Raw genomic sequence first — 221,792 nt, forward strand, 5'->3', positions numbered from 1 at the left:
GCTCCACTGGCGTACGAGCTGCGCCTGGTGCAGCGCCATCGGCGAGGTGGCGAGGATGCCGAGCCGCCGGTCGCGGACCTCCCAGCCATGGCAGTAGGGACAGTGCAGGACGCTCGTGCCCCAGCGCTCGGCCAGGCCGGGGACGGCGGGGAGCTCGTCGGTGATCCCGGTCGCCACGATCAGCGTCCTGGCCCGCTCGGCACGTCCGTCCGGGAGGAGGATCTCGAGACCGGTCTGCGCGGTCCTCACCTCCCTGACGGCGGCGTCGAGGAACTCGACGCCGTATCCGGCGGCCTCGGTGCGCCCCTTGCGCAGCAGCTCGGCAGGGGAGGTCCCCTCGTTCCCGAGGACGCCGTGCATGTGGGCGGCGAAGCGATTGCGGGGACTGCCCGAGTCGATGACGAGCACGCGGCGACGTGCACGGCCGAGCAGGAGAGCTGCAGACAGCCCGGCGGCGCCGCCGCCGATCACGATGGTGTCCCAGCCTGGTGCGGAAGACGGAGTGTTCATGGGATCATTCCAGGACAGAACGCGGCGATACGGCAAACAGTCTTGCCGAATCGGCAAATACTGGCAGGAGAGGAGTGACGGATGCAGGAGGATCTGAGCCAGCTGGGTGCGCGGTTGCGCGTCCTGCGGCGGGCGCGGGGGTGGACGCTGGAGGATCTGGCAGCCAGGGCGGGGATGTCGGCGAGCACGCTGTCCCGGCTCGAGGCGGGCAAGCGGCAGGCCAGCCTCGAGCTGCTGCTGCCGTTGACCCGGCAGCTCGGCGTGCGGATCGACGATCTCGTCAGTCCGGCGTCGCCGGACCCGCGGGTCCGGCGACCGGTGATCCGCCGCGACGGGCTGGTCATCGCGCCGCTCGCCCCGGAGGGCTCGCCGGTCCACACCTACCGGATCACCTATCCGCCCGCCCGCGCCCTGCCCGAGCTCCGGGTGCACGACGGGTACGAATGGCTCTACGTCCTCAGCGGCCGGCTCCGGCTGCGACTCGGCGAGCAGGATCTCGTCCTCGTCCGCGGCGAGGCCGCCGAGTTCGACACCCGCACGCCGCACGCGATGGCCGCGGCCGGAGGGAAGCCCGCCCAGGTGCTCAGCATCTTCAACGACGACGGCGTGCGCATGCACACCTATATCGCGGAGGCCGAGTGAGCATCCGGCAGGATCGGGCAAGACAAACCTCGGAATGATCTAGGGGATCTCGGGCCGGGGTGGCTGGATAGAAGCATGAACAATTCGACTGTGACCTACGGTTTCTCCGCCACGATGACCGCGAGGGCTGGGCGTGGTGACGATCTCGTCGCGCTGCTCCTGTCCGGCCTGGAAGAGGGCAATCCGGCAACCAGCGAGCACTGCCTCGTCTACCTCGTCAGCCGTTCGGCGTCGAACCCCGATGTCGCGCACGTCATCGAGGGGTGGACCTCGGAGGAGGACCACCATCGGGTCTTCGCCGGCGACGCGGCGCAGGCCATCGTTGCCCGGTTCTCCGAGCTCCTCGAGGGCGACTCGGTGTACGGCGACCTGACTCCCGTCGGTGGAAAGGCCCGGCTGTGAGCGCAGGGTCGCCCCGCCGGGATCGGGTCCTCGCCCCCGGCGTCGACCCGGAGATCGCGGAGGTGCTGGCGACGCTGCCGCCGATGGGCGCCCTGTCCTCGGAGACGCTGCCGTTGATCCGTCCCTTCGCGAGCGCGCCGCTGGAGCCTCTGCTCGAGGGGCGCTCCGTGCGCCGTAGCGAGGAGACGATCCTCTCCGCCGACGGCGCCGAGCTGCCGATCACCGTCCTCGCGCCCGAACGCGTCGCCGGCCCTGCGCCCGGCATCCTCTGGCTCCACGGCGGCGGAATGGTGATGGGCGACCGCTTCTCCCAGATCGACATCCCGCTGGAATGGCTCGACCGGCTCGGCGCCGTCATCGTGACCGTCGACTACCGGCTCGCGCCCGAGGCCACCGGGACGGCTCTCGTCGAGGACGGGTACGCCGCCCTGCTCTGGCTCGCCGAGCACGCGGGGGAATGGGGAGTGGACCCGGACCGGCTCGTCGTCGCGGGAACGAGCGCCGGCGGCGGCATCGCCGCGGGCGTGGCCCTCCTGGCCCGTGACAGGGCGATGCCGGCGCTGGCGGCGCAGGTCCTCATCTGCCCGATGCTCGACCACCGCGGCGGCACCGTCTCGACCGGGCAGTACCCCGCTCCGAACGTGTGGTCCAGGGAGTCCAACGTCTTCGCCTGGGATGCGCTGCTCGGCGGCGCTGCGCCGGAGGCGGTCTCGCCATACGCATCGCCGGCCATCGCCGAGGATCTGTCCGGTCTCCCGACGACGTACATCGACGCCGGATCGGCGGAGGTGTTCCGAGACGAGGATCAGGCGTACGCGGCCCGCATCTGGGCCGCGGGAGGTCAGGCGGAGCTGCACGTGTGGGCGGGCGGCACCCACGGCTTCGACGCGATGGCGCCGCACACGAGGATCGGACGGACCGCGCGCGACACACGGACGGCATGGATGCAGCGCGTGATCGGCGGGACCCTGCCCGCCGATGCGCGACGGTCGTAGCCTGAACGGGCGGGAGGCGGAGGCCGAAGGGCGCCCGTCTCCCGCCTGCCGTCAGTCCTGATCGCTGAGCACGTCGCGGAACTCCGCGAGGCGGCGATGCGCGTCCGCACTGCGAGCGGGCTCCTCCGCCGCCACGACGACGGCGAGGAGCTCGGCGAGCTGGACCGCGGCGATCGTCCAGCGCGCGAGCTCCGAGGCCGTGCCGACGCAGCGGAGGGATGCGGCGACCTGATGCCGGTGCCGCTCCGCCAGCTGCGTCCCGGTGACGAGCACGACGGGGACGCCGACCTGCGCCGCCCACTCCAGGAGGTCGGTGAACTCACGCGCCGGCCGCGCGGCGTGGAACAGGACGAGAGCATCCTCTGGGCGCGCGGCGAGCAGCTCGCCGGCGAGATCGAAGCCGGTGGCGCGCGTCCAGCGGCTCGGATGTCCGGTGCGGGTCAGCTGATCGGAGAGGTGCATCGCGGCGGCGCCGGAGGTCCCGATCCCGATCGACCACACCGTCCGCGCCGATCGGATCACCGCCCTGGCCCGCTCGAGCTCGGCGGTGTCGAGGAGCGCCTCGTTGTCGTCGAGCAGCTCGCGCACCGAGGCGTGGAAGGCCGCGGCGACGGAGGCCGTGTCGTCGCCGAGCGAGGAGAGATGCGCATCGATGCGCTCGGCGCGCGATGTGCGGAATCGATGAGGACGGCTGGCGACGCGCTTGAGCTCGGGCAGTCCGGTGAAGCCGAGGCTGCGCGCGGCGCGGGTGACGCTCGCATCGCTCGTGCCGGTCGCCTCCGCGATCCGGCTCGCGTTGAGGAACGGCAGCTCGTCAGGGGGCACGGCGGCGAGATACTCGGCGATGATCCGTTCCGCGCGTGAGAGCGTCTTCCCGTGCGTGCGCAGGCGCGCGGCGAGGGGTTCGCTCGGGAGGGCTTCGCTCATGGCCCCACCTCCTCTTCGACCAGGCTATCCGCCGTGACGTCGGATGCCCGCCCCGCCTGTGGCGAGCGGGGAAGCGGAAGGCACAGCGGCGCCGCGGTGACCGGATGGTCGATGACGACCGCGCTGACGCCGAACACCTCCTGCACGAGATGCTCGCTCAGCGTCTCGCGGGGGGTGCCGGACGCGTGCACGCGCCCGCCATGCAGGGCGACGACGTGATGCGCGTAGTGGGCGGCGTGGTTGAGGTCGTGGAGGACCATGACGATGGTCGTCGCGCGGCGCGCGTTCAGGTCCGCGAGCAGGTCGAGCACCTCGAGCTGATGCGCGATGTCGAGATAGGTGGTCGGCTCGTCGAGCAGCATGATCGGGGTGTCCTGCGCGAGCGCCATCGCGATCCATGCTCTCTGCCGCTGGCCGCCGGAGAGCATGTCGACCGGCCGGTCGGCGAGATCGTCGAGACCTGCGGAGACGAGTGCCCGATCGACGATCCCCCGATCGTCCTCGCTCTCGCGGCGGAGGAACCCCCGGTGCGGATGCCTGCCGAACTCGCTCAGGCCGCGCACCGTGATCCCCTCCGGCGCGACCGGCTGCTGAGGGAGCATCGACACGGTCCTGGCGAGGCGGCGACGCGAGAGGGACGGCAGCGCGGCGCCGTCCAGCCGGACCTGCCCGCTCAGCGGCGGCAGCGCGCCGCCGAGAGTGCGCAGGAGCGTCGACTTCCCGCTGCCGTTCGCGCCGATGAGGGCGGTGATCCGCCCCGGCGGGACGATGAGATCGACATCCTCGATGATCGGGGCCCCTGCGCGGTGGCCGACCGACAGCCCGCGGGCGTCGAGGGAGGGGAGGGGCGTGTCAGCCATGGGCCTTGGTCTCTCTCAGGAGCAGGAACAGCAGGTACGGGCCGCCGGCGACGGCGGCGACGATGCCCGCAGGGATCTCATTGGGCAGGGCGATCACCCGTCCGAGGAAGTCGGCGAGGACGAGGAGGACCGCGCCGACGATGGCGGAGGTCGGCAGGAGCCAGCGGGCCCTGGCTCCGACGAGGAGGCGAGACAGATGCGGCGCGAGCAGCCCGAGGAATCCGATGCCGCCCACCGCGATGACGGCTCCCGCCGACAAGGCCACGGCCGTCAGGACGAAGACCGCTCTGTTCGTCCCCGGAGAGACGCCCAGGCTGCCTTGAGTGTCGTCGTCGAAGGCGGCGAGGTCGAGCCGAGCCGCGCACGCGATGACGAGGGGCGCGCAGCAGAGGAGCCAGACGGCGAGGAGGAGCACGTCGTCGGGCGTGCTGCCGTAGACGCTGCCGGCCAGCCAGACCATGGCCTGGTCCGCATAGCTCGGGAAGGCGACCATGACGTACTGGATGGCGGCGCCGGCCAGGGCGGCGACCGCGATGCCCACGAGTGCGAGAGTGGCGCCGCGGCTGCCGACGAGTCGTGCGACGCCGAGGAGGAGGACGGTGACCAGGGAGGCTCCGAGGACGATGCCGAGGGGGATCGCGACGAGGAGCGCGGACGGCGGCGCGAGGACGGTCGCCGTCATCGCGCCGAAACCTGCGCCCTTGGTCACGCCGATGACGTCCGGCGATGCGAGGGGATTGCGCACCGCGGACTGGAGGAGCACGCCGGAGACCGCCAGGGCGGCTCCCGCGAGGGCGGCGACGCCGATGCGCGGCATCCGGTACTGCTGCACGATGAACGACTGCTCACCGCCGAAGAGCCCTTCCAGCACATCGCGCGGGGAGAGCGGCACGGCTCCGAATCCGGCGCTGACGACGGTCAGGACCACGAGGCCGATTCCGATGGCCGCCACCGTGCCGGCACGGCGGGCCGTCGACCGCCGCGAGGCGGGATCGGCGCGGCGAGTGCCGCGGAGCGCCGTCCCGGCGGCGTTCATGCACGCCTCGCTCGGATGGCGAGGAACAGGAAGACGGGTGCGCCGAGCAGGGCGGTGACGATTCCCGCCGGTGTCTCGGTGGGGAAGGCGATGAGGCGGGCGAGCACGTCCGCGCTGAGCAGGAGCAGCGGACCGAGCACTGCGCAGGCGAGGAGCTGGGCCCGAAAGCGCGCCCCGACGATCTGACGGGCGATGTGCGGCACGATCAGTCCGATGAAGCCGATGGGGCCCGCGACGGCGACGGACGCGCCGGCGAGGACGACCACGATGATCGCCGCGGTCCCGGCGACGCGGATCGGACGCTGTCCGAGACTCGTCGCCGTGGCGGCGTCGAGCGAGAGGAGGGCGAAGGAGCGCGCGCCGGCGAACGCCGCCGAGACCCCGATCGCGACCGTCGGCGCGAGGAGCGCGACGTCGCCCCACTGCGCCCCCGTGATCGACCCGGCCAGCCAGAAGACGACATCCTGCGTGGAGTTGTTCATGATGAGGATCGCCTGCACGAGAGCCGAGAGCACGATCTGCATCGTCATCCCTGCGAGCGCGAGTCCGACGATCGTGACCGAGCCGCTGGCGGAGAGCGCCCACATGATCAGCCCCACGGCGCCGGCGCCGAGGAGCGCCGCCGCCGTGCTGAAGCCGCCGAGGGCGGGGAACGCGATCGTCGCCATCACGATCGCGACCGCCGCCCCCGCGTTGATCCCGAACGTCTGCGGGGATGCGAGCGGATTCCGCGTCAGCGCCTGCGCCAGGAGCCCAGCGACGGCGAGGGCGCATCCGATCAGCGCGGCCAGGACAGCCCGAGGCAGCCGCACGTCCGCCACGAGACCGCGCAGCCGAGACGGCTCGTCGTCGAGGAGAGCGCGGGCGACGCCGTCCCAGCCGATGCCGGTCGGCCCGATCCCGAGACTCACGAATCCGACGACCAGCACTGCCGCCGCGGCGGTGGCGAGCGCGACCCAGGGCAGGGCGGGACGCGAACGGACCGCCCTGCCCACCGGCGATCGCCGGGCGGCGTCGAGATCAGTCGCCACCGACGACGTTCCGGACGACGTCCGCGGCGATGATCTCGGCGGTCTGCAGCCCGCGGAAGCGCGCGTACTGGTTGCGGTTCACCTCGTAGACCTCGCCGTCCTGCACGGCGGACATCGAGGACCAGGCCGCGTTCTCGCTCCATTGCTCGAGCACGGTGCCGGGGCCGTCCACGGCGACGAACAGCACGTCGGGGTCGACGTCGAGCACCCGTTCGATGCCCACGCCGGATTCCACGGCTTCGTCGGAGTCGATTGCAGGGGCGAGCCCCAGCGCCTCGAACACCGACCCGGTGAACGCGGACGAGGTGTGCAGGCTCATCGCGTCGGGCGTCGCGACGGCCAGAAGGAAGCGTCGGTCCTCACCTGCCGGGATCTGCGCGGCGAACTCCGCCATCCTGGCCTCGTGGTCGGCGACGACCTGTTCGCCCTCCGCCTCGTCTCCCAGCGCGTCGGCGATGGTGACGACGGAGTCCTTGATGTCCTGATAGCTGCCTTCCCAGCTGTTGAGCACGATGGTCGGGGCGATCTGCTGCAGCTGCTCGAAGATCGCCGCATGACGCGTCGAATCGGCGATGATGAGGTCGGGATGCAGGCTGCTCACGAGCTCGAGGTTCGGCTCGAGCCGTGTGCCGACCGATGTGTATTCGATCTGCTTGTCGAGCATCTGCTCGATGCGTGCGGGGTCGTCGTCATCGGCGATGCCCACCGGCTCCAGGCCGAGCGAGTCCAGCGCCTGCACGAACGAGAACTCCAGCGCCACGACGCGGGCGGGCTCTCCGGTGATCTCCGTCTCGCCCAGCTCATGGACGATCTCCCTCCGATCCGACGCCACCGCGGGGGAGGCCTCCGGGTCTGCGGCGGATCCCGAGCCGCACCCTGCCAGTCCGAGGGCGGTGATCGCGAGGGCGAACAGGGCGATGAGGCGGGTTGTGCGAGGACGCGACCCGTGCGGGCTGGCTGCGAACATCTTCTGCTTTCTGCGATTCGGCGTGACGAGGTCAGGTTAGCCTCGCCTTAGCATGAAGCGTATACGACAGAAATGATGTGCGCATGTCGTGACGAGTCGGAGACCGGCCGGAGCGCTGCGATGGCGCGCGCGGACGGCACGAGGAATCCGAGGTACGGTGCAGTATGGGAAGACTCAGATACGACGGGACGTCCGATCCGATCCCGATCGAGGACGTGACGCTCGCCCACCTCAAGGTCGTCATCGCGACGAAGCTGCGCAGGCAGGAGAGCTTCATGATGACGTGGCATCCTGGGACGGGAGGGGACGACCGGCGGATCACCGTATGGATCCACCCCGCGATCCCCCTGCAGTTCCTGTTCTCCGAGCACGACCAGCCGCCCATCGAGAAGCACCGCATCGAGGAGCTGATGAGAGCGCTCAACGCGACCGGTGAACTGGTCATCGACGAGGTCCTCGACCTGCGAGCCTCGTCGACGACCGGCTGACCGCTACTCGGCCGGATTGCCGTTTCGCGCGCCCCCGGTACGCGCTCCCGTCGCCACGGCGATCGCTTCGCAGGCCGGGCATCCATGTCCGGAGACCTTCGTCACGCGTATCTTTCCTGCGGGTGCTGCGAGCCGGTCATTTCACCGCGCCTTGGGTCAGCCCGGACACGAAGTTCCGCTGGAAGACCAGGTACACCACGACAATCGGCGCGACGACGATGACGCTCGCAGCGGAGAGAAGCGGGATGTCCGTCGCATACTGGCTGACGAAATAGCCCAGCCCGGCGGGCGCGGTGCGCTTGTCAGGATCCTGGATGAGCACGAGCACGAGCAGGAACTGGTTCCAGGACCACATGAAGTAGAGGACGGCGAGCGTGGTGATGGCCGGCCACGAGATCGGCAGCAGCACACGCAGGAGGACCGTTCGATCGGGTGCTCCGTCGATGCGACTGGCCTCGACGAGTTCGTAGGGCACGGTGCTGAAGTGCGCCTGCATCCAGAACACGCCGAACGGCATGAACAGAGCCGTCTCGGCCAGGATGACCCCCAGATAGGAGTTGGCCAGGCCCAGATCCTGCAGGTTGAAGTAGAGGGCGATCACGACGAGCTCCACCGGGAGCGTCAGCCCGAAGACGAAGGCCGGCGAGAGGAAGCGATGCCCTGGCACACGCAGAATCGTGAGGCCGAACGCCGCGAGCGTGGCGAGCGTCGCTGCGAGGGGGACGACGCACAGCGCGATGATCAGGCTGTTGCCGATGAGCTGGGAGAAGCCGGCCTGCTCCCAGGCGATGGCGTACGTCTCCCAGGAGAGCATCTCGGGGATCGAGAGGCCTCCCACGGTCGATCCGGCCGGATGCAGTGAGGCCAGGACGATTCCCAGCAGAGGGATGAGTACCGTCGCGGTGACGGCGATCAGAAGGATGTATCGGATTCCGGTGCCGACGCTGGGGGCTTTCATGCTCTCTCCTTCGCCACGAACCGGATCAGGCTCACGGCGGCGATGACGATGACGGAGAGCGCGATCGCCAGGGCGGCGGCCCCGCCGAAGTTGCCCTCGTTGAACGCGAGGCGGAAGACGAGGAGACCGGGTACGTTCGTCTGCCCCGCGGGTCCTCCATTGGTGGTGACGAAGACGAGGTCGAAGCTGGCGAGCGCTGCGATCGTCGTGATGACGGTGGCGATCGTGACCTCGTTGCGGAGTCCGGGGAGGGTCACCGCCGTGAACTGGCGCACGGCTCCGGCGCCATCCAGCGTCGCCGCCTCGTAGTAGGCGGGGTCGATCTTCTGCGCTCCGCTGAGGAACAGCATCATGCACAGGCCGCTCATCGTCCACGTCCCGATCAGGCCGAGGGCGACGAGCGCCAGGTCGTAGTCCCCGAGCCAGGCTCGGGTGAGATCGCCCAGTCCGACGGATGTGAGAGCCTGGTTGACCATGCCGTCTTCGCTGTAGAGCCATCGCCAGGTGATGCCGACGGCGACCAGCGGCAGTACCTGCGGGAGGAAGAACACCGTCCGGAAGAAGGGCATTCCGCGGCGCACCTTGCCGATGAGCAGTCCGGTCATCAGAAGCCCGACGCACACGGGGGCGATGGAGAAGAACGCGATCAGCACGAGGCTGTGGCCGATCGAGGACAGCAACTCGGGCTTGGTGAAGATGCGGACGTAGTTGTCCAGCCCGGCCCATGTCTCGGGCAGGACGCCGTCCCAGGTGAAGAACGACATGCGCAGGGTGCTCAGTGTCGGCCAGATCGCGAAGAGCCCGTACACGATCGCTGCCGGGGCGACATAGATCAGGCCTCGATACCGTGCGAGACGATGGCGGCCGCGGGAACGAGCGGAAACCCGGTCGTGAGGGGCGGCGCCCTCGGCGGAGGCCAGCGCCTCCGCCGAGGGCGCCGCAGTGGCCGAAAGCTCAGCCATGGTACTCCGTCCACGTCTGCTGCAGCGCGGCGAGGTACTCGTCGGTCGTGCTCTTCTTGCTGATGAGGCCCTGCAGGCCGGTGATGATGGTGTCGATCATGGCGGGCGCGGCGAAGTCGGGGAAGGGAACGATGCCGTTGGCGGCGACGACCTCGCTGAATCCGTTCGCGATCTCGCCACGGACGCCATCGGCCTCGACGCCCGCGGAGGTGCTCACCGGCATGAATCCGCTGTCGAACTGGACCGTGGCCGCTTCCGGGGAGGCGAGGTAGTCGAGGAAGGCCGCGGCCTCGTTGGGGTGTTCCGAACCTGAGGAGATGGAGTACGCGACGCTCGCTCCGGAGGCCACGACGGGGGAGGCGTCGGTCGCGCCCGGCATCAGCATGAACCCGGCGTTCTCGCCGAGCTCTTCATCGTAGGAGGCTGCGGCCCAGTTGCCGTTGACGTTGAACGCGGCCTCGCCTGCGGCGAACTCGGCCATACCGTCTCCGAAGCTCACCGCATTCGCGGACTCGGTGATGTATCCGGCGTCGATCCATTCGACCAGGAGGTCGGTCGCCTCGCGGGCGGCCTGGGTCTCGATCGTCGAGCCCGGGACTCCATACACCCAGTCCCGGTATGCCTGGGTGTCGCCGTAGCCGTTGAGGATGGCGTTCCACAGGTGCAGGCCGCCGGCCTCGAGGGCTGCGACGCTGATGGGCTTCTCCCCGGTGGCGGCCACAGCGGCCAGCGCGGCGTCGAGGTCGTCCAAGGTGGTGAGCGGGAGAGCGACCCCGGCGGCTTCGAGCATGTCGGTGTTGTAGAACAGCCCGAGTACGGACAACGCACCGGGCACGGCATAGAGGCCTCCCGTGCCGTACGTCTGCGCCTCGGAATCCGACGACAGCACCTCGAGGCTCGCTTCAGGGAAAGCCTCGTCCCATCCGTATTCCTCTGCCCAGGGTGCCAGGTCCAGGACCAGCCCGCCGGGGATGAGCGATCGCATGGCTCCGGGGTTGTACTGCGCGATGTCGGGCGGGGTGTCCGAGGCCATGACCAGCTTGATCGACTTCACGTAGTCGCTGAACGGCGTCTGCTGCGCGTCGATGGTGATGTTCGGATGCAGTGCTTCGAAGGCCTCGACGAGCGCCGGCGTCGGCGGGTCATCGGTGTATGCCAGCGTGAGGGTGATGTCCTCCGTGGTCAGCTCCGTGGACGCCTCGATCGTGGTCTCCGTGGTTCCTGCGTCCACGGAGGTGCAGGCGGAGAGGACGAGGAGCGCGGCGGCGCCCGCGGTGAGCCCGACGATCGTTCTGCTGTGTCTGGTGTATCGCATATCTACTCCTTCGGTTGATGCTTATTGCGGAACAGGCAGGGTCTCCGCCAAGACGCCGGCGGTGAAGCGGGACGTCTCGACCTCGGCGAGGCAGTGGTGGATCGCGCCGGCCACGACGGCGTCGTCGCCCAGCGTCGAGAGAGCGAGTTGCGGCTGGTTCAGCACCTGGGCGGCGAGCGCGTCGGAGAGCGCGGTCAGAAGAGCATCGCCGCATCGCGCCATCGAGCCTCCGATGACGATGAGCTCGGGGTCGAGCAAGGCGCGAACTGCGGCGATGCCCACCGAGAGTCGCCTGGCTCCTTCGGCGACGGCGGCGAGTGCCGCCGGGTGTCCGGCGCGTACGGCTTCGATCACGCGTTCCAGCGATTCGGCATCCTCCGCCTGCTCAAGGGCATGCGCCAGAGTCTGGTCGTTCTGCTGTCGTGCGTTCGCGACGGTGAGCGCGACGATCTCCGCGCTGCCGACCCGATTCTCGAACGCCCCCAAGCCTGACCTGACGGTCGTGGACGGCTCCGCCGCCGCGACGTCGAGGAAGCCGATGTCGCCGGCGTCGTTCGATGCGCCGCGGTGCAGGATTCCGTTGATCACGATGCCGGCGCCGAGACGCTCACCCCATTCGATGAGCACGAGAGATGAGAGCGGCCGCGGCGCGCGCCATTGTTCGCCCTCTGTGGCGAGCTTGACGTCGTTGTCCACATAGACGGGGCAATCGAGCAGATCGCGGAGGGTCATCAGCAGGACGTCGCCGTGGAGGGATTCCATGCTGGGGACGAGCTTCACCAGACCGGTCTGCGGATCGACGATGCCCGGCGTGCCGACCGCCGCGCTCCAGATGTCCTCGCTGCGCAGTGAGGCACTGCTCAGGAGATCGGTGATGGAGGTGCGAAGCGCATCGATGACGGGTGCGTCCGCCAAGGGGGTCACGCGGTGCGCGACGGTGCTCCCGCGGAGGTCGGCGATCGTCGTTCGCAGCTCGCGGCTGCTGATCGAGATGCCGAGCACATGGCCGGCGGTGGCACGGAAGCGCACGAGCTGTGCCGGTCGTCCGGACCTGGTGGTCTGCGGGTCAGGGGCGGTGAACTCGGCGAGTCCGATCGATTCGAGAGAAGCGAGAGCGCGGGACACGGCCTGGCGGGACAGGCCGGTGTTCTGCGAGAGCTCGGTCACGCTGAGCGTGTCTTCGGTGCGCAGGGTGGTGAGCACAGCGGCGGTGTTGATCCCTCGCATGATCTGGGTGTCTGCAGCGATGTGACTGTTCACGATGTCTCTTTCCTCCGGATGGCGGCCACGGGTCCAATATAGTTATGGACAGTACGAAAGTAAATGGTAGGTTTCTCTGACACGAAGTGAGGAGTAATGATGAGCGCATCGATCGGCGCCGTGGAGGCGCCCTGGGCGGCGGCTCTGACCGGGCTCGCGCGCCGCGTGACCGGAACGGCAGGCGAGTTCGTCTGGAGGGCGTGGCCAGAATCGTCGTCACGCAACGCTGCAGTCCAGGCGGAAGGCGGCACGGTGACGGTGACCGCGACGGACGGCGTCACTGCAGCCGTGGCCTTGCATCACTACTTGCGAGCAGTCTGCGGACGCGCTGTTCACTGGGACACCGTCCTCCCTCTGCCGCTGTCGAGCCTTCCTGATTCGCCGGCGCTCGAGGTCACGGCCCGCGTCCGGGAGCAGTACTACCTGAACTACTGCACCTTCGGCTACACCATGCCGTTCTGGACATGGGAGGAATGGGAACGGGAGATCGACTGGATGGCCTTGCACGGTGTGACGATGCCACTGGCGATCGTCGGCCACGAGGCGGTCGTGCACGACACTCTGTGCGAGTTCGGCCTCTCTCCGGAACGCGCACGTGAGTTCCTGGGATCTCCTGCTTATGTCGCATGGGCCTTCATGGGATGTCTGGAGAGCGAGATGCCCTCCGTCGACGACCGCTGGCTCACCGAGCGGGTCGAGCTGGGGAAGCGCATCATCGACAGGGAGCGTGCTCTCGGCATGACTCCCGTACTGCCGGCCTTCTCCGGGCAGATCCCGATCGAACTCGCACCGGACGACGTGACCCCGCGATCATGGCAGGGGCACACGACCTGGGTGATCGCGCCCGAGCATCCGCTCTTCGTCACGGTGGGGGCGACGCTGACCAGGAACCAGATCGCGCGATTCGGCACAGATCATCTCTACGCCAGCGACCCTTTCATCGAGATGCTTCCGGTGGAGAGCGACCCCGGGTTTCCCGGGCGAGTGGCCTCCGCCATCCTCGCTGGGCTCACCGACGCCGATCCGCGGGCGCGGTGGGTACTGCAGTCCTGGCCTTTCGCGGACATGCCGGAGTACTGGACCGCGGACCGGGTGGAGAGCTTCCTCGCGGGTGTGGACGCGCGCAGGGTCATCATGCTCGACCTCTGGGCGGAGGTCGCTCCGCAGTGGAGCCGGTTCGATGGCTTCTTCGGCGCGGAGTGGTACTGGTGCGGATTGCTCAACTTCGGCGGCAGGAACGATCCGATGGCGGATCTCGCCGGTGCTGTCGAAGCATTCGGCGCAGCACGCCAGGCGTCCTTCCCGCCGGCGGGCCTCGGTCTGACGATGGAGGCCACTCGCAACAATCATCTCTTCTTCGCCCTCGTCTCCGACCTCGCCTGGTATGAGATCGAGGACATCGACGAATGGGTGCGGCGCTTCGCCGACGAGCGCTATGGCGGTCCGACCCCGGCGGCGACGGCCTGGGCCGCTCTCAGCGATACCGTGTATTCCACGCGTGACCTGCGCCTGCATCCTGATGATTTCCGAGGGGTCCTCACCAGGCGCCCGTCCACATGGGGTCCGGCGGAGCGTGAGATGCTCGCCGGAGACATCCGGGATCTCGTGCAGTACGACCCGGAGCGCCTCCTGGGCGCGTGGCGGACGTTCACAGAGCTGGCAGAGGACGATGCATCTCTTGCCGCCGGCCCGCTTGGACGAGATCTGCTCGACACCGCGATCGCCGTGCTGTCGCGTGTCGCGGACATCCTGTGCGTACGCGTGATCGATGCTCGGGGCACGGATGCCGTCTCCGCTGCCGAGCTGCTCGCTCTGTTCGGCGAGCTCGATCGCCTGCTGGCCTGTCATCCGGAGTACCGGTTCTCGTCCTGGGAGGCCGCGGCGGCGGATGCCGCTCAGAGCAGCCCTCAGCGCGCGGCATTCGTCGGGTCAGCCCGGCAGCTGCTGACGACGTGGAACGAGCAGCCGGCGACGGCGCTCGACGACTATGCCGGGCGCATCTGGCACGGCCTGGTCGGCGGGTACTACCGGCCAAGGTGGGAGGCCTGGCTCCGGCACGCGTCCCGGGGGTTCCCGGTTGAAGGCGTCGTCGCTCTCGATGCGGAGCTGGATCGCCTGTCCGCTCAGATGATCGCGCGCGGCGTGCCCGAGATGCCGGCTCCGCCGTCGGAGCTCGGTGCGCGGTCACGACGCGCGTTGGAACGCTTCGCTCCGATCTTCCTCGACGGCATCGTGCACACGCTGTCCGTCCCTCCAGCGACAGGAACCCGCATATGACCACGGTCAGGCCCACCGAGCAGCGCAACCCCGAGACCGTTGAGATAGACCTCGTTCCGGCCGAGGACGCCGTGGCCCAGATCCTCAGCGAGGATGCGCATGCCGTTCGCATCGCGCTCGGGGCGGCATCCGACATCGCTCGTGTCGCCGAGAGAACGAGGAGCCGGATCGCCGAGAGAGGAAGGCTGCATTACTTCGGCGCAGGTGCCTCCGGGCGTCTCGCCGTGCTGGACGCCACGGAACTCACACCCACCTATGGGACGCCTCCCGGTGAAGCCGTCGCGCATTTCCCCGGCGGGGTCGCCGCCCTGATCGACTCGACGATCGATCTCGAAGACGGGTACGAGCTCGGGCGGACCGATGCCGCGGCGCTCACCGCGGGGGATGTGGCGATCGGCGTCACCGCCTCCGGCACGACCCCGTATGTCGAAGGAGCGCTCCGAAAGGCCCGTGAATCCGGCGCGTACACCGTGCTGATCACCTGCAATCCCTCCAGCGGCCTCGCGGTCCACGCCGACGACGTGATCGCGTTGGACACCGGCGCGGAGGCGATCACCGGCTCGACGCGGCTCAAGGCCGGCACCGCGACCAAGGTCGTGCTCAATGCGCTCTCCACTGTCGTGATGGTAGGACTCGGGCGGACGTACTCGAACCTGATGATCGGGATGTCCGTCACGAATGACAAGCTGCGCGAGCGTGCGGTGGCGATCCTCGCAGAGGCGACGGGGGCAGATGAGGAGCAGTGCAGGACGGCGCTCGCCGTGGGCGGGAACGACATTCCCCGCACCCTCGTCGCGATGCTCTCCGGAGTGGACGACATCGCCGCCGGTGACGCTCTGCGGAGAGCCGGGACGGTGAGAGGCGCGCTCGACGCGATCCGGAGGATGCGCGGATGATCGCCATCGGAGTGGACGTGGGGGGCAGCGGGATCCGCGCGCAGATGTCCGACGCGGATGGAACGCGATCGTCCCGGCTGGTGGTCGCCCTCCCGCGTGAGCAGGGGCGGATCGCTGTCGATGCTCTCGCAGACTCCATCGTTCGTTGCATCCATGGCATCGAAGAGCCGGCCGGAGGCGTCGCCGTCGTCTGCATCGGGACATCCGGTCTGCCCGATCTCCTGGATGATCCCGAGCGCCTGGCTGCGACAGTGGGCATGCGGCTGGGCGCGCGACAGGTGATCCTCGCCAACGATGCCGTCACCGCGCATATCGGAGCCTTGGCATACGCCCCCGGCATCGTGATCGCGGCGGGCACCGGAGCGATCGCCCTGGGGACCGATCTGGACCGCGTGTGGAATCGCAGCGATGGCTGGGGGCTGCTCCTCGGTGACGAGGGCAGCGGAGCCTGGATCGGCCGCAGAGGACTCGTAGCGGCATTGCGCGCCGCGGATGGGCGAGCCCGCGGATCTACGGCCCTTCTGCTGCGGATGCGGGAGAGGATCGGGGATCCGGCCGAGCTCGTCGATGCCGTCTACGGGAGCCCGACTCCCGCCTACGTCTTCGGCGGGTTCGCACCTCACGTCGCCGACGTCGCGCGCGAAGGCGATGCTGTCGCGCTCCGCATCTGGAATGACGCGGCCGCGCACCTCGCCTCCGCCGCGCTCGCTGCAGCGGAGGGCGTCGATCCGCTCTTCTCCTGGTCGGGGAGACTGTTCGATGCCGGCGACCTGCTCATAGCTCCGCTGCGACGCGCGATCCTTGCAGCGCATCCTGGGGCTCGGCTCATCGTTCCGGACGGCAGCTCCAGCGATGGCGCGCTGCTGCTCGCACGCGATCCTCGCGCCGATCGCATCGTCCGGCGGAGTCCTCTCGTGGCCGCGTACGACATGGGGTGACTCAGGAGTCTGGGTATCCGCGGCCCCGCAGCGCGCCGGCCAGATGGGCCGCATTGCTGGCCGCGGTCTTCACCGCCTGTGCGACCTTCTCCGGCGTGGCGTCGAGATCCTTGTAGTCGGTCGACTGCATCGCCTCGCCGTTCCAGTAGACCGATCCCTGCGCGGGCACGGTGAAGCCGACGTCGTTCAGGGCCTGGAACAGGATCGCCGCGATGTGGTGGGCGCCGTCCTCGTTGCCGACGGCGGCGGCCACGGCGACCTTGTCGAAGAGGATCGGGCGGCCGTCCTCGTCGGTCTCGCCGAGCTCGGCGTCCAGACGCTCGAGCACGCGCTGCGCGACGCTGGAGTGCTGCCCCAGCCAGGTCGGCGTCGCGAACACGAGGATGTCCGCGGCGAGGACGCGGGCGCGCAGCTCGGGCCATTCGTCGCCCTCGCCCATGTCCGCCTCGACTCCGGGGAGGATGCGATGGTCGACGGCGCGGATGCGGTCCGCCGTCACGCCGTGCTCGGCGAGGGCCTCGAGGATCTGCTCGCCGAGCACATGCGTGCTCGACGACGCCGGCGAGGGCTTGAGGGTGCAGTTGATCAGGAGTGCTGTCAGCGGAGTATCCATGACGGCACGCTAGGAGCCTGCGCGCTCCGGCCCCAGGGGGTTCCGCGCAGCGCCCGAGTGCGCTACGGGTCGATGCGCGCCCCGGGGTCGCGGCCGCGCGATCAGGCCTTGCGGTGCGCGGTGTAGTAGGCGAGCAGCGATCGGGTCGACGCATCCTGCGCCGCGACGGCGTCCGCATCGCCCTCGATCGCGGGAGCGATCTGCAGCGCGAGCTGCTTGCCGAGCTCGACGCCCCACTGGTCGAAGGAGTTGATGCCCCAGATCGTGCCCTGCGTGAACGTGATGTGCTCGTACAGCGCGATGAGCTGCCCGAGCACCTGCGGGGTCAGCGCGGGGGCGAAGATCGACGTGGTCGGTCGGTTCCCGGCGAAAGTCCTCGCGGCGACGAGCGCGCCCGTCGTCCCCTCCGCCTCGACCTCGGAGGCGGTCTTCCCGAACGCGAGGGCCTTGGTCTGCGCGAGGAAGTTCGCCAGGAAGAGGGCGTGCACGTCCTGGCCGTCGTCGCTGAGCGGATAGGCAGGGTTCACGAAGGCGATGAAGTCCGCCGGGATCAGCCGCGTCCCCTGGTGGATGAGCTGATAGAAAGCGTGCTGTCCATTGGTGCCCGGCTCGCCCCAGAAGACCTCGCCGGTCTCCGTCGTGACGGGAGCGCCGTCCCAGCGCACGGACTTGCCGTTGGACTCCATCGTCAGCTGCTGCAGGTACGCGGGGAAGCGGTTCAGCTGCTGGGCGTAGGGCAGCACGGCATGCGACTGCGCGCCGAAGAAGTTGACGTACCAGACGTTCAGCAGGCCCATCAGGACCGGCACGTTTCGAGACAGCTCCGTGGTGCGCACGTGCTCGTCGACGGCGTGGAAGCCGGCGAGCAGCTCGCGGAACCTCTCCGGGCCGAGAGCGACGGCCAGCGACAGCCCGATCGCGGAGTCGACCGAGTAGCGGCCGCCGACCCAGTCCCAGAAGCCGAAGGCGTTCGCCGGGTCGATGCCGAAGGCCGCGACCCTGTCGAGCGCGGTGGAGACGGCGACGAAGTGGTGCGCGACGGCATCCGTGCGCGAGGCGTCGTCGTCGCCGATCGCGCTCGCCGCCCCGAGGCCCGCCCAGAGCCAGTCGCGGGCGAGGCGGGCGTTGGTGAGGGTCTCCAGGGTCGTGAAGGTCTTCGAGGCGACGACGAACAGGGTCGTCTCGGGGTCGAGATCCGCGGTCTTCTGCGCGAGGTCGGTGGGATCGATGTTCGAGACGAAGCGGGCCTGGATGCCGGCGTCCGCGTAGGGCTTCAGAGCCTCGTAGACCATGACCGGTCCGAGGTCGGAACCGCCGATGCCGATGTTCACGACGTGCGTGACCTTCCTGCCCGTGACGCCGAGCCACTCGCCGGAGCGCACGCGCCGGGCGAAGGCGGACAGCGCGTCGAGGACGCCCTGCACATCGGCGTCCACGTCCTGTCCGTCGACCACGAGCGCGGGGGAGGAGCCGGCCGGACGCCGCAGCGCCGTGTGCAGCACCGCGCGGTCCTCGCTCGTGTTGAGATGGGCGCCGGCGAGCATCGTCCGATAGCGCTCGGCGACCCCGGTCTGCTCGGCGAGGCGGATCAGGGCCGCGAGCACATCGTCGGTCACGAGGTTCTTGGACAGATCGACGTGCAGATCGGCGAGCGGAAGAGACAGCCGCTCCGCGCGCGCCGAGTCCGCGGCGAACCAACCGCGGAGGTCGGGGACGATCGCCTCCCGCAGAGCGGTGAGCTCGGACCAGGCGGCAGTGGCGGTGGGATCGACGGGAGCGGTCATGCCTCCACGCTACCGCGCTGCATCCGCTTCGGATCGACTCCGTTACGTCGTGCTGCCCCGGGCCGCGAAGGAGGAGAGCACGGGCGGCGGGTATCCTGGGGGAAGCGAGAATTTCCCGACTTCAGGAGCCCCCGATGATCCTCAGCTTCATCCTCTTCCTCATCCTCTTCCTCGGGGGGATCGTGCTGATGGGCATCGCGCAGGGGCTCGCGGCCTTCCAGGCGCTCGCGTTCTGCGGCGGCCTGCTGCTGATCTGCCTCTCGCTCGCCTTCATGATGCGCGAGGGCCGCTCCGGCGCCACCCGCCGCTCGAAGAACTGGGACGGCGGCCCGTCCACCAACTGACGACGTTCAGGCGCGCACGGACGACGCTCAGGCGCGTCGGGAGAGACGCGCCTCGAGGTTCGCGCGCACGGCCGGCCACTCCGGCTCGATGATCGAGAACTCGACGCTGTCGCGCAGCGCGCCGTTGCGATAGCGGCTCATCGCCCTCATGACGCCGTCCTGCTTGGCGCCCAGCCGCTCGATCGCCGCACGGGACTGGAAGTTCACCCACTGCGTCGTGAGTCCGACGCGGAAGACCCCGAGCGTCTCGAAGGCGTGCTGCAGCAGGAGCAGCTTCGATTCCGCGTTCGTGCCCGTGCCGTGCGCGGATGGGCGGTTCCAGGTGAATCCGATATGCAGCCGCGGGACGTCGGAGACCAGGTCGTAGTACGAGGTCAGTCCGAGCACGCGGCCGGAGGCGTCGAAGGCCGTGAAGGGGATCATCTCCCCCTTCGCGAGGAGATCGATCCTGCGCTCGATCTCGGCCGCGAGGCCGTCCGGCGACGGCACGGAGGTGTACCACGCCCGCTTCCACAGCTCGCCCTCCTGCAGCGCGTCGAGCAGGCCGTCGTGGTGCGAGGCCTCCAGGGGGCGCAGTTCGACCAGGCGGCCGGAGAGGACGACGGGAGCGGGAGTGCTGGTGAACGCCATACGGTCATTCAACCAGCGGACGCCCGCTGCGGTGAATCGCGCCGCTCGCCGCCGTCGTCTACCCTGATTGCATGCCGTTCGTCTTCTCGCTCCTCGTCATCGCGCTGATGATCGGCGCTCTGATCGACATCATCACGCGCGACAGCTCGCAGGTCCGCTTCCTGCCCAAGATGGCCTGGATCATCCTCGTCATCCTGCTCCCGCTGATCGGCAGCATCCTGTGGTTCGTGCTCGGCCGGGAGTACGGCGACGCCGGGATCTCGATGCCTCGGGTGCCGCGCCCGAACAGGGCCGCCCATCCCGCGCCGCGCGATCGCGTGCAGCCCGCCCCTCCCGTCGACACCCGCACGACCGAGCAGCAGATCGCCGATCTCGACCGCGAGATCGAGGAATGGCGGCTGCGCGCCGAGATCGAGAAGCGCAAGCAGCAGGGCAGCGAGGACTGAGGCTCAGCTCTCGCGGCCGGCGGGACGATCGAACGCCTCCCGCAGCGCCGTCTCCAGCGTCGGGTGGTGGAACGCGTAGCCGGCGGCTGTGAGCCGCTCCGGAAGCACCCAGCGGCTCTTGAGCACCAGCTCGGTCTCGGTGCGGATGCCGATGGCGCCGAGCTCCAGCATCCATCGCGGCATCGGCGGGCCGAACGAGACCCCGAGCACGCGACGCACCGCGGTCATGAATCCCGCGTTGTCGGTCGGGTGCGGCGACGAGGCGTTGACGACCCCTCCGATCTCCGGACGGCTCTCGAGGAAGTCGATGATCCCCGCGATGTCGTCCACGTGCACCCAGCTGAACCGCTGGCGGCCGTGTCCGCTGCCGCGGCGGTGAGCCGTCCCGGCTCTGACACGACCGCGGGTGACCGGCCACCATCCGTCGTGCTGCGCTCCGCCGAGCCCGAGGCGTGCGAGGGTCTTCAGCGGACCCAGCACGCCGCCGTGGCCGAGCACGATCGCGGAACGGAGGGCGACCCGCCTCGTCGACGGCAGATCGTCGGCGAACAGCGCCGCCTCCCACGCCTTCGCCACCTCGACCGAGAAGCCGGTCCCGATCTCTCCGCCGCTCTCCGTCATCGGCCGGTCCTCGGCGTGCCGGTAGATCGTGGCGGTGGACGAGTTCACCCAGAGGGCCGGCGGGCGGGCCGCCGTGGCGATCGCGCGGCTGAGCGCCGCCGTCGTCTCCAGGCGCGAGGAGAAGATCTCCGCCCGGTTCTGCGACGTGTACCGGCAGTTGACGCTCTTGCCGGCCAGGCCGATCACGAGCGCCGCGCCGTCGACTGCGGCCGAGATGCCGTCGTGGTCGTCCCAGGAGAGCTCGGCGCCGGAGCGGGAGATCGTGACGACCTCGCGGCCGGCGTCCCGATAGCGCCTCGTCAGATGACGGCCCATGAAGCCGGATGAACCGCCGATGACGACCCGGCCTGTGCTCATGACTCCTCCTCGATGCGATAGTCGAACCATCCGCCGTACTCGTACACGCGTCCGAGCAGGGGCATGTCGATGACGAGGTCGACGCGCTGGCGATCCCGCTCGTCGTCGTATCGCTCCGTCAGTCGCACGACGGGGGCGAGGACGTCGGGAGCGCGCACCCGCAGCCGGCAGATCCGCATCCCCACCGCCCTGCTCGTCAGGTGCAGCGCTCCGTCCCGCACGTCCACGTCGAAGCTCGCCGCGAGCAGCACAGGCTCGCCGAGCTCGTCGACCACGCGTCCGAGCGGTGTCGCGGCCACCGCGTCGCGCATCGTCCAGGGCCCGCCCGGCAGCTGGAGCACCCGTTCCGCCACCGCGCGCCCCGCCACGGTGCGGTTCTCGATGCGGAAGGGCACGTCCCGATGCCAGGATGCCACGAGCACGCCCCGCCGCTGCAGCGGACGCAGGAACGGGTGCAGCCACCGGCGCGGCGTGCCGACTCTGTCGAACACGCCTTCGCCCACGCCGACATGCGCGTCGTCGATGGCCGAGAAGTACTGCTGCAGGACCGGATGCAGCTGAGGCATCCGCTCGCCGATCGCTCCGGCGTACGGGGATCGGGAGGGAGGCCTCATGGCTCGAGCGTAGCGCGCGGTCAGCCGGCGCTCGGGCGCAGCAGCTGCTCGAGGAGCTCGAGGGCGTCGTGCTGCGGGGCGGACTCGTCCAGCAGCCACTGTGTCTGCAGGCCGTCGGACGCGGCGACGACGAGGGCGGCGACGGCGACGGGATCCGCGTCCGACCGGATCCGGCCGTCCTCCTGCTGCTGCGCGACGGCAGCAGCCATGTCCCTGCGGAGTCGCGCGAAGCGCGCGGTCGCGAACTCGCGTGCCGCGGGGTGCCCCTCCTCGAGAGCGGATGCCACGAGCGTCGAGTACAGCTGGACGAGTCCCGGCACCGTGCGGTTCGTGCGCGCGGAGGCGATCATCCGCTCCACGGGCGTGGCATCGTCCCTGACGTCCTCATGTCGATGCCCCGGTGCGTTGCTCTCCTGATAGACGGCGATGAGGAGCTCTTCCAGCGAGCCGAAGTAGTGGGTGAGCGCGGCGTGCGTGACTCCGACCTCCTTCGCGATCGCCCGGAGGCTCGTCCGATCGGAGCCCCGGGCCGCGAACACCTCGATCGCGCGGTCGAGGATCTCCTGCCGACGTGCGATCCCCTTGGCGTAGACGCCGCGCGGACGCTCGGTCCGGCCCTCTTCCGTCATGCCGGAAGCCTACCGGAAGAAAACCTCCGTGCGGAAGTATTCAGCGCTCGCGGAGACGTACGAGACGCTCGTGGCCCGTCTCCTCGAGCTCGGTGATCTCCTCACGGGACTTGAGGAAGTCGGAGAACGATCGATAGCCGAGCGCCTTCTCGCTGAACGAGGGGTCCATCCGGCGCATGTGCGTCTTCACCGCGGAGCTGTGCAGCCATTCATCGGCATCCGCCTTGTCGTGGCCGAGGCGCAGGGCTCGCTCGAGGAGCTTCGTCGCCTCCGTCTGCTCGTCGACGGTCGGCGTCTCGGGCTCCGCCGCCTTGACCGGCTTGCGGGCACGCGTCTTCGGAGCGGCCTTCGTCTTCGCCGGCGAACCGGCGATCGCCGTCTCCGCCACGGGCTCCGGCGCGGCGGCGACCGGCTGCGCCTTGGGCGCGGGCCGGACCACGCCGGGCAGCGAGTCGTACGACTCGAACTCGTCGCAGGCGGCCGCCAGCGACTTCGCGGTCGAGCCGGACACGCCGACCCCGATCACGTACCGGCCCAGGCGCTTGCAGCGCTGGGCGAGGGGGACGTAGTCGCTGTCGCCCGCGACGATCACCACGTGCGTGAGGTCGGGCAGACGGAACATGTCCTCCACGGCGTCGACGGCGAGACGGATGTCCGCGCCGTTCTTGGCGTAGGCGGCCGCGGGGAAGAGCTGGACGAGGTCGACGGCTCGCGCGACGAGCTGCGAACGGTACTCGGCGTTGACAGGGGAGGACCAGTCGGCGTAGGCCCGGGTGAGGACCAGCGTGCCGAAGGACGCCGCGTAGTCGATGATCGCCCCGACCTCGATCATCGCGCTCTTGAGCCGCTCTGCGACCTCCGGGTCGTTCGGGTTCTCGGTGATCCGCTGTCGGTCCTTGCCGTAGGCGTTGCGCCCGTGCACGCGGTCGTACCAGGAGATGACGATGTTGTCGAAGTCCAGGTAGACGGCGACGCGACTGTCCTGCGCCTCAGCCATTCGCGGGCTCCTCGCCGGGATAGCGCACGCCGATCTGCGCGCGGATCTCGTCCAGCGTGCCCATGATCGCCACCGTCTCGTCGATCGTCAGGACGTCGCCGGTCAGCAGCCTCTCCGCGACGAACCGCTCGGCGGCGAACGCCTGGTGCTGCATGCCACGGCCCTCGACCTCGGAGGCGTAGCTCTCGCGCACCGTGCCGTCGGGGCCGACGAGGCGGAAGGAGGTCGGCATGTACCAGACCCGGTCGATCTCGATGCGCGCCTCGGTGCCGATGACCGCCGCGGTGTCCGGCCCCGCCGCCCGCGAGGACGACACGCTCGTCGACACCGCGCCGCCGGCGTGGGTCATGACGGTGGCGACCTCGGCATCGGCGCCGGTCTCACCGAGCCGGGCGACGGCCTTGATCGTCTCCGGCGCCCCGAGCACGTCCCAGATGAAGGAGATCGGATAGATGCCGAGATCGAGAAGCGCGCCGCCGCCGAGCTCGAGCGCGTTCAGGCGGTGCCCGGGGTCGGAGGAGATCAGCTGGGTGTGATCGGCCGTCACGGCCCGGATCTCGCCGAGCGCTCCCTCGGCGATGAGCTCGCGGATGCGGACCATGTGCGGCAGATACCTCGTCCACATGGCCTCCATGACGAGGAGGTCCTTCTCCGCGGCGAGTGCGCGCAGGTCCTCGGCCTCGGCGCGGTTCAGCGTGAACGGCTTCTCGACGAGGACGTGCTTGCCGTGCTCGAGCGCCAGCCGGGCGCCTTCGTGGTGCAGGGGGTGCGGGGTCGAGACGTAGATGATGTCGACCTCCGGATCGGAGACGAGGCCCTCGTACGAGCTGTGCGCGTGGGGGATCGCGAACCGCTCTGCGAAGGCGTCGGCCGACTCCTGGGAGCGAGAGCCGACCGCGACGAGATCGAGCCCGGCGGTGCGCAGATCGGAGGCGAACGAGGCGGCGATGCCGCCGGTGGCGAGGATTCCCCAGCGAAGACCAGTCATGCTCTCAGCGTAGCGGGCCGATGCGCCCCGCGACCCGCCGGGCGGGTTTCGGGATCAGCGTACGGAGATCAGGTTCTCCTGCGGCACGAGGGGGAACACCTGCTCGGCGATCCGCTCGAGCTCCTCGTCCAGCGGGGACGACTGGATCAGCAGCAGCGTGATGCCCGCCTCGCCGTAGGCGTTGATCCGCTCGGCCACCTGCTCCGGCGTGCCGACGAGGTTCGGGCGGAGCCCGCGCGTGCCCACCGAGTACTCCCGCTTGGAGATCTCCAGCGAGAGGTTCGAGTTGGCCAGGAACTGCTCGAAGGAGGCATAGCCGGGGGAGTTCTCATCGACCGTCGTGATCCGCTCGAGCTCCTTCTGCGCCTCGGCCTCGGTGTCGCGGACGATGACGTACGCGGGCATCCCGAACTCCGCCACCGGTCGGCCGTGCAGCCGCTCGGAGCGGGCGTTCATGTCGGCCACGTTGCTGCGGACCTCGTCGAGCGTCCCGCCGTGCATGACGTAGGCGTCCGCGAAGTCCGCGATCGCCTCGCGGCCCGCATCGCTCTCGCCGCCGGCGAAGATCACGGGGTGGGCGCTCGGCTTGGGCTCGACGATCGTGCCGTCCAGCTCGTAGTGCTTCCCCGCGAACGAGAACGGCGTCTCGGCCCACAGACCGTTCAGCACATCGACGAACTCCTTCGCCTGCACGTAGCGCTCGTCGTGCGTGGTGAAGGCCCCGCCGAACTGGCGCGCCTCCTCGGCCCACCAGGCCGCGACGACGTTGAGGGCCACGCGGCCCGGCGCGACGCTGTCGAGAGTGCCGACGGTCTTCGCGAGGACGGCCGGCAGGTGGAAGCCCGGACGCACGGCCGTCATGACGCGCAGCTGCTCGGTGACGGCGAGGATGGCGGCGGACAGCGACCACGCCTCCAGGCTCGGCGCCTCCGTGCCCTTGCGGTCGTTGAGGTACAGCTCGGGCACGAGCGTCGTGTGGAAGCCGAGCCGATCGGCCTTCACGGACACCTCGCGGATGTACTCCCACGTCGCCGCCATCCGGCCCTCGTCGGTGACGTTGCGCAGGAAGCCGCCGTAGACCGGGGTCCAGTATCCGAGGTTGATGCCCATGATTCTCCCGTCAGGCGTGCGCGAGGGCGCGGTCGAGGTCGGCGATGATGTCCGCGGGGTCTTCGAGGCCGGCGGAGAGGCGGATGGTGTTCAGCGAGATCCCCGCGGCTGCACGTTGCGCGGCGGTCAGGTGCGAGTGCGTCATGGAGGCCGGGTGGGCGACGAGGCTGCGGGCGTCGCCGATGTTCGCCACCAGGCGGATCACCTCGAGGCCGTCGATGACGCGCGCGACCCGCTCCTGGGTGCCTGCGTCCTCCGGGCCGGCGAGGTCGAAGGAGAATACCGAGGGCACGCCGCGCGGCAGATAGCGCTCGGCGAGGGCGTGCCAGCGGTTGCCCTCGAGGCCGGGATGGTGGACGGCGGCGACCTTCGGATGCTGCGCGAGGAACTGTGCGACCGCCAGGGCCGTCGCGGACTGGCGGGAGACGCGCAGATCGAGCGTCTCGATGCCCTGCAGGATCTGCCAGGCGTTGAACGGCGACAGCGAGGGCCCGAGGTCGTGCACGTACTTGGACTTCACGAGCGCACCGAAGGCGAAGCCCTGACCGAACCGCTCCCACAGCACGAGCTCGCCGAAGCGCGGATAAGGACCGGTGAACTGCGGCCAGCGCCCAGGTTCGGCGCCGAAGTCGAAGGTGCCCTGGTCGACGACCACACCGCCGAGCGAGGTGCCGTGGCCGGAGAGGAACTTGGTCGCGGAGTGCACGACGAAGTCCGCCCCGTGCTCTCCGGGACGTACGAGGTGGGGCGTGCCGACGGTGTTGTCGATGACGAGCGGGACGCCCGCGTCGTGCGCGATGTCCGCCAGCAGCCGGATGTCGAGCACCTGCGCGATCGGGTTCGCGACGGATTCGGCGAACACCGCGCGCGTCTCGGGCCGCACGGCCGCGCGCCACGCCTCCGGGTCGTCCTGGTCGACGAAGGTCACGGCGATGCCGAAGTCGTCGAAGGTGTCCTGCAGCAGATCGACGGTGCCGCCGTAGAGCTGGTCCGCGGCGACGATGTGCCCGCCGCGGCCGACGAGGGCCAGGAGCGTCACCGCGACCGCCGCCTGCCCGGAGGCGACGGCGACCGCCGAGGCGCCGCCCTCGAGCGCGGTCACGCGCTCCTCGAGCACGAGCTGCGTCGGGCTGGCGTTGCGGCTGTACAGGTTTCCCGGCTTGCGCAGCGCGAAGATGTCCGCGGCGTCCGCCAGCGAGGCGAACTCGTAGGCCGCGGTCTGGTAGATCGGCGGCACCGCGCTGTTCTGCGGAGTGCCGGGGATGTACCCCGCCTGGATCTGGCGGGTGGAGAACTCGGTCATGAGCCGATCGCCGCTTCGGCGCGCCGCGCGGTCCGCACGATCGGGGCGTGGACCTCGCCGGTGCGCAGGCGCTCCAGCCACTGCACGAGGGACGCCGCGACGCTGCGATGCTGCTGATCGTTCAGCGCGTCGTGAAGGCCGTCGACGGTCTCCAGCAGCTCCAGGCCGCCGATCGCGGAAAGGGCATCCGCTGCCCGATCGAACGGCGAGACCTCGTCCGCACCGCCGTGCACGGCGAACACGGGCACGGAGATCGCCGCGAGCCACTCCGCCGAGGGGAGCTCCTCGGCGACGATCGCGTCGGTGCGCGCCTCGGCCCTGCCGAGCACGCCGAGGTGCAGCGGGCATGCCGTGCGCTGGGCGTCCGCCGGCTGTCCCGCCGAGCCGTCGACGGGGACGCCGGCCACGATCGCGGCATCCACCGCCGCCCCCTGCGCGAGCACGCGCAGCACGCCGGCGGCGCCCGAGTCGGAGCCGACGAGCACCCTCGGGGCGTCCTCGGCGCCGACGAGCCAGCTCGCCGCGGCATCCGCGCCGTCCTCGAACACCGCGACGGTGTACCCGTCGGCGCTCAGGCGGCGTCCGAACCGCTCGTACACCGGGGCGAGCTCGCCCCGGCCGGTCACGACCGCGAGGGTGCCGCGTACGCGTGCGGCGGGGGTCCAGATCGCGCGGGGCTCTGCAGAGGTGGTCATGCGTCCATCATTCCCGCCGGGCTCCGTCCTGCGGACGCGATGTGTCGAACTGTTGCAGTCTGTGTCCTCCCGCTTCGACATGTTTGTCGCGCGCGCACGCGACCTCCTACCTTCGCTTCCATGACCTCACGCCCCCGACTGCTCCCGATAGCAGCCCTCGCCGCCGCAGCCCTGGCCGTCACCGGCTGCGCTTCGTCGCAGCCGACCGCGGGATCCGCCGATTCCGAGACGTCTCTCACCTGGGGCTGGAGCCTGCCCACCAGCTGGGATCCGGTCACCTCCACCGCCGGGTGGGACACGCACGCGCTGGCGCTCGTGTACGACGGCCTGACGCAGCTCGACGCGGACGCCGAGGTCGTCCCCGGTCTCGCCGAGACGTGGGAGTACAACGAGGACGGCACGCAGATCACCTTCCACCTGCGCGAGGACGCCGCCTTCAGCGACGGCGCCCCGGTCACGGCCGACGCCGTGAAGCAGAACCTCGAGCGCGGCCGCGACCAGGAGAACTCCACGCTCGCCGGCCAGCTGAACATCATCACCGGGGTCGACACGCCGGATGAGCACACCGTCACCGTGCACCTGGACCAGCCCGACTACCAGGTGCCGTCGCTGTTCGCGGGCAAGACCGGCTTCATCGTCAACCCCGCCGCCTTCGACGACGTCGACGCCCTCGCGACCCAGCCCGAGGGGGCTGGACCTTTCGAGCTGACCGAGTACGTCCCGAACGGGCGTGCAGATCTCGTCAAGAACGACGAGTACTGGAACGCGGACCACATCTTCATCGACGACTTCTCCATCGTCCCCGTCACGGACGACGCCACGGTGGTCGCCGGCGTCACCTCCGGCCAGTGGGACGTCGCGATCGTGCCGCCCTCTCAGGTGCAGGCCGCCGATGCCGCTTCGCTCGAGGTCGAGACGATCAACGCGCTCACGGTGCGCGCGCTCGACGTCAACAGCACGGTGGCTCCCTTCGACGACCAGCGGGTGCTGCAGGCGATCAGCCACGCCACCGACCGTCAGGCGCTCATCGACGCCGCCTACTTCGGGCAGGGGACGCCCAACTGGCAGCCGTTCCCCGAGGGGTACTACGCCCACAACGACGAGCTGGACGATCTCTACCCCTACGACGTGGATGCCGCCGAGGCGCTGCTCGCCGAGGCCGGATACCCGGACGGGATCGACGTCACGCTCACGCTCGGCGAGGCCGACACCGCGCTCGCCGAGGTGCTGCAGGCGCAGTGGGCGGAGGCCGGCATCCGGATCACCCTGAACGTGCAGCCGGCGACCGCGATCGCGCAGAACTACGTGCAGCGCACGTTCCCCTTCGTGCTGGACAGCTACTCCGGGCGCCAGTCGCCGCTGCAGGGCCTCGAGGTGCTGTACGGCCCGGAGGGGCTGATGAACCTCGGCAAGCAGACCCCGCAGGAGCTCACCGACGCGATCAACGCCGCCCGTGCGACGCCGACGGATGCGGCCGACTATCCCGCCAAGGTGCAGGAGGCCGTGAGGCTCGGCGTCGAGCTGCAGGCGAACACCTTCCTGTTCAGCTGGCCGCGCATCCTCATCCACGACTCCGCCGTGACCGGCATCCAGCACTGGCTCGACGTCCAGCGCTGGGAGGACGTCAAGGTCGAGGGCTGATCCGCCGATGACGACGACCGTCGAGGCGCATCTCGCGCGCGAGATCGAGGATGCGCCCCCCGTGCGCCGGGTGCTGCCCGTCGTGCGCACGGTGCTGTCGACCCTCGCCACCGCGGCGGTCGTCTTCGTCCTCGCCACCTTCGCGACCTTCGCGCTGGGAGCGGCGAGCGGCTCGAATCCCGCCGCGGTCGCCCTCGGCGAGGTCGCGACCCAGGAGGACATCGACCGGCTGAACGCCGTGTTCGGTCTGGACCGCCCGTTCCTGGTGCGCTACGCGGACTGGATCGGCGGCGCGCTCACGGGGGATCTCGGAACCTCCTGGTTCACGAACATCCCCGTCGCCGACTCGATCGCGCAGGCGTTCCCGGTGAGCCTGTCGATCGCGGTCGGCGCGACGCTGTTCGCGCTGGTCGCCGGCTTCGTCGGCGGCATCCTCGCGGCGGCGAACCGCGGCGGGATCGTCGACCGCGTCGTCACCCTGCTGAGCACGGCCGCAGCGACCATCCCCGCCTTCGTGGCGGCCATCGCGCTCATCCTGCTGCTCGCCTACGCGATCCCGATTTTCCCCGTGGCGGGCTACGTGCCGCCGGAGAAGGACGTCGTGGGCTGGCTGATGTGCCTCGTGCTGCCGTCCCTCGCGCTCAGCCTGGACGCCGGAGCCGACATCGCCCGCCAGCTGCGCACCTCGCTGGTGGGGTCGCTGAACGAGAACTTCATCGTCGGTGCGCGCGTCCACGGCCTCGGTCCCGCCCGCATCCTGTTCGGGCACGCGCTGCCCAACGCCCTGGGCCCCGCGCTCTCGACGCTGGGCATCCACGCGCCGCGCCTCGTCGGCGGCGCGGTCATCACCGAGGTCATCTTCGGCATGCCGGGACTCGGCCAGCTCGCGAACCGCTCGGCGCTGCAGGGGGACGTGCCTGTCGTGCAGGGGGTGCTGCTCGTCACGATCGCGATCGTCGTGCTCGTCGGCGCGGTGCTCAACGTCGTCATCGCCCGCACCGGCGGATCGAAGCGGAGTGCCGCATGAACGCCCTCGCCCGCCTGTGGAAAGCCGGCTGGACCGTGCGTCTCGCCCTCCTCGTCGTGCTGGGCGTCGCCGTCGTGGCCGTCGCCGGTCCCGTGCTCGCCCCGCAGGATCCACTCGTCCAGGACACGGCGGCCGCCCTGCAGGATCCCACGGCAGCGCATCTCCTCGGCACGGACTACCTCGGCAGGGACGTGCTCTCGCGTCTGCTCGCCGGCGCTCCCGCGTCGCTCGTGAGCGCCTTCGCCGCGGCTCTCATCGGTCTCGTCCTCGGGGCCGTCCCCGGTGCGCTCAGCGTGTTCGTCCCCCGAGTCGGGGAGTGGCTCGCCCTGCGGGTCGTCGATGCGCTGCTCGCCCTGCCGTTCATCCTCTTCGCCATCGTGTTCGCGGCGCTGCTCGGCAACGGTCTGCTCCAGGCGACCATCGCCATCGGCATCCTCGTCGCCCCCGGCTTCTTCCGGATCGCGCGGGCGGCGACGCTGCGGGTCCGCGACTCGCAGTACGTCGAGGCGTCCAGCTTCCTCGGCGGGTCCGCGTGGTGGGTGCTGCGGACGCACGTCTGGCGACAGGTGGCGCCCAACCTCGTCGTCGCCTCGATCTCGGCGCTCGGCGGCGCGCTCCTCGCCGTCGCCTCGCTCACGTTCCTCGGCATCGGCGTGCAGCCGCCCGCGCCGACCTGGGGCGGGATGCTGTCGAGCGATCTCGGCTATCTCGCCCAGCGCCCCTGGGGGCCGCTGGCTCCGGCTCTCGCCATCATCGTCACCGTCGCCTCGCTGAACCTGCTCTCGGACGCGTTGCGGGATGCCCTCGGCGCCGACGCCGTGGCCGCGAGGCCCCGTCCGCGGAAGGAGGCGGCCCATGTCTGATCCCCGCATCGTCGCGCAGGAACGCGCGTCCCGGTCCGCCGCGGCCGGCGGAGGATCCGTGACATCGCCGCCCGCCGCCGGGCCCTCCGCTCGCACCGGGATGCAGGCCTTCACGCCCTCTTTCGACGAGGCGTCGCTGGCCAGGCCCGCCGTCGCAGAGGTCTCGGATCTCGTCGTCACCGCGAGAGACGGCGCCGAGCTCGTGCGCGGCGTGAACGTGTCCGTCCGTCCCGGCGAGGCGCTCGGGATCGTGGGGGAGTCCGGCAGCGGCAAGACCCTCACCTGCCGTGCGCTGCTCGGGATCCTGCCCGCGGGGCTCGCGGTGTCCTCCGGAACCGTCTCGGTGGCAGGGGAGGACCTCACGCACGCCTCCGAGAAGCAGTGGCGCCGCGTGCGCGGGACGCACATCGGCGCCGTCTTCCAGGACCCCGCCTCGTACCTCAACCCGGCGAGCCCGGTGGGCAGGCAGCTGGAGGAGACGCTGCGGGTCACGGCTGGAGTCCCGCGCGGCAGGACGCGCGGGCAGGCCAGGGAGCTGCTGGACGGCCTGGGCATTCGCCGCGTCGATCTTGTGCTGCGCCAGCGCGTGGCCGAACTGTCCGGCGGGATGCTCCAACGCGTCCTCATCGCCATGGCTCTGGCAGCCGACCCCGCGGTCCTCATCGCCGACGAGGCGACGACCGCCCTCGACGTCACCGTGCAGGCCGAGCTGCTCGAGCTCCTCGGACGGCTGCGCGTCGAGCGCGACCTCGCCCTCGTCCTCGTCTCGCACGATCTCGCGGTCGTCGCGCAGGTGTGCGAGCGCGTGCAGGTCTTCCGCGACGGCGTCGTCGTCGAGGCGGGAGCGACGTCCAGGGTTCTGAAGGCGCCGGGGCATCCGTACACGCGCGAGCTGCTCAGTGCGCACGCCGCCTACGGGCTGGAGAAGTACCTGTGAGCGCGGCGCTGGAGCTCGACGACGTCTCGGTCGACTACGACCGGGTGCGCGTCCTGGACGGGGTCTCCCTCACCGTGCGTGCCGGCGAGGTCGTCGGCGTGGTCGGAGAGTCCGGCTCCGGGAAGACGACGATCGCGCGCACGGTGCTGCGCGCCGTGGACGCGGCGGCAGGCAGGGTCGTCGTGGACGGGCGCGACGTGACGCGCCTGCGCGGCGCATCGCTGCGCGCCTGGCGTCGTGCCGGTGTCGCCCAGTACGTGTTCCAGGATCCGCTGCGCTCGCTCGATCCGGGCATCCGCGTCGCCGACTCGATCACGGAGGGACTGCGCATCGCGCGCATCCCGTCCGCGGAGGCCGCGCGGCGCCGTGCGATCGCGCTGGAAGCCGTCGGCCTGGATGAGGAGCTCATCCAGCGCCTCCCTGCCGGCCTCTCCGGCGGCCAGCGCCAGCGGGCGGCGATCGCACGGGCCCTCGTCGTCGAACCGCGCCTGCTCGTGCTGGACGAGCCGGTCAGCGCCCTCGACGCCGCCAGCCGTGACCGTGTCGTCCAAGCGCTCATCGCCCTGCGCGATCGACGCGGCAGCGATCTCGCCATGCTCGTGATCTCGCACGACATCGGCTCGCTCGCGGCGATGAGCGATCGGCTCGTCGTCCTCGACCGCGGACGCATCGTCGAGGACGGTCCGACCCGTCGCGTCGTCTCCGCACCGGAGCATCCGTACACCCGTCTGCTCATCGACTCCGTGCCGCTGCTCGACATCCCTCGTCCCAACCGACCATCACACGCCGCCTCCAGGAGCTGACATGCCCATCGAACTGCTCGGAATGATCGCCACGACCGCCGGATCGGAGAACAAGGCCGTCACAGGCCCGGTCGTCGATCCCGCCTACGTCCGCGACTTCTCGCGCGCGCACGAGGACGCGGGCTTCGACCGGGTGCTGATCGGCTACAGCGCGAGCTCCCCTGACGGATTCGCCGTGGCGTCGGCCGCGCTGCACGCGACGGAGAGGCTCAAGGTGCTCATCGCGCACCGCCCGGGGTTCGTCGCGCCGACGATCGTTGCCCGCAAGCTCGCCACGCTCGACCATCTCACCGGCGGAGGACGCGTCGCGATCCACCACATCACCGGGGGGAGTGAGGCGGACCAGCACCGCGACGGCGACTTCAGCGAGAAGAGCGACCGCTACCGGCGCACCGGCGAGTTCATCGAGGTGCTGCGCAAGACCCTCAGCGAGGATGCGCCGTTCGACTACGCCGGCGACTTCTACCGGGTCGAGGGCGCCTTCTCCGCGGTGAAGCCGGCGACGGAGGCCGGCATCCCGATCTTCTTCGGCGGGCTCTCGGACGGCGCCGTCGAGGTCGGTGCACGCGGAGCCGACGTCTACATGCTCTTCGGTGAGCCGCTGGCGGAGGTCGGCGAGCACATCCGCACGATCCGCGCGGCGGCCGCGAAGGAGGGCAGGACCGTCGAGTTCAGCCTGTCCACGCGTCCGATCGTCGCCGCGACGGAGGAGGAGGCCTGGGCGAAGGCCGACCGGATCTACGCCGAGACGGAGGCCCTGCTCGCGGCGCGCTCGTCGGGGAACACCCTGTCGTTCGCCTCGTCCGCGCAGCCGGAGCAGGCGCCGGTGTCCGCCGACCGGCTGCAGCAGATCGCGCGCCGCGGCGATGTTCACGACGAGCGGCTGTGGACCGGCATCACCCGGCTCACCGGTCCCGCGGGCAACTCCACGGCGCCGGTGGGGACGCCGGCGCAGGTCGCCGAGGCGCTGCTGAAGTACTACGACCTGGGCGTCACGCGCTTCCTCATCCGCGGATTCGACCCGCTGGGCGATGTGATCCAGTGGGGCGAGGAGCTCGTCCCGCTGCTGCGCGAGGGCGCCAGGCTGCGCGACGAGGCCCGCGAGACGCAGGTCGCCTGACCCGAGACCGCAACACCACGCCGAGACCGCTACGGTTCGCAGCGGTCTCGGCGTGGTGTTGCGGTCTCGGGGGCGCTCAGGGGACGAGGATGATCTTCCCCCGCGCCGCGTGCGCCTCGATCAGCTCGTGGGCGCGCGGAGCCTCGGCGAGTGGGAGCTCAGGGCCGAACTCGATCCGGAAGGAGCCGGCGGCGATGAGATCGATCGCGAGAGGCACCGCCTCGGCGCGCCATGCCAGTTCCTCCGCCGTGAGCGGCTCGGGGGATCCTCCGCCGAACGCGCGGATGCCGAGGGCTGCGGCGTCCGGCCCCCGCACGATCGTCGCGACGCGGTCGTGGTCGGCGACGAGGTCCCTGGAGACCTCGATCGCCTCGTCGGTGCCGATGCCGTCGAGCGCGACCGTGACTCCCTGCGGCGCGGCGTCGCGGACGCGCTCGAGCAGGCCGTCGCCGTAGGCCACCGGGATCGCGCCGAGCTCGCGCAGCTGTTCGAACCGTGCTGGGCTTCCCGTGGCGACGACCGTGGTCCCCCAGGAGACGGCGAACTGGATCACTGCCTGACCCACCGCACCGGATCCGGCGTGCACGAGCAGGGTGTCGTCAGGACCGACGCCGAGTGAGCGCAGGCACTGGTAGGCGGTTCCGATCGGGATGCCGAGACTCGCGCCCTCCGCAGCGGTGACGGCGTCGGGCAGGGGGGAGAGGCGCTCCACTCGCACGGCCAGGTCGGTGGCATAGGTCCCGACCGTGTCGCGGACGGCGACGCGGTCGCCGACGGCGAGACCCGTCACGCCCTCGCCGAGCGCATGGACGACGCCCGCGCCGTCGAATCCGACATGACGGGGCGAGGTGAGGGGCGGGCCGGGGCGGGCGCCCCGCCGCAGCTTGGCGTCGAGAGGATTGACCCCGGCCGCCTCGATCCTCACGACCGCCTCGCCCGGACCGGCGACGGGGTCGGGGACGTCCACGAGACGGAGGACGCCGGGGGAGCCGAGCTCGGTGTAGACGATCGCGCGTGCCATGCCGCCAGGCTACCCGGTAGCTCTTCCTGCTCGTCGAGCGAGGGCGTTTCGACTCGTCTCCGGCTCGCTCGACGAGCGGGGAGGCCGCCGGATCAGCGGCCGGAGAGGGCCTTCTGGATCCGCTGCGGCGAGACCGGCTGCGCGGTGCCGAGACGCTGCGCGAACACGCTGATGCGATACTCCTCGAGCAGCCAGCGCACCTCTTCGAGCGCACCCGGCGCATCCGTCGGAAGGGGGATCGCGCCCCCGGCATCCTCGAACGCCCTCGCCATCCGCTCGAACTCTGTCATGCGCGCGCGATCCTTGCCCGGCTCGTTCGCCAGCGTCTTCAGGCGGTCGAGCATGCCCTCGAGGTACCGCGGGAAGTGAGCGAGACGGTCGACACCGGCCGCCGAGACGAACCCGGGACGGATCAGACCGGACAGCTGCGAGCGGATGTCGTTCAAGGGGCCGAGCAAGGCCAGCGAGTTCTGCGCCTTGATGCCGCGCTCCACCTCACGGGAGGCCGTCAGGGTGCGGGCGATGAGCGAGACCGTCGCGAACAGCCTGTCGACCAGTGCGGCGTTCACGGCATCCCTGACGCGCGCGAATGCGACCTCGGTGCGGACGATCCCGCCGGGGACGGTCTCGTCGATGACCGCCCTGGCCACGGCGGCCCTGGCGTCCTCGATCAGCGCGGCGGCGTTCTGATACGGCGAGGCGGCCAAGGCGAGCTTCTCCTGGCTGGTCAGGTGCTCCTGGACGTAGGAGGCCGGCGAAGGCACGTTCAGCAGCACGAGACGCAGGATGCCGCCGCGGGTCGCCGCCTCGGCGGACTCGGCGGTGGCCTCGACCCGCACCGAGACGGTCCTGCCCTCGTCGATGATCGCGGGGTAGCCGCGCACGACGCCGCCGGCGACCCTCGTGTCGAGGACCGCGGGGAGTTCCCCGAACGTCCAGCTCGTGAGCCCCGCTTGCTCGAGCGGCCCTCGCGCGGCCGCCGCGACGACGGCCGCGTCCGGACGCCGCGACTGATCGGTCCGCGCGATCGACCGCGCGACGCTGGCGCGCGCCCGATCGGAGAGCTCGGACTGGAGGGCGCTGAGATCGCGGGCGGAGCCCGCCACCCTCCCGCGTTCGTCGACGGCGCGGAAGTTCATCCGCAGGTGGCCGGGCACCCGCTCGTCGTCGAAGTCGGACGCCGAGACCGGCTGATTGGCCAGCGGCTGGACGAGCTTCGCGAGCGCCTCCTTCAGCGAGCTGCGGGGCAGTCCGGCGTGCCGCTCCGGCCCGTCGTCGGCGAGCGACTCGCCGAAGCTCGAAGCCCAGTCGGCCGCGGGGACGACGTGCCGACGGATGGCTTTCGGCAGCGCCCGCAGCAGGGCCGTCACGAGCTCGGCGCGCATTCCCGGCACCTGCCAGTCGAAGCCGCGGTCCTCGATCTGGGCGAGGAGCGCGAGCGGCACGACCACGCTGACGCCGTCGTCCGGGGAGCCGGGCTCGAAACGGTAGGCGAGGCCGAGCACCTGATCGCCCTGGGTCCAGCGGGTGGGGAACTCGTCCCGATCGCCTCGGGCGTCGTCGTCGAGAAGATCGCCCTCGCGCATGACGAGCAGCTTCGGCGTCGTCGTGAGGGCATCCCGCCACCAGCTCTCGAAAGAGCGGACGTCGAAGACGTCGGCGGGGATGCGCTCGTCGTAGAAGCGGAACACCGCCTCGTCGCCGGCCAGGATGTCGCGGCGACGCTCGCGCTCCTCGAGCCGCTCCAGGCGCTTGCGGAGCTCGCCGTTGGAGCGCCAGAACCCGCCGACCCTCTTGTCGAGGCGGCTCGGATCCCACTCCCCCTCGACGAGCGCATGACGCACGAACAGCTCACGGGCCGCCGCCCGGTCGATGCGCGCGAACTGGACCCTGCGGCGTGGGACGATCTCCAGTCCGAACAGCAGCACCTTCTCGTAGGCGACGGCGGCGCCGGCGTCCTTCGACCAGTGCGGCTCGGAGATCTGACGCTTGGCGAGATCGCCCGCCAGCGACTCCGCCCACGCGGGATCGATCGACGCGGCCGTGCGTGCGAAGGTGCGCGACGTCTCGACGATCTCCGCCGCCATCACGGCCCGCGGGGCCTTCTTGCGCAGCGCCGAGCCGGGGAAGATCGAGAAGCGGATGCCCCGGGCGCCCCGGTACTCGCTCGCCCGCCGCCTCGCATCCTTCGGCGGCGTCTTGTTCGTCCCCTTCGCGGGTGCGGTGCGCTCGTCGAGGATGCCGATCTGGGACAGCAGGCCGGAGAGGAGGGCGCGGTGCACGGCATCCGGGTTCGTCGTCCCCTTCCCTTCCGGCGAGTTCTCCCTTTCCCGTTCGTTGAGCGAGGACTGGGGGGCGCCTCTTTCCCGTTCGTTGAGCGAGGACGGCGGAGCCGACCGAGTCGGAACGCGGTTCGAGGCGGAGGGACGTTTCGACTCGCTGCGCTCGCTCAACGAGCGGGGGGAGGGCTGCTCGCTCGACGAGCGGGGGGAAGCGCCGCCCGACGAGCGGGGGGAGGGCTGTTCGCTCGACGAGCGGGGGGAGGGCTGTTCGCTCGACGAACGGGAGGACCGCTGCTCGCTCGACGAGCGGGGGGAAGCGCCGCCCGACGAGCGGGGGGAGGAGCGCTCGGCCGGGACGAGCGAGCGGAGCTGCCGGTGCACGTCGAACCATTCCCGCACGCGTACGTAGTTGAGGTGCTCGGCGCGGCACATCCGTCGGAAGGCGCTCGAGCCCAGCTCGCGCTGCTGTTCGCGCAGATGGTTCCAGAGGTTCAGGATCGACAGGAAGTCGCTCGTCGGATCGGCGAAGCGGGCGTGGGCGCGATCGGCCTCATCGCGTATGCCCTGCGGGGCATCCTGAGACGGGCGCTCCCGGACGTCCTGGATCGACAGGCCGGCCACGATCGCGAGCACGTCGTTCGTGACGCCGGTCCCGGACGCCTCGACGAGCATGCGGGCGAACCGGGGGTCGATCGGCATGCGGGAGATCTCTCGTCCGATCCGTGTCAGGCGTGGTGTCTCGCCATCGGTCGAGACCGCGCCGAGCTCGGTGAGCAGATCGAAGGCCGCCTTGATGCCGCGTGAGTCCGGAGGGGTGAGGAACGGGAAGGCGGCGATGTCGCCGAAGCCGAGCGAGAGCATCTGCAGCACGACGGACGCCAGCGACGTGCGCAGGATCTCGGGCTCGGTGAACTCCGGCCGCCTGGCGAAATCGTCCTCGCCGTACAGGCGGACGGCGATGCCGTCGCTGGTGCGCCCCGCGCGTCCCGACCTCTGATCGGCCGATGCCTGCGAGACGGGCTCGATCGGCAGCCGCTGGACCTTGGAACGATTGCTGTAGCGCGAGATGCGCGCGGTTCCGACGTCGATGACGTACTTGATGCCCGGCACCGTGAGGCTCGTCTCGGCGACGTTCGTGGCGAGGATCACGCGCCGGCGGACGCCGGCGACGGTGCTCCGCTCGAACACGCGATGCTGCTCGGCGGCGGACAGCCGGCCGTACAGGGGCAGCACCTCCGTCGGCGAGCGATCCTTGCCGTATGCGCCGCGCACGGCGTCGGCGGCATCCCGGATCTCCGCTTCGCCGGGAAGGAACACCAGGACGTCGCCCGGCGCCTCCCGGTCGAGCTCGCGCAGCGCGGTGACGATCGCCGAGACCTCGTCCCCCGGCTCCGCGGCGGCGGGACGGCTCGACGTGCTCGGCGCGTCCTGGCGTTCGTCACCGGCGGGCTCGACGAGCGGACGGTAGCGGATCTCGACCGGATAGGTCCGTCCCGAGACCTCGATGATGGGCGCCGGCGCCCCCTCGGCATCCGCGAAGTGCCTCGCGAAGCTCTCCGGATCGATCGTCGCCGAGGTGATGATCACCTTGAGATCGGGGCGTTCCGGCAGGATCCGGGTCAGATATCCCAGCAGGAAGTCCACGTTGAGGGAGCGCTCGTGCGCCTCGTCGATGATGATCGTGTCGTAGCGGCGGAGCAGCCGGTCGCGATGGATCTCGTTGAGCAGGATCCCGTCCGTCATCAGCGCGATCCGCGTGGACTCCGACACCTGGTCCGTGAAGCGGACCTTGTACCCGACGAGACCGCCGAGCTCGACCTGCAGCTCCTCGGCGACGCGTTCCGCGATCGTACGCGCGGCGAGTCGGCGCGGCTGGGTGTGCGCGATCCTCGTGCGGCCGAGCTCCAGGGCGATCTTGGGAAGCTGAGTGGTCTTGCCCGAGCCTGTGGCGCCGGCGACGATCACGACCTGGTGGTCGCGGATCGCGTCGGCGATCTCCTCGCGGGCGGCGCTGACGGGCAGCTCCGGCGGGTAGGAGATGACGGGGGATGACATGGCCCTCCATCGTACGACGCGCGAGGGCGCCTGGAGGTGCTCCCGCGACGCGCTCCATAGGATCGGCGGATGACCACAGAGGACATCCGGACCACTGCCGAATCCGTCCCTGGCGACGTCCCGCGGCGAAGAGGGCCGCGCGGCTGGTGGCGCGCGTTCGGTCGGCCGCCGCGCATCATGGGGCTCGACGCGGCCCGCGCCCTCGCCGTGCTCGGCATGGTCGGCGCGCACATCGGCGTCACCGGCGAGCTCGATCTGCTCGATCCCGGCAGCTGGGGAGCGATCGTCCACGGACGCTCCTCGATCCTGTTCGCCGTGCTCGCCGGGATCTCGATCGCGCTGATGACCGGGCGCACGCGCCGCCCGGAGCGCGAGGACCTCCCGCGGATCCGCCTCTCCCTGCTCGGGCGCGGGGCCGCGATCTTCCTCATCGGGCTCGTCCTGGAGCTGCTCAACACGCCGATCGCCGTGATCCTCACCGTCTACGGCCTCCTCTACGCGGCGGCGGTCCCGTTCCTGCGATGGCGCCCCTCGCGGCTGCTCCTCGCCTCGGGCGTCCTGGCGATCGCCGGGCCGCCCGCGCTGGCGGCTCTTCAGGCCGTCTCGCTCGGCGCCAGCGGTCCGGGGCTCGGTCTGGTCCTGTTCGGGACCTACCCGATCACGGTCTGGATGGCGTTCGTCCTCGCCGGCCTCGCGATCGGGCGCATGCGGCTGCAGCGCGTCCGCACCGCGACGTGGCTCCTCCTCACCGGAGCAGTGATCTCAACGGTCGGATACGGCGTCGGCGTCGCGGCGGATGCCGCCGGTGCGCAGGGAGGGAGCTCCTGGATCGACTCCGCGGAGAGCAGCTCATCGAGCACCACGGACGAGTGGGGAGGTTCCGAAGGCGGGCTCTCATCCGGGAGCATGGGAGTGCCGCCCGAGGACGTGGACTTCACCGGCACCGTCTGCGACGCATACGGCGACGGGACCGTCTACTGCTACCCGCCGGGGCTGGAGTGGGCATCCGAAGAGAGCGGTGAGGAAGCGAGCGGCTGGGCCTCCTACGCATCCATGGTCGCCGGCTACGAGCCGCTGGCATCGATGGGACAGTCGCTGGTCGCCGTCTTCCCGCACAGCGGCGGCACGGCGGAGATCCTCGGCTCGGGCGGATTCGCCGTGGCGGTCATCGCCGTGTGCCTGCTGGCGGCCAGGCCGCTGCGATGGGTGATGCTGCCGCTGGCGGCGCTCGGCTCCATGCCGCTCTCGGCATACAGCGCCCACATCCTCGCGATCGTCGCCATCGTGGGACCCGGCGGCTTCCTCAGCGGAAACGCGGAGTGGGGCTGGTTCAGCCTGGCGCTGGTGGCGGCGGCGACGCTCTGGGCCGTGCTCCTCGGACGAGGGCCGCTGGAGCGGCTCGTCGGGCGCGCGGCACAGGCCATGGCGGATGCCGGTCGCAGGGAGTCCGGTCGGCACGCTCCCGGCTCCGCAGAGGAGGCATGAGAGCATCCCGAGGAGGGCGGGACGCAGCGGCGGCATCCGTCGTGGCCAGTCTTCGTCGAGATCGAGCTGCCGTGATCCCGGCCGCCGTCTCCGAGATCGGTGAGCTTCGAGCGTCTCCGTGAGACCCGGGACCGCCGCGATCGACGGCTTCGGCCTGCGCGACGGATCAGGACGAACAGGCGCGCGTGCCGACGAGCTCGACCGAGTCATCTTTCGTCACATGACGCCCCGTGTCGCTCCGCGCGACGCGGGGCCTCTTCCTGAGTACCGTCGGTGTCATGACCGCTCCCTTCCGCGTCGTGGCCGTGTCCGGCTCGCTCCATGAGCCGAGCAAGACCACCGCCCTCATCCGCGCGATCGCCGATGCCGTCGCCGAGCGCGCCGCGGTGGAGGTCACGCTCATCGAGCTGACGGACATCGGTCCTTCGCTCGCCGGAGCGCTGCGCCGGGACCAGCTCCCCGCCGATATCGAGGAGAAGCTGGTGGCGATCGAGCAGGCGGATCTGCTCATCGTCGGCAGCCCTGTCTACCGGGCGTCCTTCACCGGGCTCTTCAAGCACCTGTTCGACTTCGTCGGGCAGTACGAGCTCGTGGGCAAGCCGGTGCTGCTGGCCGCCACCGGCGGCGGTGAGCGCCACGCGCTCATCATCGAGCACCAGCTGCGTCCGCTGTTCGCCTTCTTCCAGGCGCTCACGCTTCCGCTCGGCGTCTACGCGAGCGACACCGACTTCGACGGATACGTCATCACCTCCGAGGTCCTGCAGAGCCGGATCTCCCTCGCCGCCGATCGTGCCCTCCCTCTCGTCGGCTATGCGGCGTCCCGGGCCACCGAGGCGCTCGCGATCTGACTCCCTGGGTCGCCTCGGCTTCCCGATGCCCTCCTCGAACGCCGGGGACGAGGCGTAGCGTGGGACCATGACGAACCGGCTCGCCGAGGCGCTCAGCCCGTACCTCCGCTCGCACGCCGGAAATCCGGTGGACTGGCATCCCTGGGGCTCGGAGGCCTTCGCCGAGGCGCAGCGGCGGAACGTGCCGCTCATGATCTCGATCGGCTACTCGACCTGCCACTGGTGCCATGTCATGGCCCGCGAGTCCTTCTCCGATCCTGTGATCGCCGAAGCGATCAACCGGGACTTCGTCGCCGTCAAGGTCGACCGGGAGGAGCATCCCGACGTCGACGGCGCATACCTGGCCGCGGCCTCCGCCTTCACGCAGAACCTGGGCTGGCCCCTGACCGTGTTCGCGACGCCGCAGGGGCGCGCCTTCTTCGCCGGCACGTACTGGCCTCCGCAGACGCGGGCGCCGCTGCCGGCGTTCCGGGACGTGCTCGCCGCGGTCAGGGAGGCCTGGACCCTGCGTCGTGAGCAGGCCGTCGAATCGGCGAACGTCGTCGCGGATGCTCTCGCCCGGGCGGCGTCGCCGGCATCGATCGATCTCCCCGACGCGGCGCGCCTGGCGGCGGCGGCGGAGGAGATCGCGGCTGTCGAGGACCGCGCCAACGGCGGGTTCGGCGCGGCGCCGAAGTTCCCGGTGGCGACGACCCTCCGCTTCCTGCAGACCGCGCTCGTCCGGCGTGAGGCCCCCGACGCGGCGGCATCCGCGAGCCGGGCGCTCGCCGCGATGACGGCCTCCGCACTGCGCGACGACGACGGCGGCTTCTTCCGCTATGCGACGCAGCGGGACTGGACCGTGCCGCACTACGAGCGGATGCTGATCGACAATGCGCAGCTGCTCGATGTCGCGCTGCGCGAGGGCGACGACGCCGTGGTACGGGGGATCGCCGGATTCCTGCTCGCCGTGCTCCGCCGGCCGGGCGGAGGATTCGGCTCGGCGCAGGACTCCGAGTCGTGGATCGACGGGGAGCGGAGCGAGGGCGGCTACTACCTGCGCTCCCTCGAACAGCGCGCTGCTCTCGAGCCCCCGGACGTCGACGGCAAGGTGATCACGGGCTGGAACGGCCTCGCGATCGGCGCTCTCGCCAGAGCCGGAGCCGCACTCGGCGAGACGTCGTGGGTGGATGCGGCGGTCGATGCGGCGACAGCCGTCCTTGCCGCGAACCGCGATGCGGCGGGGCGCCTGGTGCGACTCTCGCTCGACGGCCGCGCTTCGAGCGCGGTCGCGACCGTCGCCGACATCGCCCTTCTCGCCGACGGCCTGTTCGCGCTCGCCGTGGCGAAGGGCGACGTCTCGTGGGCCGGGATCGCGCGCGAGCTGGTCGATGAGATCCTGCGGGACGGCGCCGCCGCGGATCCCGTGCTGCGCGCGCAGTCGATCGCGGCGGCGCTGGACCAGACGGACGGAGACCTCCCGTCCGCCGCAGCCGCGCTCGCGCAGGCGGCCGTGTCCGCGTGGCGTCTGGGCGCGGGGGAGCGGTATCGGGCGGTCGCCGCGGACCTGGTCCGCCGACACGGCGCGGGTGCGCTGCGGCATCCGTTCGGACACGGTGCGCTGCTCGGCGCGGCAGCAGCCCTCGTCGACGCCCCGCGGCAGGTCGTCGTCGTGACGGACCACGCCTCTTCGCCGCTGTCGGAGGCGGCGCGTCGCGTCGATGCGGACGTCATCGCGATCGTGACGTCCGAGGGGGCCGCAGCGTTCACGGATGGCGGTTTCGAGCTGTTCGAGGGCAAGGGCGAGGGACCGACCGGGCTCGCCTACGACTGCCGGGGCTTCGTGTGCCGTCTGCCGAGCGGAGAGCCCGCGGATCTGCGGACCGAGCGGTGAGCCGCGCTCACACCCACCCCGGCAGCCAGTTGTGCACGAGCCAGAACGTGTACGGCACGTTCATGCCCGTCCAGATCGGGTAGAAGAACGCCGAGACCAGCACGGCGAAGATGAGGAACACCAGCACCGTCCGCTCTCCGGCCTGCCGCCGGTAGAGGGGCGCCCGATGACCGCCGGCGAGCTCGCGCAGCGCGAAGGCGAGCGCGAGCATGAGGAAGGGCACCATCGCGACCGTGTAGAACTGGAAGATCGTGCGCCCTGGCGTCAGCAGCCACGGCACGTACGTGACGGCGAGCCCGACGAGCGGGACGCCGTACGCCCACGGCATCGGCTGCCGCAGCGCCCATCCCCGCACCAGGCGGTAGAGCAGGTACACGGATGCCGCGACGCCGGCGTACCAGATCAGCGGGTTCGGTACAGCGGTGATCACCGCGATGCAGTGATCCGTGCCCCAGCAGGTCTGATCCGCGCTGTCCACCCACACGGCCGTCGGGCGCATCAGCAGCGGCCACTGCCAGGCGGGACTCGCATAGGGATGTCCGGAGGTGAGCCCGATGTGGAAGCCGTACATGCCCTCGTGGTAGTTCCACAGCGCCACCAGCGGATTCGGGTCGCTGCCGCGATCGTAGCCGCCGCTCGTCGTGAACCAGCCGGTCCAGGAGAGGAGATACGTGACGAGAGCCGCAGGCACGAGCAGCAGGAAGGAGACAGGGCCCTGGCGAGCTGCCGCATCCGTCGGCCAGAAGAGCACGCCGGCGCGACGGCGCGCGAGCGCGTCCGTCACGACGACGTAGATCCCGAGCCCCGCGAGGGCGTAGAGTCCCGACCACTTCACGGCGGTCGCCGCTCCCAGCACGACGCCGGCGGCGAGCAGCCACGGACGGCGCCAGAGGATCGGACCCCAGAGCGGATCGGGAGCCTCTGGATCGCGCCGCTGCAGCACGGGGATCGTGCGCCGTCGATCGAGGAGGACGAACAGGAACCCCAGCAGCACGAAGAAGGTGAGGATGCCGTCGAGCAGCGCGATCCTGCTCATCACGATGCTCAACCCGTCGATGGCGATCAGGAGCGAGGCGACCGTCGCCACCGGGATCGACCGTGTCAGCGCGAGGGCCGTGAGATAGAGCACCAGCACGGTCGCAGTGCCGAGCAGCGCCGTCGTCAGTCGCCAGCCTTCGCTGGAACCGGGCCCGAACGCCGCCATGCCGAGGGCGATGATCCACTTTCCGAGCGGCGGGTGGACGATGAAGCCGCCCTTCGCCTCCAGCGCGCCGGCGTCGCCCGTGAGGAGCCGATCGTCCGCCCCCTCGCCCCAGGTGCCCTCGTAGCCGAGCGTCCACAGCGACCAGGCGTCCTTCACGTAGTAGGTCTCGTCGAAGGCGAGGTCGTGCGGATGCCCGAGGTCCGTCAGGCGCAGCACCGCAGCCAGCGTGGTGACGAGGAGCGGGGCGAACCAGCGGATGACGCGCTCCCATTCCGGATCTCCCAGGAGACGCAGCCGGAACCGGCCCCACAGCGTGGAGCGCCGGGCCGGAGGCGGCAGCAGGGGCACGGGCGCGGTCACGGTTCAAGCCTATGGCGTGTCTCCTAAGCTGAACGTGTGATCATCCTCGCGGCGACCCCGATCGGCAACCTCGGCGACGCCTCCCGGCGCCTGATCGAGGCGCTCGAGAACGCGGAGATCGTCGCGGCCGAGGACACCCGCACCACCAAGCGGCTGCTGCAGGCGCTGCGGATCGAGAACCGCCCCCGCCTGCTCGCGCTGCACGACCACAACGAGAAGCACAGGGCCGCCGAGCTCGCCGCGCTCGCCGCGGAGCAGGACGTCGTCGTCGTGAGCGACGCGGGGATGCCGGCGGTGAGCGATCCCGGCTACGCCCTCGTCGCAGCCGCCGTGGCCCAGGGGGTGACCGTCACGGCGATCCCCGGGCCCAGCGCGGTGCTCATGGCCCTCGCCATCTCCGGTCTGCCGACGGATCGCTTCGCCTTCGAGGGGTTCCTGCCGCGCAAACCGGGGGAGCGGCGTTCCGCACTCAGGACCCTGGCTGCCGAGTCCCGCACGATGGTGTTCTTCGAGTCGCCGGCGCGGCTCGCCGGGGCGCTCGCCGACATGGGCGCGGCTTTCGGCGACGACCGGCGCATCGCGGTGTGCCGCGAGCTGACCAAGCTGTACGAGGAGGTCAGACGGGGCACGGCGCCCGAGCTGGCCGCCTGGGCGGAGGGCGGCGTCAAGGGCGAGATCGTCGTCGTAGTCGAGGGGGCCGCCCCGGCGGTCGTCTCGGCGGAGGACGCGGCAGCACAGGTGCAGGCGCTCGTCGCCGCGGGCGTCCGGCTGAAGGACGCCTGCGCGGAGGTCGCCACGGCCACGGGGCTGAGCTCCCGCGACCTGTATCAGCAGGCGCTCGCCGCGCGCTGAGCGCGGTCCGGCGCCGGACCGCGGCGGGCACGTAGGCTCCTCGACATGACCGATGCCGCGATCGCCGCCGCGTATGACGCCCTGTCCGCCGAGTACATCGCGGTCGCCGGATCGATCGATCAGATGGAGGCCTCGGATCGATCATCGATCGCCGCGTGGCGCGACGCGACGAAGGGGCGGCTGCTCGACGCCGGGTGCGGCCCCGGTCTGTGGACCCAGTTCCTTCATGACGGGCATCGCGACGTGGTCGGCGTGGATCTCTCGGAGGAGTTCCTCGCCGCGGCCGGGGAGCGCTATCCGCATCTCGAGTTCCTGTGCGGATCGTTACGCGCGCTTCCGTTCGAATCGGCGAGTTTCGGCGGGGCCCTCGCCTGGTACTCGTTGATCCACACCCCGCCGGAGCACATGGCGGCCGTCTGCGAGGAGCTCGCGCGCGTGCTCGTGCCGGGCGGATCGTTGCTGATCGGCTTCTTCGACGGCGAGTCGCGAATGACGTTCTCGCACGCCGTGGCGCCGGGCTACTTCTGGGACGGCGAGGCCCTGGGCGGGATCCTCCGATCGGTCGGCTTCGATGTCGTCGCGCAGGAACGTCGTGAACGTATCCCGGGAGAGGCGAGCCGTCGTCCGCACGGCTCGGTGACGGCGATCAGGCGTTGACGGATACTCTGGGCCGAAGCCACGAGAGGAGCGCGCAGTGAGCAAGGCCGCGACCGTGTACGACGTCGCCGCTCGTGCCGGCGTCTCGATCGCCACGGTCTCACGGGTGCTGCGGACGCCGGAGGCGGTTCGGCCTCCGACGCGCGAACGGGTCCTCGACGCCGTCGCCGCGCTCGGCTACGTGCCGAGCGGCAGCGCGAGAGGGCTGGCGGAGCGGCGCACGGGCGTCATAGGGCTGTACTTCCCCGGCTTCGACGCGGCGGAGGAGGCGCCGCCGCTGGACCTCCTCTCGCTGGAGACCGGGCCTTCGCCCGCCGTCACGCTCGTCCGCGAGGAGGAGGTCACCGAGGAGGGCCCTCCGACGGATCTGTTCCTGGACGAGGTGCTCCGCGGTGCGGAGCTCGAGGCGTGGAGACAGGGGTTCGTCCTCATGGTCGGCGTGGGACGGCATGATCCGGATCGCTCCACCGTGCGCGATATGGCCGGACGTGTCGATGGAATCGTCGTCCTCGCGAGCAGCGTGCCGGACGACATCCTCGCCAGGCTCGCTCTGCGCGTCCCGGTCGTCGTTCTGTCCGGACCGCCACGGGGCGACCGCTACGACCATGTGACCGTTGACAACGTGGATGCGATGGCCGAGCTCACCCGCGTCGTTCTGGCGCAGACCGGAGGAGCGACGCCGGCGTTCCTCGCCGGCCCCGCCGATTCGCCCGACGGCATGCAGCGCTGGGAGGGCTTCTCGACCACGGTCGCCGCCGCGGGCATTCCCGCCGAGGACGTGCGCGTCGTCCGCGGCGACTTCACGCGTGGATCCGGTCGTCTGGCCGCGGAGCGCCTGATCGCCGACGGGCTCCCGCCCGCGCTGATGTGCGCGAACGACCAGATGGCCCTCGGCGCCCTGGACGCGCTCCGCGCCGCGGGGCTCCGCGTCCCGGACGATCTGCTCGTCACGGGCTTCGACGGCATCGACGCGGCTGCGCACTCCCGGCCGAGGCTGACCACGGTCCGTCAGCCGATGCTCGACCTCGGACGGGCGGCCGTCCAGGTCCTCTCCCGGCGGCTCGAGAGACCGGAGTCGGCGCCGATGCTGGTGCGTCTTCCCGTGGAGATCCTGCTCAGGGAGAGCTCGTCGCGACGCGGCTGAGACAGGCCGGATCCACGTCTCCGTGATCTTGTCAAGGGGTTGCGTCGCAAAAATGTATGCGCTTACACTCGGCCTTGCGGCGATCGCCGTGAGAGCGTCCCGACGTGGGGACGCCCGTCATGACAGAGACGACATGGGGTGCCAGGGTGGCGAAGACGCGCAGGTTCCGACGTTGGAGAAGGGGTGCGGCGGCCGGTCTCGCGGCAGCGGCCATCGTCCTCAGCGGATGCAGCATCCAGATCACCTCTCAGCCGGATCCCTCGATCGGCGAGGACACCATGCTCATCAACGCCGATCACGGGAATCCGTTCTTCACCCGCAACTTCAACCCGTTCCTGACGAACACGAGAACGGCCTCGCGGTGGATCTACGAGCCGCTCATCCTCGTCAATCCGCTCGACGGCGAGCTGAACCCCTGGCTCTCGGACGACTGGTCCCAGCCCGATGCCCGCACGATCGTCATGTCGATCAGGGAGGGTGTGGAGTGGAGCGACGGCGAGGAGCTCACGCCCGAGGATGTGGCCTTCACCTTCCAGCTGCTGCAGGACAATGCCGCGCTGGACATCAAGGGCGCATGGCAGCACCTGGACAGCGTGGAGATCGACGGCCAGGACGTCGTCTTCCACCTGAAGACCGAGGACGCCCCCTCCCTGTCGATCATCGGGCAGACGATGATCGTCCCCGAGCACATCTGGTCGGACGTCGGCGATCCCGCGACCTGGCGCAACGAGGAGCCCGTCGGGACGGGACCCTTCGTCCTCGGGAACTACAACGATCAGCAGTACTCGATGGACAAGAACCCCGATTACTGGCAGGCCGACGACATCCAGATCGACCACGTGATCCTGCCCGCCACGAACTCGCAGCTCGACACGGTCACGCGCGGATACGACTGGGCCTACTCGTTCATCTCCGACGTCGAGGGGACCTGGGGCGCCGCCAGCCCGCACAACGCGTGGTGGTTCCCGCCTGGGGGCGTGATCTCGCTCGTGCCGAACCTGGAGGTCGCCCCCTTCGACGACGTGAACGTCCGCCGCGGCATCGCCCTCGCCCTCGACAGGGAGGAGATCGCCGAGACGGCGTCGGAAGGATACATGGAGCCCGCGGGCCAGACCGGGCTCATCCTCCCCAACCAGGAGCAGTATCTGGACCCCGGCATCCCCGATCAGGGCATGCTCGCGCAGGACACCGAAGCCGCGCTCGACGCCTTCGCCGATGCCGGCTACACGCTGCAGGGCGACCGATTGATCGGCGAGGACGGCGCGCAGCTCGAGTTCGCCCTCACGACGGCGAACGGCTACTCCGACTGGACCAGGGCGGCCCAGGCCGTGCAGCGGCAGCTCGCGGAGGTCGGCGTCAAGGTCACGCTGAACCTGCCCCAGCCGGCCGGCTATCAGAGCGCGATCGGAAACGGCGACTTCGAGATGGCGATCGGGGGCATGGGCAACGGCGACGTCTACCAGGCCTACAACAGCCTCCTCTCCAGCGACTTCTACGTTCCGTCCGGGGAGACGACGTCGAACAACTTCGAGCGCTACCGCTCCGAGGACGCCGATGCGCTGCTCGCCGAGTACCGCTCGACCGTCGACGAGGACCGGCAGGCCGAGATCGTGCACGAGCTCCAGAGCATCGTGTACGACGAGCTCCCCGTGATCGGCCTGTACTACGGAGGGATCTGGGGGCTGTTCAGCGATGCCAAGTTCACCGGCTGGCCCTCCGAGGACGATCCGTACATGATCCCGCAGAACTACGACTCCGCGCCGCTGATGATCTTCACGCGGCTGGAGCGGGCGAAGGGAGCGGACCAGTGACCTACCTGATCCAGAAGCTCGGGCTGTTCGTGCTCACCCTCTGGGCGGCGATCACCCTGAACTTCTTCCTCCCGCGTCTCATGCCCGGCTCGCCGGCGGATGCGGCCATCGCGAAGCTCTCGCAGAACGGGCCGGTCTCCGATGCGACCCGCGCGGCGATCGAAGCCCAGCTCGGCGTGCCGACGGGCTCCCTCTGGGATCAGTACGTCGCCTATCTCGGCCAGGTGGTCCGGCTCGACTTCGGCGTCTCGTACACCTTCTATCCGCAGTCGGTGGCGAGCATGGTCTCGACCGCGCTGCCCTACACGATCGTGCTCGTCGGCATCGTGACGGTGCTCGCCTTCGTCATCGGCACGCTCATCGGCGTCGCCGCGGCGTGGCGCCGCGGGACGTGGCTGGACTCGCTGCCGACGCTCACCGGTTCCTTCCTCAGCACGTTCCCGTACTTCTGGACGGCGCTCCTGCTGCTGTTCTTCCTCGGCTACGTGCTGCACTGGTTCCCGACCACAGGCGCCTATGCGGCGACGACGACGCCGGGGTTCACGGGCGAGTTCATCCTCGATCTGATCCGGCACGCGATCCTGCCGGCGGCGACCATCCTGCTCACCTCGCTCGGCGGCTGGATCATCGGCATGCGCAACGCCATGATCAACACGCTCGGCGAGGACTACGTCACCTTCGCGGAGGCGAACGGGCTGCGCGGGCGCACCATCGCGCTGCGCTACGCCGCTCGCAACGCGATCCTCCCCAACCTCACCGGATTCGGGCTCACGCTCGGCGGCGTGGTCGGCGGCTCGATCCTCGTCGAGCAGGTGTTCGGGTATCCGGGGATCGGATATCTGCTGTTCAACGCCGTCATCGGGCAGGACTATCCGCTCATGCAGGCGCTCTTCCTGATGATCACGGTCAGCGTGCTCATCGCCAACTTCCTCGTCGACATCCTGTACGGCGTGCTGGACCCAAGGACCCGCCGATGACCACCACGATGAACGTCAAAGTGCCCTCCGACCGGATCGCGGCCCCGAGCCGATGGCGCTCGTTCGGGCGCATGGTCGGCACGCTGTGGGGCAACGGCAAGGCGCGTCTCGGGCTGTGCATCCTCGCGCTCTTCATCCTCGTCGCCGTCTTCGCGCCGCTCCTCGCGCCGTACGGGCCGAAGGACAACGGATTCGAGCGCAACGCCGACGCCTCGGCGGCGCACTGGCTCGGAACGACCGCCGCGGGGGAGGACGTCCTCAGCCAGCTCGTCTACGGCGCGCAGATCAGCCTCCTCGTCGGGTTCGCCGCCGGCATCCTCTCCACGATCGTCGCCGTCCTCATCGGGCTCAGCTGGGGCTACCTGCGCGGCTTCGCCGGCGAGGTCGTCGGATTCGTGGTGAACCTCTTCCTCGTCATTCCAGGGCTGCCGCTGATGATCGTCATCGCGGCGTACCTGCAGAACGGCGGCATCCTGATGATCATCGCGGTGATCGTCGTGACGGGATGGGCGTGGGGCGCCCGCGTCCTGCGCAGCCAGACGCAGTCCCTGAGAGGCAACGACTTCGTCGCCTCGGCCCAGTTCTCCGGCGACAGCTCGGCGAGGATCGTCTTCCGCGAGATCCTCCCGAACATGACGTCGATCATCGCGGGCACCCTGTTCGGGGCGGCAACTGCCGCCATCCTCGCCGAGGCGGGGCTGGAGTTCCTCGGACTCGGCGACTCCAGCATCGTGAGCTGGGGCACCATGCTCTACTGGGCGCAGAACTCGAACTCGCTGCTCACCGGCCAGTGGCTGCTCCTGTTCGCCCCCGGTCTGTGCATCGCGCTGCTCGCGCTCAGCCTGACGCTCGTCAACTTCGGCGTGGACGGCATATCGAATCCGCGGCTGCGAGAGGGGAAGGGACGATGACGACCATGACGGATGCCTCGCAGGACGCCGGCGCCCGGGAGGAGGAGATCCTCCTGGACGTGCAGCGGCTGTCCGTCGAGTACGCCTCTCCCGGCGCGGCGCCCGTCACCGCCGTCGAAGACGTGTCCTTCGCCCTGCGCCGCGGCGAGTTCGTCGGGCTCGTCGGCGAGTCGGGGTCGGGAAAGTCCACGCTGGGGTTCGCCATCACACGTCTGCAGAAGCCGCCCGCCAGGATCAGCGGCGGCCGCATCCTCTTCGGCGGCCGCGACATCCGCGAGCTGGATGCCGAGGAGCTGCGTCGTCAGCGTCAGGGCGGATTCGCGATGGTGCTGCAGTCCGGCATGAACGCGCTGAACCCGGTGCGCACGGTGCGCGCCCACTTCCAGGACGTCTTCGCCGCCCACGGCCACGTCCCGCGCGAGGCGCGCGAAGGACGGGCGCGCGAGCTCGTCGGCAAGGTCGGCCTCCAGCCCGCCGTGCTGGACCGCTATCCGGGCGAGCTGTCCGGAGGGATGCGGCAGCGCGCGTCGATCGCGATCGCGCTGTCGCTCGAGCCGCGGCTCATGGTCTTCGACGAGCCGACCACGGCTCTCGACGTGCTCGTCCAGCACGAGGTGATGGGCACCATCCAGGAGCTGCAGCGCGCCGAGCGGTTCACGGCGATCCTCATCAGCCACGATCTCGGCATCGTCCTCGAGGCCACCGATCGCGTCATGGTCATGCACGAGGGGCGCATCGTGGAGGACGCGACCAGCCGGGACATCCTGCATCGGCCCCGCGATGAGTACACCCGGATGCTGCTGAGCCACTACGCGGATCCGAGGGCGGAGTCCGTCGAGATCCCCGGCTTCGTGGATCTGGGCACGCGCCGTCGCGAGGGCAGGGCGCGCACCGACGTCACAGAGACGCTGCCCACCGTGTCCGAACGCGACGTGCGCAGGGCCGATGCGGCGATCGTGCTGGACGGCGTCTCCAAGGTCTACCCCGCGCCGCGGCGAGGGCAGGGGCCCGTGACTGCCGTCGACGACGTCTCGTTCCGGCTGGAGCCCGGGGAGGCGCTCGCCCTCGTCGGCGCCTCGGGGTCGGGGAAGTCGACGATCGCGAAGCTCATCACCGGGGTCGAGAGGCCGACGACGGGGACGGTGCGCTTCGGCGACGTCGACGTCGCCTCCCTCCGGCGCGGCGGACTGCGTGATCTCCGCAAGGACGTGCAGATGGTGTTCCAGGACCCGTATTCGGCGCTGAACCCGCTTCACACGGTGGAGTACACGCTCAGCCGTCCGATCCGCAACTACACCCGGCTGCGGGGTGCCGAGGCCAGGGCTCGGGTCCTGGAGCTGCTGGAGACCGTCGGGCTGACCCCGGTGGAGCAGTTCGCCGCGAAGCTGCCGCATCAGCTCTCCGGAGGCCAGCGCCAGCGCGTGGTCATCGCCAGGGCGCTCGCCAGCGACCCCCAGGTGCTCATCGCCGACGAGCCCGTGTCCATGCTCGACGTCTCGCTCCGCGCCGGAGTCCTCGCCCTGCTGGAGGATCTCCGGGAGCGCTGGGGGATCAGCATGCTCTACATCACGCACGATCTGCTGAGCGCCAGGCTCGTGACCGAGAACATCCTCGTGCTCAACGGCGGCCGCGTCGTCGAGCGCGGCGAGACCTCGCACGTGCTCCGGCATCCCGAAGACCCCTACACGGTCGAGCTCCTGGACGCCGTCCCGAATCCGGGCCGAGCCGCGCGCTGACCCGTCCTGTGCCATGACGATGAGAGGAGCACCCGTGCTCGCCTTCCCCGACGGCTTCCTCTGGGGCGCCGCGACAGCGGCCCACCAGGTGGAGGGGAACAACACGACCAGCAACTGGTGGAGGATGGAGCACGCTCCGGATTCGCCGATGACGGAGCCCTCGGGGGACGCCGCCGACCACTTCCGCCGGTACCCGGAGGATATGCGCCTGCTCGCGGAGGCGGGTCTGAACTCCTACCGCTTCTCCCTGGAGTGGGCGCGCATCGAGCCGGAGCGCGGCTTCGTCTCCCGGGCGATGATCGATCACTACCGCCGGATGATCGACACGGCACGCGGACTCGGCCTCGACCCCACCGTCACGCTCATGCACTTCACCGTGCCGCAGTGGTTCCAGCGCGACGGCTTCTGGCGGGCCCCTGACGCCGTCGACCTGTTCGCGCGCTATGCGGAGACCGTCCTGCCGATCCTGGAGGGCGTGCAGTACGTCTGCACGATCAACGAGCCGAACATCGCCGCGATGCTCGCCGGGGGAGAGGACGCCGCGAACCTCGTGGCGTACGGGCTGCCGAACCCCGACCTCGCCGTCGCGGATACGCTGCTCGCCGCCCACCGTCGCGCGACCGAGATCGTGCACGCGGTCCCCGGCGCCGATGCCGGGTGGACGATCGCGACGCAGGCCTTCCACTCCACGGGCGAGCCCGGCGCGGACGAGATGCTCCAGGAGTACGGGCATCCGCGCGACTTCTGGTACCTGGAGCAGTCCGCCGGAGACGACTTCGTCGGGGTGCAGGCATACACCCGCACGTTCATCGGACCGGAGGGGCCGAGGCCGGTCGCAGCCGATGTCGAGACGACGCTCACCGGCTGGGAGTTCTTCCCGCCCGCTCTCGAGCTCGGCGTGCGCAGCGCGTGGGAGCTCAGCGCGGGCGTGCCGGTGCTCGTCACGGAGAACGGCATCGCGACCGCGGACGACACCCGCCGGATCGCCTATACGCAGGGAGCCCTGGAGGGGCTGCATCGCGCCATCTCCGACGGCATCGACGTGCGGGGCTACCAGCACTGGAGCGCGCTGGACAACTACGAGTGGGCCAGCGGATACGCGCCGACGTTCGGCCTGATCGCGGTCGACCACGAGACCTTCGAACGCACGCCGAAGCCCAGCCTCGCCTGGCTCGGCGAGGTCGCACGGCGCAACGCGCTCTGATCGGCGTGCTCTGATCACCGGTGACGCGTGCACCCCCGAGGACGCCGCACGCCGGGAACGAGCCAGGAGCAGCAGACCGCGGGCCGCGGACCACGAGGCGCGGGCCGCGAACAGCGCGTAACCCGCGTCCGCGCGCACATAGAATTGACCGCATGCCCGCAGGCGAATCCTTCTACATCACCACGCCCATCTACTACCCGTCCGATGTGCCGCACATCGGCCACGGGTACACCTCGGTGGCGGTGGACACGCTCGCGCGCTGGCACCGCCAGGCGGGCGATGACACCTGGATGCTCACCGGGACGGACGAGCACGGTCAGAAGATGCTGCGCGCGGCGGCGGCGAACAACGTCACCCCGCAGGAGTGGGTCGACAAGCTCGTCACCGAGAGCTGGTTCCCGCTGCTGAAGACGCTGGACGTGGCGAACGACGACTTCATCCGCACCACCCAGGAGCGTCACGAGACCAACGTGCAGGTGTTCTTCCAGCGTCTGTACGACGCCGGGTACATCTACGCGGGCGAGTACGAGGCGCTGTACTGCGTGGGCTGCGAGGAGTTCAAGCCGGAGAGCGAGATCGTCGACGGCACGGGTCCTTTCGAGGGGCTCAAGGTGTGTGCGATCCACTCCAAGCCGCTGGAGCTGCTGCAGGAGAAGAACTACTTCTTCAAGCTCAGCGAGTTCCAGGACCGCCTGCTCGAGCTGTACAAGGACGAGCCCGACTTCGTGCGCCCGCACTCCGCGCGCAACGAGGTGGTCTCCTTCGTGTCGCAGGGGCTGAAGGACCTCTCCATCTCGCGCTCCACCTTCGACTGGGGCATCCCGCTGCCCTGGGACGAGTCGCACGTCATCTACGTGTGGGTCGATGCGCTGCTGAACTACGCCACGGCGGTCGGCTACGGGGCCGACGAGGAGCTCTTCGCCCGCCGCTGGCCTGCGTACCACGTGGTCGGCAAGGACATCCTGCGCTTCCATGCGGTGATCTGGCCCGCGCTGCTCATGGCCGCGGGACTCGACGTGCCCAAGGGCGTCTTCGCGCACGGCTGGCTGCTCGTCGGCGGAGAGAAGATGTCGAAGTCGAAGCTCACCGGCATCGCGCCGACGGAGATCACCGATGTCTTCGGCTCGGACGCCTACCGTTTCTACTTCCTCTCCGCGATCGCCTTCGGCCAGGACGGATCGTTCTCCTGGGAGGACCTCTCCGCCCGCTACCAGGCAGAGCTCGCCAATGGCTTCGGCAACCTCGCATCGCGCACGGTCGCGATGATCGAGCGCTACTTCGAGGGGATCGTGCCGCCGGCGGCCGAGTACACCGAGGCGGACCTCACGATCCAGAAGACGGTGGCGGATGCCGCGGCCGAGGCGGATGCCGCGATCGAGCAGTTCCGCATCGATGAGGCCATCAAGGCGATCTGGACGATCGTGGACGCGCTGAACGGCTACATCACCGAGAACGAGCCGTGGGCGCTCGCCCGCGACGAGGACCAGCGCGCCCGCCTCGGCACGGTGCTCTACACCTGTGCCGAGGGACTGCGGGCCCTCGCCGTGCTGCTGTCGCCGGTCATGCCGCAGGCGACGGAGAAGCTGTGGATCTCGCTGGGCGCCGCCGAGAGCATCGGTCGCCTGCAGGAGCAGCCGATTCGTGAGGCCGGCGCCTGGGGCGTCCTGAAGCCGGGGGCGAACGTCAACGGTCTCGCGCCGCTCTTCCCGCGAGTCGAATCGCAGGCGTGATGCGTCGACGCGTTCGCCGCTCGACGAGCGCGACCGTGATCCTGTTCGTTGAGCGAGGCGCGCCGTCGCCATCCCGTTCGTGGAGCGATGAGCGCAGTTTTCCCCGTTCGTTGAGCGACGAGCGCAGTTGTCCCCGTTCATGGAGCGATGAGCGTAGTTGTCCTCGTTCGTGGAGCGATGGGCGTAGTTTTCCCCGTTCGTGGAGCGATGGGCGCAGTTTTCCCCGTTCGTTGAGCGACGAGCGCAGCGAGGAGTCGAAACGCACATGACCGATCCCCAGACCTACGTGAAGGCGCGCTCCGGCGACGGCCGCAGGGACCTGCGCTATCCGGCGGCGCCGGAGCCGCTCGCGGTGCCGGTGTACGACAACCACGCGCACCTCGAGATCCTGGACGGCGACGAGCCGCTGAGCCTCACGGAGCAGCTCGATCGCGCCCAGGCCGTCGGGATCGCCGGCGTCGTGCAGGCCTCAGGGGACATCGAGTCCTCGCGCTGGGCCGTCGCCGCCTCGCAGCGGGATCCCCGCGTCCTCGCGGCCGTCGCCATCCATCCCAACGACGCGCCGACGTACGCCGAGCAGGGGCGTCTCGATGAGGCGATCGCCGTGATCGATGAGCTCGCAGCGCTTCCGCGCACACGGGCGATCGGCGAGACGGGTCTGGACTTCTTCCGCACGGAGCCGGAGCGTCGCGGAGCGCAGTTCGAGAGCTTCGAGGCGCACATCGCCCTCGCGAAGAAGCACGGCATCGCGATGCAGATCCACGACCGAGACGCCCACGACGCGGTGCTGGAGACCCTCGCCCGCGTCGGAGCCCCGGAGAAGACCGTGTTCCACTGCTTCTCCGGCGGGGATGCCATGGCGCGCATCGCCGCGGACGCCGGATATCACCTGTCCTTCGCGGGCAACGTCACCTTCAAGAACGCGCAGAACCTCCGCGATGCGCTGAAGGTCGCGCCGCTCGATCGCATCCTCGTGGAGACGGACGCGCCCTTCCTGACCCCGGTGCCGCTGCGCGGTCGCCCGAACGCGCCGTACCTCGTCCCGATCACGGTGCGCTTCATGGCGGCCGAGCTCGGCATCGAGGTCGACGAGCTCAGCGCGCAGCTGGCCGCGAACACCCTCGCCGTCTACGGCTCGTTCGACGCCTGAGCATCCTCCTCGGCCGGCTTCGTGCCGACGATGTTCGAGATGGGCCGCCACACCAGCAGCAGCGTGAGCGCGGCGCCGGCGAAGGCGAACCACCAGGGCGCGGTCAGCCCCCACGCCTGCGCGATCACCCCGCCGAGGCCCTGACCGATCACCATCCCGCCGAACACGCCGACCATGTTCACGGACGCCACCCTGCCCTGCAGCGCGGCCGGCACCAGCCGCTGGCGGACGGTCGTGGAGATCGTGCCCCACACGAAGGCGTAGGCGCCGAACACGAACATGATCACCAGTGCCACCCATCCGGCGGTGGTCAGTGCGAAGGCGAGGTGCATGAGCACCTCCATCGACAGGACCACCCGCATGAGCGTGGCGAAGGAGACATGCCGCTCCAGCCATCCGAAGCTCACCGTGGCGAGCAGCCCGCCGGCGGCGGACGCCGTCGTCAGAGCGCCGTAGCCGACGGCGCCCATGTGCAGGTGCTCGGTCGCGTAGAGCACGAGCACGCCCCAGGGGGCAGCCCAGGTCACGTTGAACACGAGGATGACGAGCACGAGCGTCCGCACCGGGGGATTCCGCCAGAGCCAGCGCAGTCCCTCCGCGATGTCCGTGCGGACGGGAGCGTGCTGCTCTCTCGGAGGCGCCGGTGTGCGCGCCATGCGGGAGACGAGCACGATCGCGAGGGCGACGCAGAGCACCTCGAGCAGGAACGGCCATGCGCTCCCGGCTGCGAACAGGAACGCCCCGAGCGGAGGACCGGCGAACTGGTTGGCGACGAGATAGCCGGCCTGCAGGCGGGCGTTGCCGATGCCGAGGTCGGCGGGCCGCACCAGCATCGGCAGCAGCGTGCTGCCCGCCGTGTCGACGAACACCTCTGCGGTGCCGTAGAGGAATGCCGTGGCCAGCACGATCCAGATGCTCGCCGTCCCGGTGATCAGGAAGGCGCACAGCGCCGCGAGGACCACGGCGCGGGCGGCGTTCGCGAACATCACCAGTCGTCGGCGGTCGAAGCGGTCGGCGATCGCCCCGGCGTGCAGCCCGAACACGAGCCAGGGCAGGAACTGCAGGATGGCGCCGGCGGCGACGAGGATCGGCGAGGACGTCATCGAGGCGATCAGCAGGGGAGCTGCAGCCAGGGCGACGCCGTCGCCGACGTTGCTCGTCCACGACGACGCCAGCAGCCAGCGGAAATCCCGGCCCATCCTGCGCGGCGCGATCAGTTCACCGAGGGTGGGCATCCGTTCACATTAGAGCAGGTGGAGGACAATGGGGGGATGACCGTCTCCCTGCTCGGCGCGACCGAGATCCGCCGGCTCGCCGCCGACCTCGACGTGACCCCGACCAAGAAGCTCGGCCAGAACTTCGTCGTCGATGCGAACACCGTCCGCAAGATCGTGCAGGCGGGCGCGGTGCGCGCCGGCGAGCGCGTGGTGGAGGTCGGACCCGGGCTCGGCTCGCTCACGCTCGCGATCCTCGAGACGGGCGCCACGGTCACCGCCGTCGAGATCGACCATCGCCTGGCCGCTCGGCTCCCGCAGACCGCCGCGGAGCACGGCGTGCCGGACGGCGCGCTGACGGTGGTCGACTCGGACGCCCTGCGCGTCACGGAGCTCCCCGGCGATCCGACCGTCCTCATCGCCAATCTGCCCTACAACGTGTCGGTGCCCGTGCTGCTGCACTTCATGGAGACCTTCGCTGCGCTTCAGCGCGGTGTCGTGATGGTGCAGGCGGAGGTGGGGGAGCGGCTGGCGGCGCCGCCGGGGAGCAAGGCGTACGGCGCGCCGAGCGTGAAAGCTGCATGGTACGGGCCGTGGCGGCTGGCGGGCACGGTCTCGCGGCAGGTGTTCTGGCCGGTGCCGAACGTCGACAGCGTGCTCGTCGGCTTCGAACGCAGCGCCGAGGTCCGGGGAGACGAGGAACTGCGTCTCGAGACCTTCCGGATCGTGGACGCCGCCTTCCAGCAGCGGCGCAAGATGCTGCGCCAGGCGCTGGCCGGCGTGCTGGGAGGAACGTCCTCTGCCGCATCCGCGGTGCTGGAGCGCGCCGGAGTCGCCCCCACCGCACGTGGAGAGCAGCTGAGGATCGAGGACTTCGCTCGGATCGCCGAGGCGGCCCGCGCTAGCCTGGAGTCGTGACCGATAACCCCCGCTTCCGCCCCGACGTCCCCGAGCTGCACCGTCCCTATGCCGCCGCCGCAGACCGGTACACCCGGTTCCCGTACCGGCAGGTCGGCTCGTCCGGACTCTACCTCCCGCCGATCTCGCTCGGCCTGTGGTGGAACTTCGGCGACAACATCCCGCTCGACAACCAGCGGGCGCTGCTGCGCCACGCCTTCGACCTGGGCATCACGCACTTCGACCTCGCGAACAACTACGGCCCGCCCTACGGCTCGGCGGAGAAGAACTTCGGCCGCATCTTCGCCGAGGACCTCCGCTCTTACCGCGACGAGCTGATCATCTCGTCCAAGGCGGGCTGGGACATGTGGCCCGGTCCGTACGGCGACTTCGCGAGCCGCAAGTACATCCTGGCCAGCGCGGAGCAGTCGCTGACGCGGATGGGCCTGGACTACGTCGACATCTTCTACTCGCACCGCGTCGACCCCGTCACCCCGATCGAGGAGACCGTCCTGGCGCTCGACACCCTCGTGCGCCAGGGCAAGGCGCTCTACGTCGGCATCTCCTCGTACAGCGCCGAGCGCACGGCGGCGGCGGTCGAGGTCGCCAAGGGGCTCGGCACGCCGCTGGTGATCCACCAGCCCGCGTACTCGATCCTCAACCGCTGGGTCGAGGACGGCCTCACCGACACCCTGCGCGCCGAGGGCCTCGGCGCGATCGCCTTCACGCCCCTCGCCCAGGGCCTGCTCACCGACAAGTACCTCGCCGGCGGCGAGGCCGACCGTGCGCAGAAGCGCCGCTCCCTGCCGGACGGGCCGCTCAGCGAGGAGGGCGTCGCCATCCTGCGCGGACTCAACGACATCGCCGCGGAGCGTGAGCAGAGCCTCGCCCAGCTGGCGCTGCAGTGGACGCTGCGCGATCCGGTCGTCGCCTCCGCCCTGATCGGGGCCTCGCGCGTCGCGCAGCTCGACGAGAACGTCGCGGCCCTGGACGGTCCCGATTTCACGTCCGACCAGCTCGCCCGCATCGACGCCCTCTCGCACGGCATCGACGTCGATCTGTGGGCGAAGTCGTCCCGACTCTGACACCGATCGCCCGGAGACCGACATGAGCCTGTTGCCCTTCCCCGAGGCGGTGCGCGTGCGCGCCCCGGGGAAGATCAACGTCTTCCTCGGCGTCGGAGACCGTCACGACGACGGATATCACGCGCTCGCGACGGTGTTCCAGGCTGTAGCTCTGTACGAGGATGTGATCGCCCGCCGGTCCGACGAGTTCTCGATCGTCGTCAAGGGCATCGCGGATGCCGGAACGGTGCCGCTCGACGACCGCAACCTCGCGATGCGCGCGGCGAAGCTGCTCGCGTCGGCGACGGGATACGAGGGCGGAGCGGCGATCGAGCTGCGCAAGAGCGTGCCCGTCGCCGGAGGCATGGGGGGCGGCTCCGCGGATGCCGCCGCAGCGCTCCTCGCCTGCGACACGCTCTGGGGCACCGGGCTCTCGCCGGCTCGCCTGCACGAGCTCGCCGCACGTCTCGGTGCAGACGTCCCCTTCGCGCTGCACGGCGGCACCGCCGTCGGGACGGGGCGCGGGGATCAGCTCAACCCCGCACTCGCCAGGGGGCGCTTCGACTGGGTGCTCGTGCTGAGCCAGGAAGGGCTGTCGACGCCGGTGATCTACCAGCGCCTCGACGAGCACCGCGCGCAGGGCGAGGCGCTCGCCGACGATCCTCCGCTCTCCCTGGAGGTGCCGATCCCCGTCCTCCAGGCGCTGCGCGCCGGCGATCCGCACTCGCTGGCGGCGAGCATGCACAACGACCTCGAGATCGCGGCCGTGCAGGAGATGCCGGAGCTGCAGGAGATCATCGGGGAGGGGCTGCACGCCGGCGCGCTGAGCGGCATCGTCTCCGGCTCGGGCCCGACGGTCGCGTTCCTCTGCGAGTCCGCGGAGTCGGCGCGGTACGTGCAGCGGGAGCTCGAGGACCGGGGCCGCGACGCCCTGCACGTGCACGGTCCTGTCGGCGGAGCGCGCATCCTCTCCGCCTGAGGCCCCGAAGAGTTCACCGGAAGTTGTGACCGGGAGAAGCCTCTCCGCTCTAGCGTGGTCGTCAGCAGGCCACCGCCGACGTCAGGAGTCATCATGGGACTGTTCAACCGCAAGTCGCCGCAGGAGCGTCAGGACGACGCGATCCGCATGGCGGACGACATCGCCCAGGGGAAGGGCTTCACGGGCAAGCTGACCCAGGCCTTCATGGGCAGGGACTTCACCGAGGCCATGCAGGGCGCGATGGGATCGCTGCATCAGGCCGAGCACGTGGAGCGGCTGCGGGCGTCCGGCGTGCCGACCGAGACCGCGACGGTCGTCGGCCTGCAGGACACCGGCCAGACCGTCAACGACAACCCGAGCATCGTCCTCACCCTCGATGTCGCAGGTGAGCAGCTCGCGATCGCGGCGCTCGTCTCGCGGCTGGCGATTCCGCGAGTGGGCGAGCAGGTGCTGGTGCTGCGGGACCCGCAGTCCGGCGGCCTGCTGTATGCGGGACTCGCGCCGCGAGCCTGACATCGCGGCAGCGGGTTCTCCGGGGGCCGAGCGCAGGGCGCTCGGCCCCTTTCCGTTCGGCGCCGACGACACGGACGCGCCCACGGGATGCGGTTGCGATGCGCGGGATACATAATGGGAGGATCGATGTGACCGTGCACACGCAAGGGAGGCGATGCCATGGCAGCCCCCGGCGAGCGCGCACGCGTCCCGAGCATCCGCGATGTCGCGCGCCTCGCGGGCGTCTCGCACCAGACGGTGTCGCGCGTGCTCAACGAGCACCCCAGCATCCGGCCGGAGACGAAGAAGCGGGTGCAGGACGCGATCGCGGTGCTCGACTACCGGCCGAACCTCGCGGCCCGCGCGCTCGTCACCAGCACGACGCGGACGATCGGCATCCTCTCCGCCACCATCGGCGAGTTCGGGCCGACGTCGTCCATCGCGAGCATCGAGGACGCCGCGCGGGCGGAGGGGTACTCCGTCAACACGGTCAACCTGCCCGAGACCACGCCGGAGGCCATCGGCGAGGCGATCCGGCAGCTCGGGCGCGAACAGGTCAGCGGCATCGTGGTGCTGGCTCCGCAGGTGCGCGTCTTCAACGTGCTGCGGGGGATGGCCGTCGGCGTGCCCTTCGTGAGCCTGCAGACGGCGTCAGGGTCCGACGGGTTCAGCCTCGCGGCCGATCAGGTCGCCGGCGCCCGTGCGGTCACCGAGCACCTGATCGGGCTCGGGCACAGCGACATCATCCATCTCGCAGGTCCGCAGGACTGGATCGAGGCGGAGTCCAGGATGCGCGGCTACCTCGAGGCGCTGCGGGAGGCCGATCTGCCCACGTTCCCGCCGATCCGCGGCGATTGGACGGCCGACTTCGGCTACTTCGCCGGCACGGAGCTGGCGCGCCGCCGCGACTTCACCGCGGTGTTCGCGGCCAACGACCTCATGGCGATCGGGCTCATGCACGGGTTCAGGGATGCAGGGCTCGACGTGCCGAGGGACGTGAGCGTCACAGGCTTCGACGACATCCCCGTGGCTGCTCACGTGTGGCCTCCGCTCACCACCGTGCACCAGGAGTTCCCGGAGCTGGGACGCCGCGCGGTCGGCATCCTGCTCGCGGAGATCCGCGGCGAGAAGGTGCCCGAGTTCGGCTTCATCGAGCCGATGCTGCGCATGCGCTCGTCGAGCGCATCTCGATAGCGCGGCGAAATCGCGGCTCCGCTTGACATCGGCGGGACAGGGGCGCATTATTGGGTGTCATGTGAACGGTCACATTGGGAATGACCGCAATCGAGTATCGAGGAAGATCCGTGAGCAGCACAACTACGTTGCCGGTCGTAGCGGGACCGATCCTGGAGATGCGCAGCATCACCAAGGAGTTCCCCGGAGTCAAGGCGCTCTCCGACGTCTCCATCACCGTCCGCGCCGGTGAGATCCACGCGATCTGCGGCGAGAACGGCGCGGGCAAGTCGACGCTGATGAAGGTCCTCTCCGGCGTCTACCCCTACGGCAGCTACGACGGGGACATCCTGTTGTACGGCGAGGAGCAGCGCTTCAAGGACATCGCGGCGAGCGAGCAGGCCGGCATCGCGATCATCCACCAGGAGCTGGCGCTGATCCCCGAGCTCTCCGTGACGGAGAACATCTTCCTCGGCAACGAGATCGAGCGCTTCGGACGCATCGACTGGCAGGCGGCCAAGACCCGCGCCATCGAGCTCCTCGCCCGCGTCGGCCTGAACGAGGACCCCGACGTCCCGATCAAGACCCTCGGCGTGGGCAAGCAGCAGCTCATCGAGATCGCGAAGGCGCTCAACAAGGACGTGAAGCTCCTCATCCTCGACGAGCCGACCGCCGCGCTCAACGAGTCCGATTCCCAGCATCTGCTGGATCTGATCCTGGGGCTGAAGGCCAGGGGAATCGCCTCGATCATCATCAGCCACAAGCTCAATGAGATCGAGCAGATCGCCGACGAGATCACGATCATCCGCGATGGACGCACGGTCGAGACGCTCGACATCACCCGCGGCGAGATCAACGAGGACCGCATCATCCGGGGGATGGTCGGCCGCTCGCTGGAGAGCCGGTACCCTGATCGCACCCCGGAGCTCGGCGAGGTGTTCTTCGAGGTCAAGGACTGGTGGGTGCAGCATCCGTCCGTCTCCGAGCGCATGGTGGTCAAGGGCTCGAGCCTGAACGTGCGCCGCGGCGAGGTCGTCGGCATCGCGGGGCTCATGGGCGCGGGACGCACCGAGCTCGCCATGAGCATCTTCGGCCGGTCGTACGGGACCTTCCTCGGCGGTCGGATGCTCAAGGACGGCCAGGAGATCCAGGTTCCCGACGTGGCCTCCGCCATCAAGCACGGGCTCGCCTACGTGAGCGAGGACCGCAAGGTGCTCGGCCTCAACCTCCTCGACACGATCAAGCGGGCCATCGTCTCGGCGAAGCTGCGGAAGATCTCCCGCAACGGCGTCGTGAACGACCGGGAGGAGTTCGCCGTCGCGGAGCGGTACCGCAAGGCGCTGCGGATCAAGACGCCGAGCGTCGAGGAAGGCGTCGGCAAGCTCTCCGGCGGGAACCAGCAGAAGGTGGTGCTCGCGAAGTGGATGTTCACCGACCCCGATCTGCTCATCCTCGACGAGCCCACGCGCGGCATCGACGTCGGCGCCAAGTACGAGATCTACTCGATCATCAACGAGCTCGCCTCGCAGGGCAAGGGCGTCATCGTCATCTCCAGCGAACTGCCGGAGCTGCTGGGCATCTCCGACCGCATCTACACCGTCTTCGAGGGGCGCATCACCGACTGCATCCCCGCGGACCAGGCCACCCCGGAGGCGCTCATGCGCAGCATGACCTCCACGAACCAGAAAGCGTAAAAGCATGCTTGCACTGAGCGAACGGAGCGAGTCGAAGTGAGCACCGAGTCCACGGCGAGCCAGACCCGAGGGTTCCGCTTCGGGGACATCCGCAAGATGTTCGGCAGCAACGGCACGTCCTCGCTGCGCCAGTTCGGCATCCTCGGCAGCCTGATCGTCATCGTCGTCCTGTTCGAGATCCTCACGCTGCTGCGCAACGGCCCCAGCGGCGCGACGCTGACCAGCGGCAACCTCATCAACATCGTCAACCAGTACTCGTTCATCCTCATCCTCGCCATCGGCATGGTGATGGTGATCATCATGGGGCACATCGACCTCTCGGTCGGCTCGGTCGCCGCCTTCACCGGCATCATCGTGGCCAAGGCGATGGCGGAGTGGAGCCTGCCCTGGCCCCTGGCGATCCTGCTCGGCATCGGCGTGGGCGCGCTGGTCGGAGCATGGCAGGGGTTCTGGGTCGCCTACGTCGGCGTCCCCGCGTTCATCGTGACGCTGGCGGGGATGCTGTTCTTCCGCGGCGCCAACCAGTGGATCGGCAACTCGCAGACCATCCCGGTGCCCAAGGGCTTCCAGATCATCGGCAACGGCTACCTCCCAGAGGTCGCCATCCGCGTGCCGTTCAACGTGCCCACGATGGTGCTGGCGGTCCTCGCCGTCGCATGGCTGGTCTTCTGGGAGATCCGCACCCGGCGCGTGCAGCACAAGATGGGCTCGGAGAGCGCTCCGGTCTGGGTGAGCGTCGTCAAGGTCGTCCTGCTGTCGATCATCGTCCTCGTGGCCGGCTGGATGTTCGCCACGGGCCGGGAGGGCACGAGCTTCCCCGTGCCGGGCCTCATCCTGCTCGCCCTCGTGATCGTGTACTCGTTCGTCACCAACAGCACCGTGTTCGGCCGTCACATCTACGCCGTCGGCGGCAACAGGCAGGCCGCGCGCCTGTCCGGTGTGAAGGACCGCTGGGTCGACTTCTTCGTGATGATGAACATGTCCGTGCTCGCCGCGCTCGCCGGGATGATCTTCGTGGCCCGCTCGCAGGCCTCCGGCCCCGGCGACGGCAACGGATGGGAGCTCGACGCGATCGCCTCGGTGTTCATCGGCGGCGCTGCCGTCGCGGGTGGCATCGGAACCGTGATCGGCTCGATCATCGGTGGCCTCGTGATGGCCTTCCTCAACAACGGCCTCGCACTGCTCGGCCAGGGTGCCGACGTCGTGTCCATGATCAAGGGCCTCGTCCTGCTGTTCGCGGTGGGCATCGACGTATGGAACAAGCAGCAGGGCCGCCCGTCGGTCATCGGCTTCCTCCTGCGTCGCCGCGCGCGCACCGATGACTTCGGCTCCTCCACCCTCCAGACCCCCGCCGCCACCAGCGCGGACGGAAAGAAGGGGCCAGGGACGCGCTGAGCGCACCGGGACCCCGCACACCACAGAGAAAGAGATCGCATGAAGAGAATGGCAGTGACGGCGACAGCGTTGGTCGCCGCAGCAGCGCTCGCCCTCACCGGCTGCTCCTCGGAGCGCGGCGGTGACACCCCCGGGACGGGATCCGAGGAGGAGACCTCCACCGGGTTCGAGGCCGGCTCCACGATCGGCGTCGCCCTTCCGGACAAGACCAGTGAGAACTGGGTCCTCGCCGGCCAGCTGTTCACCGACGGGCTGACGGAGGCGGGCTTCAAGCCCGACGTCCAGTACGCGCCGGCCAGCAACACGGTCGCCGAGCAGCAGAACCAGATCCAGGCCATGGTCACCAACGGCGCCAAGGTCATCATCATCGGCGCGAAGGACGGCAAGCAGCTGGCCACGCAGGTGCAGGCGGCCAAGGACGCCGGTGCGTACGTGATCGCCTACGACCGCCTCATCGAGAACACCGAGGCCGTCGACTACTACGTGGCCTTCGACAACTTCAAGGTCGGCGAGCTGCAGGGCAACGCCCTGCTGCAGGGACTCGAGGAGCGTGCCGGTCACGAGGCGCCGTACAACGTCGAGCTGTTCTCCGGCTCGCCGGACGACGCGAACTCCGCGGTCTTCTTCAACGGCGCGATGAGCGTCCTGCAGCCGAAGATCGACGACGGCACGCTGAACGTCGTCTCCGGCCAGACCGACCTCGCCGAGACGGCGACCGAGGGCTGGCTCGCTGAGAACGCCCAGAACCGTATGGACACGATCCTCACCGGTTCGTACGGCGGCGACACGGTGCTGGACGGCGTCCTCTCGCCGAACGACACCCTGGCGCGCGCCATCATCACCTCGGTGCAGCAGGCGGGCAAGACCGTCCCGGTCGTCACCGGCCAGGACTCCGAGGTCGAGTCGGTCAAGTCGATCATGGAGGGCATCCAGTACTCCACGATCAACAAGGACACCACGCTGCTCGTGGAGCAGGCCATCAAGATGGTCGGCCAGCTCCAGGCCGGCGAAGAGGTCGACGTCAACGACACCGAGTCGTACGACAACGGTGCGAAGGTCGTTCCGTCCTACCTGCTCGAGCCGCTGATCGTCACGAAGGAGAACGCCGCGGAGGCCTACGCCAACGTGCCGAGCCTCCTGGAGATCGTGCAGTCCTACCAGTAACGACTCCCGCAGGGGATCGACGAGCCGTCCGGGTGGAACCCGGGCGGCTCGTCCGCGTCCGACGGAGTTCCTTCAGGAGCGGGGGAGCGGCTGAGTCGACGCGCGGGCGATGAATGCGGGAGGGATGATGACGTGCTCCTGGGGCTCGGAGGCGCGGATCCGCTGTTCGAGCATCTCCACGGCGGTGCGGCCGAGCTCCTGGAAGTCGAGTACGGCGGTGCTCAGCGGCGGCGAGAAGTACCCGGCGTCCGGCATCCCATCGATGCCGGCGATGGAGTAGTCCCGAGGCGCGCGCAGTCCTCGTTCCTCCATCGCGCCCATGAAGCCGAGGGCGATGACGTCGTTGGCGGCGAACACCGCGGTGAACGTTCCGGGGTCGACCGTTGCGCCGTGCGCTGCTCCTGAGTGGGACTCCCATTCGCGACAGCGGAGGATCGGGAGCGGCTCGATGCCTGCGTCGGCGAGCACGTCGCCATAGGCCCGTACCCGCTCCTCGGCCTCGATGCGGCCGAGGGGACCGGCGACATGGAGGATCCGGGTATGGCCGAGTTCGACGAGGTGCCGCATCGCGAGCGTCGCCGCCCCGTAGGAATCCGCCCCGGCGACGTCGGCCTCGGCCTGAGCGGCCTCGGAGAGCGTCACCAGCGCCACATCCTGTGCGTACTCGGACAGCTGTCGGTCCACCTCGAGATAGGGGGTGCCCGCGATGATGCCGTCGACGCGGAAGCTGAGGAAGTGGTCCAGGGCGCCTCGCACGTCGGCGACGGAGTCGGGCGAGGAGGGGTCGGCGAAGAGCTGCGTGGTGATCACGGACAGGCGCCGCCCGCGCGCAGCGGCGGTGACGCCGGTGAGAATCTCGGCGTTGCCGTAGTTCAGGGGTCCCATGATCAGGAACCCGATCGTGTCCGTCCGCTGAACGCGCAGATTCCTGGCGAGGCGATTATGCCGGTAGCCGAGCTTGGCCACGGCCCTCTCCACCCGTTCTCGCGCCTGATCGCTGATGTAGCCGCCCGTGAAGTACCGGGAGACGGTCTGCGCCGACACTTCGGCCTCGCGGCCGACATCGGCCATGCTCGGGCGGTCATCGAACTTCGCCACGGCTCCTCCTCGATGTGTTATCGCTCACTTGACTCTCTCATGTGTTATCGCTAACGTAATCTCGCACACCCTGACTCGATGGAGAGGAACTGCAGTGAGAAGAAGGACAGCGATCATGAGCGGCGCCGTGGTGGCGGCCCTCGCAGCGACGGCGCTGACGGGCTGCTCGCCCGACTCCGGCTCGACCGGAGAGGGCGTGACCCTGACCCTGTGGCATAATTCTCAGGACTCGGAGGCGATCCTCGACCTCTACAAGGCGTACGAGGAGGAGAGCGGCAACACGATCGAACTCGTTCCGATCAGCTCTGACGGCTTCGAGGAGGCGACGCTGTCGAAGTGGGCCTCCGGCGACCGCCCGGACATCCTCGAGTTCCATGCGCTGCCGGCGCTCATCGACCAGCTCAACGGTCCGCAGAACCTCCAAGATCTCAGCGACATGGACTTCGTAGCCGCCTCCGGCAGCCTCTACGACATCGGCGGCAGGGGCTCGGACGGAAAGGTCTACGCGGCCATCACCAGCTTCCCCGAGGTCTGGGGACTCTTCTACAACAAGTCGGTCCTCGCCGAACACGGACTGGAGCCCGCGACGACCCGTGAGGAGCTCCTCGACCAGTGTGCTGTGCTCTCGGCGGCCGGCGTCACCACCCTCGCGGAGTCGGGTGCGTCGATCTGGCCGCCGCAGGCGCTTCCGCTCATGGAGTCCGGTGCCACGGCGCCCGAGGGCTGGCCGCAGAGCGTCATCGCGCGGGACGCGTCCATCGACGACGGCGATTCGCCGGTCCTCGACGCCGTCGAGAGCTACAGCGACCTGATCGATGAGGGCTGCGTGAACGACGACATCACGACGGCGACCTTCGAGGACTCGGTGTCGAAGGTCTTCAACGGAGAAGCCGCCTACCAGGCGCTGCACTCGAACATCGTGCCGGTGTACCTCGATGCCGCGGGTGGGGATGAGGCGGCGCTCGACGCCGCGGTGGGCTTCACCGCCTATTCCGTCGGCGAACCCGGAACGGCTGTGAACCCCGGTCCCATCGGCACCTACCTCCTGCCCAAGAGCGGCGACGACGCCAAGGAGGCTGCGGCACGCGACTTCCTCGAGTTCGCCACCGGCGAGCACTACCAGACCTATGTCGACGAGTCGGGCACCTTCCCGGTGCTGGAGGGCGCGACGGATCCCGAGGACGCCTCTCCGCTCATGCTGTCGATCAAGGCCGCGTACGACCAGGGTCCGCAGTACGGGTTCATCAACGGGGCGATTCCTGGCGGAATGCAGGGCTTCGCGGCGCTCCTGTCCGAGCTGATCGCCGGGCAGAAGACCCCCGAAGAGGTTGCGGCCACCCTCCAGAGCCAGGCCGCCACCGCCGCGAAGGCGCAGGGACTCGAGGGCTGGTAACACCGCATGCACGCAACACCCCCGCGGCCGGTGTCCGCCGGCTCGGCAGCTGCGCGTGCGACGGCGCGGGAGAGCCGGAACCCCTCCGGCTCTCCCCGTCGCCGTCGGCGCATCGACCCACGGATCTGGTTCGCGCTACCCGCCATCGGGTTCGTCGGTCTCTTCTTCCTGGTGCCTCAGCTGCTGAATCTTCGCTTCGGCTTCTCGAACTGGACGACCTACAGCAGCGACATCGTCTGGAACGGCTGGGACAACTTCCAGGCGCTGCTCGAGCAGAACCTCCTGATCCAGGGCATCACGGTCACCCTGGGGTACGCACTCATCGCGATGACCGTCCAGAACGTGGTCGCCCTCGCGCTCGCCTATTCGCTCAAGGACACGAGCCGCGTCAACGGATTCTTCCGCTCGCTCTTCTTCGTCCCGGTGCTCCTGTCACCGCTGGCCGCGGGGTACATCTGGCGCGGCATCCTCGCGCCCGACGGTCCGCTCAACGGGTTCATCGGGATCTTCGTGCCCGGCTTCTCCTGGGCCTGGCTCGGTGAGACGCAGACGGCGCTCGCGTCGGTCGCCTTCATCGACGCGTGGAAGTGGGTCGGACTCGCGACCCTCGTCTACATCGCGGGCATCAACTCCGTGCCCAAGGAGATGATCGAGGCCGCCACGATCGACGGGGCGAACGCGTGGAAGCGCTTCTGGAAGGTGACCTTCCCGATGCTGGCTCCCGCTTTCACCTTCAACGTCGTCGTCACACTCGTCGGCGCCTTCAGCGCCTATGACGTCATCGCCGCGACGACGGGCGGCGGACCGGGCGACTCGACCCGCGCGCTCAACGTCCTGCTGCGCATGCAGTGGGGGCTCGGCAACTTCGGAACGGGCAGCGCTCTGGGGCTCACGATCTCGGTGATGGTGGTCGTCGTCGCCATCCCGCTGGTGTGGTGGCTGCGACGCAGGGAGGCCAGGGTATGAACCGCCGGACGAGGACGCTCGCCGCGATCCGCTATGCGGTGCTGACGCTGTTCGCTGTGCCGTGGATCGGCGTCCCGGTCTGGCTGGTGTTCGTGAACTCGGCCAAACCCGCAGGAGAGGCCGCCGAGCTGTCGCTCGCCCTGCCCCGGGAATGGGCGCTCGCGGAGAACTACGGTGCGGTCATCAACGACGGCGGCTATCTCAGGGCGCTCGGGAACAGCCTGATGGTGAGCGTGCCGACGATTCTCGTCGTGATCCTGGTCGGCGCCGCCGGCGCGTGGGTCTTCGGGCGCAGCAGGGCGCGCTGGGTCCAGGTGGCGTTCTACGTCATCGCCCTGTCGATGCTCATGCCGCCGACGCTTCTTCCGACCATCTTCCTTCTGCAGACGATGGAGCTGGACGGGACGACCATCGGCTACATCCTCGTGCTGATCGGCACCCGGATGGGCATCGTGGTCTTCCTCACCACCGGGTTCGTGCGCAGCATGCCGGAGGATCTCGAAGCCGCGGCGGCCATCGACGGCGCCAACCTCGTGCAGATCTTCTTCCGGATCATGCTCCCGCTGCTCGCGCCGGTGCTGTTCGTCGGAGGGATCATCCTCATCATCACGGTGTGGGGCGACTTCTTCTTCGCGCAGTTCCTCATCCCCGGGGCGGGCAGGCAGACGCTCCCGCTCGCGCTGTACTCCTTCGCCAGCAGCTCCTCGCAGTCCCTGCGGTGGAATCTCGTGTTCGCCTATGTGCTGATGACCGGCCTCCCGCTGCTGCTGGCCTATGTGTTCGTGCAGCGTCGCGTCATCGGAGGGCTCACAGAGGGGGCGCTGAAGGGATGACGCGGATGCCGTCGCCCCGCGCCCTCGACGCCGCCGCGCGGGAGCCAGCCCTCGAGCGCGACATCGGCAACCGACATTCCCTTTCGCGCCCCTGGGGCCGCACGCACGCCGCATCATCATCGACAGACAAGAAGACGCATCAGACATGTTCGACTCCTCCTCGACGTTCGGCACGATCCTCGATCACCCGGTCGGACGGTCGGTGCTCGTCAAGCACCTCCCAGGGATCGCCGCCTCGCCCATGGCGCGGCAGTACGCGCAGGCACCTGTCGCGCAGATCGTAGACCTGGTGCCGGAGCTCGCCGCGGACGCGGAGCGGCGTGATCGACTCTGGCGTGATCTGGCGGACGTGTCCTCCCGCATCGCTCCCCATGGCGTCCGCCGCGACCCCGATCCGCAGTACGAGGGGGAGGACGTGCCGCGCGCTTCCGCAGCCGTCGCCGTCGCGGAGCCGACTCCGCTGTGGCGCCCGCTGGAGGTCCGGCTGCACGGTCCGTCGCACGGGAATCCCTTCGTCGACGTCGAGCTCACGGCCGTGTTCTGTCAGGGCGAGACCGAGTTGCGGGTCGGCGGCTTCTACGACGGCGACGGCCGGTACGTCCTCCGAGCGCTGCCGGATCGAGAGGGCGAATGGAGCTTCGAGACGCGATCGACTGCGCGTTCACTCGACGGCATCCGCGGCGCGGTGACGGTGACAGCGGCTGAAGCGGGATCTCACGGGCCCGTCCGCGTGGACGGATTCCATTTCCGGCACGCGGACGGGACACGGCACAGGCCCCTCGGCACGACGGCCTATGCCTGGATCCATCAGAGCGAGCGGCAGCAGGAGCTGACCCTGGCCTCGCTCGCCGCCTCCGGATTTCGGAAGGTCCGGATGTGCCTGTTCCCGAAGTCCTACCTCTTCAACGCGAACGAACCGGAGCAGTTCGCCTTCGTGACCTCGCCGGGTGGTGGGTTCGACCACGAGCGCTTCGATGTCGCCTTCTTCCAGCGGCTGGAGCGGCGCATCGCCCAGCTGGAGGAGATCGGGGTCCAGGCGGACATCATCCTCTTCCATGCCTACGACCGGTGGGGCTTCTCCGACCTCGGGCCCGCGGTGGACGAGCGATACGTGCGCTACGCGGTTCGCCGTCTCGCCGCCCTCCCCAACGTGTGGTGGTCGCTGGCGAACGAGTTCGACCTCATCGGCTCGAAGACCGTGCAGGACTGGGAGCGACTGGCGGCTCTCCTCTCCGAGGAGGACCACGTGCGGCATCCGGCATCGATACACAACTGCGTCGAGCTCTACGATCACTCGGCGCCCTGGGTGAGCCATGTCAGCATCCAGCGCACGGACGTCTACCGCACCGCGGAGAACACGGACGCGTGGCGCGAGCGGTGGGGTAAGCCGGTGGTCGTCGACGAATGCGGCTATGAGGGCGATATCGATCAGGGATGGGGAAATCTCACCGCCGAGGAGCTGACCAGGAGGTTCTGGGAGGCGGCGGTCCGAGGAGGCTATCTCGGTCACGGTGAGACCTATCTGAACGCCGAGGACGATCTGTGGTGGTCCAAAGGCGGCGTGCTGCGCGGCTCCTCGCCGGAGCGGATCGCCTTCCTCGACCGTATTCTCGGAGAGGCGCCAGAGGGCGCCATCGATCCGCTGCCGTCGGACTGGGACCTGCCCTGGGGCGGATCGGAGGGCTGGCGGCTGGCGTACTTCGGGTTCAATCGCCCCCGCTTCCGCAACGTGCTGCTGCCGGAGGGGACGTGGATCATCGAGGTGATCGACACCTGGAACATGACCGTGGAACGTATCGAGGGTCGGCACAGCGGTCTCGTGAAGGTGGAGCTGCCCGGCAGGCAGTACATGGCGCTGCGGTGCCGCCTGATCGGAGACGAGGATTGAGGGTCATGGAGCATCGCGAACTGCGCACACCGAGGTACGTGCTCGCCGAGGGGCCGGTCTGGGACGCCGATACCGGTCTGCTCAGCTGGGTCGACATCGACGACGGACTGGTCCTGTCGGCGCCGCTCCGGGACGGGAGGCTGGGAGCGGTCACGACCCGCCACGTCGGCGGGTCCGTCGGTTCGGCGGTCCCCCTGGCCGACGGCTCCTATCTCCTCGCGCTCGAGGCATGGCTCGGGCTGCTCGATGCGGACGGCGTGCTGCGCAAGAGCAGGGCGCTGATCCCGACCAATCGCCGGCTCAACGACGGCAAGATCGACCCGCAGGGGCGGTTCGTCGTCGGCAGTCTGCGCCGCTGGGGCGGTCCCGACGGCAAGCAGCATCTCCTGAGACTCGAGCACGACGGCGCGCTCACTGTGCTCGACGACGACCTGAACCTGTCGAACGGAATGGGCTGGTCTCCCGACGGGACGCTGTTCTATCACGCCGACTCGGCCGATCGGGTGATCTATCGGCGCTCGTACTCGGACGGCAGGGCGGGACGACGCGAGGCCTTCCTCGCTCTGGACGGGATGCCGGACGGCATGACCGTCGACGCGGACGGACGTCTCTGGATCACGCTCATCGATCGCTGCCGCATCGAGTGCTACTCGCCGGAGGGCGATCGCCTCCTCGAGCGGACGATCGAGCTGGGCGGGCTGCATCCGGCCAGCGTCGAGTTCGCCGGGGAGAGCCTGGAGGAGCTCATCGTGACGACCGGCGCGCCGCGGCTGGAGGACGCCGCAGCGGACTTCCGCATCCCCGGGGATGGCGTCCTGCTCTCCCTGCGTCCGGGCGTCTGCGGTCTTCGGCGCACGCCATGGGCCCCCGCTCCGCTGCCTCAGGAGGAGGTGCCGGTCCGATGACCGCGGGGGAGCGGAGGGCGCTCGAGGGCTACGTCGACCCGAGGCTCGGTGCCGCCGTGGCGCTCGTCGAGGAGGCGGCGCGCAGCGATCCCGACTTCTCGATCCAGGTCGCGGCCCTCCACCGGGGAGTTCCCGTGCTGGATGCGTGGATCGGACCGCATCTCGGACCCGATTCGCTGATCGTGCCGTTCTCCGTCACGAAGAACGCGATCGGGCTGACGGTCGGGCTGCTGCTCCAGCGCGGACTACTCGATCTGGACGCGCGGGTGAGCGACTACTGGCCGGAGTTCGCGCAGGCGGGCAAGGCCGGCGTCACCGTCCGGATGCTGCTCTCCCACCAGGCGGGCATTCCGGAGGCGCGTCCCGTCCTCCGCGCGGAGGAGGTCTTCGACGGCCGTGCCGCCGCGGCCCGGCTGGCGGCCACGCCACCGGTCTGGCAGCCCGGATCCGCATTCGGCTACCACGGCCTCACTATCGGCACGCTCGCCTCCGAGCTCGTGCACCGCATCACCGGCCGATCTACTACGAGGAGGAGATCCGCAGTGTGCTCGACGTCGACTTCCGGCTCGGGCTTGCTGAGGAGCACTGGCATCGTGTCGTCCGCGTGCTTCCGATGATCGCTCCGGTCGCCTCACCGCCCTCGGCGTGGGTCCCGGCGCTGCACCGTGAGGTGCTCGGCGGAGAGGCGGCGGGCTGGGAGCATCTCGCGAACAGCCCGCGCAGCTGGGCATTCGGGCATCCCGCCGCCGCCGGCACGGGGAGCGCCCGCGGTCTGGCACAGCTGTTCGCCGCCACGGTCACCGGGCTCGGCGAGGCGCCGCCGCTTCTGGACGCCGCGACGGTGGACGCGATCGGAAGGCAGCAGGTACGGGGTTACGACGAGGTGCTCGGCCAGCCGCATCGGGCGCATGCGATCGTGTTCCAGAAGCCGACGCCGCAGATGGACTTCGGCGGACCGCGGGCCTTCGGGCACGATGGAGCACAGGGATGCTTCGCGGGCGTCGACCCCGATTCCGGCATCGCCTTCGCCTATACGATCGCGCGGGGGCCGTGGCCGGGCGGCGCGGACCCGCGCGCCATCGCCCTCATGCGCATGCTCGCCGAGGTTCTCCCCTCCTGACCACGGCTACGCTGGTCAGGACATGGCACATCTTTTGGGGGCCGAGGCCCTGCATCTCGAATACCCGACCAGGGTCGTCTTCGACGCGGTCACCGTCGGCATCGAAGAGGGCGATCGGATCGGCATCGTCGGACGCAACGGCGACGGGAAGTCCAGTCTGCTCGGGATGCTGGCCGGCACGACAGAGCCCGACTCCGGCCGCGTCACCGTGCGCGGCGGGACCTCCATCGGCGTGCTCGACCAGGCCGACACCCTCCCCGAGGGGATCACGGTCGCGGAGGCCGTCGTGGGGGATGCGCCCGAGTACGTCTGGGCGGGGGACGCGCGCATCCGCGACGTCATCGACGGACTCCTCAAGGACCTCCCGTGGGACGGCGTCGTCGACGACCTCAGCGGCGGTCAGCGCCGCAGGGTGGCGCTCGCGAAGCTGCTGACGGGGGAGTGGGACGTCATCGCGCTCGACGAGCCGACCAACCACCTCGACGTCGAGGCGATCACCTGGCTGGCCGGTCACCTCAAGCAGCGCTGGGGCGCGAACGCGGGCGCGCTCCTGGTCGTCACCCACGACCGCTGGTTCCTCGACGAGGTGTGCACGGAGACCTGGGAGGTGCACGACCGGATCGTCGAGCCCTTCGAGGGCGGTTACGCCGCGTACATCCTGCAGCGCGTCGAACGCGACCGGATGGCGGCGGCCACCGAGGCCAAGCGCCAGAACCTCGCACGCAAGGAGCTCGCCTGGCTCCGCCGCGGAGCGCCGGCCCGCACGAGCAAGCCGAAGTTCCGCATCGATGCCGCGAACGAGCTCATCTCCGACGTGCCGGAGATCCGCGACAAGGTCTCGCTGCAGTCCCTCGCCGTCTCTCGGCTCGGCAAGGACGTCGTCGATCTGCTGGACGCCGGGGTCGGCTACGGCGATCGCGAGATCCTCAAGGACGTCGAGTGGCGCATCGCGCCGGGGGAGCGCACCGGCATCCTCGGGGTCAACGGCGCGGGGAAGTCGACGCTGCTCGGTCTCGTCGCCGGCACGATCGAGCCGACCTCCGGACGGGTGAAGCACGGCAAGACCGTGCAGGTGCGCACGCTCACCCAGCGGCTCGACGAGCTCGCCGAGCACTGGAACGAGCCGGTGCGCGTCGTGATCTCCGGACTTCGCACCTCGTACACGCTGGGCTCGGGCTCCAAGGCGCAGGATCTCACCCCCGGTCAGCTCCTGGAACGGCTGGGGTTCTCCTCGGCTCAGCTGTCGACCCCCGTCAAGGATCTCTCCGGGGGACAGCAGCGCCGCCTGCAGCTGCTGCTCGTTCTGCTCGACCAGCCGAACGTGCTGATCCTCGACGAGCCGACGAACGACCTCGACACCGACATGCTCGCCGCGATCGAGGATCTCCTGGACTCCTGGCCCGGCACCCTGCTCGTCGTGAGTCATGACCGGTATTTCCTGGAGCGCGTCACGGATCAGCAGTACGCGATCCTCCCCGGTCCCGACGGCGTCGGACGGCTGCGGCATCTGCCCGGCGGCGTCGACGAGTATCTGCGGCTGCGCCGCTTGCAGGGCGTCGAGCAGGCGGCCGTGCGGGCGACCGCCGCTCCCGACCGGTCGAAGGCCCTCGAAGGCGCGGCGCTGCGTGCCGCGCAGAAGGAGGTCGCGGCCCTCGAGCGTCGCATCCAGAAGCTCGGCGAGCAGATCGACCGGGCCAAGCATGCCCTCGCCGATCATGATCAGTCCGACTATGCCGGTCTCGGCGAGCGGATGAAGGCGATCTCCGCCCAGGAGACCGAGGTCGAGGAGCTGGAGCTGCGCTGGTTCGAGCTCACCGAGGAGATCGGCTGACGTCGTCAGCCGTCCAGACGGGTGGCGCCGCGACATCGCTCGTCGCCCCTCGTCCTGACTCCGGAGCGCTTCTCGGCGCCCACAGGCTGCGGATCAGTCCGCGGCGGCCTTGCGGATCAGCGCCCTGACATCCGCGAGGTGGGCGGCCATCGCGGTCGAAGCCGCGTCCGCGTCGTGCGCCTGGACCGCCTCGAAGATCGCCCTGTGCCCCTCGACGGAGACGCGGCGACCGTGGCGGGTGCTGTGGGAGTGCTGGCGGACATCGCTGGTCCACTCGCTCGTCATGGACTGCAGCGCGCTCAGCAGCGGATTCTGGGCGGCCTGAGCGAGCAGGAGATGGAACTCGAGGTCCAGGCGCAGCGACTCCGCCTGGAGGAGGCTCTCGTGGGATCGATCGAGCACGTCGTGAAGCTGGAGGATGTTCGCAGGCGTCGCGCGGACGGCGGCGAGGGAGGCGATCGAGGGCTCGATGATCCCGCGCAGCTCTGCCGCGTGGGACTGCTCCGCCTGTTCCGCCGACAGCGCCGCGAACTGCTCCGGTCTCTCCGCGGCGTGCAGGACGCGCGTGCCCCGACCCGGCGCGCGCTCTATCAGATGCTTGCTCTCCAGCTCGTGCATCGCCTCGCGCAGCGAGGAACGGCTGACGCGGAAGGAGGCGGCCAGCTCCCGTTCGGGAGGAAGGCGGGATCCGGGGGCGAGCTCGCCTGTCGCGATGAGCTTCTCGAAGTGGGCGGCGAGCACGACGGCCACGCTCTGCGTCCGCCTGGGCGGGATCGGTACAGCACTCGACGTCACGTCGCGGCCTCCTGTCGAACATCGATGTCGACTCAGCATAGGCCGGATGGACGGACCAGGTCGGTGATTCCGCGGCATCCGGCCATCGGTGTTTCCGGGGCGTAAAACGTCTGTTACGAAGCGGGCAAACCGCAGGGGAGCGGCGCGTCGGCCGCTTAGCCTACCGAGAGCATCTGGTCCGACCATCTGGCCAAGTTGCCCCGCTTCTCCCTCCCGAATCACGACGAAAGGAACACCGTGAACTCCAGGCTCGCCCCCGTGACGTCCGTGGCCGCCGCGGCCGCCCTCCTCGCGCTGCTCGCCGGCTGCTCCGCCGATGACCAGGCTCAGACCCAGGACACCGGCGCCTACGCCGAGCTCGCGGACTCCGCCGCGTGCGTGCAGCTCCGTGAGGAGCACCCCGACATCGTCGGCACGACGATGACCAACGCGCTGAACCCCTACACGCCCGGCTACGAGACGATCGACCCGGAGAACCCCGACGAGTACATCGGCTTCGACATCGACCTCGGCGACGCCGTCGGCGCCTGTCTCGGATTCGACGTCGACTACGTCCCGGTGGGCTTCGCCGAGCTGATCCCGACCGTCGCCAGCGGTCAGGCCGACTGGATCGTCTCCAACCTCTATGCCACCGAGGAGCGCGCCCAGGGCGGCGTCGACTTCGTCAGCTACTCCAAGGTGTTCGACGGCATCCTCGTGGAGACGGGGAATCCGGAGCAGATCACGGGCATCGACACCTCGCTCTGCGGTCTCACCGTCGCGCTGAACAAGGGGTATGTGGAGGTCCCGCTCGTCGAGGACGTCGCTCCGGACTGCGAGGCCGAAGGCCTCGACGCGCCCGTCGTGAGCCTGTTCGACAGCAGCGCCGACTGCGTCCAGGCGATCCTCGCCGGTCGCGCCGACGCCTACATGAACGACATCAACACCGTGAACCGCTTCATCGCCGAGCATCCGGACGATCTCGACTCCGCGGAGACGGTGATGCTCGACTACACGATCGGCATCGGCATCCCCCAGGGCGAGCACGATCTGCGGGATGCGATCGTCGGCGCGCTCACCGAGATCCAGGACAGCGGGCTGCAGACCGAGCTCAGCAAGACCTGGGAGCTCGACGAGAACACCGTCGCCGAGCCCACCGTGCTGAGCGTCGGCTGACGTCGAGACAGTCCTCTTCCCCTTTGATCGCGGCGACCGTGGAGCTCACATGGACGGATTCCTGCACTACCTCACCCTGCCCTGGATGCTGGAAGGGCTGCTGTTCACCCTTCAGCTGACGCTCTACGGATTCGGGGGAGGCCTCGTCCTCGGCCTCCTCCTCGCCGCGATGCAGCTGACGAGATTCGCCCCGCTGACGATCCTCGCCCGCACGTATGTCGTGATCTACCGGGGGACTCCGCTCATCCTCCAGCTGGTGTTCGTGTTCAGCGCCCTGCCCCACATCGGCATCTCGCTTCCGCCGCTCGTGGCCGGAAGCGTCGCGCTGGCGATGAACGAGGCGACGTTCATCGCCGAGATCATCCGCTCCGGCGTCCGCGGGGTGGATCACGGACAGGTCTTCGCGGGACGGGCGCTCGGCCTGACGCCGGCCAGGATCATGCTGCACGTCATCTCGCCGCAGGCGCTGCGCACCAGCGTTCCGGCGCTGGGCAGCGAGGTGATCGCCACGATGAAGAACTCCGCCCTCGCGTCGATCATCGCCGTTCCTGAACTGACCCTGCGGACCCAGCAGATGGCCAGTGCGACCTTCGACTACTTCGAGATCTACTTCGCGACGGCGGTGATGTATCTCGCGCTGACCGGCGTCCTCAGCGTTCTGCAGCTTCTGCTGGAGGACGCGCTGAACCTCGATCGCGTGCACCGGCGCTCCCTGCTGGCGAAGGCGCTCCCGCGTCGCGCGGGGCGTCGCCCGCCGACGGCCCGCACCGTGGAGGGGGCGTCGCCCGCCGAACCGCCTCTCGATGGCGCTGCAGCGGACGGCGTCGTGAACGAGCGCCTGATCGGCGAGCCCGTGATCGAGCTGGATGCCGTGCGCAAGTCCTACGGCGACAACGAGGTCCTCTCCGGCGTCTCCCTCACCGTTCGCAGCGGCGAGGTCGTGGCCCTTCTCGGCCCGAGCGGCTCGGGCAAGTCGACTCTGCTGCGCACGATCAACGCTCTCGAGGAGATCGACGGCGGCGCCGTACGCCTGGAGGGGACGCGGATGGGATACCGCGAGAACGGAACGCGGATGCCCGAGCGCGAGATCGCCGTGCAGCGGCGCGAGCGCGGCGTGGGCATGGTCTTCCAGCACTTCAACCTGTTCGCCCATCTCTCCGCGGTCGAGAACGTGGCCGGCCCGCTGCGATGGGCGGGGACGGACGACAGGGAGAGCGCGGCCGCGCGGGCGGCCGCGCTGCTCGCCCAGGTCGGTCTGAGCGCCCGCGCCGACGCGCTGCCGGCGCGGCTCAGCGGAGGACAGCAGCAGCGCGTCGGCATCGCTCGTGCACTGGCCGGCAGACCGCGCATCCTCCTGCTCGACGAGCCGACCAGCGCGCTGGACCCCGAGCTCGTCGCGGAGGTCCTGCAGGTGATCCGCTCGCTGGCCCATTCCCAGGGACTGACCATGATCATCGCCACGCATCAGCTCCGCTTCGCCAGCGAGGTGGCCGACCGCGTGGTGGTCATGGCCGGCGGGCGCATCGTCGAGGAAGGACCGGCACGAGAGGTGATCGGAAGTCCGAGAGAGCCGCTCACGCAGCGTTTCGTCGCGGCCATGGGAGCGGGTGAGCTGTGATCCCCGGCGGTCGTGAATCACGCTCCTTCGGAAGGGAGGAGGGGGTGCCTCCCTCGGTCGCCCCGTTCTCGCATGCGACTCGCTGGCGCGATCTGCTCTTCGTCACAGGGCAGATGCCCACCGATCTGAGCGGAGCGCTCGTGACCGGCGGCATCGCCGAGCAGACGGCGCAGGTGCTGCGCAATCTCTCCGCGGTGCTCGCGTCGTACGGCGCCGGACTGGACGACGCGCTCATGGTGCGGGTCTATCTGAGGGACTTCGGCGACTTCGAGGCGATGAACGCCGAATACCGAACCTGGTTCGCTGAACCTCTGCCCAGCCGCACCTGCGTCGGCGTCACGGGACTCGCCGTCGACGCCCTCGTCGAGATCGATCTGGTCGTCGGACTGCCCGACGACCACTCCGTGAAACCCGCCCAGAGCTCCGTCGAGGAGGAGTCATGACCCAGACCACGCTGCAGGCCGACGCGCAGAGCGCTCGTGCCGATCACTACCTCCCGTCCCGGGCCGATGAGGTGCGCTGGGGATGGCTGCCCAACGCGACGAGCGCACCGGTGCTCGAGGTCCGCTCCGGCGAGACCGTGACGATCGACACGCTCAGTCACGAAGGACTGCTCGAGGACCAGGGGCGCAACCCGATCGAGTATCTGGCGCAGTTCGATGTCCCCGCCGAGGGCGTGCTCCGCGACGCCGTGGAGGTGGCGGCGCACGTGCCGCATGCCGTCGAGGACGGGCCGCACATCGTCACGGGCCCCGTGGCGGTCTCGGGCGCCGCCCCCGGCGACCTGCTGAAGGTGGAGATCCTCGGCCTCGAGCGGCGCGTCCCCTACGGGTTCATCAGTTCACGGCACGGCTTCGGGGCGCTGCCGGGGGAGTATCCGGAGGATCGCGACTCCGCCGCGACGAGGGCTCAGGACCGCCTCGTCTCGATGGGCACCGTCAGCTATTTCTGCTCCGTGGATCCCACGGGATCATCCGCGAGCTTCGACACCGGCGCCGGCCGCCGTCTCGGATTCGCCCTCGCGCCTTTCCTCGGGCTGATGGGCGTCGCGCCCGCGACGGACGCGCCCGTCCCGAGCGTGCCGCCGGGCCTCCACGGCGGGAACATCGACATCAAGCACCTGACCGCGGGGACGACGCTCTACCTCCCCGTCCAGGTGGCCGGCGCGCTGTTCTACACGGGCGATCCGCATTTCGCGCAGGGCAACGGCGAGGTCGCGCTGACCGCGCTGGAGGCATCGTTGCGCGCGCACCTGCGGCTGACCGTGCTGAGCGGCTCTTCGGCGGACGCGGCGAGCGGCGCGCTGCGCTCCGTGTTCGGCGAGACGAGCGCCCACTGGATCGCGACCGGAATGGACGAGGACCTCGACGAGGCCATGCGCAAGGCCGTGCGCGCGGCGATCGAGTTCCTGCACACGCGTCATCAGGTGCCGCGCCCAGCCGCACTCGCCTACCTCTCGGCGGCTGGGGACTTCGAGATCAGCCAGGTGGTGGACGCCGTCAAGGGGGTGCACTGCCTGATCCGCAAGGCCGACTTCGCGGCGTGGAGCTGACCGTCGGGCCGGTTCAGCCCGCCGGCGTCTCCTGCAGCGTTCGCCTCGTGAGGAAGACTCGCTCGTCCCCGGAGAGCGGATCGGTGAAGTGCAGCTCGCGCGCCAGCAGCTGCAGCGGTCTGTCGAAGTCATCGGGCTTCTCGGGCTGCAGCGTCGGGTAGAACCCGTCGCCCAGGATGCCGAGGCCGATCGCGGCGAGATGCACCCGCAGCTGGTGCATCTTGCCGCTGCGCGGCCGCAGCAGCGTGTGCACGACGTCGTCGTCCGCGTCGATGATCTCGATCAGGGTCTCGGAGTTCGGCTCCCTGCCGTCGTCGACCTGCACGCAGACATGCCCGCGGAGCTTCACGATGTGGTTGCGGTACACGAGGGGGAAGCGCGAGGCATCCCAGTCCGCCGGCCGCCGGGAGATCGCTTCGTAGACCTTCTGCACCTTCCGGTTCTCGAACAGCAGCTGATACGCGCCACGGGTCTCGGGCCGGACCGAGAGCATGAGCAGCCCGGCCGTGGCGCGGTCCAGGCGGTGGATGGGGGTGAGCTCCGGGATGCCGAGAAGATTGCGCAGCCGCACCAGGGCGGAGTTCTGGAGGTACTTGCCGCCGGGCGTCGTCGGCAGGAAATGGGGCTTGTCGACCACGACGAGATCGTCGTCCTGATGCAGGAGGTCCACGTCGAAGGGGATCTCACGCTCGACCGGAGGCTCGCGGTAGTACCAGACGAACTCCTCGGATCCCAGCAGGGCGTCCCTGCCGACCGAGCGACCGTCGCGGGCGACGATCTCGCCGCGGTCGAAGCGGACGAGCAGACGCTCGGGGTCGAGATGGAAGAAGCGCTCGACCATATAGGCGGAGATCGTCGGCCAGGAGCCTTCCAACGGAAGATGGAGTCTGGTCGCGCCGACGCCGTCGCGGACGGGGAGCGGGGAGGGCATGCCCATCAGGCGTCGAAGCTGAGACTCAGCTTGCGCAGGAGCCCGGCGAGGCGGTCGCGGTCCGCGCGGGACAGGCCTCGCAGCAGTTCCGCTTCGACGTCCACCAGGCGCGTGATCGCGGCGTCCACGCGCATGCGGCCGTCGTCGGAGAGGGTGACGAGGACGCTCCTGCCGTCGCCGGGATCGGCCTCGCGGCGCACCAGGCGACGGGCGACGAGCCGGTCGATCCGGTTCGTCATGGTGCCGCTGGAGACGAGCGTCTGCTGCAGGAGCTGCTTCGGGCTCAGCTGGAACGGAGATCCCGCCCTGCGCAGAGCGGAGAGCACATCCCACTCCCAGGGCTCCAGATCGCTGCGGCGGAAGACGTCGCGGCGCGCTCTGTCCAGATGCTTGGACAGGCGATCCATCCGGGAGAGCACCTCCAGAGGGGAGAAGTCGAGATCGGGTCGCTGCGCGTTCCACGCCCCGACGATCCGATCGACCTCATCCGCCTGACTCATCCGACCATTATCCCGTTCCGCCCGCGATCCTCCGAGCATGACGGGAGGCGCGGCATGGCAGACTTGTCGGGCGGTCCCTTCGACCGGCTCGGGGAGCGGCGAGCGTCGCCGTCCGAGCGGAGGGGCGGCGGTCCGCCGTGGTGTAATGGCAGCACGACAGCCTTTGGAGCTGTGAGGTCCAGGTTCGAGTCCTGGCGGCGGAGCATGACCGAGAACACGCTCGCCATCATCGTCCTGGCCGCGGGCCAGGGCACTCGGATGAAGTCCCGTCTGCCCAAGGTGCTCCATGCGATCGCAGGCCGTCCGCTCGTCGGTCACGTGCTGACGACGGCGGGGCTCCTGGGCGCCGAGCACCTCGAGGTCGTCGTCCGGCACGAACGCGATCAGGTCGTCGCGGCGCTGCAGGCCGACTATCCCGACGCGGTCTTCGTCGATCAGGACGACGTGCCAGGCACCGGGCGCGCGGTGGAGGTCGCTATCGAGAGGATCCCGGACTTCGCCGGGGACGTCCTCGTGCTCTCCGGAGACTGCCCGCTGGCGGATGCCGAGACCCTCACCGCCTTCATCGCCGAGCACCGTGCCACAGGCGCCGCAGCGACGCTGATGACCGCCGTGGTCGACGACCCGACGGGCTACGGCCGCGTCATCCGGGACGCGGAGGGCGGCGTCGACAGGATCGTCGAGCAGAAGGACGCGACGTCCGAGGAGGCCGCGGTGCGCGAGATCAACGCGGGCATGTACGTCTTCCGCTCCGATGCGCTGCGCGAGTGCCTGCCCCTGATCGGCGTGGACAACGCCCAGGGGGAGAAGTACCTCACCGACGTCCCCGGCCTGGTCCGGCGTGCAGGCGGGCGGGTCTCCGCATCCGTCGTCGAGGACGTCGCCGTCACCTACGGCGTCAACGACCGCGCCCAGCTCGCCGAGGTCGGACGGTTGCTGAACGCCAGGATCGTGCGCCGCTGGCAGCTGGAAGGCGTGACGGTCGTCGATCCGGCCTCGACCTGGATCGACGACGACGCCACGCTCGCGCCGGACGTCACGATCCTGCCGAACACCCACATCCTGCGCGCCACGACCGTCGCCGCCGGTGCCACGATCGGGCCGGACACCTCGCTGGTGGACTGCGAGGTGGGCGAGGACGCCGTCGTCCGGCGCACCGATGCGAACCTGGCCGTGATCGGACCCCGTGCGACGGTCGGTCCGTTCTCCTTCCTCCGTCCGGGCACCGTGCTCGGCGCCGGCGGGAAGATCGGAGCCTATGTGGAGACGAAGAACGCCGAGATCGGCGAGGGCAGCAAGGTGCCCCACCTCTCCTACGTCGGCGACGCGACGATCGGTCGGGGCGTCAACCTCGGCGCGAGCACGATCACCGCGAACTACGACGACGTGAACAAGCACCGCACCGAGATCGGGGACGAGGTCCACACCGGGTCGCACACGGTCCTCGTCGCGCCCGTTAGGCTGGGGGCAGGCGCGAAGACCGGCGCCGGTGCGGTGGTCCGCAAGGACGTCCCGGCCGGTGCGCTGGCCATGACCGTCGCACCCCAGCGGAACATCGAGGGCTGGGTCGAGAAGAACAGAACAGGAACCGGAGCCGCGGACGCCGCGGCGCGGGAACGAGCGGCGGAATAGGCAGGCCATGGCGCGCAAGAAGAAGACCGTTGAACTGGACCGGGACAACGGCATCGCCCCCGGGCTCGTCGCCAAGACGAAGAAGCGCCTCGTCGTCGCCGGCGGTCGCTCGCACCCGGAGCTGACGGCGGCCGTCGCAGAGGCGCTCGGAACCGAGATCGCGCCGGTCGAGCACCGCACGTTCGCCTCCGGGGAGATCTACGCACGCTTCGAGGTGTCGATCCGGGGCTGCGACCTGTTCCTCATCCAGACCTTCGGCGAACCGGTCAACGAGTGGCTCATGGAGACGCTCATCATGATCGACGCGGCAAAGCGCGCCTCCGCCAAGCGCATCACCGTCGTCGCGCCGTACTATCCCTATTCCCGCCAGGACAAGAAGGGCCGCGGACGCGAGCCGATCAGCGCCCGCCTGGTGTCGGACCTGCTCAAGACCGCCGGCGCCGACCGCGTGATGAGCGTCGATCTGCACGCGGCCCAGATCCAGGGCTTCTTCGACGGTCCCGTCGACCATCTGTTCGCCAAGCCCGTGCTGCTGGACCACTTCCAGCGCACGCTCAGCCCCGCCGATCGCGAGATCCTCACCGTGGTCTCGCCGGACATGGGGCGCGTCCGCGTCGCGGACACCTGGTCGGACAGCCTCGGCGCGCCGCTCGCCATCATCCACAAGCGTCGCGACCCGAAGGTCGCCAACCAGGTCTCAGTGCACGAGATCGTCGGCGCCGTCGACGGCCGCACCTGCCTGCTCGTCGACGACATGATCGACACCGGCGGCACGATCGTGAAGGCCGCCCAGGCGCTCAAGGCCAGCGGTGCGCACCGGGTCATCGTCGCGGCGACGCACGCGATCTTCAGCGATCCGGCGAACGAGCGGCTGCAGGACTCCTCGATCGACGAGGTCGTCGTCACCGACACGATCCCGCTCACCGAGTCCCGCCGGTGGGACCGTCTCACGATCCTCCCGATCGCCCCGCTGCTCGCCAGGGCGATCCGCGAGGTGTTCGAGGACGGCTCCGTGACGAGCATGTTCGGCGGAGACGCCTAGCAGCGGATGCCGTGGCGGATCACAGCCCGCGCATAGCGGGTCTTCCTACGCTCGGAACACAGACCACGAGCCGGAAGGACCACCCATGATCCGCACGACCGCCCCCGCCCCCGTCCGCACGGGCGCAGCCATCGCCGGGGTCGCAGGTCTCCTCGTCCTCGCGGGATGCTCGGGCCCTGCCGACGCCGAGACCGGCTCGGACTCCGCCGCGGGCACCGATTCCACGACGAGCACGGACTCGACGGGCTCCTCCGGTGAGTACACCGACGGCACCTACACCGCAGACGGTCAGTATCAGACGCCGGAGACCATCGAGTCGATCTCGGTGACGCTCACCCTGGAGGACGGCGTCGTCACCGACGTGGAGGTGACCGGCGACCCGCAGGCCCGCGAGACCGAGCAGTATCAGGGCGAGTTCATCGCCGGGATCGAGGAGGAGGTCGTCGGCGTCCCGATCGACGATCTCGATGTCAGCCGCGTCGGCGGCTCCTCCCTGACCAGCAGCGGCTTCAACGCCGCCGTCGCGGACATCAAGGGCCAGGCCGCGGCCTAGGCCGGATCATGCCCGTCTGGCGATTCGAGGCGATCGGCACCGGCTGGGAGATCGAGAGCGCCCGAGAGCCGACCGCGGCCGAGCGCGAGGTCGTCACGGACCTCATCGACCGCTTCGACCGCGAGTGGTCGCGGTTCCGTGCGGACTCGATGGTCTCCCGCCTGTCGCGCGGTGAGGGCGGTGCTGCGCAGGCAGCGGATGCCGGGACGATGCTCGACGCATACCGGGAGCTCTCCGACGCCACGGCTGGAGCGGTCCAGCCGCTGGTCGGCGCCAGCCTCGAGGCGCTGGGCTACGACGCGGCCTACTCGCTCGCGGCGGGCGATCCCCGCGGTGCGCCCCACGACTGGCTGGACCTGCTCTCCTGGTCGGAAGGCGCCCTCGAGCTGTCCCGCCCCGCCCTGATCGACATCGGCGCGCTCGGCAAGGGGCGGCTGGTCGACCTCGTCGCCGATGCGCTCGCGGGGCTGCCGGGCGATCTGGTCGTGGATGCGGGAGGCGACATGGCCGTGCGCGGCTCGATCCGCGTCGCGCTCGAGCATCCCTACGACGCCATGCGGGCGATCGGCGTCGCAACCGTCCGCGATCGGGCGCTCTGCGCATCGGCCGTCAACCGCAGGGCCTGGGGCGACGGACTCCACCACGTGCTGGACGCCCGCACAGGCATCCCGGTGCGGACCTGGGCGGCGACCTGGGCGATCGCCGACGACGCGATGCAGGCGGATGCCGTGGCCACCGCCCTCTTCTTCGACGGCGGGCCGGAGCTCGCGACCCGCTGGGGCGTGGAATGGGTGCGGATGAGCACGGACGGTCGTGCCCAGCGCTCGCGCGGCGCACCCGTCGAGCTTTTCACCGCGGGCGTCCCCGCCTGAAGACCGCCCGCCCCCATGGGCCTGCATAGGGAAGAGTGGTTGCCGTGATGTCCTCTCTCACCGCGCTCCGGCAGCGCGTCCTCGCCGTCCTCGGCGGGCTGTCGATGTACCGGCTCGTGCTGCTCGCCCTGGCCGCGTTGGCGGTCATCGCGCTGGGACTGTCGAGTATCGGTCTGATCGTCTCGCCGCAGCCGTTGGAGATCCTCGTCTCCTTCGTCGTGCTCGCCGTGGTGATCTCGGCCGTCGACGCGGCAGGGCAGCGCATCCTCCGTCTTCCCTGGCGCGTCGAGTCGTCCCTCGTGACCGCGCTCATCCTGCTGTTCGTGCTCCGGCCCGGCGCCGACGGTTCGGCCGTCGTCGGACTCGCGGCGGCGGGGGCGCTGGCGAGCGCATCGAAGTATCTGCTCGTCTGGCGCGGACGCCACATCTTCAACCCGGCGGCGTTCGGTGCGGCAGCGGTGTCGATCGTCGGCGCGCTCGGCGCCTTCGAGTGGCTCGGCACCTCGGCGTCCTGGTGGATCGGTGCGCCGTCGCTCGCGATCCCTGTGATCGTGCTCGGGCTGGCGGTGCTGTGGCGCACCGAGAAGGTGCGGGTGGCGCTGGTCTTCGTCGTCATCGCGATCGCCGTCGCGGTGATCCGCCAGATCGTGCAGGCTCAGCAGGCCGGCTTCGAGACCGATGTCGTCACGGCGCTGTCGTTCGCCGCGCTGCAGACGCCGTTCCTCTTCCTCGGCGCGTTCATGCTCTCCGAGCCGCTGACGCTTCCGCCGCGTCGCAGGCAGCAGCTCATCGTCGCGGCGGTAGTCGGCGTGCTCGCCGGATGGCCGATCTCGGTCGGCGGCCTGTTCACCCTCGGACAGGACAGGGCTCTGCTGATCGGGAACCTGGTGGCCTTCGCCTTCGCACTGCGGAGCGCGGTGCGCCTGACGCTCGAGAAGCGCGTGTCCATCACCCCGACCGCTCAGGAGCTCATCTTCCGGGTGAAGGGGAGGATGCGGTTCCTGCCGGGGCAGTATCTCGAGCTCGACGTCCCGCACCGTCGCCCTGACGCGCGCGGCACCCGTCGCGAGTTCAGCATCGTCTCCGCCCCCGCCGATCTGCCGACGCTGCGGATCGCGTACAAGAACGGCGATCGGCAGCATCCGTCCAGCTACAAGCGCGCCCTCGCTGACGCTGTGCCGGGGACCACGCTGGCGGTCACGGGCACGTGGGGCGACTTCCTGCTCCCCAAGGGGTCTTCTCCGGTCCTGATGGTCGCGGCGGGCATCGGCGTGACCCCGTTCGTGTCCCAGCTGCGGCAGCTGCAGGCGACGGGGGAGAGGCGCGACGTGGTGCTCGTCTACGTGGCGTCCGAGGCGGCGGAGCTGGCCTTCCGCGACGAGCTCGCCGCGACGGGCGTCCCCGTGGTGGTGTTCACGCGCGATGAGCCGTCAGACCTCCCCGCGCACTGGAGCTGGGCAGGGGGCGCACGGCTGGATGCCGCAGGACTCGGGCGCACGGTGCCCGATCTCCCCTCGCGCGAGGCGTTCATCTCGGGTCCGCCGCGCCTGATCGCCGATCTCGCCCCGGCGCTGCGCACGGCGCGATCGCTGACGACCGACGCCTTCGCCGGCTACTGAGGCGGACTTCGCCCGACGCGCGTTTCCTCGTCGCCTCCTCGTGCCTGCGCGTCCGGCGCTCAGCGTCTCGCGTCCCGCGTCCCGCGTCTCGCATGTCCGGGAAGCTGCGGCTTCACCGCCCCGATACCCGTGCTTTCCCGGACACGTATGGTTCCATGTCCAGGAAGCTGCGGCTTGACCGACCCGGTACCCGCGTTTTCCCGGTCTTGTTCGCGTGTCAGGGAAGAGGGGGCCTCATCGGGCTGACAGCCGAGGTTTCCCGGACGCGGAGAGGGTGCGTGTCAGGGAAGTTGCGGATGCATCTGCTCGGGACCCGCAGAACGGCGGACACGCGCGCCTCCGAGGGCCGGCTGCTGTCAGCCCTCTTCGGACAGCTCGGGCCGGAATGGGATGCGCACCGTGAACGTCGTCGATCCGGGCGAGCTCTCCACCGAGAGCTCGCCATGGTGCCCCTCGACGATCGCCTTGGCGATCGCGAGGCCCAGCCCGGTCCCGCCGGTCTGCCTGGCGCGCGAACCGTCGCCTCTGGCGAAGCGGGCGAACAGCTCCTCGCGCACCGCAGGGTCGATGCCCGGTCCGTCGTCGTGCACGCGCAGCAGCGCCTCCTCGCCCTCCGCGCTGACCGACAGGGTGATCGACGTTCCGGCGGGGGTGTGCGTCCGCGCATTCGCGAGCAGGTTGGAGACGACCTGGTGCAGGCGTCCGGCATCCCCGAGGATGACGACGGGCTCCTCCGGCACATCGATGCTCCACCGGTGATCCGGCCCCGTCGGTCGCGCGTCGCTGAGGCCCTCGATCGCGAGCTGGGTGAGATCGACCGTGCCGTACACGAGCTCGCGGCCCTCGTCGAGGCGCGCCAGCAGAAGCAGATCCTCCACCAGGCGCGTCATGCGCAGGGACTGCGCCTGGATGCGCTCCATCGCCGAGGTCGTGCCCTCCATCGCGGCCGGCGCCTGCTCCTCGCCCTGCTCCCGGGCCTTCGCGAGCGACTTGAGGGACAGCTCGGAATAGCCGCGGATGGAGGCCAGCGGCGTGCGCAGCTCGTGGCTGGCGTCGGCGACGAAGCGCCGCATCCGCTCCTCGTTCTTCTGCCGCGCGGCCAGCGAGGCGTCGACGTGATCGAGCAGGGTGTTCAGGGCGGATCCCACGAGACCCGTCTCGGTCCGAGGATCGGCTTCCGCTGCGGGCACGCGCTCCGTGATCGACACCTCGCCCCGATCCAGCGGCTGGTTGGCGACGCGATTCGCGGTGGCGGCGACCGCGCGCAGAGGACGCAGCCCGAGGCGGATCGTGATCGCGGTGGTGAGCGCGAGGAGGATGAGCCCGCCGAGGGTCGCCATGGCGAGCACGGTGAACAGACTGGTCAGATTGTTCTGGATCTCGTCCCGGGGGAGAGCGGTCACGACGACGATGTCGTCCGGGGTCTTCGCCGTGGCCATGCTGTAGGAGCCCAGCTCGGTGAGCGTCACCGTGGAGGAGCCGGCCGTGAGCGCCTCGTCGAGCTGGACCAGCTGCGCGTCGGTGAGCGCGACGACGCCGTCCGTCGCGACGATGGCGCCGTTGGCCGGCAGATCGGGGTTGCGGGCGATGGCGAGGATGAGCCCCGGATTCTGCAGGGGGAACGCATCGAGCAGGCTCTCGGCGTCGATCGTGTTCCCCAGGAAGGCGGCGGTCTGGGAACGCTGCCCGACCCAGGAGGTCAGTTGGAGCGCCGCGTTGTGCAGCTTGTTGGACAGCTGCTCCTCGAGCGTGCGGCCCAGGGTCGCGCTGGTGATGAGCGCGACGATGATGAGGATGAGCGAGACGAACCCGATGACGGCCGCCATCAGCCGGGTCTGCAGGCTCAACGGCCTGCGGGTCGGGTTCGTCCTGCTCACTGCGGCGCCTTGATCATGTAGCCCACGCCCCGCACGGTGTGCAGCAGCGGGGTCCGGCCCGCGTCGATCTTCTTGCGCAGGTAGGAGATGTACAGCTCGACGACGGAGGACTTCCCGCCGAAGTCGTAGCTCCACACCCGGTCGAGGATCTGCGCCTTGGAGAGGACGCGCCGCTCGTTGCGCATCAGGTAGCGCAGCAGCTCGAACTCGGTGGCGGTCAGCTCGATCTCGTCCCGGCCCCTGGTCACCTCGTGGCTGTCCTCGTTCAGCGTGAGGTCTGAGACATGCAGGATCGACTGCGCGTCGTCGCTCGTCGCATGGCCGGTGCGCCGGATGATGGCGCGCAGCCGGGCGATGATCTCCTCGAGGCTGAAGGGCTTGGTGACGTAGTCGTCGCCGCCGGCGGTGAGACCCGCGATCCGGTCGCCGACGGCATCCTTCGCCGTCAGGAAGAGCACGGGGACGTAGTTCCCCGCGTCGCGCAGCCGTCTCAGCACGGCCATCCCGTCGAGGTCGGGCATCATGATGTCCAGCACGAGCGCGTCGGGTTCGAACTCGCGGGCGACCTGGAGCGCCTCGAGCCCGGAGGACGCCGTCCGCACCTCCCAGCCCTCCATGCGCAGGGCCATCGAGAGGAGGTCGGTGAGCATCTGCTCGTCATCGACCGCGAGGATGCGGAGAGGCGAGCCGTCGGGGCGGCGGAGTTCCGGCAGGTCGTTGGTCATGCTCTCATTCTGAGCAATCTCCTATGCGATATCTATGGGAACCGCTATGGGTCGGCTGTGAGTCCCGGAGCATCGCATCGTGCTCCGGCCGATAGTCTCGAAGCGAGGAGACGGAGGCGAGATGACGCGGCGAGCGGTGTCGATGGTCGTGATGGGCGTGCAGGGCACGGGGAAGACGACGATCGGGCGGATGCTCGGGGATCGTCTCGGCGTGCCGTTCATCGACGGGGACGATCTGCATCCCGCGCGCAACATCGAGCTGATGGCGGCTGGGACGCCGCTGACGGATGCGGATCGTGAGCCATGGCTGCACATGGTCGGAGAGGCGCTCGCCGACCATGCCGACGACGGTGGGCTGGTCATCGTCTGCTCGGCCCTGCGCCGCCGGTACCGGGACCTCATCCGCGAGCACGCGGCCGACGCGTACTTCGTCGAGCCGTGGGGGCCCATCGAGCTCATCAGGGAGCGCGTGGGCGGTCGCGAGCACCAGTACATGCCGGCGACCCTCCTGCAGTCGCAGTTCGACACCCTCGAGCCGCTCGGCGCCGACGAGGACGGCATACGCGTGAGCGTCGCAGACACGCCGGAGGAGATCGTCGGCACCGTGCTCGAGGCCTATCGGAGCGCACGATGACGGCTGCGAGCGAGCGCCTCGTGGCCTGCCGATGCGCGCCGGGACGACTTCCGGCCCGCATCGCGAACCCGGATGCCCTCCTAGGGGCTCCGCGGCGGTGAGCGTGGCGGACAACGACCTCCTGCGGCGGAGGATCGAGGAGTCGAGACTCGTCGCGATCGTGCGGGGCACGGACGTGGATGCCACGGTCGCGGCCGCCCGCACCCTGCTCGGCGCCGGCATCACGACGATCGAGATCGCGTTGACCCTCTCCGAGGCCGAGGAGGCGATCGCCCAGGTCGTCGAGGACGCTCCGGAGTCCGCGCTCGTCGGCGCGGGCACGGTGCTGACCGAGGCGGACGCCGATCGCGCCCTCGCGGCCGGAGCCCGTTTCATCGTCACCCCGACGCTCACCGCATCGGTCGACTACGCCGTGGCGCAGGGCATCGGGGTGCTCGCGGGCGCCTACACCCCGACGGAGATCCAGCGCGGGATGGATGCGGGCGCCGCCGCGGTGAAGCTGTTCCCCGCCTCGGCTCTCGGCCCCGGGTTCATCCGCGCCGTGCGCGACCCGTTCCCCGGTGCCAGGATCATCCCGGTCGGCGGCGTGACGGTCGACGCCGTCGCGGGGTATCTGGATGCCGGCGCCTTCGGTCTCGGCATCGGAGGACCGCTCGTCGGCGATGCCGCCGCGCCGGGAGGGGACCTCGTCGCTCTGGCGGCCAGAGCGGCATCCTTCCTCGCCGCCGCGGAGGCCGGGTCCGTGCGCTGATCGGCGGGGCGGGGCGGGACGCCGGATGGCTGGACCGCCGCGGATGCGGCGCCGCGCCGGTCCCGTCCGGCTGCGCGACACGGTCACGACGCATGACCGGCCTGCGACGCACAGCCGGCTCGCGATGCACCACCGGCTCGCGATGCACCACCGGACCGGCCCGCGATGCACGAAGGGCCGGGAACGCACGGTTCCCGGCCCTTCGGCTGAGCGTTGTCGACGCGTGGTCAGTGCGTGTCCTCGGCCTCGATCTCGGTGCGGTCACCCGACCACAGCGTGTGGAAGGTGCCCTCCTTGTCGATCCGCTTGTAGGTGTGGGCGCCGAAGAAGTCTCGCTGTCCCTGGACGAGGGCGGCGGGCAGGCGGTCGGCGCGGATGCCGTCGTAGTACGACAGCGAGGAGGAGAACGCGGGCGAGGGGATCCCCGCCTGGGCCGCCGTCACGACCACACGGCGCCAGGACGCCTGGCCGCGGGTGAGCGCCTCGGCGAAGTACGGCGCCGTCATCAGCACAGGCAGGTCGGGGGTCTCGGCGTAGGCATCGGCGATGCGGTTCAGGAACTGGGCGCGGATGATGCAGCCGCCGCGCCAGATCTTGCTGATCGCACCGAGGTCGATGTTCCAGCCGTACTCGGCGGCGCCGGCGCGGATCTCGTCGAAGCCCTGCGAATAGGCGACGATCTTCGACGCGTACAGCGCGAGGCGGACGTCCTCGATGAAGGCGGCCTCGTCGGAGACGGTGAACGCCTCGTCAGGGCCAGGCAGATTCGCGGCGACCGCGCGCTGCTCGGGGTGGCTGGAGAGCGAGCGGGCGAAGGTGGCCTCGGCGATGCCGGAGACCGGCACGCCCAGCGACAGCGCGGTCTGCACGGTCCAGGCGCCGGTGCCCTTGGCGCCGGCCTGGTCGAGGATGACATCCACGAGCGGCTTGCCGGTGGAGGCGTCGACCTGACGGAGCACCTCGGCGGTGATCTCGATGAGGTAGCTCTCCAGCTCGCCCTTGTTCCACTCGGCGAAGATGTCGGCGATCTCGGACGGGGACTTGCCCGTGCCGCGACGGATGAGGTCGTAGGCCTCGGCGATGAGCTGCATGTCGGCGTACTCGATGCCGTTGTGCACCATCTTCACGAAGTGGCCGGCTCCGTCGTGGCCGACGTGCGTCACGCACGGCTCGCCCTCGGCGATGGCCGCGATCGACTTCAGGATCGGCCCGAGCGTGATCCAGGACTCGTCCGAGCCGCCCGGCATGATCGACGGGCCGGTGAGCGCGCCCTCCTCGCCGCCGGAGATGCCGGCGCCGACGAAGTTCACGCCGGTCTCGCGGACGGCCTTCTCGCGGCGGATGGTGTCGGGGAAGTACGCGTTGCCGCCGTCGACGATGATGTCGCCGGGCTCGAAGACCTCGAGGAGCGCGTCGATCACGGCATCCGTGGGGCCGCCCGCCTTGACCATGATGATCGCGGTGCGCGGCTTCTGCAGCGAGTCGGCGAACTCCTGGTAGGTGTGCGCCGGGATGAAGCCGGCCTCGGGGTGCTCGTCGAGAAGCGTCTGGGTCTTCTCGTAGCTGCGGTTGAAGATCGCGACCGTGTTGCCCTCGCGGCTGGCGAGGTTGCGGGCGAGATTCGAACCCATGACGGCGAGTCCGACGACTCCGATGTTTGCCGTGCCGGCAGAGGACATTGATGCACCTTCCGTGAGCGGATGCCCGCGGCGCTCAGAGGATCGGCGGCGGACACTCCCAGATTACTCGGATGCCGGGGCTCGGGATGCCCGCGTCGCTGCCTGGCGATCAGTCCTTGCGGTAGCCGGAGCGCCCGAGCGAGAACAGGGCGCCGAACACGGCGACGGCGGCGCCGAGGGACATCAGGCCGATGAGCCAGGCGATCGCGTGGGAGAAGAAGGCGCCGTCGAACATTGCGATACTCCTGGGTCGTGGGGGATGTGTGTCCTCATCCTATCCGGGCATCCGGTACGATGGAGGAGTTCCTCGGCGAGGGATGCTTCGTGTGCGCGGCATCCGTGATCGACGCGGCGAAGCAGTCCACGTGGGCTTTTTCTTCGCGTCTGCGTTCGAGAAGCCGAACTCAAGACCATCCACGCGGCGGCTCGCCGCGTGCCCCGAAGGAGAACCATGTCTGACGACACCAAGGTCCTCGCCGAACTCCGCGAGAGCTTCGGCAAGGGCTTCGCCCGTCGCCTGCGCGCCGCAGGCAAGATCCCCGCAGTCCTGTACGGCCACGGCACCGAGCCCGTGCACGTCGCGCTGCCGGGCCACCAGGTCGGCCTCATCATCCGCCGCGCCAACGCGCTGCTGGAGCTCGACATCGAGGGCAAGAGCCACCTCGCCCTGGTCAAGGACGTCCAGAAGGACCCGGTGCACCAGATCATCGAGCACATCGACCTCCTCGTCGTCCGCAAGGGCGAGAAGATCCAGGTCGACGTGCCGCTGACCGTCACGGGCGAGTCCGCACCCGGCACCGTCGCGAACCTCGAGAACACGACGCTGGCCGTCGAGGTCGAGGCGACCCACATCCCGGAGCACATCGAGCTCTCCATCGAAGGACTCGAGGACGGCGCGCACATCACTGCCGCCGACGTCGCACTGCCCCAGGGAGCGACGCTGCTCGCCGACCCCGAGCTGCTCATCGTCGCGGTCTACATCCCGTCGGCGGCTTCGGCCGATGGCGAGGCAGAGGCTGCCGAGGGCGAGACCGCCGGGGCTGCGGAAGAGGCAGCCGCGGAGTAGGCTCCGAGCTCTTTACGGCAGAGGGGACGCGAGGGATCGTGTCCCCTCTGCCGTATCCTGACGACGTTCGAGAGGAGATCGGCGTGGCGCAGACGTGGCTGGTGGTGGGCCTCGGGAATCCGGGTCCCCGCTACGAGGCGACCCGGCACAACATCGGCCAGATGGTCGTCGACGAGCTGGCCGGGCGGCGCGGCGAGAGCTTCCGCCTGCACAAGGCGGGGGCGCACGTCGCCGAGACCTGGCTGCGCCCCGGTGCCGACAAGCTCGTCCTCGCGAAGCCGAACACGTTCATGAACGTCTCCGGAACTCCGGTGGCCGCGCTCGCGCGCTTCTACTCGACGGATCCCGAGCGCGTGATCGTCGTGCACGACGAGCTGGACATCCCCTTCGACACGATCAAGCTCAAGGTCGGGGGAGGGCACGGCGGGCACAACGGCGTCCGCGACGTCGCGAGCGCCCTGACGACCCCCGACTTCCCGCGTGTGCGGGTCGGCATCGGCCGTCCTCCCGGGCGGCAGGACGCGGCGGACTGGGTGCTCGCGCCCTTCGGCGCCCAGGAGCGCGAGACGCTGCCGATCCTGATCTCGGATGCCGCGGACGCCGTGGAGACGCTGGTCGCGGACGGGCTGCTCGCCGCGCAGCAGAAGCACCACGCGCCGCGCTGAGCGCGGCCGGCGACCCGGTCCTTCTTCTCAGGCCCCCGAGACGCTCGTCGCGACGCCTTCGACGGCGCCGACGACGACGGCGAAGTAGACGACGACGAAGAAGACGATCGGTGCGAGGACCGCGATGATGGTCGCCGCGATCCCCTGGCCGCGCCCGCGCTTCTGGACGGTGGCGATGATGCCGATCACGATGGCGGCGATGCCGAGCAGCGTTCCTCCCCAGAAGGACAGCTCGCCCCAGAGGACCTGGTCGCGCACGGGGGAGAGGATCGAGAGGTCGGTGAGGCGCTCGAGATCGTCGATCTCATCGGCGAAGGAGGGGAGCCGGTAGCCGACGGCATAGGCGGAGATGCCACCGACGATCGGCATGACGACTGCAGCGACCACGGCGCAGATCAGCGCGAGGATGCCGAGGAACGACGACCGCTTCTCCGGCGCGGCCGGGACGGTGTAGTCGCCTATCGGCGTGGCATATCCGCCGGTCGGGACCAGGTAGGCGCCGCCGGGCGCCTGATAGGCGGGCGCGAGAGGCGCTGCGCCGGGCGCGGGGAACATCGGTGCCGGGGGAGCGGCCGGAGCGGCAGCCGGAGCCGTGAACGCCGGTGCCTGCGGGATGGCGGCTTCCGGCGGGGTGGGGAGCTGCGGCGCGGACGGTGCTGCCGCCTGCTGCCCCGGGGCTGCCGGATCCCCGGGATAGCCGCCCGTCTCGTGCAGGGCCGGCGCGGACGGTGGGGCGGGCGGGAAGCCGTACGGCTGCTGCGGATCGGTCACGCCCCCATCCTAGGACGTGACCGGCGGCGGCTCCGGCGCGGCGTCGTGTGTGCCGAACTCCTGCACAAGCCGGAGCTTTCTGCGTTGCGGCGCTCTGACGGGGCGATCCATACCGATTCTGCAGGAGCCCGGTACGTGATGACTGCTCCTGCACAGGCGGGAGAAAGCGAGGACGCCTGTGGAAAGGTCCGTCACAGGGGCGGCGATCCCGCATACTCGTGCGGATGAGCAGAGCGACGTGGATCCCCGGTCACCGCAGGATGCGGACGCGTGAGCTGCGCGCCCGAGGCTGGACCGTCAGACAGATCGCGGATGCGGTGCGCGATGGGCGTCTGCGAAGGGTTCGTCGCGGCGGGTACGCGACGTCCTCCACCCCCGATACGGTCCTGCGGGCGGCGGAGCACGGCGGCCGGCTGGACTGCATCTCCTGGCTCGCCGAGCTCGGCGTCTTCGTTCTCGAGCGTCCGGCGACGCACATTCAGATCGACAGGACGGCGAGCAGAGCGCCTCGGCCACCGAAGCAGATGGTCCGGCACTGGCGATCTTCGACCGCGGATCCGGATGCGCTCACAGCCCCGCTCGTCGAAGCCCTGGCGCAGTCGGTGCGATGCCAGGGAGCACGGAACGCCGTCACGACGCTCGACAGCGCATGTCACCTCGGACTGGTGGACGAGGAGGATCTGAACGCCGTGTTCGCGCTGCTCCCGCACCGGCTCCGCAGCATCCGGCGACTGATCGACGGCCGCAGCGAGTCGGGCCCGGAGAGTCTCGTCCGGTTGATGCTCCGCGCGCTCGGCCGGGACTTCGACGTACAGGTCGAGATCGACGGCGTGGGACGCGTCGACTTCGTGGTCGATGGATGGCTGGTGATCGAGTGCGACAGCCGGGAATTCCACTCCTCGCCGAAGGCGCAGTTGGCGGATCGAGAGCGGGATCTCGCACTGGCCTCACGGGGATACCTGGTGCTCCGACTGCTCGCCGAGGACATCATGTACCGCCGGGACCGTGTGCTCATCGCGATGTGCGGCGTTCTCGGGCGTCATCGGGGATTCTGATGGTCGTGCGCCGTGCGGAACTCCTGCAGATGCGGCTCTTCGGGACAACGGAGTCGGCGTCCAGCACGCGGATGATCGAAAGTGCAGGAGTTCCGCACGGGCAGGGTCAGACGCGGCGCAGGAGGCCGACCTTGTCGTACACGTCGGCGAGCGTGGCGTCCGCCACGGCGTCCGCCTTCGCGGCGTTCGAGGCCAGGATGCGGTCGAGCTCCGCCGGATCGTCGAGGAGCTCGAGGGCGCGAGCGCGCACCGGCTCGAACTCGTTCACCACGACCTCGGCCAGACCCTTCTTGAAGTCGCCGTAGCCGCGGCCGGCGTACTCGTCCTCGATCGCGGCGACCTGGCGTCCCGTGAGGGCCGCGTAGATCGTGAGCAGGTTCGAGACGCCCGGCTTGTTCTCGCGGTCGAAGCGGACGCTGCCCTCGTTGTCGGTGACGGCCCGCATGATCTTCTTCGCGGAGGCCGACGGCTCGTTCAGCATCCACAGCACGCCGGCGTCGCTCTCCGCGGACTTCGACATCTTCGACGTCGGGTTCTGCAGATCGTAGATGCGGGCGGTGTCCTTCTGGATCACCGGCATCGGCACGGTGAAGGTCTCGCCGAAGCGGGAGTTGAAGCGCTCAGCGAGGTCACGGGTGAGCTCGACATGCTGCTTCTGATCGTCGCCGACCGGCACGACATCGGACTGGTAGAGCAGGATGTCGGCGGCCATGAGCACCGGATAGGTGAACAGGCCGACGGAGGTGGCCTCCGCTCCGTAGCGGGCCGACTTGTCCTTGAACTGCGTCATGCGGCCGGCCTCGCCGAACCCGGTGATCGTGGAGAGGATCCAGGCAAGCTCCGCATGCGCCCGCACGTGCGACTGCACGTAGAGGGTCGACTTCGAGGGCTCGATGCCGGCGGCGATGTACTGCGCGGCCGTGCGCCGCGTCTTCTCGCGCAGCTCCGCCGGGTCGTTCGGCTGGGTGAGCGCGTGCAGATCGACGACGGAGAAGAACGCATCGTAGGAGGTCTGCAGATCCCGCCACTGCAGGAGCGCCCCGATGTAGTTGCCGATCTGGAGGGAGTCGGCGGAGGGCTGCATTCCGGAGTACAGGCGAGGTTTCGTCACGCTATCAATCCTAGGGCGCTGCGGGGGAGCGCCGGTTCCGTGACTGCTGCTCTTCGCCCGGTGAGCTGTCGTCTCAGTACGTGTAGTCGACGACCACCGGGGCGTGGTCGCTCCAGCGCTGGTCGTACGAGGCCGCGCGGGCGACGTGGTAGCTCTCCACCCTCTCCGCGAGCGCGGGAGTGGCCAGGTGGTAGTCGATCCGCCAGCCGGTGTCGTTGTCGAAGGCCTGCCCGCGGGCCGACCACCACGTGTACGGTCCCTCGATCTCGCCGTGGAAGCGTCGTCCGACGTCCACCCAGCCGAGGCCGGGGCCCACGGTCTCGTCGACCCCGACGATCTCGACGCCCGCCTCGCCGAGGAACCGGTCGAAGTAGGCGCGCTCACGGGGGAGGAAGCCGGCCTTCTTGCGGTTGCCGCGCCAGTTCTTGATGTCGAGCTCCCGGTGTCCGACGTTCAGGTCTCCCGTGACGACGGCGAGCGCATCGTCGGCGCTGAGCTCGGCCAGACGGATGCCGAACGCGTCGAGGAACTTCCACTTCTCGACCTGCTTCGGGGTGTCGGCCTCCCCGGAGTGCACATAGGCGCTCACGACCGTGAGCGGTCGGTCGCCGAGCAGGAAGTCGCCCTCGAGCCAGCGGCCCTTCGAGTCGAAGTCCTCAGGGCCGAACGCCGTGCGGCTGGCCAGTGCGGGTGTGCGGCTGGCGATCGCGACGCCCGCGCGGCCCTTGGCCGTGGCCTCGTCGTGCAGGATCGACCAGCCGGGCAGCGCCGCCTCCAGGTGCTCGTCCTGACCACGGACCTCCTGAAGGGTGAGGATGTCCACGTCGGCGGCGTCGAGCCAGCCGCTCATGCCGTTGCGGGCTGCCGCCCTGATGCCGTTGACGTTGACTGTGGCGATACGCAGATGGGGCATGGATCGAGCCTAACGGGGACCTCGGACATCCTCGAGCAGAGCGGTCAGGTTCGCGCGGGGCTGACCGGGAACGCGCTTCGGCGTCCTCTCGGCGAGGATCTTCAGCCCCTCGGTCATCTCCTCGAGGTCGGCGAGATCGCTCGCCGCAGCGCGCATCGCGCGGCCGGTGCTCCACTGCCGGATCCAGGGTGCGCCGCCGTGCGCGATCGCGGCGTCGCGCAGCCGGATGCGCGCGGCGTCCAGCAGCGTCTCGTGCTCGGCGAGCCGGCGCTCCGCCTCGGTCTGCGCGAGCAGCGGGAGGTCCCGATCCTCCGCGGCGACCGCGATCCACGCCGCGGCCACGAGCATCACGACGCCGTTGATCCGGAACCAGAGCAGCAGGCCGATGAAGATCGCGAACGTCGCCAGCAGCGGATTGGTGGGGGTGTAGCTCAGGAGGAAGCCGACACCGTACTGGAGCACGGTCATGGCTCCGCCGCCGAGCAGCGCTCCCGGCCAGATCGTCGCCCACCGCAGCGATGTGCCGGTGAGGAAGCGCACCATCGCCGCCAGCGCGCCGGAGAGCAGTGCGAAGGAGACCAGGACGGTGCCGAGCCGGATGAAGAGGTTCACGGCGACGGAGCCGACGCCCCATCCGAGCTGATCGAGCAGCCAGCTCAGCACGGCGGCGCTCACGGAGCTGAGCAGCGAGCCGAGGATCAGGGCGACGCCGAAGATGAGCGCGGCCAGCAGATCGCGGGCCTTGAGCAGGAGGTAGCTGCGCAGGTCGGGCGGCAGCCCGAAGATGTCGCGCACCGCGCGCCGGGAGAAGGTCACCCATCCGATCGCCGTCCAGATCACGGCGCCGAGGGCGATGGCGCCGGTCACGCTCAGCACGCCCGTCGTCCTCGTGACGATGTCCTTGACCTGCTCGGGCGTGATGACGTCGCTGTCGGGGCCGATCAGATTCGGGATGTAGCCGTTGATCACGCCGATCAGCGCGTCGACGGCGAGCTCGTTGCCGCCCAGCCAGAGCCCGGTGATCGCGAAGGCGAGGTAGATGGCGGCGAAGATCGCGAAGAGCGCCTGATAGCTGACCCCCGCGGCGAGCAGGAACCCGTTGTGCTGCAGGAAGTGGCGCCACACCCGCACCGGGAAGAGGCCGAGCGTGCGCCGGGTCAGGACGGTGACGCGTTCGACGGCGGCATCGAGGCGGCGGACGTCGGATGCTCTGGGCGAATCGGCACCGGAACGGGACACGCCCCCACCCTATCCAGGGCGGGGGCGCGACCGCGTCGTGGCGGACGCGCGTGTCAGGGGCGCCCGCGCAGGATCGCCTGCTTGACCTCGGCGATCGCCTTGGTGACCTCGATGCCGCGGGGGCAGGCCTCGGAGCAGTTGAAGGTCGTGCGGCAGCGCCACACGCCCTCCTTGTCGTTGAGGATGTCCAGGCGCACGCCGGCGTTGTCGTCGCGGGAGTCGAAGATGAAGCGGTGCGCGTTCACGATCGCCGCGGGGCCGAAGTACTGCCCGTCGGTCCAGAACACCGGGCAGGAGGAGGTGCATGCGGCGCACAGGATGCACTTGGTGGTGTCGTCGAAGACGGCGCGGTCGGCGATCGTCTGCACGCGCTCCTTGCCCTTCTCGGGCGTGGAGCTGGCGACGAGGAAGGGCTGCACCTCGCGGTAGGAGGCGAAGAACGGCTCCATGTCGACGATGAGGTCCTTCTCGAGGGGGAGCCCCTTGATCGCCTCGACGTAGATCGGCTTGGAGATGTCCAGGTCCTTGATCAGCGTCTTGCACGCCAGGCGGTTGCGGCCGTTGATGCGCATCGCATCCGAGCCGCAGATGCCGTGCGCGCAGGAGCGGCGGAACGACAGCGAGCCGTCGACCTCCCACTTGATCTTGTGCAGTGCATCGAGCACGCGGTCGGTGGAGTACAGCTCGACGTCGTAGTCGACCCAGTGCGGCTCCGCATCGACCTCGGGGTCGAAACGGCGGATGATGAACGTGACCAGGAAGGACTGGACGGGAGCCTCCGCGGCGGTCTCGGCGGGTGCCTCTGCGACGGCGGTGGACATGTCAGTACTTCCTCTCCATCGGCGGGTAGTTCAACTCGCCCTGATCGTTCTTGGTGAAGACGACCGGCTTCCACGCCAGCTTGATGTGGTCCTCCGGGGTCGCGGAGTGCGGGTCGCCGGTGAGATAGGCCATCGTGTGCTGCATGTAGGTCGAGTCGTCCCGCTTCTGGAAGTCCTCGCGCATATGGCCGCCGCGGCTCTCCTGGCGGTTGCGCGCGGCGTAGGCGACGATCTCGGCGATGTCGAGGAGGAAGCCGAGCTCGACGGCTTCCAGCAGATCGGTGTTGTAGCGCTTGCCCTTGTCGTCGACGTAGATGTTCTTGAACCGCTCGCGCAGCTCCTTGATCGTCCCGAGGACGGCCGTGAGCGACTCCTCGGTGCGGAAGACCTGGGCCTTGTCGTCCATCTCCTCCTGGAGCTTCTTGCGGATGTTCGCGATCCGTTCAGTGCCCTGGGAGTTGCGGACGCCCTCGATCAGCTCGCGGACGGCGGACGCCGGATCTTCGGGGAGCGGGACGAACTCGGCGGTCTTGACGTACTCGACCGCGTTGCGGCCGGCGCGCTTGCCGAAGACGTTGATGTCGAGCAGCGAGTTCGTGCCGAGGCGGTTCGCCCCGTGCACGGACACGCAGGCGCACTCGCCGGCCGCGTAGAGGCCGGGGACGACGGTGTCGTTGTCGGCGAGGACCTCGCCGGCGTTGTTCGTGGGGATGCCGCCCATCGCGTAGTGCGCCGTCGGCATGACGGGCACAGGCTCCACGACGGGGTCGATGCCGAGGTAGGTGCGCGCGAACTCGGTGATGTCGGGGAGCTTCGTCTCCAGGACCTCGGCGCCGAGGTGCGTGCAGTCCAGCAGCACGTAGTCCTTGTGCGGCCCTGCTCCACGGCCCTCCCGCACCTCCTGGACCATGCACCGGGCGACGATGTCACGCGGCGCCAGGTCCTTGATGGTGGGGGCGTAGCGCTCCATGAAGCGCTCCCCGGATGCGTTCCGGAGGATCGCGCCCTCACCGCGGGCGCCCTCGGTGAGGAGGATGCCGAGGCCGGCGAGCCCGGTCGGGTGGAACTGGAAGAACTCGACGTCCTCGAGGGGGAGTCCCTTGCGCCAGACGATGCCGACGCCGTCGCCGGTCAGCGTGTGCGCGTTCGAGGTCGTCTTGAAGATCTTGCCGAAGCCGCCGGTGGCGAAGATGACCGACTTCGAGTGGAAGACGTGCAGGTCGCCGGTCGCGAGCTCGTACGCGACGACGCCGGCGACCTGGGTCTTGCCCTCGGCGTCCTTCACCGTGATGAGATCGAGCGCGTAGAACTCGTTGAAGAAGTTGATGCCGAGCTTGACGCAGTTCTGGAACAGCGTCTGCAGGATCATGTGGCCGGTGCGGTCCGCCGCGTAGCAGGCGCGGCGCACCGGAGCCTTGCCGTGCTCGGCGGTGTGCCCGCCGAACCGACGCTGGTCGATCTTTCCGTCGGGCGTGCGGTTGAACGGCAGGCCCATGTTCTCCAGGTCGATGACGGCGTCGATGGCCTCCTTGGCGAGGATCTCCGCGGCATCCTGGTCGACGAGGTAGTCGCCGCCCTTGATCGTGTCGAAGGTGTGCCACTCCCAGCTGTCCTCCTCGACGTTCGCGAGGGCGGCCGCCATGCCTCCCTGCGCGGCTCCGGTGTGGGAGCGGGTCGGATACAGCTTGGTGATGACGGCCGTCTTCGCGCCCGGTCCCGCCTCGATCGCCGCGCGCATGCCCGCGCCGCCGGCGCCGACGATGACGATGTCGAACTGGTGGTAATGCACGCCGTCGCGGACGACGGAATCCTGGGTGGCGGTAGTCACTTCTGGTTGCTCTCTTCTCAGTTCCCGACGCTGCCGTTGGCGACGCACATGTCCCACAGGCTGCTGCTCTCCGTGACGCCCAGGCACGGGTCGAAGGTGAAGACGACCAGCGTGCCGAGGACGATGAGCAGTCCCGCGGCCAGGCCCAGCGCCCAGACGAGCGCCTTGCGCGCCGTGCCGTTGGTGACGTAGTCGTTCACGATGGTGCGCATGCCGTTGGCGCCGTGGATGAGCGCCAGCCACAGCATCAGCACGTCCCACCACTGCCACCACGGGTCGGCGAACTTGCCGGCGATGAAGGCGAAGTCCAGGGCGTGGATGCCGTCGCCGAGCATCAGGTTCACGAACAGGTGCCCGAAGATGAGGATGACCAGGAGCACGCCCGAGGCCCTCATGAAGATCCAGCCCCACTTCTCGATGTTGAAGCGGCGGGCGCGGCGCGACGGCGCGACGGCGGTCTGCGTGCTCATCAGTGCCCTCCTCCGAAGCCGGCGAACGCGAGTGCGAGATGACGCGGGACGAATCCGGCCATGAGCACGGCCCACAGCCCGAGGACGATCCAGAACATCTGGCGCTGGTAGCGGGCGCCCTTCGACCACAGGTCGACGAGGATGATGCGCAGGCCGTTGAAGGCATGGAAGGCGATGCCGGCCACCAGGACGACCTCGCCGAGCGCCATGACCGGATTCTTGTACGTGCCGATCACGGCGTTGTACGCCTCGGGAGAGACCCTGATGAGCGCCGTGTCGAGCACATGGACGAGGAGGAAGAAGAAGATGGCGACTCCGGTGATCCGGTGCAGCACCCAGGACCACATTCCCTCGCGTCCCCGATAGAGGGTTCCGCGCGGGGTCTTGGATGTCGTCTCCGAAATCGACGGTGTCAAGCGAGTGCTTGCGGACACGGTCGTCCTCCCTGATCGATTCGCCTCGGCAGTGCGCGCCAGGCACGCCCGAACGTGCTCCATCCTATTCCTGTCCGTCTGCTGAGAGCCATGAAGGCAGACCTAAGCGTCTCGATGTCGAGATATCTCCGTGCCGATAGTCTGAAGGCATGACCGAGCCGATCGACGACTTCTACGCCGTGATCCCCGCCGGCGGGATCGGCAGCCGCCTGTGGCCGCTCTCCCGGGCGGATGCGCCGAAGTTCCTGCATGATCTCACCGGCTCCGGCAACTCCCTGCTGCGCGACACCTGGGATCGGCTGGAGCCGCTCGCGGGGGCCGACCGCATCGCGGTCGTCACGGGCCGCGCGCATCGCGCGGCGGTCGAGGGGGAGCTGCCGGGCATCCCGGACCTGAACGTCTTCCTCGAGTCGGAGCCGCGGGAGTCCGCCGCGGCGATCGGCCTCGCCGCGGCGATCCTGCACCGTCGCGACCCCGAGGTGATCATCGGCTCCTTCGCCGCCGACCATGTGATCCGCGGCACCCGCCTGTTCGAGTTCGCCGTCCAGCAGGCCGTCGCGGTCGCGCGCGCCGGCTACATCTGCACGATCGGCATCGAGCCGTCCGAGCCCTCGGTCGGCTTCGGGTACATCCGCAAGGGCGGCGAGCTCATCGTGGACGGGGCGCCGGAGGCGGCCACCGTGGAGCGCTTCGTGGAGAAGCCGGACCTCGACACCGCGAAGCAGTACTACGCCGACCGCTCGTACCTGTGGAACGCCGGCATGTTCATCGCCAGGGCGTCCGTGCTGCTCGACGAGCTGGCCGCGAACGAGCCGGAGCTGCACGCCGGGCTCCTCGAGCTCGCCGAGGCCTGGGACGACCGGGAGCGCCGAGGGCCGGCGGTGGATCGGATCTGGCCGCGGCTGAAGAAGATCGCCATCGACTACGCCGTCGCGGAGCCTGCAGCCGAGAAGGGGAGGCTCGCGGTCATCCCCGGCCACTTCGACTGGGACGACGTCGGGGACTTCGCCTCGCTCACCAAGCTGATCTCCGGAGGGCGCAAGAACGACCTGGCCGTGCTCGGCCCCAGGGCGAGGGTTCTCTCGGATGCGGCCACCGGCATCCTCGTCAGCCAGACCTCGCGGGTGATCAGCCTCATCGGCGTGCAGGACATCGTCGTGGTCGACACCCCCGACGCTCTGCTGGTGACGACCACCGAGCACGCGCAGCGCGTGAAGGGCGTCGTCGAGTCGCTCAAGCTCACCGGCCGCGGGGACGTGCTCTGATCCGCCGGATGACGGATCTATTGCGGGTTTGTAACCATTAACCGCAACGCCCCTGTCGGGCGTCGTAACAGTGGGTAACTTGTCTTCGGGGACCTGCGATCGGCGCGGGCCAGAAGTCCGTGGAGGCTTACGTGACCATTTCCACCCGAAAGCGCGCACTCGCCGCGCTCGTGGCGACCGGCGTCGCCGTCGCTCTTGCCGGCTGCGGCGCCGCTCCCGAGGAGTCCGAGGGCCCGGGCGGCGAAGGCGAAGCGCTCGACTTCCTGCCCTGCATCGTCTCCGATCAGGGCGGCTTCGACGACAAGTCCTTCAACCAGCTCTCCTACGAGGGCCTCGTGCAGGCCGCGGACGAGCTCGGCGTCGAGTACAAGAACGTCGAGTCCAATGCCGAGACCGACTTCGCGCCGAACCTCGAGAGCCTGGTCTCCGAGGGCTGCGACGCCATCGTCTCCGTCGGCTTCGCGCTCTCGGCCGCCACGGTCGAGTCCGCGCTCGCGAACGAGGGCATCGACTACATCCTCGTCGACGACGCCGCCGATGCGGACTTCAACGGCGAGGCGGACGCGCCGAACGTCAAGCCGCTGCTCTACAACACGGCCGAGGCCGCGTTCCTGGCCGGCTATCTGTCCGCCGGCTACTCCGAGGCCGGCAAGGTCGGCACCTTCGGCGGCGCCGAGTACCCGACCGTGACGATCTTCATGGACGGCTTCTCCCAGGGCGTGAACTACTACAACGAGCAGAACGGCACCGATGTCGCCGTCGTCGGCTGGGACGGCGAGACCGGCTCGTTCACGGGTGGCTTCGAGGCAGGCCCCGAGGCGAAGACCGTCGCGCAGAACATCATCGACCAGGGCGTGGACGTGCTCTTCCCCGTCGGCGGTCCGATCTACCAGTCCGGCCTGCAGGCGATCAAGGAGTCCGGCCGTGACATCGCCCTGATCGGCGCGGACGCCGACCTGTTCGTCACCGACCCGACCACCGAGGACTTCGTGCTGACCTCGGTCCTCAAGGACATGAAGCTCTCGACCTATGAGGCCGTGACGTCCAGCGCCGACGACGAGTTCGACGCCACGCCGTACATCGGAACGCTGGAGAACGAGGGCGTCGGCATCGCCGATCTGCACAACTTCGCCGACAAGGTCGACCCCGAGCTGGTGTCCGCGGTCGAGGCGCTGCAGCAGCAGATCATCGACGGCGAGGTCACGGTCACCTCGTACCTCGACTGATCGAGAACGGTGCGAAGGGGAGGTCGGCATCCCGCCGGCCTCCTCTTCTCTTTCTGCCACACGCCCTGTCTGAATAGGATCTGACACATGAAGCTCGAACTGCGCGGCATAACGAAGAGGTTCGGCGCACTGACGGCCAACGACCACATCGATCTGACGATCGAGCCGGGGGAGATCCACTGCCTCCTCGGCGAGAACGGCGCCGGCAAGTCCACGCTGATGAACGTGCTCTACGGGCTGTACCAGGCCGACGAGGGCGAGATCCTCCTCGACGACGTCGAGCAGAGCTTCGCAGGCCCAGGCGATGCGATGGCGGCGGGCATCGGAATGGTGCACCAGCACTTCATGCTCATCCCGGTCTTCACCGTGGCGGAGAACGTCGTGCTCGGCCACGAGAAGACCACCTTCGGCGGCCGCCTCGATCTGTCGGCGGCGCGCCGGATGGTGCGCGAGATCTCCGATCGCTTCGGCTTCGACGTCGATCCGGACGCCGTCGTCGAGGACCTCCCCGTCGGGGTCCAGCAGCGGGTCGAGATCATCAAGGCGCTCTCCCGTGACGCCAAGGTCCTCGTCTTCGACGAGCCGACCGCGGTGCTCACCCCGCAGGAGACCGACGAGCTCATGTCGACGATGCGCCAGCTCAAGGCCGCCGGCACGTCGATCGTGTTCATCACCCACAAGCTGCGCGAGGTGCGCGAGGTCGCGGACCGCATCACCGTGATCCGGCTCGGCAAAGTCGTCGGCGAGGCGTCGCCCACCGCATCCAACGAGGAGCTCGCCTCCCTCATGGTCGGTCGCGCCGTCGAGCTCACCGTGCACAAGGACGCGCCGAAGCTCGGCGCCGAGTCGCTCGTCGTCTCGGATCTCACCGTGACCGACCATCTCGGGACCGTCCTCGTCGACGACGTCTCCTTCTCGGTGCGAGGAGGAGAGATCCTGGCGATCGTCGGCGTCCAGGGCAACGGGCAGACCGAGCTGACCGAGGCGATCGTGGGACTGCAGCCGCGCACCAGCGGGAGCGTCCGGCTGAACGGCCGGGAGCTGGTCGGCCGGTCCGTGCGGGAGGTCCTCGACGACGGCGTCGGGTTCGTGCCCGAGGACCGGAGCGTCGACGGGCTCATCAAGGAGTTCTCCATCGCGGAGAACCTCATCCTCGACCGCTCGGCGGGTGCGCCGTTCGTCAAGGCGGGGACCCTGCAGCTGCAGGCGCTGGACGCCTTCGCGCGCGAGAAGATCGCCGAGTTCGACATCAGGACCCAGGGGCCCGCTCAGCCGGCGGGCCGTCTCTCCGGCGGAAACCAGCAGAAGATCGTGCTCGCCAGGGAGCTGAGCCGGGACCTCACGCTCTTCGTGGCGGCGCAGCCGACCCGCGGCGTGGACGTCGGCTCCATCGAGTTCATCCACACCCGCATCGTCGCGACGCGCGACTCCGGCATCCCGGTCATCGTCATCTCCACGGAGCTCGACGAGGCCGCGGCCCTCGCCGACCGCATCATGGTCATGTACCGGGGGAAGGTCGTCGGCATCGTCCCCGGCGATACGCCGAGAGAGCGCCTCGGCCTGATGATGGCCGGCATGGCCGAGACGGATCCGAGCATCACGGCTGAGGAGGCCACCGCATGAGCGCGCCGGTGATCGCACCCACGGCGGATGCCGCGCCTCCGCAGGAATCGCGCTGGCACGAGGCCTGGCGGCGGGTGACGACCGGCAGCGGGCTCATCTCCGTGCTCTCGGTCGTGCTCGCCCTGGTCGCCGGCTCCATCATGATCGCCTTCACCGACGCGGACGTGCAGCGGACGGCCGGCTACTTCTTCGCCCGCCCCGGCGACATGCTCGCCGCGGTCTGGGACTCCATCGCCGGAGCCTATGTCGCCCTGTTCCAGGGGGCGATCTACAACTTCCGGGTCGACGGGTTCGCCGCGGGCATCAGGCCGCTCACCGAGACGCTGAAGTTCGCCACCCCGCTCATCGCCGCGGGCCTCGGCGTCGGTCTCGCCTTCCGCGCCGGCCTGTTCAACATCGGCGGTCAGGGGCAGATGCTCATGGCGGCCGCCGCCGCGGGCGCCGTGGCGACCAAGCTGAGCCTGCCGTGGCCGCTGCACATGCTCGCCGCCATCGTCGCGGGCATGGCCGCCGCCGCCGTCTGGGCGGGCATCGCCGGCCTCCTGAAGGCGCGGACGGGCGCGCACGAGGTGATCGTCACGATCATGCTCAACCACATCGCCTTCTACCTGCTGGCGTGGATGCTGGCGACGCCGGGCATCCTGCAGGCGCCGGGATCCAGCAACCCGAAGACGGCCGCGATGCCGGACTCGGCGATCCTGCCGGGCATCCTCGGGCCGCAGTACAACCTGCATGCCGGGTTCATCCTCGCGCTCGTCGGCGTCGCCTTCACCTGGTGGCTGCTCGAGCGCTCCAGCCTCGGATTCCGCTTCCGCGCCGTCGGGGAGAACCCTGCGGCCGCGAAGGTCGCCGGCATCGGGGTCGGGAAGATGTACTTCCTCGTCATGCTCATCGCCGGAGCGCTCGTCGGCATCGCCGGCGTCAGTCAGATGCTCGGCACCGTGACCAGCGGCTTCGGCGACAACATCGACGCGGGGATCGGGTTCGACGCGATCACGGTCGCGCTCCTCGGGCGGTCGACGCCGCTGGGGATCCTCGCCGCGGGCATCCTGTTCGGCGCCTTCAAGGCGGGCGGCTTCGCCATGCAGGCCTCGGAGAACGTGCCGATCGAGATCGTGCTCGTCGTCCAGTCGCTCATCGTGCTCTTCATCGCGGCCCCGCCGCTGATCCGCGCGATCTTCGGCCTGCCGCAGCCGGGGGCGCGCAGGAAGCCGAGGAAGAAGCGGAAGAACGCCGCGCAGATCGCCGAGGAGGTGTCCGCATGACCGTCACGGCAGAAGCGGTCGTCAGTGACGAGCAGCGTCACGTCACCGTCACGTCCTGGAAGGCGCCGGTCATCTTCGGCGTCGTCACGGTGCTCTTCGCGCTGCTGCCGCTGCTGGCGCCGCGCGAAGGCGCGAGCACCTTCCGCCTGGTCCGATCCGCGGACGCGGCGATCCCCCTGCCGGAGCTCGTGCTCCCGGCGAACCCGACCGCGTGGGTCGCCGTCGTCCTCATGGCCGTGATCACGGGTCTCGCGATCTTCTGGACCAGGGCGGGGCGCCGGCTGCCGCTGTGGCTGACGGTCCTCTACGTCGTCATCCTGATGGTGGGCTTCCTCGCGTGGGCGTCGGCGGGCGGGACGCTGCCCATGATCGGCCTGCTCGGCGGCGCGCTCGCGCTGGCGACCCCGCTGATCTTCGGAGCGCTCGGAGGCGTGATCGGCGAGCGGGTCGGCGTCGTGAACATCGCCATCGAGGCCCAGCTGCTGGCGGGGGCCTTCCTCGCGGCGCTGGTGAGCTCGGCGACGGGCAGCCCGTGGGCCGGTCTCGTCGCGGCCATGGTCGCCGGGGTGCTCGTCTCGCTGGTGCTCGCGGTCTTCGCGATCACCTACTACGTCAACCAGGTCATCGTCGGCGTCGTGCTCAACGTCCTCGTGGCGGGGCTGACGACCTTCCTCTACCGGCAGGTGCTCAACCCGAACGCGGCGGAGCTGAACTCGCCCGCGCTCTTCCCCGTGCTTCCGATCCCCGTGCTCAGCGAGATCCCGGTCATCGGTCCCGTGCTGTTCCGGCAGACGATCATCGTCTATCTCATGTACGTGACCGTGTTCCTCGTCTGGTTCGGCTTGTATCGCACCCGGTGGGGACTGCGTCTGCGCGCTGTCGGCGAGCACCCGCAGGCGGCGGACACGGTGGGGATCAAGGTGGCGGCGACCCGCTACGCGAACGTGATGCTCGCCGGCGCGATCGCCGGCATGGGCGGCGCGTTCTACACACTCGTCACGAACCCGCAGTTCGGTCGCGAGATGACGGCGGGAGCCGGCTTCATCGCTCTCGCCGCCGTCATCTTCGGCAAGTGGGATCCGATCAAGGCGACGCTCGCCGCCCTGCTCTTCGGGTTCGCGTCGAACCTGCAGGGCGTGCTCAGCGTCATCGGATCGCCGGTGCCGAGCCAGTTCATGCTGATGCTGCCGTACGTCGTCACCATCTTCGCCGTGGCCGGCCTCGTCGGGCGCTCGCGCCCGCCGGCAGCGTCCGGCGAGCCCTACATCAAGAGTTGAGAGCAGCGATGACAGACATCGACTGGGACGAGCTGCGCTCCGTCGCGGCCGAGGCCATGACCAAGGCCTATGCACCGTACTCCCGCTACCGGGTGGGGGCCGCCGCCCTCGTCGGGGACGGGCGCATCGTCGCGGGATGCAACGTCGAGAACGCCTCCTACGGCGTGACGCTGTGCGCCGAGTGCGCGCTCGTCGGCGACCTGCACATGTCCGGCGGGGGCAAGCTCGTCGCCTTCGTGTGCGTGAACAACGACGGAGACACGATCATGCCGTGCGGACGCTGCCGGCAGCTGCTCTTCGAGCACGCGATGCCGGGGATGCTGCTGGAGACCGTCTCCGGCATCCGGACGATCGACGAGGTGCTGCCGGACGCCTTCGGCCCGAGGGACCTGGAGGATGCCCGATGAGCGTCGAGCCGTTCGATGCCGTGGACGTCATTCGCGCCAAGCGCGATGGCGGTGCCGTGCCCGAGCCCGCGCTGCGCTGGATGGTCGACGCCTACACCCGCGGCTACGTCTCGGACGCGCAGATGGCGTCCTTCGCGATGGCCGTCTTCCAGCGCGGGATGGAGCGCGACGAGATCCGCGTCCTCACCGACGCCATGATCGCCTCCGGCGAGCGGATGAGCTTCGCCTCGCTGGGCAAGAGCACCGTGGACAAGCACTCCACCGGCGGCGTGGGGGACAAGATCACGCTGCCGCTGGCGCCGCTGGTCGCCGTCTTCGGCGTCGCGGTGCCGCAGCTGAGCGGCCGAGGGCTCGGGCACACCGGCGGCACGCTCGACAAGCTCGAGTCGATCCCCGGCTGGCGCGCCGCGCTGAGCAACGAGGAGATGTTCGCGCAGATGCAGTCGGACGTCGGCGCGGTGATCTGCGCCGCGGGGTCGGGCCTCGCGCCCGCAGACAAGAAGCTCTACGCGCTGCGCGATGTGACGGGCACGGTGGAGGCGATCCCGCTCATCGCATCCAGCATCATGTCCAAGAAGATCGCCGAGGGCACCGACGCCCTGGTGCTGGATGTGAAGTTCGGCTCCGGCGCCTTCATGCAGGACATCGATCATGCCCGTGAGCTCGCCCGCACGATGGTCGCCCTCGGCACGGACTCCGGGGTGGCCACGACGGCTCTGCTCACCGACATGAACGTGCCGCTCGGCTTCGCGATCGGCAACGCCAACGAGGTGCGCGAGTCGGTAGAGGTGCTCGCCGGCGGCGGTCCCGCCGATGTGCGGGAGCTCACGATCGCGCTCGCGCGGGAGATGCTCGCCCTGGCCGGCCGCCCCGATGCCGATGTGGAGCGGGCGCTCGACGACGGCCGCGCCATGGACGGCTGGAAGGCGATGATCCGCGCCCAGGACGGCGATCCGGACGCGCCGCTTCCGGAGCCTCGCGAGACGCACGCCGTCACCGCGGAGACGGACGGCGTCGTGACGCGCATGGAGGCGCTGCCCTTCGGCATCGCGGCCTGGCGCCTCGGCGCAGGGCGGGCGCGCGCCGAGGACCCGGTGATCCACGCGGCGGGCATCGATCTGCACGTCAAGCCCGGCGATCGCGTGCGGGCCGGTCAGCCGCTGTTCACGCTCTCCGCCGACGACGCCGCGCGGTTCCCGAGGGCCCTGGAGGCGCTGGAGGACTCGTGGGCGATCGGCGACACGGCACCGGAACGCGGGTCCCTCGTCCGGGAGCGCATCACCGCGTAGGCTGTGACTCGCTCCCACAACCGCCCCACCGAGAGGTCCCCCATGTCGATCGAACCGACCGGTGACGCCCTTGTCCATGGCGTCTCGATCCGGAGCCTCCCCAAGGTCTCGCTGCACGATCATCTGGACGGGGCCGTGCGTCTCTCGACCATCGTCGAGCTCGCCGGCGAGGCGGGGACCGCGCTGCCGGAGAACGATCCGCGTCGCCTGGGCGACTGGTTCCAGAAGCAGTGCGATTCCGGTTCGCTCGTGGAGTACCTCAAGACCTTCGACGTGACGCTCGGCGTCATGCAGACGGCGGAGCAGCTCACCCGTGTCGCGCGCGAGTTCGTCGAGGACCTCGCGGAGGACGGCGTGATCTACGGCGAGGCGCGGTGGGCGCCGGAGCAGCACCTCGCCGGGGGGCTGACGCTGGAACAGGCCGTCGACGCCGTCCAGCAGGGCATCGAAGAGGGCGAGGACGCCGCGGATCGGTCCGGGCGCAGCATCCGCGTCGGTCAGCTGCTGAGCGCGATGAGCCACACCGGCCGTGCCCGAGACATCGCAGAGCTCGCCGTCGGATTCCGGGGGAGGGGCGTCGTCGGCTTCGACGTCGCCGGCCCGGAGGACGGCTACCCCGCATCGCGGCACCGCGACGCCTTCGACTACCTCGCGGAGCAGTTCTTCCCCGTCACGGTGCACGCCGGGGAGGCGGCCGGTCTCGCCTCGATCCGTTCGGCGCTCATCGACGGGCGCGCGCTCCGGCTCGGACACGGCGTCCGGATCGCCGGGGACCTCGACGTGGTTAACCGCGAGGGAGACGAGGTGCAGGTGCAGTTCGGGGACCTCGCGCGCTGGGTGCGCGACAGGGAGATCCCGCTCGAGCTGTCGCCGTCGTCGAATCTGCAGACCGGCGCGATCGCCGCGTGGGGCGAGGAGATCGCCGATCACCCCTTCGATCTGCTGTACCAGCTCGGCTTCGCGGTCACCGTGAACGTCGACAACCGCACGATGAGCCGCACCTCGCTCACGCGAGAGCTCGCGCTGCTCGTCGACGCCTTCGGCTACGACCTCGACGACCTGGAGACGTTCCAGTTCAACGCGGCTGCCGCGACGTTCCTGCCCGTCGAGGAGCGCGAGGAGCTCGTGGAGATGATCGCCGAGGGCTTCGACGACTGAGCTCGGGAATCGGCGTCCGTCCGATCCGGACTTCGGAACCGGGTGCCTCGTGTGGTCGCCTGGGTATCCGGGAGGTGCCTCGTGTGGTCGCCTCACGCGAGCGGAGACGACCACACGAGGCACCTGTTCGCGGGAAGCCGGATGGAAGCGGCCACACGAGGAGCCTGCGCGCTGTGCCCTGCTCCTAAGGATCGCTCTCAGCGCCCGAGCATCTCGCGCTCCCGACGCACGGCGGAGCGATAGGCGTGACTGTTCACGTAGTGCGCCATCCGGTCGAGCTTCAGGTATCGATAGCCGCCCGTGACGTCCGGCCAGGGCTGCTCGCCGACCCTGCTGCGGAAGCGCGCTGCCCGTGACGGATCGCGCTCGGCGGCGGCGAGGTAGCCCGCGAGGAGCTCGGCCTGCTCGTAGCGTCCCTGCCAGCCGATCCCCGATGCCTCGATCATGCCCATCACGTAGAGCCCGTTGAAGGATGCCGGGAACATGTTCAGGAACAGGCGCGGGGCTGCGCCCTGCCACGAGAGACGCTCACGGTCGACGAAGGGGTAGTCGAGCGCGTAGCCGGTCGCGAGCAGGATCAGATCGTACTCTCCGCTCGTGCCGTCCGTGAAGCGCACACGATCGCCGTCGAGGCGGTCGACTCCCGATCGCACCCGCAGGTCGCCCTGGCCGAGATGGTTCAGCACCATCGTGTTCACGATCGGATGCGATTCGTAGATCCGGTAGTCGGGCTTCGGGAATCCGAAACGGACAGGGTCGCCGGTGAACATCTTGAGCACGCGGCTGTCGACGGCCTGCTTGAGACGCGCGGGCAGCGGCCTGCCCTGGTTGAGCGTGTCGCTGGGTCTGCCGAACAGATACCGGGGCACGAAGTAGTACCCGCGGCGCACGCTCATGTCCACGGAGGCCGCGCGGTGCACCGCGTCCACGGCGATGTCGCATCCTGAGTTCCCCGCGCCGACCACGAGCACACGCCTGCCGGACAGCACGTCGGCGTCCTTGTACGCGCTGGTGTGCATCACCTCGCCGTCGAATGCGCCGCGGAAGGCGGGGATGCTCGGCTCGGCGAGCGTGCCGTTCGCGAGGATCACGCCTTCGTAGGTCCGGGTGACCCTGCCGTCGGGCCCGTCCGCGGTGAGCGCCCAGCCGTCGCTCTGAGGCTCCAGCCGCACGACCCGGGTGCTGAAGCGGAACAGCTCTGTCAGGCCGAAGCGATCGGCGTAGGCCTGGAGGTAGTCCCGCACCATCCGGTGGCCGGGGTAGTCGACCTGGCCGTCCATCGGGAACTCGGTGAACTGCGTGGTCGTCCGGGACGAGATCAGATGCGCCGATGCGTACATCGTGCTGCGGGGGTTCGTGATGTCCCACAGCCCGCCGACGCCGTGCGAGGCCTCGTAGCCGTCCACGGCGATGCCCTGCCTCTGCATCGCGCGCGCGGCGGCGAGGCCCGAGGGGCCGGCGCCGATGACGGCGTATCCGCTCATGATCCTCCCGCGCGACTTCGCTGAGACCGAGCGTAGTCGCCGAGGCCGGATCAGCTCGAGAGCGCCGCCTGACGCGCGGCGACGACATCGCGCACCGCGGGGTACAGCGGATGCTCCGCGTCGAGCCCGGTGACCGACGAGGTGAGCGCGTCCGCGTCCTCGGATCGCAGCCGCTGCTGCAGCTCGACCGACTGCTCGTCGTCCGGGTCGTCGAACTCCAGCGCCGCGCCGACGGCCACGATGAGCGCGGAGGTCGGCAGACCGCGGCTCGCCGCCTCGGCGGCCGGTCCGATGAAGCGCTCGTGCCTGGACAGCTTGCGCAGCGGCTGGCGGCCGACGCGCCGCACCGTGTCGACGAGCTCCGGATTGCGGAAGCGGTCCAGGATCGTGGCGCGGTAGGCGGCCAGTTCCGCAGGGTCCAGGCCGTGGACGGCCGCGAGCATCGCGGAGGTCTCCTCGAGTGCGGCCGCGACGGAGGCCGCGACCGCCGGATCGGCGAGGGCATCCGAGATCCGTTCGTGGCCGGCGATCGCGCCGAGGTAGGCGGTCGCCGCATGACCGGTGTTCACCGTGAAGAGCTTCCGCTCGATGTACGGCCCGAGGTCGTCGACGAAGTGCGCGCCGGGGATGCTCGGGAGCGCGCCGCCGAACGGCCCCCGCTCGATAGCCCATTCGAAGTACGGCTCGACCGTGACGTCGATGCCCGCGCCCTCGGGCTGGGCAGGGACGATCCGGTCGACGGCGGTGTTCGCGAATCGCGCGCGCGCCGTGACCGTGTCGGCGTCGCCGCCGGCGATCCGCTCGATCTCCGCGCGGAGCTGGTCCGTGGCGCCGATCGCGTTCTCGCAGGCCATGACGGCGAGCGGGGGAGAGTCGGGAGAGCGCTCGGCGAGTCCCGCCGCGATCACGGGGGCGATGAAGCGGAGCACGGTGGGGCCGACCGCGCAGGTGACGACGTCCGCCGTCGCCACCTCCGCGATCACGGCATCCGGATCCGTGCGGCTGTTCACCGCGCGGAACCCGGTGACGACGCGGTCGACGCCGCCGGGTCCCGCCTCGTGCACGGTGTACGCGGACGCCGCGTTGAGAGCGTCCACCAGGGCGTCGGCGACATCGGAGAACACGACATCGTATCCGCCGTCGTGCAGCAGCAGGCCGACGAAGCCGCGCCCGATGTTGCCGGCGCCGAAGTGGACGGCCTTCATCCCTCGTTCACCTCCGAGAGCAGGGCGAACAGCTCGTCCGGGGTCTGCGCGGCGGCGAGCCTCGCGACGTCGTCCTCCTCCGAGAACAGGATCGCGATCCGGGAGAGGATCTCCAGGTGCTCGTCGCCGACGCCGGCGATGCCGATGACGAAGGTCACGGGATCGCCCGCCCAGTCCACTCCGCCGTCGTAGCGGACGACCGAGAGGGCGGAGGCGAGGATCGCGTCCTTCGCGTCGTTGGTGCCGTGCGGGATCGCGAGGGAGTTGCCCATGTAGGTGGACACGGTCTCCTCGCGCTGACGCATGGCGTCCACATAGGCCGGGGTGACGGCCCCGGCGGAGACGAGGATGTCCGTCGCCTCCTGGAGCGCCTGCTCCCGGGTGGCTGCGCCTGGATGGATGCGGACCTGGCCGAGGGTGAGAACGCCCATCGTCATTCCTTTCTCTGGTCGGCGACCGTCTGCACGACCTCGTCGTACTTCGGCGAGTTCATGAAGTTGTCCACCGACACGTGGATCGAGTTCGGCGACTGCGCCTTCGCGCGGTCGGTGAGCTGCTGCTGCGTGATGACGAGGTCGGCCGTGCCGTCCAGGTTCGCGATGGCCTGGTTCGTGACGGTGACGCCCTCGATGCCCGCCTTCTTGAACTTGTTGCGCAGCACGCTCGCGCCCATCGCCGAGGAGCCCATGCCGGCGTCGCACGCGAACACGATGCTCGAGATGGGCGCAGCGGCTACGGCCGTCGCTGCGGGAGCGGCGCCCGCGGAGGCGGCCAGGTTCGACAGCGTGCTGGACTCCTTGCCCTTGTTCGCCGCGGTCTGCGCGATCGCGCTGGCGAAGGCGTCCTCCTTCTCCAGATCCTTCTTGCGGCTGGCGCGGAGGATCAGCATCGACAGGAGGAAGGTGACCGCCGCCGACAGGACGACCGAGAGGATCACTCCCACGTAGTCGGTGCGGTACGTCTGACCGAGCACCGCGATGATGCTGCCCGGGGCTGCGGGCGCGATGAGCCCGGTTCCGAACAGCATGTTCGTCGTCACGCCGGTCACACCGCCGGCGATCAGCGCGAGGATCAGCACCGGCTTCATCAGCGCGTAGGGGAAGTAGACCTCGTGGATGCCGCCGAAGAACTGGATCACCGCGGCGCCGGGCGCCGAGGCGCGCGCCGCTCCGATCCCGAAGATCGTGAAGGCGAGGAGCAGGCCGACGCCGGGACCGGGGTTGGCCTCGAGCAGGAAGAGGATGGACTTGCCGCCCTCCGCGGCCTGCTGGGTCCCGAGCGGGGTCAGCACGCCGTGGTTGATCGCGTTGTTCAGGAAGAAGACCTTCGCCGGCTCGATGATGATGCTCGTCAGGGGGAGGAGGTTCGTCTCCACGAGCCAGTTCACCGCGGTCGAGAGCACGTTCATGATCCCGTTCACGAGCCACGCCACGGGATAGAACCCGATCACGACGAGGACGAAGCCCCAGATGCCCGCCGAGAACATGTTCACGAGCATCTCGAAGCCCGCCTTGATGCGGTTCTCCCAGAGCGAGTCGAGCCACTTCATCGTGTAGGCGGCGAGCGGGGCCATGATCATCGCGCCGATGAACATGTGCACCTGGCCGAGCTGGTTGTCCGCCGGGAGGTCGGCGTTCACCTGGGCGATCAGATAGTCGGAGCCGGCGATCGCCCCCATGACCGCGATCGCGGCGACGACGCCGCCGCGCGTCTTGTAGACCAGCGTGCCGCCCGTGTAGGCGATCACGATGGGCAGCAGGTAGTGGATCACCGGGTCGACCAGGGTGGCGAGCTGCGCGTTGGGCGTCCAGCCGACGGGGATGAAGAAGGCCGTGATGATGCCCCAGGCGATCAGGGCCGGGATGTTCGGCATGATCATCCCGGAGAGGAACGTGCCGAACCGCTGCACGCCCACGCGGAATCCGCCCTGTCTGGCGGCGGCAGGTGACGTCGTCGTCATGATGTCGTCTCTTTCTGGTGAGGAGGGAATGCCGTGGCGGCTTCGGCCACGGCGGTGCGCGCGCCGGCGGCGTCGTCCGCCGCCAGCGCGATCCCGGCGAGGCGTCGTGCCTCATCGAGGGTGCGCTCGGAGAGCGCGAGTCGGACGTCGGCGAGAGCCGCGGGAGCCATCGAGAGGCTCGTCGCGCCGAGGCCGACCAGGACGACGGCGAGCAGCGGGTCGGCCGCCGCCTCGCCGCAGATGCCGACGGGCTTGCCCGCCTGGGCTCCGGCGTCGCCGACCTCGCGCACGAGGCGCAGCACCGCGGGATGCCAGGGATCCTGGAACCCGGCGACCGATCCGAGGAGCCGGTCGGCGGCCATCGTGTACTGCGTGAGGTCGTTCGTCCCGATCGAGGCGAAGTCGGCGTGCTGCAGGACACGGTCGGCGAGCAGTGCGCTGGAGGGCACCTCCACCATCACCCCTGCGGTCTTCAGCCCGTATTCGCGCGCGAGCCCGGTGAAGTAGACCGTCTCCTCGACGGTGGCGACCATCGGCGCCATCACCCACAGATCGGCCTCGGTCGCGGCATCCGCCTCGGCCAGAGCGGTCAGCTGCTCGCGGAGGATGTCCTCGCTCGCGCGCAGCGCCCGCAGGCCGCGGAGCCCGAGCGCCGGGTTCTCCTCGTGCGCGTCGTTGAGGAACGCCAGCGGCTTGTCCGCGCCCGCGTCCAGCATCCGGACCACGACCTTCTTGCCGGGGAAGGCGGCGAGGAGCTCCCGGTAGGACTCCCGCTGCTGCGCCACGGTCGGCGCCTGGGAGGCGGCGAGGAACAGGAACTCCGTGCGGAAGAGCCCGACGCCCTCGGCCCCCCTCGCCACCGCATCGATCGCATCGGCCGGCTTCCCCAGATTCGCCAGCAGAGCGATCGGTGTGCCGTCGGCGAGGGCGCCGGGGGTCGGGGGGAGCGCGTCGGCGCTGCGGCGGTCGGCGGCGCGCTGCGCGGCGCGCTCCTGTTCCGCGGGGCTCGGGTCGGTCGTCACGGTGCCGGCGGCGGCATCCACGATCACCGTCACGCCGTCCACGAGATCCGCGGCCTCCGCCGCTCCGACGACCGCGACGATCCCCTTCTCCCTGGCGAGGATCGCGGTGTGGGAGGTCGGGCCGCCGTCCGTGGTGACGAGCGCCAGCACCTGATCGAGGTTCAACAGCGCTGTATCGGCCGGGGCGAGATCGCGGGCCAGGAGGACGAAGGGATGACCGGGATCGGGGACGCCGGGCGCTGCCACGCCGCGGAGGTGCGACAGGACGCGCTGGGCGATGTCGTCCAGGTCGGCTGCGCGCTCGCCGAGGTAGCCGCCCACGGCCTCCAATGTCGCCTTGAAGCCCGCGAAGGCGTCGTGCACGGCCCACTCGGCCGTCCTTCCGTCGTCGATGCGCACGTCGACCTCGTCCTGCAGGGTGGGATCCTCGGCGATCATCGCCTGAGCCTCCAGCACCTCCTGCGCCGCGCCGCCGACCTTCTCGCCGCGCGCGGCGAGCTCGGCGGCGACGATCGCGATCGCCTCGCGGACCCGCGTGCGCTCGGCATCGGGGCCGATCGTGCTGGCGTCGTCTTCGGGAGCGGCCAGCGCCTCGGCCATCCGGACCACGGGACCTTGGGCGACCCCGCGGCCGATGCCGACTCCTCGCAGGATGCTCATCCTGCTCACGCCTCGTCGTGGTCGGTGGTCAGCAGCTCTGCGAGCGTGTCGAGGACGGCTTCGGCGCCCTCGCCGTCGGCGGTGAGCGTCACGTAGTCGCCGTGCTCGGCGCCGAGGGCGATGACGCCGAGGATGCTCGCGGCGTTGACGGGCTTCCCGGCGTCCTTCGCCACGGTCACAGGGATGCCGGACTCCTTCGCCGCCTGGGCGAACAGCTTCGCTGGACGGGCGTGCAGTCCGTGCGAGGAGCCGATGCGGACGGTGCGGGTCGCTGCGGTCATGATGTGCCTTTCTCGGAGATGGGGCCGGAGGCGAGTGCCGAGCGCACGAGCGCGAGCGTGCGCTCGCCGTCGCGATCGGAGAAGACGTCCTCCGGCAGGGGGAGCGCCGGTGCGCGGGTGAGCTCGCGGATCGCGGCCAGGCGCTCGACCAGGTGGGGTCCGACCAGGACCAGGTCGTGAGCGACCGAGAGGATGCTCTGCTCGGTTCCCGCGGAGGCGTCCCAGTCCAGGCCTACGGCGAGGGCGGCGCGTCGGAGGCGCTGCGCGACGAACGTGCTGGACGCGCCCGCGCCGCACACCACGAGGATCCTCATCGATGCCGCCTTTCCGCTCTCCATTCTGGGAACCGGCTGCGAGGGGCGCCACCAGGATCCTTTCCGCCCCCGCGGAACCTTCCTCCCTTCCCCGTGCCCTGCGCATTCCTGACATCATGGGAGAGCGGGGACAACGCCGTCAGGGAGTCGGAGGGATCATGTCGCGTCAGCGCCAGGACCAGCTCCTCTCGGCCCTGCTCCGGCAGGACGGCTGGGCGACGGCGGCGAGCCTGGCCGATCAGCTGGGGGTGACGCCGCGCAGCATCCGCTCCTACGTCGCAGCCCTGAACGCGAGGGGCCCGAGGGCGGACGCGGTGGAATCCGGCCCGGCCGGCTATCGCGCCGGCGGCGGCGCCCGCACGGCTCTGCGCGCTCGGGAGGGCGCCGAATCGGCGCCGAGGGATCGCCTGCACACCCTCGTGCGGATGCTGCTGGACGCGCCGGACGGCGTGGACGTGTACGCCGCCGCCGAACGCCTGCACGTCAGCGAGGCCACGCTGGAGGCGGATCTCTCCCGCGTGCGCGGACTGCTGGAGGGAACAGAGCTCCTCCTGCAGCGCGGCAGGGAGAGAGTGCATCTCCACGGTGCGGAGGGTGCGCAGCGGCGCCTGCTGAGCAGGCTGGCCCATGACGAGATGGATGCCGGCTCGTTCCATCCCGAGACCGTGCGCCGTGCGCTCACCGGGTCCGCCGTCGCGCCCGAAGCCGTCGCCCCGTTCAAGAACACCCTGGTCAGAGAGCTCGGAGCCCTCGGGTACTACGTGAACGAGCTCGCGATCTCGGACGTGCTCCTGCATATCGCGATCGCCGCGGACCGCGTCGCGGCCGGTCATGCGCTCGAGGTTCCTGCGGCCGTCGCCGGTGCCGAGATCATGAGGATCGCCGAGGTGATCGCCCGTCTCGCCGAGGCGCACTTCGACGTCGCGCTCGGGGACGGGGACAGCGCCCACCTGGCGACGCTCGTGCTGACCCGCGTCGTCGCCCCGGGGAGGGACGCGGCCGGCGACCTCGTGCGCAGCGGCGTGGACGCGGAGGTCGGATCCGCCGTCCGGGCCGAGATCACGCGCGCCGCGAACGAGTACCAGGTCGACCTCGTCGACGACGCCTTCCTGCTGCGGCTTTCGCTGCACGTGCAGAACCTGCTGCGCCGCGCCGAGGAGCAGGCCTTCGCCCGCAACCCGCTGACCCGGTCCCTGAAGAGCTCGTACCCGATGATCTTCGAGGTGGCCGTCTCCATCGTCAGCGGCCTGCACGACAGGCTCGGGCTGCCGGTGAACGACGACGAGATCGCGTACATCGCCATGCACGTCGGCGGGCGGCTGGAGCGCAGCCGCAAGGCGGAGTCGATCCTCACGGCGACGATCGTGTGCCCCGGATATTACGAGCTCCACGAACTGCTGCGCTCCAGCGTGGACCGTTCGCTGGGCAGCTCCATCGAGGTGACGAGCGTCGTCACCAGCGTCGATCCGGACTGGGCGTCGTTCGACACCGACCTCGTGCTCTCCACGATCGAGCCGGGAGCCTCCGGCGACCGGTACGTGCGGATCCAGCCGTTCCTCACGGACGCCGACGTCGAGCGCGTCCAGGCGGCTGCGGCCCGGCTGCGGCGCGGCCGCCGCCTGACGCGGCTTCGTGAGGAGCTGTCCCGCTACTTCGATGCCGCCGCCTTCGTGCACCCGCTGCCGGACGCCGGCGACGAGGCGGTGATCCGCCTGCTCGGAGGGATGCTCGTGCGCACGGGGCTCATCGACGACGCCTACGTCGAGAACACGATCGCACGGGAGCGGATGTCCTCGACCGCGTTCACGGATGCGCTCGCCGTGCCGCACGCCCTGCAGATGACCGCGCAGCGCACCGCCATCGCGATCGGCGTCGCGGACGGATCGGTGGCCTGGGGCGACGCGCGCGTGCAGGTGGTCGCGCTCGCCGCCTTCAGCGAGGACGACCGCGCCGCATTCCAGACGGTGTTCGAGCAGTTCGTCGAGGTGTTCAGCGAGCGCGAGAGCGTGCAGCGGATCGTGCGGAGGGGGACGACCTTCGAAGCGTTCCTCGACGAGCTCGTGGCCGTGATCGACGGCTGAGCGGCATCGTCAGCGATGCGGTGCGAGGACGCCGACCATCGTGTCCAGCACGCGATCGGCGTCGTCGCCGTCCGGTGTCGTCAGCACGACCTCCTCGCCCTCGGTGAGGGCGAGATCCATCACCGCGAGGATGCTGGAGAGGTCGACGACCGCTCCCGTCGAGGTCGCCAGCGTGACCGGCGCCGTGTGCGCCAGGGCCAGGCGGGCGAGCTCGGCGACGGGGCGGGCGTGCGCGCCGCCCAGGGCGCTGATCCGGACGCGGCGGCTGGGCATGCGGGCAGCGCTCAGGAGCGCTCCTCCAGCAGAGCCCTCACTCCGGCCTCGATCGATGAGACGGCCGTCGCTGCGGCATCCGCGGACTCCGCCTGCGCGTCGATGTAGATCTTCAGCTTCGGCTCGGTGCCGCTCGGTCGCACGACGACGCGCGATCCGCCCGCGAGACGGTAGCGCAGCACGTCGCCGGCCGGCTGATCCCGCTCGGGATACAGCAGATCCTCGGCGGACTCCACCGCGAGATCGCCGATCCGCTCCGGCGGCGTCTGCCTCAGGGACGCCATGGCGCGCCCGATGATCGACAGGTCCTCCACTCGGACCGACACCTGACCGCTCGCGAAATGGCCGTATGTCTCGCCGAGCTCGGCGAGCAGCGTCGCGAGCGTCCCGCCGCGCTCCTTCGCCTCCGAGGCGAGCCCCAGCAGGGCCACGGCCGCGGAGATGCCGTCCTTGTCCCGCACGGTCGCGGGGTTGACGAGATAGCCGAGCGCCTCCTCGAAGCCGTACACGATGCCCGGCGCCCGCGAGATCCACTTGAACCCGGTGAGCGTCTCGACGAAGCCGAGGCCGTGATGCGCGGCGATCGCGCCGAGGCCGGGGGAGGACACCAGAGAGCAGGCGAGCGTCGCACCGGGCGTGCCCTCCGCGGCCCGAGCCGCGCGTGCACCGAGCAGGAGGCCCACCTCGTTGCCGCTCAGGCGGCGCCAGCCGCCGGGAGATCCGGCATCCGGGATCGCGACCGCCAGCCGGTCGGCATCGGGGTCGTTCGCGATGACGAGCTCTGCGCGGGATCCCCGGGCCACGTCGAACGACAGGTTCATCGCCCCCGGCTCCTCCGGATTCGGGAACGACACGGTGCGGAAGGAAGCGTCAGGCTGGAGCTGCGCGCGCACCACCGTCGGCTGCGGATAGCCCGCGGCACGCACGATGCGAGAGAACGTCTCCCAGCCGACGCCGTGCATGGCGGTGTAGACCCATTTCAGGCCTGCGGCCCCCGGCCCCGCGGGCGCGACGGCGGCCGTCCGGGAGACGTAGGCCTCGACGACCTCCTCGCCGGCGATCTCGTACCCTTCCGAGCGGGGAAGGGCTCCGATGTCGCCGGCGTCCGCCACCCGTTGGATCGTCGCAGCGATCTCCGCGTCCGCGGGAGCGACGATCTGCGAGCCGTCGTCGGCGCCGCCGAGGTACACCTTGTAGCCGTTGTCGTTCGGCGGGTTGTGGCTGGCGGTGACCATCACGCCGGCATCCGCGCCGAGATGGCGCACCGCGAACGCGAGCACCGGCGTCGGGAGCAGGCGGGGGAGAAGGACGGCTCGGAGTCCTGCACCGGCGAACAGCTCGGCGGAGTCCTGGGCGAACCGGCGGGAGTTGCGGCGTCCGTCGTACCCGATGACGACCGTCGGCGTCCCGCCCCGTGCCCGCTCGAGGAGATAGGCGGCGAAACCCGCGGCCGCCTGCGCGACCAGGACGCGGTTCATGCGGTTGCTTCCCGCGCCGAGGGCACCGCGCAGGCCCGCGGTGCCGAAGGCGAGGCGCGTGCCGAACCGGTCCTCGAGGTCGGCGATGGCCGCGGCATCCCCGCCGGCCGCCGCCGTGATGAGGCCGGCCAGCTCGTCGCGGGTCTCCTGATCCGGGTCCTGCCGCAGCCAGGCGCGCGCCAGGCCGAGCAGCGCGTCGGCGCTCACAGCGCCTCGATGACGCGGGCCAGGAGCTTCGTGATCACCGGCTCAGCGAGCTGTCCGGCCTCGATGACCTCGGCATGGCTGAGCGGCGTGGTCTGGATGCCGGCGGCGAGGTTCGTGATGAGCGAGAAGCCGAGGACCTCCATGCCGGCCTCGCGGGCGGCGATCGCCTCGAGAGCGGTGGACATCCCGACGATGTGGCCGCCGATGCGCTTCGCCATCTGGACCTCCGCGGGGGTCTCGTAGTGCGGTCCGCGGAACTGCGTGTAGACGCCCTCGTCGAGCGTCGGATCGACCGTGCGGGCGAGATCGCGCAGGTGCTTCGAGTACAGGTCGGTGAGGTCGATGAACGTGGCGCCCTCCAGCGGGGAGTCGGCCGTGAGGTTGATGTGGTCGCTGATGAGCACGGGCTGGCCCGGCTTCCAGGTCTCGCGGATGCCGCCTGCGCCGTTCGTGAGGACCATGATCGAGGCTCCGGCGGCCGCGGCGGTGCGGACGCTGTGCACGACGCGACGGACGCCGTGACCCTCGTAGTAGTGGGTGCGCGCCCCGATCACGAGCACGTTCCTGTCGTCGGGCGTGCGGATGCTGCGGAGGGTTCCGACGTGCCCCTCCAGCGCGGGCTTCGAGAAGCCGGTGACCTCGGTGGCCGGGATCGTGGCGACGGTCTCTCCGATGATGTCGGCCGCCTTGCCCCAGCCGCTGCCGAGCGTGAGGGCGATGTCGTGCTTCTCGACGCCGCTGAGCCGCGCGATGTCGGCTGCCGCGGTGGCGGCGATCTCGAACGGGTTCGCGTCCGGGGCGTCGAGAGGGTTGTCGTGAGTGTCGGTCATGGGACCACTCTATGAACGTGACACGACCGGGGCCAGGATTGCGGAAGAATGGATTCCATGTCCTCCACCCCTTTCGAGCGCACTCAGCGCGTCGCCGTCCTCGGCGGCGGTCCCGGCGGTTACGAGGCGGCCCTTGCCGCCGCCCAGCTCGGAGCCGAGGTGACCCTGGTGGAGCGCGTCGGCGTGGGAGGATCGGCGGTGCTCACCGACGTCGTCCCGTCCAAGAGCCTCATCGCCACGGCCGACGCCGCCGTCGCGATCTCCGAGGCGACCGACCTGGGCGTGCAGTTCTACGCGAAGGGCGAGCACGGCAAGCCTCTCAAGCCCGAGATCGCCATCAACCTCGCCGCCGTCAACAAGCGTCTGCTCGCGCTGGCCGCGCAGCAGTCCGAGGACATGCGCGCCACCCTGCTCGACGCGGACGTCCGCATCCTGTCCGGCCATGGAAGGCTCGAGGGGCCGGACTCCATCATCGTCGCCACCGGCCCTGACGGCACCGACTTCGACCGCATCGAGGCGGACACGATCGTCGTGGCGGTCGGCGCATCGCCCCGCGAGCTCGAGTCGGCCAAGCCAGACGGCAAGCGGATCCTCACCTGGACGCAGCTGTACGACATGAAGGCGCTCCCCGAGCACCTCATCGTCGTCGGATCGGGTGTGACGGGCGCCGAGTTCGCCTCCGCGTACATGAACCTCGGCGCCAAGGTCACGCTGATCTCCAGCCGCGACCAGGTGCTCCCAGGGTCCGATCAGGACGCGGCGCGCGTGCTGGAGAAGGTCTTCAAGCGCGGCGGGATGCAGGTGCTGTCGAAGTCGCGCGCCGACAAGGTCGAGAAGACCGAGACCGGCGTGATCGTGACGCTCTCGGACGGTCGGACGGTCGAGGGATCGCACTGCCTCATGGCGGTCGGCTCGATCCCGAACACGGCGGGGATCGGCCTCACCGAGGCCGGCGTCGAACTCGACGAGTCGGGGCACATCCGCGTCAACAAGGTGGCGCGGACCTCAGTGCCGAACATCTACGCGGTCGGCGACTGCACGAACTTCTTCCCGCTGGCATCCGTCGCGTCGATGCAGGGGCGCACGGCGGTGTTCCACGCGCTCGGAGACATCGTGATCCCGCTCGAGCTGCGCAAGATCACCTCGAACATCTTCACCGCCCCCGAGATCGCCACCGTCGGCTTCTCCGAGCAGGACGTCGAGGACGGCGTCGCGGACGGCCTGGTGTACAAGCTGCCGCTCGCCGCGAACCCGCGCGCGAAGATGATGGGCATCAAGGACGGCTTCGTGAAGCTGATCGCCCGCAAGGGGTCTGGCACGGTCATCGGCGGCGTCATCGTCGCCCCGAAGGCCTCCGAGCTCATCTACCCGATCGCGGTGGCCGTCGAGCGCCGTCTGACGGTCGACCAGGTCTCCCGGGTGTTCGCCGCCTACCCCTCGCTGTCCTCGAGCATCACGGATGCCTCGCGGGCGATGCACCTGGTGAACATCGGCTGATCTCCGGCTGCGTCGGCCCTCCCGTTCGTCGGGCGGCACGGCCTGTCCTCCGTTCGTCGAGCGTCGGCGCGGCCTGTCCTCCGTTCGTCGAGCGTCGGCGCGGCGGCTTCCCTTCCGTTCGTTGAGCGGCGGCGTAGCGGCTTCTCTCCGTTCGTTGAGCGAGGACGGCGCAGCCGCCCGAGTCGAAACGCGTTCGACGGGTGCTGCGTTTCGACTCGCTGCGCTCGCTCAACGTGCGGGTAGTGGGTGAGTGCTCGCTCAACGTGCGGGTGCGGGTGCGGGTGCGGGGTGAGTGAGCGCTGAACGTGGGGGTAGCGGGTGGGTGAGCGCTCGCACGGGCAGGTCCCCTCTCCGCGCGTTGAGCGGCGGTGTGGCGCCCTTCTCTCCGTTCGTTGAGCGAGGACGGCGCAGCCGCCCGAGTCGAAACGCATTCGACGGGTTCTCCGTTTCGACTCGTTGCGCTCGCTCGACGTGCGGGTAGCGGGTGAGCGATCGCTCGACGTGCGAGGAGGGGAAACGTCCCTCAGCTGATCGTGAGCAGCTGGTGCCCCGCGGAAACCGTCGCGCCGGCATCCGCGTTGATGTTCCCGATGACGCCGTCCTTGTGCGCCTGCAGCGGCTGCTCCATCTTCATCGCCTCGAGCACGACGACGAGATCGCCCTTGACGACCTGCTGGCCGTCCTCGACGGCGATCTTGACGACGGTCGCCTGCATCGGCGACTTCACGGCGTCGCCGGAGGCTCCGGCGGAGACGGAGGTGGCGTGGCTGCGGCGCGACGGCGGAACGGTCGCAGGGCGTCCTACGGCGGGAGCCGCGACGGCGACGCGGTCGGGAAGGCTCACCTCGAGGCGCTTCCCCGCCACCTCCACGACGACCGTGTGACGGCCGGCGGGGGCCGCCGGTGACTCCAGCTCGCCGTCCCAGGCGGGGATGTCGTTCACGAACTCGGTCTCGATCCAGCGGGTGTACACGCCGAACTCGCCATCCTCCGCAGTGAAGGCGGGATCGCGCACGACCTTGCGGTGGAACGGCAGCACGGTGGGGAGCCCGGCGACCTCGAACTCGTCGAGAGCGCGGCGGGCGCGCTCCAGGGCCTCGGCACGGTCCCTGCCCGTCACGATGATCTTCGCGAGCAGCGAGTCGAAGGCGCCGGACACCGCGTCGCCGGCCGTCACGCCGGAGTCCAGGCGGATGCCCGGTCCTCCGAAGGTCTTGAAGACATGGATCGGTCCGGGCTGCGGGAGGAACCCACGGCCCGGGTCCTCGCCGTTGATGCGGAACTCGAAGGAGTGCCCCGCAGGAGCCGGGTCGTCGTAGTCGATGGTGCCGCCTGCGGCGATGCGGAACTGCTCGCGCACCAGATCGATGCCCGTGACCTCCTCGGAGACGGGATGCTCGACCTGCAGACGCGTGTTCACCTCGAGGAAGGAGACCGTGCCGTCGGCGCCGATGAGGAACTCGCACGTCCCTGCGCCGACGTAGCCGACCTCCTTGAGGATCGCCTTCGAGGCGGCGTACAGCTGGCGGGTCTGCTCCTCGGTCAGGAACGGCGCTGGCGCCTCCTCGACGAGCTTCTGGTGGCGGCGCTGCAGCGAGCAGTCGCGCGTCGAGATGACGACGACGTTGCCCTCGGCATCCGCCAGGCACTGGGTCTCGACGTGACGGGGCTTGTCGAGGTACTTCTCCACGAAGCACTCGCCGCGCCCGAAGGCGGTGACGGCTTCGCGGGTCGCCGACTCGAAGAGCTCGGCGACCTCGTCGAGCTCGCGGGCGACCTTGAGGCCGCGCCCGCCGCCGCCGTATGCGGCCTTGATCGCGATGGGCAGGCCGAACTCCTCGGCGAAGGCGACGACCTCGTCGGCGCCGGAGACGGGACCGGGGGTGCCGGGGGCGAGCGGGGCGCCGACCTTCTCCGCGACGTGACGGGCGGTGACCTTGTCGCCGAGCGCCTCGATGGCCTCGGGGGAGGGGCCGATCCAGGTCATGCCCGCGCCGATCACCGCACGGGCGAACTCGGCGTTCTCCGCCAGGAAGCCGTAGCCGGGGTGCACGGCATCCGCACCGGCGCGGCGGGCGATCGAGAGGATCTTCTCGATCTGCAGATAGGTCTCGGCGCTCGTCGCGCCGCCCAGGGCGTATGCCTCATCGGCCAGTCGCGTGTGCAGGGCGTCCCGGTCCTGGTCGGCATAGACGGCGACGGAGGCGATCCCCGAATCCCGGGCGGCGCGGATGATGCGTACGGCGATCTCGCCGCGGTTGGCGATGAGAACCTTGGCGATTGCAGGCATGATTGCCAGCCTATCGAGAAGAAGCGGCATCCTTTTGACGACCCTCCACAAGAAAACCCGCGGATCGTGTCGGGGAGCCTACGAGGCGCTCTCCGCCGTCCACAGGTCGTGCCACGCGACGCCGAGGCTGCGCGCCAGGGTGCGGAGAGTGGACAGGGACATGCCGACGACCGTCGAGGGATCGCCGTCGACGCGGGTGATGAACGCGCCGCCCAGACTGTCGACGGTGAACGCGCCCGCGACGTGCAGGGGCTCGCCGGAGGCGACGTATGCGGCGATCTCCTCGTCGGTGACGTCGGCGGCGAAGGTCACGGACGCCTCGGCGACCGCCGTCGCCTCGCGAGGCTGCTCACCGGGGCTGAGCCGGAACACGGAATGCCCGGAGTGCAGGACGCCCGTCTCGCCGCGCATCTCCCGCCAGCGTCTGCTCGCCTCCTCCGGCGTGTACGGCTTGCCGTAGACGCGCCCGTTCAGCGCGAACATCGAGTCGCCGCCGATGACGATCCCGTCGAACCCCGGGGCCTCCTCGGCGAGCCGGTGCGCCACATCCGCCGCCTTCGCCCTCGCCAGCAGGAGCACGAGCTCGGCGGGGGACAGCGCCGCGCCACGCGCCGCCTTCGCCGCCTCGGCGACCTGATCCTCATCGACATCGGGCGAGAGGATGAGGGGCTCGATCCCGGCCTGGCGCAGCAGCATGAGACGGGCGGGAGAGGTGGAGGCGAGGCACACGCGCATCCTCCTACGCTAACGTGCTGCTCCTTCCCCGGGTCGTGCTGTTCTTTCTCGGGTTGCGCTGCTCTTCTCGGCCGGGGCGGCATAGATTCGCGCAGCGTCTGCGGATTACAGCAGCGCAGCGCGGATCACAGCAGCGTGGTGCCGATTCCGGCAGCGCCTGTGGGTTCCGGCAGCGCGACTCGGATTCCGGCAGCACGACCCGGATTACGGCAGCGCGATCGAGGGGCTCCGGCGGAGCGCGGACATGGGATCCTGGATGGATGACCCCTCCCGCCGACGATCTGCTCGACCTCGACATCACGGGAATCGCCCACGGCGGCATCTCCGTGGCGCGGCACGAAGGGCGCGTCGTCTTCGTCTCCGACGCGATCCCCGGTGAGCGGGTGCGGGCGCGACTGCGGGATCAGGGCGCGGATGCCGCAGCGGACGCCCGCCGGTTCTGGCGGGCCGACACTGTCGAGGTGCTCGAGGCCTCCCCGCATCGCCGCGCGCACATCTGGCCGGAGGCCGATGCGTCCCGCGCTCCGGAGGATCGCGTCGGAGGCGCCGACCTGGGACATATCGACCTCGCGCACCAGAGGGCGTTGAAGCGTCAGGTGCTCGGCGAGGCGCTGGAGAGGTTCGCGGGAGGCGGCGTCGAGACGCCGGTGGTACGCGGCGTGGACGACTCGGACGGCAGGGGATGGCGGACCCGCGTGACGCTGCACGTCGACGCTGAAGGCGCTGTCGGCCCGTTCGCGGCGCGCAGCCATCGGGTGATCCCGGTGACCTCGCACCCGCTGGCGACGCCGGCCATCGCCGAGGCCGCCGCCCTGCTGGGCGCGGCGGCACCGGGCAGCGTCGAGCTGGTGGAGCCGGCCGACGGCGACGTCCGGGTGCTGCGCCGCCCCGATGCCGGAGCGCGCCCCGATGCGGGTCTCATCACCGAGAGGGTCGGCGAACGCTCCTTCACCCTCGACGCCGGCGGTTTCTGGCAGGTCCATCCCCGGGCGGCGGCGACCCTCGACGGCGCAGTGAGGGAGCTGCTGACCGGACGCGTCGATCCCCGGGCCACGCACCTGGATCTGTACGGCGGCGTCGGCCTGTTCGCGACGACGCTCGCCGGCCTCGGAGCGAAGGACATCATCACCGTCGAGTCCGATCGTCGCGCCACGGCGCACGCGGCGCAGAACCTCGCGCCGCTCGAGGTCACGGCGGTCACGGCCAGGGTCGACCGCTTCCTCGGCATCCCAGGGCGCCCGCCGCACGGTGCCCGTCCTCGCCGCCGCCGGCCGCCGGCGGCGGCGCGTCTCGACCCTGCCGCGTCGATCGGCGCCATCGTGCTCGACCCTCCCCGCGCGGGTGCGGGTCGCGAGGTCGTGGAGGCGATCGCCGGCCTCGGCCCGGACGCGATCGTCTACGTCGCCTGCGATCCCGTGGCGTTCGCGCGGGATCTCGGAACGTTTCGGGCCCTGGGATGGCAGGCGGAGCAGATCCGGGCCTTCGATCTGTTCCCGCACACCCACCATTTCGAGGTCGTCGCATTGCTGACGCGATGAATCCGCTCGCGCGGGTCGATAGGCTTGCCGGATGAGCAGGGTCGCACTCATCGACGATCACGAGTCCGTCCGCCTCGGGCTCGAGGCGGCGTGCGAGCGCGACGGCCGGCAGTCGGTCGTGTTCTCCGGCAGCACGGTGAGCTCCTACCTCGCCTGGCGGATGTCGACGCGCGCCGCTCCGGCCGACGTCGTCGTCCTGGACCTCACCCTCGGGGACGGCACGACCGTCACGGAGAACGTCTCCGCGCTGGTCGCGGACGGGGCGAGCGTCGTGATCCACAGCGTCGCCGATCGTCCTGCCGCGGTGCGCGAGGCGCTGTCGGCCGGCGCTGCGGGAGTCATCAGCAAGTCCTCCGCCCTCGACGAGGTGCTCGACGCGATCCGCACGGTCGCGAGAGGAGAGGCGCTCAACAACGTCGAATGGGCGAGCGCCGTCGAGGGGGACCGCGCCTTCGCCGATGCGCAGCTGTCCGTCCGCGAGCGCGAGGTCCTGCGGCTGTATGCCACGGGCCTTCCGCTGAAGGTGGTCGCCGAACGGCTCGGGGTGGCGTACTCCACGGCCAAGGAGAACATCACGCGCATCCGGGTGAAGTACGTCGAGGTGGGGCGCCCTGCACCCACGAAGGTGGATCTCCTGCGCCGGGCGATGGAGGACGGACTCGTCGCGCCGGACGGAACCTCGAGTGGCCGCTGAGACGCTCAGCATCCGCGACGCATGGAGCCAGATCCCGTCGCCGGGTTCGGTGGAGAGCGAGTACGAGCGCTTCACCGGCAAGCGCATGGAGCGCATCCTGCACACCGTGGTCGCCATCGGCTCGCTCGTGACGGGGACGCAGGCGCTGCTGGCCGCCCTCACGACGATCACGATCGTGGATGCCGCGCACATCGCCATGCTCGTCGTCGTGTTCGTGCCGCTGCTGGCCATGCTGATCGCGTGCGTCATCGGACGGGGCGTGCGCACCGCGGCGGCATCCTTCGCGTTCCTGTACGTCGGAGCGCTCGTCGCCTGGCCGTTCGTCGTCGACCCCGCCGATCGCGTCGCGAACGAGCAGCCGTGGATCTTCTTCCTCGTCAACGTCGGCTCCATCGCCGCCCTGCTCGCGTTCTCGTCGCGCGTGCAGTACGTCTGGGCGGTCGGCGTGCCGCTCGTCTACGGCGTGGTCCGCCTGATGCAGGGCGACTTCTCGCGCGACTTCTGGATCACGACGGCGTTCGACGTCTCCTTCACGATCATCCTTGGCCTCGTGCTCATCTCGCTCGGATGGATGTTCCGCTCCGTCGCATCCGGCGTCGACGATGTGAGGGGCCGGGCGGTGGCGGCCTATGCGACGGCCGCGGCCGCTGCGGCCGCGGAGCAGGAGCGTGTCGCGGTCGCCGCGCTCATGCACGACAGCGTCCTCGCGGCTCTCATCGCCGCCGAGCGCGCGGAGAGCCCCCGCGCGCGCGATCTCGCCGTGGGGATGGCCCGCGAGGCGCTGACACGCCTGGCGAACACCGAGGCGGCCGTGCTCGAGGAGGGCACGGACGATCCTGTCGGGCTGGCGCAGATCGTCGCGGAGCTGCGTCGCTCGCTCTCCGAGTTCGGGGCGGATGCGGTCGTGGAGGAGCGCGGCGGCATCGGGCTCATCCCTGGGCGCGCGGCGCGCGCCCTCGTGCTCGCCGCGCGCCAGGCGATCGGGAACGCGGTCACCCATGCGCACGGCCGCGGACTGCACATCGTCGCGGATGGGCACGGCGACGAGGGCGTGACGGTGACGGTGATGGACGCCGGAGGGGGATTCGACCTGGACGCGGTGGACGAGGACCGGCTCGGCATCCGCGCGTCGATCATGGCCCGGATGGCGGCGGTCGCCGGCACGGCGCGGATCTCCTCCGACGACACCGGCACCACCGTGGAACTCGGCTGGGAACGCGAATGAACCGCAGCGTGCGAGGAGTCGTGACGTCGCTGGCCCTCGGCTTCTCGCTGTACTTCGCCGCTCGCGCCGTGTGGTGGATCGAGATCCCTGCGGTGCCGGTGCTCATGGTCGCCTCGATCGTCCTCTACCTCGGCGCCGTGCTGCTCGTCGTCCTGCTCGGTACGCGCGAAGCGGCGCGCGCTCCGCTCGCCTCCGTGGTCGCGGCGCTCGCCGCCGCGGCCGCCGTCCCCGTGCTGGCCAGCCTGTCGATGGATGCGGGTGAGCGCACCGCGCCGTTCGCCACGTGGTACATCGGGGCGATCGGGCTCCTCGCAGCGATCTGCGTCGTGCGCAGGAGGTTCATCACGGGCTGGAGCGTGCTCGCGGTGCTGGCGGCGGGGTCATCCTGGTTCCTCGGTCCGGCGGTCGCGCTGCAGCTCGGCCTGGTCGGATCGATCATGTGGGTGGTCGTCGCGCAGCTGCTCGTGCTGTTCTGGGACAGGGCCGTGCGCGACACGGAGCGTCTGGCCGGCATCCAGCGGGCGGTGTCCGCGTGGCATGCGACCCAGCAGGTGCGGCAGCGCGAGCGACGGATGCGCGCGCAGTACGCGCTCGCCGTGGCCGGTCCCGTGCTGAGCCGGACGGTCGCCGCCCATGGCATGCTCACCTCGGACGAGAGGCTGCAGGCCAGGCTCGCCGAGGGACGGCTGCGCGACGAGCTCCGCGGAGCGAGCCTGCTCAACGACGCGGTGCGCGCGGCGATCGAGGGCGCCAGGCGCCGAGGGGTCGCGGTCACCGTGTTCGACGAGGGCGGCCTGGACGACGTCGACGAGACCAGGCGGGCGGATATCCGCGACGAGCTCGCGGCAGTGCTCACCACGGCGGAGTCGGGGCGTGTCATCATCCGTGCCGCACGGGATCCGAGGATCGCCGTCACCGTGGTGGGGCGTTCCGGAGCCGGCGACTCCTCAGACGAGGACTCGGTCGCGCTGTGGCATGAGATACCGCGCGCGGCGTCCGGAACATGACGTGGTCCATCCCCGGCCGGGGGAGGAGGGGCCGGGGGTGGAAGGGAAAGGGCGAGGGGCGGCGAAGCCGCCCGCCCCTCGCCATGCGCGGAGCAGTTACCCGAAAACTGTCCGCTGAAGGGCCGGTCTTTCGTCTGTCTACCCTGGGACAGAACGACCGGCCGAACGCGTAGCGTCCTGATAAGTCTCGCCGAGGTCGGGAAGCTTGTCTGTAGGTATTTCGGGGGACAAGCCGAGTGGGTCATGATGGAGCGATGAGCGTGCTCCGGCGAGGGACGAATCTCCCCAGGATGGGGGATTTCAACCAGTCCGTCGTGCTGGAGGCGATCCGTCGCTCGGGGGAGGGGCTCAGCAGGATCGAGCTCGTCGACGCCACGGGACTCTCCGCCCAGACGGTGACGAACATCACCCGCCGCCTGCTCGACGACGGCGTGATCGAGGAGGCGGGTCGCACGATCAACGGCCCCGGCAAGCCGCGCACGACTCTGCGTCTCGTCCCGAGGAGCCGTCTGTCCATCGGCATCCATCTCGACCCGGCCCTGATCACGATCGTCCTGCTGGATCTCGCGGGCGCGGTCGTCGCCCGGCTCTCCCGGAGGACGCCCGCGAACGATCCACGGCGGGTGGTCGGCGCCATGGCGGATGCGATCGACGAGCTCATCGCGGGCGCAGGGGTCGACCGCTCGACGATCTCCGGCGTCGGAGTCGCGGCTCCAGGGCCGCTGGACGCCGCGCACGGCACCGTCATCGACCCGCCGAAGCTGCGCGAATGGCATCGCGTCCCGCTGCGGGAGGCGCTGGCCGAGGCGACAGGGCTCCCGGTCGTGCTGGAGAAGGACACGACTGCCGCGGCGTTCGCGGAGCTGTGGACCGGGGAGGACCGCGCGGACGTCTCGCTGCTGTTCCTGTACATCGGGATCGGCATCGGGGCGGCGATCGTCCGCGACGGCGAGGTCGTCCGCGGAGTCTCCCGCAACGTCGGCGAGGTCGGCCACATCATGGTCGACCCGGACGGCCTGCCCTGCGTCTGCGGCAAGAGGGGCTGCGTCGAGGTGTCGTGCTCGCCCCAGGCGATCGTCGAGCGCGCCGAACGGTCAGGAGTCTTCGCCGACGACCGCATCGGGAGCGATCCCGAATCCGTGGACGAAAGACTGCTCGAGCTCTGCGAGCGCGCGGCGGGCGGCGATGCCGGCGCGCAGGGCGTCCTCGATCTCTCGGCCAGACACTTCTCGGTGCTGATCTCGGCCCTCACGAACCTCTTGGACGTCGATCGAGTGGTGATCGGCGGACCCTTCTGGAGCCGGCTGTCCGAGACCTACCTCCGGGTGCTGCCGGAGCTGGTGGACGCCCAGAGCGCCATCAGGGCCGTACGCACCGTTCCGGTGTCGGGAACGGTGGTGGGCGACGACGTCGGAGCTGTCGGCGCGGCGTGCGTCGTTCTCGCCGATGTGCTCTCCCCCCGCCCTTCCTCGCTTCTGCTCGATGCGGCGGACGAGCCCGCGTGACGCCTTGACAGATTTATTCCACTCGATTTAGTATTTGGGCACTTCCCCTTCTCCCAGGAGCATGCCCTGATGCATTCACATACCGAGCTCATCGAGGCTCGCATCCGTCGCTTCATCGGGGAACGGCTGCTCCCGGCGATTCACACGGCGCCCGTTCCGCTGCGGCTGCAGGCGTGGACCGTCCCCGGGGAGCCGGTCCCGTTCGCGGAGGCGGTGGCGCAGGAATATGCGTCGTTCGCTGTCGGAACGCCGTGGGGGCGGGCATGGGGCACCGTGTGGATGCACGTCACCGGGACCGTGCCGGAGCGGGTCGAGGGGCACAGCGCGGAACTGCTGCTCGATCTGGGGTTCAGCCCCGCAGGACCGGGCTTCCAGGCGGAGGGCACGGTGTACCGCGCCGACGGCTCGATCGTCAAGGCGATCGAGCCGAGGAACGCCTACGTCCCCCTCGACGGCGAGCCGGGCGATCCGATCGATCTGTACCTGGAGGCCGCGGCGAACCCTGACGTGGGGGAGGGCTTCCGCGACTTCCGGCCGACGCGCCTGGGCGAATGGGACACGGCCGGCGACGAGCCTCTCTACGTGATGCGCAGGGCGGACGTCGTCCAGCGGAACCTCACGGTGTGGGAGCTGGTGCAGGATGCCGCGGTCCTGGTGTCGCTCATCGAGCAGCTGGGCGACACCCCGCGGCGTGCCGGGGTCCTGCGCGCGCTGGAGCGCATGGTCGACGTCATCGATCCGGACGACGTCGCCGGCACGGCGGCGGAGGGGCGCGAGGCCCTCGCGACGGTGCTCGCGTCTCCGGCATCCGCCTCCGCCCACCGCGTGCACGCCGTCGGCCACGCGCACATCGACTCCGCATGGCTGTGGCCGGTGCGGGAGACGCAGCGCAAGGTGGCCAGGACGTTCTCGAACGTGCTGTCGCTGCAGCAGGAGGACGAGGACGTCGTCTTCACGGCGTCCTCTGCGCAGCAGTACGCCTGGATGAAGCAGTTCCAGCCGGAGCTCTACGAGCGCATGAAGGCGGCGATCGCCGCCGGACGCTTCGTGCCCGCCGGCGGCATGTGGGTCGAATCGGACACGAACCTCCCGGGCGGCGAGGCGCTTGCGCGGCAGTTCGTGCGCGGCAAGCGCTTCTTCCTGGAGGAGTTCGGCGTCGAGCCGCTGGACGTCTGGCTGCCGGACTCCTTCGGCTACACCGCCGCACTCCCGCAGATCGCGCGTGCGGCCGGCTCGCGATGGATGCTGACGCAGAAGCTGTCCTGGAACGAGACCAACACGATGCCCCACCACACCTTCTGGTGGGAGGGGCTGGACGGCACGCGGATCTTCACGCACTTCCCGCCCGTCGACACGTACAACTCCGTGCTGTCCGGCGAGGAGCTGGCCAGGGCCGAGCGGCAGTTCCTCGACAAGGGCGGTGCGAACACCTCCCTGGTGCCGTTCGGCTACGGCGACGGGGGAGGAGGACCCAACCGCGAGATGGCCGCGGCCGCAGCGAGGCTGCGCTCGCTGGAGGGCTCTCCGACGGTGACCCTGTCGAGTCCCCGCCTGTTCTTCGAGACGGCGGAGGCCGAGTACGAGAACCCGCCGGTGTGGACGGGCGAGCTGTACCTCGAGTTCCACCGGGGCACGTACACCTCGCAGGCACGCACCAAGCAGGGCAACCGCCGCAGCGAGCACGCCCTGCGCGAGGCCGAGCTGTGGGCCGCCGCCGCCGCGCTGCGCGGCGCGCCGTACCCCTACGACGAGCTGGAGGCGGCGTGGGAGACCGTGCTGCTCCAGCAGTTCCACGACATCCTCCCCGGCAGCTCCATCGCGTGGGTGCACCGCGAGGCGGAGCGGCGCTATGCGGAGGTCCTCGACGTCGCGGAGCGCATCATCGCCCAGGCGCTGGCGACCGTCGCCGGTTCCGGGGCGGTGCCGCTCGTCGCGAACGCCGGACCTTTCGCAGTGGGGGGAGCGGAGGCCTCAGGGCTCGCCGTCGCCGAGCCGGGCGGAACGGCCGTGGCCGCCGCGGTGCGCACGCCTCGCGGACTCGAGCTCTCCAACGAGCATCTCCGCGTGGTGCTCGACGATGCCGGCTTGATCACGTCACTCGTCTCCCGCGCCTCCGGGCGAGAGGCGATCGCGCCGGGGAGGACGGCGAACCTCCTGCAGCTGCATCGGGACACACCCACCCAGTGGGACGCCTGGGACATCGACGAGCACTATCGACGGCACGTCGTCGACCTGACGGACGCCGTGTCCGTCGAGGTCGTCGAGGATCCGACGGCCGCAGTCGTCTGCGTGATCCGCGAATGGGGGGCATCGCGGATCACGCAGACCCTCACCCTCGCCGCGGACGCGCGCGGGCTGGACATCGAGACGACGGTGGACTGGCATGAGCGGCAGAAGCTGCTGAAGCTGGCCTTCCCGCTCGACGTGCACGCCGAGCGGGCGACGAGCGAGATCCAGTTCGGCCACGTGCACCGTCCGACGCACGCGAACACGTCCTGGGACGCCGCACGGTTCGAGACGGTCGCGCACCGCTGGGTGCACGTCGGCGAGCCCGGTTTCGGGGTCGCCATCGCCAACGACGCCACCTATGGACACGACATCACCCGGACCGCGCGCGACGGCGGAGGAGCGGCGACGATCGTGCGGCTGTCTCTGCTGCGCGCACCGCTGTTCCCCGACCCGGAAGCGGATCAGGGCGAGCACACGTTCCGCGTCAGCATCCGTCCGGACGCGGAGATCGCGGATGCCGTGCGCGACGGGTACCGTCTGAACCTGCCGGTACGGGCGCTGACCGGCGCGGCGCCTGCCGCGCCTCTCGTGACGTCCTCCTCGGACGCCGTCGTCGTGGAGGCGGTCAAGCTCGCCGAGGATCGCAGCGGCGATGTGATCGTGCGGCTGTACGAGGCGCATGGCGGCCGGGCGGAGGGCACGCTGTCGACCGCTTTCGGCTGGGACACCGTGATCGAGACCGACCTCCTCGAACGGGAGATCGAGCGCTCGGCGGTCCGCGGCGTAACGGGGTCGGCCGTCGATCTGGGACTGCGCGCCTTCCAGCTCGTGACGCTGCGCTTCCGCGGCCCCGTTCTCGCCCGCTGAACGCCGGTTCCCTCCTCGTTCGTCGAGTGGGGAGCGCGGTGGCTGGCTCCTTCCTCGTTCGTCGAGTGGGGAGCGCGGTGGCTGGTTCCTTCCTCGTTCGTCGAGTGGGGAGCGCGGTGGCTGGTTCCTTCCTCGTTCGTCGAGTGGGGAGCGCGGTGGCTGGTTCCTTCCTCGTTCGTCGAGTGGGGAGCGCGGCGGCTGGCTCCTTCCTCGTTCGTCGAGTGGGGAGCGCAGCGATCCGTGCCCTCCCCGTTCGTCGAGCGAGGAGCGCAGCGGCCGGTTCCTGCCCGTTCGTTGAGCGAGGAGCGCAGCGACGAGTCGAAACGCATTCCCGCGCCGAGCGGGCTCAGCCCGCGAATCGCCCCCAGGGGATGTCGCGGCGCAGCGGCGCGCGCAGCGGTCGTCGCGTGCGCTGCCAGGCGGAGATGTGCGGCTCATCGATCACGGCGTCCGCGGCCTCGCGCGTATAGGCGTCGCTCACGACGGCGATCAGCGCCGCGAGCTCCTCCTCCGTGGCGCTTCCGCGGGTGATCTCGATCGTCGGTGGCCGCTCGTTCCCCGGATCCGACGGCTGCGGCTGCTCGATCACAGCGGGATGTTCCCGTGCTTCTTGGGCGGCAGGTCGGCGCGCTTGCCCCGCAGCGCCCGCAGTGCCTTCGCGATGGAGACGCGGGTGTTCGCCGGTTCGATGACCCCGTCGATCTCACCGCGCTCTGCGGCCAGGAACGGGCTGGTGACGCTGTAGGTGTACTCGTTCGCGAGTCGCGTGCGGACGGCGGCGACGTCCTCGCCGGCCTCCTCGGCTTTGCGGATCTCGCCGCGGTACAGGATGTTGACGGCGCCCTGACCGCCCATAACCGCGATCTCCGCCGTCGGCCAGGCGAGGTTGACGTCGGCGCCGAGCTGCTTCGAGCCCATCACGATGTACGCCCCCCCGTAGGCCTTGCGCAGGATGACGGTGACGAGCGGCACCGTGGCCTCGGCGTAGGCGTAGATGAGCTTCGCGCCGCGGCGGATGACGCCTGTCCATTCCTGATCCGTACCCGGCAGGTACCCGGGGACGTCCACGAGCGTGACGATCGGGATGGAGAAGGCATCGCAGAAGCGCACGAAGCGGCTGGCCTTCTCGCCGGCCTCGATGTTCAGCGTTCCGGCCATCTGGGAGGGCTGGTTCGCGATGATCCCGACCGAGCGACCCTCCACTCGGCCGAAGCCGATGACGATGTTGGGCGCGAACAGCGGCTGGACCTCGATGAAGTCCCCGGCATCCACGACGTGCTCGATGACGGTGTGGATGTCGTAAGGCTGGTTGGGCGAATCCGGGATGATCGCGTTCAGGGTGCGGTCGGCGTCCGTGGTCTCCCATTCGAAGCCGCTCGCGTAGCCGGGGATCTCGGCCATGTTGTTGTCCGGGAGGAAGCCGAGGAGGGTCCGGGCGTAGTCGATCGCGTCGTCCTCGTCCTCCGCCAGGTAGTGCGCCACGCCCGAGCGGGTGTTGTGGGTGAGGGCGCCGCCGAGCTCCTCCATGCCGACGTCCTCGCCGGTGACCGTCTTGATGACATCGGGGCCGGTGACGAACATCTGACTGGTCTTGTCGACCATGATGACGAAGTCGGTGAGGGCCGGGCCGTAGACCGCACCGCCGGCAGCGGGGCCCATGATGATCGAGATCTGCGGGATCACGCCCGAGGAGCGAGTGTTCAGCCGGAAGATCTCGCCGTACTTGCTGAGCGCGAGGACGCCCTCCTGAATGCGGGCGCCGCCGGAGTCCAGGATGCCGACGATGGGCATGCCGCCGGTGAGGGCGAACTCCATGATCTTGATGATCTTGTCGCCGGAGACCTCGCCGAGGGAGCCTCCGAAGGTGGTGAAGTCCTGCGAGTAGACGGCGACCGTCCGGCCGTGGATCGTGCCGATCCCCGTCACGACGGAGTCGCCGTACGGGCGATTGCGATCCATGCCGAAGGCCGTCGTGCGATGACGCACGTACTCGTCGAACTCCACGAAGCTGCCGGGGTCGACGAGGAGCTCGATGCGCTCGCGGGCGGTCATCTTGCCCTTCGCGTGCTGCTTCTCCTTCGCCTTCGCCTCGGCGTCCACGACGGCCTCGTCGTAGCGGGCTCGCAGGTCGGCGATTCGGCTGGCGGTGGTCAAGAGCTCGGGCTTTTCCGTCACGGATTCCACCCTAGCGTCGCGGTGGGCGGGACCGTTGGATGCTCACCACAACGGGGTGGCCGATCCTTTGGCGGAGACCCACCGGCGAGTCGGCGCCTTTCTCCTGTGTGCGGGGCGCGTCGCGTCGTGCTCGCACAGGCCGGAGGGCGACGTTTGACATCGATGCTCGCCGTCGTAATACTTAAGTATATGCCTAAGTATTACGACGAGCTCGACACCGTGCTCCGCGCTCTCGCGGACCCCACGCGCCGAGCCGTCGTGGAACGACTGGCGATCTCCCCGGCCGTCGTGTCCGAGCTGGCCGCGCCTTTCGAGATGACCCTGCCCTCGCTCATGCAGCACCTCGGCGTGCTCGAGAAGGCGGGGCTGATCATCTCCGAGAAGCATGGACGCGTCCGTACCGTGAGCCTGCGACCCGGCGCGCTCGACGTCCTGCACCTGTGGCTCGGCGAGCAGCGGACGCCCGCAGAACATCAGGCCGATCGGCTCGGCATCCACTTGACCGGTATCACCCCGAAGGGAAACTGACATGACACGCGTGCGCATCGACATGATGATCTCGCTCGACGGCTTCGCGACGACGGCCGACCAGACTCCGGAGAATCCGATGGGGGAGGACTGGGGGCGACTCACAGCGGACTACGTCGCGACCAGGACGTTCCGCCGGCGCGTCCTGGGCGACACGACGGGCGGTGGGACGGGCGGCATCGACGAGAAGCACGCGCAGGCGTACTTCGAAGGCGTCGGCGCCGAGGTCATGGGCGCGGGCATGTTCGGCCTGCACGCCTTCCCCGACGATCCGGAGTGGCGCGGGTGGTGGGGCGAAGAGCCGCCGTTCGGCACTCCGGTCTACGTCCTCACCCATACCGCTCCCCGTGCCTCGATCCCGATGCAGGGCGGGACCGTCTTCCATTTCCGTGCGGCTCCGATCGAAGAGGTGCTCGCCGAGGCGAAGGAGGCCGCCGGTGGCCTGGACGTCAGGATCGGCGGCGGCGTGGGCACGGCGGTCGCCTTCCTGCGCGCAGGGCTGGTCGACAGGCTGCACCTCGCCGTCTCCCCGATCCTGTTCGGCAGGGGCGAGCGGCTGTGGGACGACCTGCGCGGTCTGGAGCTGACCCACGACGTGAGCTCGGAGGTTGCCGAGAGCGGCGTCATCCATGTCGTCTTCACGCGGAAGGATCTGCCATGACCGTCGAGAGACGACTCGCCCACGCCGGCTTCGAGCTGACCAGGGAGTATCCGCATCCCGTCGAGCAGGTCTGGAGCGCGTTCGCCGAGGAGCAGCAGAAACGGGCGTGGTTCGGCGATGACGACGCCTGGGATTCGGGGGAATGGGCCTTCGACTTCAGAGTCGGAGGCCACGACGTCGCCGAGGGGGCGTTCCACGACGGCCCCGTATCGCGGTATGCGGCCACGTACACGGACATCGTCGAACACGTCCGCATCGTCACGACCTACGACATGTGGCTCGATGGCGTGCACATGTCCACGTCGGTGGCGTCCCTGGAATTCGAGCCGACCGATCGCGGGACGCTGTTCACCCACATCGAGCACGGCGTCTTCCTCGACCGGTTCCACGCCGACGGCAAGGGGAGAGAAGAGGGCAGTCGCGGTCTGCTCGACCGGCTGGAGCGGCATCTGGGCTGATCGCCCGTCCCGGGCGACGCAGGGTTTACAAGAACAGGTGTAAAAGCCTGCGCATGAAAACGATTACCGTTTGATCCCCGTGCTTGGATGCTGGATGGATGAAAACGCCCCGCTCCCGCGCATCCGAACACATCGGGCTGCTCATCCGGGAACTCCGGGCGAAGGCGGGCATTCCCCGTGTGCGGCTCGCGGAGAGAGCGGACATGGACGTCTCGCATCTCGCCAGGATCGAGTCGGGCGAGGGCAACCCCACGCTCTTCGTGATCATCCAGCTCGCGACCGCGCTCGACGTGAAGCCGGAGACGTTCGTGCACGGGCTCACCGCCGCCGACCTCCCGGAGAACCTCAAGCCCTATTCGGAGGCGGACTTCCGGCGGGAGCTGCGGCGGCGAGCCGGCGAACAGACGGGTCGCTAGCGCGCTCGTCATGGCTCGGCGAACGTGACCTGTCGCCGCTCCGGCTCCCCGGCGGCTCATACGACGAAGCGCCAGACGTACTCGAGGCCGTCCGCCTGGCGGAACCAGGCGATGCTCACCACGACATCGTCCAGGTCGGCGGCGCACAGGCACAGCTCGATGCGCTCTTGCGGCAGCACCTGCCCCCAGAGCTGAGTGCGTTCGCCGCGCGCATCGTCGGAATGGAAGATGCGGACGAAGTCGGCCGGGTGGCGGCTCTCGTTGATCACTCCGGGATGGGCGTCGTCCGTGCGATCGATCCGCCAGGGAACGCGATATGCGGCCGACGGCAGGAGCTCTGCGGGATCGATGGGTCTCAACATGCCTGCGACGGTATGGACGCCCGCGGACACCGGATCCTCTCAGAGGCTGTCGATCACCGTAACGGTGGATAACTCATCTGCTGTGCAGAATCAGCGCTCTGGCATGGAGGCCCTCTCGGACGCCGAAGGGTCCTCCGGGTCGCCGGCCGCGTCGATCGCCGCATCCGCGTGCCGCCTCCGTCCGACCTCCGTCATCCGTCTGCCCGCCCAGCCGACGCCGCGCGCCGTCGTGGCCGCGGCGTCGGCGATCGCGTTCCCGGCGAGCCGGGCTCCCCGCATCGCCCTCGTCTCCAGCCTCTCCGCGCCCGGCACGGGTTCGAGCTCCTCCGGCAGCACCGCCGGAGCCGTGCCGAAGGCGCGCCGCGCCGTCACCAGCACGCGTCGCCCCAGGATGTTGTTGCCGGCGCCGCCGACGGCCGCTCCGATGCCGAACGGCAGCGCCTTGCCGATGAACGATGCGCCTCCCGCCGCGGCGAAATGCTTGATGAACATGGTCTTCAGACGATCCACCAGCGGTCCGACCGCCGCGCGAGGCAGGGACTTCGTCACCAGTTCGCCCCAGTACGCCGGACGCGCCGTTCCTCGTCCTGCGGCCTGACCGGCGAGCTGCGCGACCAGGTCGACGCCCTCCTTGCCGAGCATGAGCGTCATCACGAGTGCTCGCGCCCGGTCGGGATTCTCGATGGCGATGCCGTGCACCTCCGCCACGGACTGCGCGAACAGGGCTGTGGACTCCACGAAGCCGATCGTCTCGACGCCGGAGAGCGCGAGCGTGACTCCCGTCGTGATCCCGGGGATCACGGCCGTCGCTCCGACAGCGGCGCCGCCGGTGGTCACGGCGGCGAGATACCGGCGCTCCAGCATCCGCACGATCTGATCCGGCGTCGCCTCCGGGTGGCGCAGTCGGATGCTGCGGATGTGCGCCAGGACCAGCGGACGCTGGATCGCCAGCACCCGATCGAGGCTGCGTACCGCGAAGGGATGCTCCGTCGAGCCCACCGGAGGGACGCCCCCGTCCCAGGGGGAGTCGTCTGGAAGGGAATGGATCCTATGAACCTTGGCGGCCATGCCCCGATCCTATGGACGGATGCCGCGAGAACGCCGAGAGCCCGGCCCTGCGGGTGGGTCGGGCTCTCGAACGCTTCGGCGCGTCGCCGTCAGACGTAGAGGTTCGCGCGCTCCAGGTCCTCGGCGAAGTCCACCTCGACCGCGTACAGGTCGGAGACGTCCATCGGCTCGAGCAGCAGCCCGTCCTCGGCGATGGCGAGTTCGAGGCCCCGCTCGAAGTAGTCCTGGTCGTCGACGCGCTGCAGCTGCCGCATGAAGGGCTTCTTGCTCGTGGACGAGATGTAGTTGATGCCGACGGCCTCGCCGAGACCGCCCTTCACCGTCTTGGAGAGCTCGTCGATGAAGCCCTCGGCCGTGACCGTGTACTTCACCTCCTCGTCGCTGACCTTCGAGGTGTTGACGGTCACGAACGACTGGTCGCGCTCGATGAACTCGATCGCACGGCCGAGGATGCGCGGATCGAAGACGACGTCGCCGTTCATCCACAGCACACCGCTGCGGCCGGTGGCGCCGAGGGCGCGCAGCAGGCTCTTCGAGGTGTTGGTCTCGTCGTAGCGCTCGTTGTGCACGTAGTTGACATGCGGGAAAGCCTCGATGATCGTCTCGGCACGGTAGCCGACGACGGTCGTGATGCGCGCCTCGCGGCCGAACGCCGCCCGGATGTTCTCGTGCTGCTGCTGCATGATGGTCCGGCCGTCGCCGAGCTCGGTGAGCGGCTTGGGGAGGGCGCGGCCGAGACGCGAGCCCATACCGGCTGCGAGGATGACGGTCTGAAGAGTCACGAAAGCTCCTAAAGAATCTGTGTTCACGGCCGGTTCACCGGCCAGACACCTCTTCGTGCCGAATTCATGCTAGCGATGGCCCCTGGGAACGGCCCGTGCCATCCCCTCGACGTTGCCAATTCGTGATGGAGTACACACCCATTATCCAGGTGGGGGGCGAAGACGCCAGTGATCTGCATCGATTGTTGCTTCCGGGCATGGGAATGTCCTGCCCCGTTGATACCGTTAGACGGTGACTCCTTCCCCTGACGAACCAGCCGACCAGGTCGATGAGGCGGCCGCTGCATGGCCGACAGGGCCGGCTGAGCCGTCGGCGCAGGCGAAGGCGCCGCGCACCGTCCGGCCAGCCGCGTCGACCGCGGCCGCCAAGAAGGCCGCGGTCAAGGCGCGCACGGATGCCGCGTCGAAGACCTCCGCGGCCAGGAGCACGACCGCTTCTTCCGCTGCGCGGACTGCTGCGGTGAAGTCGGCGGCGGCGCGGACCGCGGCCGGTAAGACCGCGGCGGCGAAGTCGACCGCGGCGAGGAGCGCGGCCAAGACGACGGCGGCCAAGACCGCGGCAGCCAAGGCGGCTGCGGAGAAGGCGGCCGCGGAGAGCGCGGCGGCCGCAGATGCCGCGAGTCCGACCGAAGCGGGCAAGGAGTCGGGCGCCGCGAAGAGTCCGGCCCGTGCGCGTGCGGCCGCGAAGCGTCCTGCGGCCAAGAGTCCGGCGACGAAGCGCCCCGCGGCGAACGGCACCGCGGCGCGCAAGCCCGCCGCGAAGCGGACGGCCGCTCCTCAGCGCGAGGTGGCCGCGGATGCCGCGGCTCCGACTCTCGACGTCGTCGCGGCGCGGACGGAAGGCGACACGGCCGTGGAGAAGGGGCGGGACGACGAGACCGCCGTCCCCGTCGCGGAGGAGTCCGCATACGACGAGGTTCCTGCGGTGCTGCCCGGCCAGGTCGAGGCCGCCCGGGAAGCCCCTGCGGGCGAGGCGCCGGCAGACGAAGCCCTCGTGGTGGGAGGGCCGCTCGCCGAGGCCGAGGAGGCGCCCTCCGAAGAGGCCCCCGCGGAGGAGCCCCTTCCGGGGGAGGCGACGGCGGGTGAGGAGCCGGATCCCGGCGTCTCCACGAGCCAGGCGTCCGAGGCCTTCGAAGACGTCGAGTCCGCATCCGGAGCGGACGCGCTCCGCGTACGAGGACTCGTCAAGGAATTCGGCGACCATCGCGCCGTCAACGGAGTCGATCTCACCGTCCCCGCCGGGTCCTTCTACGGGATCGTCGGCCCCAACGGCGCCGGCAAGACGACCACTCTGTCGATCATCGCAGGGCTGCTGCGTCCTGACGCCGGGACGGTGCACGTCTCCGGCATCGACCAGGCGGCGGAACCGCTCGCCGCCAAGCGGGTCATGGGCGTGCTGCCCGACCGGCTCCGCACCTTCGACCGGCTCACCGGCCGGCAGCTTCTGCACTACTACGGGCTGCTGCGCGGGCTGAGCGCCGAGGTCATCGAGAAGCGATCCGGCGACCTCGCCCGCGCGTTTGACCTCGGTGATGCGCTGAGCCGGGTGGTCTCGGACTACTCGGCAGGCATGACCAAGAAGCTGATGCTCGCCGGCGCCATGATCCATTCGCCGCGCGTGCTCGTGCTGGACGAGCCTTTCGAGGCGGTCGACCCGGTCTCCTCCGGGGTGATCCTCGACATCCTGCGCGCCTATGTCGCCCACGGCGGGACGGTGATCCTGTCCAGCCACGGCATGGACCTCGTCGAGCGGGTGTGCTCGCGCGTCGCGATCATCGTCGACGGCGAGGTGCTCGCAGAGGGCACCGTCGACGAGGTGCGTGCGGGGCAGACGCTCGAATCGCGGTTCGTCGAGCTCGCCGGCTCGGCGGGCGAGGTGGAGGGGCTCGAGTGGTTGCACACGTTCTCCGACTGAGGTTCGCGCTGCTGCTCGGATCCCTCCGCGGAACCCGCGTCGCGCGCACCGTCGTCGGCCTCGTCCTCGTCGTCGCCGCGACCGTCGTCGCCTGCTCGGCGGTGCTGAGCCTCGCCGACGTCGAGACGGCGGTCGCCCGCGCCGTGCTCGTCCTCGGCGCCGCGGCGATCTTCCTCGCGTTCCTCGTCGGCCCTGTGCTGGTCGGCGCCGCTGACCAGCTCGATCCGCGCCGCTTCGCCGTGTTCGGCGTCGACGAGCGGCGGATGCCATGGGTGCTCGCGATCGCGTCTCTGGTGAGCGTCCCCACGCTGGCGCTCGCCGCGCTCACGGTCTGCGGCACGATCGTCGCGGTGCGGCTGGGAACGCCTTGGCCCGTCGCCGTGCTCGCGGGGGCCGTCAGCCTGCTCTGCACCGTCGTCGCCGCCAGGATCGGCATGGCCATGAACGCGCTCTGGCTCCCGGAGCGGCGGTCGAGGGAGCTCACCGCCGTGTTCGCCCTTCTCGTCGTGGTGGTCGCCTTCCCCGTCGCGATCTTCCTGGCGTCCCTGGAATGGCAGGGCCGCGGGGGAGTGCCGGCCGCCGTCGACACCGCGACGGCCATCGCCGGGGCGACGCCTTTCGCCGCCGGACCCGGCCTCGTCTTCGCCATCGCGGCCGGCGACTCCGCGGGCGCATGGCTGAGCGGCATAGTCGCGGCTGCGACCGTCGCGCTGATCGCCGCGCTCTGGACCTGGATCGTGCGGCGCCTGCTCACCACGACCGAGCGACCGGTCGCCGCGCGCGAGCGTCATGGTCTCGGCTGGTTCGCCCTGCTGCCGTCTACGCCCTTCGGCGCGATCGCGGCGCGGAGCCTCGTGTACTGGCTGCGCGATCGCCGGTACATCGTGAACATCATCGTGGTCCCGATCGCCGGTGTCCTCACCGTCTTCCCGCTCCTGATCGCCGGCGTGCCCTTCGACGTCGCGGTCCTCGTGCCGGTGCCGGTCATGGCGCTGTTCTTCGGATGGCTGCCGCACAACGACATCGCCTACGACTCCACCGCGTTCTGGACCCACGTGGCCAGCGGCGTCCGCGGTCTCCCCGACAGGCTGGGCCGACTCGTCCCGATCGCGCTCGTCGCGGTCCCGGTGCTGGCGGTCGCGATCCCGGCGACGCTCGCCCTCATCGGCGACTGGAGCCTGCTCCTGCCGCTCACCGGACTCGCCGCCGCCCTCTTCCTCGGCGGCCTCGGGCTTTCGAGCGTCGTCTCCGTCGTCGCCCCGTATGCGGTCTCGCGTCCGGGGGACAGCCCCTTCCAGCAGCCGCAGCGCTCCGCCTCCCGCGGAACATACGGCCAGGCGTGGGCGTTCTTCGGACCGTTGGTCCTCGGCATCCCGGCCATCTGGCTCTTCGCTCTGACCGTTATCGACGGCGACGAGTACGCGCCGGCTGCGTTCTGGGCCGGCATCGGGACCGGTGCGGCCGTCCTGGCCCTCGGCGCCCTCATCGGAGGCGTGATCTTCGAACGCGGCGGACAGCGGCTCATGGAGTTCGTGGAGACCGCGTGATGCCTGCCCGTCGTGCGCCCCGGACGATTAGACTCACGGCATGAGTACTCCGCTGGACAGCCCCGATCAGGGCGGCGTGGCAACGCTTGATCGTGAACTCGAAGAGCTCCTCCGCGAGGAGAATCTCGAGCCGGGCGATCACGAGCGCTTCAGCCACTACGTGAAGAAGGACAAGATCCTCGAGTCCGCGATCACCGGCAAGCCGGTGCGCGCGCTGTGCGGCAAGAAGTGGACCCCCGGCCGCGACCCGGAGAAGTTCCCGATCTGCCCCACCTGCAAGGAGATCTACGAGTCGATGGTGGGCTGAGCTCTCGCCGCGCAGCCCGTTCGCCGGGGGTGAGCGCAGCGCGGATCAGGATGCCGCGGCGAAGACCGTCGGGATCGCAGGATCGGACTTGCTGAGCGCGAGGGCGCGCACCGGCAGTTCCTCGCGCACCTTGAGGTGGTGCGCCCGTGCGGATGCCGTGCCGACCGGTCCTTCGTACGACGCGTCGATCTCGCCGGCTTCGACGAACGTCACCTGCAGCGGACGGGATCCGGGGTGCTCGGCGGGGGAGTCGAGGGCCTCGAACCCCTCGGAGACGACGATCGTCTCGGCTTCGGCGACGCCCTCCTCGATCGTGCGGAACGCCGCCTTCCGCCCGCCCTGGGAGCCCTTGTCGGCAGAGGCCTTGGCGACGCCGATCCACGCTCCCGAGGCATCCTGCCTCGCGACGAGCTTGTAGACCATGCTCGCTGTGGGGTACCCGGATCCGGTGACCACCGAGGTCCCCACCCCGTAGGCGTCGACGGGCGAGGCGGCGAGAGCCGCGATCGCGTATTCGTCCAGATCGCTCGTGACGGTGATTCGCGTGCCCTTCGCGCCGAGCTCGTCGAGCTGGGCGCGCACCTCGGCGGCGACGATCGGCAGGTCGCCGGAGTCGATCCGCACGCCGCCGAGCCCGGTGCCCGCGACCCTGATCGCCGTCTCCACGCCGCGGCGGATGTCGTAGGTGTCGACCAGCAGAGTCGTATCGGTGCCGAGACTGTCGATCTGGGCGCGGAACGCCTCCTCCTCGGTCTCGTGCAGCAGGGTCCAGGAGTGCGCGGCCGTCCCCATCGTGGGGATGCCCCACTGTCGGCCGGCCTCGAGATTGCTCGTGGAGCCGAACCCGGCGATGTGGGCGGCCCGCGCCGCGGCGACCGCGGAACGCTCGGCTGCCCGCCGGGAGCCCATCTCGGCCAGTGGTCGCTCGCCCGCGGCGATGCTCATCCGGGAGGCGGCCGTCGCGACGGCCGAGTCGTGGTTGAGCACGCTCAGCGCGAGCGTCTCCAGCACGACGGCGTCGGCGAAGGAGCCCTCGACCGTGAGGATCGGGGAGCCGGGGAAGTACAGCTCTCCTTCGCGATAGCCGCGGATCGAGCCGGTGAAGCGATAGTTCTCGAGGTAGGCCAGCGCCTCGGCGTCCACGACCCGGTTGTCGCGCAGGAACCGCAGCTCTTCCTCGCCGAAGCGGAACTCTCGAAGCAGGGCCAGGAGACGTCCTGTGCCGGCGACCACGCCGAACCGCCGCCCGCCGGAGAGGCGTCTGGAGAACAGCTCGAAGACGCTGGGCCGCGCGGCGGTGCCATCGCGCAGCGCGGCGCTCAGCATCGTGAGTTCGTATCGGTCGGTCAGAAGCGCCGTCGACGAGGTCATGCGCTCAGCATAGTGAGCGCGGCGGCACGACGGCCGTGCTCGCGCCCGTCGCCCTGCCCTTCGTCTCGTCGCTGCGTCCCTCGCTCAGGAACCGCGAGCGAGGGACGCGAGACGAAGGCGCCGCCCTGAGCGAGCATCGCGAGGTGAAGCGAGACGAAGGCGCCGCTCTGAGCGAGCATCGCGAGGTGAAGCGAGACGAAGGCGCCGCCCTGAGCGAGCATCGCGAAGTGAAGCGAGACGAAGGGTAGGCTGGGGAGTCATGAACGACGCGCCCATCGGAATCTTCGACTCCGGCGTCGGAGGGCTCACGGTGGCTCGTGCGATCCGGGCTCAGCTGCCGCGCGAATCGTTCGTCTACATCGGCGACACCGCGCATTCGCCGTACGGTCCGAAGCCGATCGCGGACGTGCGCCGCTACTCGCTCGAGGTGCTGGACACGCTCGTGGACCAGGGCGTGAAGATGCTCGTGATCGCCTGCAACACGGCGTCATCCGCCATGCTGCGCGATGCCCGCGAGCGCTACGACGTCCCGGTGGTCGAGGTGATCGGTCCTGCGGTCCGGCGTGCGGTGTCCACGACGCGCAACGGGCGCATCGGCGTGATCGGCACGGTGGGGACCATCGGCTCGCGGGCCTATCAGGACATGCTCGAGGTCAACGAGCGGCTCGAGGTGTTCGCCGCCGCGTGCCCGCGGTTCGTGGAGTTCGTCGAGGCGGGAATCACCGGAACTCCCGAGGTGCTGGCGACGGCGGAGGAGTACCTCGCCCCGCTGCGGGAGGCGGATGTCGACACCCTCGTCCTCGGCTGCACCCACTATCCGTTCCTTCGCGGCGCGATCGGCTATGTGATGGGTGAGGGCGTCGCACTCGTCTCGAGTGATGATGAGACGGCCACGGACGTGTACCGGCAGCTGGTGCGGGACGATCTCCTGGCGCCTCCCGACGCCGTCGCGACCTACGCCTACGAGGCCACGGGCGCATCCGCCGACGACTTCACCGCGCTCGCGAACCGCCTGATGGGCCGTGAGGTCCGGGACGTGCAGCTCGTGCAGACCGGTGTCATCGATCTTCCCCCTCGCTCCTGACCGCCCGATCCCCCAACGAAGGAATCTCCATGTCTGACATCGTCCGCGCCGACGGCCGCGCCGTCCACCAGCTCCGTCCGATCACGATCGAGCGCGGCTGGAGCGCTCAGGCCGAGGGGTCGGCGCTCATCAGCTTCGGCGGGACGAAGGTCCTGTGCACGGCATCCTTCACGAACGGGGTCCCCCGCTGGCTGACCGGCAAGGGCAAGGGATGGGTCACCGCCGAGTACGCGATGCTGCCCAGGGCGACGAACAGCCGCAACGACCGCGAGAGCGTGAAGGGGCGCATCGGCGGACGCACGCACGAGATCTCCCGCCTCATCGGGCGCGCGCTCCGCGCGGTGGTCGACACCAAGGCGCTCGGCGAGAACACGATCGTCATCGACTGCGACGTCCTCCAGGCCGACGGCGGCACCCGCACCGCGGCGATCACCGGCGCCTATGTCGCCCTCGCCGACGCGATCGAGTGGGGGCGGGAGAAGAGGTTCATCGGCAAGAACGCCACGCCTCTTCTGGACTCCGTGGCCGCCGTCTCGGTCGGCATCGTCGACGGCGAGCCGATGCTGGATCTCGCCTACGTCGAGGACGTCCGGGCCGAGACCGACATGAACGTCGTCGTCACCGGGCGCGGCCTCTTCGTCGAGGTGCAGGGAACCGCGGAGGGGGCACCCTTCGACAAGCGCGAGCTCGACGCGCTCCTCGACCTCGGCGTCGCCGGCTGCGCGGACCTGAAGGAGCATCAGCGGAAGGCCCTCGCGGGGGAGTGAGCGTGCGCGTCGTCCTGGCCACCCACAACCCGCACAAGGTCGCAGAGTTCGGGCAGATCGTCGCACGGACGCGCCCGGATCTCGAGGTCGTCGGCTACGACGGCCCCGAGCCGGTCGAGGACGGTGTGACCTTCGCCGAGAACGCGCTCATCAAAGCGCGTGCCGCGGCGTCGTACACCGGGCTCGTCGCCCTCGCCGACGACTCCGGCATCTGCGTCGATGTGCTCGGCGGATCCCCCGGCGTCTTCTCGGCCTACTGGGCGGGGCAGAAGAAGGATGCCGCGGCCAACCTCGAGCTCCTGCTGGACCAGCTGCGCGATATCGCGGACCCGCGTCGCACGGCACATTTCACGTCGACCATCGCCCTGGTGAGCCCCGACGGGATCGAGCACGTCGTCGAGGGGATCTGGCCCGGCCGGCTGGCGCATGCCGCCGCGGGGGCGGGAGGCTTCGGGTACGACCCGATCTTCATCCCGGACGGACAGGAGGGCACGGAGCGCACGGCGGGGGAGCTCACCGCGGAGGAGAAGCAGTCCCAGTCGCATCGCGCGCGCGCCTTCCACGCCCTCATCCCGCTGCTGTCCGCGCTGTAAGGACGTGTCGCGGGCTCTGTTCCGCATCCCCCGTCGCACGCAGGCACGAAGCGAGCCGGCGGGGCGATCCCCTGAAGGCGCGCGTGAAGACCGATAACGCTCCTGAGAATCGTCACCATTCCCGAGTACGGGAATACGCCTCTGACGAGCGATTTCCCTCGTAACCTTGAGGCATGCACGATCACGCGCACGGCCACGGCATCCGGGGAGCGGGCAGCCGCAGGCTCCTGACGATCTCGCTGTGCCTCACGGCGACGGTGATGGTCGTGCAGGTGGTCGGCGCCCTGCTGACCGGATCGCTCGCGCTGCTCGCCGACGCCGCGCACATGTTCACGGACGCCTCCGCCCTTGTGATCGCGCTCGTCGCGAGCATCGTCGCCGCCCGCCCCGCCGACGACCGCCGGACCTTCGGCTATCAGCGGGCCGAGGTGTTCGGCGCGCTCGTCAACGCGATCATCCTCATCGTGCTGGCCGTGATCGTCGCCGTCGAGGGCGTCGGCCGCCTGCTGGATCCCGCCGAGGGGGAGGTCGCGGGGCCTCTCATGCTCGTCGTCGCCGTCGTCGGGCTCCTCGCGAACGGCGTGGCGATGTGGCTGCTGAGCGCCGCGCAGAAGACCAGCATCAACGTCCGCGGCGCGTACCTCGAGGTGCTCGGCGATCTGATCGGCTCCGCCGCGGTCATCGTCGCGGCCGTCGTCATCATCTCGACGGGATGGATGCCGGCCGACGCGATCGCCTCGCTCTTCATCGCGGCCATGATCATCCCCCGGGCGGTCACGCTGCTGCGGGAGGTCGTCTCCGTGCTCTCCGAGTCGGCGCCGAAGGGCATGACGGTCGCCGACATCCGCACGCATCTGCTCGGGATCGCGGGCGTCGCCGGCGTCCACGACGTGCACGTCTGGCAGCTCACCCGTGGCGCCCCGGTGTTCACCGCGCACATCAGCGTCGCGCCGCAGCTCGTCGCGGAGGGACGTTCCGCGGCGCTCCTCGCGCAGCTGCAGGAATGCCTCGCCGAGCACTTCGACGTGGAGCATTCGACGTTCCAGATCGAGCCGGCCGACGCCGCCCGGTGCGAGCAGACGCACGCCTGACGCGCCCGGCTCGTGAGCATGGTCGCCGCTACGATTCGACGGCGATCTCGCCGGCGCTCTTGTCCATGCGGAGTCCCCGCCAGCGAGCGTGGCGCAGGATGCCGTCGGGCGTCCAGTTCGCGAAGGCGACCTCGCCGACGAGCTCCGGCCGCACCCATTGCGCGTCGCTCGCATCCGCGTCGGGGACGCCGTCGATCAGGCGGTCCGGGGTGCGCAGCGGCTCGAGGCGGCTCAGGAGATCGGCGAGGACCCGATCGGAGAAGCCGGTTCCGACCCGGCCGACGTAGCGCAGGCGTCCGGCGTCCGGGACCGCGAGGAGCAGCGAGCCGATGCCGCCGGCTCGGTTGCCCTTGCCCGGCCGGATCCCCGCGATCACGACCTCCTGGGTGCGCGTGTGCTTGATCTTCAGCCAGGTTCCGGAGCGGACGCCCGCACGATAGGCCGAACGGGCGTCCTTCACGACGATCCCCTCGAGGCCGAGCGCGATGCTCGTGGCGAGGGCGTCCTCGACGTCGTCGAACACGGGAGGGGCCAGCACGGGGCCCTCCGCGCTCTCGACCAGGGCCTCGAGGAGCGCCCGCCGATCGCGCAGCGGCACGCGGCTGAGGTCGCGGCCCTCGAGGCGCAGCAGATCGAAGAGGTGATAGGCGACGGGAGTCCTCACGACCTCCCGCTCGATCTCCCGCGGCTTCGTGAGATGCATGCGATTCTGCAGCCGATGGAAGCTCGGGCGCCCCGAGGCGTCCAGCGCGACGATCTCGCCGTCGACGACGGCATCGGCGACCGGAAGGTGCGGGGCTCCGTCCGCGGCGAGCTCCGGGTATCGCGCTGTGATGTCCGTGCCGCTGCGCGCGCGCAGGCTCATCCGTCCGTCCGCCCAGGTCCCGATCGCCCGGATCCCGTCCCATTTGATCTCCGCCCAGGCGTCCGGCATGCTCCGCGCGAGGCCGGCGGTCCCGGTCTCGGCCAGCATGGGCGACACGGCGGCGGAGGGGACGTCCGCTTCCCGGGAGGGGTGAGGGCGCGCGGCATCCTTCATGCGGTGCAGCAGCCAGGAGGACTTCTCACCGGAGCCTGAGGTCCGGATGAGCGCGAGCCGGACCCTGCCGAGCGGCCCTGCGCCGGAGAAGGTGCCGATGACCTCGTCGTCCCGCCACTTCTCGATCTCGACGGTGCCGGAGTCCCAGATCGTCATGTGGCCGGCGCCGTACTCGCCCTTCGGGATCTCGCCGTGGAATTCGAGGTATTCCAGCGGGTGGGGCTCGGTCATCACGGCGAGATGGTTGCGATCAGGGCGATCGGGGATGCCCTTGGGGACCGCCCAGCTCACGAGGACGCCTCCGCGCTCGATCCGGAGGTCGTAGTGCAGGCGCCTCGCGTGGTGCTCCTGAACGACGAAGCGGGGCGGACCGCTCCGCGACGGCGTCAGGACGGCCACGGGCATGGGCTCGGGGGTCCTCGACGCGGTGCGCTTGGCGAGATAGGGCGCGAGGTCTCTCGAGGCCGGGGCTTCGGGCGCGGGATCGGTGCCCGCTTCGATCCGCGCGAGGACCTCTCGGAAGGTGAGCTGGGTGAGATCCTCGTCCTCGAGCTCGGCCCAGGTGCGGGGCGCCGCCACCGTGGGATGCGAGCGGCCGCGCAGCGAGTAGGGCGAGATCGTGGTCTTGGAGCCGTTGTTCTGACTCCAGTCGAGGAAGACCTTCCCTCCGCGCGCAGCTCTGGACATCGTGCTGGTCGCGATGTCCGGATGGTCGGTCTCGATCGCGCGGGCGAGCTCCTTCGCCAGCGCGGAGACCTGATCGCTCGAGGAGCGGCCGTCGAGCGCGGCGTAGAGGTGGATGCCCTTGCTGCCGCTCGTCACGGGGACGGGATCCAGGCCGATGTCGGTGAGGATCGCCCGCGCGAGACCGGCCACATGCGCGCACTGCGCGAGGTCGGCCCCCGGCCCGGGGTCCAGATCGAGCACCAGGCGGTCGGGGTCCTGCCGCTCGCCCTCCGTCGAGAAGCGCCACTGCGGCACGTGCAGCTCGATGCCCGCGATCTGGGCGACCCACACCAGCGTCGGCAGATCGTTCACGAGCGGGTACTCCTTGGCGCCGCCGGAGTGGTCGATCGGCCTGCGGCGCACCCAGCCGGGGGCTCCGGGCTCGATCTGCTTGGCGAAGAAGGCCTCGCCGGGATCGTCCGCAGTGCCGACGCCCTCGACCCAGCGCTTGCGCGTGGCAGGACGGTCGACCAGCAGAGGGAGCATCCGCGGCGCGACCGCGGTGTAATAGGCGATGACCTCGCCCTTGGTCGTCCCCGTCTCCGGGTACAGGACCTTGTCGAGATTGGTCAGGCGCAGGCGCCGTCCGTCGACATCGACGATCTGAGCGTTGCTGGGCATGACGAAATCGTAGCCGCAAGCCCCTGGCCCGTATGCTCCGTGCGGTGTTCACTGGTGTCATGAGGTCGATCTGGAAGGGCGCCCTGACGTTCGGGCTGGTGAACGTCCCGGTGAAGGTGTACTCCGCCACCGAGGACCATGACGTCCCCCTGCATCAGGTGCACGACGAGGACGGCGGACGCATCCGCTACAAGCGCACCTGCGAGATCTGCGGCGAGGTGGTCGCCTACCAGAGCATCGATCGCGCCTATGAGGAGGACGGCCAGAGGGTCGTGCTGACCAAGGACGATCTCGAGGCACTGCCCGCGGAGCGCAGTCGTGAGATCGATGTCGTGGAGTTCGTGCCGAGCGATCAGGTCGACCTGCTCACGCTCGACAGGGCGTACTACCTCGAGCCGGACTCGTCCTCCCCGAAGGCCTATGTCCTGCTGCGGCGCACGCTGGAGCGGACCGACCGCACCGCGATCGTGCGGTTCACGCTGCGGCAGAAGACCCGTCTCGCCGCCCTGCGCGTGCGAGACGAGGTGCTGGTGCTGCAGACGCTCCTGTGGGCCGATGAGGTGCGGGAAGCGGCCTTCCCCGCGCTGGAGGAGGACGTGAGGATCTCGAAGAAGGAGCTGGAGCTGTCGGCATCCCTCGTGGAGAGCTACTCGAGCGACTTCGACCCCGAGTCGTTCGTGGACGAGTACCAGAAGGAGCTCCGGACGCTCATCGACGCGAAGATCGAGGCGGGGGACGCGTTCGACGTCTCCGAGACCTTCGCCGAGGAGGGCGCGGAGAGCGAGGGCGGCGAGGTCATCGACCTCATGACGGCGCTGCGGGCGAGCGTCGAGCGCTCCCGCGCGAACAAGCGCGACGCGGGCTGATCCAGGACGGAAGGGAATCCATGGACGTGAACATCCTCGCGGTGGCGCTGGCGGCGCTCATCGCGTTCTTCGGCGGCTTCGTCTGGTACACGATCGCGTTCGCCAGGCCATGGCGACGACTGATCGGGATGGGCGAGAAGGAGGCCGAGACGGACGTACGGCCTCCGAACCTCGGCGTGCTGCTGATCTCCTCGCTCGTCATCGAGATCGCCATGGCGCTCGTGCTCGCCTGGCTGATCGGCGCTGAGGCGACGGCCGTCGACGGGCTGATCGCCGGGCTGGTGATCGGTCTCGGGATCGTCGCCGCATCCTTCGCGGTGATCTTCCTCTACGAGGGCAGGCCCGTGCGGCTCTGGCTCATCCACGCCGGCTTCTACACCGTCGTCTTCGGCCTGATGGGACTCGTGATCGGGGCGTTCTGAGGAGGCCGTCGGGTCTCCGGGGACCGTCAGTCCTCGTCGTCGAGGTCGAGGGCGAGGCCCTTCGCCTCCGCGGCGTCGGTCTCTGCGTCCGCTCCCGCCGCCAGCTCCTTGCGGACCTTGCGGCGCTCCGAGAGGTAGTGCCAGATCGTGATCAGCGCGGTGCCGACGACGACCGCGAGCAGGATCAGGTCGATGTACTCCGTGACGAGACGCGCGATCCATTCGATGTAGGCGATCACATAGCCGAGCATCGTCAGGCCGAAGCCCCACAGCAGAGCGCCGATGAGGTTGTAGAGCGAGTACTTGCGCCAGGGCATGTGCCCGACGCCGGCCGCGACCGGTGCGAACGTGCGTACGATCGGCACGAAGCGCGCGAGGATCACGGTGATCCCGCCGAAGCGCTCGAAGAATGCGTTGGTACGCTCCACGTTCGCCCGGCTGAACAGGCCGGACTCCTTGCGCTCGAAGAGCGCGGGGCCTCCCTTGTGACCGATGAGATAGCCGACCTCGCCGCCGACGAACGCGGAGAGCGCGATCAGGAGCGACACGACCCAGATGTTCACGCCGAACACGTCGTTCGTGTGCGTGAGCAGCCCCGAGATCACCAGCAGCGTGTCGCCGGGAAGCAGGAAGCCGACGAGAAGCCCGGTCTCCGCGAAGACGATGAAGCACACCACGACGAGCGCCCAGGGGCCGACCGCGTTGATGATGGTCTCGGGATCGAGCCAGGGGATGAGAGCGATGTGGTGCATGGTGTCCCGTCGTATGCCGTGCGGCGGTGGGATGCGCGCAGAGGCGCATCGAGTGCGGAAGGTGGGACTTGAACCCACACGCCCGAGGGCACAGGAACCTAAATCCTGCGTGTCTGCCAGTTTCACCACTCCCGCGAAGAGCGTCTTCAGTCTATCCATCGGCTGTGACGGCCCACCTGGGAGGTGACCGTCGATCGTGTTCGGGATAGCCCGAACACGATCGACGAGCGGCGCGCGAGAAGGCGGATCAGCCGCGCAGCTCGCCCATCCACTTCTCGACGTCCTCCGCCGCTCGGGGAAGGTGCGGGCTCAGGTGCTCGTGTCCGTCCGCGGTGACGAGGATGTCGTCCTCGATGCGGATGCCGATTCCGCGGAACTCCTCCGGAACCAGAAGATCGTCCTGTTGGAAATAGAGCCCCGGCTCCACCGTGAACACCATGCCCTCCTCGAGCATGCCGTCGCGGTAGTGTTCCGCGCCGGCCAGGCCGCAGTCGTGCACGTCCATGCCCAGCATGTGGCTCGTGCCGTGGATCGTCCAGCGGGTGTGATGCAGGTTGCCGGGGTCGAGCGACTCCTCCGCGCTGCAGGGCAGGATCCCCAGATCGTCGAGGCCGTGCGCGAACACGATTGCGGCGGCGTCGGTCATGGTCCGGAACGGCACACCGGGCCGGACGGCTTCGATCGCCGCCTGCTGCGCCGCAAGCACCAGGTCGTAGAGCTCTCGCTGGAGCGGGCTGTACCTTCCGGAGGCGGGCAGGGTCCGGCAGATGTCCGCGGTGTACAGCGACCGCTCTTCGACACCCATGTCGATCAGGACGAGCTCGCCCGGAGCGACCGCCCCCGTGTTGTGCCACCAGTGCAGGATCGCCGCATGCGAGCCGCTGGCCGCGACCGTGTCGTAACCGATGTCGTTGCCCATGGCTCGTGCCCGGCGGAAGAAGGTGCCCTCGATCCATCGCTCCCCGAACTGCTGCACACGATCCCATTCCTGTGCCACGTCCTCGTAGCCGTGTGCGGTCATCCGGCAGGCGTCGCGCAGTCGGGCGAGCTCCCAGGGATCTTTGATCCTGCGATGCTCGGAGGCGATCCGCGCCAGTTCTGCATCGCGGCCGTCGTCCGGGGGGACGAGCGCGTCGACGATCGGCGAGACCCCGCGGTTCACTCGTACGGGACGCCCGCTCTCCAGCCGCGTGGCCAGGTCTGCCAGCGGGCGGACGTCGAGACTGAGGCGCTCGGCGGTCTCCTCGACGGTCGGCCTGCGACCCACCCAGAGCTCGCCGTAGTGGATGTCGCGGAAGAAGTCGTCGGGATCCCGGGTCGACCGAGGCCGGATGAAGAGCGTCGATCCCTCGTCGGACATGACGAGCACGGCGTCGCTCTCCTGGTTCCCCGAGAAATAGGTGTGCGCTGTGTCGGGGCGGAATCGATAGCGCATGTCGTTGTTGCGGACCTTGTGCTCGCCTGCGGGGAACACGAGCAGCTCATTGGGGAAGAGCGAGGTGAGGCGCTCACGGCGTCGAGCCGCCTCCGCGGCCACCGGCAGCTGAGCCGAGCCGACGGTGGACTCGGCCCATCCCGTCTGCAGGTAGTCATCGAGCGGAACGAGGGGAGCCGGGGAAGAGGAGGTGGTCATGAGCCTGGATACTAGCGTTTTGCCTAGGACAAATAAAGTGACCATTTGTCAGACCTGAATACGGATGACATCGGACTCCCCGATCGCGAGATACGGGCGCGATCCATCGTCATCGATCCGTTGCGTGCGTCGCGTGCGTGAACTTTACACCTAGTGATCTAGAGTACTGACTAGGTCAAAAGAAGTGAGGTTGCCATGGTCGAGGCGAATATCAGGGTCAGCGCCCATTCCGACGTTCCGATCTATCGTCAGATCGTCGCGCAGGTGACGTTCATGATCGAGATGGGGCATCTGCGTGATGGCGACCGGCTGCCCGGCTCCCGATTGCTCGCCGACAATCTCGGCATCAACCGCAACACGGTCGCGCACGCCTATGCTCTGCTCCGCGACGGCGGGCTGGTGGAGGCCAAGGGGCGCAACGGCATGGTCGTCATCGGCGGGGAGCGGGCGCGCACATCGTCGGCGACGCGCGAACGCGCGCGCGAGATCATAGAGAGGGCGATCCGCGAGTGCAGCGAACTCGGCCTCGGCCCCGAGGATATTCACGATCTCGTCACGAGCATCTCCGGAGGGGTCGCCAGCTTCGTGCCGCGAGTAGCGTTCGTCGAGTGCAACGCCGATCGTGCGAAGTACTTCGCCGAGGAGCTCGACGGGCACCTCGACATGAGCGTGACCCCACTGGTGCTCGGCGACTTCGTCGCGGAGGCGGTGGAGAGCGAGCTCGTGCTCACGACGTTCTTCCACCTCGCGGAGGTGCGGCGGCTGTTCCGCGGAACCGGGGCCGAGGTGGTCGCCATCGTCGTGGCCCCGCATCTGCAGACGCTCGTGCAGATCGCTCAGGTTCCCAAGAGTCGGACGGTCGGCGTGTGGTACTCGACGGAGGACCAGGCGGCTGGCGTGCGCGACTCCTTCGCGCAGACCGGCGTCACGAACGTGCGCGTGATCGAGTCGGGCACGGACGAGGAGCTCGATGGCGTCGACCTCGTCGTGGTCCCGACCGAGACCCCGGCGATCAAGCAGCAGCTGGAAGGCAGAGTGCGCATCCTCGAGTATGGAAACGTGCTCGACGCCGCGTCGCTGCGCATGGTCGAAGAGGTGATCCGCGAGCTCCAGCTCGCGCACGCCTCGAGGCCGCGCCATGCGGTCTCCGCGGGCTGACCGGATCGAGGATCTCATCCATTGGCCTAGGTGGAAGATCGCCTGACCTTCTTCGTGTGGCTTTTACCTGCCTGTAACAGGTCACGTATGCGCAGGTAACACTACAAGTGGACCATGTAGGTGGTCCATAACGTAGGGCTGTGGCATATGACCCAGTATTTTCTGGGCCGCAGGTCGGAATCCATCGAAGGAGACGTACCGTGAAGAAGAGTCGGTTCGCATCGTTTGCCGCGGGCGCCATCGTGGTGGCGTTGGCATTGAGTTCCTGTTCATCGTCAGCCGCTCCCGAGGAACTCGAGGGAGACGCCGCCGCAGGCGGGGCGCTGCGCGTCGCGCATGTGGGCGAGCCGCTGACGCTCAATCCCTTCCTCGCGCTGGACAACAACTCAGGGCAGGTGCTCGCGCAGATCGTCGAGACGCTGTTCCGCACGACCGGCGACGGCGAGGTGATCCCTTGGCTCGCCGAGTCTGCCACGCCCTCGGCGGACTTCACCGAGTGGGCGATCGACCTGCAGGACGATGTGCTCTTCACGGACGGCGAGCCCATGACGGCCGAGGACGTGAAGTACAGCATCGACCAGGTGCGCACGAGCGACGGATGGGCTGCCATGTTCGCCGAGATCACTGACGTCGCCGTGATCGATGACACCACCGTGACCATCACGACCTCGTCGCCGATGCCTGCTCTCGAGGCGAGTCTGTCGCTGCCGTTCGCCGCGATCGTCCCGAAGGATCTGCGCGGCCTCGATCCAGAGGAATTCGGTTCGACCCCGATCGGCACGGGGCCGTTCATGCTCGCCGAGTGGGACCGGGGGACCTCCGTCCTCCTCGAGAAGAATCCCGACTACTGGGTCGAGGGGCTGCCGAAGGTCGACTCCGTGGAGATCGTCACCGTCACCAGCGACACCAATCGCGTGCAGCAGCTGCGCGGCGGGGAACTCGATCTCGTGTCCTCTCCGCCGCTCGCTCAGGTAGCGGGGTTCGAGGAGGGAAGCGGATTCCAGGCGGGGATCTTCGCCCAGGCGATCCCCGACTATCTGCTCCTGAACCAGGAAGGCGGAGTGTTCTCGGATGCGGCGCTGCGCGAGGCGGCGGACCTCGCGATCGACCGAGAGGCCATCGTCAGCGCCGCGACGAGCGGGGTCGGCGAGGTCGGCGGATCGTGGATCGCGCCCGCGGTCGACCATCACGACGACGCGCTCGTGCCCGAGCGCGACATCGCCGCCGCCGAGGATCTCGTCGCCGGTGTGATCGCGGCGGGCGGCGATCCGACGTTCACCCTCGGCATCCCGGCTGGCAACTCCTTCGCCATGACGGCGGGACAGATCATCCAGGAAAACCTCCAGGACGTGGGCTTCACGGTCGACGTCGAGACCATGGACGGCTCAGCGCTGCTGGGTGAGGTCTCCGCCGGAAACTACGATGCGACGCTGTTCGGGATGACGAGCGACATCGTCGATCCTTCGGAGGTCGTCGGCTTCTACATCGATCTGAACGGCCTCTGGACCGGTGGGGTCGTAGAGGAGGTCACGTCGATCTACGAGCAGGCGAAGCGGGCGGGGGATCCCGCCGAGGCGGAGTCCCTCTACGGGGAGCTGCAGCGGATCGTCGCCGAGGACCGGAGCCTCATCACGATCGACTATCGCCCCTGGGTCTGGGCCATGCGCGATGGCGTCACGGGCTTCGATCTGCCGCCGATCGGCGTCCCTTGGTACGCCGGGGTGAGCCTCGAGGGCTGAGACCTTGACACACCTCAAGTTCCTCGGCGGGCGGCTCCTGCTCAGCTTGCCGGTGCTCCTCGGCGTGACGGTCGTCGTCTTCGCCCTCATCCACCTCGTCCCCGGGGACCCGGCGCAGATCGCGCTGGGGACCCGGGGCACCCCGGAGGCGGTGTCGGCGCTCCGCGAGCGGTGGGGGCTCGATGAGCCGCTGGTCTTGCAGTACCTCCTCTTCCTCGGTCGTCTGGTGACCGGCGACCTCGGCACATCGCTCCGCTTCGGAGAGCCGGCGCTGTCGCTGATCCTGGCCGCTCTCCCCGTCACGCTCTGGCTCGTCGTGGGGGCGATCATCACGACCTGCGTGCTCGCGTTCCCGCTCGCGCTCCTGGCCGCGTCCCGGCCGGAGGGAGCGCGCGACCGCGTGGTGCGCATCGTCACGGTCGTCGGGCTCGGGATCCCGGGATTCTGGCTCGGCCTCATGCTCATCGATGTGGTCTCGATCGACTGGCGGCTGCTGCCCGCCGGCGGATTCGGCGACACGATCGGCGAGCACCTCCTCTCGATCCTGCTGCCGAGCATCACCATCGCCGCCGGCCTGATGCCCCTCGTCGTGCGGAGTCTTCGCGCTGAGATGCTCAAGGTCTCCCGCGCGGAGTTCGTGGTCACGGCACGCTCCAAGGGGATCTCTCCCGGGCGCATCCGGATGCGGCACATACTCCGCAACGCCCTGGCGCCATCGGTCGCCATCCTCACCATCAATCTGAGCTTCCTCATCGGCGGCACCGTCGTGATCGAGCAGGTGTTCGGCCTCAGCGGCGTGGGGAGCCTCATGATCACCGCCATCGGCAATCGCGACCTCCCGATCGTGCAGGCGATCACGCTCGTGCTGGCGATCGGGGTGGTGCTGGTGAACGTCGTGGGCGACGTCGTGCAGGCCGTGCTCGATCCGAGAGTGGAGCTGTGATGACGGCAGAGGCGAATCGCCGTGGAACGGGCATCGTGCTGCCACGACGCTGGCGGCTCGTGTCAGGGCGTGCGAGGTCACGCAAGGGAGGGACGTCCGAGATCCTCATCGGTGCGGCGATTCTCGGCATCATGCTGGTGATCGCCGCGCTCGCCCCGGTCCTCGCCCCGGTCGACCCGCTGCGGCAGGACGTCATGGCGGCTCTTCTGCCGCCGGGCACTCCAGGGCATCCGCTGGGAACCGACGCGCTGGGTCGGGATGTCCTGTCACGACTGCTGTACGGAGCGCAGGTGGACCTGTTCCTCGCGATCGCAGCCGTGGTCCTGCCCTTCGGCATCGGTCTCACCGTCGGAGCGGTCGCCGGCTATTTCGGGGGCGTCTTCGATCGCGTGGTCGTCGCGATCATCAACGTCGTCTACGCGTTCCCCATGCTCGTGCTGCTCATCGCCCTCGTCTTCGTGCTCGGTCCAGGCATCCCGACGATCATCGTGGCGATCACCCTCATCGCGTGGGTCGCCTACGCACGGCTCGCCCGTGACCTGGTCAGACGTGAGCGGGCGAAGGAGTACGTGCAGGCGGCGAAGGTCACGGGGGTGCCCACGGGACGCATCCTGTTCGGGCACGTCTTCCCGAACGTCGTCGCCCAGCCGGTGATCTTCGCGACCTCGGACATCGTCGCCACGATGCTGTTCATCACCTCCCTCGGTTTTCTCGGTCTCGGCGTCCCCGCGCCGACGCCGGACTGGGGAACCATGATCTCCGAGGCGCAGCCGTACATGGGCGTTGCGCCGTGGATGGCGATCTTCCCCGGACTCTCGATCGCGACGGCCGGGCTGGCACTCGCGCTCATCGCCGATGGACTCGCACGCAGATGGGACGCCGAATGAAGACGCACATGACCGAGGAGGATCGTATCCTCGTCTCGCTCGAGAACATGGCCATTGCCGACTCCGACGGCACGACCCTGGTCCACGATGCGACGCTCACGGCAGAACGCGGTCGTGTGCTCGGCATCGTCGGGGAGTCGGGCTCGGGCAAGTCGATCACTCTCCGCGCCATCGCAGGGCTCCTTCCCGACGGCCTCCGGGTCGCCTCGGGCCGAGTCGTCGTCGACGGCGAGGACGTCACAGGCATGAGCGGACGGCGATTGCGCCGATATCACGCCGAGAGCATGGGGATGATGTTCCAGGAGCCCATGGTCGCGCTGAATCCGACGATGAAGGTCGGCGAGCAGATCGCCGAGGCGGTGGGCCCCGGGCGCGCGCTCTCCCGTCAAGAACGGCGCAGACGCGCGCTGGAGCTCATCGAGCGCGTTGGGATGACCGATCCGGAGCGGCGCTACGGCCTCTACCCGCACGAGCTCTCGGGGGGAATGCGGCAGCGTGTCATGATCGCGATCGCACTCGCCGGCGATCCGAAGCTGCTGCTGTGCGACGAGCCGACGACAGCGCTGGACGCGACCGTCACCGTCCGGATCCTCGACATGCTCGCCGGCCTGGTGGAAGAGCGCGGAGTCGGCGTGGTGTTCGTGACTCACGATCTCGGAGTCGCCTCGCGCATCTGCGATCGCATCGCGGTGATGTACGCCGGCCGGGTCCTCGAAGAGGGGCCGGCTGACGAGATCCTGCGTCGTCCGAGGCATCCGTACACGCGTGCGCTGCTCGGCGCCGTGCCGACTCGTGATCGCACGCTCGACGACCTGCGGGCCATACCGGGCGCCCCTCCGTCGCCTGCGGAGGAGACGAGCGGCTGCCCCTTTGCGGCGCGGTGCCCGATCGCAGAGCCGGAGTGCCGAGAGCCGGCCGTCCTCGAAAGGGTCGACGACGATCACATGACCGCATGCCGCAGGCACCGCATGCTGGCAGTCACGGAAGGAGCCGTGCATGTCTGATCCGCTGCTGGAGGTCTCGCAGCTGACCGTGGACTTCCGCTCCCGGAGCCGCATGTCGTTGCGTGCGCGGACGTTCCAGGCGCTGAAGGGCGTCGACCTCCGGATAGAGCGAGGGGAGGTCGTCGCCATCGTCGGCGAGTCCGGATCGGGCAAGTCGACGATGGCGAAGTGCATCGTCGGCCTGCAGCGCCCGACGGCCGGCACGATCCGGTATGACAGCGCCGAGCTCGGGCCGTCGCGGACCCGGCGGGAGCGCCGGGCGATCCAGATGGTGTTCCAGGATCCGTTCAGCTCGCTCAATCCCCGGCTCTCCATCGGCGGGATGCTCGTCGAGGTGCTCCGCGTGAACGGCATCCGCACCGACCTCATGGCGGCCAGGGCGCGTGCCGAGGAGCTCATGGAGCTCGTCGGCATGCCCGCGAGCGCGCTCGTGCGTCGGCCGCATGCCTTCTCGGGCGGGCAACGGCAGCGACTGGGGATCGCCAGGGCGCTCGCGCTCGAGCCGCGGCTGCTCATCGCCGATGAGGCGGTCTCGGCGCTCGACGTCTCTGTGCAGGCTTCGATCCTCATGCTGCTGAAACGTCTGCAGCACGATCTCGGCCTCTCGATGCTGTTCATCTCGCACGATCTCGCGGTCGTCCGGCAGATCAGCGACAGGATCGCCGTCATGTCCGCCGGGGAGATCGTCGAGCGCGGGCACGTGGCCGACATCCTGGACCGTCCGCAGCATCCGTTCACGCGGGCGCTGGTCGGATCGGCTGCCGAGCTGCCCGCGATCGACCCGCGGGTTCCGGAGCTGTGATGCACGGCGTCCGGGGGGAGGCAGCGGTCCGGGGTCACGATCCCGAGGTCGTCGACCTCCACAACGATCTGATCCTGCTCGTCGATCATTTCGACCAGCGCGGCCGCCGCGACTACTTCCGCGAGTTCTGGCTGCCCGAGCTGCGGAACGGCGGGGTCGGTGTTCAGGTGCTGCCGATCTACCTCGAGCCTGCGTTCCAGTCGGAGGGGGCGCTTCGACGCACGCTGCTGCTCGCAGAGCGGATCCATCGGCTCGCCGACGAGCACCGCGAGCTGGTCGTATGCCGCACGGGTGCGGAGATCGCCGAGACGAGGGCATCGGGGCGGATCGCGTTGATCATCGCTCTCGAGGGAGCGCATGCGCTCGGGCAGGACGTCGAGCTGGTCAGGACGATGCATCGTGTCGGCGTACGGGTCGTTTCGCTCGCGCACCTCGGACGCACTCTCCTGGCGGACGGGAGCGCATTGGACGACTCCTCCCGGGGCGGCCTCACGCCCGAGGGGCTGCAGGTGCTCGCCGAGATGGAGCGGCTCGGGATGGTCTTCGACGTCAGCCACCTCGGAGTCGCCGGCGTCGACGACGTGCTCTCGCAGGCGACGAGACCGTTGCTCGCGACGCACTCGGGATGCCGTGCCGTCGCCGACGTGCATCGCAATCTGAGCGACGCGCAGCTCAGGGGCATCGCGGATCTCGGCGGCGTCATCGGCGTCGCCGCGGCGATCCCGCCCTACATCGACCCGCTCCGACCCGAGGCGACGCGCGTCGTCGACCATATCGAGCACATCGCGACGATCGCATCCATCGACGCGGTCGGGCTCGGCCCTGACTTCGTCGATGACTACTACCAGGAGATCTACGGCGGCTGGCGGATCCCCGGCTCGGAGGCCGTCTGGCCGCCGAGCGAGATCCGCCGTCCGTCGGATCTGCCGCTCGTGACCGCCGAGATGCGACGCCGCGGATTCGCAGAGTCGGACATCGCGAAGGTGATGGGCGGAAACGCCCGTCGTGTGCTCGCCACGATCGGGACTCCGGGCGAAGCATCCCCCGTGGACGCGGAGTCCCTGTGACGGGCTCGCCCGAGCCGTCTCCCCCCCCCACCGCTCGAACAGAAAGGACCACGCCCATGACCGGCAGATTCGATGAGCTGACCCCCGAGGATCTCGTGTCCCTGCGTCTCGTCAACGATCCCAGGGTCTCGGACGACGGCGCGATCCGCGCCTGCGTCGTCTCCGATCCTCCGCCTCGCCGACCGGCATCCGCACGCAGCGACATCTGGGTGAGTCGCGGCGATGAGCCGATGGCGCCGCTCACAGCTGGGCCGGGCAGCAAGGGCCTGCCCCGGATCTCGCCGGGAGGGGGATTCCTCGCCTATGCGTCGGATGCCGACGAGGCCGGCTCGCCGCGTCTGCGCGTGATCTCGGCGACGCCCGGAGAGCGGTCGGCCGAGGAGCGGTACGACCACGTGCCCGGATTCGTCGAGGACATCCTCTGGTCCGTCGACGAGTCCGCCCTGCTCGTGCTCACGCTCGAGGACGACCCGGGGAACGGCGGTGTGCGACGGTACATGCGGCATGTGACCGAGGCGGAGAAGGCTGCGTCTGTGGTCGTGCGGCGACCGTCGCACGCGTGGCAGCGGCTGTATCTCGTCGATCGCGCCACCGGGGCGGTCGACCAGGTCAGCCCCGATCATCTCTCGGTCTGGGAGGCCGCATGGACGGGCAGCGGCCCGGTGGCCGCGATCGTCTCCGAGACGCCGCGTGAAGACGGCTGGTTCGATCCGCAGATCGCGATGCTCGACCTCGGGTCGAAGGGCGCGACCGTCGTGTACGACCCCGAGTACCAGGTGCAGGGCCTGGCGCTGACCGCCGACGGCTCGAGGCTCGCGTTCGCAGAGTCGCCGCAGAGCGACCGCAGTCTGCTCGCCGGTCAGATCACGATCCTCGACCTGGCCGGTGGCGGTGTCGAGCGTCCGGTGCACGACGGCGACGTCACTTCGCTGCGCTGGTTGCGGGACGGCCGTCTGTTCTGGGCGGGCGTGATCCGGTCAGAATCCGCGTTCGGCTTCGCCGAGCGCACGGCGTCTGGCCAGTGGGCGGTGGACACGACCTGGCAGGGACGGGCGACGCTCGGCCGCTCGTACCGGGTCAGCGCCGAGTGCAGCGCGGACGGCGGGGTCGTCGTCGGGGCGTATCAAGCGCACAACGTCCCGCACGAGTTCCGGGAGTTCCGGATCGGCGCGGATGCCGGAGCCGCACAGGGCGGGTGGGTCGCTCTGACCAGGATGAACGAGGAACTCGCCGGCCGTTCGTCGGCGGTGGAATCGGTGCTCCGGTGGAGCGCCCCGGACGGCCTGGAGATCGAAGGGCTCCTGCTGCTGCCCGCGGATCGTCCCGACGGTCCGCTGCCACTCGTGGTCGTGCCCCATGGCGGACCGAGCAACGTCACCACCTCGGTGTTCGCGAGCGGGGCGCACTCCGGCGACGCGCTGCTCATGACACAGGCCGGATGCGCTGTGCTGATGCCGAATCCGCGCGGATCGACGGGGCGAGGACGTGCGTTCACATCGGCGAACATCGGCGACCTCGGCGGGGGCGATCTGCGCGACATCGAGGCGGGCGTGGATGCTCTCGTCGCCTCCGGTCTCGCGGATCCGGCGAGGGTCGGCATCGTCGGCCTCTCCTATGGAGGCTTCATGTCGGCATGGGCGGCCGTGAAGAGCGATCGCTTCGTCGCCTCCATCCCCATCTCGGGGATCACGGACTGGCTGAGCTTCCACAACACCTCGGTGCTGCAGCTCTTCGGGAAGATGTTCCTGCAGGGCGAGCCCTACGATGCGGCGGGCCCGTATCTCCCGCATTCGCCGGTCATGTTCGTGGAGGGCTGCCGCACGGCAACGCTGATCCTGCACGGCGACCTCGATGTGGGATGCCCGATCGGACAGGCCCTGGAGTTCTATCAGGGCCTTGCCGGAGCCGGATGCGAGACGGAGCTCGCCATCTATCAGGGCGCAGGGCACGGCATGACGGAGGCGGGGCAGATGGTGGACGTGAGCCGCCGGATCGTCGACTGGTTCACGAGGCATCTGGCTCTGCAGCCTGCCTCCATGGAGCCGGTGCCGGCATGATCCGGTCCGGAGCGAGGCGGAGCGCCGGCATGGCATCCCGTCTCGCTCCGAACCGGCGAACAGGCTTCTTTTATGGCCTAGGCCGCTTATGAGAAAGAGGTGTCGCCTCGATGGAGAATAAGGCGCTGCGGTAACATCATGGAAATAATTGGCATATAAGATTAGGACAAATATGAGACCGGGCTCCACCGCGGAGCCCGGTGGACGTCAACACAGGAGGAGCGGGTCGTGGACACATCGGAGTTCTGGACGAAGGCACAGCGGCATCTCGTTCGGTACGGCCCGAGCTTCACGCCACGGGTCATCGCGCGCGCGTCGGGCTCATATGTCTATGACAGCGACGGCAACGCCATCCTCGACTTCACATCCGGCCAGATGAGCGCGGTGCTGGGGCATTCCCATCCGGATATCGTCCGCACGGTCTCGGATTCCATCGCCACCCTCGACCACCTGTACAGCGGCATGATCAGCGAGCCGGTGGTCGAGCTCGTGAGCGAGCTCGCCGGCACGCTCCCGTCAGCGCTGTCGAAGACGCTGCTGCTGAGCACGGGAGGCGAATCCAACGAGGCCGCGATCAAGATGGCGAAGCTCGTCACGGGGCGATACGAGGTGGTCGGTTTCGACCGCTCATGGCACGGCATGACCTCCGGTGCGGCATCCCTCACCTTCTCCGCGGGCCGACGCGGCTACGGGCCTGCCGTCCCCGGCAGCCTGACCCTCCCATCGCCGAATGCCTATCGTTCGCCGTTCCGGCACGCTGACGGCTCCTACGACTGGGAGACGGAGCTCGACTACGGCTTCCGGCTCATCGACACCCTCTCGACGGGCAGCCTCGCCGCGTGCCTGATCGAGCCGATCCTGTCCTCAGGAGGCATCATCGAGCTGCCGATCGGGTACCTTGCCCGCCTCAAGCAGAAATGCGAGGAGCGGGGCATGCTCCTCATTCTCGATGAGGCGCAGACCGGGCTCGGCCGTACCGGGACGATGTACGCCTTCGAACGTGACGGCGTGACCCCCGACATGCTCACCCTCTCGAAGACCCTCGGCGCCGGGCTGCCCGTGGCTGCGCTCGTCACATCGGCGGAGATCGAGGAGCGTGCGCACGAGCTCGGATACCTGTTCTTCACCACGCATGGCGCCGACCCGCTCGCGGCCGCCGTCGCCCTGGCCTCCCTGCGCGTCATCGAGCGTGATGGGCTCGTCGAACGCGCGGCCCTGCTGGGCGGTCTGCTGCGCGAGCGGCTGCTGGCTCTGCAGGAGCGCTTCGACGTCGTCGGCGATGTCCGCGGCCGCGGCCTGCTGCAGGGGATCGAGCTCGTGAAGGACCGTGTCACTCGAGATCCGGCTGATGCGCTCGGCGCCGCGGTGACGGACGAGTGCCTGCGTCGCGGGCTGCACATGAACATCGTCCAGCTGCCCGGCATGGGCGGGGTGTTCCGCATCGCACCGCCGCTGACTATCGCCGAGTCGGAGCTCGACACCGGACTCGACATCCTCGAAGCCTCCCTCGCCGAGGTGCTCGTGCACGCTTAGCGCCGGAGCGCCGCGGCGCCTGATATGCCGTGTTCGGGGTCCGCCTGTGGATAACTTCCGCGGCCGATTCCCGGATCCTGCCAGGATGCTCGCGTGAGCCATCCCGCATCCGTCGTCGCCGAGCGCGTGCGACGTCGGCTGCGTGCGGAGCGCACCGACCCGGCCGTCGATCCGGAGGAGACCAGGCGCATCGCCCAGGCCGAGGTGCGCAGGCACAACGACCTCGCGCTGTCCCGCGGCGATGCGATGATCGACGACGAGGGTGCGATGGTGGGCGAGGTGCTCGCATCAGTGCACGGCTACGGTCCGCTGCAGCCACTGCTGGACGATCCGGAGATCGAGGAGATCTGGCTCAACGGCCCCGGCCACGTCCATGTCGCCCGCGGCGGTGTCTCGGAACGGGTTCGGCTGCGGCTGTCCGAGGCGCAGCTGCGCGATCTCGTGGAGCGGATGCTGCAGTCCACAGGGCGCCGTGTCGACATCAGCCAGCCCTTCGTCGACGCCTCGCTGCCGGACGGATCGCGGTTGCACGTGGCGATCGCCGATGTGGTTCGAGGCTCCTGGGCGCTGAACATCAGGAAGTTCTCGTCTCGCTACCGCACTCTCGACGCGCTGGCCGGCGAGGGCACGATGCCGGCGGAGGTCGCGGCACTGCTGCGCACGGCGATGCGCGAGGGCGAGAGCGTGCTGATATCCGGGTCGACGCATGCGGGGAAGACGACGCTGCTCGCGGCAATGCTCGCCGCCTGTGCCGACGCCCAGCGCATCATCACCGCGGAGGAGACGTTCGAGCTCGCCGTCGAGGGACCGGATCTGGTCGCGCTGCAGGGGCGGCAGGCGAGCCTGGAGGGGACGGGCGAGATCTCGCTGCGCAGGCTCGTCAAGGAGGCGCTGCGGATGCGGCCCGATCGCCTGGTCATCGGCGAGGTGCGCGACGCCGAGGCGCTCGACCTCGTGCTGGCGCTGAACACCGGCGTGCCGGGCGCCGCGACCATCCACGCCAACTCGGCGGCCGAGGCCCTGGACAAGCTGAGCGTGCTCCCGCTGCTCGCCGGCCGCAACATCGACCGCTCCTTCATCGCCCCCGCGATCGCCGCTTCGATCTCGATGGTGGTGCACTGCGCCCGCGACGCGGCGGGAGAGCGTCGCGTGGTGGAGGTCGTGGCGCCGACAGGTGAGGTCGTCCAGGGCCGCATCGTCACGCGTCCCCTCTATCGGGCGGAGGGGCGACGATGACCTTGCTGCTCGGAGCGCTGCTGGCCGCCGGCCTGCTGCTGTGCGCCTCGCCGTGGCTGTGGCCGCCGGCGGCGCGGGAGCTCGGTCGGCCGCGCGAGTCGGCCGTGCGGCGTCTGCTCGCCGAGTCGGGATTCGGCGTCGCGGAGCCGAGGGCGCTCGTCATCGTGATGCTGGCGGCAGCGGCGGTCGCCGGGGCAGCGGTCCTGGTGCTCACCGGCCTCGTCGCACTCGCGGCCGTCGCCGGCATCGCGGCGGCGAGCGCGCCGGTCGTGTATCTCCGCGGGCGGAGGCTGCGGCTGCGCAAGGCGCGTCGTCAGCTCTGGCCCGATGTCTGCGATCTGCTCATCGCGGCGATCCGCGTGGGACTCTCCCTCCCGGATGCCGTGGCGAGCCTCGCCGAGTCCGCGCCCCCAGGGGTGCGGCCGGCGTTCGCCGTGTTCGCGCGCGATCTGCGCGCGACCGGCCGGTTCGAGACGAGCCTCGACCGGCTGAAGGCGACGCTCGCCGATCCCGTCGCCGATCGCATCGTGGAGACGCTGCGGATGGCTCGCCAGGTCGGCGGCACCGACCTGACCGGGGTCCTGCGGGCGTTGTCCTCGTCTGTACGCGCCGATGCGGCCCTGCGGGGAGAGGCCGAGGCGCGGCAGTCGTGGATCCATGGGGCGGCGGTTCTGGGGACCGTCGCCCCATGGATCATCCTCGGGCTGCTCGTGCTGCGCCCGGAGGGGGCTCAGGCATACGGGACGCCGGAGGGGGTGCTGGTGATCCTCGCCGGTGCGGCGCTGTCCATCGTCGCGTTCCGGATCATGATCCGCATCGGCAGGCTTCCCGAGCCGCGGAGGTGGTTCGGGTGAGAGCCATGACGGATGCGGCGATCGCGGTGCTGCTGGGCGGGCTGTTCGCCGGAGGAATGCTCTGCGCGCTCGCTGCGATGCCGCGTTGGCGCGCGGCGACGCTGATGACGCGCATCGCTCCCTACGTGCGCGATGCGGTGCCGGATGCGCTGATGCCGCGCGGCGTCCTGCCCCGTGCCGGAGTGCTGCCCGTGGGCGTCCGCGGTGCGTGGGACAGAGCGAGGGCGTCGTTCGAGCGTCTGGTCGGTGGCGGGGATGCGCTGCGCGTCCGTCTCGCGCAGGCGGGGAGCGACCTCGAGCAGGCAACGTTCCGCGGACGGCAGCTGGGGTGGGCGCTCGCGGGCCTCGGAGCCGGTGCGGCGGGGCTCATCGGCCTCGCGCTCGCCGGGCGGGCGTCTCCTCCGACGGCTGTGCTCCCGGCCATCACCGCCGTAGCGGCCGGCGTCGCGTACGACATGCTGCTCTCCGCGCGCGCGAAGGCCCGCCTGACGCGGCTCGGGGAGGAGCTTCCGACGACGCTCGAGTTCCTCGCGCTCTGCCTCTCCGCGGGGGAGGGACTGCTCGACTCCCTCCGGCGGGTGGCCTCGATCGGCTCCGGCGAGCTGACCGCGGAGCTCCGTCAGGTGGTGCTGGCCGTGAACACCGGCTCTCCCCTCGCCGATGCGCTGGGGGAGACGGCGGCGCGACTGCACCTGCCGGGGCTCTCCCGCGCCACCGATCAGGTGATCGCCGCTCTCGAGCACGGCGCTCCGCTCGCCGCGGTCCTGCACGCGCAGGCGGCGGACGCGAGGGAGGACGCGAAACGCGGGCTCATCGAACAAGCCGGGCGCAAGGAGATCCTGATGCTCCTCCCGCTGGTGTTCCTGATCCTCCCGCTCTCGGTGCTGTTCGCGGTCTTCCCCGGCATCTTCATCCTCCGGCTCGGCATCGGCTGAGCCCACGACGAAAGGACAGGACATGAGCTCATGGCGACGACGGCGGGCCGTGCTCTCCGCGAGAACGCGAGAGATCGCCGCCGACGAGACCGGCGATGTGCCCGGCTGGGTCCTCGTGACGTTGATGACCGCCGGGCTCGTCGTCCTGATCTGGGCGGTGGCCGGGCCCGCGCTCACAGCGCTCTTCGAGCAGGCGATCGCGCGGGTCTCGGGGATCTGATGCGGTTCCCGGAGCTGCGCGGCGATCGCGGATCGAGTCCAGTCGAGTTCGTGCTCGTCGGATCGCTGCTCACCGTGCTCACTCTCGCGGTGCTGCAGGTTGGCCTCGCGGTCTACGTGCGCAACGTCGTGCACGATGCGGCGGTGGAGGGCGCCCATTATGCGGCGCTCGCGGACACCGGGCTTCGGGAGGGGGCGGATCGCACCGCTGCCGTGATCACGACCGCGATCGGCAGCGCATATGCGGAGGACATCTCGGTCACCACGAACGAGACCGGCGGCTACACGAGCGTCGTCGTCCAGGTGCGCACGACGCTCCCGGTGCTCGGCCTCATAGGGATCCCCTTCGGGCTGGAGGTGGAGGCGGATGCTCCGATGGAGTCGCTGGGCGAGGGATGACGAAGGCTCTGCCGCGCTGGAGTTCATCGTGGTCGGGGTGATCCTGCTGGTTCCGCTCGTGTATCTGGTGCTCGCCCTCGGCGTGATCCAGGAGCAGACGCTGGGCGTCGAAGCAGCCGCGCGTCACACCGCGCGCGTGATCGGGATGGCGCCGGATGCGCAGACCGCTGCCGAGCGCGGCGATGCCGTGCTCGCGAACGTCGTGGAGGAGTACGGCCTCGACCCCGAGAGCGTGCGCGTCTCCCTCTCGTGCACGCCTGCGGCGGATCCGTGCCCTGCGCCGGGGGCGACGGCGATCGTCACCGTCGCCACGACAGCGGGGCTGCCGTTCGTCCCGCCCGTCTTCGGACTGGACGAGGCGACGAGCATCCCCCTCCAGGCGGATGCCGCGCAGAAGGTCTCCCGCCTGTGGGGCACCGGATGAGCGCGCACCCGATCGCTGCGGACGAGGAGGGCAGCATCCTGCCGCTCATCCTCGGCTACGCGCTCCTCGCACTCGTGGTGATCATCACCTGCGTCTGCGCCACCGACCTCTACATCGCGCAGAAGCGCCTGGACTCCCTCGCCGACGCGGCCGCGCTCGCCGGGGCCGACGGCTTCACCCTCCTGGTGGAGGGGGAGTCGGTGCGCGCGGAGCTCACCGACGCCGGGGTGGCGGAGCAGGCCGCGGCGATCGTGGACTCGATGCCCGGCGAGGCGGTGCTGGCATCGGCCGACGCGGCCGACGGCGTGACGGCGCGGGTGACGGTGACGGTCGTCTGGCGTCCGCCGCTCTTCTCCCCGTTCGTCCCGGACGGCGTCCCGATCGAGGCGACCGCGACGAGCCGCACGGCCCTGAGATGAGAAGGACATGTCACCCGCACGGCGACGGCTGGGGAAGCGACGCGTCCTACTCGCGCTGTCGGGGGCTGAACCGCGGGATCCAGCGCAGGAAGCCGAGCGCTCCCACGAGCCCGACCAGCCCCATCAGCCCGGTCGCGATCGAGAGCGAGGCGATCGCCGTCACGCCCGACACGATCAGCGGGGCGACCGCGCCGCCGGCGTCGGTCAGGGTCCGCCACGATCCCAGGAACGCGGCGGGCTCGTCCTTGGGCGAGACGTCCGCGCCGAGGGTGAGCAGGATGCCGCTGGAGAGCCCGTTGCCGACGCCGAGCACCGCGGCGAGCATTCCGAACCACAGCACGGCGGCGTCGCCGTCGTGCGTGAAGGAGAGCACGAGGAACCCCGCGCCCATCAGCACCATCGCCGGCATCGCGGCCCACAGTCTGCCGAAGCGGTCCATCACCTGGCCGCTCGCGTAGAAGAGGGCGAAGTCGATCGCACCGGACACTCCGACGACCAGAGCGATGGTCTGGGCGTCGAGTCCGATCGACACGCCCCACAGCGGGAGGACGACCTGGCGTGTGGAGCGGACCGCGGAGAGGGACGCCGCGGCGAGCCCGAGCCGGCCGAGGACGCTCCGGTGCAGCCACATGGTCCGGAAGATCCCGGCCCGCTCGACCGACGGGATCGAGCCGGTCACGGCCTCACCGGAGTCCTCTGCGATGGTCGAGGTCGCCGGGATCGGCGGGATGGTCTTCTCCGGATCAGGGCCGAACAGCACGAGCACGACCATGGCGGCCAGGCAGACGAGGAAGAACCAGATCGAGGCGTGCTCGTCTCCGAACACCTGCAGGAGCGCGGCCGTGACGAACGGCCCGATGAAGACGCCGAGCCGGAAGCTCCCGCCCAGCAGTGACAGAGCGCGAGCGCGGAAGGCCACGGGGACCCGTGTGGTCATGAAGGCGTGCCGGGCGAGGCCGAAGGCCGCGGCGCAGAAACCCAGGAGGAACACGGCGGCGGCGAAGACGCCGAGCGCGGGCGCGAACGCCATGCCGAGCACCGCGAGGATCGAGACGGCCCCGGCGATGACCATCGTGAAGCGCTCGCCGATCCGGGCGACGGCCCAGCCGGCCGGAAGGTTCCCGCAGAGCTGGCCGACGACGAGGGCGGAGGAGATGAGAGCGGCGAAGGCGACGTCGGCGCCCATGTTCGCCGCGATCACCGGGATGAGCGGGATGACCGCCCCCTCGCCGAGCGAGAAGAGCACCGTCGGGAGGTACACCATCGGCCCGAACTGCCTCAGGACCGTGGACGCACTGCTCATCGAGGGCAACTCTACTCCCGCGCCGAAGCAGGATAGGCTGGGGTGTCATGCTCGAACTAGATCTCTCCGCCGAAATCCAGGCGCTCAGGCACACCTTCGGCGACATCAGCGAGGTCGTCGATGTCTCCCGGCTCCGCGATGACATCGCGCGACTCAGCGAGGAGGCCGGCGTGCCCGACCTCTGGGACGACACGGAGCGCGCGCAGAAGGTCACCAGCGCCCTCAGCCACCGGCAGTCCGAGCTCGCCCGCATCACCGGCATCGCCCAGCGTCTCGACGACCTCGAGGTCCTCGTCGACCTCGCGAACGAGATGGGGGACGAGGATTCAGCGCTGGAGGCCCGCACCGAGCTCGCAGCCCTCACGGAGATCATCAACCAGCTCGAGGTCCAGACCCTGCTGGACGGGGAGTACGACGAGCGCAGCGCGATCATCACGATCCGCTCCGGCGCCGGCGGCGACGACGCCACCGACTTCGCCGAGATGCTCATGCGCATGTACCTGCGCTGGGCCGAGCAGCACAAGTACCCGGTCAAGGTCATGGACACCTCGTACGCGGAGGGTGCGGGCATCAAGTCGGCGACCTTCGAGGTCGACGCGCCCTACGCCTTCGGCACGTTGAGCGTCGAGGCGGGGACGCACCGCCTCGCCCGCATCAGCCCCTTCGGCTCCGCGGACAAGCGCCAGACGTCGTTCGCCGCCGTCGAGGTCATCCCGCTCATGGAGGAGGCGACCGAGGTGGACATCCCCGAAGGGGACATCCGCGTCGACGTGTTCCGTTCGTCCGGCCCCGGCGGCCAGTCGGTCAACACGACCGACTCCGCCGTGCGCATCACGCACCTCCCCACCGGCATCGTCGTCTCCATGCAGAACGAGAAGTCGCAGATCCAGAACCGCGCCGCCGCCATGCGAGTCCTGCAGACCCGGCTGCTGCTGCTGCAGAAGGAGGAGGAGGCGGCGAAGAAGAAGGAGCTCGCGGGAAACATCACGGCGAGCTGGGGCGACCAGATGCGCTCCTACTTCCTCTACGGCCAGCAGCTCGTGAAGGACCTGCGCACCGGCCACGAGTCCGGCAACCCGGCCGCCGTCTTCGACGGCGACCTGGACGGCTTCATCTCCGCAGGCATCCGCTGGCGCAAGCGCCCCGAAGAGGACTGAGCGCCAGGCTCGTACCGGACTCCTGCACTTCACCGGTCCGGCCCGACGGCGGCCCCGGAGACAAGCCGGCGGGCGCGGAGCGGATGCCGGAATCGCCGGAGTTCGATACGTGCACCGCGCCGCGGGGTGTCGCGCAGGGCTGGGCGGGGAGCGCGCTTAGGCTCGTAGCGCCATGATTCGGTTCGAGAACGTCACCAAGCGCTATCGCGGCACCAAGAGACCCGCCCTCTCGGGGGTCGATTTCGAGGTGCAACGCGGTGAATTCGTCTTCCTCGTCGGAGCGTCGGGCTCGGGGAAGTCCTCCTGTCTGCGCCTCATCCTGCGGGAGGACATCCCCACCACCGGCCGCGTCGCCGTGCTCGGACGGGATCTCCGCGCGCTCGCGAACCGCAAGGTGCCGTATTTCCGTCGGCACATCGGATCGGTCTTCCAGGACTTCCGCCTGCTGCCGTCCAAGACGGTGTACCAGAACGTGGCGTTCACGCTGCAGGTGCTCGGCTCCTCGCGCGGGTTCATCCAGCAGGCCGTCCCCGAGGCGCTCGCCCTGGTCGGTCTGGACGGGAAGCAGAAGCGAATGCCGCACGAGCTCTCCGGCGGCGAGCAGCAGCGTGTGGCCATCGCCCGCGCGCTGGTGAACCGCCCTCAGATCCTCCTCGCCGACGAGCCCACCGGGAACCTGGACCCGGCGACGTCCGTCGGCATCATGCAGCTCCTGGCGCGCATCAACGCGGGAGGCACCACCGTGCTCATGGCGACCCACGAGGCCGGCTTCGTGGATCAGATGCAGCGTCGCGTCATCGAGCTCCGCGACGGCGAGCTCGTACGCGACGAGGTGCACGGCGGCTACGGCGACACCTCGTCGATCCCGCGGCTCGCACCGGAGAGCGAGCGCGGCGCCGCCGCGGTCGCCGCGCTCACCGCGGTGCAGGAGGTCCAGCGCGAGACGGCTTCCATCCCGCCGCTGGACGCCGCGACGATCGAGCGCATGAAGCGTGAGCGCGAGGAGCAGGATCGCGGGGCCCTGGCGCCGGAGGTGACGCGTCCGAGCACCCACCCGATCGTCCTGCCCGCCGTCGACGTCGCGGAGGTGGGGGTCGCCGAGCGGCTCGGCCTCCGAGACGCGGACGACGACGAAGTGGGGCCCACGTCATGAGGGTGGGCCTGATCCTCAGTGAGGCGCTCTCCGGCCTCCGTCGCAACGCGTCCATGGTCATCTCCGTCGTGCTGGTCACCTTCGTCTCGCTGACCTTCGTCGGCGCCGCGATCCTCATGCAGGAGCAGATCGGCACGATGCGCGCCTACTGGTCCGAGCGCGCTCAGGTGGCGGTCTACCTGTGCTCGCCCGTCTCCGAGACGGACACCTGCGTGGACGGCGAGGCGACGCAGGAGCAGCTGGACTTCGTGCAGGCGGAGCTCGACGGCGACGCGCTCTCGCCGCTCATCGCTGACGTGCGCTTCGAGGGCAAGGAGGAGGCCTACGCGAATCTCGTCGAGCTGCTCGGCGAGGACCAGGCGAGCGTCCTCACCGAGGAGCAGATGCAGCAGACCTTCTGGGTGACGTTGAAGGATCCGGCGCAGTCCACGGTCATCGCGGAGTCGTTCAGCGGGGTGCAGGGCGTCGAGGAGGTCGTCGACCAGCTGAAGTACCTCGATCCGCTGTTCTCGGCGCTCACGGTGGCGACCTACATCGCCGTCGGCATCGCCGTGCTCATGCTCATCGCGGCCGTGCTGCTGATCGCCACGACCATCCGCCTCAGCGCCTTCGCGCGGCGCAAGGAGATCGGGATCATGCGTCTCGTCGGCGCCTCGAACCGCGTGATCCAGACGCCGTTCATCCTGGAGGGCGTGTTCGCGGCGTTCCTGGGCTCGGCTCTGGCCAGCGCGGCCGTGCTCGCCGGCGTGCACTTCGGAGTGAACGGCTACCTCCGAGGACGCGTGCCCTCCATCACGACCTGGGTGACAGTGCAGGATGCGGCCTTCGTCGTGCCGGTCCTCATCGTGATCGGCGTCGTGCTGGCCGCGCTCTCGGCCGGTTTCGCGATCCGTCGCTGGCTGCGCACCTGACTTCCGTCGGCTCGCCGGGGCCCGCGAAGCGCGCTATGCTCGAAGGCTGGCCCGGCGGATGCCGGAGCCGTCGCAGCATCAGGAGAGCATCATGCCGAGGGAACGCGGGGAGAAGGTCGTCGCGACCAATCGTCGCGCACGTCACGACTACACGATCGAGAAGTCGTACGAGGCGGGACTCGTGCTCACCGGCACCGAGGTGAAGTCGCTGCGGCAGGGGCGTGCGAACCTCTCCGACGGCTATGCGTACATCAAGGGCAGCGAGGCGTTCCTGGATGCCGTGCACATCCCGGAGTACTCCCAGGGGCACTGGACCAATCACGCGGCCAAGCGCGTGCGCAAGCTCCTCCTGCATCGCGAGGAGATCCAGAAGCTGGAGCACGCGGTCTCCGCGGGCGGCTACACGCTGATCCCGCTGAAGCTGTACTTCTCGGATGGCAGAGCGAAGGTCGAGATCGCGCTCGCGAAGGGCAAGCGCGAGTACGACAAGAGGCAGACTCTGCGCGAACGGCAGGACACCCGCGAGGCCGAACGGGCTATGCGACTGCGCAACCGCGTGGGGGAGTGACGCGGTCGGAGCTGCGGCGCGCTCAGCGAGTCGAGGCGCTCGTGCCGGGCGAGCGTCAGCGAGTCGAAGCGAAGCCGAACACCCGGCCGAGGAACGCCAGCTCGCGCTCCAAGGCGTCGACGATCGTCCCTGCGCTGCGGAACCCGTGGCCTTCGCCCGGGTACACGACGTATTCGTGGGCGATGCCTCGCTCGGCGAGGGCATCCCTGACCCTCTCCGACTGCGAGGGAGGAACGACTCTGTCGTCCGCGCCCTGCAGGAGGAGCACGGGCATGTCGATGCGATCGACATGGCTGAGCGGCGAACGATCGATGTAGATCTGCTCCGCGCCGGGGAGCGGGCCGACGAGCCCGTCCAGGTAGCAGCGCTCGAAGTCGTGCGTGTCCTCGGCGAGGGCGCGCAGATCCGTCACACCGTAGCGGCTGATGCCCGCCGCGAAGACTCCGCCGCGCACGAGGGCGGACAGCACGGTCCACCCGCCGGCTGACCCTCCGCGGATCGCGATGCGGGCCGGATCCGCCAGCCCGGAGTCCGCGAGTCCCTGGGCCGCCGCGAGGACGTCGTCGACGTCGACGATCCCCCAGTTCCCGTTCAGCCGCTCGCGATAGGCACGGCCGTACCCCGTCGAGCCGCCGTAGTTCACGTCGAGGATGCCGATGCCGCGGCTCGTGTAGTACGCGACGGCGGCTGATGCCGCGCCCGTCACATGGGCGGTCGGGCCGCCGTGCACGAACACGATGTAGGGCGGCAGCCCGCCCTCCGGCGCCTCCTGCTCGGGATTCGAGGGGGGATACGCGAACGCGTGCACGGGGCCGTGGGGACCGTCGACGACGAGCGGCATCGCCGGCGGCATCCACTCCGGCTCGACGGCCGTCCCGCCGCGGAGAGCACGGACCGCGCCGGAGTCGATGTCGACGAGCCAGAGGCCGGCGGTCGTGCGCGACCCGCTGCCGGTGAGCAGGATGCGCGTGCCGTCGGCGTCGTCGATGCTGACGTGCCCGTCGGCCGGGACGTCGAGGGCGTGCTCATCTCCGTTCGGCGAGTGCACCACGACCTCGTCCCTGCCATTCGTGCGCACGGCGGCGATGCGGGCGTCGTCGAGCGGGCGGTACCAGCGGTTGCCGAGCACCCACAGGCCGTACCCGGTGTCGGCGTCGGCCGGAGCGATGGGCGTCGCCGGTCCCTTCGGCGCGATCCCGTCCAGCATCTGGCGATGCAGGCCCCATCGGCCGCCGGGATCGTCCGCGTACAGCAGGGCGTCGTCGCCCTGCCACTCCGGCTGGAGCGCTGCGCGGGTGTCGAGCACGACGACCTCGCCGTCGGCGATGCGAAGGATCGCCGCCTGCGCGCTGTCCCAGGGCATCCGCCGTCCGCTCCACTGCACCCACGCCAAGCGCGTGCCGTCCGGCGAGAGCGCAGGATGCGCGAAGAACCCCGGGCCCTCCGCGTGCACCGCGACGGCGCCGGACCCGTCGAGGGCGATCTCCACGATCGCCCGCAGATGCGGCCGGGTGGTCAGGTCCTCGCGCACCGCGAACAGGCGGCCGTGCTGCAGGCGGAGTCCGCCGTGGTTCGGGCCGGGGACGGTGAGGGGCTCGGGCACGCCGCCCGGTGGCAGCCGGTGGACCCGCTGATCCTTCGCATCGACGAAGTACAGGACGCCATCGGCGTCCGCCGTCCACGCCCCGCCGCCGTACTCGTGCACGCGGGAGCGCGCGCTCCACGGCTCGGGAAGGACCTCTGCACCGGAGGAGCTGCGCACCGCGACGCGTCCGCCCTGCGTCGGCACCGACTCGCCCCACCAGACCTCGTCGCCCACGAACAGCGCACCGTCGATGCGGGGTGCCGAGGACGCGATGTCGACGGCGTGGAAGGGGGAGGACCAGGAACCGTACGGCGACGACATGCTCCGAGCGTATCCGGAGCCGGCGCCGGACACCTGTGCGAGCGGGTCAGACCGCGCGCAGCACCGCCACCACCTTGCCGAGCACGACGGCGTCGTCGCCGAGGATGGGCTCGAAGGCGGAGTTGCGGGGGAGCAGCCACGTGTGGCCGTCGCGGCGGCGGAAGGTCTTGACGGTGGCCTCGCCGTCGAGCATCGCGGCGACGATCTCGCCGTTCTCGGCATCGTTCTGCGCGCGGATGACGACCCAGTCGCCGTCGCAGATGGCGGCGTCGATCATCGACTCGCCCGACACCTTCAGCATGAACAGGTCGCCCTTGCCCACCAGCTGGCGGGGCAGCGGGAAGATCTCCTCCACCTGCTGCTCCGCCGTGATCGGCACGCCGGCGGCGATCCGGCCGACCAGCGGGACCAGCGCCGCATCGCCGACGGGCGTCGCGGCGTCGGCGGGGTTCTCGGTCCCGGTCCCCGGCAGGTCGATGAGGACCTCCATGGCACGGGTCTTGCCCGGGTCGCGGCGCAGATAGCCGCTCAGCTCGAGCTGTCCGAGCTGATGCGTCACGCTGGAGAGCGACTTCAGCCCGACGGCGTCGCCGATCTCGCGCATGCTCGGCGGATAGCCGTGCCGTGCGATCGAGGTCTGGATGACCTCGAGGATCGCCATCTGCTTCGCGCTCAGATTCTTGCGTCGGCGCGTGCGCGGGGCATCGCCCGCCGCGGCTGCTGCGTCGCTCATGGCTGCTCCTTCGTGGGCTGATCGGCCGCTGCCGCGCCGATGTCGGTGGCCCGTGGTGGGGTGTCGTTATCGAAACCGTAGCCGAGAAACGACGCAGCAGAGAAGATCTGTTCGAGCGTGTCGGAACATTCTCCCCGGCGATTTCGAAGAAGGCTTGACATGGATTCGAAATCGAAGATAGATTCGGTACGTAGCTTCGCATTCTCCGCTCCCGGCCGAGTGGAGAATGCGAACGCTACGCCAAAGCTCCCGAAGGGGAGAGGAAGCACGAGGAGCAGCATCATGAGCAGCATCACCGTCACCGCGTCGCCCATCCGTCCCGCCGTGCCCGCTACGCGCCTGCGGCTGACGGCCAGGGGCCGCGGCGTGCTGCTCGCCCTCGCCGCGCTTCCGCTCGCCGTCGGTCTCGCCTTCGCCGCGTTGAGCGGCGGCTCCGCCTACGCAGGCGGCGAGGAGGTCACCGCGTCCTTCGAGACGGTGACCGTGATGCCGGGCGACACGCTCTGGTCGATCGCCGAGGAGATCGCTCCCGGCGCAGACCCGCGCGAGGTCGTGCATGCGATCGAGACGCTCAACGTCCTCGACAGCGGGGTGCTGATGATCGGCGAAGAGCTCGCGATCCCGGCGGCTTACGCGGGATGATCCTCCGCGGGGCGAGGCGCGGGATTCGGCGTCACCCCGTAGGTCGACGACTCTGCGAGTCGTCAGCTCTACGATGGGGAGGGTGACCTCTCTCGATGATCTTCCGCTTCGGGCCGATCTCCGCGGCCTCACTCCATACGGCGCGCCTCAGGCTCCGCTTCCCGTCGCCCTGAACGTCAACGAGAACACGCACCCCGTCCCGGATGCGGTCGCCAGCGACATCCTCGACGACATCGCCGTCGCGCTGCGGGACGTCAACCGCTATCCCGACCGGGAGTTCACGGCGCTGCGGGAAGGCTTCGCCGAGTACCTCGGCCACGGGCTGAGCGCCGATCGGATCTGGGCGGGCAACGGCTCGAACGAGGTGCTGCAGCACATCCTCCAGGCTTTCGGGGGGCCGGGTCGCACCGCGTTCGGCTTCGTTCCCACCTACTCGATGTATCCGCTCATCACGCAGGGGACGGGAGCCGACTGGATAGCGGGCGTGCGCGAGCCGGACTACTCGATCACCGCGGAGGACGCGGCTGCGCAGGTCGCCGCCGCCGATCCGGACATCGTTCTGCTCTGCTCGCCGAACAACCCGACGGGGACTCCGCTCGGGCTCGACGTCGTCGAGGCGGTCTACGGGGCTGCTCGAGGCGTGGTCGTCGTCGACGAGGCCTATCAGGAGTTCGCGCCGCGCGAGGCGCCGTCCGCGCTCACGCTGCTGGATGGCCGCCCGAGGCTGGCCGTCTCCCGCACGATGAGCAAGGCGTTCGCCTTCGCCGGCGCACGGGTGGGGTATCTCGCCGCGGATCCCGCGTTCATCGATGCGCTCCGGCTCGTGCGTCTGCCGTATCACCTCAGCGCGCTGACCCAGGCCGCTGCGGTGGCCGCCCTCCGCAACTCCGGCACGATGCTGGCGATGGTCGAAGAGATCGTGGAGCAGCGCGACCGGATCACCGCCACTCTGGAGGCTCTCGGCTACGTCCCGCACGAGTCGTGGTCCAACTTCGTCCTGTTCGGCGGCGTGAGCGATCCGAAGGCGACCTGGCAGGCGCTCTACGACCAGGGCGTCCTGGTGCGCGACGTCGGCATTCCAGGGCACCTGCGTGTGACCGCGGGCACCGAGGCCGAGACGACGGCGTTCCTCGACGCCCTGGCGTCGATAGAATCGGCGTCATGAGCCGCACCGCCCGCCGCACCCGCAGCACGTCCGAGTCGACCGTCGAGCTGGAGCTGGACCTCGACGGAACCGGTGCGAGCCGCATCGACACCTCCGTGCCCTTCTTCGACCACATGCTGACGGCGTTCGCGAAGCACTCGCTCACGGACCTCACGGTTCGCGCCTCCGGCGACACGGTCATCGACGCCCACCACACGGTCGAGGACATCTCCATCGTGCTGGGGCAGGCGATCCGCGAGGCGCTGGGCGACAAGTCCGGCATCTCCCGGTACGGCGACGCCCTCGTGCCTCTGGACGAGGCGCTCGCGCAGGCCGTCGTCGACATCAGCGGCCGTCCCTATCTCGTCCACACCGGCGAGCCGACGGGATTCGAGCACCACCTGATCGGGGGGCACTTCACCGGCTCCCTCGTCCGCCACAGCTTCGAGGCGATCACCTTCAACGCCGGCCTGACGGTGCACGTCCGCGTGCTCGGCGGTCGCGACCCGCACCACATCGCGGAGGCGGAGTACAAGGCGTTCGCCCGTGCGTTCCGCCAGGCCAAGGCGCTCGATCCGCTCGTCGACGGCATCCCGTCCACCAAGGGCGCGCTATGAGCGCGCCCCGCGTCGCCGTCTTCGACTATGAGTCCGGGAACGTCCACTCGGCCGTCAAGGCGCTGATCGCCGCCGGCGCGGATGCCGTGCTCACCGGCGATCGTGCGGAGGCGCTCGAGGCCGACGGCCTCGTAGTGCCCGGCGTCGGAGCCTTCGCCGCCGTGCGCGATGCTCTGCATGCGCACGGCGGAGACGAGATCATCGAGCGCCGCCTCGCCGGGGGGAGGGCCGTGCTCGGCATCTGCGTCGGCATGCAGGTGCTGTTCGAGCGCGGGGTCGAGCGAGGACGCGATTCGCAGGGTCTCGGCGAGTGGCCGGGAGCGGTGACCGAGCTCGATGCGCCGGTGCTCCCGCACATGGGCTGGAACACGGTGACGCCCGATGAGGGCAGCGTGCTGTTCCGCGGCATCGAGGACGAGCGCTTCTACTTCGTGCACTCGTACGCCGCCCGCTCCTGGGAGCTGGAGGTCATGCCGCCGTTCCCCGAGCCGGTGCTCACCTGGACGACCTACGGCTCGCCCTTCCTCGCCGCGGTGGAGAACGGCCCGCTGTCCGCGACGCAGTTCCACCCGGAGAAGTCCGGGGATGCCGGCATCCGTCTCCTGCGCAACTGGGTGCAGAGCCTGAGCTGACCGGCTTCCCGGGACGTCACGCGTTTTGAACCCTGCGGCCCGTCGGACTATTGTCGGTTCTCGTGTCCGTGAACGGGCGCTCCCACAGCATCCGAGGATGACATGAACGACTTCGCGTCCACCCCCCACCTCACCCTTCTCCCCGCCGTCGATGTCGCGGGCGGCAAGGCGGTCCGCCTGACGCAGGGCGAGGCGGGCAGCGAGACCAGCTACGGCGACCCGCTGGACGCCGCGGGGGAGTGGGTGGATCAGGGCGCCGAGTGGATCCATCTCGTCGACCTGGACGCGGCCTTCGGCCGAGGCTCCAACGCCGGGATCCTGCGCAAGGTCATCAAGCAGTTCCGCAGCGTGAACGTCGAGCTCTCCGGAGGCATCCGCGACGACGCCAGCCTCGAGGCCGCGCTGGAGACCGGCGCGGCGCGCATCAATCTCGGAACGGCCGCGCTCGAGAACCCGGAGTGGGCCGCAGACGTCATCGGCCGCTTCGGCGAAGCCGTGGCCGTCGGACTCGACGTGCGCGGCACGACCCTCGCCGCCCGCGGCTGGACCAAGGAAGGCGGTGACCTCTGGGAGGTGCTCGAGCGCCTGGAGGAAGCCGGCTGCAGTCGTTACGTCGTCACCGACGTCACCAAGGACGGCACGCTGCGCGGACCGAACCTCGAGCTGCTGCGCGAGGTCACCGCCCGCACGCCGAAGCCGGTCGTCGCCTCCGGCGGCATCTCGAACCTGGACGACATCGCCGCTCTGCGCGAGCTCGTGCCCCTGGGCGTCGAGGGGGCCATCGTGGGCAAGGCGCTCTATGCGGGAGCCTTCACGCTGGCAGAGGCGCTGGATGTCGCAGGGGACTGACGGCTCCTGCGACCACGGCGGCGCGGCGTCCTCGGGCGCAGCGGGCGACTCGGCGGGGGTTCCGTGGGAGGGACGCAGCTTCGAGCCGAATCCGCATGTCGCGGACGACGGCTCGGCCGATCCCGCGCTGCTGAGCGCGCTGCTCCGCTTCCGCGCAGGTGAGGGGAGTCAGGTCGAGGTCGTCGATGCGTTCCGCGGTGCGCGTGTGCTGATCCCGCTCATCGCGGAGAAAGGCGAGGAGGGCGTCGCACCCTCCGGCCTGGCGGTCGACAAGACCCAGGAGCTGTCGATCGTGACGGTCGCCGCTCCGGACGGACGTCGCGTGCAGCCGGTCTTCTCGTCCGTTCAGGCGATGCAGCGGTGGGACGCCTCGGCGCGCCCGATCCCGGTGGAGGCCGTGCGGGCGGCTCTCGCGGCTTCCGCCGAGGACACCGATCTCATCGTGCTGGACCCGACCGACGACACCGAGTTCGTGTTGCGCCGCCCCGCCGTCTGGGCCGTCGCGCAGGGGGAGCGGTGGGAGCCGAGCTTCCTCTCCCCGGCGGTCTTCTCGGCCCTGCAGGAGAGCGTCGCGCACGAGCTCGCGGTGATCGACGTGGCTGTCTCCGCCGGCGACCCGGACGCGCGTCTGCGCGGACCGGAGCTCGTCGTGAGCCTGGAGCTGGTCGACGGGCTGGAGCGCGAGGTCCTGGATGCGGTCCTGGCCCGTCTCGCGCAGCGCTGGGCCGCGGACGATCGCATCGCCGTGCTGGCGGACTCCCTGACGGTGAAGCTCCGCCGCTCCGCCTGAACGGGCGAGACTTCGTCTGCGGCGCCGAGACTTTGCCCGCGGCGCGAGGAGTCCCCAGGCGGGCTCGGTCTCGGGCGGCAGGAGACGTCTCGCGGCGAGGCCGCGGTAAGTAGCATTGGGACATGCGTAAGGCATGGACCGCAGGCGCCCTGGCGAGCGCGCTGCTCGCCCTGAGCGCGGGCTGTGCTCCCGTCGCCTGTCCGGCGATCGGGTGGGTCAACGCCATCACGGTGGATGCTTCGGCCCTCGGCGACGCGGTGTTCGTGCAGCTGTGCGTCGAGGAGGCGTGCTCTCCCGCCCCGGATGCGGTCGATGCCGATTCCTCGCCGATCATGGTCACGACCGGTGAGGACGCCTGGGCGTTCAGCCTCATCGACATGACCACCCCCGGGGAGGTCTCGATCCGCGTCTACGATCTCGAAGGCGTCCTTCTGCGGGAGTCCGACCATGACGTGCGCTGGACGCATTCCACCGAGGTCTGCGGCGGTCCGTCGACGGCCGAGCCCGTCGTGCTCACATCCTGAACGCGGTGCCGACTCGTGAGAGATCATCGGCGTCGCGAGAAACGCCTGCGAGGGTGGTTCTTCGCGACGGAAGTGGTTTCTCGCGGGGCGTCATGCGGCGTGGAGCGGGTCAGGTGACCGGGCCGGTCCACTTCTCGCCCGGCCCCTTGCCGATGGGGTCGGGGATGCTCGACGTCTCGCGGAACGCCAGCTGAAGGGAGCGCAGACCATCGCGCAGCGAGCGCGCGTGCATGTCGCTGATCTCGGGGGCGCCGGCGGTGATGAGACCCGCCAGGGCGTTGATGAGCTTGCGCGCCTCGTCGAGGTCGAGCTGGGCATCGGGGTCGTCGGCGAGGCCGAGCTTGACGGCCGCCGCGCTCATCAGGTGCACGGCGGCGGTGGTGATGACCTCGACCGCAGGGACATCGGCGATGTCACGGGTCGCGGCGGATGCGGCGTCCTCCTGCCTGGCCCACTCCTCGTGCCGGTGGTCGTCGCCTGATGTCTGGGTCGTCACTTCTCTGCCTTGCTTTCCGGAAGGGCCTTGCCTTCTGCTAGACTATGCCGGGCTCCGGAACGTTTTGCTCCGGTACGAAAGAGGATTCACTTCCCACCCGCGCTTGCCGTTCCAGGCTACCGGGTCTTGCACTCCACCGGCTCCGCTCGAAAGAGCAGCCGGCAGGCAGGGTGCCAGCCGGTATCTGAAATGCCGGCGGGTGGGAGACGATTCCGATTTCGCTCGGGATGCCGACAGCATCCCGATGGCCGAAACCATCGTCTAAGGAGTTCCGCATCAGCGATCCCCGCACCAATGAGCGCATCCGCGTCCCCGAGGTCCGCCTCGTCGGTCCCGCGGGTGAGCAGATCGGCGTCGTCCGCATCGAGGCGGCGCTGCGCCTTGCGCAGGAAGCCGACCTCGACCTCGTCGAGGTGGCCCCCAACTCGAAGCCTCCCGTGGTCAAGATCATGGACTACGGCAAGTTCAAGTACGAGGCCGCGCAGAAGGCGAAGGAAGCCCGTCGCAACCAGGCGAACACGATCCTCAAGGAAGTCCGCTTCCGTCTGAAGATCGAGGCTCATGACTACACGACGAAGCTCAAGCGCGCCGAGGGCTTCCTCAAGGCCGGAGACAAGGTCAAGGCGATGATCCTGTTCCGCGGTCGTGAGCAGTCCCGCCCGGAGCAGGGTGTGCGCCTGCTGCGCAAGTTCGCCGAGGACGTGGCCGAGTTCGGCACCGTCGAGTCGAACCCGACGATCGACGGACGAAACATGGTCATGGTCGTGGCTCCGCTGAAGAACAAGTCCGAGGCGAAGGCCGAGCAGAACGCCGTGCGCGCCGCCAACAAGCAGGCCGCCCGCGACGCCAAGGGCTCCGACGCCCCGGCCGATGCCCCGGCGGAGTGACCGTCCCACAGACTCCCGCATCGCGCGGGTGAACACCGTCGCCTGAGAAGGCGCCATACGAAGGAAGAGAAGATGCCGAAGCAGAAGACCCACTCGGGTGCGAAGAAGCGCTTCAAGATCACCGGAAGCGGAAAGCTGAAGAAGCAGCAGGCCGGTATGCGCCACAACCTCGAGCACAAGTCGAGCCGCCGCACCCGTCGCCTCAACCAGGACCAGGTGCTGTCGAAGAACGACACCAAGGTCGCCAAGAAGCTTCTCGGCCGCTGACGCGCCCGAACGCACGAACAGGAACACAGGAAAATGGCAAGAGTCAAGAGGGCGGTCAACGCCCACAAGAAGCGTCGCGTCATCCTCGAGCGCGCGTCCGGCTACCGCGGGCAGCGTTCGCGCCTCTACCGCAAGGCCAAGGAGCAGGTCACCCACTCCCTCGTCTACGCGTACCGCGACCGTCGCAAGCGCAAGGGCGACTTCCGTCGTCTGTGGATCCAGCGCATCAACGCCGCTGCCCGTCAGAACGGCATCACGTACAACCGCTTCATCCAGGGCCTCGGCCTCGCGGGCGTGCAGGTCGACCGTCGTATCCTCGCGGAGCTCGCGGTGAACGAGCCCGCGACCTTCGCCTCGCTCGTCGAGACGGCCAAGAAGGCGCTGCCTTCGGACGTCAACGCTCCGAAGTCGGCGGCGTAAGCCTCCACACCGAGACGGGCGTCCTCCCCAGGGAGGGCGCCCGTTCCGCATGTCAGGCGGAGGGCCGCCGACGGAAGCCGCGCGAGATCGCCGCGTCGAGGCACAGGACGGCGACGACGGCCGCGGCGTAGACGAGCAGATCGCGCTGGTCGAAGCCCTGACCGAGCACGAGGGCGGCGATCGGGAAAGCTCGAGCGGCGGCCGTGGGGACCCCGGTGAGCTGGAGCAGCTCGATCCCGAAGCAGAACAGCAGTGCGAGCGCGGCGAGCGTCGTGCGGGAGGTGCGCGGCAGCACCAGCACGGCGAGCAGATAGATCAGCACCGCGTAGAGCGCATCGCCGGCGATGTCGCCCACGGCGCCGGAGACGGAACGATGGACGATCAGCCCCGCTGCGATCGTCAGCGTGGCGCACACGGCTGCCGTCGCCCGTCGCAGGGCCGCAGAACGTCGAGGGGATGCCGTCACAGCGGGACCCTACGCGGGCGATCTTCGGAGAAGCTGCGTGACCGCCGCATGAACGCCGTCCTCTGGGCGCGCGGGAGCGCTCGCGGTGTCCCTAGACTGTGATCGTGCTGGAGAATCCCCGGTCCCCCCGCGTCCGCGCCGTCGCCAAGCTGACCAAACGCAGCGCCCGCACCGATACCGGGCTCTTCCTCCTGGAGGGGCCCCAGGCCGTCCGTGAGGCGCTGTCCTACCGCCCGGACGCGATCGTGGAGCTGTTCGCGACCCCGACCGGGTGGGAGAAGCATCCGGATCTGCGCGCCAAGGCGCACGCCCACGGCGTCGAAGTCGAGTTCGTCACCGAGTACGTGCTCGGCGCGATGGCCGACACCGTCACGCCGCAGGGGCTCATCGCCGTCGCCCAGCAGACGCCCACCTCCGTGCGGGACATCTTCGCGGCATCCCCCCGCCTCGTCGCGATCTGCGAGGAGGTGCGAGATCCCGGAAACCTCGGCACGATCATCCGGGCGGCGGATGCCGCGGGCGCTGACGCCGTCGTGCTCACCGGGCGCACCGTCGACCCCTACAACCCGAAGGTCGTGCGCGCCACGACGGGATCGCTCTTCCACCTGCCCGTGTCCGTCGGCGGAGACTTGGCCGACGTCGTGAAGCGCGCGCACTCCGCCGGCGTCACCGTGCTGGCGGCCGACGTGAAGGGCGACGATCTGCTGGCAGCGCGCGCGGAGGGCGTCCTCGACGGCCCGACGGCCTGGCTGTTCGGCAACGAGGCGCGCGGCCTCGAGGACGCCGCGCTCGCGCTCGCGGACCGGGCGCTGAAGCTGCCGATCTTCGGCAAGGCGGAGTCGCTGAACCTCGCGACGGCGGCCAGCGTCTGCCTGTACGAGAGCGCCTTCACGCAGAGAGCCGCCGCCGCGCGCTGAGCGTTTCGGTCCGGTTACAACTCGGTAACCCTCGGAGATTCACCTCTGGCTCACCGTGGACTGTGCTCTTAGGGTGGGGGCATGACCGAGACTGGGGCACCGCTTGTCGTGGTGAAGAACGTTCAGAAGCATTACGGCGAGTTCCAGGCGCTGACCGATATCGATCTCACGGTCGGCAAGGGCGAGGTCGTCGTCGTGATCGGTCCATCCGGTTCCGGGAAGTCGACGCTGTGCCGGACGATCAACCGCCTCGAGACGATCACGAGCGGAAGCATCACGATCGACGGCAAGGAGCTTCCCGCCGAGGGCAGGGGCCTGGCGAACCTCCGCGCCGATGTCGGCATGGTGTTCCAGTCGTTCAACCTGTTCGCCCATCTCACGATCCTCGAGAACGTCACGCTCGGCCCGATCAAGGTGCGCGGGGTCAAGAAGGCGGATGCCGAGAAGGAGGCGCTCGAGCTCCTCGAGCGGGTCGGCGTGGCCCAGCAGGCGTCGAAGCTCCCGGCCCAGCTCTCCGGCGGCCAGCAGCAGCGCGTCGCGATCGCCCGCGCCCTCGCGATGCATCCGAAGGTCATGCTCTTCGACGAGCCCACCAGCGCCCTCGACCCGGAGATGATCAACGAGGTCCTCGACGTCATGGTCCAGCTCGCGAAGGAGGGGATGACGATGATCGTCGTGACCCACGAGATGGGCTTCGCGCGCAAGGCGGCGAACCGCGTCGTCTTCATGGCCGACGGGAGGATCGTCGAGGAGGCGAAGCCGGAGGAGTTCTTCACGAATCCGAAGAGCGACCGCGCCAAGGACTTCCTCTCCAAGCTCCTCACCCACTGATTTCCCTGACCACCTGCACCACAGCACACGAAGGAGACGCACATGCGACGCACACGGACACTGGCAGGAATCGGACTCGCCGCGGCGGCACTGCTCGCCCTCACGGGCTGCAACAGCGGCAGCCCGACGGACCCGGGAACGGGCGATGGGGGCGACGGCGGATCGGACGACGCCCTGTGGGAGGTCGCCACCGACGTCTCGCTCGACGGCAGCCCCACGTTCGAGGCGATCACCGACCGCGGCAAGGTCGTCGTCGGAGTGAAGAACGATCAGCCCGGCCTCGGGTACGAGGACGCGATCTCCGGGGAGCGCAGCGGCTTCGACATCGAGATCGCCCGCTGGATCGCCGCTTCTCTCGGCTATGCCGAGGAGGACATCGAGTACCAGACGATCCCGTCCGCCAACCGCGAGCAGGCGATCGTGAACGGCGACATCGACTACTACGTGGGCACGTACTCGATCACGGACGGGCGCAAGGAGCTCATCGACTTCGCCGGCCCGTACTTCATCACCGGCCAGGGCCTCCTCGTCGCCGCGGACGACGACAGCATCAACGGGCCGGACGACCTCGCAGGAAAGATCGTCTGCTCGGTGACGGGATCCACGCCGCTGCAGCGGATCCGCGACGAGTACAGCCCCGGCGACACCGTCGAGTACGACACGTACTCGCAGTGCGTGGAGCAGCTCATCGGAGGTTCCGTGGACGCGATCACGACGGATGAGGCGATCCTCGCCGGCTACGTCGCCCAGCAGCCCGACGAGCTCCGCATCGCCGGCGAGCCCTTCAGCGAGGAGCGCTACGGCGTGGGCCTCGCGAAGGGCGACACCGTGCTGCAGGAGCACATCAACGCCCTGTTCACCGACGGAGGGGACGTCTGGACCGCGCTGTTCGACGAGTACCTCGCTCCGGCCGGCATCGAGGGCACGCAGCCCGCAGTCGACTGACGGATGCCGCGCGGGGACGACCGATCGTCCCCGCGCGGTCTCTCCACTTCGGGAAGGGAAACAATGGGCGTCATCACCGACAACCTGGATCTCTGGGGCCTGGCGCTCTGGGGGACGGTCGTGCTGTTCTTCGGCGGCGGACTGATCGCACTCGTGCTCGGGACGATCGTCGGTGCGATGCGCGTCTCGCCCGTCCCGATCGCGCGGGCGATGGGGACGCTCTACGTCAACACCATCCGCAACACGCCGCTGACGCTCGTGTTCTTCGCCTTCGCCTTCGCCCTCCCGCCGCTGGTCGGACTCCGACTCACCGAGACGGCTTCGCTGATCCTCGCGGTGTGCGCACTCGGCGTGTACACCGCGACCTACGTCGCGGAGACCATCCGATCCGGCATCAACACCGTCCCCGTCGGCCAGGCCGAGGCGGCCAGGGCGATCGGCCTGCCATTCGGGCAGGTGATGACGCTGGTGGTCCTGCCCCAGGCGTTCCGTTCGGTCATCCCGCCGATGATGAACGTCTTCATCGCGCTGCTGAAGAACACCACGGTCGCCGCCGGGTTCTCCGTGCTCAACCTCGGATCCGTGCGCGCCTGGCTCAGCGAGCGCAGCGAGAACCAGTTCGTCGTGATCCTGTGGGTCATGGTGATCTTCGTGGCTCTCGTGCTCCTGCTGTCGTGGGCCCAGCGATCCCTCGAGAACCGATGGAAGGTGGCCCGATGACCTCCGTGCTCTACGACGTCCCCGGTCCGAAGGCGATCGCGCGAAACCGAGTGCTCGGCGTCCTCACTGTCCTCGTCGTCGTCGCGGTGGTCGGCTGGCTCGTGTGGCGCCTGATCGACACGGGGCAGTTCACCGCGCAGAAGTGGTCCGCTTTCACATACACCAATGTCTGGCTGCAGATCGCCGAGGCTGTGGGGCGCACGCTCTCCGCGTTCGTCGTCGCCGCCGTCGGCGCCCTCGCGCTCGGATTCGTGCTGGCTCTGGGGCGGCTGTCCGATCACGCCTGGCTGCGCCGGCCCACGACGGTGGTCGTCGAGTTCCTGCGCGCGGTCCCCGTGCTGGTCTTCATGTTCCTCCTCTACTACGGCCTGCCCGTGCTCGGCATCCGGCTGGGGACGTTCTGGTCCGTGGTGATCGCCCTCATCGCCTACAACGGCTCGGTCCTCGCGGAGGTCATCCGCGCGGGCGTCGAGTCCCTGCCGCGCGGACAGAAGGAGGCCGCCTTCGCGATCGGGCTGCGCAAGAGCGGCGCGATGCGGCTGGTGCTGCTCCCCCAGGCGATCAGGGCGATGATGCCGGTCATCATCGCCCAGCTGGTCGTGACGCTCAAGGACACCGCGCTCGGGTACATCATCACCTACGAGGAACTGCTGTTCTACGCCCGCTACATCGGGACGCAGTCGACACTGGGCTCGCCGATCATCCCCGCGACGATCATCGTGGCGGCCATCTACATCAGCCTGTGCCTGATCCTCTCGCTGGTCGCGAACCTGGTCGAGAAGCGCACGCGACGCTCGCCGAAGGTCGTCGCCGCAGCGGCGGATGCGGCGGCCGTGATGCACGACGGCACGGACACCGAGCTGATCGTCCAGCAGTCGGAGATCGAGATCGAGATCGCGGCGAAGGCCGGCAGGCTGGAGGGCGGCCAGAACTCCGCCGGCCAGACCCCCTGACCCGCACGGCGCGCCCGCCGCGCGCCGGTAGACTCGATTCTCGTGTCAGACGTTCCCCACTCGCAGTCCGCAGAGATCACGCCAGAGGCGGTGGAAGCCGCCGTCGCCGCCGCGCTCGAGGCGATCGGCGCGGCCGCCAGCACCGCAGAGCTGAAGGCGGCTCGCGCCGCGCATGTGGGGGAGGGATCGCCCCTCGCGGTCCTGAACGCCTCGATGCGCCAGGTCGCGCCCGAGCACAAGGCGGCCTTCGGCAAGCTGGTCGGGCAGGGCCGTGGCCGGGTCACCCAGGCGCTCGCGGCCAAGGAGGCGGAGCTCGCGGAGGCCGAGATCGCCGCACGGCTCGAGGCAGAGCGGGTGGACATCACGGCCGTCGCCTCCCGCACGCGCGTCGGCGCGCGGCATCCGCTCACCCTCCTGCAGGACGAGGTCAGCGACATCTTCGTCGGGATGGGATGGGAGATCGCGGAGGGGCCTGAACTCGAGCACGAGTGGTTCAACTTCGACGCGCTGAACTTCGACATCGACCATCCCGCCCGTCAGATGCAGGACACCTTCTTCGTCGATCCCGTCGAGCGCCACCTCGTCATGCGCACGCACACGAGCCCCGTCCAGGTGCGCTCGATGCTCGAGCGCGAGCTCCCGGTCTACGTGCTGTGCCCTGGGCGGGTCTACCGCACCGACGAGTTCGACGCCACGCATCTGCCGGTGTTCACCCAGTTCGAGGGTCTCGTCGTGGACGAGGGCATCACCATGGCGCACCTCAAGGGCACGCTCGACCACGTCGCGCGCGCGCTGTTCGGCCCGGAGGCGAAGACCCGCTTCCGCACGAACTACTTCCCGTTCACCGAGCCCTCCGCCGAGGTCGACCTGTGGCACCCGACCTTCAAGGGCGGGGCGCGCTGGATCGAGTGGGGCGGCTGCGGCATGGTCAACCCGAACGTGCTGCGCGCCGCGGGCATCGACCCGGAGATCTACAGCGGCTTCGCCTTCGGCATGGGGATCGAGCGCGCGCTGATGTTCCGCAGCGACGTGAAGGACATGCGCGACATGGCAGAGGGCGATGTGCGCTTCAGCGAGCAGTTCGGGATGGTGGTGTGATGCGCGTCCCGCTTTCGTGGCTGCGTGAGTACGTGGACGTGGCGGCGGACGCCACGCCCGAGGACGTCTTCGCCGCGCTCGTCGCGGTCGGCTTCGAAGAGGAGGAGATCCACCGCTTCGAGATCTCCGGCCCCGTCGTCGTCGGCCAGGTGCTCTCCTTCGAGGCCGAACCCCAGTCCAACGGCAAGACGATCCGCTGGTGCCAGGTCGACGTCGGCGAGGAGAACGGCGGCGTCCGGGGGATCGTCTGCGGCGCGAGCAACTTCGCCGTCGGCGACAAGGTCGTGGTCACCCTCCCCGGCGCCGTGCTGCCAGGGCCCTTCCCGATCGCCGCGCGCAAGACCTACGGCCACGTCTCGGACGGCATGATCGCCTCGGCGCGCGAGCTGGGTCTCGGCGACGAGCACAACGGCATCCTGATCCTCGCCTCGCTCGGCATCGACGCCCCCGTGGGTGCGGACGCGATCGCCCTGCTCGGACTGGACGACGTCGCCGTCGAGATCAACGTCACGCCCGACCGCGGCTACGCGTTCTCGATCCGCGGCGTGGCGCGCGAGTACGCGCACGCCACCGGAGCGGACTTCCGCGACCCCGCCGCGCACGAATGGGAGGACGTCGCCCCCGGCACGGGCTTCCCCCTCGCCGTGACGGCCGAGCCGCTGCGCGGAAACCCCGCCGTGCAGGAGTTCGTCGTGCGCGTCGTGCGCGGCGTCGACCCGACCCGCCCGACCCCGCCCTGGATGATCGCGCGGCTGTCCCTGGCGGGCATCCGCTCGCTCGGAGTGCTCATCGACATCACGAACTACGTGATGCTCGAGCTCGGCAGCCCGATCCACGGCTACGACCTCGACAAGCTCTCCGGCGGCATCACCGTTCGTCGTGCGCTGCCCGGCGAGAGGATGACCACGCTCGACGGCCAGGAGCGCGCGCTCGACGTCGAGGACCTCCTCATCACGGACGAGTCCGGCCCGATCGGCCTCGCCGGCGTCATGGGCGGCGGCACGACGGAGATGGACGACGGCACCCGTAACGTCCTCATCGAGGCGGCGATCTTCGACCGCGTCTCGATCGCGCGGAGCGCCCGTCGCCACAAGCTGCCGAGCGAGGCGTCCAAGCGCTTCGAGCGCGGCGTCGACCCGCTGATCCCGTTCGTCGCAGCCCGCCGCGTCGCAGACCTGATGGTCGAGCTCGCCAGCGGCGTCATCGACGAGGTCGGCGGAGCGCTGTACTCCGAGTTCGAGATCGCGGGCATCGACCTGCCGGCGGAGTTCGTGCCAGGGCTCATCGGCGTCGACTACGAGGATGCCGAGATCACGGGCGCCCTGGAGACGATCGGCGCCGAGGTCGCCGAGACGAGCGAGGGCTGGCAGGTGATCCCGCCGAGCTGGCGCTCCGACCTCACCGACAAGTGGACGCTCGCCGAGGAGGTCGCCCGCATCCACGGGCTCGACCGCATCCCCTCCGTCCTGCCGACGCCGCCGTCCGGTCGCGGTCTGACGGCGCTCCAGCAGGGGCGTCGCCGGGTGGCGAACGCCCTCGCGGCGGCGGGACTCGTCGAGACCCCCGCCTTCCCGTTCACGACCGAGGCGCAGAACGACCTGCACGGCTCCGCGACGGGCGAGCACCTGCCCAGCATCCGCCTGGCGAACGCCCTGGACGGTCAGGCGCCGTTCCTGCGCCGCTCCCTGGTTCCCGGGCTTCTGCAGACCGCGCATCGCAACATCGCCCGCGGGCTCACGGACCTGGCGGTCTTCGAGACCGGCATCGTCTTCCTGCCCGAGCCCGGCGCGACCTACGGTACGGACTCCGTCCCGCCGCTGGGGCAGCGGCCCTCGGACGAGACGCTCGCCGCCCTCAACGCATCGATCCCGCCGCAGCGCCGTTTCGTCGCCGCCCTGTTCACGGGGAACGTCACCGCTCGCCAGCCGGGCCGTCCCGCCGAGGCCTACGGGCTCTCGGAGGCGTTGGACGCCGTGCAGGTCATCGCATCCGCCGCCGGCGTCGAGATCGACGTCGTGCAGGGGAGCCGTGCCGCCCTCCACCCCGGCCGCACCGGCGTGCTGAGCGTGCGGGGCGCCGAGGTCGGATACGTCGGCGAGCTGCATCCGAAGGTGGCCTCCGATGCCGATCTCCCCGGCCGTGCCGTGGTGCTCGAGCTCGACCTCGACGGCATCCTGGAGCTTGCGGGGGAGCGCGTCGTCGTGGAATCGCTGTCGACGCTGCCCGCGGCGACGCAGGACGTCTCGCTGGTGGTCCCGGCGGAGCTGGCGGCCGGCGACCTGCGCGACGCGCTCGTCGAGGGCGCGGGAGAGCTGCTGGAGACCCTCCGACTGGTCGACGACTACCGCGGCGAAGGGCTCCCCGACGGCGCCAAGAGCCTGACGTTCGCGCTGCGCTTCCGTGCTCCCGATCGCACCTTGACCGCGGCCGAGGCGACCGAGGCCAAGCTGGCCGGCGTCGCCCTCGCGGCCGAGCGGTTCGGAGCGACGCTGCGCGAGTGATCGCGCACGCGATCGAGAGCCCGGCCGCCGCGTGCCGGGCTCTCGTCGTTTGTGGCCGGCGGCCCCTCCGCTCGTCCTTCTCATCCGCTCGTTGAGAGCGAGCAAGCTCATCCGCTCGTCGAGCGAGCAAGCTCATCCGCTCGTTGAGCGAGCAAAGCGAGTCGAAACGCAGTTCCGTGCCGGCCCCGCCGTACCGGCGGACCTCGTGCGGTGGCCGTTCCTGCCGCTGCCCTTCGATCTCAGGCGGCCGCCAGGCGTGAAGCGACGGACTCCCGCAGCCGGGCTGCGGCCGGAAGCGCCGTCGCGACCAGCGTGAGCGCGAGTCCGACCCCCGCGAGCACGGCGGCCGCTCCGGCATCCACCACCGGCACCGGCGGGACGAAGCGCGACAGCCCCGCTGCCGCGATGAACGCCGTCGTGACCAGGACGGCGGAGGCCAGCAGAGCGGCGGTCGTCACGTGGATGACCGCCTGCCAGATCGCCGATGCGAGGATGACGCGGTCCGTCGCCCCGCTCGCGCGCAGGAGCGCCTGCTCCGACCCGCGGATGTCGTTGCCCATGAAGATCACCACCGCCGCGCCGACGGCTCCGAGCAGCACGGGCCCTCCGACGAGTAGCAGGACCTGCACGATCTGCAGCTCCCAGTTGCTGCCGTCGCCGCTCGCCGCCATGGACGCCCCCGTCGTCGCGGCCATCGTCATCAGCCCGCCGAGCAGCGACGCCCCGACGAACAGGGGGGTGATGGACGCCGTGCTCCTGCTGAGGTGGAACCGGGCCTCATGCCGCGCGAGGTACCAGGACGCCGAGGCCGCGGCCGGGATGAGCGCCGTCCATGCGCGCATCACCGCCGGGTAGAGCAGGGGGCCTGCAGCTACGACGACCAGGGTGAGGTAGACGGGCAGCAGGGGGAGCTGCCCGGTGACGACGGAGCGCTCCTCGGCGGTCAGGATGCCGGACACCCCGGCGGCCGCACCTCCGCAGACGGCGAGCAGGATCCCCCAGCGCCACCAGCGCATCCGCTTCTCCACCGGCTCCGGCTCGCGAAGGACGGCCAGGGGCGACGTCCTGGCCGCGGCGCGGGCGGCGCGCATCCCGCCCGCGCAGGCGTTCAGCGCGGTCAGGGGTATCGCGATGCCGGCGGTCAGCGGGCCGACGAGGAAGCGGATCTGATCCCACCCCGTCGAGTCCCCGGCGAAGACGGCCTGCGCGAACGGCGGAACGACGAGCACCGCCGCCGCGAACCCCAGGGCGCCGCCGAGGAGTCCGCTGAGGGCGAGCTGCGTCATCACGACGCGCGCGGTCTGCGCCGGACTGACCCCGGCGAGCTGCCAGCGCGCGTAGACCGGCCTGTGCAGATCGACGCTGAGGCGCGCGACGGCGGAGGTGACGACGACACCGCTGGGGATGCCGAACATGAGCAGCGCGACCAGGAAGCTGAGGGAGCCCTCCAGGAAGTCCCCGCCCTGCGCGAGACCCGTCTCGAGGAAGCTCAGTGCGACGCAGAACGTGAGGGAGGCCACCGCCGAGACGAGGACGATCCCCGACCACGCCGCCCAGCCGCGGCGCAGCTCGGCGCGGACCAGTCCCTTCACGCTCGCGCCCCGTCGCGGTCGGAGGCTCCGTGGAGCGCCGCGAGGAGCTCGCCGGCCGTCGGCCGCACGAGGCGGGCCACCACCCTCCCGTCCCGCAGGACCAGGGTGCGGTCGGCGCGTGCCGCCGCATCGAGGTCGTGGGTGACGAGCACCACGCTCTTCTCTCCCGCCGCATAGCCGCGCAGCAGATCGAGCACGCCGGCTCCGGTCTGCGTGTCGAGCGCTCCGGTCGGCTCGTCCGCGAACACCACGGCCGGCGAAGCCGCGAGCACGCGCGCGATCGCGACACGCTGCTGCTGCCCGCCGGACAGATGTCCCGGGCGCTTGCGGCCGTGGTCTGCGAGGCCGACCGCCCGAAGGGCGGCATCCGGATCGGGGCGCCGCCCTGCGAGCCGTGCGGGCAGGGACACGTTCTCTCGGACCGTCAGCGACGGGATGAGGTTGTAGCTCTGGAAGACGAAGCCGATGCGGTCGCGACGCAGGCGCGCGAGACGGGCGTGCGAGGCGCGGTCCACCCGCACGTCGTCGAGCAGGATCTCGCCCGCGTCCGCGCGTTCCAGGCCGGCGAGGCAGTAGAGCAGCGTGGACTTGCCCGAGCCGCTCGGACCGACGATGCTCAGCATCTCGCCGGGGAGCAGCTCGAGGTCCACACCGCGCAGCACGGGTGGGGCAGGCGGGTAGGACGTGGTCAGGCCGCGGGCGGACAGGACGGGCGCACGGCGCGGGGAGGGATCGCTCATGGCTCCAGTCCACCGGCGACCGAGCGTACGCGCACGAGCCGGAGCGCCCGCTGCGCGGTAGAGCTGGCGCTACCCTTGGGCCGCCGGCGCCCGTCTGCGCCGCCTCGCCTCGTAGGCTGGGCGCATGCGCGCGAGATCCATCGGTGAGGCACTCGTGCTGCCGCCCTGGCGGTTCCTCGTCTCACGGTGGCCCTGGCTCGCTCTCGTCCACGTGATCGGCAGCGGCATCCTGTTCCTCGCGACCCTGCCGGTCGTCGCCGTCACGCTCGTGGCGCTGCCGCTGTGGGCGATCGCGCTCGCCGCGCTGGAGCGGCGACGAGCGCGGATGCTCGGATCTCCGCGGCGCGCCAGCGGTCATGTCCGCGTCCCGCCCGGGGAGCGGCGCAACTGGCTGAACGTGCGGCTCACGGAGCCTGCCACCTGGCGCGAGACCGCTGCGCTGCTGCTGGGCCTGATCCTCGGACTGCTCTCGCTCGCGCTCCTGCTCGCCCAGGCGATCGCCGCAGCGCTCCCTGTCGCGCTCGCGATCGCGGGCCGCACCGCGCCGCCCTCCGAGGTGACGCTGTTCTTCGACGTGAGATACACCGCCACCGCCGAGAACTGGTGGCATCCGCTTCTCCTGCTCCCTGTCGCCCTCGCGATGTTCGGCTACCTCAACGCGGCGCTGTCCGCGGTGCACGTCGCCGTCATCGGCTGGCTGATCGCCCCGCGAACGGCGGAGATCGACAAGAGGGTCGCCCAGCTGACTCGATCCCGCGCGGCGATCGTCACGGCGCACGAGAGCGAGCGCCGCCGCATCGAGCGCGACCTCCACGACGGCGTGCAGCAGGAGCTCGTCGGCATCGCGGCGCGACTCGGCATCCTGGAGCTCGAGCTCGCCCACGGCGACGAGACGTCGGCGCGTACCGCCCTCGAAGCGGCGCAGGATCAGACCGAGCGCGCGCTCGCCGCCCTGCGCGAGACCGTGCGCGGCATCCACCCCGCCGTCCTCGGCGATCACGGCGTGCGCAGCGCCCTGGAGGAGCTGGCGGGACGCAGCGCCGTCCCCCTGCAGATCCGGGATGAGGGCTTCCCTCGCCTCTCCCCGGCATCGGAGGCCGCCGCGTACTTCCTCGCCTGCGAGGCGATCACGAACGCCGCCAAGCACACGACCGCCACCCGGGTGTCCGTCACGCTCGGCGTCGCCGGCGACATGGCCGTCGTCTCCGCGCAGGACGACGGCCACGGCGGCGCCGATCCGGAAGCGGGCTCGGGGCTGTCGGGCCTGGCCGGTCGTGCCGAGGCGCTCGGTGGGAGCCTCCTCGTCACGAGCCCGCAGGGCGGGCCGACCATCCTGCGGATGGAGCTGCCCGTCACCGCGGAGGGGAGGGGCTTCGATGCGCATTCTCCTCGCGGATGACTCCGCGCTGCTCCGGGAGGCCCTCTCGGCGCTGCTGGAGCGCCTCGGCCATGAGGTGGCGGCCACGGCATCCGATGCGCGCAGCCTGCTCGAGGTCTACGACGGTCTCGCAGAGGAGCCCGATCTCGTGCTCACCGACGTGCGGATGCCGCCGGACGGCACCGACGACGGCCTGAGGGCCGCGCTGCGGATCCGCGCCCGACATCCGCAGCAGCCCGTCCTCGCCCTGTCCCAGTACGTCGCCGACCGCTATGCCAGAGAGCTGCTCCTGCTCCCCGATGGCGCGGTCGGCTACCTCCTCAAGGAACGGGTGAACCGCATCGCGGACTTCGATCGCGCGCTCCGCGTCGTGGCCGGCGGCGGGACGGTCATCGACCCGGAGGTGACGAGGCACCTGCTGCGGACGGATGCGTCGCGTCCGCTCGACGCGCTCACCGGGCGGGAGCGGGAGGTCCTGGCGCTGATGGCGGACGGCCTCTCGAACACGGAGATCGCGGGCCGGCTGTTCCTCAGCGACGCCGCCGTGCGCAAGCATGTCGGGAACATCTTCAGCGGGCTTGGACTGCGGCCGCAGGAGGAGAACCGCCGGGTGCGGGCCATCCTGCTCTTCCTGCAGACGGGGGCGGGCGAACGTCGATGAGCGCTGTGTAGCCTTGACGGGGTGAAGAGTCGTGCGATCGCGGCGACGCTCCTGGCGCTGGTCATCGGCGTCTCGGGATGCGCCCCGTCGGGCGAACCCGCGGGCGTCGAGACATCCGGGACGCCGATGCCGATGCCGACGCCGACCGCGACGCTGACACCGACACCTCCCTCGATCCGCGGGCTCGCCGCCGTGCAGGCGGCGCTGACGCCCGTGCGCGAGCAGGCGGCGATGGTCGTCATGGGAACGATCGGCGGATCGGATGCCGCTTCTCTCGCGGAGTACGTCGCGAGCGGTCCGCGGGGGCTGATCCTCATGGGCGGCAACGTCCCCGGTGCGCCTGAGGGATTGCGCGCACTGACCGACGAGGTGCATGCGGCGTCCGCGGATGCGCTGATCGCTATCGATCAGGAGGGCGGCGACGTCAAGCGGATGCCGTGGGACGACCTCCCCTCGGCCAGGCAGCTCAAGGACGAGGACGTCGCGCAGGCGAGGACGGCCTTCACGGATCGTGCCCGGCTTCTCGCCGATGCGGGCGTCGACGTCAACTTCGGCGTCGTCGCCGATGTTCCCCGCTCGGACGGATCCTTCATCTTCCGGCGCTCCTACGGGACCGATCCTCAGTCGGTGGCCGACCGGGTGGCCGCGATCGTCGGAAGCGAGGACGGTCTCGTGGCGTCGACGCTCAAGCACTTCCCCGGCCATGGGGCGGCGGAGGGCGACTCGCACAGCGCGATCCCGACGACGGGCATGAGCCTGGCCGAATGGCGCTCCTTCGACGCGGTACCGTTCCAGGCGGGCATCGACGCGGGCGCGGAGCTCGTCATGATGGGGCATCTGCGGTTCACGGCCGTATCCGATCTTCCGGCGTCGCTGTCGCCGGAGTGGTACGGCATCCTGCGCGACGAACTGGGCTTCGAGGGTGTGGCCGTCACCGACGACCTCGGCATGCTCTCCTCCTCCGGAGAGGCCGCGTACGCCGACCCGGTCGAGAACGCCGTCGCCGCGATCGCGGCCGGCGCCGACCTGGTGCTCATGATCGCCGGCTCCACGCCGGAGACGGCAGGCAGGATCATCGACGCGCTGGCCGCGCGTGCCGCAGATGACGGGGTCTTCGCCGAACGACTGGCGGAGGCCGCCGCGCGGGTGATCGTGCTCTCCTGGGCGCGCGACCGCGGCTGAACCCCGCGTGCGGAGGACGTCGTCTCCGCTCTGGGCGGAAGCCCTTCCCCTCCTCGCCGGCGGCGTGATGACATGGGGCCATGACAGATGTGCTGGTCCTCGGAGGAACGGGCTGGCTCTCCCGGCGCATCGCGCAGCGCTGGGCGGATGCCGGCGCCCGCGTGACGTGTCTCGCGAGAGGCGGTCGGACGGCGCCGGACGGCGTCGAGCTCGTCCTCGGAGATCGGGACGACCAGGCCGTCTACGACGCGCTGCGGCGGGACTGGGACGAGGTCGTCGACGTCTCCTCCCTGGCCGGGCATGTGCGCGACGGCATCCGGATGCTGGGGGAGCGCAGCGCGCGCTGGACGTACGTCTCGTCCGTCTCCGTGTATGCCGACGACACCGCGATCGGCGCCGACGAGTCCGCCTCGCTGCATCCGGCGGCACGCGACGACGAGGACGACTACGCCGGGCAGAAGGTCGCGGCGGAGCAGGCTGTCGCCGGGCTGGGGTCGCGCGCGAGGATCGTGCGTCCCGGTCTCATCGCAGGCCCCGGCGACCCGAGCGACCGCTTCGGCTACTGGGGCGCGGCCTTCGCCCGCTCCGGAGGCGGCGCCGTCCTGACTCCGACGCGTCGAGAGCGCTGGGCGCAGGTCGTCGACGTCGACGATCTCGCCGAGTTCGTCGTCCGAGACCGCGGGCACGGCATCGTGGACGCCGTCGGAGACCCGCACCCGTTCGGCGCGGTGATCGACGCCTTCCGGTCCGCCGCGGAGCACACCGGCCGGATCGTCGAGGCCGGCGACGCCTGGCTGGAGGAGCGCGGGGTGCAGCACTGGATGGGCGAGCGCTCGCTGCCCCTCTGGCTGCCGGCCGACATGCCGGGCTTCGCCCGCCGGAGCAGCACCGCCTACCGGGCGGCCGGAGGTCCGCTGCGTCCTCTCGCCGAAACGATCTCCCGCGTGCTCCTCGACGAGCGCTCGCGCGGCGTCGGCCGGCCCCGTCGTTCTGGGCTGACGCGGGAGGAGGAGCTCGCCCTGCTCACGGCGATCGACGCCTGAGCGCCCGAGAGCCCGAACGGAATGTCCGGCACAGGCCCGCTAGACTTCCAGCGAGTGACACGGGGTGCCGCATCCGCGGCTGAGATCACACCCGTCGAACCTGATCTAGTTCGTACTAGCGAAGGGATGTCGCAATGAGCGATCGTCTGCGTCCATTGTCCGGAACCGACCTCGCGGGCGAGGCCGCGATCCTGCTGCAGACGCTGCGGGAGGCCCCGCCTCTGACGCACTGCATCACCAACGCGGTGGTCACAGGGTTCACGGCCAACGTGCTGCTCGCGCTCGGCGCCGCCCCTGCGATGGTCGACATCGCCGGCGAGTCCGAGCTGTTCGCCGGCGTCGCATCCGGTGTGCTCGTGAACCTCGGCACGCCGACGCCCGAGCAGCGTGCGGCGAGCCTCGAAGCGGCCGTCGGAGCGGCGGCGTCCGGCACCCCCTGGGTGCTCGACCCTGTCGCGATCGGCGCGCTCCCCGTGCGGACGGCTCTCGCGCATCAGCTCGCGGAGCGCCGCCCGACGGCCATCCGGGGCAACGCCTCCGAGATCCTCGCGCTGGCAGGGCTCAGCACGGGCGGCCGCGGCGTCGATGCCACCGACAGCACGGATGCGGCCGCGTCCGCCGCCCTCGCGCTCGCGGAGCGGCACGGCAGCGTCGTCGCGGTCTCGGGCCCCGTCGACCTCATCACCGATGGCGACCGGACGTTCCGGATCGCCAACGGCGACGAGCTCCTCACGCGCGTCACCGGCGGAGGATGCGCCCTCGGCGCCGTGATGGCCGCCTTCCTCGGAGTCGCGCGCGGCACCGGGTCCGCCCCGATCATCGCCGTCGCCTCCGCGAGCCTCGTGTACACGATCGCCGCGGAACGGGCCGCGTCCGGTGCGGCGGGACCAGGCAGCTTCGCCGTCGCGCTGCTCGACGCGCTCGCCGCCGTCCAACCGGGCGAGCTCGCCGCCCGCGCTCGCGTCGAGGTCGTGGCGCGATGATCGCCGATCTCTCGCTGTACCTCGTCACCGACCCCTCGCTCTGCGGCGACCGCGGCGTCGTCGAGACGGTGCGCCAGGCGGTCGACGGGGGCGTGGGCATCGTCCAGCTGCGCGACAAATCCGCGACGGATGCCGAGACCGTCCGGCAGCTCGTCGAGCTCTCGCGGGTGATCGACGGCCGCGCCCTGCTCGTGGTCGACGATCGCCTCGATGCGGCTCTCGCAGCACGCGCTCGGGGCGCCCGCGTGGACGGCGTGCACCTCGGCCAGGGAGACGCCTCGGTCCTGCGGGCCAGGGAGGTGCTCGGCCCCGATGCCCTCATCGGCCTCACGGCGAACACCCCGGAGCATCTCGCAGCGATCCGCGCGCTGCCATCCGGCACGGTCGACTATCTCGGCGTCGGCGTGATCCGTCCCACCAGCACGAAGCCCGACCATCCTGCGCCGCTCGGGATCGACGGCTTCCGCGCCTTCGCGGCGGACAGCCCTCTGCCCTGTGTCGCGATCGGCGGGATCGGGATCGACGACGTCGAACAGCTCCGGGATGCCGGTGCGGCGGGCATCGCGGTCGTCTCGGCGCTCTGCGCCGCGGACGATCCGGCGGCTCAGGCGGGCGAGTTCCTCCGGCGCTGGCGCGCAGGCGCCGTGCCTCGGGTGCTCAGCATCGCCGGCAGCGATCCCTCCGGCGGCGCGGGGATCCAGGCCGATCTCAAGTCGATCGCGGCGAACGGCGGCTACGGCATGGCCGCGGTCACCGCGCTCACGGTCCAGAACACGCAAGGAGTGCGGGACGTCCACGTGCCGCCGGCCGCTTTCCTGACCGCGCAGCTGGACGCGCTCTCGGACGACATCGGCATCGACGCCGTGAAGATCGGGATGCTGGCGAACGCCGACGTGATCCGGGCAGTGGGCGCCTGGCTCGAGGCCGTCCGGCCGCCCGTCGTCGTCGTGGACCCCGTCATGGTCGCCACGAGCGGCGACCGCCTGCTCGATCAGGATGCCGAGGACGCTCTGCGCGCACTCCTGCGGCAGGCGCACCTGGTCACGCCGAACCTCTCCGAGCTCGGGGTGCTCAGCGGGCGTCGCGTCGAGAGCTGGGCGGAAGCGCTCGCCGTCGCCAGGGGCCTCTCCGCCGACATCGGCGCCGCCGTGCTGGTCAAGGGCGGACACCTCACAGGGGAAGACGCGCCGGATGCTCTCGTCGATGCGGGAGCGGGTCTCGTCCAGGAGTTCTCCGGCACGCGCATCGCCACCCGCAACACGCACGGCACCGGCTGCTCGCTGTCCTCGGCGATCGCGACCCTGCTCGCACGCGGGCTGGATCCGGTGGAGGCGGTGAGCTCGGCGCGGGCCTGGCTGCGCGAGTCGCTCGTGCAGAGCACGCGGCTGCAGGTCGGCCGCGGCCACGGACCGGTCAGCCACTTCGCGGGCCTCTGGTCTCGGGGAGGGCTCGACACCCGGCCCTCCCCGGACGAGATCACCGCCCAATGGTGGCAGCGCATCTCCGGCATCCGCTCCGCGATCGACGCGCTGCCCTTCATCCGGATGCTCGCGGACGGCACACTCGGACGTGAGCCGTTCCTGTTCTACCTCGGCCAGGACGCGCTCTATCTCCGCGAGTACGCGCGGGTCCTCGCCGAGGCGGCGCGCCTCGCCCCGACGTCTGCGGAACAGGCGTTCTGGGCGAACTCGGCCCACGGCTCCATCGTCGGAGAGCTCGAACTGCACGCGACGTGGCTGACTCCGGAGAGCGGCATCGGCGAGCGCACCTTCGCCGCGCCGCCGTCGACGGTCACGACCGCGTATCTCGATCATCTGCGCTCCGCGGCGTTCGGCGGGGACTACGCCGAGCTCATCGCCGCACTGCTGCCGTGCTTCTGGCTGTACACGGATCTCGGGCGGCGCCTGCACGCGGGGGAGTTCGGGGCCTACGCGCGGGACCTCCGGCATCCCTACGCCTCCTGGCTCACGACCTACGCCGATCCGGCGTTCGAGCTGGCGACGGAGCAGGCGATCGAGTACGTCGCCGGTGCGGCGTCCAGGGCATCCGGGGATCAGCGCGACCGCATGTTCCGCGCCTTCGAGCGTTCGAGCGCGCTGGAGAGGGACTTCTTCGCCGTGCCGCTCGCCGAGCGGGACGCTCCGTCCTGAGGCGGGACGCCGGGGCGTGACGATCCGGATTTGCACACGCATCCGCACTCGCGCTATCGTCCAGGCATGGCTTCGGCTCTCCGCGCTTCCTCGACGCTCGCTCCGAGCGTCCTCGTCGTGCGCCGACGCCGCGGCGGCCGCCGACTCTAGGCGACCCCGCACTCCCGCCTGCCTCTCGCACGGCGGTCGAGCGCCGGCGTCGCCGCCCCGGCCCCTCCGACCAGCTCGGGCTCGTGCCGTCGTGCATCGAGGACCCGAGGAGCCGACCGTTAAGGTAGAACCATGACGTATACCGTCGCCGTCTCCGGCGCATCCGGCTATGCAGGCGGCGAGATCCTGCGCCTGCTCGCCGGCCACCCGGACATCGAGATCCGCACCGTCACCGCGCACTCCAACGCGGGTCAGCCGCTCGTCCAGCACCAGCCGCATCTGCGCTCTCTCGCGCACCTGGAGCTGCAGGAGACGACCCCTGAGATCCTCGCGGGGCACGACATCGTGTTCCTCGCCCTTCCGCACGGCCAGTCCGGCCAGTACACCGACGCCCTCGGGGGCGTGCCCCTCGTGATCGACGCCGGAGCCGACCATCGCCTCACCTCGAAGGCGTCCTGGGATGCCTTCTACGGCGGCGCCTTCCACGAGCCGTGGACGTACGGCGTGCCCGAACTCCTCGTCGGCGGGTCGAAGCAGCGCGAGCGCCTGCGCGGCGCGACCCGCATCGCCGCCCCCGGCTGCAACGCCTCCACGGTCAGCCTGAGCCTCGCTCCGGGCGTCGCCGCGGGCGTCATCGATCCGGGCGACGTCGTCAGCGTGCTCGCGGTCGGCCCCTCGGGGGCGGGCAGGAGCCTGAAGACGAACCTCCTCGCGAGCGAGGTCCTCGGCACCGCCAACCCCTACGCCGTCGGCGGCACCCACCGGCACATCCCCGAGATCCAGCAGGCGCTGCGGGACGCCGGAGCCGCCGACCCCCGCATCTCCTTCACCCCGGTTATCGTCCCGATGTCCCGCGGCATCCTCGCCACGTCGACGGCGCCGATCGTCGCGGGGACCTCCGACGCCGAGATCAGAGATGCATGGCAGAGCGCCTACGGGGACGAGACCTTCGTGCAGCTGCTGCCGGAGGGGCGGTTCCCGCGCACCGCCGACGTCCTCGGAGCCAACACCGCGCTCATCGGCCTGGCGATCGACCGGCCCGCGAACCGCGTCACGATCGTCACCGCGGTCGACAATCTCGTCAAGGGCACCGCCGGCGCTGCCATCCAGTCCATGAACATCGCGCTGGGCCTCGCCGAGGACCGCGCCCTCACCGTGAACGGAGTCGCCCCGTGAGCGTCACCGCCCCCGCAGGCTTCGAGGCGGCCGGAGTCGTCGCCGGCCTCAAGTCCACCGGCAAGCCCGACGTAGCCCTCGTCGTGAACCGCGGCCCGCGCAAGGTCGGCGCCGCCGTGTTCACGAGCAACCGCGCCAAGGCCAACCCGATCATCTGGTCGCAGCAGGTGATCGCCGATCGCACCGTCGAGGCCGTCGTGCTCAACTCCGGCGGGGCGAACTGCTTCACCGGCAGCTTCGGCTTCCAGACCGCGCACCAGACCGCGGAGAAGGCGGCGGAGCTCCTCGGCGTGAGCGCGGGCGACGTCCTCGTCTGCTCCACGGGCCTGATCGGCACGGGTGACGAGGTCTTCCGCGCCAAGGTGCTCGCGGGAACCGAACAGGCGATCGCGGAGCTCTCCGCCGAGGGCGGCGCGCTCGCCGCCCAGGCGATCATGACCACCGACACCGTGGCCAAGACGGCTGTCGTCTCGCGCGACGGCTGGACGATCGGCGGCATGGCGAAGGGAGCGGGGATGCTCGCGCCCGGGCTCGCAACCATGCTGGTCGTCATCACCACCGACGCCGATCTCGAGGCTCTCGAGGCGGACGACGCGCTGCGCAGGGCGACCGGGACCACCTTCGACCGGCTCGACTCCGACGGCTGCATGTCCACCAACGACCAGGTCACGCTCCTGGCCAACGGCGCCAGCGGCGTCAAGCCGGATCTCGAGGCCTTCGCGGACGCGCTGCGCGAGCTGTGCCAGCATCTCGCCGTCCAGCTCCAGGGCGACGCCGAGGGCGCGAGCCACGACATCACCATCCGCGTCGTGAACGCCGCGAGCGAGCAGGATGCCGTCGAGGTCGGCCGCTCCGTCGCTCGCAACAACCTCTTCAAGGCCGCGATCTTCGGCAACGACCCGAACTGGGGGCGCGTGCTCGCCGCGATCGGCACGACGAGCGCCGCCTTCGACCCTTACGACGTGGACGTCTGGATGAACGGCGTGCGCGTCTGCTCCGCAGGCGGCCCCGATCGCCCGCGCGAGGAGGTCGACCTGACGCCCCGCGCCACCGATCTGCTCATCGACCTCAAGGTCGGCGAAGCCGAGGCGACGATCCTCACCAACGACCTGACGCACGACTACGTCCACGAGAACAGCGCATACGCCTCATGACCGACATCCAGGACACCACGCCGGACGTCGCGGCCGTCAAGGCCGAGACGCTCATCGAGTCACTGCCGTGGCTGAAGCGATTCCGCGACCAGATCGTCGTCGTGAAGTACGGCGGCAACGCCATGGTCTCCGACGAGCTGCAGGATGCCTTCGCGCAGGACATCGCGTATCTCCGCTATGTCGGAGTGCAGCCGGTCGTGGTGCACGGCGGCGGACCGCAGATCTCGAACATGCTCGACCGGCTGGAGATCCCCAGCGAGTTCAAGGGCGGCTACCGCGTCACCAACACCGAGGCGATCAGCGTCGTCCGCATGGTCCTCACGGGCCAGGTGAACCCGCAGCTGGTGTCGAAGATCAACTCGCACGGCCCGATCGCCACAGGTCTCAGCGGCGAGGACGCAGGCCTCTTCGGCGGGCGCCGTCGCGGCGTCGTCATCGACGGCGAGGAGATCGATCTCGGCAGGGTGGGCGACGTCGTCAAGGTCGACCCGACGCCGGTGCTCGATCATCTCGCCGCAGGGCGCGTGCCCGTGGTGTCGTCCATCGCGCCGGACCTCGATCACTCAGGTCAGTCGCTGAACGTGAACGCCGACGCCGCGGCATCCGCTCTCGCCATCGCGCTCGGTGCGCGCAAGCTCGTGATCCTGACGGACGTGCCGGGTCTCTACGCGGACTGGCCGAACCGCGACTCCCTCGTCTCGCATCTCACCTCCGGAGACCTCGTCGAGATGCTGCCCGGACTCGAGTCGGGCATGATCCCGAAGATGCGCGCCTGCCTGGACGCCGTCGAGGGCGGCGTGGACGCGGCGGCCATCATCGACGGACGCGTGCCGCACTCGGTGCTCGTCGAACTGTTCACCAGCAAGGGAATCGGAACCGAAGTGGTCCGGGGAGAGAGGACGAAGGCATGACCGTCTGGCAGGAGGACGCCGCGCGCGATCTGGTGCTCAATGCGGGGCCGAGGCTGGCGCTGCTGACCCGCGGCGAGGGCTCGTACCTGTGGGACGGCGACGGCAAGCGCTACCTGGATTTCCTCGCCGGCATCGCCGTGACCTCGCTCGGCCACGCGCATCCGGTCTTCGTGGAGGCCGTCGCGGCGCAGGCCGCGACACTCGCGCACGTCTCGAACTACTTCGCGACACCGCCCCAGCTGGAGCTCGCCGCCCGGCTGAAGCGCCTCGCGGGCGCGGGCATCGACGGGCGGGTGTACTTCTCCAACTCCGGCGCGGAGGCCAATGAGGCGGCGTTCAAGCTCGCGCGCCTGCACGGCGGAGCGGACCGGCCGCGGATCATCGCGCTGGAGAACGGCTTCCACGGACGGACGATGGGCTCCCTGGCGATGACCGCCAAGGCGAGCATGCGCGCGCCCTTCGAGCCGATGCCCGCGGGCGTCGAGCACATCCCTGCGACGGTCGAGGCCCTCGAGGTAGCTCTGGACGATCGGGTCGCCGCCGTCATCGTGGAGCCGATCCAGGGCGAGGCCGGCGTCGTCGAGCTTCCCGAGGGGTATCTCGCCGCCGCCAGGGCGCTGACCCTGCAGCACGGCGCGCTCCTGATCGTCGACGAGATCCAGACCGGCGCGGGCCGCACCGGCGCCTGGTTCGGCTACAGCCACGAGGGCATCATCCCCGACGCGATCACGCTCGCCAAGGGCATCGGCGGAGGCTTCCCGATCGGCGCGCTCGTGACGTTCGGCGCGGCGAGCTCGCTGTTCACGCCTGGCTCGCACGGCTCGACCTTCGGCGGGAACCCGCTCGGAACCGCTGTGGCCAACGCCGTCCTCGGGGAGATCGAGAGCGCCGGGCTCGTGCAGAACGCCGCGGAGCGCGGCGTCCAGCTCCGGTCCGCGATCGAGCGGATCGCCTCGCCGCTCGTCACCGGCGTGCGCGGCAGGGGACTGCTGATCGGCGTCGCCCTCGGCGCGCCGGTGGCCGGCTCCGTCGTGGCCGCCGCTCAGGAGCGCGGCCTCATCGTGAACGCCGCCAGCCCCGACACCATCCGCATCGCCCCAGCCCTCACGATCGGCGACGCCGAGATCGAGGAGTTCGAGACCCTCTTCGCCGCAGCCCTCGCCGATGTGCGGCAGGGGCAGGCGGTATCCCAGACCGAGATGGTTCCCGCATACGCCGCACCGAGCGGCGAGGAGGAGACGAAGTGACCCGCCACCTGCTGCGCGATGACGACCTGAGCCCTGCCGAGCAGGCCGAGATCCTCGACCTCGCCGTCGAGCTGAAGAAGGACCGCTGGGCCGACAAGTCCCTCGCAGGGCCCCAGACGGTCGCGGTGATCTTCGACAAGTCCTCCACGCGCACGCGCGTCTCCTTCGCCGTGGGGATCGCCGATCTCGGCGGCTCGCCGCTGATCATCTCCACGGCGAGCAGTCAGCTCGGCGGAAAGGAGACGCCGAGCGACACGGCCAGGGTGCTGGAGCGCCAGGTGGCCGCGATCGTGTGGCGCACCTATGCCCAGTCGGGCCTGGAGGAGATGGCAGCCGGCACCCGCGTGCCCGTCGTCAACGCGCTCTCGGACGACTTCCACCCCTGCCAGCTGCTCGCAGACCTGCTCACGATCCGCGAGCACAAGGGCGAGCTCAAGGGTCTGACGCTCACGTTCTTCGGCGACGGGCGCAGCAACATGGCGCATTCCTATGCGCTCGCCGGCGTCACGGCGGGCATGCACGTGCGCATCGCATCGCCGACCGACTACGCGCCTCGAGCCGATGTGGTCGAGGCGGCCGATCGCCGCGCTGCGGAGACCGGCGGATCGATCACCCTCTACACCGATCCCGTCGAGGCCGCGGCCGGAGCCGACGTGGTCGTCACGGACACCTGGGTGTCGATGGGCAAGGAGGAGGAGAAGCTCGCGCGCATCCGCGACCTCGGCGGCTACAAGGTCACGGGCGAGACGATGAGCATCGCCGATCCCGAGGCGATCTTCATCCACTGCCTGCCTGCCGATCGCGGGTACGAGGTCGACTCCGAGGTCATCGACGGCCCGCGGAGCGTGGTCTGGGACGAGGCGGAGAACCGCCTGCACGCCCAGAAGGCGCTCCTGGTCTGGCTGCTGCGTCAGGGCTGAGCCCACGGTGCGCACGAGTCCCCTGGCCGGCCCATGAGCTCCTCGTCGAAGGCCGCTGCGGGTCGAGGCCGGCTCGCGGCGAACCGGGACCGTCTGAACGGCCCCGCCCGCGTCGCCGGCATCGATCTGGCGCGCGGGCTGGCCGTGATCGGGATGTTCGCCGCGCACCTGCTCGTGACGTCCGACCACTGGGACTGGGCGGACCCCGGGACGTGGAGCTCCGTCGTCGACGGCCGCTCGTCGATCCTGTTCGCGACTCTCGCCGGCGTCTCCCTCGGGCTCGTCACGGGCGGACCCGTACCGCTCGACGGGAGCCGTGCGCGTGTCGCCAGGGGACGGATCGCCGTCCGCGCCGGTCTTCTCTGGGTCCTCGGCGTCCTCCTCATCCTCACCGGCGTCCCGGTGTACGTGATCCTGCCCGCCTACGGCATCCTGTTCCTGCTCGCCCTGCCGTTCGCACGGTGGGATGCGGTGTCCGTCCTGTCCGCCGCGGCCGGGCTCGGCGTGGTGATGGCACTGGCCCAGCCCCTGATCGAGGAGCTGCCGCTGTGGGACGGCCCGTTCGGGCTGGAGCTGTCGGACGCGCTGGGATGGGCCTATCCGTTCACCGTCTGGATCGCGTACGTGCTGGCCGGGCTCGGCCTCGCCCGCGCCGATGTCACGCTCTTGGCCACGCAGCTCCGGATGCTGGTCGCGGGCTCGGCGCTCGCGGCGCTCGGCTATGGGCTGTCGATCGTGCCGCTGCCGACGGACTCGCTCTATCTCTGGACCGTGTGGCAGGCGGTTCCGCACTCCCAGGGGCTCCTCGAGGTCGTCGGGAGCGGCGGCTTCGCGATCGCCGTCATCGGCGCGTGCCTGCTGGCCTGTCGCATCCGCTGGCTGAAGGTCATCGTGCTCCCGCTGCGGGCCACGGGAGCGATGCCGCTGACGGCGTACACGGCGCAGATCGTCGTCTGGGCGGTGATCGCGCTGGAGGTCTTGGGCAGCGCGTCCGACCTCGAGGGATTCCGGGCACTCGAGCCGTTCTGGCCGCTCGCGATCGGAACCGTCGTCGCCTGCACGGCGTGGGCCCTCCTCGTCGGACGCGGCCCTCTGGAGTGGGCGCTGGATCGCACGGCGAAGCTCCTCATCCCCGCGCCGCGCGGGCTCGGCGACCTCGGGCCCGGCGAGCGTCACGACGGCGAGACCCCGTCCGCCCGCCGGAGCCCCCTCTGACAGCATCGTCGCGGCGGGGCGCGTCGGACGCATGGGTCTCGACGACGCGTCCGGATGCCGGGAGGCGGTCGGAGGATCGCTAGGCTGGAGGGATGAGCGAGGCGAAGCAGGACGGCACGAACGAGGGCGCGCTCTGGGGCGCCCGATTCGCGAGCGGACCGTCGCCGGAGCTGGCGGAGCTCAGCCGTTCCACCCACTTCGACTGGATCCTCGCGCCCTACGACATCGCAGGCTCCCACGCGCACGCCACGGCGCTCGAGGCGGCCGGCTACCTGGAGCCCGACGAGGCCCGTCGGATGCACAAGGGGCTGGACGTCGTCGCGCGCAAGGTCGCCGACGGCACGATCGTGCCTCTGCCCACCGACGAGGACGTGCACGGCGCCCTCGAGCAGTCCCTCATCGCGGAGCTCGGTCCTGAACTCGGCGGACGGCTGCGCGCGGGGCGCAGCCGCAACGACCAGATCGCCACGCTCGTGCGGATGTACCTCATCGACCACGCGAAGGTCATCGCCCGTGACCTGCTGCGCGTCATCGACGCCCTCGTCGCTCAGGCAGAGGCGCACCCCGATGCGATCCTGCCTGGGCGTACGCATCTGCAGCATGCGCAGCCGGTGCTGCTCGCCCATCACCTCCAGGCGCACGCCTGGCCGCTGGTGCGGGAGCTGGAGCGCCTCGTCGACTGGCGCCGCCGCGCCGGCGTCTCGCCCTACGGCGGGGGAGCGCTGGCGGGTTCCACGCTCGGTCTCGACCCCGCCCTCGTCGCGACCGAGCTCGGTCTCGAGCGTCCGGCGGAGAACTCGCTGGACGGCACGTCCGCGCGCGACGTGGTCGCGGAGTTCGCGTTCATCGCGGCGATGACGGGCGTCGACCTCTCTCGCCTGAGCGAGGAGATCATCCTCTGGAACACCCGGGAGTTCGGCTTCGTCACACTGCACGACGGCTACTCCACCGGCTCCAGCATCATGCCGCAGAAGAAGAACCCGGACATCGCCGAGCTGACCCGCGGCAAGTCGGGACGCCTCATCGGCAACCTCTCGGGACTGCTCGCGACGCTCAAGGGGCTTCCGCTCGCGTACAACCGCGATCTGCAGGAGGACAAGGAGCCGGTCTTCGACTCCGTGCAGACGCTCGAGGTCGTCCTGCCGGCGTTCGCCGGGATGATCGCCACGATGCGCTTCGACACCGAGCGCATGGCCGAGCTGGCGCCGCAGGGCTTCTCGCTCGCGACCGATGTCGCCGAGTGGCTGGTCAAGCGCCGTGTGCCGTTCCGCGACGCCCACGAGATCTCCGGCGCGCTGGTCCGCGCCTGCGAGGAGCGGGGGATCGGCCTGGAGGACGCCTCGGACGAGCTGCTGCTGTCGGTGTCGCCGCATCTGACGCCCGAGGTGCGCGAGGTTCTGTCGATCGAGGGCTCCGTCGCCTCCCGCACGGGCGCGGGAGGGACCGCTGGTGTGCGGGTCGCCGAGCAGCGCACGGAGCTCGTCGCGCGAGCGCAGAGCGCCGCGCACGCCCTCGGCCTGTGACGGCTTCCCGAGCGAGGGAAGCCATCATGCATAGATGGTGCATATATCGAAATATATAACCCATTAAAGAATAATTAGCTGTTATTCGTGATATGGTTATGACATGGTGATCGCCGTGATCGCCGACATCGTCGGCTCCCGCAGGCTGGACGACCGGGCATCCGCGCAGAAGGTGCTCGACCAGACCATCGCGCGCGTGGAAGCGGATCTCCCCCTCGCGATGCAGCCGCTGACGCCCACCGTGGGCGATGAGCAGCAGGGCGTGTACGAGCGGCTGGGCGATGCGCTGGTCTCGCTCCTGATGCTCCAGCTCGCCCTCCCGGACGGGATATCCTTCCGCTTCGGGATCGGCATCGGACGGATCCGCGCCATCGGCTCCGTGCACGGCGAGCTCTCGGACGGTCCAGGGTGGTACGCGGCCCGTGACGCGATCGAGACCGTGCACGGCAGGGAGCAGCGCACCCTGCCGCGGATGCGCACATGGATTGTCGGAGCCCCGGGGCAGGATGAGGTCATGCGGACCACGATCGCGGCATCCAACGCCTACCTGCTCGCGCGCGATGAGCTCGTCGGCGCCATGAGCGAGCGAGAGCGCCGGCTCGTCTACGGACGTCTGAACGGCGTCTCGCAGGCCGAGCTCGCCGAGGCGGAGGGCATCTCGCAGCCGAGCGTGTCGAAGTCGCTGCGCAGCGCGGGCGCCGCCGCCCTCATCGAAGGCGCAGCGCAGCTGAGGGGAGCGGTCTCGTGATCCTGGCGGGTTTCCTCCTGCTCGCGGTCGGCGCCGTCGACCTCGTGCGGCAGTTCGTGCCGCGGCGATGGATCGGGTACCTCGTGACCCTCATCGTCCTCCTCGTGCTCGGCAGCGTCTCCGACGCCCTCCTGCCCATGATCCTGGCGATCGCCGTCGGCGCCGCATGGGTGTGGGCCATGCCGCGCGAACGGGAATCGAGGCTCGGCTTCTGGCCCGCCGTTGTGCTCGCCCTCGTCGTGGCGCTGGCCGTCGCGACGGTGGGCGAACGTCCGGATGCCGGCATCATCGGCCTCACCTGGGATCTCGGCTCCCCGTTCGGGCCGATCTCCTTCGACCTCGCCGTGCTCGTGATCGGCGTGGTCGCCTTCCTCCTGGAATCCGGCAACCTCGTGGTGCGCGCTGCGCTGTCCGGAGAGCACACCTGGCGCCCGGACGACGCGGGCATCGCAGCAGCACCGGAGGAGATCGGAAAGCCTCAGGAGACCGAGACCGAGACCGAGACCGAGACCGAGAGCCGCCCTGCACCGCCTCGCGGTGGATTCAAGGGGGGTCGCCTCATCGGGCCGCTCGAGCGCGTGATCGTCTTCATGCTCACCCTCACCGCCGCGTACCCGATCCTTGCGGCGATGCTGGCGGCCAAGGGCATCGTGCGCTTCCCCGAGATCTCCAAAGACGGTGAGACCGGTGCGCGTGCGGAGTACTTCCTGGTCGGCAGCCTCGTCAGCTGGGTGATCGCGCTGGGATCTGCGTTCCTCGTCTGGTGGGGCGTGCACTCCTGATCGGGGCGGTCGATCAGGGCGGCGCGCAACGGGAGGGATGCCCTGCGCTGATAGCCTGGAGCGCGTGTCTGAAACCGCTCTGACGACTGCTCCGCAGGCGATCGATCCCACGTTCGAGAACGTGTGGGATGAGATCGTCTGGCGCGGCCTCGTCCACGTGTCCACCGATCAGGAGGCGCTGCGCGCCCTTCTTGCCGGAGACCCGATCACGTATTACTGCGGGTTCGACCCGACGGCGCCCAGCCTGCACCTCGGCAACCTCGTGCAGCTGCTGCTCCTGCGTCGTCTCCAGCTGGCCGGTCATCGTCCGCTCGGCCTCGTCGGCGGATCCACCGGCCTCATCGGCGACCCCCGGCCGACCGCGGAGCGCACGCTGAACACGCGCGAGACCGTCGCCGAATGGGTCGGGCGCCTGCGCGCGCAGGTCGAGCGCTACCTGAGCTTCGAGGGCGACAACGCCGCCAGGATCGTGAACAACCTCGACTGGACCGCGCCGATGTCGGCCATCGACTTCCTGCGGGACATCGGAAAGCACTACCGCGTCGGCACCATGCTGAAGAAGGATGCCGTCGCCGCGCGCCTGAACTCGGACGAGGGCATCAGCTACACCGAGTTCAGCTACCAGATCCTGCAGGGCATGGACTTCCTGGAGCTCTACCGCAGCTACGACTGCGTGCTGCAGACCGGCGGAAGCGACCAGTGGGGGAACCTCACCAGCGGCACCGACCTGATCCGCCGCTCCGAAGGCGTCAGCGCCCACGCGATCGGGACGCCGCTCATCACGAACAGCGACGGCACGAAATTCGGCAAGAGCGAGGGCAACGCGATCTGGCTGGACGCGGAGATGTGCAGCCCGTACCGCATGTACCAGTTCTGGCTGTCGACGACCGACGCCGACGTGATCGATCGGCTCAAGGTCTTCACCTTCCTCACCAGGGCGGAGATCGAGGAGTACGCGCAGCTCGTGGAGACGGAGCCGTTCCGTCGCGCCGCCCAGAAGCGCCTCGCCCTCGAGGTCGTGGCGACGGTGCACGGTGCGGACGCCGCCGCAGCGGTCATCGCGGCATCCGAGGCGCTGTTCGGTCAGGGCGATCTGACCTCGCTGGACGCGGTCACGCTGCGCTCCGCGCTCGAAGAGCTGCCGAACGCGACGGTGACGAGCGGTTCGCCGGTCGTGGACGCGCTCGTCGCGACCGGCCTGGTCTCAAGCCTCTCCGAAGCGCGTCGCGCGATCGGCCAGGGCGGGGTCACGCTCGACGGCGTCCGCGTCGAGGACGAGGCGGCCGTCGTCGAGGGGACGCTCCCTGGCGGAGTCTCGGTGCTGCGTCGCGGCAAGAAGACGCTCGCCGGACTGT

At 70.0% G+C, this 221,792-nt stretch carries 211 protein-coding genes, 2 tRNA genes and 1 riboswitch (2 of these 214 running past the window's edge); of the genes, 141 read left to right on the forward strand and 72 right to left on the reverse strand.

Going from position 1 to position 221,792, the window contains the following annotated elements; translation table 11 throughout:
• Positions 1-510, reverse strand: partial view of an NAD(P)/FAD-dependent oxidoreductase gene (locus ACYVGQ_RS13910; RefSeq protein ID WP_460785240.1) — the 5' portion only. Its footprint begins 447 nt before the window's first position; 510 of the gene's 957 nt are visible here — the first part of the coding sequence; its start codon is at positions 508-510; its stop codon lies off the left edge, out of view.
• An 81-nt stretch (positions 511-591) separates the two neighbouring features.
• Between ACYVGQ_RS13910 and ACYVGQ_RS13915 the strand changes: the two genes are divergently transcribed.
• The 3 genes from ACYVGQ_RS13915 (at position 592) to ACYVGQ_RS13925 (ending at position 2,549) form a co-directional block, all read left to right on the forward strand.
• Complete coding sequence (locus ACYVGQ_RS13915; protein ID WP_460785241.1) at positions 592-1,152, forward strand: helix-turn-helix domain-containing protein; 561 nt, start codon at positions 592-594, stop codon at positions 1,150-1,152.
• Positions 1,153-1,227: 75 nt separating this feature from the next.
• Positions 1,228-1,554, forward strand: a complete 327-nt coding sequence (locus ACYVGQ_RS13920; protein ID WP_460785242.1) for a putative quinol monooxygenase — start codon at positions 1,228-1,230, stop codon at positions 1,552-1,554.
• Entirely contained in the window at positions 1,551-2,549 is a 999-nt protein-coding gene (locus ACYVGQ_RS13925; RefSeq protein ID WP_460785243.1) for an alpha/beta hydrolase, read from the forward strand. Before ACYVGQ_RS13920 ends, ACYVGQ_RS13925 begins: the two co-directional genes overlap by 4 nt.
• Positions 2,550-2,600: 51 nt before the next feature.
• Here ACYVGQ_RS13925 and ACYVGQ_RS13930 read toward each other — a convergent pair whose 3' ends face one another.
• The 5 genes from ACYVGQ_RS13930 to ACYVGQ_RS13950 are packed head-to-tail and all read right to left on the reverse strand — an operon-like array spanning position 2,601 to position 7,370.
• Positions 2,601-3,476: a MurR/RpiR family transcriptional regulator gene (locus tag ACYVGQ_RS13930; protein ID WP_460785244.1), complete on the reverse strand. Its 876-nt coding sequence runs from the start codon at positions 3,474-3,476 to the stop codon at positions 2,601-2,603.
• Positions 3,473-4,336: an ABC transporter ATP-binding protein gene (locus ACYVGQ_RS13935; protein WP_460785245.1), complete on the reverse strand. Its 864-nt coding sequence runs from the start codon at positions 4,334-4,336 to the stop codon at positions 3,473-3,475. The genes ACYVGQ_RS13930 and ACYVGQ_RS13935 overlap by 4 nt, the downstream gene beginning before the upstream one ends.
• A complete protein-coding gene (locus ACYVGQ_RS13940; protein ID WP_460785246.1) occupies positions 4,329-5,372 on the reverse strand; it encodes a FecCD family ABC transporter permease in 1,044 nt (347 codons plus the stop codon). The genes ACYVGQ_RS13935 and ACYVGQ_RS13940 overlap by 8 nt, the downstream gene beginning before the upstream one ends.
• The gene (locus ACYVGQ_RS13945) at positions 5,369-6,403 is read right to left on the reverse strand and encodes a FecCD family ABC transporter permease (protein ID WP_460785247.1); all 1,035 of its coding nucleotides are present in this window, start codon (positions 6,401-6,403) and stop codon (positions 5,369-5,371) included. Before ACYVGQ_RS13945 ends, ACYVGQ_RS13940 begins: the two co-directional genes overlap by 4 nt.
• Positions 6,393-7,370: an ABC transporter substrate-binding protein gene (locus ACYVGQ_RS13950; protein ID WP_460785248.1), complete on the reverse strand. Its 978-nt coding sequence runs from the start codon at positions 7,368-7,370 to the stop codon at positions 6,393-6,395. The genes ACYVGQ_RS13945 and ACYVGQ_RS13950 overlap by 11 nt, the downstream gene beginning before the upstream one ends.
• A 164-nt stretch (positions 7,371-7,534) precedes the next feature.
• Here ACYVGQ_RS13950 and ACYVGQ_RS13955 point away from each other — a divergent pair, with 164 nt between their 5' ends.
• Positions 7,535-7,858, forward strand: coding sequence for a DUF7882 family protein (locus tag ACYVGQ_RS13955; protein ID WP_460785249.1), 324 nt, complete (start codon positions 7,535-7,537; stop codon positions 7,856-7,858).
• Positions 7,859-7,994: 136 nt separating this feature from the next.
• On the opposite strand, the gene ACYVGQ_RS13960 is transcribed toward ACYVGQ_RS13955, so the two are convergent.
• Genes ACYVGQ_RS13960 through ACYVGQ_RS13975 form a run of 4 tightly spaced genes read right to left on the reverse strand, consistent with a single transcriptional unit; the run spans position 7,995 to position 12,353 of the window.
• Complete coding sequence (locus ACYVGQ_RS13960) at positions 7,995-8,816, reverse strand: carbohydrate ABC transporter permease (RefSeq protein WP_460785250.1); 822 nt, start codon at positions 8,814-8,816, stop codon at positions 7,995-7,997.
• Entirely contained in the window at positions 8,813-9,778 is a 966-nt protein-coding gene (locus tag ACYVGQ_RS13965; protein ID WP_460785251.1) for a carbohydrate ABC transporter permease, read from the reverse strand. The genes ACYVGQ_RS13960 and ACYVGQ_RS13965 overlap by 4 nt, the downstream gene beginning before the upstream one ends.
• Positions 9,771-11,093, reverse strand: a complete 1,323-nt coding sequence (locus ACYVGQ_RS13970) for an ABC transporter substrate-binding protein (protein ID WP_460785252.1) — start codon at positions 11,091-11,093, stop codon at positions 9,771-9,773. Before ACYVGQ_RS13970 ends, ACYVGQ_RS13965 begins: the two co-directional genes overlap by 8 nt.
• Before the next feature lie 21 nt (positions 11,094-11,114).
• A complete protein-coding gene (locus ACYVGQ_RS13975) occupies positions 11,115-12,353 on the reverse strand; it encodes an ROK family protein (RefSeq protein WP_460785253.1) in 1,239 nt (412 codons plus the stop codon).
• A gap of 99 nt (positions 12,354-12,452) precedes the next feature.
• Here ACYVGQ_RS13975 and ACYVGQ_RS13980 point away from each other — a divergent pair, with 99 nt between their 5' ends.
• From ACYVGQ_RS13980 to ACYVGQ_RS13990, 3 genes are read left to right on the forward strand one after another with little or no spacing between them, the layout of a single operon-like run.
• Complete coding sequence (locus ACYVGQ_RS13980; RefSeq protein WP_460785254.1) at positions 12,453-14,630, forward strand: alpha-N-acetylglucosaminidase; 2,178 nt, start codon at positions 12,453-12,455, stop codon at positions 14,628-14,630.
• On the forward strand, positions 14,627-15,526 hold the full coding sequence (locus ACYVGQ_RS13985) for an N-acetylmuramic acid 6-phosphate etherase (protein ID WP_460785255.1): 900 nt from the start codon (positions 14,627-14,629) through the stop codon (positions 15,524-15,526). Before ACYVGQ_RS13980 ends, ACYVGQ_RS13985 begins: the two co-directional genes overlap by 4 nt.
• Positions 15,523-16,464, forward strand: coding sequence for an N-acetylglucosamine kinase (locus ACYVGQ_RS13990; RefSeq protein ID WP_460785256.1), 942 nt, complete (start codon positions 15,523-15,525; stop codon positions 16,462-16,464). Before ACYVGQ_RS13985 ends, ACYVGQ_RS13990 begins: the two co-directional genes overlap by 4 nt.
• Position 16,465: 1 nt before the next feature.
• On the opposite strand, the gene ACYVGQ_RS13995 is transcribed toward ACYVGQ_RS13990, so the two are convergent.
• Positions 16,466-17,077, reverse strand: coding sequence for a flavodoxin family protein (locus ACYVGQ_RS13995; protein ID WP_460785258.1), 612 nt, complete (start codon positions 17,075-17,077; stop codon positions 16,466-16,468).
• Positions 17,078-17,178: 101 nt separating this feature from the next.
• The gene (gene pgi, locus ACYVGQ_RS14000; RefSeq protein ID WP_460785259.1) at positions 17,179-18,861 is read right to left on the reverse strand and encodes a glucose-6-phosphate isomerase; all 1,683 of its coding nucleotides are present in this window, start codon (positions 18,859-18,861) and stop codon (positions 17,179-17,181) included.
• 134 nt (positions 18,862-18,995) lie between these two features.
• Here pgi and ACYVGQ_RS14005 point away from each other — a divergent pair, with 134 nt between their 5' ends.
• Positions 18,996-19,205, forward strand: a complete 210-nt coding sequence (locus ACYVGQ_RS14005) for a hypothetical protein (protein WP_460785260.1) — start codon at positions 18,996-18,998, stop codon at positions 19,203-19,205.
• Between the two features lie 27 nt (positions 19,206-19,232).
• On the opposite strand, the gene ACYVGQ_RS14010 is transcribed toward ACYVGQ_RS14005, so the two are convergent.
• Entirely contained in the window at positions 19,233-19,835 is a 603-nt protein-coding gene (locus tag ACYVGQ_RS14010) for a GNAT family N-acetyltransferase (RefSeq protein WP_460785261.1), read from the reverse strand.
• A gap of 71 nt (positions 19,836-19,906) precedes the next feature.
• Here ACYVGQ_RS14010 and ACYVGQ_RS14015 point away from each other — a divergent pair, with 71 nt between their 5' ends.
• The gene (locus ACYVGQ_RS14015; protein ID WP_460785262.1) at positions 19,907-20,281 is read left to right on the forward strand and encodes a PLDc N-terminal domain-containing protein; all 375 of its coding nucleotides are present in this window, start codon (positions 19,907-19,909) and stop codon (positions 20,279-20,281) included.
• 3 nt (positions 20,282-20,284) lie between these two features.
• Here the strand turns inward: ACYVGQ_RS14015 and ACYVGQ_RS14020 are convergent, their stop codons facing one another.
• The 8 genes from ACYVGQ_RS14020 to ACYVGQ_RS14055 are packed head-to-tail and all read right to left on the reverse strand — an operon-like array spanning position 20,285 to position 27,595.
• A complete protein-coding gene (locus ACYVGQ_RS14020; RefSeq protein WP_460785263.1) occupies positions 20,285-21,259 on the reverse strand; it encodes an epimerase in 975 nt (324 codons plus the stop codon).
• Positions 21,256-21,873 (reverse strand): DUF4166 domain-containing protein, encoded by a 618-nt coding sequence (locus ACYVGQ_RS14025; protein ID WP_460785264.1) that lies wholly within the window; start codon positions 21,871-21,873, stop codon positions 21,256-21,258. The genes ACYVGQ_RS14020 and ACYVGQ_RS14025 overlap by 4 nt, the downstream gene beginning before the upstream one ends.
• 20 nt (positions 21,874-21,893) lie before the next feature.
• Positions 21,894-22,502 carry a TetR/AcrR family transcriptional regulator gene (locus ACYVGQ_RS14030; protein WP_460785265.1) on the reverse strand — a complete coding sequence of 203 codons (609 nt, stop codon included), beginning with the start codon at positions 22,500-22,502 and terminating at the stop codon, positions 21,894-21,896.
• Between the two features lie 40 nt (positions 22,503-22,542).
• The gene (locus tag ACYVGQ_RS14035; protein ID WP_460785266.1) at positions 22,543-23,499 is read right to left on the reverse strand and encodes an NYN domain-containing protein; all 957 of its coding nucleotides are present in this window, start codon (positions 23,497-23,499) and stop codon (positions 22,543-22,545) included.
• Entirely contained in the window at positions 23,492-24,487 is a 996-nt protein-coding gene (locus ACYVGQ_RS14040; protein ID WP_460785267.1) for a Gfo/Idh/MocA family protein, read from the reverse strand. The genes ACYVGQ_RS14035 and ACYVGQ_RS14040 overlap by 8 nt, the downstream gene beginning before the upstream one ends.
• 54 nt (positions 24,488-24,541) lie before the next feature.
• Entirely contained in the window at positions 24,542-25,597 is a 1,056-nt protein-coding gene (locus ACYVGQ_RS14045; protein ID WP_460785268.1) for an LLM class flavin-dependent oxidoreductase, read from the reverse strand.
• A 10-nt stretch (positions 25,598-25,607) separates the two neighbouring features.
• Complete coding sequence (locus ACYVGQ_RS14050) at positions 25,608-26,900, reverse strand: O-acetylhomoserine aminocarboxypropyltransferase/cysteine synthase family protein (RefSeq protein ID WP_460785269.1); 1,293 nt, start codon at positions 26,898-26,900, stop codon at positions 25,608-25,610.
• Positions 26,897-27,595, reverse strand: a complete 699-nt coding sequence (locus tag ACYVGQ_RS14055) for an alpha/beta hydrolase (protein ID WP_460785270.1) — start codon at positions 27,593-27,595, stop codon at positions 26,897-26,899. Before ACYVGQ_RS14055 ends, ACYVGQ_RS14050 begins: the two co-directional genes overlap by 4 nt.
• A gap of 120 nt (positions 27,596-27,715) precedes the next feature.
• Here ACYVGQ_RS14055 and ACYVGQ_RS14060 point away from each other — a divergent pair, with 120 nt between their 5' ends.
• The 6 genes from ACYVGQ_RS14060 to ACYVGQ_RS14085 are packed head-to-tail and all read left to right on the forward strand — an operon-like array spanning position 27,716 to position 33,986.
• Complete coding sequence (locus ACYVGQ_RS14060; protein ID WP_460785271.1) at positions 27,716-29,236, forward strand: ABC transporter substrate-binding protein; 1,521 nt, start codon at positions 27,716-27,718, stop codon at positions 29,234-29,236.
• A 7-nt stretch (positions 29,237-29,243) separates the two neighbouring features.
• Positions 29,244-30,263, forward strand: a complete 1,020-nt coding sequence (locus ACYVGQ_RS14065; RefSeq protein WP_460785272.1) for an ABC transporter permease — start codon at positions 29,244-29,246, stop codon at positions 30,261-30,263.
• The gene (locus ACYVGQ_RS14070) at positions 30,260-31,126 is read left to right on the forward strand and encodes an ABC transporter permease (protein ID WP_460785273.1); all 867 of its coding nucleotides are present in this window, start codon (positions 30,260-30,262) and stop codon (positions 31,124-31,126) included. Before ACYVGQ_RS14065 ends, ACYVGQ_RS14070 begins: the two co-directional genes overlap by 4 nt.
• Positions 31,119-32,063 carry an ABC transporter ATP-binding protein gene (locus tag ACYVGQ_RS14075; protein WP_460785274.1) on the forward strand — a complete coding sequence of 315 codons (945 nt, stop codon included), beginning with the start codon at positions 31,119-31,121 and terminating at the stop codon, positions 32,061-32,063. The genes ACYVGQ_RS14070 and ACYVGQ_RS14075 overlap by 8 nt, the downstream gene beginning before the upstream one ends.
• On the forward strand, positions 32,060-32,866 hold the full coding sequence (locus tag ACYVGQ_RS14080; protein WP_460785276.1) for an ABC transporter ATP-binding protein: 807 nt from the start codon (positions 32,060-32,062) through the stop codon (positions 32,864-32,866). Before ACYVGQ_RS14075 ends, ACYVGQ_RS14080 begins: the two co-directional genes overlap by 4 nt.
• A gap of 1 nt (position 32,867) precedes the next feature.
• The gene (locus ACYVGQ_RS14085; RefSeq protein ID WP_460785277.1) at positions 32,868-33,986 is read left to right on the forward strand and encodes an LLM class flavin-dependent oxidoreductase; all 1,119 of its coding nucleotides are present in this window, start codon (positions 32,868-32,870) and stop codon (positions 33,984-33,986) included.
• A gap of 76 nt (positions 33,987-34,062) precedes the next feature.
• Here the strand turns inward: ACYVGQ_RS14085 and ACYVGQ_RS14090 are convergent, their stop codons facing one another.
• Both ACYVGQ_RS14090 and hrpA read right to left on the reverse strand, forming a co-directional pair.
• Positions 34,063-35,007: a quinone oxidoreductase family protein gene (locus ACYVGQ_RS14090; protein ID WP_460785278.1), complete on the reverse strand. Its 945-nt coding sequence runs from the start codon at positions 35,005-35,007 to the stop codon at positions 34,063-34,065.
• Between the two features lie 92 nt (positions 35,008-35,099).
• A complete protein-coding gene (hrpA, locus tag ACYVGQ_RS14095; protein WP_460785280.1) occupies positions 35,100-39,344 on the reverse strand; it encodes an ATP-dependent RNA helicase HrpA in 4,245 nt (1,414 codons plus the stop codon).
• A 69-nt stretch (positions 39,345-39,413) separates the two neighbouring features.
• On the opposite strand from hrpA, the gene ACYVGQ_RS14100 reads away from it, so the two are divergent.
• The 3 genes from ACYVGQ_RS14100 (at position 39,414) to ACYVGQ_RS14110 (ending at position 43,550) form a co-directional block, all read left to right on the forward strand.
• Positions 39,414-40,829, forward strand: coding sequence for a heparan-alpha-glucosaminide N-acetyltransferase domain-containing protein (locus ACYVGQ_RS14100; RefSeq protein ID WP_460785281.1), 1,416 nt, complete (start codon positions 39,414-39,416; stop codon positions 40,827-40,829).
• Positions 40,830-41,107: 278 nt separating this feature from the next.
• Positions 41,108-41,677, forward strand: coding sequence for an FMN reductase (gene msuE / locus ACYVGQ_RS14105; protein WP_460785282.1), 570 nt, complete (start codon positions 41,108-41,110; stop codon positions 41,675-41,677).
• A gap of 67 nt (positions 41,678-41,744) precedes the next feature.
• Positions 41,745-43,550 carry a thioredoxin domain-containing protein gene (locus ACYVGQ_RS14110; protein ID WP_460785283.1) on the forward strand — a complete coding sequence of 602 codons (1,806 nt, stop codon included), beginning with the start codon at positions 41,745-41,747 and terminating at the stop codon, positions 43,548-43,550.
• A gap of 7 nt (positions 43,551-43,557) precedes the next feature.
• Here the strand turns inward: ACYVGQ_RS14110 and ACYVGQ_RS14115 are convergent, their stop codons facing one another.
• Complete coding sequence (locus tag ACYVGQ_RS14115) at positions 43,558-45,114, reverse strand: dolichyl-phosphate-mannose--protein mannosyltransferase (protein ID WP_460785284.1); 1,557 nt, start codon at positions 45,112-45,114, stop codon at positions 43,558-43,560.
• A gap of 36 nt (positions 45,115-45,150) precedes the next feature.
• On the opposite strand from ACYVGQ_RS14115, the gene rsmI reads away from it, so the two are divergent.
• The 10 genes from rsmI to ACYVGQ_RS14165 all read left to right on the forward strand — a co-directional run bounded on the left by rsmI (position 45,151) and on the right by ACYVGQ_RS14165 (position 57,286).
• Positions 45,151-45,966 carry a 16S rRNA (cytidine(1402)-2'-O)-methyltransferase gene (gene rsmI / locus ACYVGQ_RS14120; protein WP_460785285.1) on the forward strand — a complete coding sequence of 272 codons (816 nt, stop codon included), beginning with the start codon at positions 45,151-45,153 and terminating at the stop codon, positions 45,964-45,966.
• A 45-nt stretch (positions 45,967-46,011) separates the two neighbouring features.
• Complete coding sequence (locus tag ACYVGQ_RS14125) at positions 46,012-46,623, forward strand: class I SAM-dependent methyltransferase (protein ID WP_460785286.1); 612 nt, start codon at positions 46,012-46,014, stop codon at positions 46,621-46,623.
• A 37-nt stretch (positions 46,624-46,660) separates the two neighbouring features.
• The gene (locus ACYVGQ_RS14130) at positions 46,661-47,767 is read left to right on the forward strand and encodes a LacI family DNA-binding transcriptional regulator (RefSeq protein WP_460785287.1); all 1,107 of its coding nucleotides are present in this window, start codon (positions 46,661-46,663) and stop codon (positions 47,765-47,767) included.
• A gap of 119 nt (positions 47,768-47,886) precedes the next feature.
• Positions 47,887-49,578 (forward strand): ABC transporter substrate-binding protein, encoded by a 1,692-nt coding sequence (locus ACYVGQ_RS14135; protein WP_460785288.1) that lies wholly within the window; start codon positions 47,887-47,889, stop codon positions 49,576-49,578.
• On the forward strand, positions 49,575-50,555 hold the full coding sequence (locus ACYVGQ_RS14140) for an ABC transporter permease (RefSeq protein ID WP_460785289.1): 981 nt from the start codon (positions 49,575-49,577) through the stop codon (positions 50,553-50,555). The genes ACYVGQ_RS14135 and ACYVGQ_RS14140 overlap by 4 nt, the downstream gene beginning before the upstream one ends.
• The gene (locus ACYVGQ_RS14145) at positions 50,552-51,466 is read left to right on the forward strand and encodes an ABC transporter permease (protein WP_460785290.1); all 915 of its coding nucleotides are present in this window, start codon (positions 50,552-50,554) and stop codon (positions 51,464-51,466) included. Before ACYVGQ_RS14140 ends, ACYVGQ_RS14145 begins: the two co-directional genes overlap by 4 nt.
• Entirely contained in the window at positions 51,463-53,202 is a 1,740-nt protein-coding gene (locus ACYVGQ_RS14150; protein WP_460785291.1) for an ABC transporter ATP-binding protein, read from the forward strand. The genes ACYVGQ_RS14145 and ACYVGQ_RS14150 overlap by 4 nt, the downstream gene beginning before the upstream one ends.
• 34 nt (positions 53,203-53,236) lie before the next feature.
• Positions 53,237-54,406, forward strand: a complete 1,170-nt coding sequence (locus ACYVGQ_RS14155; RefSeq protein ID WP_460785292.1) for a glycoside hydrolase family 1 protein — start codon at positions 53,237-53,239, stop codon at positions 54,404-54,406.
• A 152-nt stretch (positions 54,407-54,558) separates the two neighbouring features.
• On the forward strand, positions 54,559-56,136 hold the full coding sequence (gene metG / locus ACYVGQ_RS14160; protein WP_460785293.1) for a methionine--tRNA ligase: 1,578 nt from the start codon (positions 54,559-54,561) through the stop codon (positions 56,134-56,136).
• Positions 56,137-56,401: 265 nt separating this feature from the next.
• Complete coding sequence (locus ACYVGQ_RS14165) at positions 56,402-57,286, forward strand: TatD family hydrolase (protein WP_460785294.1); 885 nt, start codon at positions 56,402-56,404, stop codon at positions 57,284-57,286.
• On the opposite strand, the gene ACYVGQ_RS14170 is transcribed toward ACYVGQ_RS14165, so the two are convergent.
• Entirely contained in the window at positions 57,265-58,521 is a 1,257-nt protein-coding gene (locus ACYVGQ_RS14170; protein ID WP_460785295.1) for an MFS transporter, read from the reverse strand. The two genes, ACYVGQ_RS14165 and ACYVGQ_RS14170, sit on opposite strands and share 22 nt — an antisense overlap.
• 36 nt (positions 58,522-58,557) lie before the next feature.
• Between ACYVGQ_RS14170 and rsmA the strand changes: the two genes are divergently transcribed.
• From rsmA to ACYVGQ_RS14210, 8 genes are all read left to right on the forward strand, one after another.
• On the forward strand, positions 58,558-59,418 hold the full coding sequence (gene rsmA, locus ACYVGQ_RS14175; protein WP_460785296.1) for a 16S rRNA (adenine(1518)-N(6)/adenine(1519)-N(6))-dimethyltransferase RsmA: 861 nt from the start codon (positions 58,558-58,560) through the stop codon (positions 59,416-59,418).
• On the forward strand, positions 59,415-60,482 hold the full coding sequence (locus tag ACYVGQ_RS14180; RefSeq protein ID WP_460785297.1) for an aldo/keto reductase: 1,068 nt from the start codon (positions 59,415-59,417) through the stop codon (positions 60,480-60,482). Before rsmA ends, ACYVGQ_RS14180 begins: the two co-directional genes overlap by 4 nt.
• Positions 60,483-60,504: 22 nt before the next feature.
• Positions 60,505-61,440 (forward strand): 4-(cytidine 5'-diphospho)-2-C-methyl-D-erythritol kinase, encoded by a 936-nt coding sequence (locus ACYVGQ_RS14185; RefSeq protein ID WP_460785298.1) that lies wholly within the window; start codon positions 60,505-60,507, stop codon positions 61,438-61,440.
• Between the two features lie 93 nt (positions 61,441-61,533).
• Complete coding sequence (locus ACYVGQ_RS14190; RefSeq protein WP_460785299.1) at positions 61,534-61,953, forward strand: hypothetical protein; 420 nt, start codon at positions 61,534-61,536, stop codon at positions 61,951-61,953.
• 159 nt (positions 61,954-62,112) lie between these two features.
• Complete coding sequence (locus ACYVGQ_RS14195; protein ID WP_460785300.1) at positions 62,113-63,126, forward strand: LacI family DNA-binding transcriptional regulator; 1,014 nt, start codon at positions 62,113-62,115, stop codon at positions 63,124-63,126.
• A 158-nt stretch (positions 63,127-63,284) separates the two neighbouring features.
• On the forward strand, positions 63,285-64,799 hold the full coding sequence (mmsA, locus tag ACYVGQ_RS14200) for a multiple monosaccharide ABC transporter ATP-binding protein (protein WP_460785466.1): 1,515 nt from the start codon (positions 63,285-63,287) through the stop codon (positions 64,797-64,799).
• Positions 64,800-64,835: 36 nt separating this feature from the next.
• Positions 64,836-66,194 carry a multiple monosaccharide ABC transporter permease gene (mmsB, locus tag ACYVGQ_RS14205; RefSeq protein ID WP_460785301.1) on the forward strand — a complete coding sequence of 453 codons (1,359 nt, stop codon included), beginning with the start codon at positions 64,836-64,838 and terminating at the stop codon, positions 66,192-66,194.
• Positions 66,195-66,233: 39 nt separating this feature from the next.
• Positions 66,234-67,358, forward strand: a complete 1,125-nt coding sequence (locus ACYVGQ_RS14210) for a substrate-binding domain-containing protein (protein ID WP_460785302.1) — start codon at positions 66,234-66,236, stop codon at positions 67,356-67,358.
• Positions 67,359-67,430: 72 nt separating this feature from the next.
• Here the strand turns inward: ACYVGQ_RS14210 and ACYVGQ_RS14215 are convergent, their stop codons facing one another.
• Positions 67,431-68,456 carry a LacI family DNA-binding transcriptional regulator gene (locus tag ACYVGQ_RS14215; RefSeq protein WP_460785303.1) on the reverse strand — a complete coding sequence of 342 codons (1,026 nt, stop codon included), beginning with the start codon at positions 68,454-68,456 and terminating at the stop codon, positions 67,431-67,433.
• Positions 68,457-68,571: 115 nt separating this feature from the next.
• Here ACYVGQ_RS14215 and ACYVGQ_RS14220 point away from each other — a divergent pair, with 115 nt between their 5' ends.
• The 8 genes from ACYVGQ_RS14220 (at position 68,572) to ACYVGQ_RS14255 (ending at position 77,392) form a co-directional block, all read left to right on the forward strand.
• Positions 68,572-69,849 (forward strand): ABC transporter substrate-binding protein, encoded by a 1,278-nt coding sequence (locus tag ACYVGQ_RS14220; RefSeq protein WP_460785304.1) that lies wholly within the window; start codon positions 68,572-68,574, stop codon positions 69,847-69,849.
• A gap of 6 nt (positions 69,850-69,855) precedes the next feature.
• On the forward strand, positions 69,856-70,815 hold the full coding sequence (locus ACYVGQ_RS14225; RefSeq protein WP_460785305.1) for a carbohydrate ABC transporter permease: 960 nt from the start codon (positions 69,856-69,858) through the stop codon (positions 70,813-70,815).
• On the forward strand, positions 70,812-71,648 hold the full coding sequence (locus ACYVGQ_RS14230) for a carbohydrate ABC transporter permease (protein ID WP_460785306.1): 837 nt from the start codon (positions 70,812-70,814) through the stop codon (positions 71,646-71,648). The genes ACYVGQ_RS14225 and ACYVGQ_RS14230 overlap by 4 nt, the downstream gene beginning before the upstream one ends.
• A gap of 145 nt (positions 71,649-71,793) precedes the next feature.
• The gene (locus ACYVGQ_RS14235; protein WP_460785307.1) at positions 71,794-73,536 is read left to right on the forward strand and encodes a DUF5605 domain-containing protein; all 1,743 of its coding nucleotides are present in this window, start codon (positions 71,794-71,796) and stop codon (positions 73,534-73,536) included.
• A gap of 5 nt (positions 73,537-73,541) precedes the next feature.
• Positions 73,542-74,441: an SMP-30/gluconolactonase/LRE family protein gene (locus ACYVGQ_RS14240; RefSeq protein ID WP_460785308.1), complete on the forward strand. Its 900-nt coding sequence runs from the start codon at positions 73,542-73,544 to the stop codon at positions 74,439-74,441.
• Positions 74,438-75,058 (forward strand): serine hydrolase domain-containing protein, encoded by a 621-nt coding sequence (locus ACYVGQ_RS14245; RefSeq protein WP_460785309.1) that lies wholly within the window; start codon positions 74,438-74,440, stop codon positions 75,056-75,058. Before ACYVGQ_RS14240 ends, ACYVGQ_RS14245 begins: the two co-directional genes overlap by 4 nt.
• The gene (locus ACYVGQ_RS14250; RefSeq protein ID WP_460785310.1) at positions 75,055-75,561 is read left to right on the forward strand and encodes a serine hydrolase; all 507 of its coding nucleotides are present in this window, start codon (positions 75,055-75,057) and stop codon (positions 75,559-75,561) included. The genes ACYVGQ_RS14245 and ACYVGQ_RS14250 overlap by 4 nt, the downstream gene beginning before the upstream one ends.
• Positions 75,562-75,583: 22 nt before the next feature.
• Positions 75,584-77,392: an ABC-F family ATP-binding cassette domain-containing protein gene (locus ACYVGQ_RS14255; protein ID WP_460785311.1), complete on the forward strand. Its 1,809-nt coding sequence runs from the start codon at positions 75,584-75,586 to the stop codon at positions 77,390-77,392.
• A 93-nt stretch (positions 77,393-77,485) separates the two neighbouring features.
• Here ACYVGQ_RS14255 and ACYVGQ_RS14260 read toward each other — a convergent pair whose 3' ends face one another.
• Positions 77,486-78,187, reverse strand: coding sequence for a FadR/GntR family transcriptional regulator (locus ACYVGQ_RS14260; protein ID WP_460785312.1), 702 nt, complete (start codon positions 78,185-78,187; stop codon positions 77,486-77,488).
• A gap of 237 nt (positions 78,188-78,424) precedes the next feature.
• Here ACYVGQ_RS14260 and ACYVGQ_RS14265 point away from each other — a divergent pair, with 237 nt between their 5' ends.
• Genes ACYVGQ_RS14265 through ACYVGQ_RS14280 form a run of 4 tightly spaced genes read left to right on the forward strand, consistent with a single transcriptional unit; the run spans position 78,425 to position 82,512 of the window.
• The gene (locus tag ACYVGQ_RS14265) at positions 78,425-79,342 is read left to right on the forward strand and encodes an ABC transporter substrate-binding protein (RefSeq protein ID WP_460785313.1); all 918 of its coding nucleotides are present in this window, start codon (positions 78,425-78,427) and stop codon (positions 79,340-79,342) included.
• Positions 79,343-79,391: 49 nt separating this feature from the next.
• Entirely contained in the window at positions 79,392-80,960 is a 1,569-nt protein-coding gene (locus ACYVGQ_RS14270; protein WP_460785315.1) for an amino acid ABC transporter permease/ATP-binding protein, read from the forward strand.
• Between the two features lie 44 nt (positions 80,961-81,004).
• Entirely contained in the window at positions 81,005-81,403 is a 399-nt protein-coding gene (locus ACYVGQ_RS14275; RefSeq protein ID WP_460785316.1) for a RidA family protein, read from the forward strand.
• Positions 81,400-82,512, forward strand: coding sequence for an acetamidase/formamidase family protein (locus ACYVGQ_RS14280; protein WP_460785317.1), 1,113 nt, complete (start codon positions 81,400-81,402; stop codon positions 82,510-82,512). The genes ACYVGQ_RS14275 and ACYVGQ_RS14280 overlap by 4 nt, the downstream gene beginning before the upstream one ends.
• A gap of 13 nt (positions 82,513-82,525) precedes the next feature.
• Here the strand turns inward: ACYVGQ_RS14280 and ACYVGQ_RS14285 are convergent, their stop codons facing one another.
• Entirely contained in the window at positions 82,526-83,443 is a 918-nt protein-coding gene (locus tag ACYVGQ_RS14285) for a pseudouridine synthase (protein ID WP_460785319.1), read from the reverse strand.
• Positions 83,444-83,448: 5 nt separating this feature from the next.
• The gene (locus ACYVGQ_RS14290) at positions 83,449-83,943 is read right to left on the reverse strand and encodes a MarR family winged helix-turn-helix transcriptional regulator (RefSeq protein ID WP_460785320.1); all 495 of its coding nucleotides are present in this window, start codon (positions 83,941-83,943) and stop codon (positions 83,449-83,451) included.
• A gap of 131 nt (positions 83,944-84,074) precedes the next feature.
• Here ACYVGQ_RS14290 and ACYVGQ_RS14295 point away from each other — a divergent pair.
• The 6 genes from ACYVGQ_RS14295 to ACYVGQ_RS14320 all read left to right on the forward strand — a co-directional run bounded on the left by ACYVGQ_RS14295 (position 84,075) and on the right by ACYVGQ_RS14320 (position 89,661).
• Positions 84,075-84,146, forward strand: a tRNA-Gln gene (locus ACYVGQ_RS14295).
• Between the two features lies 1 nt (position 84,147).
• Positions 84,148-85,575, forward strand: a complete 1,428-nt coding sequence (gene glmU, locus ACYVGQ_RS14300; protein ID WP_460785321.1) for a bifunctional UDP-N-acetylglucosamine diphosphorylase/glucosamine-1-phosphate N-acetyltransferase GlmU — start codon at positions 84,148-84,150, stop codon at positions 85,573-85,575.
• 7 nt (positions 85,576-85,582) lie between these two features.
• Entirely contained in the window at positions 85,583-86,617 is a 1,035-nt protein-coding gene (locus ACYVGQ_RS14305; RefSeq protein ID WP_460785322.1) for a ribose-phosphate diphosphokinase, read from the forward strand.
• Positions 86,618-86,702: 85 nt separating this feature from the next.
• Positions 86,703-87,170 (forward strand): FMN-binding protein, encoded by a 468-nt coding sequence (locus ACYVGQ_RS14310; RefSeq protein ID WP_460785323.1) that lies wholly within the window; start codon positions 86,703-86,705, stop codon positions 87,168-87,170.
• A gap of 8 nt (positions 87,171-87,178) precedes the next feature.
• Complete coding sequence (locus ACYVGQ_RS14315) at positions 87,179-88,042, forward strand: FAD:protein FMN transferase (RefSeq protein ID WP_460785324.1); 864 nt, start codon at positions 87,179-87,181, stop codon at positions 88,040-88,042.
• A 47-nt stretch (positions 88,043-88,089) separates the two neighbouring features.
• A complete protein-coding gene (locus ACYVGQ_RS14320) occupies positions 88,090-89,661 on the forward strand; it encodes an FAD-dependent oxidoreductase (protein ID WP_460785467.1) in 1,572 nt (523 codons plus the stop codon).
• A gap of 356 nt (positions 89,662-90,017) precedes the next feature.
• Here the strand turns inward: ACYVGQ_RS14320 and ACYVGQ_RS14325 are convergent, their stop codons facing one another.
• A complete protein-coding gene (locus ACYVGQ_RS14325) occupies positions 90,018-91,508 on the reverse strand; it encodes a sensor histidine kinase (protein WP_460785468.1) in 1,491 nt (496 codons plus the stop codon).
• A 26-nt stretch (positions 91,509-91,534) separates the two neighbouring features.
• Positions 91,535-92,263: a response regulator transcription factor gene (locus ACYVGQ_RS14330; protein ID WP_460785325.1), complete on the reverse strand. Its 729-nt coding sequence runs from the start codon at positions 92,261-92,263 to the stop codon at positions 91,535-91,537.
• Positions 92,264-92,384: 121 nt separating this feature from the next.
• Between ACYVGQ_RS14330 and ACYVGQ_RS14335 the strand changes: the two genes are divergently transcribed.
• Together ACYVGQ_RS14335 and ACYVGQ_RS14340 are read left to right on the forward strand one after the other, a co-directional pair.
• A complete protein-coding gene (locus tag ACYVGQ_RS14335; protein ID WP_460785326.1) occupies positions 92,385-92,897 on the forward strand; it encodes a gluconokinase in 513 nt (170 codons plus the stop codon).
• A 103-nt stretch (positions 92,898-93,000) separates the two neighbouring features.
• Positions 93,001-93,648: a bifunctional 4-hydroxy-2-oxoglutarate aldolase/2-dehydro-3-deoxy-phosphogluconate aldolase gene (locus ACYVGQ_RS14340; RefSeq protein ID WP_460785327.1), complete on the forward strand. Its 648-nt coding sequence runs from the start codon at positions 93,001-93,003 to the stop codon at positions 93,646-93,648.
• A 227-nt stretch (positions 93,649-93,875) separates the two neighbouring features.
• Here ACYVGQ_RS14340 and gndA read toward each other — a convergent pair whose 3' ends face one another.
• Positions 93,876-95,327, reverse strand: a complete 1,452-nt coding sequence (gene gndA, locus ACYVGQ_RS14345; RefSeq protein WP_460785328.1) for an NADP-dependent phosphogluconate dehydrogenase — start codon at positions 95,325-95,327, stop codon at positions 93,876-93,878.
• A gap of 109 nt (positions 95,328-95,436) precedes the next feature.
• Positions 95,437-95,562, reverse strand: a complete 126-nt coding sequence (locus ACYVGQ_RS14350) for a hypothetical protein (protein WP_460785329.1) — start codon at positions 95,560-95,562, stop codon at positions 95,437-95,439.
• Positions 95,563-95,778: 216 nt separating this feature from the next.
• Here ACYVGQ_RS14350 and ACYVGQ_RS14355 point away from each other — a divergent pair, with 216 nt between their 5' ends.
• Together ACYVGQ_RS14355 and pth are read left to right on the forward strand one after the other, a co-directional pair.
• Entirely contained in the window at positions 95,779-96,393 is a 615-nt protein-coding gene (locus ACYVGQ_RS14355; protein ID WP_460785330.1) for a 50S ribosomal protein L25/general stress protein Ctc, read from the forward strand.
• An 83-nt stretch (positions 96,394-96,476) separates the two neighbouring features.
• A complete protein-coding gene (pth, locus tag ACYVGQ_RS14360; protein ID WP_460785331.1) occupies positions 96,477-97,058 on the forward strand; it encodes an aminoacyl-tRNA hydrolase in 582 nt (193 codons plus the stop codon).
• A gap of 27 nt (positions 97,059-97,085) precedes the next feature.
• On the opposite strand, the gene ACYVGQ_RS14365 is transcribed toward pth, so the two are convergent.
• On the reverse strand, positions 97,086-97,829 hold the full coding sequence (locus tag ACYVGQ_RS14365; RefSeq protein ID WP_460785332.1) for a hypothetical protein: 744 nt from the start codon (positions 97,827-97,829) through the stop codon (positions 97,086-97,088).
• Positions 97,830-98,053: 224 nt separating this feature from the next.
• On the opposite strand from ACYVGQ_RS14365, the gene ACYVGQ_RS14370 reads away from it, so the two are divergent.
• Positions 98,054-98,884, forward strand: coding sequence for an endonuclease domain-containing protein (locus tag ACYVGQ_RS14370; RefSeq protein ID WP_460785333.1), 831 nt, complete (start codon positions 98,054-98,056; stop codon positions 98,882-98,884).
• A gap of 106 nt (positions 98,885-98,990) precedes the next feature.
• Here the strand turns inward: ACYVGQ_RS14370 and trpS are convergent, their stop codons facing one another.
• The 7 genes from trpS to sdhC all read right to left on the reverse strand — a co-directional run bounded on the left by trpS (position 98,991) and on the right by sdhC (position 105,700).
• Entirely contained in the window at positions 98,991-99,995 is a 1,005-nt protein-coding gene (gene trpS, locus ACYVGQ_RS14375) for a tryptophan--tRNA ligase (protein WP_460785334.1), read from the reverse strand.
• A 73-nt stretch (positions 99,996-100,068) separates the two neighbouring features.
• Entirely contained in the window at positions 100,069-100,908 is an 840-nt protein-coding gene (locus tag ACYVGQ_RS14380) for an exodeoxyribonuclease III (RefSeq protein ID WP_460785335.1), read from the reverse strand.
• Between the two features lie 9 nt (positions 100,909-100,917).
• Complete coding sequence (locus ACYVGQ_RS14385) at positions 100,918-102,147, reverse strand: YihY/virulence factor BrkB family protein (protein ID WP_460785336.1); 1,230 nt, start codon at positions 102,145-102,147, stop codon at positions 100,918-100,920.
• A 53-nt stretch (positions 102,148-102,200) separates the two neighbouring features.
• Positions 102,201-102,968, reverse strand: coding sequence for a succinate dehydrogenase iron-sulfur subunit (locus ACYVGQ_RS14390; protein WP_460785337.1), 768 nt, complete (start codon positions 102,966-102,968; stop codon positions 102,201-102,203).
• A 1-nt stretch (position 102,969) separates the two neighbouring features.
• Entirely contained in the window at positions 102,970-104,796 is a 1,827-nt protein-coding gene (gene sdhA, locus ACYVGQ_RS14395) for a succinate dehydrogenase flavoprotein subunit (protein WP_460785338.1), read from the reverse strand.
• Between the two features lie 17 nt (positions 104,797-104,813).
• Positions 104,814-105,266, reverse strand: coding sequence for a succinate dehydrogenase hydrophobic membrane anchor subunit (locus ACYVGQ_RS14400; RefSeq protein ID WP_460785339.1), 453 nt, complete (start codon positions 105,264-105,266; stop codon positions 104,814-104,816).
• A complete protein-coding gene (gene sdhC, locus ACYVGQ_RS14405; protein ID WP_460785340.1) occupies positions 105,266-105,700 on the reverse strand; it encodes a succinate dehydrogenase, cytochrome b556 subunit in 435 nt (144 codons plus the stop codon). The genes ACYVGQ_RS14400 and sdhC overlap by 1 nt, the downstream gene beginning before the upstream one ends.
• Before the next feature lie 149 nt (positions 105,701-105,849).
• Here sdhC and ACYVGQ_RS14410 point away from each other — a divergent pair, with 149 nt between their 5' ends.
• The 8 genes from ACYVGQ_RS14410 (at position 105,850) to ACYVGQ_RS14445 (ending at position 115,210) form a co-directional block, all read left to right on the forward strand.
• Positions 105,850-106,965, forward strand: a complete 1,116-nt coding sequence (locus ACYVGQ_RS14410) for a mannose-1-phosphate guanylyltransferase (protein ID WP_460785341.1) — start codon at positions 105,850-105,852, stop codon at positions 106,963-106,965.
• Between the two features lie 131 nt (positions 106,966-107,096).
• Positions 107,097-108,191, forward strand: coding sequence for a BMP family lipoprotein (locus ACYVGQ_RS14415; protein ID WP_460785342.1), 1,095 nt, complete (start codon positions 107,097-107,099; stop codon positions 108,189-108,191).
• Between the two features lie 87 nt (positions 108,192-108,278).
• Complete coding sequence (locus ACYVGQ_RS14420; RefSeq protein WP_460785343.1) at positions 108,279-109,814, forward strand: ABC transporter ATP-binding protein; 1,536 nt, start codon at positions 108,279-108,281, stop codon at positions 109,812-109,814.
• Positions 109,811-111,079 (forward strand): ABC transporter permease, encoded by a 1,269-nt coding sequence (locus ACYVGQ_RS14425; RefSeq protein ID WP_460785344.1) that lies wholly within the window; start codon positions 109,811-109,813, stop codon positions 111,077-111,079. The genes ACYVGQ_RS14420 and ACYVGQ_RS14425 overlap by 4 nt, the downstream gene beginning before the upstream one ends.
• The gene (locus ACYVGQ_RS14430) at positions 111,076-112,356 is read left to right on the forward strand and encodes an ABC transporter permease (protein ID WP_460785345.1); all 1,281 of its coding nucleotides are present in this window, start codon (positions 111,076-111,078) and stop codon (positions 112,354-112,356) included. Before ACYVGQ_RS14425 ends, ACYVGQ_RS14430 begins: the two co-directional genes overlap by 4 nt.
• An 8-nt stretch (positions 112,357-112,364) precedes the next feature.
• A complete protein-coding gene (locus ACYVGQ_RS14435) occupies positions 112,365-112,763 on the forward strand; it encodes a cytidine deaminase (protein ID WP_460785346.1) in 399 nt (132 codons plus the stop codon).
• Positions 112,760-114,052, forward strand: coding sequence for a thymidine phosphorylase (locus ACYVGQ_RS14440; protein WP_460785347.1), 1,293 nt, complete (start codon positions 112,760-112,762; stop codon positions 114,050-114,052). Before ACYVGQ_RS14435 ends, ACYVGQ_RS14440 begins: the two co-directional genes overlap by 4 nt.
• Before the next feature lie 42 nt (positions 114,053-114,094).
• Entirely contained in the window at positions 114,095-115,210 is a 1,116-nt protein-coding gene (locus tag ACYVGQ_RS14445; protein WP_460785348.1) for an adenosine deaminase, read from the forward strand.
• Positions 115,211-115,407: 197 nt separating this feature from the next.
• On the opposite strand, the gene ACYVGQ_RS14450 is transcribed toward ACYVGQ_RS14445, so the two are convergent.
• Genes ACYVGQ_RS14450 through ACYVGQ_RS14480 form a run of 7 tightly spaced genes read right to left on the reverse strand, consistent with a single transcriptional unit; the run spans position 115,408 to position 122,136 of the window.
• Complete coding sequence (locus tag ACYVGQ_RS14450) at positions 115,408-116,694, reverse strand: flavin-containing monooxygenase (protein WP_460785349.1); 1,287 nt, start codon at positions 116,692-116,694, stop codon at positions 115,408-115,410.
• Positions 116,695-116,744: 50 nt separating this feature from the next.
• Positions 116,745-117,899 (reverse strand): mannitol-1-phosphate 5-dehydrogenase, encoded by a 1,155-nt coding sequence (locus ACYVGQ_RS14455; RefSeq protein WP_460785350.1) that lies wholly within the window; start codon positions 117,897-117,899, stop codon positions 116,745-116,747.
• Positions 117,896-118,336: a PTS sugar transporter subunit IIA gene (locus ACYVGQ_RS14460; protein ID WP_460785351.1), complete on the reverse strand. Its 441-nt coding sequence runs from the start codon at positions 118,334-118,336 to the stop codon at positions 117,896-117,898. Before ACYVGQ_RS14460 ends, ACYVGQ_RS14455 begins: the two co-directional genes overlap by 4 nt.
• The gene (locus tag ACYVGQ_RS14465; protein WP_460785352.1) at positions 118,333-119,859 is read right to left on the reverse strand and encodes a PTS mannitol transporter subunit IICB; all 1,527 of its coding nucleotides are present in this window, start codon (positions 119,857-119,859) and stop codon (positions 118,333-118,335) included. Before ACYVGQ_RS14465 ends, ACYVGQ_RS14460 begins: the two co-directional genes overlap by 4 nt.
• Entirely contained in the window at positions 119,856-121,541 is a 1,686-nt protein-coding gene (gene ptsP / locus ACYVGQ_RS14470) for a phosphoenolpyruvate--protein phosphotransferase (RefSeq protein ID WP_460785353.1), read from the reverse strand. The genes ACYVGQ_RS14465 and ptsP overlap by 4 nt, the downstream gene beginning before the upstream one ends.
• A 5-nt stretch (positions 121,542-121,546) precedes the next feature.
• Positions 121,547-121,822, reverse strand: a complete 276-nt coding sequence (locus ACYVGQ_RS14475) for an HPr family phosphocarrier protein (RefSeq protein ID WP_460785354.1) — start codon at positions 121,820-121,822, stop codon at positions 121,547-121,549.
• Positions 121,819-122,136, reverse strand: a complete 318-nt coding sequence (locus ACYVGQ_RS14480) for a PTS sugar transporter subunit IIB (protein ID WP_460785355.1) — start codon at positions 122,134-122,136, stop codon at positions 121,819-121,821. The genes ACYVGQ_RS14475 and ACYVGQ_RS14480 overlap by 4 nt, the downstream gene beginning before the upstream one ends.
• A gap of 158 nt (positions 122,137-122,294) precedes the next feature.
• On the opposite strand from ACYVGQ_RS14480, the gene ACYVGQ_RS14485 reads away from it, so the two are divergent.
• On the forward strand, positions 122,295-124,217 hold the full coding sequence (locus tag ACYVGQ_RS14485; RefSeq protein WP_460785356.1) for a BglG family transcription antiterminator: 1,923 nt from the start codon (positions 122,295-122,297) through the stop codon (positions 124,215-124,217).
• 9 nt (positions 124,218-124,226) lie between these two features.
• Here the strand turns inward: ACYVGQ_RS14485 and ACYVGQ_RS14490 are convergent, their stop codons facing one another.
• From ACYVGQ_RS14490 to ACYVGQ_RS14500, 3 genes are read right to left on the reverse strand one after another with little or no spacing between them, the layout of a single operon-like run.
• The gene (locus ACYVGQ_RS14490; protein ID WP_460785357.1) at positions 124,227-124,490 is read right to left on the reverse strand and encodes an HPr family phosphocarrier protein; all 264 of its coding nucleotides are present in this window, start codon (positions 124,488-124,490) and stop codon (positions 124,227-124,229) included.
• Between the two features lie 11 nt (positions 124,491-124,501).
• Complete coding sequence (locus tag ACYVGQ_RS14495; protein ID WP_460785358.1) at positions 124,502-126,175, reverse strand: phospho-sugar mutase; 1,674 nt, start codon at positions 126,173-126,175, stop codon at positions 124,502-124,504.
• A complete protein-coding gene (locus ACYVGQ_RS14500; RefSeq protein ID WP_460785359.1) occupies positions 126,172-127,005 on the reverse strand; it encodes a purine-nucleoside phosphorylase in 834 nt (277 codons plus the stop codon). The genes ACYVGQ_RS14495 and ACYVGQ_RS14500 overlap by 4 nt, the downstream gene beginning before the upstream one ends.
• 48 nt (positions 127,006-127,053) lie before the next feature.
• On the opposite strand from ACYVGQ_RS14500, the gene ACYVGQ_RS14505 reads away from it, so the two are divergent.
• Positions 127,054-128,502: an NAD(P)H-quinone dehydrogenase gene (locus ACYVGQ_RS14505; RefSeq protein WP_460785360.1), complete on the forward strand. Its 1,449-nt coding sequence runs from the start codon at positions 127,054-127,056 to the stop codon at positions 128,500-128,502.
• Between the two features lie 523 nt (positions 128,503-129,025).
• On the opposite strand, the gene ACYVGQ_RS14510 is transcribed toward ACYVGQ_RS14505, so the two are convergent.
• The gene (locus tag ACYVGQ_RS14510; RefSeq protein WP_460785361.1) at positions 129,026-130,792 is read right to left on the reverse strand and encodes an acetyl/propionyl/methylcrotonyl-CoA carboxylase subunit alpha; all 1,767 of its coding nucleotides are present in this window, start codon (positions 130,790-130,792) and stop codon (positions 129,026-129,028) included.
• 78 nt (positions 130,793-130,870) lie between these two features.
• Positions 130,871-131,527, reverse strand: a complete 657-nt coding sequence (locus ACYVGQ_RS14515; RefSeq protein ID WP_460785362.1) for a Maf family protein — start codon at positions 131,525-131,527, stop codon at positions 130,871-130,873.
• A 260-nt stretch (positions 131,528-131,787) separates the two neighbouring features.
• Between ACYVGQ_RS14515 and ACYVGQ_RS14520 the strand changes: the two genes are divergently transcribed.
• The 6 genes from ACYVGQ_RS14520 (at position 131,788) to ACYVGQ_RS14545 (ending at position 140,592) form a co-directional block, all read left to right on the forward strand.
• Positions 131,788-133,065, forward strand: coding sequence for a class I SAM-dependent RNA methyltransferase (locus tag ACYVGQ_RS14520; protein WP_460785363.1), 1,278 nt, complete (start codon positions 131,788-131,790; stop codon positions 133,063-133,065).
• 31 nt (positions 133,066-133,096) lie between these two features.
• A complete protein-coding gene (locus tag ACYVGQ_RS14525) occupies positions 133,097-133,759 on the forward strand; it encodes a response regulator transcription factor (protein ID WP_460785364.1) in 663 nt (220 codons plus the stop codon).
• Positions 133,749-134,984 (forward strand): sensor histidine kinase, encoded by a 1,236-nt coding sequence (locus ACYVGQ_RS14530; protein WP_460785365.1) that lies wholly within the window; start codon positions 133,749-133,751, stop codon positions 134,982-134,984. The genes ACYVGQ_RS14525 and ACYVGQ_RS14530 overlap by 11 nt, the downstream gene beginning before the upstream one ends.
• A gap of 20 nt (positions 134,985-135,004) precedes the next feature.
• Positions 135,005-135,991, forward strand: coding sequence for a hypothetical protein (locus ACYVGQ_RS14535; RefSeq protein ID WP_460785366.1), 987 nt, complete (start codon positions 135,005-135,007; stop codon positions 135,989-135,991).
• Positions 135,992-136,245: 254 nt separating this feature from the next.
• Complete coding sequence (locus tag ACYVGQ_RS14540) at positions 136,246-137,496, forward strand: ROK family transcriptional regulator (protein WP_460785367.1); 1,251 nt, start codon at positions 136,246-136,248, stop codon at positions 137,494-137,496.
• 69 nt (positions 137,497-137,565) lie between these two features.
• Entirely contained in the window at positions 137,566-140,592 is a 3,027-nt protein-coding gene (locus ACYVGQ_RS14545; RefSeq protein ID WP_460785368.1) for an alpha-mannosidase, read from the forward strand.
• A 346-nt stretch (positions 140,593-140,938) separates the two neighbouring features.
• On the opposite strand, the gene ACYVGQ_RS14550 is transcribed toward ACYVGQ_RS14545, so the two are convergent.
• Together ACYVGQ_RS14550 and ACYVGQ_RS14555 are read right to left on the reverse strand one after the other, a co-directional pair.
• Positions 140,939-141,181 carry an acyl-CoA carboxylase subunit epsilon gene (locus ACYVGQ_RS14550; RefSeq protein ID WP_460785369.1) on the reverse strand — a complete coding sequence of 81 codons (243 nt, stop codon included), beginning with the start codon at positions 141,179-141,181 and terminating at the stop codon, positions 140,939-140,941.
• Positions 141,178-142,767, reverse strand: coding sequence for an acyl-CoA carboxylase subunit beta (locus ACYVGQ_RS14555; protein ID WP_460785370.1), 1,590 nt, complete (start codon positions 142,765-142,767; stop codon positions 141,178-141,180). Before ACYVGQ_RS14555 ends, ACYVGQ_RS14550 begins: the two co-directional genes overlap by 4 nt.
• 189 nt (positions 142,768-142,956) lie before the next feature.
• Between ACYVGQ_RS14555 and ACYVGQ_RS14560 the strand changes: the two genes are divergently transcribed.
• The 4 genes from ACYVGQ_RS14560 to ACYVGQ_RS14575 all read left to right on the forward strand — a co-directional run bounded on the left by ACYVGQ_RS14560 (position 142,957) and on the right by ACYVGQ_RS14575 (position 144,830).
• Positions 142,957-143,295 (forward strand): ArsR/SmtB family transcription factor, encoded by a 339-nt coding sequence (locus ACYVGQ_RS14560; RefSeq protein WP_460785371.1) that lies wholly within the window; start codon positions 142,957-142,959, stop codon positions 143,293-143,295.
• Position 143,296: 1 nt separating this feature from the next.
• Complete coding sequence (locus ACYVGQ_RS14565) at positions 143,297-143,956, forward strand: dihydrofolate reductase family protein (RefSeq protein WP_460785372.1); 660 nt, start codon at positions 143,297-143,299, stop codon at positions 143,954-143,956.
• On the forward strand, positions 143,953-144,414 hold the full coding sequence (locus ACYVGQ_RS14570) for an SRPBCC domain-containing protein (protein ID WP_460785373.1): 462 nt from the start codon (positions 143,953-143,955) through the stop codon (positions 144,412-144,414). The genes ACYVGQ_RS14565 and ACYVGQ_RS14570 overlap by 4 nt, the downstream gene beginning before the upstream one ends.
• A gap of 98 nt (positions 144,415-144,512) precedes the next feature.
• Positions 144,513-144,830, forward strand: coding sequence for a helix-turn-helix domain-containing protein (locus ACYVGQ_RS14575; RefSeq protein ID WP_460785374.1), 318 nt, complete (start codon positions 144,513-144,515; stop codon positions 144,828-144,830).
• 56 nt (positions 144,831-144,886) lie between these two features.
• Here ACYVGQ_RS14575 and ACYVGQ_RS14580 read toward each other — a convergent pair whose 3' ends face one another.
• The 3 genes from ACYVGQ_RS14580 to ACYVGQ_RS14590 all read right to left on the reverse strand — a co-directional run bounded on the left by ACYVGQ_RS14580 (position 144,887) and on the right by ACYVGQ_RS14590 (position 147,042).
• On the reverse strand, positions 144,887-145,192 hold the full coding sequence (locus ACYVGQ_RS14580; protein WP_460785375.1) for a hypothetical protein: 306 nt from the start codon (positions 145,190-145,192) through the stop codon (positions 144,887-144,889).
• 90 nt (positions 145,193-145,282) lie between these two features.
• Complete coding sequence (locus tag ACYVGQ_RS14585) at positions 145,283-146,260, reverse strand: hypothetical protein (RefSeq protein WP_460785376.1); 978 nt, start codon at positions 146,258-146,260, stop codon at positions 145,283-145,285.
• 89 nt (positions 146,261-146,349) lie between these two features.
• Positions 146,350-147,042 (reverse strand): phosphocholine cytidylyltransferase family protein, encoded by a 693-nt coding sequence (locus ACYVGQ_RS14590; protein WP_460785377.1) that lies wholly within the window; start codon positions 147,040-147,042, stop codon positions 146,350-146,352.
• A 232-nt stretch (positions 147,043-147,274) separates the two neighbouring features.
• Between ACYVGQ_RS14590 and ACYVGQ_RS14595 the strand changes: the two genes are divergently transcribed.
• From ACYVGQ_RS14595 to ACYVGQ_RS14605, 3 genes are read left to right on the forward strand one after another with little or no spacing between them, the layout of a single operon-like run.
• Positions 147,275-148,957 (forward strand): ABC transporter ATP-binding protein, encoded by a 1,683-nt coding sequence (locus ACYVGQ_RS14595; protein WP_460785378.1) that lies wholly within the window; start codon positions 147,275-147,277, stop codon positions 148,955-148,957.
• The gene (locus ACYVGQ_RS14600; RefSeq protein WP_460785379.1) at positions 148,933-150,504 is read left to right on the forward strand and encodes a hypothetical protein; all 1,572 of its coding nucleotides are present in this window, start codon (positions 148,933-148,935) and stop codon (positions 150,502-150,504) included. The genes ACYVGQ_RS14595 and ACYVGQ_RS14600 overlap by 25 nt, the downstream gene beginning before the upstream one ends.
• Positions 150,505-150,544: 40 nt before the next feature.
• Positions 150,545-150,811, forward strand: a complete 267-nt coding sequence (locus tag ACYVGQ_RS14605) for a DUF3039 domain-containing protein (RefSeq protein ID WP_028503536.1) — start codon at positions 150,545-150,547, stop codon at positions 150,809-150,811.
• 45 nt (positions 150,812-150,856) lie between these two features.
• On the opposite strand, the gene ACYVGQ_RS14610 is transcribed toward ACYVGQ_RS14605, so the two are convergent.
• Entirely contained in the window at positions 150,857-152,182 is a 1,326-nt protein-coding gene (locus tag ACYVGQ_RS14610) for a nicotinate phosphoribosyltransferase (protein ID WP_460785380.1), read from the reverse strand.
• Positions 152,179-152,403: a hypothetical protein gene (locus ACYVGQ_RS14615; RefSeq protein ID WP_460785381.1), complete on the reverse strand. Its 225-nt coding sequence runs from the start codon at positions 152,401-152,403 to the stop codon at positions 152,179-152,181. Before ACYVGQ_RS14615 ends, ACYVGQ_RS14610 begins: the two co-directional genes overlap by 4 nt.
• Positions 152,404-152,441: 38 nt before the next feature.
• Between ACYVGQ_RS14615 and murI the strand changes: the two genes are divergently transcribed.
• From murI to ACYVGQ_RS14635, 4 genes are all read left to right on the forward strand, one after another.
• On the forward strand, positions 152,442-153,266 hold the full coding sequence (gene murI / locus ACYVGQ_RS14620) for a glutamate racemase (protein ID WP_460785382.1): 825 nt from the start codon (positions 152,442-152,444) through the stop codon (positions 153,264-153,266).
• Positions 153,267-153,295: 29 nt separating this feature from the next.
• Positions 153,296-154,033: a ribonuclease PH gene (gene rph, locus ACYVGQ_RS14625; RefSeq protein WP_460785383.1), complete on the forward strand. Its 738-nt coding sequence runs from the start codon at positions 153,296-153,298 to the stop codon at positions 154,031-154,033.
• Complete coding sequence (gene rdgB / locus ACYVGQ_RS14630; RefSeq protein ID WP_460785384.1) at positions 154,030-154,626, forward strand: RdgB/HAM1 family non-canonical purine NTP pyrophosphatase; 597 nt, start codon at positions 154,030-154,032, stop codon at positions 154,624-154,626. The genes rph and rdgB overlap by 4 nt, the downstream gene beginning before the upstream one ends.
• A gap of 173 nt (positions 154,627-154,799) precedes the next feature.
• The gene (locus ACYVGQ_RS14635) at positions 154,800-155,717 is read left to right on the forward strand and encodes a cation diffusion facilitator family transporter (protein ID WP_460785385.1); all 918 of its coding nucleotides are present in this window, start codon (positions 154,800-154,802) and stop codon (positions 155,715-155,717) included.
• Positions 155,718-155,745: 28 nt separating this feature from the next.
• Here the strand turns inward: ACYVGQ_RS14635 and ACYVGQ_RS14640 are convergent, their stop codons facing one another.
• On the reverse strand, positions 155,746-158,103 hold the full coding sequence (locus ACYVGQ_RS14640; RefSeq protein WP_460785386.1) for an ATP-dependent DNA ligase: 2,358 nt from the start codon (positions 158,101-158,103) through the stop codon (positions 155,746-155,748).
• Positions 158,104-158,162: 59 nt separating this feature from the next.
• Between ACYVGQ_RS14640 and ku the strand changes: the two genes are divergently transcribed.
• Together ku and ACYVGQ_RS14650 are read left to right on the forward strand one after the other, a co-directional pair.
• Positions 158,163-158,969 (forward strand): non-homologous end joining protein Ku, encoded by an 807-nt coding sequence (gene ku, locus ACYVGQ_RS14645; protein ID WP_460785387.1) that lies wholly within the window; start codon positions 158,163-158,165, stop codon positions 158,967-158,969.
• A 20-nt stretch (positions 158,970-158,989) separates the two neighbouring features.
• On the forward strand, positions 158,990-159,391 hold the full coding sequence (locus ACYVGQ_RS14650; RefSeq protein WP_460785388.1) for a DUF1761 domain-containing protein: 402 nt from the start codon (positions 158,990-158,992) through the stop codon (positions 159,389-159,391).
• 26 nt (positions 159,392-159,417) lie between these two features.
• On the opposite strand, the gene ACYVGQ_RS14655 is transcribed toward ACYVGQ_RS14650, so the two are convergent.
• From ACYVGQ_RS14655 to ACYVGQ_RS14665, 3 genes are all read right to left on the reverse strand, one after another.
• Entirely contained in the window at positions 159,418-160,143 is a 726-nt protein-coding gene (locus ACYVGQ_RS14655; RefSeq protein WP_460785389.1) for a DedA family protein, read from the reverse strand.
• Between the two features lie 53 nt (positions 160,144-160,196).
• Positions 160,197-160,278 (reverse strand) — tRNA-Leu (locus ACYVGQ_RS14660).
• Between the two features lie 112 nt (positions 160,279-160,390).
• Positions 160,391-161,776, reverse strand: a complete 1,386-nt coding sequence (locus tag ACYVGQ_RS14665) for an aminopeptidase P family protein (protein WP_460785390.1) — start codon at positions 161,774-161,776, stop codon at positions 160,391-160,393.
• A 195-nt stretch (positions 161,777-161,971) separates the two neighbouring features.
• On the opposite strand from ACYVGQ_RS14665, the gene ACYVGQ_RS14670 reads away from it, so the two are divergent.
• From ACYVGQ_RS14670 to ACYVGQ_RS14745, 16 genes are all read left to right on the forward strand, one after another.
• Positions 161,972-162,934 carry a GntR family transcriptional regulator gene (locus ACYVGQ_RS14670; protein ID WP_460785391.1) on the forward strand — a complete coding sequence of 321 codons (963 nt, stop codon included), beginning with the start codon at positions 161,972-161,974 and terminating at the stop codon, positions 162,932-162,934.
• A 200-nt stretch (positions 162,935-163,134) separates the two neighbouring features.
• On the forward strand, positions 163,135-164,673 hold the full coding sequence (locus ACYVGQ_RS14675; protein ID WP_460785392.1) for an ABC transporter substrate-binding protein: 1,539 nt from the start codon (positions 163,135-163,137) through the stop codon (positions 164,671-164,673).
• A 4-nt stretch (positions 164,674-164,677) separates the two neighbouring features.
• Positions 164,678-165,616: an ABC transporter permease gene (locus ACYVGQ_RS14680; protein WP_460785393.1), complete on the forward strand. Its 939-nt coding sequence runs from the start codon at positions 164,678-164,680 to the stop codon at positions 165,614-165,616.
• Entirely contained in the window at positions 165,616-166,503 is an 888-nt protein-coding gene (locus tag ACYVGQ_RS14685) for an ABC transporter permease (RefSeq protein ID WP_460785394.1), read from the forward strand. Before ACYVGQ_RS14680 ends, ACYVGQ_RS14685 begins: the two co-directional genes overlap by 1 nt.
• 8 nt (positions 166,504-166,511) lie before the next feature.
• On the forward strand, positions 166,512-167,507 hold the full coding sequence (locus ACYVGQ_RS14690; protein ID WP_460785395.1) for an ABC transporter ATP-binding protein: 996 nt from the start codon (positions 166,512-166,514) through the stop codon (positions 167,505-167,507).
• Positions 167,500-168,309 carry an ATP-binding cassette domain-containing protein gene (locus ACYVGQ_RS14695; RefSeq protein ID WP_460785396.1) on the forward strand — a complete coding sequence of 270 codons (810 nt, stop codon included), beginning with the start codon at positions 167,500-167,502 and terminating at the stop codon, positions 168,307-168,309. The genes ACYVGQ_RS14690 and ACYVGQ_RS14695 overlap by 8 nt, the downstream gene beginning before the upstream one ends.
• Positions 168,309-169,376 carry a dipeptidase gene (locus ACYVGQ_RS14700; protein WP_460785397.1) on the forward strand — a complete coding sequence of 356 codons (1,068 nt, stop codon included), beginning with the start codon at positions 168,309-168,311 and terminating at the stop codon, positions 169,374-169,376. The genes ACYVGQ_RS14695 and ACYVGQ_RS14700 overlap by 1 nt, the downstream gene beginning before the upstream one ends.
• A 56-nt stretch (positions 169,377-169,432) precedes the next feature.
• On the forward strand, positions 169,433-171,433 hold the full coding sequence (locus ACYVGQ_RS14705; protein ID WP_460785398.1) for a S9 family peptidase: 2,001 nt from the start codon (positions 169,433-169,435) through the stop codon (positions 171,431-171,433).
• Positions 171,434-171,661: 228 nt separating this feature from the next.
• On the forward strand, positions 171,662-172,966 hold the full coding sequence (locus ACYVGQ_RS14710) for an aspartate aminotransferase family protein (protein ID WP_460785399.1): 1,305 nt from the start codon (positions 171,662-171,664) through the stop codon (positions 172,964-172,966).
• Positions 172,967-173,059: 93 nt separating this feature from the next.
• A complete protein-coding gene (locus ACYVGQ_RS14715; RefSeq protein ID WP_460785400.1) occupies positions 173,060-174,202 on the forward strand; it encodes a CpaF family protein in 1,143 nt (380 codons plus the stop codon).
• Positions 174,199-175,056 (forward strand): type II secretion system F family protein, encoded by an 858-nt coding sequence (locus tag ACYVGQ_RS14720; RefSeq protein WP_460785401.1) that lies wholly within the window; start codon positions 174,199-174,201, stop codon positions 175,054-175,056. The genes ACYVGQ_RS14715 and ACYVGQ_RS14720 overlap by 4 nt, the downstream gene beginning before the upstream one ends.
• A 5-nt stretch (positions 175,057-175,061) precedes the next feature.
• Positions 175,062-175,991: a type II secretion system F family protein gene (locus ACYVGQ_RS14725; protein WP_460785469.1), complete on the forward strand. Its 930-nt coding sequence runs from the start codon at positions 175,062-175,064 to the stop codon at positions 175,989-175,991.
• Between the two features lie 22 nt (positions 175,992-176,013).
• Complete coding sequence (locus tag ACYVGQ_RS14730) at positions 176,014-176,211, forward strand: hypothetical protein (protein WP_460785402.1); 198 nt, start codon at positions 176,014-176,016, stop codon at positions 176,209-176,211.
• The gene (locus ACYVGQ_RS14735) at positions 176,211-176,609 is read left to right on the forward strand and encodes a TadE/TadG family type IV pilus assembly protein (RefSeq protein WP_460785403.1); all 399 of its coding nucleotides are present in this window, start codon (positions 176,211-176,213) and stop codon (positions 176,607-176,609) included. Before ACYVGQ_RS14730 ends, ACYVGQ_RS14735 begins: the two co-directional genes overlap by 1 nt.
• Positions 176,578-177,033, forward strand: coding sequence for a TadE family protein (locus ACYVGQ_RS14740; RefSeq protein ID WP_460785404.1), 456 nt, complete (start codon positions 176,578-176,580; stop codon positions 177,031-177,033). The genes ACYVGQ_RS14735 and ACYVGQ_RS14740 overlap by 32 nt, the downstream gene beginning before the upstream one ends.
• Complete coding sequence (locus ACYVGQ_RS14745; RefSeq protein ID WP_460785405.1) at positions 177,030-177,452, forward strand: pilus assembly protein TadG-related protein; 423 nt, start codon at positions 177,030-177,032, stop codon at positions 177,450-177,452. The genes ACYVGQ_RS14740 and ACYVGQ_RS14745 overlap by 4 nt, the downstream gene beginning before the upstream one ends.
• Before the next feature lie 46 nt (positions 177,453-177,498).
• On the opposite strand, the gene ACYVGQ_RS14750 is transcribed toward ACYVGQ_RS14745, so the two are convergent.
• Entirely contained in the window at positions 177,499-178,755 is a 1,257-nt protein-coding gene (locus ACYVGQ_RS14750; protein ID WP_460785406.1) for an MFS transporter, read from the reverse strand.
• 47 nt (positions 178,756-178,802) lie between these two features.
• Between ACYVGQ_RS14750 and prfB the strand changes: the two genes are divergently transcribed.
• The 4 genes from prfB to smpB all read left to right on the forward strand — a co-directional run bounded on the left by prfB (position 178,803) and on the right by smpB (position 182,544).
• On the forward strand, positions 178,803-179,912 hold the full coding sequence (gene prfB, locus ACYVGQ_RS14755) for a peptide chain release factor 2 (RefSeq protein ID WP_460785407.1): 1,110 nt from the start codon (positions 178,803-178,805) through the stop codon (positions 179,910-179,912).
• A 172-nt stretch (positions 179,913-180,084) separates the two neighbouring features.
• Positions 180,085-181,065, forward strand: a complete 981-nt coding sequence (gene ftsE / locus ACYVGQ_RS14760; protein ID WP_460785408.1) for a cell division ATP-binding protein FtsE — start codon at positions 180,085-180,087, stop codon at positions 181,063-181,065.
• The gene (gene ftsX / locus ACYVGQ_RS14765; protein WP_460785409.1) at positions 181,062-181,976 is read left to right on the forward strand and encodes a permease-like cell division protein FtsX; all 915 of its coding nucleotides are present in this window, start codon (positions 181,062-181,064) and stop codon (positions 181,974-181,976) included. The genes ftsE and ftsX overlap by 4 nt, the downstream gene beginning before the upstream one ends.
• A 91-nt stretch (positions 181,977-182,067) precedes the next feature.
• Positions 182,068-182,544: an SsrA-binding protein SmpB gene (smpB, locus tag ACYVGQ_RS14770; protein ID WP_460785410.1), complete on the forward strand. Its 477-nt coding sequence runs from the start codon at positions 182,068-182,070 to the stop codon at positions 182,542-182,544.
• Positions 182,545-182,599: 55 nt separating this feature from the next.
• On the opposite strand, the gene ACYVGQ_RS14775 is transcribed toward smpB, so the two are convergent.
• The 3 genes from ACYVGQ_RS14775 to ACYVGQ_RS14785 are packed head-to-tail and all read right to left on the reverse strand — an operon-like array spanning position 182,600 to position 185,497.
• Positions 182,600-184,450 (reverse strand): S9 family peptidase, encoded by a 1,851-nt coding sequence (locus ACYVGQ_RS14775; protein WP_460785411.1) that lies wholly within the window; start codon positions 184,448-184,450, stop codon positions 182,600-182,602.
• 46 nt (positions 184,451-184,496) lie between these two features.
• Positions 184,497-185,183 carry a transcriptional repressor LexA gene (lexA, locus tag ACYVGQ_RS14780; RefSeq protein ID WP_460785412.1) on the reverse strand — a complete coding sequence of 229 codons (687 nt, stop codon included), beginning with the start codon at positions 185,181-185,183 and terminating at the stop codon, positions 184,497-184,499.
• Positions 185,180-185,497 (reverse strand): hypothetical protein, encoded by a 318-nt coding sequence (locus ACYVGQ_RS14785; RefSeq protein WP_460785413.1) that lies wholly within the window; start codon positions 185,495-185,497, stop codon positions 185,180-185,182. The genes lexA and ACYVGQ_RS14785 overlap by 4 nt, the downstream gene beginning before the upstream one ends.
• Here ACYVGQ_RS14785 and ACYVGQ_RS14790 point away from each other — a divergent pair.
• The 7 genes from ACYVGQ_RS14790 to ACYVGQ_RS14820 all read left to right on the forward strand — a co-directional run bounded on the left by ACYVGQ_RS14790 (position 185,466) and on the right by ACYVGQ_RS14820 (position 190,381).
• Positions 185,466-185,825 (forward strand): LysM peptidoglycan-binding domain-containing protein, encoded by a 360-nt coding sequence (locus tag ACYVGQ_RS14790; RefSeq protein WP_460785414.1) that lies wholly within the window; start codon positions 185,466-185,468, stop codon positions 185,823-185,825. The genes ACYVGQ_RS14785 and ACYVGQ_RS14790 overlap by 32 nt on opposite strands.
• A 73-nt stretch (positions 185,826-185,898) precedes the next feature.
• Positions 185,899-186,990 carry a histidinol-phosphate transaminase gene (locus ACYVGQ_RS14795; RefSeq protein ID WP_460785415.1) on the forward strand — a complete coding sequence of 364 codons (1,092 nt, stop codon included), beginning with the start codon at positions 185,899-185,901 and terminating at the stop codon, positions 186,988-186,990.
• Positions 186,987-187,586 carry an imidazoleglycerol-phosphate dehydratase HisB gene (gene hisB, locus ACYVGQ_RS14800; protein ID WP_460785416.1) on the forward strand — a complete coding sequence of 200 codons (600 nt, stop codon included), beginning with the start codon at positions 186,987-186,989 and terminating at the stop codon, positions 187,584-187,586. The genes ACYVGQ_RS14795 and hisB overlap by 4 nt, the downstream gene beginning before the upstream one ends.
• Positions 187,583-188,218, forward strand: a complete 636-nt coding sequence (gene hisH, locus ACYVGQ_RS14805; protein WP_460785417.1) for an imidazole glycerol phosphate synthase subunit HisH — start codon at positions 187,583-187,585, stop codon at positions 188,216-188,218. Before hisB ends, hisH begins: the two co-directional genes overlap by 4 nt.
• A 102-nt stretch (positions 188,219-188,320) precedes the next feature.
• Entirely contained in the window at positions 188,321-189,067 is a 747-nt protein-coding gene (priA, locus tag ACYVGQ_RS14810; RefSeq protein WP_460785418.1) for a bifunctional 1-(5-phosphoribosyl)-5-((5-phosphoribosylamino)methylideneamino)imidazole-4-carboxamide isomerase/phosphoribosylanthranilate isomerase PriA, read from the forward strand.
• Positions 189,051-189,857, forward strand: coding sequence for an SseB family protein (locus ACYVGQ_RS14815; RefSeq protein WP_460785419.1), 807 nt, complete (start codon positions 189,051-189,053; stop codon positions 189,855-189,857). The genes priA and ACYVGQ_RS14815 overlap by 17 nt, the downstream gene beginning before the upstream one ends.
• Before the next feature lie 122 nt (positions 189,858-189,979).
• Positions 189,980-190,381, forward strand: coding sequence for a hypothetical protein (locus tag ACYVGQ_RS14820; RefSeq protein ID WP_460785420.1), 402 nt, complete (start codon positions 189,980-189,982; stop codon positions 190,379-190,381).
• A gap of 109 nt (positions 190,382-190,490) precedes the next feature.
• On the opposite strand, the gene ACYVGQ_RS14825 is transcribed toward ACYVGQ_RS14820, so the two are convergent.
• Positions 190,491-190,877 carry a DUF1844 domain-containing protein gene (locus tag ACYVGQ_RS14825; protein ID WP_460785421.1) on the reverse strand — a complete coding sequence of 129 codons (387 nt, stop codon included), beginning with the start codon at positions 190,875-190,877 and terminating at the stop codon, positions 190,491-190,493.
• A gap of 227 nt (positions 190,878-191,104) precedes the next feature.
• On the opposite strand from ACYVGQ_RS14825, the gene infC reads away from it, so the two are divergent.
• The 3 genes from infC (at position 191,105) to rplT (ending at position 192,451) form a co-directional block, all read left to right on the forward strand.
• A complete protein-coding gene (gene infC / locus ACYVGQ_RS14830; RefSeq protein ID WP_460785422.1) occupies positions 191,105-191,764 on the forward strand; it encodes a translation initiation factor IF-3 in 660 nt (219 codons plus the stop codon).
• A 72-nt stretch (positions 191,765-191,836) separates the two neighbouring features.
• Complete coding sequence (gene rpmI / locus ACYVGQ_RS14835; RefSeq protein WP_243232621.1) at positions 191,837-192,031, forward strand: 50S ribosomal protein L35; 195 nt, start codon at positions 191,837-191,839, stop codon at positions 192,029-192,031.
• 33 nt (positions 192,032-192,064) lie between these two features.
• On the forward strand, positions 192,065-192,451 hold the full coding sequence (gene rplT, locus ACYVGQ_RS14840) for a 50S ribosomal protein L20 (RefSeq protein WP_460785423.1): 387 nt from the start codon (positions 192,065-192,067) through the stop codon (positions 192,449-192,451).
• A gap of 52 nt (positions 192,452-192,503) precedes the next feature.
• Here rplT and ACYVGQ_RS14845 read toward each other — a convergent pair whose 3' ends face one another.
• Complete coding sequence (locus ACYVGQ_RS14845) at positions 192,504-192,917, reverse strand: ribosomal maturation YjgA family protein (RefSeq protein ID WP_460785424.1); 414 nt, start codon at positions 192,915-192,917, stop codon at positions 192,504-192,506.
• Between the two features lie 104 nt (positions 192,918-193,021).
• On the opposite strand from ACYVGQ_RS14845, the gene ACYVGQ_RS14850 reads away from it, so the two are divergent.
• The 7 genes from ACYVGQ_RS14850 to pheT all read left to right on the forward strand — a co-directional run bounded on the left by ACYVGQ_RS14850 (position 193,022) and on the right by pheT (position 200,882).
• Positions 193,022-193,834 (forward strand): TrmH family RNA methyltransferase, encoded by an 813-nt coding sequence (locus ACYVGQ_RS14850; RefSeq protein WP_460785425.1) that lies wholly within the window; start codon positions 193,022-193,024, stop codon positions 193,832-193,834.
• An 81-nt stretch (positions 193,835-193,915) separates the two neighbouring features.
• Positions 193,916-194,665, forward strand: a complete 750-nt coding sequence (locus ACYVGQ_RS14855; RefSeq protein ID WP_460785426.1) for an amino acid ABC transporter ATP-binding protein — start codon at positions 193,916-193,918, stop codon at positions 194,663-194,665.
• A 42-nt stretch (positions 194,666-194,707) separates the two neighbouring features.
• Complete coding sequence (locus tag ACYVGQ_RS14860) at positions 194,708-195,610, forward strand: glutamate ABC transporter substrate-binding protein (RefSeq protein ID WP_460785427.1); 903 nt, start codon at positions 194,708-194,710, stop codon at positions 195,608-195,610.
• Between the two features lie 63 nt (positions 195,611-195,673).
• Positions 195,674-196,330: an amino acid ABC transporter permease gene (locus ACYVGQ_RS14865; protein ID WP_460785428.1), complete on the forward strand. Its 657-nt coding sequence runs from the start codon at positions 195,674-195,676 to the stop codon at positions 196,328-196,330.
• Positions 196,327-197,283, forward strand: coding sequence for an amino acid ABC transporter permease (locus ACYVGQ_RS14870; protein WP_460785429.1), 957 nt, complete (start codon positions 196,327-196,329; stop codon positions 197,281-197,283). The genes ACYVGQ_RS14865 and ACYVGQ_RS14870 overlap by 4 nt, the downstream gene beginning before the upstream one ends.
• 42 nt (positions 197,284-197,325) lie before the next feature.
• The gene (gene pheS, locus ACYVGQ_RS14875; RefSeq protein WP_460785430.1) at positions 197,326-198,381 is read left to right on the forward strand and encodes a phenylalanine--tRNA ligase subunit alpha; all 1,056 of its coding nucleotides are present in this window, start codon (positions 197,326-197,328) and stop codon (positions 198,379-198,381) included.
• Positions 198,381-200,882, forward strand: a complete 2,502-nt coding sequence (gene pheT / locus ACYVGQ_RS14880; protein WP_460785431.1) for a phenylalanine--tRNA ligase subunit beta — start codon at positions 198,381-198,383, stop codon at positions 200,880-200,882. Before pheS ends, pheT begins: the two co-directional genes overlap by 1 nt.
• Positions 200,883-201,121: 239 nt before the next feature.
• On the opposite strand, the gene ACYVGQ_RS14885 is transcribed toward pheT, so the two are convergent.
• Complete coding sequence (locus ACYVGQ_RS14885; RefSeq protein ID WP_460785432.1) at positions 201,122-202,474, reverse strand: hypothetical protein; 1,353 nt, start codon at positions 202,472-202,474, stop codon at positions 201,122-201,124.
• A complete protein-coding gene (locus ACYVGQ_RS14890) occupies positions 202,471-203,214 on the reverse strand; it encodes an ABC transporter ATP-binding protein (protein WP_460785433.1) in 744 nt (247 codons plus the stop codon). The genes ACYVGQ_RS14885 and ACYVGQ_RS14890 overlap by 4 nt, the downstream gene beginning before the upstream one ends.
• A 124-nt stretch (positions 203,215-203,338) precedes the next feature.
• On the opposite strand from ACYVGQ_RS14890, the gene ACYVGQ_RS14895 reads away from it, so the two are divergent.
• From ACYVGQ_RS14895 to tyrS, 16 genes are all read left to right on the forward strand, one after another.
• On the forward strand, positions 203,339-204,613 hold the full coding sequence (locus tag ACYVGQ_RS14895; protein ID WP_460785434.1) for a sensor histidine kinase: 1,275 nt from the start codon (positions 203,339-203,341) through the stop codon (positions 204,611-204,613).
• On the forward strand, positions 204,591-205,253 hold the full coding sequence (locus ACYVGQ_RS14900; RefSeq protein ID WP_460785435.1) for a response regulator: 663 nt from the start codon (positions 204,591-204,593) through the stop codon (positions 205,251-205,253). The genes ACYVGQ_RS14895 and ACYVGQ_RS14900 overlap by 23 nt, the downstream gene beginning before the upstream one ends.
• A gap of 21 nt (positions 205,254-205,274) precedes the next feature.
• Complete coding sequence (locus ACYVGQ_RS14905; protein WP_460785437.1) at positions 205,275-206,435, forward strand: glycoside hydrolase family 3 N-terminal domain-containing protein; 1,161 nt, start codon at positions 205,275-205,277, stop codon at positions 206,433-206,435.
• A gap of 80 nt (positions 206,436-206,515) precedes the next feature.
• Positions 206,516-207,478 carry an NAD-dependent epimerase/dehydratase family protein gene (locus ACYVGQ_RS14910; protein WP_460785438.1) on the forward strand — a complete coding sequence of 321 codons (963 nt, stop codon included), beginning with the start codon at positions 206,516-206,518 and terminating at the stop codon, positions 207,476-207,478.
• Positions 207,479-207,528: 50 nt separating this feature from the next.
• Positions 207,529-207,622, forward strand: a riboswitch (TPP riboswitch).
• A complete protein-coding gene (gene thiM / locus ACYVGQ_RS14915) occupies positions 207,613-208,461 on the forward strand; it encodes a hydroxyethylthiazole kinase (RefSeq protein ID WP_460785439.1) in 849 nt (282 codons plus the stop codon). Its footprint overlaps the riboswitch before it by 10 nt.
• Entirely contained in the window at positions 208,458-210,611 is a 2,154-nt protein-coding gene (locus tag ACYVGQ_RS14920; RefSeq protein WP_460785441.1) for a bifunctional hydroxymethylpyrimidine kinase/phosphomethylpyrimidine kinase, read from the forward strand. The genes thiM and ACYVGQ_RS14920 overlap by 4 nt, the downstream gene beginning before the upstream one ends.
• 282 nt (positions 210,612-210,893) lie before the next feature.
• On the forward strand, positions 210,894-211,937 hold the full coding sequence (gene argC, locus ACYVGQ_RS14925; RefSeq protein ID WP_460785442.1) for an N-acetyl-gamma-glutamyl-phosphate reductase: 1,044 nt from the start codon (positions 210,894-210,896) through the stop codon (positions 211,935-211,937).
• Positions 211,934-213,091: a bifunctional glutamate N-acetyltransferase/amino-acid acetyltransferase ArgJ gene (argJ, locus tag ACYVGQ_RS14930; RefSeq protein WP_460785443.1), complete on the forward strand. Its 1,158-nt coding sequence runs from the start codon at positions 211,934-211,936 to the stop codon at positions 213,089-213,091. Before argC ends, argJ begins: the two co-directional genes overlap by 4 nt.
• Entirely contained in the window at positions 213,088-214,002 is a 915-nt protein-coding gene (argB, locus tag ACYVGQ_RS14935; RefSeq protein WP_460785444.1) for an acetylglutamate kinase, read from the forward strand. The genes argJ and argB overlap by 4 nt, the downstream gene beginning before the upstream one ends.
• A complete protein-coding gene (locus ACYVGQ_RS14940) occupies positions 213,999-215,249 on the forward strand; it encodes an acetylornithine transaminase (RefSeq protein ID WP_460785445.1) in 1,251 nt (416 codons plus the stop codon). Before argB ends, ACYVGQ_RS14940 begins: the two co-directional genes overlap by 4 nt.
• On the forward strand, positions 215,246-216,169 hold the full coding sequence (argF, locus tag ACYVGQ_RS14945; RefSeq protein ID WP_460785446.1) for an ornithine carbamoyltransferase: 924 nt from the start codon (positions 215,246-215,248) through the stop codon (positions 216,167-216,169). Before ACYVGQ_RS14940 ends, argF begins: the two co-directional genes overlap by 4 nt.
• 33 nt (positions 216,170-216,202) lie before the next feature.
• Complete coding sequence (locus ACYVGQ_RS14950) at positions 216,203-217,384, forward strand: heparan-alpha-glucosaminide N-acetyltransferase domain-containing protein (RefSeq protein ID WP_460785447.1); 1,182 nt, start codon at positions 216,203-216,205, stop codon at positions 217,382-217,384.
• Between the two features lie 92 nt (positions 217,385-217,476).
• A complete protein-coding gene (gene argH, locus ACYVGQ_RS14955) occupies positions 217,477-218,907 on the forward strand; it encodes an argininosuccinate lyase (protein WP_460785448.1) in 1,431 nt (476 codons plus the stop codon).
• A 103-nt stretch (positions 218,908-219,010) separates the two neighbouring features.
• Positions 219,011-219,655, forward strand: a complete 645-nt coding sequence (locus ACYVGQ_RS14960; protein ID WP_460785449.1) for a SatD family protein — start codon at positions 219,011-219,013, stop codon at positions 219,653-219,655.
• Complete coding sequence (locus ACYVGQ_RS14965) at positions 219,652-220,437, forward strand: hypothetical protein (protein ID WP_460785450.1); 786 nt, start codon at positions 219,652-219,654, stop codon at positions 220,435-220,437. Before ACYVGQ_RS14960 ends, ACYVGQ_RS14965 begins: the two co-directional genes overlap by 4 nt.
• Before the next feature lie 37 nt (positions 220,438-220,474).
• A protein-coding gene (gene tyrS, locus ACYVGQ_RS14970) for a tyrosine--tRNA ligase (RefSeq protein WP_460785451.1) crosses the window boundary here: on the forward strand, positions 220,475-221,792 show its 5' portion. It continues 11 nt past the right edge of the window; 1,318 of the gene's 1,329 nt are visible here — the first part of the coding sequence; the start codon lies at positions 220,475-220,477; its stop codon lies beyond the right edge, outside the window.

The organism is Microbacterium tumbae (assembly GCF_054780175.1).

What these genes read in the sequence shown, in the direction of transcription:
- ACYVGQ_RS13940 (WP_460785246.1), bottom strand. Translation starts at nt 5,372, where the DNA reads ATGAACGCCGCCGGGACGGCGCTCCGCGGCACTCGCCGCGCCGATCCC.
- ACYVGQ_RS14150 (WP_460785291.1), top strand. Translation starts at nt 51,463, where the DNA reads ATGACGACCATGACGGATGCCTCGCAGGACGCCGGCGCCCGGGAGGAG.
- ACYVGQ_RS14705 (WP_460785398.1), top strand. Translation starts at nt 169,433, where the DNA reads ATGACCGGCAGATTCGATGAGCTGACCCCCGAGGATCTCGTGTCCCTG.
- ACYVGQ_RS14560 (WP_460785371.1), top strand. Translation starts at nt 142,957, where the DNA reads ATGCCTAAGTATTACGACGAGCTCGACACCGTGCTCCGCGCTCTCGCG.
- rpmI (WP_243232621.1), top strand. Translation starts at nt 191,837, where the DNA reads ATGCCGAAGCAGAAGACCCACTCGGGTGCGAAGAAGCGCTTCAAGATC.
- ACYVGQ_RS14520 (WP_460785363.1), top strand. Translation starts at nt 131,788, where the DNA reads ATGACCCCTCCCGCCGACGATCTGCTCGACCTCGACATCACGGGAATC.
- ACYVGQ_RS14580 (WP_460785375.1), bottom strand. Translation starts at nt 145,192, where the DNA reads ATGTTGAGACCCATCGATCCCGCAGAGCTCCTGCCGTCGGCCGCATAT.
- ACYVGQ_RS14055 (WP_460785270.1), bottom strand. Translation starts at nt 27,595, where the DNA reads ATGACCACCTCTGCAGAGCCCCGCGCGATCTGGACCCCCGCCGCACGC.
- ACYVGQ_RS14045 (WP_460785268.1), bottom strand. Translation starts at nt 25,597, where the DNA reads ATGGGCATCAACCTCGGATACTGGACCCCGGTCTACGGCGGCTTCCTG.
- ACYVGQ_RS14350 (WP_460785329.1), bottom strand. Translation starts at nt 95,562, where the DNA reads ATGTTCGACGGCGCCTTCTTCTCCCACGCGATCGCCTGGCTCATCGGC.
- ACYVGQ_RS14270 (WP_460785315.1), top strand. Translation starts at nt 79,392, where the DNA reads ATGGACGGATTCCTGCACTACCTCACCCTGCCCTGGATGCTGGAAGGG.
- ACYVGQ_RS14795 (WP_460785415.1), top strand. Translation starts at nt 185,899, where the DNA reads ATGGGGAGGGTGACCTCTCTCGATGATCTTCCGCTTCGGGCCGATCTC.
- prfB (WP_460785407.1), top strand. Translation starts at nt 178,803, where the DNA reads ATGCTCGAACTAGATCTCTCCGCCGAAATCCAGGCGCTCAGGCACACC.
- ACYVGQ_RS14225 (WP_460785305.1), top strand. Translation starts at nt 69,856, where the DNA reads ATGCACGCAACACCCCCGCGGCCGGTGTCCGCCGGCTCGGCAGCTGCG.
- ACYVGQ_RS14235 (WP_460785307.1), top strand. Translation starts at nt 71,794, where the DNA reads ATGTTCGACTCCTCCTCGACGTTCGGCACGATCCTCGATCACCCGGTC.
- ftsX (WP_460785409.1), top strand. Translation starts at nt 181,062, where the DNA reads ATGAGGGTGGGCCTGATCCTCAGTGAGGCGCTCTCCGGCCTCCGTCGC.
- ACYVGQ_RS14820 (WP_460785420.1), top strand. Translation starts at nt 189,980, where the DNA reads ATGCGTAAGGCATGGACCGCAGGCGCCCTGGCGAGCGCGCTGCTCGCC.
- ACYVGQ_RS14500 (WP_460785359.1), bottom strand. Translation starts at nt 127,005, where the DNA reads ATGACCGACACTCACGACAACCCTCTCGACGCCCCGGACGCGAACCCG.
- ACYVGQ_RS14280 (WP_460785317.1), top strand. Translation starts at nt 81,400, where the DNA reads ATGACCCAGACCACGCTGCAGGCCGACGCGCAGAGCGCTCGTGCCGAT.
- ACYVGQ_RS14330 (WP_460785325.1), bottom strand. Translation starts at nt 92,263, where the DNA reads ATGACCAACGACCTGCCGGAACTCCGCCGCCCCGACGGCTCGCCTCTC.
- ACYVGQ_RS14210 (WP_460785302.1), top strand. Translation starts at nt 66,234, where the DNA reads ATGAAGAGAATGGCAGTGACGGCGACAGCGTTGGTCGCCGCAGCAGCG.
- ACYVGQ_RS13985 (WP_460785255.1), top strand. Translation starts at nt 14,627, where the DNA reads ATGACCACGGTCAGGCCCACCGAGCAGCGCAACCCCGAGACCGTTGAG.
- ACYVGQ_RS14785 (WP_460785413.1), bottom strand. Translation starts at nt 185,497, where the DNA reads ATGGGCGACGCGGTGACGGTGATGCTGCTCATGATGCTGCTCCTCGTG.
- ACYVGQ_RS14730 (WP_460785402.1), top strand. Translation starts at nt 176,014, where the DNA reads ATGAGCTCATGGCGACGACGGCGGGCCGTGCTCTCCGCGAGAACGCGA.
- ACYVGQ_RS14790 (WP_460785414.1), top strand. Translation starts at nt 185,466, where the DNA reads ATGAGCAGCATCACCGTCACCGCGTCGCCCATCCGTCCCGCCGTGCCC.
- infC (WP_460785422.1), top strand. Translation starts at nt 191,105, where the DNA reads ATGCCGACAGCATCCCGATGGCCGAAACCATCGTCTAAGGAGTTCCGC.
- smpB (WP_460785410.1), top strand. Translation starts at nt 182,068, where the DNA reads ATGCCGAGGGAACGCGGGGAGAAGGTCGTCGCGACCAATCGTCGCGCA.
- thiM (WP_460785439.1), top strand. Translation starts at nt 207,613, where the DNA reads ATGAGCGATCGTCTGCGTCCATTGTCCGGAACCGACCTCGCGGGCGAG.
- ACYVGQ_RS14060 (WP_460785271.1), top strand. Translation starts at nt 27,716, where the DNA reads ATGACCTCACGCCCCCGACTGCTCCCGATAGCAGCCCTCGCCGCCGCA.
- ACYVGQ_RS14050 (WP_460785269.1), bottom strand. Translation starts at nt 26,900, where the DNA reads ATGACCGAGTTCTCCACCCGCCAGATCCAGGCGGGGTACATCCCCGGC.
- ACYVGQ_RS14635 (WP_460785385.1), top strand. Translation starts at nt 154,800, where the DNA reads ATGCACGATCACGCGCACGGCCACGGCATCCGGGGAGCGGGCAGCCGC.
- ACYVGQ_RS14950 (WP_460785447.1), top strand. Translation starts at nt 216,203, where the DNA reads ATGAGCTCCTCGTCGAAGGCCGCTGCGGGTCGAGGCCGGCTCGCGGCG.
- ku (WP_460785387.1), top strand. Translation starts at nt 158,163, where the DNA reads ATGAGGTCGATCTGGAAGGGCGCCCTGACGTTCGGGCTGGTGAACGTC.
- ACYVGQ_RS14490 (WP_460785357.1), bottom strand. Translation starts at nt 124,490, where the DNA reads ATGCCCAGCCGCCGCGTCCGGATCAGCGCCCTGGGCGGCGCGCACGCC.
- ACYVGQ_RS14515 (WP_460785362.1), bottom strand. Translation starts at nt 131,527, where the DNA reads ATGCGCGTGTGCCTCGCCTCCACCTCTCCCGCCCGTCTCATGCTGCTG.
- ACYVGQ_RS14700 (WP_460785397.1), top strand. Translation starts at nt 168,309, where the DNA reads ATGCACGGCGTCCGGGGGGAGGCAGCGGTCCGGGGTCACGATCCCGAG.
- glmU (WP_460785321.1), top strand. Translation starts at nt 84,148, where the DNA reads ATGACCGAGAACACGCTCGCCATCATCGTCCTGGCCGCGGGCCAGGGC.
- ACYVGQ_RS14480 (WP_460785355.1), bottom strand. Translation starts at nt 122,136, where the DNA reads ATGAGGATCCTCGTGGTGTGCGGCGCGGGCGCGTCCAGCACGTTCGTC.
- ACYVGQ_RS14305 (WP_460785322.1), top strand. Translation starts at nt 85,583, where the DNA reads ATGGCGCGCAAGAAGAAGACCGTTGAACTGGACCGGGACAACGGCATC.
- ACYVGQ_RS14065 (WP_460785272.1), top strand. Translation starts at nt 29,244, where the DNA reads ATGACGACGACCGTCGAGGCGCATCTCGCGCGCGAGATCGAGGATGCG.
- ACYVGQ_RS14240 (WP_460785308.1), top strand. Translation starts at nt 73,542, where the DNA reads ATGGAGCATCGCGAACTGCGCACACCGAGGTACGTGCTCGCCGAGGGG.
- ACYVGQ_RS14920 (WP_460785441.1), top strand. Translation starts at nt 208,458, where the DNA reads ATGATCGCCGATCTCTCGCTGTACCTCGTCACCGACCCCTCGCTCTGC.
- ACYVGQ_RS14390 (WP_460785337.1), bottom strand. Translation starts at nt 102,968, where the DNA reads ATGTCCACCGCCGTCGCAGAGGCACCCGCCGAGACCGCCGCGGAGGCT.
- ACYVGQ_RS14145 (WP_460785290.1), top strand. Translation starts at nt 50,552, where the DNA reads ATGACCACCACGATGAACGTCAAAGTGCCCTCCGACCGGATCGCGGCC.
- ACYVGQ_RS14230 (WP_460785306.1), top strand. Translation starts at nt 70,812, where the DNA reads ATGAACCGCCGGACGAGGACGCTCGCCGCGATCCGCTATGCGGTGCTG.
- ACYVGQ_RS13970 (WP_460785252.1), bottom strand. Translation starts at nt 11,093, where the DNA reads ATGCGATACACCAGACACAGCAGAACGATCGTCGGGCTCACCGCGGGC.
- ACYVGQ_RS14475 (WP_460785354.1), bottom strand. Translation starts at nt 121,822, where the DNA reads ATGACCGCAGCGACCCGCACCGTCCGCATCGGCTCCTCGCACGGACTG.
- ACYVGQ_RS14165 (WP_460785294.1), top strand. Translation starts at nt 56,402, where the DNA reads ATGACCGATCCCCAGACCTACGTGAAGGCGCGCTCCGGCGACGGCCGC.
- ACYVGQ_RS14485 (WP_460785356.1), top strand. Translation starts at nt 122,295, where the DNA reads ATGTCGCGTCAGCGCCAGGACCAGCTCCTCTCGGCCCTGCTCCGGCAG.
- ACYVGQ_RS14960 (WP_460785449.1), top strand. Translation starts at nt 219,011, where the DNA reads ATGGTGATCGCCGTGATCGCCGACATCGTCGGCTCCCGCAGGCTGGAC.
- ACYVGQ_RS14690 (WP_460785395.1), top strand. Translation starts at nt 166,512, where the DNA reads ATGACCGAGGAGGATCGTATCCTCGTCTCGCTCGAGAACATGGCCATT.
- ACYVGQ_RS13915 (WP_460785241.1), top strand. Translation starts at nt 592, where the DNA reads ATGCAGGAGGATCTGAGCCAGCTGGGTGCGCGGTTGCGCGTCCTGCGG.
- pgi (WP_460785259.1), bottom strand. Translation starts at nt 18,861, where the DNA reads ATGACCGCTCCCGTCGATCCCACCGCCACTGCCGCCTGGTCCGAGCTC.
- ACYVGQ_RS14870 (WP_460785429.1), top strand. Translation starts at nt 196,327, where the DNA reads ATGACCTCCGTGCTCTACGACGTCCCCGGTCCGAAGGCGATCGCGCGA.
- ACYVGQ_RS14610 (WP_460785380.1), bottom strand. Translation starts at nt 152,182, where the DNA reads ATGACCTCGTCGACGGCGCTTCTGACCGACCGATACGAACTCACGATG.
- ACYVGQ_RS14585 (WP_460785376.1), bottom strand. Translation starts at nt 146,260, where the DNA reads ATGGCCGCCAAGGTTCATAGGATCCATTCCCTTCCAGACGACTCCCCC.
- ACYVGQ_RS14185 (WP_460785298.1), top strand. Translation starts at nt 60,505, where the DNA reads ATGAGCCTGTTGCCCTTCCCCGAGGCGGTGCGCGTGCGCGCCCCGGGG.
- ACYVGQ_RS14505 (WP_460785360.1), top strand. Translation starts at nt 127,054, where the DNA reads ATGGATTCCATGTCCTCCACCCCTTTCGAGCGCACTCAGCGCGTCGCC.
- ACYVGQ_RS14720 (WP_460785401.1), top strand. Translation starts at nt 174,199, where the DNA reads ATGACCTTGCTGCTCGGAGCGCTGCTGGCCGCCGGCCTGCTGCTGTGC.
- ACYVGQ_RS14545 (WP_460785368.1), top strand. Translation starts at nt 137,566, where the DNA reads ATGCATTCACATACCGAGCTCATCGAGGCTCGCATCCGTCGCTTCATC.
- ACYVGQ_RS14735 (WP_460785403.1), top strand. Translation starts at nt 176,211, where the DNA reads ATGCGGTTCCCGGAGCTGCGCGGCGATCGCGGATCGAGTCCAGTCGAG.
- ACYVGQ_RS14445 (WP_460785348.1), top strand. Translation starts at nt 114,095, where the DNA reads ATGTCGATCGAACCGACCGGTGACGCCCTTGTCCATGGCGTCTCGATC.
- ACYVGQ_RS14410 (WP_460785341.1), top strand. Translation starts at nt 105,850, where the DNA reads ATGACCGAGCCGATCGACGACTTCTACGCCGTGATCCCCGCCGGCGGG.
- ACYVGQ_RS14655 (WP_460785389.1), bottom strand. Translation starts at nt 160,143, where the DNA reads ATGCACCACATCGCTCTCATCCCCTGGCTCGATCCCGAGACCATCATC.
- ACYVGQ_RS14110 (WP_460785283.1), top strand. Translation starts at nt 41,745, where the DNA reads ATGACGAACCGGCTCGCCGAGGCGCTCAGCCCGTACCTCCGCTCGCAC.
- argB (WP_460785444.1), top strand. Translation starts at nt 213,088, where the DNA reads ATGACCGACATCCAGGACACCACGCCGGACGTCGCGGCCGTCAAGGCC.
- ACYVGQ_RS14025 (WP_460785264.1), bottom strand. Translation starts at nt 21,873, where the DNA reads ATGAGGCCTCCCTCCCGATCCCCGTACGCCGGAGCGATCGGCGAGCGG.
- ACYVGQ_RS14565 (WP_460785372.1), top strand. Translation starts at nt 143,297, where the DNA reads ATGACACGCGTGCGCATCGACATGATGATCTCGCTCGACGGCTTCGCG.
- ACYVGQ_RS13930 (WP_460785244.1), bottom strand. Translation starts at nt 3,476, where the DNA reads ATGAGCGAAGCCCTCCCGAGCGAACCCCTCGCCGCGCGCCTGCGCACG.
- argC (WP_460785442.1), top strand. Translation starts at nt 210,894, where the DNA reads ATGACGTATACCGTCGCCGTCTCCGGCGCATCCGGCTATGCAGGCGGC.
- pheT (WP_460785431.1), top strand. Translation starts at nt 198,381, where the DNA reads ATGCGCGTCCCGCTTTCGTGGCTGCGTGAGTACGTGGACGTGGCGGCG.
- ACYVGQ_RS14125 (WP_460785286.1), top strand. Translation starts at nt 46,012, where the DNA reads ATGACCGATGCCGCGATCGCCGCCGCGTATGACGCCCTGTCCGCCGAG.
- ACYVGQ_RS14030 (WP_460785265.1), bottom strand. Translation starts at nt 22,502, where the DNA reads ATGACGGAAGAGGGCCGGACCGAGCGTCCGCGCGGCGTCTACGCCAAG.
- ACYVGQ_RS14605 (WP_028503536.1), top strand. Translation starts at nt 150,545, where the DNA reads ATGAGTACTCCGCTGGACAGCCCCGATCAGGGCGGCGTGGCAACGCTT.
- rph (WP_460785383.1), top strand. Translation starts at nt 153,296, where the DNA reads ATGTCTGACATCGTCCGCGCCGACGGCCGCGCCGTCCACCAGCTCCGT.
- ACYVGQ_RS14005 (WP_460785260.1), top strand. Translation starts at nt 18,996, where the DNA reads ATGATCCTCAGCTTCATCCTCTTCCTCATCCTCTTCCTCGGGGGGATC.
- ACYVGQ_RS14245 (WP_460785309.1), top strand. Translation starts at nt 74,438, where the DNA reads ATGACCGCGGGGGAGCGGAGGGCGCTCGAGGGCTACGTCGACCCGAGG.
- ACYVGQ_RS14815 (WP_460785419.1), top strand. Translation starts at nt 189,051, where the DNA reads ATGTCGCAGGGGACTGACGGCTCCTGCGACCACGGCGGCGCGGCGTCC.
- ACYVGQ_RS14315 (WP_460785324.1), top strand. Translation starts at nt 87,179, where the DNA reads ATGCCCGTCTGGCGATTCGAGGCGATCGGCACCGGCTGGGAGATCGAG.
- ACYVGQ_RS14510 (WP_460785361.1), bottom strand. Translation starts at nt 130,792, where the DNA reads ATGCCTGCAATCGCCAAGGTTCTCATCGCCAACCGCGGCGAGATCGCC.
- ACYVGQ_RS14255 (WP_460785311.1), top strand. Translation starts at nt 75,584, where the DNA reads ATGGCACATCTTTTGGGGGCCGAGGCCCTGCATCTCGAATACCCGACC.
- ACYVGQ_RS14855 (WP_460785426.1), top strand. Translation starts at nt 193,916, where the DNA reads ATGACCGAGACTGGGGCACCGCTTGTCGTGGTGAAGAACGTTCAGAAG.
- rsmA (WP_460785296.1), top strand. Translation starts at nt 58,558, where the DNA reads ATGACCGTCTCCCTGCTCGGCGCGACCGAGATCCGCCGGCTCGCCGCC.
- ACYVGQ_RS14320 (WP_460785467.1), top strand. Translation starts at nt 88,090, where the DNA reads ATGTCCTCTCTCACCGCGCTCCGGCAGCGCGTCCTCGCCGTCCTCGGC.
- argH (WP_460785448.1), top strand. Translation starts at nt 217,477, where the DNA reads ATGAGCGAGGCGAAGCAGGACGGCACGAACGAGGGCGCGCTCTGGGGC.
- ACYVGQ_RS14725 (WP_460785469.1), top strand. Translation starts at nt 175,062, where the DNA reads ATGACGGATGCGGCGATCGCGGTGCTGCTGGGCGGGCTGTTCGCCGGA.
- ACYVGQ_RS14370 (WP_460785333.1), top strand. Translation starts at nt 98,054, where the DNA reads ATGAGCAGAGCGACGTGGATCCCCGGTCACCGCAGGATGCGGACGCGT.
- ACYVGQ_RS14670 (WP_460785391.1), top strand. Translation starts at nt 161,972, where the DNA reads ATGGTCGAGGCGAATATCAGGGTCAGCGCCCATTCCGACGTTCCGATC.
- ACYVGQ_RS13955 (WP_460785249.1), top strand. Translation starts at nt 7,535, where the DNA reads ATGGGAAGACTCAGATACGACGGGACGTCCGATCCGATCCCGATCGAG.
- hrpA (WP_460785280.1), bottom strand. Translation starts at nt 39,344, where the DNA reads ATGTCATCCCCCGTCATCTCCTACCCGCCGGAGCTGCCCGTCAGCGCC.
- ACYVGQ_RS14860 (WP_460785427.1), top strand. Translation starts at nt 194,708, where the DNA reads ATGCGACGCACACGGACACTGGCAGGAATCGGACTCGCCGCGGCGGCA.
- metG (WP_460785293.1), top strand. Translation starts at nt 54,559, where the DNA reads ATGCCCGCAGGCGAATCCTTCTACATCACCACGCCCATCTACTACCCG.
- ACYVGQ_RS14910 (WP_460785438.1), top strand. Translation starts at nt 206,516, where the DNA reads ATGACAGATGTGCTGGTCCTCGGAGGAACGGGCTGGCTCTCCCGGCGC.
- hisB (WP_460785416.1), top strand. Translation starts at nt 186,987, where the DNA reads ATGAGCCGCACCGCCCGCCGCACCCGCAGCACGTCCGAGTCGACCGTC.
- ACYVGQ_RS14615 (WP_460785381.1), bottom strand. Translation starts at nt 152,403, where the DNA reads ATGCTCGCTCAGGGCGGCGCCTTCGTCTCGCTTCACCTCGCGATGCTC.
- ACYVGQ_RS13935 (WP_460785245.1), bottom strand. Translation starts at nt 4,336, where the DNA reads ATGGCTGACACGCCCCTCCCCTCCCTCGACGCCCGCGGGCTGTCGGTC.
- ACYVGQ_RS14740 (WP_460785404.1), top strand. Translation starts at nt 176,578, where the DNA reads ATGCTCCGATGGAGTCGCTGGGCGAGGGATGACGAAGGCTCTGCCGCG.
- ACYVGQ_RS14290 (WP_460785320.1), bottom strand. Translation starts at nt 83,943, where the DNA reads ATGAGTCAGGCGGATGAGGTCGATCGGATCGTCGGGGCGTGGAACGCG.
- ACYVGQ_RS14400 (WP_460785339.1), bottom strand. Translation starts at nt 105,266, where the DNA reads ATGAGCACGCAGACCGCCGTCGCGCCGTCGCGCCGCGCCCGCCGCTTC.
- ACYVGQ_RS14450 (WP_460785349.1), bottom strand. Translation starts at nt 116,694, where the DNA reads ATGAGCGGATACGCCGTCATCGGCGCCGGCCCCTCGGGCCTCGCCGCC.
- ACYVGQ_RS14195 (WP_460785300.1), top strand. Translation starts at nt 62,113, where the DNA reads ATGGCAGCCCCCGGCGAGCGCGCACGCGTCCCGAGCATCCGCGATGTC.
- ACYVGQ_RS13920 (WP_460785242.1), top strand. Translation starts at nt 1,228, where the DNA reads ATGAACAATTCGACTGTGACCTACGGTTTCTCCGCCACGATGACCGCG.
- ftsE (WP_460785408.1), top strand. Translation starts at nt 180,085, where the DNA reads ATGATTCGGTTCGAGAACGTCACCAAGCGCTATCGCGGCACCAAGAGA.
- ACYVGQ_RS14075 (WP_460785274.1), top strand. Translation starts at nt 31,119, where the DNA reads ATGTCTGATCCCCGCATCGTCGCGCAGGAACGCGCGTCCCGGTCCGCC.
- ACYVGQ_RS14940 (WP_460785445.1), top strand. Translation starts at nt 213,999, where the DNA reads ATGACCGTCTGGCAGGAGGACGCCGCGCGCGATCTGGTGCTCAATGCG.
- ACYVGQ_RS13965 (WP_460785251.1), bottom strand. Translation starts at nt 9,778, where the DNA reads ATGGCTGAGCTTTCGGCCACTGCGGCGCCCTCGGCGGAGGCGCTGGCC.
- ACYVGQ_RS14135 (WP_460785288.1), top strand. Translation starts at nt 47,887, where the DNA reads ATGACAGAGACGACATGGGGTGCCAGGGTGGCGAAGACGCGCAGGTTC.
- ACYVGQ_RS14250 (WP_460785310.1), top strand. Translation starts at nt 75,055, where the DNA reads ATGATCGCTCCGGTCGCCTCACCGCCCTCGGCGTGGGTCCCGGCGCTG.
- gndA (WP_460785328.1), bottom strand. Translation starts at nt 95,327, where the DNA reads ATGTCCTCTGCCGGCACGGCAAACATCGGAGTCGTCGGACTCGCCGTC.
- ACYVGQ_RS14335 (WP_460785326.1), top strand. Translation starts at nt 92,385, where the DNA reads ATGACGCGGCGAGCGGTGTCGATGGTCGTGATGGGCGTGCAGGGCACG.
- ACYVGQ_RS13980 (WP_460785254.1), top strand. Translation starts at nt 12,453, where the DNA reads ATGAGCGCATCGATCGGCGCCGTGGAGGCGCCCTGGGCGGCGGCTCTG.
- ACYVGQ_RS14900 (WP_460785435.1), top strand. Translation starts at nt 204,591, where the DNA reads ATGCGCATTCTCCTCGCGGATGACTCCGCGCTGCTCCGGGAGGCCCTC.
- ACYVGQ_RS14070 (WP_460785273.1), top strand. Translation starts at nt 30,260, where the DNA reads ATGAACGCCCTCGCCCGCCTGTGGAAAGCCGGCTGGACCGTGCGTCTC.
- ACYVGQ_RS14020 (WP_460785263.1), bottom strand. Translation starts at nt 21,259, where the DNA reads ATGAGCACAGGCCGGGTCGTCATCGGCGGTTCATCCGGCTTCATGGGC.
- ACYVGQ_RS14190 (WP_460785299.1), top strand. Translation starts at nt 61,534, where the DNA reads ATGGGACTGTTCAACCGCAAGTCGCCGCAGGAGCGTCAGGACGACGCG.
- ptsP (WP_460785353.1), bottom strand. Translation starts at nt 121,541, where the DNA reads ATGAGCATCCTGCGAGGAGTCGGCATCGGCCGCGGGGTCGCCCAAGGT.
- ACYVGQ_RS14420 (WP_460785343.1), top strand. Translation starts at nt 108,279, where the DNA reads ATGAAGCTCGAACTGCGCGGCATAACGAAGAGGTTCGGCGCACTGACG.
- ACYVGQ_RS14685 (WP_460785394.1), top strand. Translation starts at nt 165,616, where the DNA reads ATGACGGCAGAGGCGAATCGCCGTGGAACGGGCATCGTGCTGCCACGA.
- ACYVGQ_RS14745 (WP_460785405.1), top strand. Translation starts at nt 177,030, where the DNA reads ATGAGCGCGCACCCGATCGCTGCGGACGAGGAGGGCAGCATCCTGCCG.
- ACYVGQ_RS14695 (WP_460785396.1), top strand. Translation starts at nt 167,500, where the DNA reads ATGTCTGATCCGCTGCTGGAGGTCTCGCAGCTGACCGTGGACTTCCGC.
- ACYVGQ_RS14895 (WP_460785434.1), top strand. Translation starts at nt 203,339, where the DNA reads ATGCGCGCGAGATCCATCGGTGAGGCACTCGTGCTGCCGCCCTGGCGG.
- ACYVGQ_RS13960 (WP_460785250.1), bottom strand. Translation starts at nt 8,816, where the DNA reads ATGAAAGCCCCCAGCGTCGGCACCGGAATCCGATACATCCTTCTGATC.
- hisH (WP_460785417.1), top strand. Translation starts at nt 187,583, where the DNA reads ATGAGCGCGCCCCGCGTCGCCGTCTTCGACTATGAGTCCGGGAACGTC.
- ACYVGQ_RS14890 (WP_460785433.1), bottom strand. Translation starts at nt 203,214, where the DNA reads ATGAGCGATCCCTCCCCGCGCCGTGCGCCCGTCCTGTCCGCCCGCGGC.
- ACYVGQ_RS14435 (WP_460785346.1), top strand. Translation starts at nt 112,365, where the DNA reads ATGACAGACATCGACTGGGACGAGCTGCGCTCCGTCGCGGCCGAGGCC.
- ACYVGQ_RS14525 (WP_460785364.1), top strand. Translation starts at nt 133,097, where the DNA reads ATGAGCAGGGTCGCACTCATCGACGATCACGAGTCCGTCCGCCTCGGG.
- ACYVGQ_RS14090 (WP_460785278.1), bottom strand. Translation starts at nt 35,007, where the DNA reads ATGGCACGCGCGATCGTCTACACCGAGCTCGGCTCCCCCGGCGTCCTC.
- ACYVGQ_RS14310 (WP_460785323.1), top strand. Translation starts at nt 86,703, where the DNA reads ATGATCCGCACGACCGCCCCCGCCCCCGTCCGCACGGGCGCAGCCATC.
- ACYVGQ_RS14170 (WP_460785295.1), bottom strand. Translation starts at nt 58,521, where the DNA reads ATGCCCACCCTCGGTGAACTGATCGCGCCGCGCAGGATGGGCCGGGAT.
- ACYVGQ_RS14440 (WP_460785347.1), top strand. Translation starts at nt 112,760, where the DNA reads ATGAGCGTCGAGCCGTTCGATGCCGTGGACGTCATTCGCGCCAAGCGC.
- ACYVGQ_RS13995 (WP_460785258.1), bottom strand. Translation starts at nt 17,077, where the DNA reads ATGGATACTCCGCTGACAGCACTCCTGATCAACTGCACCCTCAAGCCC.
- ACYVGQ_RS14570 (WP_460785373.1), top strand. Translation starts at nt 143,953, where the DNA reads ATGACCGTCGAGAGACGACTCGCCCACGCCGGCTTCGAGCTGACCAGG.
- ACYVGQ_RS14015 (WP_460785262.1), top strand. Translation starts at nt 19,907, where the DNA reads ATGCCGTTCGTCTTCTCGCTCCTCGTCATCGCGCTGATGATCGGCGCT.
- ACYVGQ_RS14665 (WP_460785390.1), bottom strand. Translation starts at nt 161,776, where the DNA reads ATGACCACCTCCTCTTCCCCGGCTCCCCTCGTTCCGCTCGATGACTAC.
- ACYVGQ_RS14010 (WP_460785261.1), bottom strand. Translation starts at nt 19,835, where the DNA reads ATGGCGTTCACCAGCACTCCCGCTCCCGTCGTCCTCTCCGGCCGCCTG.
- rplT (WP_460785423.1), top strand. Translation starts at nt 192,065, where the DNA reads ATGGCAAGAGTCAAGAGGGCGGTCAACGCCCACAAGAAGCGTCGCGTC.
- ACYVGQ_RS14575 (WP_460785374.1), top strand. Translation starts at nt 144,513, where the DNA reads ATGAAAACGCCCCGCTCCCGCGCATCCGAACACATCGGGCTGCTCATC.
- ACYVGQ_RS14035 (WP_460785266.1), bottom strand. Translation starts at nt 23,499, where the DNA reads ATGGCTGAGGCGCAGGACAGTCGCGTCGCCGTCTACCTGGACTTCGAC.
- ACYVGQ_RS14425 (WP_460785344.1), top strand. Translation starts at nt 109,811, where the DNA reads ATGAGCGCGCCGGTGATCGCACCCACGGCGGATGCCGCGCCTCCGCAG.
- lexA (WP_460785412.1), bottom strand. Translation starts at nt 185,183, where the DNA reads ATGAGCGACGCAGCAGCCGCGGCGGGCGATGCCCCGCGCACGCGCCGA.
- ACYVGQ_RS14775 (WP_460785411.1), bottom strand. Translation starts at nt 184,450, where the DNA reads ATGTCGTCGCCGTACGGTTCCTGGTCCTCCCCCTTCCACGCCGTCGAC.
- ACYVGQ_RS14865 (WP_460785428.1), top strand. Translation starts at nt 195,674, where the DNA reads ATGGGCGTCATCACCGACAACCTGGATCTCTGGGGCCTGGCGCTCTGG.
- msuE (WP_460785282.1), top strand. Translation starts at nt 41,108, where the DNA reads ATGACCGCTCCCTTCCGCGTCGTGGCCGTGTCCGGCTCGCTCCATGAG.
- ACYVGQ_RS14640 (WP_460785386.1), bottom strand. Translation starts at nt 158,103, where the DNA reads ATGCCCAGCAACGCTCAGATCGTCGATGTCGACGGACGGCGCCTGCGC.
- ACYVGQ_RS14750 (WP_460785406.1), bottom strand. Translation starts at nt 178,755, where the DNA reads ATGAGCAGTGCGTCCACGGTCCTGAGGCAGTTCGGGCCGATGGTGTAC.
- ACYVGQ_RS14460 (WP_460785351.1), bottom strand. Translation starts at nt 118,336, where the DNA reads ATGACGATGGGCGTTCTCACCCTCGGCCAGGTCCGCATCCATCCAGGC.
- ACYVGQ_RS14465 (WP_460785352.1), bottom strand. Translation starts at nt 119,859, where the DNA reads ATGACGACGACGTCACCTGCCGCCGCCAGACAGGGCGGATTCCGCGTG.
- ACYVGQ_RS14540 (WP_460785367.1), top strand. Translation starts at nt 136,246, where the DNA reads ATGAGCGTGCTCCGGCGAGGGACGAATCTCCCCAGGATGGGGGATTTC.
- murI (WP_460785382.1), top strand. Translation starts at nt 152,442, where the DNA reads ATGAACGACGCGCCCATCGGAATCTTCGACTCCGGCGTCGGAGGGCTC.
- mmsA (WP_460785466.1), top strand. Translation starts at nt 63,285, where the DNA reads ATGCGCAGCATCACCAAGGAGTTCCCCGGAGTCAAGGCGCTCTCCGAC.
- ACYVGQ_RS14085 (WP_460785277.1), top strand. Translation starts at nt 32,868, where the DNA reads ATGCCCATCGAACTGCTCGGAATGATCGCCACGACCGCCGGATCGGAG.
- priA (WP_460785418.1), top strand. Translation starts at nt 188,321, where the DNA reads ATGAACGACTTCGCGTCCACCCCCCACCTCACCCTTCTCCCCGCCGTC.
- ACYVGQ_RS14380 (WP_460785335.1), bottom strand. Translation starts at nt 100,908, where the DNA reads ATGCCCCATCTGCGTATCGCCACAGTCAACGTCAACGGCATCAGGGCG.
- ACYVGQ_RS13990 (WP_460785256.1), top strand. Translation starts at nt 15,523, where the DNA reads ATGATCGCCATCGGAGTGGACGTGGGGGGCAGCGGGATCCGCGCGCAG.
- ACYVGQ_RS14650 (WP_460785388.1), top strand. Translation starts at nt 158,990, where the DNA reads ATGGACGTGAACATCCTCGCGGTGGCGCTGGCGGCGCTCATCGCGTTC.
- ACYVGQ_RS14040 (WP_460785267.1), bottom strand. Translation starts at nt 24,487, where the DNA reads ATGACTGGTCTTCGCTGGGGAATCCTCGCCACCGGCGGCATCGCCGCC.
- ACYVGQ_RS14430 (WP_460785345.1), top strand. Translation starts at nt 111,076, where the DNA reads ATGACCGTCACGGCAGAAGCGGTCGTCAGTGACGAGCAGCGTCACGTC.
- ACYVGQ_RS14355 (WP_460785330.1), top strand. Translation starts at nt 95,779, where the DNA reads ATGTCTGACGACACCAAGGTCCTCGCCGAACTCCGCGAGAGCTTCGGC.
- ACYVGQ_RS13950 (WP_460785248.1), bottom strand. Translation starts at nt 7,370, where the DNA reads ATGTTCGCAGCCAGCCCGCACGGGTCGCGTCCTCGCACAACCCGCCTC.
- ACYVGQ_RS14220 (WP_460785304.1), top strand. Translation starts at nt 68,572, where the DNA reads ATGAGCGGCGCCGTGGTGGCGGCCCTCGCAGCGACGGCGCTGACGGGC.
- ACYVGQ_RS14100 (WP_460785281.1), top strand. Translation starts at nt 39,414, where the DNA reads ATGACCACAGAGGACATCCGGACCACTGCCGAATCCGTCCCTGGCGAC.
- ACYVGQ_RS14285 (WP_460785319.1), bottom strand. Translation starts at nt 83,443, where the DNA reads ATGCCCTCCCCGCTCCCCGTCCGCGACGGCGTCGGCGCGACCAGACTC.
- ACYVGQ_RS14455 (WP_460785350.1), bottom strand. Translation starts at nt 117,899, where the DNA reads ATGAAGGCCGTCCACTTCGGCGCCGGCAACATCGGGCGCGGCTTCGTC.